General features: G+C 31.1%; 192 protein-coding genes (2 of these 192 cut by a window edge). 100 read left to right on the top strand and 92 right to left on the bottom strand.

Going from position 1 to position 230,686, the window contains the following annotated elements:
- Positions 1 to 1,317, top strand: partial view of a two-component regulator propeller domain-containing protein gene (locus V9L05_RS10500; protein ID WP_338811843.1) — the final stretch only. It extends 2,100 nt beyond the left edge of the window; only the last 1,317 of its 3,417 coding nucleotides appear in the window; the start codon falls outside the window, past its left edge; its stop codon occupies positions 1,315 to 1,317.
- A 60-nt stretch (positions 1,318 to 1,377) separates the two neighbouring features.
- On the opposite strand, the gene V9L05_RS10495 is transcribed toward V9L05_RS10500, so the two are convergent.
- On the bottom strand, positions 1,378 to 1,884 hold the full coding sequence (locus V9L05_RS10495; protein WP_338811842.1) for a pyridoxamine 5'-phosphate oxidase family protein: 507 nt from the start codon (positions 1,882 to 1,884) through the stop codon (positions 1,378 to 1,380).
- Between the two features lie 760 nt (positions 1,885 to 2,644).
- Here V9L05_RS10495 and V9L05_RS10490 point away from each other — a divergent pair.
- The 4 genes from V9L05_RS10490 (at position 2,645) to V9L05_RS10475 (ending at position 7,648) form a co-directional block, all read left to right on the top strand.
- Positions 2,645 to 3,295: a hypothetical protein gene (locus tag V9L05_RS10490; protein ID WP_338811840.1), complete on the top strand. Its 651-nt coding sequence runs from the start codon at positions 2,645 to 2,647 to the stop codon at positions 3,293 to 3,295.
- A 231-nt stretch (positions 3,296 to 3,526) separates the two neighbouring features.
- The gene (locus tag V9L05_RS10485; protein WP_338793293.1) at positions 3,527 to 4,126 is read left to right on the top strand and encodes a hypothetical protein; all 600 of its coding nucleotides are present in this window, start codon (positions 3,527 to 3,529) and stop codon (positions 4,124 to 4,126) included.
- Between the two features lie 176 nt (positions 4,127 to 4,302).
- The gene (locus tag V9L05_RS10480) at positions 4,303 to 5,157 is read left to right on the top strand and encodes a hypothetical protein (RefSeq protein ID WP_338793294.1); all 855 of its coding nucleotides are present in this window, start codon (positions 4,303 to 4,305) and stop codon (positions 5,155 to 5,157) included.
- The gene (locus V9L05_RS10475; protein WP_338793295.1) at positions 5,147 to 7,648 is read left to right on the top strand and encodes a leucine-rich repeat domain-containing protein; all 2,502 of its coding nucleotides are present in this window, start codon (positions 5,147 to 5,149) and stop codon (positions 7,646 to 7,648) included. The genes V9L05_RS10480 and V9L05_RS10475 overlap by 11 nt, the downstream gene beginning before the upstream one ends.
- 70 nt (positions 7,649 to 7,718) lie before the next feature.
- Here V9L05_RS10475 and V9L05_RS10470 read toward each other — a convergent pair whose 3' ends face one another.
- Complete coding sequence (locus V9L05_RS10470; RefSeq protein ID WP_338811839.1) at positions 7,719 to 8,432, bottom strand: endonuclease V; 714 nt, start codon at positions 8,430 to 8,432, stop codon at positions 7,719 to 7,721.
- A gap of 143 nt (positions 8,433 to 8,575) precedes the next feature.
- Here V9L05_RS10470 and V9L05_RS10465 point away from each other — a divergent pair, with 143 nt between their 5' ends.
- A complete protein-coding gene (locus tag V9L05_RS10465; RefSeq protein ID WP_338811837.1) occupies positions 8,576 to 9,376 on the top strand; it encodes an IS5 family transposase in 801 nt (266 codons plus the stop codon).
- Between the two features lie 93 nt (positions 9,377 to 9,469).
- Here the strand turns inward: V9L05_RS10465 and V9L05_RS10460 are convergent, their stop codons facing one another.
- Entirely contained in the window at positions 9,470 to 14,551 is a 5,082-nt protein-coding gene (locus tag V9L05_RS10460; protein ID WP_338811835.1) for a fibronectin type III domain-containing protein, read from the bottom strand.
- A gap of 252 nt (positions 14,552 to 14,803) precedes the next feature.
- On the opposite strand from V9L05_RS10460, the gene V9L05_RS10455 reads away from it, so the two are divergent.
- From V9L05_RS10455 to V9L05_RS10440, 4 genes are all read left to right on the top strand, one after another.
- Positions 14,804 to 15,235: a hypothetical protein gene (locus tag V9L05_RS10455; RefSeq protein WP_338811834.1), complete on the top strand. Its 432-nt coding sequence runs from the start codon at positions 14,804 to 14,806 to the stop codon at positions 15,233 to 15,235.
- Positions 15,235 to 15,843 (top strand): 2OG-Fe(II) oxygenase, encoded by a 609-nt coding sequence (locus V9L05_RS10450; protein WP_338811832.1) that lies wholly within the window; start codon positions 15,235 to 15,237, stop codon positions 15,841 to 15,843. The genes V9L05_RS10455 and V9L05_RS10450 overlap by 1 nt, the downstream gene beginning before the upstream one ends.
- A gap of 168 nt (positions 15,844 to 16,011) precedes the next feature.
- A complete protein-coding gene (gene ybeY, locus V9L05_RS10445; RefSeq protein ID WP_338811830.1) occupies positions 16,012 to 16,455 on the top strand; it encodes an rRNA maturation RNase YbeY in 444 nt (147 codons plus the stop codon).
- A gap of 66 nt (positions 16,456 to 16,521) precedes the next feature.
- A complete protein-coding gene (locus tag V9L05_RS10440; RefSeq protein ID WP_338811828.1) occupies positions 16,522 to 17,829 on the top strand; it encodes an MFS transporter in 1,308 nt (435 codons plus the stop codon).
- Between the two features lie 162 nt (positions 17,830 to 17,991).
- Here the strand turns inward: V9L05_RS10440 and V9L05_RS10435 are convergent, their stop codons facing one another.
- The 5 genes from V9L05_RS10435 to V9L05_RS10415 all read right to left on the bottom strand — a co-directional run bounded on the left by V9L05_RS10435 (position 17,992) and on the right by V9L05_RS10415 (position 22,401).
- Positions 17,992 to 18,378 (bottom strand): hypothetical protein, encoded by a 387-nt coding sequence (locus tag V9L05_RS10435; RefSeq protein WP_338811826.1) that lies wholly within the window; start codon positions 18,376 to 18,378, stop codon positions 17,992 to 17,994.
- Positions 18,379 to 18,718: 340 nt separating this feature from the next.
- Positions 18,719 to 20,137 (bottom strand): M28 family metallopeptidase, encoded by a 1,419-nt coding sequence (locus V9L05_RS10430; RefSeq protein WP_338811824.1) that lies wholly within the window; start codon positions 20,135 to 20,137, stop codon positions 18,719 to 18,721.
- A gap of 66 nt (positions 20,138 to 20,203) precedes the next feature.
- On the bottom strand, positions 20,204 to 20,767 hold the full coding sequence (locus V9L05_RS10425) for a hypothetical protein (protein WP_338811822.1): 564 nt from the start codon (positions 20,765 to 20,767) through the stop codon (positions 20,204 to 20,206).
- A gap of 28 nt (positions 20,768 to 20,795) precedes the next feature.
- The gene (locus V9L05_RS10420; protein WP_338811821.1) at positions 20,796 to 21,599 is read right to left on the bottom strand and encodes a hypothetical protein; all 804 of its coding nucleotides are present in this window, start codon (positions 21,597 to 21,599) and stop codon (positions 20,796 to 20,798) included.
- A gap of 28 nt (positions 21,600 to 21,627) precedes the next feature.
- On the bottom strand, positions 21,628 to 22,401 hold the full coding sequence (locus V9L05_RS10415) for a hypothetical protein (protein ID WP_338811818.1): 774 nt from the start codon (positions 22,399 to 22,401) through the stop codon (positions 21,628 to 21,630).
- Between the two features lie 207 nt (positions 22,402 to 22,608).
- Here V9L05_RS10415 and V9L05_RS10410 point away from each other — a divergent pair, with 207 nt between their 5' ends.
- Positions 22,609 to 23,448, top strand: a complete 840-nt coding sequence (locus V9L05_RS10410; protein ID WP_338811816.1) for an FkbM family methyltransferase — start codon at positions 22,609 to 22,611, stop codon at positions 23,446 to 23,448.
- Between the two features lie 10 nt (positions 23,449 to 23,458).
- Here V9L05_RS10410 and V9L05_RS10405 read toward each other — a convergent pair whose 3' ends face one another.
- Positions 23,459 to 24,268, bottom strand: coding sequence for a helix-turn-helix transcriptional regulator (locus V9L05_RS10405; protein WP_338811814.1), 810 nt, complete (start codon positions 24,266 to 24,268; stop codon positions 23,459 to 23,461).
- A 488-nt stretch (positions 24,269 to 24,756) separates the two neighbouring features.
- On the opposite strand from V9L05_RS10405, the gene V9L05_RS10400 reads away from it, so the two are divergent.
- The gene (locus tag V9L05_RS10400; protein ID WP_338793309.1) at positions 24,757 to 25,824 is read left to right on the top strand and encodes a glucosaminidase domain-containing protein; all 1,068 of its coding nucleotides are present in this window, start codon (positions 24,757 to 24,759) and stop codon (positions 25,822 to 25,824) included.
- A gap of 255 nt (positions 25,825 to 26,079) precedes the next feature.
- On the opposite strand, the gene V9L05_RS10395 is transcribed toward V9L05_RS10400, so the two are convergent.
- The 4 genes from V9L05_RS10395 to V9L05_RS10380 all read right to left on the bottom strand — a co-directional run bounded on the left by V9L05_RS10395 (position 26,080) and on the right by V9L05_RS10380 (position 29,297).
- A complete protein-coding gene (locus V9L05_RS10395; RefSeq protein ID WP_338811811.1) occupies positions 26,080 to 26,541 on the bottom strand; it encodes a GyrI-like domain-containing protein in 462 nt (153 codons plus the stop codon).
- Between the two features lie 70 nt (positions 26,542 to 26,611).
- Entirely contained in the window at positions 26,612 to 27,346 is a 735-nt protein-coding gene (locus tag V9L05_RS10390) for a YafY family protein (protein WP_338811809.1), read from the bottom strand.
- Positions 27,347 to 27,419: 73 nt separating this feature from the next.
- Positions 27,420 to 28,187, bottom strand: a complete 768-nt coding sequence (locus V9L05_RS10385) for an EI24 domain-containing protein (protein WP_338793312.1) — start codon at positions 28,185 to 28,187, stop codon at positions 27,420 to 27,422.
- Between the two features lie 81 nt (positions 28,188 to 28,268).
- Complete coding sequence (locus V9L05_RS10380) at positions 28,269 to 29,297, bottom strand: DivIVA domain-containing protein (RefSeq protein WP_338793313.1); 1,029 nt, start codon at positions 29,295 to 29,297, stop codon at positions 28,269 to 28,271.
- 160 nt (positions 29,298 to 29,457) lie between these two features.
- Here V9L05_RS10380 and V9L05_RS10375 point away from each other — a divergent pair, with 160 nt between their 5' ends.
- The 8 genes from V9L05_RS10375 to V9L05_RS10340 all read left to right on the top strand — a co-directional run bounded on the left by V9L05_RS10375 (position 29,458) and on the right by V9L05_RS10340 (position 38,000).
- Positions 29,458 to 30,000, top strand: a complete 543-nt coding sequence (locus tag V9L05_RS10375; RefSeq protein WP_338811806.1) for a 2OG-Fe(II) oxygenase — start codon at positions 29,458 to 29,460, stop codon at positions 29,998 to 30,000.
- Positions 30,001 to 30,101: 101 nt separating this feature from the next.
- Positions 30,102 to 31,586: a hypothetical protein gene (locus V9L05_RS10370; RefSeq protein WP_338811804.1), complete on the top strand. Its 1,485-nt coding sequence runs from the start codon at positions 30,102 to 30,104 to the stop codon at positions 31,584 to 31,586.
- A gap of 217 nt (positions 31,587 to 31,803) precedes the next feature.
- Complete coding sequence (locus V9L05_RS10365) at positions 31,804 to 32,217, top strand: hypothetical protein (RefSeq protein ID WP_338811802.1); 414 nt, start codon at positions 31,804 to 31,806, stop codon at positions 32,215 to 32,217.
- A 342-nt stretch (positions 32,218 to 32,559) separates the two neighbouring features.
- Positions 32,560 to 33,402, top strand: coding sequence for an MbnP family protein (locus V9L05_RS10360; RefSeq protein ID WP_338811800.1), 843 nt, complete (start codon positions 32,560 to 32,562; stop codon positions 33,400 to 33,402).
- A 65-nt stretch (positions 33,403 to 33,467) separates the two neighbouring features.
- Positions 33,468 to 34,535: a cytochrome c peroxidase gene (locus V9L05_RS10355; RefSeq protein ID WP_338811798.1), complete on the top strand. Its 1,068-nt coding sequence runs from the start codon at positions 33,468 to 33,470 to the stop codon at positions 34,533 to 34,535.
- Between the two features lie 60 nt (positions 34,536 to 34,595).
- Entirely contained in the window at positions 34,596 to 35,525 is a 930-nt protein-coding gene (locus V9L05_RS10350) for a hypothetical protein (protein WP_338811796.1), read from the top strand.
- Positions 35,526 to 35,597: 72 nt separating this feature from the next.
- Entirely contained in the window at positions 35,598 to 37,727 is a 2,130-nt protein-coding gene (locus V9L05_RS10345; RefSeq protein ID WP_338811794.1) for a cytochrome c, read from the top strand.
- A 117-nt stretch (positions 37,728 to 37,844) separates the two neighbouring features.
- Positions 37,845 to 38,000 (top strand): hypothetical protein, encoded by a 156-nt coding sequence (locus tag V9L05_RS10340; RefSeq protein WP_338793321.1) that lies wholly within the window; start codon positions 37,845 to 37,847, stop codon positions 37,998 to 38,000.
- A 27-nt stretch (positions 38,001 to 38,027) separates the two neighbouring features.
- Here the strand turns inward: V9L05_RS10340 and V9L05_RS10335 are convergent, their stop codons facing one another.
- Both V9L05_RS10335 and V9L05_RS10330 read right to left on the bottom strand, forming a co-directional pair.
- Positions 38,028 to 38,600, bottom strand: a complete 573-nt coding sequence (locus V9L05_RS10335; protein WP_338793322.1) for an HAD-IIIA family hydrolase — start codon at positions 38,598 to 38,600, stop codon at positions 38,028 to 38,030.
- A 257-nt stretch (positions 38,601 to 38,857) separates the two neighbouring features.
- On the bottom strand, positions 38,858 to 39,883 hold the full coding sequence (locus V9L05_RS10330) for a pyridoxal-phosphate dependent enzyme (protein ID WP_338811792.1): 1,026 nt from the start codon (positions 39,881 to 39,883) through the stop codon (positions 38,858 to 38,860).
- A gap of 139 nt (positions 39,884 to 40,022) precedes the next feature.
- Between V9L05_RS10330 and V9L05_RS10325 the strand changes: the two genes are divergently transcribed.
- Both V9L05_RS10325 and V9L05_RS10320 read left to right on the top strand, forming a co-directional pair.
- A complete protein-coding gene (locus V9L05_RS10325) occupies positions 40,023 to 40,439 on the top strand; it encodes an OsmC family protein (protein WP_338811790.1) in 417 nt (138 codons plus the stop codon).
- Positions 40,440 to 40,446: 7 nt separating this feature from the next.
- Positions 40,447 to 43,182: a tetratricopeptide repeat protein gene (locus V9L05_RS10320; RefSeq protein WP_338815404.1), complete on the top strand. Its 2,736-nt coding sequence runs from the start codon at positions 40,447 to 40,449 to the stop codon at positions 43,180 to 43,182.
- 10 nt (positions 43,183 to 43,192) lie between these two features.
- Here V9L05_RS10320 and V9L05_RS10315 read toward each other — a convergent pair whose 3' ends face one another.
- The 4 genes from V9L05_RS10315 to V9L05_RS10300 all read right to left on the bottom strand — a co-directional run bounded on the left by V9L05_RS10315 (position 43,193) and on the right by V9L05_RS10300 (position 46,701).
- Positions 43,193 to 43,810, bottom strand: coding sequence for a hypothetical protein (locus V9L05_RS10315; RefSeq protein WP_338815403.1), 618 nt, complete (start codon positions 43,808 to 43,810; stop codon positions 43,193 to 43,195).
- A gap of 27 nt (positions 43,811 to 43,837) precedes the next feature.
- Positions 43,838 to 44,635 (bottom strand): acyl-ACP--UDP-N-acetylglucosamine O-acyltransferase, encoded by a 798-nt coding sequence (gene lpxA, locus V9L05_RS10310; RefSeq protein WP_338793327.1) that lies wholly within the window; start codon positions 44,633 to 44,635, stop codon positions 43,838 to 43,840.
- A gap of 348 nt (positions 44,636 to 44,983) precedes the next feature.
- Positions 44,984 to 45,769, bottom strand: a complete 786-nt coding sequence (locus V9L05_RS10305; RefSeq protein WP_338815402.1) for a sulfite exporter TauE/SafE family protein — start codon at positions 45,767 to 45,769, stop codon at positions 44,984 to 44,986.
- Between the two features lie 122 nt (positions 45,770 to 45,891).
- Positions 45,892 to 46,701, bottom strand: coding sequence for an exonuclease domain-containing protein (locus V9L05_RS10300; protein WP_338815401.1), 810 nt, complete (start codon positions 46,699 to 46,701; stop codon positions 45,892 to 45,894).
- A 401-nt stretch (positions 46,702 to 47,102) separates the two neighbouring features.
- Between V9L05_RS10300 and V9L05_RS10295 the strand changes: the two genes are divergently transcribed.
- From V9L05_RS10295 to V9L05_RS10285, 3 genes are all read left to right on the top strand, one after another.
- Positions 47,103 to 49,523 carry a BamA/TamA family outer membrane protein gene (locus V9L05_RS10295; protein WP_338793331.1) on the top strand — a complete coding sequence of 807 codons (2,421 nt, stop codon included), beginning with the start codon at positions 47,103 to 47,105 and terminating at the stop codon, positions 49,521 to 49,523.
- Positions 49,524 to 49,558: 35 nt separating this feature from the next.
- Positions 49,559 to 49,873: a hypothetical protein gene (locus V9L05_RS10290; RefSeq protein WP_338793332.1), complete on the top strand. Its 315-nt coding sequence runs from the start codon at positions 49,559 to 49,561 to the stop codon at positions 49,871 to 49,873.
- A gap of 112 nt (positions 49,874 to 49,985) precedes the next feature.
- Complete coding sequence (locus V9L05_RS10285; protein ID WP_338815400.1) at positions 49,986 to 51,239, top strand: ABC transporter permease; 1,254 nt, start codon at positions 49,986 to 49,988, stop codon at positions 51,237 to 51,239.
- Positions 51,240 to 51,274: 35 nt separating this feature from the next.
- On the opposite strand, the gene V9L05_RS10280 is transcribed toward V9L05_RS10285, so the two are convergent.
- Together V9L05_RS10280 and V9L05_RS10275 are read right to left on the bottom strand one after the other, a co-directional pair.
- Positions 51,275 to 51,976, bottom strand: coding sequence for an SMI1/KNR4 family protein (locus V9L05_RS10280; RefSeq protein ID WP_338815399.1), 702 nt, complete (start codon positions 51,974 to 51,976; stop codon positions 51,275 to 51,277).
- A 105-nt stretch (positions 51,977 to 52,081) separates the two neighbouring features.
- The gene (locus V9L05_RS10275; RefSeq protein WP_338815398.1) at positions 52,082 to 54,787 is read right to left on the bottom strand and encodes a 7TM diverse intracellular signaling domain-containing protein; all 2,706 of its coding nucleotides are present in this window, start codon (positions 54,785 to 54,787) and stop codon (positions 52,082 to 52,084) included.
- A gap of 534 nt (positions 54,788 to 55,321) precedes the next feature.
- On the opposite strand from V9L05_RS10275, the gene V9L05_RS10270 reads away from it, so the two are divergent.
- The 5 genes from V9L05_RS10270 (at position 55,322) to V9L05_RS10250 (ending at position 62,989) form a co-directional block, all read left to right on the top strand.
- Complete coding sequence (locus V9L05_RS10270; protein WP_338812543.1) at positions 55,322 to 56,515, top strand: ISL3 family transposase; 1,194 nt, start codon at positions 55,322 to 55,324, stop codon at positions 56,513 to 56,515.
- A gap of 94 nt (positions 56,516 to 56,609) precedes the next feature.
- A complete protein-coding gene (locus V9L05_RS10265; RefSeq protein WP_338815397.1) occupies positions 56,610 to 57,065 on the top strand; it encodes a DUF1569 domain-containing protein in 456 nt (151 codons plus the stop codon).
- A gap of 37 nt (positions 57,066 to 57,102) precedes the next feature.
- Positions 57,103 to 57,651 carry an HD domain-containing protein gene (locus V9L05_RS10260; protein WP_338793337.1) on the top strand — a complete coding sequence of 183 codons (549 nt, stop codon included), beginning with the start codon at positions 57,103 to 57,105 and terminating at the stop codon, positions 57,649 to 57,651.
- Positions 57,652 to 57,714: 63 nt separating this feature from the next.
- Positions 57,715 to 58,686, top strand: coding sequence for a hypothetical protein (locus V9L05_RS10255; RefSeq protein ID WP_338815396.1), 972 nt, complete (start codon positions 57,715 to 57,717; stop codon positions 58,684 to 58,686).
- Positions 58,687 to 59,281: 595 nt separating this feature from the next.
- A complete protein-coding gene (locus V9L05_RS10250; RefSeq protein WP_338815395.1) occupies positions 59,282 to 62,989 on the top strand; it encodes a DEAD/DEAH box helicase in 3,708 nt (1,235 codons plus the stop codon).
- Positions 62,990 to 63,105: 116 nt separating this feature from the next.
- Here V9L05_RS10250 and V9L05_RS10245 read toward each other — a convergent pair whose 3' ends face one another.
- From V9L05_RS10245 to V9L05_RS10230, 4 genes are all read right to left on the bottom strand, one after another.
- A complete protein-coding gene (locus V9L05_RS10245; RefSeq protein WP_338815394.1) occupies positions 63,106 to 65,319 on the bottom strand; it encodes a T9SS type A sorting domain-containing protein in 2,214 nt (737 codons plus the stop codon).
- A gap of 150 nt (positions 65,320 to 65,469) precedes the next feature.
- Positions 65,470 to 69,738, bottom strand: coding sequence for a choice-of-anchor D domain-containing protein (locus tag V9L05_RS10240; RefSeq protein WP_338815393.1), 4,269 nt, complete (start codon positions 69,736 to 69,738; stop codon positions 65,470 to 65,472).
- A 438-nt stretch (positions 69,739 to 70,176) separates the two neighbouring features.
- Complete coding sequence (locus V9L05_RS10235) at positions 70,177 to 70,917, bottom strand: hypothetical protein (RefSeq protein WP_338793343.1); 741 nt, start codon at positions 70,915 to 70,917, stop codon at positions 70,177 to 70,179.
- A 128-nt stretch (positions 70,918 to 71,045) separates the two neighbouring features.
- On the bottom strand, positions 71,046 to 74,177 hold the full coding sequence (locus V9L05_RS10230) for a two-component regulator propeller domain-containing protein (protein ID WP_338815392.1): 3,132 nt from the start codon (positions 74,175 to 74,177) through the stop codon (positions 71,046 to 71,048).
- Positions 74,178 to 74,397: 220 nt separating this feature from the next.
- Between V9L05_RS10230 and V9L05_RS10225 the strand changes: the two genes are divergently transcribed.
- Both V9L05_RS10225 and V9L05_RS10220 read left to right on the top strand, forming a co-directional pair.
- Entirely contained in the window at positions 74,398 to 75,624 is a 1,227-nt protein-coding gene (locus tag V9L05_RS10225; protein WP_338793345.1) for a hypothetical protein, read from the top strand.
- Between the two features lie 92 nt (positions 75,625 to 75,716).
- Positions 75,717 to 75,887: a DUF5522 domain-containing protein gene (locus V9L05_RS10220; protein WP_338815391.1), complete on the top strand. Its 171-nt coding sequence runs from the start codon at positions 75,717 to 75,719 to the stop codon at positions 75,885 to 75,887.
- A gap of 1 nt (position 75,888) precedes the next feature.
- Here V9L05_RS10220 and V9L05_RS10215 read toward each other — a convergent pair whose 3' ends face one another.
- Positions 75,889 to 76,845 (bottom strand): hypothetical protein, encoded by a 957-nt coding sequence (locus V9L05_RS10215; RefSeq protein ID WP_338793347.1) that lies wholly within the window; start codon positions 76,843 to 76,845, stop codon positions 75,889 to 75,891.
- 222 nt (positions 76,846 to 77,067) lie between these two features.
- On the opposite strand from V9L05_RS10215, the gene egtD reads away from it, so the two are divergent.
- Positions 77,068 to 78,069 carry an L-histidine N(alpha)-methyltransferase gene (gene egtD / locus V9L05_RS10210; protein WP_338793348.1) on the top strand — a complete coding sequence of 334 codons (1,002 nt, stop codon included), beginning with the start codon at positions 77,068 to 77,070 and terminating at the stop codon, positions 78,067 to 78,069.
- 108 nt (positions 78,070 to 78,177) lie between these two features.
- Here egtD and V9L05_RS10205 read toward each other — a convergent pair whose 3' ends face one another.
- A complete protein-coding gene (locus V9L05_RS10205; protein WP_338793349.1) occupies positions 78,178 to 78,849 on the bottom strand; it encodes a hypothetical protein in 672 nt (223 codons plus the stop codon).
- Positions 78,850 to 79,306: 457 nt separating this feature from the next.
- Between V9L05_RS10205 and rfaD the strand changes: the two genes are divergently transcribed.
- Positions 79,307 to 80,272: an ADP-glyceromanno-heptose 6-epimerase gene (rfaD, locus tag V9L05_RS10200; RefSeq protein WP_338815390.1), complete on the top strand. Its 966-nt coding sequence runs from the start codon at positions 79,307 to 79,309 to the stop codon at positions 80,270 to 80,272.
- 78 nt (positions 80,273 to 80,350) lie between these two features.
- Here rfaD and V9L05_RS10195 read toward each other — a convergent pair whose 3' ends face one another.
- The 4 genes from V9L05_RS10195 to V9L05_RS10180 form a co-directional block, all read right to left on the bottom strand.
- Positions 80,351 to 80,860, bottom strand: a complete 510-nt coding sequence (locus V9L05_RS10195; protein WP_338793351.1) for a Rod shape-determining protein MreD — start codon at positions 80,858 to 80,860, stop codon at positions 80,351 to 80,353.
- A 15-nt stretch (positions 80,861 to 80,875) separates the two neighbouring features.
- Entirely contained in the window at positions 80,876 to 81,679 is an 804-nt protein-coding gene (mreC, locus tag V9L05_RS10190; protein WP_338793352.1) for a rod shape-determining protein MreC, read from the bottom strand.
- Positions 81,680 to 81,906: 227 nt separating this feature from the next.
- Positions 81,907 to 82,926 (bottom strand): rod shape-determining protein, encoded by a 1,020-nt coding sequence (locus tag V9L05_RS10185; RefSeq protein WP_338793353.1) that lies wholly within the window; start codon positions 82,924 to 82,926, stop codon positions 81,907 to 81,909.
- 576 nt (positions 82,927 to 83,502) lie between these two features.
- Positions 83,503 to 84,060, bottom strand: a complete 558-nt coding sequence (locus tag V9L05_RS10180) for a hypothetical protein (protein WP_338815389.1) — start codon at positions 84,058 to 84,060, stop codon at positions 83,503 to 83,505.
- A gap of 403 nt (positions 84,061 to 84,463) precedes the next feature.
- Between V9L05_RS10180 and V9L05_RS10175 the strand changes: the two genes are divergently transcribed.
- The 4 genes from V9L05_RS10175 (at position 84,464) to V9L05_RS10160 (ending at position 89,472) form a co-directional block, all read left to right on the top strand.
- Entirely contained in the window at positions 84,464 to 85,096 is a 633-nt protein-coding gene (locus V9L05_RS10175) for a TetR/AcrR family transcriptional regulator (protein WP_338793355.1), read from the top strand.
- 211 nt (positions 85,097 to 85,307) lie between these two features.
- The gene (locus V9L05_RS10170) at positions 85,308 to 86,207 is read left to right on the top strand and encodes an SDR family oxidoreductase (protein WP_338793356.1); all 900 of its coding nucleotides are present in this window, start codon (positions 85,308 to 85,310) and stop codon (positions 86,205 to 86,207) included.
- A gap of 236 nt (positions 86,208 to 86,443) precedes the next feature.
- Positions 86,444 to 88,318, top strand: a complete 1,875-nt coding sequence (locus V9L05_RS10165; RefSeq protein ID WP_338815388.1) for a SpoIIE family protein phosphatase — start codon at positions 86,444 to 86,446, stop codon at positions 88,316 to 88,318.
- Positions 88,319 to 88,350: 32 nt separating this feature from the next.
- Positions 88,351 to 89,472: an endonuclease/exonuclease/phosphatase family protein gene (locus tag V9L05_RS10160; RefSeq protein WP_338815387.1), complete on the top strand. Its 1,122-nt coding sequence runs from the start codon at positions 88,351 to 88,353 to the stop codon at positions 89,470 to 89,472.
- Between the two features lie 88 nt (positions 89,473 to 89,560).
- Here the strand turns inward: V9L05_RS10160 and V9L05_RS10155 are convergent, their stop codons facing one another.
- The gene (locus V9L05_RS10155; protein ID WP_338815386.1) at positions 89,561 to 90,166 is read right to left on the bottom strand and encodes a hypothetical protein; all 606 of its coding nucleotides are present in this window, start codon (positions 90,164 to 90,166) and stop codon (positions 89,561 to 89,563) included.
- A gap of 231 nt (positions 90,167 to 90,397) precedes the next feature.
- Here V9L05_RS10155 and V9L05_RS10150 point away from each other — a divergent pair, with 231 nt between their 5' ends.
- On the top strand, positions 90,398 to 90,610 hold the full coding sequence (locus V9L05_RS10150) for a hypothetical protein (protein ID WP_338793360.1): 213 nt from the start codon (positions 90,398 to 90,400) through the stop codon (positions 90,608 to 90,610).
- Between the two features lie 15 nt (positions 90,611 to 90,625).
- Here V9L05_RS10150 and V9L05_RS10145 read toward each other — a convergent pair whose 3' ends face one another.
- From V9L05_RS10145 to recA, 4 genes are all read right to left on the bottom strand, one after another.
- Positions 90,626 to 92,254 (bottom strand): hypothetical protein, encoded by a 1,629-nt coding sequence (locus tag V9L05_RS10145; RefSeq protein WP_338815385.1) that lies wholly within the window; start codon positions 92,252 to 92,254, stop codon positions 90,626 to 90,628.
- 200 nt (positions 92,255 to 92,454) lie between these two features.
- A complete protein-coding gene (locus V9L05_RS10140) occupies positions 92,455 to 94,554 on the bottom strand; it encodes an alkaline phosphatase D family protein (RefSeq protein WP_338815384.1) in 2,100 nt (699 codons plus the stop codon).
- Positions 94,555 to 94,840: 286 nt separating this feature from the next.
- Entirely contained in the window at positions 94,841 to 95,854 is a 1,014-nt protein-coding gene (locus tag V9L05_RS10135) for a methyltransferase (RefSeq protein ID WP_338815383.1), read from the bottom strand.
- 219 nt (positions 95,855 to 96,073) lie between these two features.
- Positions 96,074 to 97,228, bottom strand: a complete 1,155-nt coding sequence (recA, locus tag V9L05_RS10130) for a recombinase RecA (RefSeq protein ID WP_338793364.1) — start codon at positions 97,226 to 97,228, stop codon at positions 96,074 to 96,076.
- A gap of 794 nt (positions 97,229 to 98,022) precedes the next feature.
- Between recA and hflX the strand changes: the two genes are divergently transcribed.
- Positions 98,023 to 99,276: a GTPase HflX gene (gene hflX / locus V9L05_RS10125; protein WP_338793365.1), complete on the top strand. Its 1,254-nt coding sequence runs from the start codon at positions 98,023 to 98,025 to the stop codon at positions 99,274 to 99,276.
- 66 nt (positions 99,277 to 99,342) lie between these two features.
- Here hflX and V9L05_RS10120 read toward each other — a convergent pair whose 3' ends face one another.
- Entirely contained in the window at positions 99,343 to 101,172 is a 1,830-nt protein-coding gene (locus V9L05_RS10120) for an ABC transporter ATP-binding protein (protein ID WP_338815382.1), read from the bottom strand.
- A 378-nt stretch (positions 101,173 to 101,550) separates the two neighbouring features.
- On the opposite strand from V9L05_RS10120, the gene V9L05_RS10115 reads away from it, so the two are divergent.
- The 4 genes from V9L05_RS10115 to V9L05_RS10100 all read left to right on the top strand — a co-directional run bounded on the left by V9L05_RS10115 (position 101,551) and on the right by V9L05_RS10100 (position 104,859).
- A complete protein-coding gene (locus V9L05_RS10115) occupies positions 101,551 to 102,621 on the top strand; it encodes an FAD:protein FMN transferase (protein ID WP_338793367.1) in 1,071 nt (356 codons plus the stop codon).
- Between the two features lie 373 nt (positions 102,622 to 102,994).
- On the top strand, positions 102,995 to 103,450 hold the full coding sequence (locus tag V9L05_RS10110; RefSeq protein ID WP_338815381.1) for a hypothetical protein: 456 nt from the start codon (positions 102,995 to 102,997) through the stop codon (positions 103,448 to 103,450).
- Between the two features lie 259 nt (positions 103,451 to 103,709).
- A complete protein-coding gene (locus V9L05_RS10105; protein ID WP_338815380.1) occupies positions 103,710 to 104,435 on the top strand; it encodes a DUF3592 domain-containing protein in 726 nt (241 codons plus the stop codon).
- 10 nt (positions 104,436 to 104,445) lie between these two features.
- Entirely contained in the window at positions 104,446 to 104,859 is a 414-nt protein-coding gene (locus V9L05_RS10100; protein WP_338815379.1) for an SWIM zinc finger family protein, read from the top strand.
- A gap of 69 nt (positions 104,860 to 104,928) precedes the next feature.
- On the opposite strand, the gene nadE is transcribed toward V9L05_RS10100, so the two are convergent.
- The 3 genes from nadE to V9L05_RS10085 form a co-directional block, all read right to left on the bottom strand.
- Complete coding sequence (gene nadE, locus V9L05_RS10095; RefSeq protein ID WP_338815378.1) at positions 104,929 to 106,947, bottom strand: NAD(+) synthase; 2,019 nt, start codon at positions 106,945 to 106,947, stop codon at positions 104,929 to 104,931.
- 280 nt (positions 106,948 to 107,227) lie between these two features.
- Positions 107,228 to 107,722 (bottom strand): hypothetical protein, encoded by a 495-nt coding sequence (locus V9L05_RS10090; RefSeq protein ID WP_338815377.1) that lies wholly within the window; start codon positions 107,720 to 107,722, stop codon positions 107,228 to 107,230.
- Positions 107,723 to 107,860: 138 nt separating this feature from the next.
- Entirely contained in the window at positions 107,861 to 111,235 is a 3,375-nt protein-coding gene (locus tag V9L05_RS10085) for a hypothetical protein (protein ID WP_338815376.1), read from the bottom strand.
- Between the two features lie 448 nt (positions 111,236 to 111,683).
- On the opposite strand from V9L05_RS10085, the gene V9L05_RS10080 reads away from it, so the two are divergent.
- From V9L05_RS10080 to V9L05_RS10045, 8 genes are all read left to right on the top strand, one after another.
- The gene (locus V9L05_RS10080) at positions 111,684 to 112,457 is read left to right on the top strand and encodes a porin family protein (RefSeq protein ID WP_338815375.1); all 774 of its coding nucleotides are present in this window, start codon (positions 111,684 to 111,686) and stop codon (positions 112,455 to 112,457) included.
- Between the two features lie 296 nt (positions 112,458 to 112,753).
- Positions 112,754 to 114,238: a TolC family protein gene (locus V9L05_RS10075; protein WP_338815374.1), complete on the top strand. Its 1,485-nt coding sequence runs from the start codon at positions 112,754 to 112,756 to the stop codon at positions 114,236 to 114,238.
- 155 nt (positions 114,239 to 114,393) lie between these two features.
- On the top strand, positions 114,394 to 115,353 hold the full coding sequence (trxB, locus tag V9L05_RS10070; RefSeq protein WP_338815373.1) for a thioredoxin-disulfide reductase: 960 nt from the start codon (positions 114,394 to 114,396) through the stop codon (positions 115,351 to 115,353).
- A gap of 178 nt (positions 115,354 to 115,531) precedes the next feature.
- Positions 115,532 to 116,302 carry a dihydropteroate synthase gene (folP, locus tag V9L05_RS10065; protein WP_338815420.1) on the top strand — a complete coding sequence of 257 codons (771 nt, stop codon included), beginning with the start codon at positions 115,532 to 115,534 and terminating at the stop codon, positions 116,300 to 116,302.
- 94 nt (positions 116,303 to 116,396) lie between these two features.
- Positions 116,397 to 116,774 (top strand): DoxX family membrane protein, encoded by a 378-nt coding sequence (locus V9L05_RS10060; protein WP_338815372.1) that lies wholly within the window; start codon positions 116,397 to 116,399, stop codon positions 116,772 to 116,774.
- A gap of 160 nt (positions 116,775 to 116,934) precedes the next feature.
- On the top strand, positions 116,935 to 117,621 hold the full coding sequence (locus V9L05_RS10055; protein ID WP_338815371.1) for an N-acetylmuramoyl-L-alanine amidase: 687 nt from the start codon (positions 116,935 to 116,937) through the stop codon (positions 117,619 to 117,621).
- Positions 117,622 to 117,699: 78 nt separating this feature from the next.
- Entirely contained in the window at positions 117,700 to 120,255 is a 2,556-nt protein-coding gene (locus V9L05_RS10050; protein WP_338793380.1) for a bifunctional UDP-N-acetylmuramoyl-tripeptide:D-alanyl-D-alanine ligase/alanine racemase, read from the top strand.
- Between the two features lie 95 nt (positions 120,256 to 120,350).
- Positions 120,351 to 120,686, top strand: a complete 336-nt coding sequence (locus V9L05_RS10045; RefSeq protein ID WP_338815370.1) for a hypothetical protein — start codon at positions 120,351 to 120,353, stop codon at positions 120,684 to 120,686.
- Here the strand turns inward: V9L05_RS10045 and V9L05_RS10040 are convergent.
- The 4 genes from V9L05_RS10040 to V9L05_RS10025 form a co-directional block, all read right to left on the bottom strand.
- Positions 120,683 to 121,288 (bottom strand): transposase family protein, encoded by a 606-nt coding sequence (locus V9L05_RS10040; protein WP_338815369.1) that lies wholly within the window; start codon positions 121,286 to 121,288, stop codon positions 120,683 to 120,685. The two genes, V9L05_RS10045 and V9L05_RS10040, sit on opposite strands and share 4 nt — an antisense overlap.
- Positions 121,231 to 121,515, bottom strand: a complete 285-nt coding sequence (locus tag V9L05_RS10035) for a transposase (RefSeq protein ID WP_338815368.1) — start codon at positions 121,513 to 121,515, stop codon at positions 121,231 to 121,233. Before V9L05_RS10035 ends, V9L05_RS10040 begins: the two co-directional genes overlap by 58 nt.
- A gap of 656 nt (positions 121,516 to 122,171) precedes the next feature.
- Positions 122,172 to 122,711, bottom strand: a complete 540-nt coding sequence (locus tag V9L05_RS10030) for a YceI family protein (RefSeq protein WP_338815419.1) — start codon at positions 122,709 to 122,711, stop codon at positions 122,172 to 122,174.
- A gap of 336 nt (positions 122,712 to 123,047) precedes the next feature.
- A complete protein-coding gene (locus V9L05_RS10025) occupies positions 123,048 to 123,587 on the bottom strand; it encodes a YceI family protein (protein ID WP_338815367.1) in 540 nt (179 codons plus the stop codon).
- 113 nt (positions 123,588 to 123,700) lie between these two features.
- Here V9L05_RS10025 and V9L05_RS10020 point away from each other — a divergent pair, with 113 nt between their 5' ends.
- Entirely contained in the window at positions 123,701 to 124,216 is a 516-nt protein-coding gene (locus tag V9L05_RS10020; RefSeq protein WP_338815366.1) for a TspO/MBR family protein, read from the top strand.
- A 4-nt stretch (positions 124,217 to 124,220) separates the two neighbouring features.
- On the opposite strand, the gene V9L05_RS10015 is transcribed toward V9L05_RS10020, so the two are convergent.
- The 6 genes from V9L05_RS10015 to V9L05_RS09990 all read right to left on the bottom strand — a co-directional run bounded on the left by V9L05_RS10015 (position 124,221) and on the right by V9L05_RS09990 (position 131,500).
- Positions 124,221 to 125,945 carry a hypothetical protein gene (locus V9L05_RS10015; RefSeq protein ID WP_338815365.1) on the bottom strand — a complete coding sequence of 575 codons (1,725 nt, stop codon included), beginning with the start codon at positions 125,943 to 125,945 and terminating at the stop codon, positions 124,221 to 124,223.
- A gap of 80 nt (positions 125,946 to 126,025) precedes the next feature.
- Positions 126,026 to 127,378: a DNA recombination protein RmuC gene (gene rmuC, locus V9L05_RS10010; RefSeq protein ID WP_338815364.1), complete on the bottom strand. Its 1,353-nt coding sequence runs from the start codon at positions 127,376 to 127,378 to the stop codon at positions 126,026 to 126,028.
- Between the two features lie 110 nt (positions 127,379 to 127,488).
- On the bottom strand, positions 127,489 to 128,235 hold the full coding sequence (locus V9L05_RS10005) for a LiaF domain-containing protein (RefSeq protein WP_338815363.1): 747 nt from the start codon (positions 128,233 to 128,235) through the stop codon (positions 127,489 to 127,491).
- A gap of 134 nt (positions 128,236 to 128,369) precedes the next feature.
- The gene (locus V9L05_RS10000; protein ID WP_338815362.1) at positions 128,370 to 129,836 is read right to left on the bottom strand and encodes a M20/M25/M40 family metallo-hydrolase; all 1,467 of its coding nucleotides are present in this window, start codon (positions 129,834 to 129,836) and stop codon (positions 128,370 to 128,372) included.
- Positions 129,837 to 130,015: 179 nt separating this feature from the next.
- Complete coding sequence (locus V9L05_RS09995) at positions 130,016 to 130,636, bottom strand: class I SAM-dependent methyltransferase (protein WP_338815361.1); 621 nt, start codon at positions 130,634 to 130,636, stop codon at positions 130,016 to 130,018.
- 135 nt (positions 130,637 to 130,771) lie between these two features.
- Entirely contained in the window at positions 130,772 to 131,500 is a 729-nt protein-coding gene (locus V9L05_RS09990) for a 3'-5' exonuclease (RefSeq protein ID WP_338815360.1), read from the bottom strand.
- Between the two features lie 355 nt (positions 131,501 to 131,855).
- Between V9L05_RS09990 and dut the strand changes: the two genes are divergently transcribed.
- The 9 genes from dut to V9L05_RS09945 all read left to right on the top strand — a co-directional run bounded on the left by dut (position 131,856) and on the right by V9L05_RS09945 (position 139,693).
- Entirely contained in the window at positions 131,856 to 132,311 is a 456-nt protein-coding gene (gene dut / locus V9L05_RS09985) for a dUTP diphosphatase (RefSeq protein ID WP_338794190.1), read from the top strand.
- A 200-nt stretch (positions 132,312 to 132,511) separates the two neighbouring features.
- Entirely contained in the window at positions 132,512 to 133,525 is a 1,014-nt protein-coding gene (locus tag V9L05_RS09980; protein ID WP_338815359.1) for a sugar phosphate nucleotidyltransferase, read from the top strand.
- Between the two features lie 201 nt (positions 133,526 to 133,726).
- Entirely contained in the window at positions 133,727 to 135,547 is a 1,821-nt protein-coding gene (locus V9L05_RS09975) for a tetratricopeptide repeat protein (RefSeq protein ID WP_338815358.1), read from the top strand.
- 42 nt (positions 135,548 to 135,589) lie between these two features.
- Positions 135,590 to 135,775: a hypothetical protein gene (locus tag V9L05_RS09970; protein WP_338793394.1), complete on the top strand. Its 186-nt coding sequence runs from the start codon at positions 135,590 to 135,592 to the stop codon at positions 135,773 to 135,775.
- Positions 135,776 to 135,968: 193 nt separating this feature from the next.
- Positions 135,969 to 136,334: a hypothetical protein gene (locus V9L05_RS09965; protein WP_338793395.1), complete on the top strand. Its 366-nt coding sequence runs from the start codon at positions 135,969 to 135,971 to the stop codon at positions 136,332 to 136,334.
- Positions 136,335 to 136,370: 36 nt separating this feature from the next.
- Positions 136,371 to 137,033 (top strand): hypothetical protein, encoded by a 663-nt coding sequence (locus V9L05_RS09960; protein ID WP_338815357.1) that lies wholly within the window; start codon positions 136,371 to 136,373, stop codon positions 137,031 to 137,033.
- Positions 137,034 to 137,585: 552 nt separating this feature from the next.
- A complete protein-coding gene (locus V9L05_RS09955) occupies positions 137,586 to 137,960 on the top strand; it encodes a TraR/DksA C4-type zinc finger protein (protein WP_338793397.1) in 375 nt (124 codons plus the stop codon).
- 172 nt (positions 137,961 to 138,132) lie between these two features.
- Positions 138,133 to 139,035: a 50S ribosomal protein L11 methyltransferase gene (prmA, locus tag V9L05_RS09950; protein WP_338815356.1), complete on the top strand. Its 903-nt coding sequence runs from the start codon at positions 138,133 to 138,135 to the stop codon at positions 139,033 to 139,035.
- A 163-nt stretch (positions 139,036 to 139,198) separates the two neighbouring features.
- Complete coding sequence (locus tag V9L05_RS09945; protein ID WP_338793399.1) at positions 139,199 to 139,693, top strand: hypothetical protein; 495 nt, start codon at positions 139,199 to 139,201, stop codon at positions 139,691 to 139,693.
- A gap of 102 nt (positions 139,694 to 139,795) precedes the next feature.
- Here the strand turns inward: V9L05_RS09945 and V9L05_RS09940 are convergent, their stop codons facing one another.
- The 12 genes from V9L05_RS09940 to V9L05_RS09885 all read right to left on the bottom strand — a co-directional run bounded on the left by V9L05_RS09940 (position 139,796) and on the right by V9L05_RS09885 (position 148,202).
- Entirely contained in the window at positions 139,796 to 140,494 is a 699-nt protein-coding gene (locus tag V9L05_RS09940) for a hypothetical protein (protein WP_338815355.1), read from the bottom strand.
- 23 nt (positions 140,495 to 140,517) lie between these two features.
- Entirely contained in the window at positions 140,518 to 141,204 is a 687-nt protein-coding gene (locus tag V9L05_RS09935; protein WP_338815354.1) for a hypothetical protein, read from the bottom strand.
- A gap of 47 nt (positions 141,205 to 141,251) precedes the next feature.
- Positions 141,252 to 142,148: an ABC transporter ATP-binding protein gene (locus tag V9L05_RS09930; RefSeq protein ID WP_338815353.1), complete on the bottom strand. Its 897-nt coding sequence runs from the start codon at positions 142,146 to 142,148 to the stop codon at positions 141,252 to 141,254.
- A 97-nt stretch (positions 142,149 to 142,245) separates the two neighbouring features.
- On the bottom strand, positions 142,246 to 142,854 hold the full coding sequence (locus V9L05_RS09925) for a TetR/AcrR family transcriptional regulator (RefSeq protein ID WP_338815352.1): 609 nt from the start codon (positions 142,852 to 142,854) through the stop codon (positions 142,246 to 142,248).
- A 17-nt stretch (positions 142,855 to 142,871) separates the two neighbouring features.
- Positions 142,872 to 143,420, bottom strand: a complete 549-nt coding sequence (locus tag V9L05_RS09920) for a hypothetical protein (RefSeq protein ID WP_338815351.1) — start codon at positions 143,418 to 143,420, stop codon at positions 142,872 to 142,874.
- A gap of 53 nt (positions 143,421 to 143,473) precedes the next feature.
- On the bottom strand, positions 143,474 to 143,893 hold the full coding sequence (locus V9L05_RS09915) for a hypothetical protein (protein ID WP_338815350.1): 420 nt from the start codon (positions 143,891 to 143,893) through the stop codon (positions 143,474 to 143,476).
- Positions 143,894 to 143,976: 83 nt separating this feature from the next.
- Positions 143,977 to 144,630 (bottom strand): ElyC/SanA/YdcF family protein, encoded by a 654-nt coding sequence (locus V9L05_RS09910; RefSeq protein ID WP_338815349.1) that lies wholly within the window; start codon positions 144,628 to 144,630, stop codon positions 143,977 to 143,979.
- A 125-nt stretch (positions 144,631 to 144,755) separates the two neighbouring features.
- Complete coding sequence (locus tag V9L05_RS09905) at positions 144,756 to 145,928, bottom strand: acyl-CoA dehydrogenase (protein WP_338793406.1); 1,173 nt, start codon at positions 145,926 to 145,928, stop codon at positions 144,756 to 144,758.
- A gap of 148 nt (positions 145,929 to 146,076) precedes the next feature.
- Positions 146,077 to 146,610: a hypothetical protein gene (locus tag V9L05_RS09900; protein WP_338793407.1), complete on the bottom strand. Its 534-nt coding sequence runs from the start codon at positions 146,608 to 146,610 to the stop codon at positions 146,077 to 146,079.
- A gap of 28 nt (positions 146,611 to 146,638) precedes the next feature.
- Positions 146,639 to 146,941: a preprotein translocase subunit YajC gene (gene yajC, locus V9L05_RS09895; RefSeq protein WP_338793408.1), complete on the bottom strand. Its 303-nt coding sequence runs from the start codon at positions 146,939 to 146,941 to the stop codon at positions 146,639 to 146,641.
- Positions 146,942 to 147,231: 290 nt separating this feature from the next.
- On the bottom strand, positions 147,232 to 147,582 hold the full coding sequence (locus V9L05_RS09890) for a hypothetical protein (RefSeq protein ID WP_338793409.1): 351 nt from the start codon (positions 147,580 to 147,582) through the stop codon (positions 147,232 to 147,234).
- A 269-nt stretch (positions 147,583 to 147,851) separates the two neighbouring features.
- Positions 147,852 to 148,202, bottom strand: a complete 351-nt coding sequence (locus tag V9L05_RS09885) for a hypothetical protein (protein ID WP_338815348.1) — start codon at positions 148,200 to 148,202, stop codon at positions 147,852 to 147,854.
- Positions 148,203 to 148,559: 357 nt separating this feature from the next.
- Between V9L05_RS09885 and metG the strand changes: the two genes are divergently transcribed.
- The 5 genes from metG (at position 148,560) to V9L05_RS09860 (ending at position 152,946) form a co-directional block, all read left to right on the top strand.
- Positions 148,560 to 150,704, top strand: coding sequence for a methionine--tRNA ligase (gene metG / locus V9L05_RS09880; RefSeq protein ID WP_338815347.1), 2,145 nt, complete (start codon positions 148,560 to 148,562; stop codon positions 150,702 to 150,704).
- Positions 150,705 to 150,901: 197 nt separating this feature from the next.
- Entirely contained in the window at positions 150,902 to 151,390 is a 489-nt protein-coding gene (locus V9L05_RS09875) for a hypothetical protein (RefSeq protein WP_338815346.1), read from the top strand.
- Positions 151,391 to 151,414: 24 nt separating this feature from the next.
- On the top strand, positions 151,415 to 151,807 hold the full coding sequence (locus V9L05_RS09870; protein WP_338815345.1) for a helix-turn-helix domain-containing protein: 393 nt from the start codon (positions 151,415 to 151,417) through the stop codon (positions 151,805 to 151,807).
- Between the two features lie 26 nt (positions 151,808 to 151,833).
- Positions 151,834 to 152,265: a hypothetical protein gene (locus tag V9L05_RS09865; protein ID WP_338815344.1), complete on the top strand. Its 432-nt coding sequence runs from the start codon at positions 151,834 to 151,836 to the stop codon at positions 152,263 to 152,265.
- A 135-nt stretch (positions 152,266 to 152,400) separates the two neighbouring features.
- Positions 152,401 to 152,946, top strand: coding sequence for a DUF4291 domain-containing protein (locus V9L05_RS09860; RefSeq protein ID WP_338815343.1), 546 nt, complete (start codon positions 152,401 to 152,403; stop codon positions 152,944 to 152,946).
- A 171-nt stretch (positions 152,947 to 153,117) separates the two neighbouring features.
- Here V9L05_RS09860 and V9L05_RS09855 read toward each other — a convergent pair whose 3' ends face one another.
- Entirely contained in the window at positions 153,118 to 154,866 is a 1,749-nt protein-coding gene (locus V9L05_RS09855; RefSeq protein WP_338815342.1) for a DUF4419 domain-containing protein, read from the bottom strand.
- Between the two features lie 424 nt (positions 154,867 to 155,290).
- Here V9L05_RS09855 and V9L05_RS09850 point away from each other — a divergent pair, with 424 nt between their 5' ends.
- A complete protein-coding gene (locus V9L05_RS09850; RefSeq protein ID WP_338815341.1) occupies positions 155,291 to 156,664 on the top strand; it encodes a Na+/H+ antiporter NhaC family protein in 1,374 nt (457 codons plus the stop codon).
- A 57-nt stretch (positions 156,665 to 156,721) separates the two neighbouring features.
- Here the strand turns inward: V9L05_RS09850 and V9L05_RS09845 are convergent, their stop codons facing one another.
- Both V9L05_RS09845 and V9L05_RS09840 read right to left on the bottom strand, forming a co-directional pair.
- Positions 156,722 to 160,510, bottom strand: a complete 3,789-nt coding sequence (locus tag V9L05_RS09845) for a gliding motility-associated C-terminal domain-containing protein (protein WP_338815340.1) — start codon at positions 160,508 to 160,510, stop codon at positions 156,722 to 156,724.
- 172 nt (positions 160,511 to 160,682) lie between these two features.
- The gene (locus V9L05_RS09840; RefSeq protein WP_338815339.1) at positions 160,683 to 160,844 is read right to left on the bottom strand and encodes a hypothetical protein; all 162 of its coding nucleotides are present in this window, start codon (positions 160,842 to 160,844) and stop codon (positions 160,683 to 160,685) included.
- 391 nt (positions 160,845 to 161,235) lie between these two features.
- Here V9L05_RS09840 and V9L05_RS09835 point away from each other — a divergent pair, with 391 nt between their 5' ends.
- Complete coding sequence (locus tag V9L05_RS09835; protein WP_338815338.1) at positions 161,236 to 161,694, top strand: hypothetical protein; 459 nt, start codon at positions 161,236 to 161,238, stop codon at positions 161,692 to 161,694.
- Between the two features lie 92 nt (positions 161,695 to 161,786).
- Here V9L05_RS09835 and V9L05_RS09830 read toward each other — a convergent pair whose 3' ends face one another.
- Entirely contained in the window at positions 161,787 to 162,983 is a 1,197-nt protein-coding gene (locus V9L05_RS09830) for a hypothetical protein (protein WP_338815336.1), read from the bottom strand.
- Positions 162,984 to 163,169: 186 nt separating this feature from the next.
- On the opposite strand from V9L05_RS09830, the gene V9L05_RS09825 reads away from it, so the two are divergent.
- Positions 163,170 to 164,087 (top strand): 3-hydroxybutyryl-CoA dehydrogenase, encoded by a 918-nt coding sequence (locus tag V9L05_RS09825; protein ID WP_338793419.1) that lies wholly within the window; start codon positions 163,170 to 163,172, stop codon positions 164,085 to 164,087.
- A 168-nt stretch (positions 164,088 to 164,255) separates the two neighbouring features.
- Entirely contained in the window at positions 164,256 to 165,926 is a 1,671-nt protein-coding gene (locus tag V9L05_RS09820) for an IS1182 family transposase (RefSeq protein WP_338812820.1), read from the top strand.
- 95 nt (positions 165,927 to 166,021) lie between these two features.
- Here the strand turns inward: V9L05_RS09820 and V9L05_RS09815 are convergent, their stop codons facing one another.
- The gene (locus V9L05_RS09815) at positions 166,022 to 166,498 is read right to left on the bottom strand and encodes a PaaI family thioesterase (protein ID WP_338793420.1); all 477 of its coding nucleotides are present in this window, start codon (positions 166,496 to 166,498) and stop codon (positions 166,022 to 166,024) included.
- Between the two features lie 142 nt (positions 166,499 to 166,640).
- Here V9L05_RS09815 and V9L05_RS09810 point away from each other — a divergent pair, with 142 nt between their 5' ends.
- Genes V9L05_RS09810 through V9L05_RS09800 form a run of 3 tightly spaced genes read left to right on the top strand, consistent with a single transcriptional unit; the run spans position 166,641 to position 169,651 of the window.
- Positions 166,641 to 167,681, top strand: a complete 1,041-nt coding sequence (locus tag V9L05_RS09810; RefSeq protein ID WP_338815335.1) for an MBL fold metallo-hydrolase — start codon at positions 166,641 to 166,643, stop codon at positions 167,679 to 167,681.
- Positions 167,682 to 167,735: 54 nt separating this feature from the next.
- Positions 167,736 to 169,058, top strand: a complete 1,323-nt coding sequence (locus tag V9L05_RS09805) for an AAA family ATPase (protein WP_338815334.1) — start codon at positions 167,736 to 167,738, stop codon at positions 169,056 to 169,058.
- On the top strand, positions 169,055 to 169,651 hold the full coding sequence (locus V9L05_RS09800; RefSeq protein WP_338815333.1) for a hypothetical protein: 597 nt from the start codon (positions 169,055 to 169,057) through the stop codon (positions 169,649 to 169,651). Before V9L05_RS09805 ends, V9L05_RS09800 begins: the two co-directional genes overlap by 4 nt.
- Before the next feature lie 2 nt (positions 169,652 to 169,653).
- Here the strand turns inward: V9L05_RS09800 and V9L05_RS09795 are convergent, their stop codons facing one another.
- Positions 169,654 to 173,349, bottom strand: coding sequence for an ATP-binding protein (locus V9L05_RS09795; RefSeq protein WP_338793422.1), 3,696 nt, complete (start codon positions 173,347 to 173,349; stop codon positions 169,654 to 169,656).
- 333 nt (positions 173,350 to 173,682) lie between these two features.
- Complete coding sequence (locus V9L05_RS09790; protein ID WP_338815332.1) at positions 173,683 to 174,912, bottom strand: serine hydrolase domain-containing protein; 1,230 nt, start codon at positions 174,910 to 174,912, stop codon at positions 173,683 to 173,685.
- Between the two features lie 84 nt (positions 174,913 to 174,996).
- Between V9L05_RS09790 and V9L05_RS09785 the strand changes: the two genes are divergently transcribed.
- Positions 174,997 to 175,446, top strand: a complete 450-nt coding sequence (locus tag V9L05_RS09785; protein ID WP_338815331.1) for an HAD family hydrolase — start codon at positions 174,997 to 174,999, stop codon at positions 175,444 to 175,446.
- On the opposite strand, the gene V9L05_RS09780 is transcribed toward V9L05_RS09785, so the two are convergent.
- The 3 genes from V9L05_RS09780 to V9L05_RS09770 form a co-directional block, all read right to left on the bottom strand.
- Complete coding sequence (locus tag V9L05_RS09780) at positions 175,430 to 177,652, bottom strand: T9SS type A sorting domain-containing protein (RefSeq protein WP_338815330.1); 2,223 nt, start codon at positions 177,650 to 177,652, stop codon at positions 175,430 to 175,432. The two genes, V9L05_RS09785 and V9L05_RS09780, sit on opposite strands and share 17 nt — an antisense overlap.
- Before the next feature lie 250 nt (positions 177,653 to 177,902).
- Positions 177,903 to 178,976 carry a Fe(3+) ABC transporter substrate-binding protein gene (locus tag V9L05_RS09775; RefSeq protein WP_338793426.1) on the bottom strand — a complete coding sequence of 358 codons (1,074 nt, stop codon included), beginning with the start codon at positions 178,974 to 178,976 and terminating at the stop codon, positions 177,903 to 177,905.
- A 668-nt stretch (positions 178,977 to 179,644) separates the two neighbouring features.
- A complete protein-coding gene (locus tag V9L05_RS09770; protein WP_338815329.1) occupies positions 179,645 to 180,217 on the bottom strand; it encodes a hypothetical protein in 573 nt (190 codons plus the stop codon).
- Positions 180,218 to 180,391: 174 nt separating this feature from the next.
- On the opposite strand from V9L05_RS09770, the gene lnt reads away from it, so the two are divergent.
- From lnt to V9L05_RS09710, 12 genes are all read left to right on the top strand, one after another.
- A complete protein-coding gene (gene lnt, locus V9L05_RS09765) occupies positions 180,392 to 182,104 on the top strand; it encodes an apolipoprotein N-acyltransferase (RefSeq protein WP_338815328.1) in 1,713 nt (570 codons plus the stop codon).
- Positions 182,105 to 182,138: 34 nt separating this feature from the next.
- Positions 182,139 to 183,074 carry a 1,4-dihydroxy-2-naphthoate polyprenyltransferase gene (locus V9L05_RS09760; protein ID WP_338815327.1) on the top strand — a complete coding sequence of 312 codons (936 nt, stop codon included), beginning with the start codon at positions 182,139 to 182,141 and terminating at the stop codon, positions 183,072 to 183,074.
- Positions 183,075 to 183,321: 247 nt separating this feature from the next.
- Positions 183,322 to 187,767, top strand: a complete 4,446-nt coding sequence (locus V9L05_RS09755) for a T9SS type A sorting domain-containing protein (protein ID WP_338815326.1) — start codon at positions 183,322 to 183,324, stop codon at positions 187,765 to 187,767.
- 194 nt (positions 187,768 to 187,961) lie between these two features.
- Positions 187,962 to 189,902, top strand: coding sequence for an asparagine synthase (glutamine-hydrolyzing) (gene asnB, locus V9L05_RS09750; RefSeq protein WP_338815325.1), 1,941 nt, complete (start codon positions 187,962 to 187,964; stop codon positions 189,900 to 189,902).
- An 80-nt stretch (positions 189,903 to 189,982) separates the two neighbouring features.
- On the top strand, positions 189,983 to 190,432 hold the full coding sequence (locus V9L05_RS09745; RefSeq protein WP_338815324.1) for a DUF1572 family protein: 450 nt from the start codon (positions 189,983 to 189,985) through the stop codon (positions 190,430 to 190,432).
- Between the two features lie 92 nt (positions 190,433 to 190,524).
- On the top strand, positions 190,525 to 190,791 hold the full coding sequence (locus V9L05_RS09740) for a hypothetical protein (protein WP_338815323.1): 267 nt from the start codon (positions 190,525 to 190,527) through the stop codon (positions 190,789 to 190,791).
- Positions 190,788 to 191,228: a PIN domain-containing protein gene (locus V9L05_RS09735; RefSeq protein ID WP_338815322.1), complete on the top strand. Its 441-nt coding sequence runs from the start codon at positions 190,788 to 190,790 to the stop codon at positions 191,226 to 191,228. The genes V9L05_RS09740 and V9L05_RS09735 overlap by 4 nt, the downstream gene beginning before the upstream one ends.
- Positions 191,229 to 191,276: 48 nt before the next feature.
- Positions 191,277 to 192,134 (top strand): hypothetical protein, encoded by an 858-nt coding sequence (locus tag V9L05_RS09730; protein ID WP_338815321.1) that lies wholly within the window; start codon positions 191,277 to 191,279, stop codon positions 192,132 to 192,134.
- Positions 192,135 to 192,216: 82 nt separating this feature from the next.
- Positions 192,217 to 193,521, top strand: a complete 1,305-nt coding sequence (locus V9L05_RS09725; protein WP_338815320.1) for a DUF5103 domain-containing protein — start codon at positions 192,217 to 192,219, stop codon at positions 193,519 to 193,521.
- A 114-nt stretch (positions 193,522 to 193,635) separates the two neighbouring features.
- A complete protein-coding gene (locus V9L05_RS09720; protein WP_338815319.1) occupies positions 193,636 to 194,547 on the top strand; it encodes an SDR family oxidoreductase in 912 nt (303 codons plus the stop codon).
- An 82-nt stretch (positions 194,548 to 194,629) separates the two neighbouring features.
- Entirely contained in the window at positions 194,630 to 195,169 is a 540-nt protein-coding gene (locus V9L05_RS09715) for an isochorismatase family protein (protein WP_338815318.1), read from the top strand.
- A 101-nt stretch (positions 195,170 to 195,270) separates the two neighbouring features.
- The gene (locus V9L05_RS09710; RefSeq protein ID WP_338815317.1) at positions 195,271 to 195,663 is read left to right on the top strand and encodes a hypothetical protein; all 393 of its coding nucleotides are present in this window, start codon (positions 195,271 to 195,273) and stop codon (positions 195,661 to 195,663) included.
- Between the two features lie 12 nt (positions 195,664 to 195,675).
- On the opposite strand, the gene V9L05_RS09705 is transcribed toward V9L05_RS09710, so the two are convergent.
- Together V9L05_RS09705 and rnhA are read right to left on the bottom strand one after the other, a co-directional pair.
- Positions 195,676 to 196,116, bottom strand: a complete 441-nt coding sequence (locus V9L05_RS09705; protein WP_338815316.1) for a hypothetical protein — start codon at positions 196,114 to 196,116, stop codon at positions 195,676 to 195,678.
- A 121-nt stretch (positions 196,117 to 196,237) separates the two neighbouring features.
- On the bottom strand, positions 196,238 to 196,714 hold the full coding sequence (gene rnhA / locus V9L05_RS09700; protein ID WP_338793443.1) for a ribonuclease HI: 477 nt from the start codon (positions 196,712 to 196,714) through the stop codon (positions 196,238 to 196,240).
- A 141-nt stretch (positions 196,715 to 196,855) separates the two neighbouring features.
- Between rnhA and V9L05_RS09695 the strand changes: the two genes are divergently transcribed.
- Both V9L05_RS09695 and V9L05_RS09690 read left to right on the top strand, forming a co-directional pair.
- Complete coding sequence (locus V9L05_RS09695; protein ID WP_338793444.1) at positions 196,856 to 197,221, top strand: DUF1622 domain-containing protein; 366 nt, start codon at positions 196,856 to 196,858, stop codon at positions 197,219 to 197,221.
- A 225-nt stretch (positions 197,222 to 197,446) separates the two neighbouring features.
- Positions 197,447 to 198,712 (top strand): hypothetical protein, encoded by a 1,266-nt coding sequence (locus V9L05_RS09690; RefSeq protein ID WP_338815315.1) that lies wholly within the window; start codon positions 197,447 to 197,449, stop codon positions 198,710 to 198,712.
- A 51-nt stretch (positions 198,713 to 198,763) separates the two neighbouring features.
- On the opposite strand, the gene V9L05_RS09685 is transcribed toward V9L05_RS09690, so the two are convergent.
- Positions 198,764 to 199,192, bottom strand: a complete 429-nt coding sequence (locus V9L05_RS09685; RefSeq protein WP_338815314.1) for a CatB-related O-acetyltransferase — start codon at positions 199,190 to 199,192, stop codon at positions 198,764 to 198,766.
- Positions 199,193 to 199,247: 55 nt separating this feature from the next.
- Positions 199,248 to 199,412: a hypothetical protein gene (locus V9L05_RS09680; RefSeq protein WP_338815313.1), complete on the bottom strand. Its 165-nt coding sequence runs from the start codon at positions 199,410 to 199,412 to the stop codon at positions 199,248 to 199,250.
- Between the two features lie 45 nt (positions 199,413 to 199,457).
- Between V9L05_RS09680 and V9L05_RS09675 the strand changes: the two genes are divergently transcribed.
- Positions 199,458 to 200,540 (top strand): endonuclease/exonuclease/phosphatase family protein, encoded by a 1,083-nt coding sequence (locus V9L05_RS09675; RefSeq protein WP_338815312.1) that lies wholly within the window; start codon positions 199,458 to 199,460, stop codon positions 200,538 to 200,540.
- Positions 200,541 to 200,767: 227 nt separating this feature from the next.
- Positions 200,768 to 202,984 carry a polyphosphate kinase 1 gene (ppk1, locus tag V9L05_RS09670; RefSeq protein WP_338815311.1) on the top strand — a complete coding sequence of 739 codons (2,217 nt, stop codon included), beginning with the start codon at positions 200,768 to 200,770 and terminating at the stop codon, positions 202,982 to 202,984.
- A 36-nt stretch (positions 202,985 to 203,020) separates the two neighbouring features.
- Here the strand turns inward: ppk1 and V9L05_RS09665 are convergent, their stop codons facing one another.
- The 3 genes from V9L05_RS09665 to V9L05_RS09655 all read right to left on the bottom strand — a co-directional run bounded on the left by V9L05_RS09665 (position 203,021) and on the right by V9L05_RS09655 (position 205,116).
- Positions 203,021 to 203,680, bottom strand: coding sequence for a metallophosphatase domain-containing protein (locus tag V9L05_RS09665; protein ID WP_338815310.1), 660 nt, complete (start codon positions 203,678 to 203,680; stop codon positions 203,021 to 203,023).
- Positions 203,681 to 203,707: 27 nt separating this feature from the next.
- Positions 203,708 to 204,496 carry a metal ABC transporter ATP-binding protein gene (locus V9L05_RS09660; RefSeq protein WP_338815309.1) on the bottom strand — a complete coding sequence of 263 codons (789 nt, stop codon included), beginning with the start codon at positions 204,494 to 204,496 and terminating at the stop codon, positions 203,708 to 203,710.
- A 62-nt stretch (positions 204,497 to 204,558) separates the two neighbouring features.
- Positions 204,559 to 205,116 carry a hypothetical protein gene (locus tag V9L05_RS09655; protein WP_338793458.1) on the bottom strand — a complete coding sequence of 186 codons (558 nt, stop codon included), beginning with the start codon at positions 205,114 to 205,116 and terminating at the stop codon, positions 204,559 to 204,561.
- A gap of 288 nt (positions 205,117 to 205,404) precedes the next feature.
- On the opposite strand from V9L05_RS09655, the gene V9L05_RS09650 reads away from it, so the two are divergent.
- Entirely contained in the window at positions 205,405 to 206,139 is a 735-nt protein-coding gene (locus tag V9L05_RS09650; RefSeq protein ID WP_338793459.1) for a M50 family metallopeptidase, read from the top strand.
- 78 nt (positions 206,140 to 206,217) lie between these two features.
- Here the strand turns inward: V9L05_RS09650 and rffA are convergent, their stop codons facing one another.
- From rffA to V9L05_RS09595, 11 genes are all read right to left on the bottom strand, one after another.
- The gene (rffA, locus tag V9L05_RS09645) at positions 206,218 to 207,348 is read right to left on the bottom strand and encodes a dTDP-4-amino-4,6-dideoxygalactose transaminase (protein WP_338815308.1); all 1,131 of its coding nucleotides are present in this window, start codon (positions 207,346 to 207,348) and stop codon (positions 206,218 to 206,220) included.
- A gap of 106 nt (positions 207,349 to 207,454) precedes the next feature.
- Complete coding sequence (locus V9L05_RS09640; RefSeq protein ID WP_338793461.1) at positions 207,455 to 208,633, bottom strand: acyltransferase; 1,179 nt, start codon at positions 208,631 to 208,633, stop codon at positions 207,455 to 207,457.
- A 16-nt stretch (positions 208,634 to 208,649) separates the two neighbouring features.
- Positions 208,650 to 209,288, bottom strand: a complete 639-nt coding sequence (locus V9L05_RS09635) for an acetyltransferase (RefSeq protein ID WP_338815307.1) — start codon at positions 209,286 to 209,288, stop codon at positions 208,650 to 208,652.
- Positions 209,285 to 210,226 (bottom strand): glycosyltransferase, encoded by a 942-nt coding sequence (locus V9L05_RS09630; protein WP_338815306.1) that lies wholly within the window; start codon positions 210,224 to 210,226, stop codon positions 209,285 to 209,287. The genes V9L05_RS09635 and V9L05_RS09630 overlap by 4 nt, the downstream gene beginning before the upstream one ends.
- Positions 210,227 to 210,240: 14 nt before the next feature.
- Positions 210,241 to 210,885: an HAD family hydrolase gene (locus V9L05_RS09625; protein WP_338815305.1), complete on the bottom strand. Its 645-nt coding sequence runs from the start codon at positions 210,883 to 210,885 to the stop codon at positions 210,241 to 210,243.
- Between the two features lie 3 nt (positions 210,886 to 210,888).
- The gene (locus tag V9L05_RS09620; protein ID WP_338815304.1) at positions 210,889 to 211,881 is read right to left on the bottom strand and encodes an ATP-grasp domain-containing protein; all 993 of its coding nucleotides are present in this window, start codon (positions 211,879 to 211,881) and stop codon (positions 210,889 to 210,891) included.
- 129 nt (positions 211,882 to 212,010) lie between these two features.
- Positions 212,011 to 213,537 carry an HTTM domain-containing protein gene (locus tag V9L05_RS09615; RefSeq protein ID WP_338815303.1) on the bottom strand — a complete coding sequence of 509 codons (1,527 nt, stop codon included), beginning with the start codon at positions 213,535 to 213,537 and terminating at the stop codon, positions 212,011 to 212,013.
- A 19-nt stretch (positions 213,538 to 213,556) separates the two neighbouring features.
- Positions 213,557 to 214,666: a BT_3928 family protein gene (locus tag V9L05_RS09610; RefSeq protein ID WP_338815302.1), complete on the bottom strand. Its 1,110-nt coding sequence runs from the start codon at positions 214,664 to 214,666 to the stop codon at positions 213,557 to 213,559.
- 52 nt (positions 214,667 to 214,718) lie between these two features.
- Positions 214,719 to 215,333 (bottom strand): DUF1599 domain-containing protein, encoded by a 615-nt coding sequence (locus V9L05_RS09605; protein WP_338815301.1) that lies wholly within the window; start codon positions 215,331 to 215,333, stop codon positions 214,719 to 214,721.
- 82 nt (positions 215,334 to 215,415) lie between these two features.
- On the bottom strand, positions 215,416 to 216,801 hold the full coding sequence (locus V9L05_RS09600) for a tetratricopeptide repeat protein (protein ID WP_338815300.1): 1,386 nt from the start codon (positions 216,799 to 216,801) through the stop codon (positions 215,416 to 215,418).
- Between the two features lie 18 nt (positions 216,802 to 216,819).
- Entirely contained in the window at positions 216,820 to 218,073 is a 1,254-nt protein-coding gene (locus tag V9L05_RS09595; RefSeq protein WP_338793470.1) for a SpoIIE family protein phosphatase, read from the bottom strand.
- Positions 218,074 to 218,259: 186 nt separating this feature from the next.
- On the opposite strand from V9L05_RS09595, the gene V9L05_RS09590 reads away from it, so the two are divergent.
- From V9L05_RS09590 to V9L05_RS09565, 6 genes are all read left to right on the top strand, one after another.
- The gene (locus V9L05_RS09590) at positions 218,260 to 219,474 is read left to right on the top strand and encodes a hypothetical protein (protein WP_338815299.1); all 1,215 of its coding nucleotides are present in this window, start codon (positions 218,260 to 218,262) and stop codon (positions 219,472 to 219,474) included.
- 381 nt (positions 219,475 to 219,855) lie between these two features.
- Positions 219,856 to 221,181 carry a hypothetical protein gene (locus tag V9L05_RS09585; RefSeq protein ID WP_338815298.1) on the top strand — a complete coding sequence of 442 codons (1,326 nt, stop codon included), beginning with the start codon at positions 219,856 to 219,858 and terminating at the stop codon, positions 221,179 to 221,181.
- 119 nt (positions 221,182 to 221,300) lie between these two features.
- A complete protein-coding gene (locus V9L05_RS09580; RefSeq protein ID WP_338815297.1) occupies positions 221,301 to 222,563 on the top strand; it encodes a hypothetical protein in 1,263 nt (420 codons plus the stop codon).
- A gap of 84 nt (positions 222,564 to 222,647) precedes the next feature.
- Complete coding sequence (locus V9L05_RS09575; protein ID WP_338815296.1) at positions 222,648 to 223,229, top strand: Crp/Fnr family transcriptional regulator; 582 nt, start codon at positions 222,648 to 222,650, stop codon at positions 223,227 to 223,229.
- Positions 223,230 to 223,312: 83 nt separating this feature from the next.
- Complete coding sequence (locus tag V9L05_RS09570; protein ID WP_338815295.1) at positions 223,313 to 224,254, top strand: 2-dehydropantoate 2-reductase; 942 nt, start codon at positions 223,313 to 223,315, stop codon at positions 224,252 to 224,254.
- Between the two features lie 33 nt (positions 224,255 to 224,287).
- On the top strand, positions 224,288 to 225,058 hold the full coding sequence (locus V9L05_RS09565; protein WP_338815294.1) for a metallophosphoesterase: 771 nt from the start codon (positions 224,288 to 224,290) through the stop codon (positions 225,056 to 225,058).
- Between the two features lie 128 nt (positions 225,059 to 225,186).
- Here V9L05_RS09565 and sppA read toward each other — a convergent pair whose 3' ends face one another.
- Positions 225,187 to 227,145, bottom strand: a complete 1,959-nt coding sequence (gene sppA / locus V9L05_RS09560) for a signal peptide peptidase SppA (RefSeq protein ID WP_338815293.1) — start codon at positions 227,143 to 227,145, stop codon at positions 225,187 to 225,189.
- Between the two features lie 766 nt (positions 227,146 to 227,911).
- Positions 227,912 to 228,355, bottom strand: coding sequence for a hypothetical protein (locus V9L05_RS09555; RefSeq protein ID WP_338815292.1), 444 nt, complete (start codon positions 228,353 to 228,355; stop codon positions 227,912 to 227,914).
- Positions 228,356 to 228,756: 401 nt separating this feature from the next.
- On the opposite strand from V9L05_RS09555, the gene mdh reads away from it, so the two are divergent.
- Together mdh and galE are read left to right on the top strand one after the other, a co-directional pair.
- Positions 228,757 to 229,698: a malate dehydrogenase gene (gene mdh / locus V9L05_RS09550; protein WP_338793479.1), complete on the top strand. Its 942-nt coding sequence runs from the start codon at positions 228,757 to 228,759 to the stop codon at positions 229,696 to 229,698.
- A gap of 211 nt (positions 229,699 to 229,909) precedes the next feature.
- Positions 229,910 to 230,686, top strand: partial view of a UDP-glucose 4-epimerase GalE gene (gene galE / locus V9L05_RS09545; protein WP_338815291.1) — the 5' portion only. The gene runs 306 nt beyond the window's last position; the window shows 777 of its 1,083 coding nt (coding positions 1-777); its start codon is at positions 229,910 to 229,912; the stop codon falls past the right edge of the window.

The following is a 230,686-nucleotide window of genomic DNA, read 5'->3' as shown; positions in this document are numbered from 1 at the left end:
CTTTCACTAGACTTTAAATATCGTCTTGATCCTTTTGATAAAGACTGGATAAACTCTCAAAATCAGCGTAGTGCATCTTATACCAACCTTCCTCCTAACGAATATCGTTTTGAAGTAATCACTAAAAAAGGAGATGGAACTTGGAATGATGAAAATCCTGCTATTCTAAATTTTGTAGTAAAACCTCATTGGTATCAACGATTAGGCTTTCAAGTAGGTGGTGTTTTGGGTGTGATTCTTCTTTTCTTACTTATTTATTATCTTAGAAATTTACAGTACAAACGAAATCAAATTTATTTAGAAAAAGAAGTTTCCAACCGAACAGAAGAAATTGTAAAACAAAAATCACAGCTTCAAATACAAAAAGAAGAGTTACAAGATACTGTTCAACGACTCAATCAAACCCAAATTCATTTGGTTCAATCTGAAAAAATGGCAAGTTTGGGACAGCTTACAGCAGGAATTGCCCATGAAATAAATAATCCCATAAATTTTGTTTATGCAGGAGTAGATGCTCTTCAAACTACCTTAGATGAACTTATGGAACTTATGGTTTTATATGAAGAATATGAAGTATTAGAAAAATCAGAGAATAATACAGAACAAGCTCAAAAAGAAAATCAACAAAAGAAAAAAGAAAAATTTAATCAAATATTAGAATTAAAAACTCAAATTGAATTTGAGGAATTAAAAGAAGATTTGAATCAACTTGTAAAAGATATTCGATATGGAGCACACCGAACTAGCGAAATTGTAAAAGGTCTGCGTACTTTTTCTAGGTTAGATGAAGTAGAACTTCGTTGGGCAGACTTACATGAAAATATTGTGGCTACACTTGTTATTTTGCGTCCTCAATACAAAGATCATATAGAAGTAATCAGAAATTTTGATAGTGGTATTTCTCAAATAGAATGCTTCCCAGGTAAACTCAATCAAGTTTTTACAAATATTATTGCAAATGCTATTCAGGCAATAGATGAAAAAAGAGAAAAAGAAGATATTAAATTACCTCAAAAAGATAAAATCATTATTTCTACTCAAAAACTCTCCCAAGAAGAATCACCTTTAAACATCAAAACAGCTAAAGTTTCTATTCAAGATTCTGGAAAAGGAATGAGTGAAGAAACACGTCAAAAGATTTTCGAACCTTTCTTTACTACAAAAGGAGTCGGAAAAGGAACAGGTTTAGGACTTTCTATTAGTTTTGGATTAATAGAAAAACATCAAGGAAAGATGGAGGTAGAAAGCAAAATGGGAGAAGGAACTACATTTTTGATTTATTTACCTATTGATAGAAGTGAAATTTTGAGTGAATAAAAAAACCTCTATCTACTTTTTCAAATAAATAAAGGTCTAAATTTTTCTTTGCTATTTTTTTTATACTGTCAAGTGTCCTTCTACGCCACCATCCATTTGCTCTCCTGTCATTGCAGAAGCTACAATTTTTAACATAGAAACGATTTTTCCATCTTTTGTATCCCAATAATAGGCATCTTCTGGAAATACTTCAATGATTGTCAAATTTGGATCATCTTTTCCTTTTGGAAACCATGCTTTTGCTAACGGATCCCAAATTTTATCAATTTTTTCTCTGTTTTTTGAAATGGTTGCTTTTCCATAAACACTCATAAATTCGCTGTCTGAAACTTTTGAAAACATAAGTTGAACTCTTGGGTCTAATAATATTTTTTGATTGTGGTCGCTATCTGCTGCACTCAAAAATAAAATATGCCCATCTTCTGATACTTCTTGTGCTGTCATTGGACAAACTGAAAATGGTGCTTCTGTTAGATTGGTAGCAAACATGCAAATTCGTTGGTCTTTCACAATTTCTTGCATTTTGCTGATAGCTTTCTTGTCGATAAGATTTTTTACTTCTCCCATAATAGGTGTTTTGTATTTAGATTAAAAAAAATAGTTTAAAAAATATTCTTACATATTAAACAAAATATATTTAACATTTCAGATAAATAATGAATGTGTGTCTTTTTGCTGTTATAAACAGACCAATACAATAATAGTTTTGATTTTCTATAATTTAAGACGTTAATAAAAATCCTCCCAAAATTATTTTATTGTCTTTTGGATATTTTTCAATTCTTATTTTTATTGATGGTTTTGTAAGTCATTTTTTATCTCATTGCCAAAGCACTTTTTAAATTTTTGGGAAATACGATAAATAATTCTCCTAGATTTATTTTTCTATTTTATTCATTCTAACTACTCTAAATGCAGATTTAAACTTAAAATTTGTGAAAGAAATATTTTTTTTTTGAACACTTTTTAAGAGTTGGTGTTTCATAAAGAGAACCAGTTAAAACTTCTGATATTTATTTTTTTAAACTCTTATTTTTTTATCAAATCTGTCACTAAATTTGCTAGATGCTTAGCCGTAAAAATACCGTTTTTTACTACCCAATTTTATTGATATAATTACACAAAAACGTCATTTTTAGCTAAAAATTATCAATTAAATAAACTCTCTTAAAATGTACTTTCAAGAATTATTAAAATATACTTCTCTCAGAATTTAGTATATTTAACTTTTTGAAAGGAATTTTTCATTTCAGACAACTTTTTAATCAATCAACTTTTATTTAACCGAAGTTTTATACTTCATTTAATCCAAACCCTATTTTTTGTTATGCAAAAGAACAAGTCAATTCGCAAATGGTATTTCCGTCTAAATTTTTATTTAATTATTCTTTTAGGAATGGGAACTACTCTAACTACTACAAGTTGTAAAAACAAACAGAAAATTGCAGCAGAACAAGCTGCAGCTGAGAAAAAAGCAAAAATTGAAAAAGCAACAAAAGACTTACAGGCACTTTTAAACGATACTTCTATGTCTGCTGAAGAGCGTCAGAAAAGAATTGATGCTATCAAAGCAATGAATATTGAGGATGCAACTGTAAAAGACCTTATCGCTCAAGCAGAGCAAAGTGTAAGAGAGCAGCGCATCAGAGAAGAAGAAGAGAAACGTCAGAAAGAAGCAGAAGCAGAAGCAAACAAGAAAAGTAAAACTATCAAAGATTTCTTCTCAGAAATTGCTAATGCAAGTGATGCAAATGCAGCAAACTCTTCTATCCAAAATGCACTTAAATTATTTGCTTCTCCACAAGCTCCTGTTTTGATTATCATTGCAGAAGAAGGAGGAGAAAAAGATTATGACGAGCCAACAACTGCTGAAAAATACCTTAACTTCATCAAAGACCAAAAGAAAATGAATCACAAAGTAGTGAGCATTGGCACAGATGAAAACGGCAAAATCAAACTTTTAGAACTTAGTAATTAATACTTGTTGATTAGCTAAAAAGCTAACCACAACTATTGAAAAATTGTGGTTGATATAATTATCAGCCACAACTGAGTTTTGATTTTTGGCACAGTTTTTTGATTTCTAAGTTATTATTAGACTTCATTCTCTAGTTATTATCATTCAATGAGTAACTGCATTTTCAGTTACAATGTCATTTTTTAAACTTTTAAATCCATTATTTGAATTTCACTCATTATTTTTAATACAATGAAAAATATTAATAAACTTCTCTTCTCATTTTTATTTGTTTTTGCTTTCATGGCAGTAGATTCTTCTGCTTCAGCTCAAACAAATGCAGACCTTAGTCCTACTCGTAAACGTGCGATTGACTCTCTTGCTTTAGAAAAAGTAAAAGATTTAAGTCGTTATATTTCTCTTATCGGAAACAAATCTACTCAGTATTCGGAAGCTATGCGTGTCATTGACCGTGCAATGGAATTATTTTCTGATGGCGCAGAAATGGGTGTTTCTTCTGTAAACTCTAAAGCAATTCGTTATTATGGTGTTCGTAAATATTTTGACCGTTTGATGGCTCTTAATTACGACCAAGTAGAAATCGATTGGTTTAATATTCAGTATATTTCTGACTTAGAAAAACAACCAGACGGACGTTATGTAGGTGTAATTACTATCTTCCAACGTTTTACAGGTAAATCTGCCGATGGTTTGGTTCAATATTCTGATGTAACTAAGAAAGATATTACAGTTTATGTAGAACGTAAAAAAACTATTATTGCAGGTCGTGAAATCGGCTTTTGGGATGTTCTTTTAGGTGATGTTCGTGTAAGCGAAACAAAGAGAAACTAGACAAATTCAATTACGAATTACGAATTATTAATTATGGAAGTCCTGTAATTTTTGATTTGTAATTCGTAATTTATTTTTTACACAAGCTATTTTTTATTTCAATTTGTAATTGAATTACTGAAATTCTTGATTAGCTATGCTAATGTATTTAATTGGTAATTCGTAATTCGTAATTTATGATTGTATTAAAACGTATTTTTTCAACTTTTCTTTTGGCATTGGTTTTCCTTTTGCCTTTTTCTGTTTCTGCACAAATAGGTAATTATTTGGGTGATGAATCTGATTTGTATGCTGCCACCAAGCAAATGAATCAGTTTTTTAGACGTTTTAATCATGAGGAAGATAAATTAGGAAATAAGTTTGATCCTAGTAGTAAAGAATTTAGAAATAACTCAGATAGAAAAGATTATATAAATATACTTTTTGATGGACAAAATAAAGCTGTTCCTCAATCTGTAAAAGATGATTTTGTCAATCAAGTTACTAACTCAAGTAATCCAACATTTTTAGAGTTTCATGGTGGAAACTGGTTTGCAGAAGTAACTACTCGTTTTGTTTATGAAGGTAGAGAACAAGACTTGACTCTTTTTATGAAACTCCAAGAAGAAAGAGTTGGCTCAAAATGGGTAATCAGTAATGTTTACTTTTCGCCTTTTGCTAAAATAATGGGAAAAGATATTCAAGACCCAAATAAGTTTTTGCACCCACTTAGTCATGAACTAGAATTTATGAATCTAAGAAAGATATTTGATGAACCTCAAGAACTCAAAGAAGTCAAAAATTATGTTGAGGTAAATCATAAAACAGATTATGTAACACTATTTTTATATGAAGTGGCTCGTAATGCACTACAATTCAAAACGGTTACAAATGTAAAATTTCACTTTTTTCAAATAGATAATTGGTATCTTGAAGTTTCTCGTTTCAATCGTGGAGGATACAACAATGGTTGGCTAATTTCAAATTTAGCTCGCTTAACTCCTGATAATAAAGATGTTTTGTTAAATTATATTTATTCTAATGGTAATTAATTTCCGTTCTTATCTCTTATGCCTTTTATTGGCATTTACTACTACTACTCTTTTTGCTCAAACAACTAAAAACACAGGCAAAAATGACAAAGACAAAAAAACTCAAGGCGAACAAATTGAGCCTGAAAAGTTAAAAGAATATGAAGACCGTGTACGTTCTTTAGTTTCTTTTATGCAATTTATGTACAATACATTAGGCGAAGAAGAGTCTTCTGTTCGTGATAAAGAAACAATTGTCAATCAAAGTTTTCAGAAAATTTTTAAGGATAAAAATGTTCAGGTTGAAGATGATTTGATAGATAAACGTGATTTATGGATGAACAAAAATGTACAATCTTATTTGAAAGATATTGACTTTTTTTATAAAAATGCAACTTTTAAATATACTGTAAATAGCATTGCTCATAGAGTTGCTCCTGATGGAACAATCTTTTTTACTGCCACTACAAACCGTGCTTTAGAAGGAACAAATTTTAAAAATGAAAAGGTAAAAAATAACCTTCCTCGTTATATAGATATGAGTTATGATGTTGAAAGTCAAGATTTAAAAATCATTAGTATCTATACAAGTCAAGCTAACGAGACAGAAGTTTTGCGTAGCTGGTGGAACGATTTGCCTGCTGAATGGTTAGCTGTTTTTAGTGAATATGTAACTATTCCTGTTGGTGATTCAATTTCTAATAGTCAGCTTCATTCTATTGTAGGAATGGAAGTTTTGGATATTAGTAATAATCCAACTGTAAAAGATATTCAGCCTATTAGCCGTCTTATGAAACTCAAAACGTTTAAATGTGCAAATACACAGGTTTCAAATCTTTTTCCACTTCGTAGCATTACAAATTTGGAAGTCTTAGATGCTTCTAATACACCAATACAAGACCTTTTAGCTCTTACTTATGCAACCAATTTGAGAGAATTGAATGTATCAAATACAAAGGTAAACGAAATAAAAACACTTGAATATCTAACTAATTTGGAGCGTTTGGATCTTTCTATTACTGGTGTAAATTCTTTAGAAGCTCTTGGAATGGTAGATGGAAGTTCTTTGAAAGAACTTAGAATTTCAAAAACAAAAGTAGCCAATCTTGATCCAGTCAAAAATGTTTCTACTTTACAATTCTTGGAAGCCTCTTTTACTCCTCTTACTTCAATTGCAGCACTTTCTGAAACAAAAGAACTAGAACGTTTAGATATTTCTAATACAAACATAAGCAGTTTAGAACCACTTTCTAAATTAGAAAAATTACGTTTGTTGTATGCAAATAATACTAAAATTACAAGTTTGAAACCTCTCATTTCTATTGCAGCATTGGAACGTGTCTATTGTGATAACACAGGCGTAAAATTAGGACAAGCACAAGAATTGACTCAAACTAAATCAAATGTTTTGGTAGTTTATGAATCGGAAGCTCTGCAAAACTGGTGGAAAAACTTATCTTTCGATTGGAAAGAAGTTTTCAAAACAGCAAGTAAACTAACACCCTCAAATCCAACAAAAGAAGAATTAGCAACACTTTCAAGAATCACAAAAATTGATGCAAGAGGACAATCTGTCAAAACAGTTGAGCCACTTCGTATTTTTGAGAGTTTGAAAGAAATTAATATCAGTAGAACAGGAGTAAGTGATATCACAGCACTTCGTGACTTGATTGCTTTGGAAGTTTTGGAAGCAAATAATACCAAAATTTCAGATGTTTCGCCACTTCAAAGTTTGGCAAGATTAAAAAAATTAGATATTGAAAATACTGCTGTAAGTGATATTTCTACGCTTCAAAATCTAACTAACTTAGAATTTATTTATGCTGATGGAGCTGCTTTGAAAGATGAATTAGTAGCTGCTTTTCTGAGTAAAAATCCTTCTACTGTCGTGATATATAAGACAGTTACATTGAATAATTGGTGGACAGGACTTTCAGAAAGTTGGAAAACAGCTCTTAAAAAACACGTAAAAATAGAGACACAACCCAACAAAGAACAATTACACGCCATGATTTATTTAGAATCAATTAATCTTGATGGAATAAGTGATATTCGTGATTTGCAACCTTTACAAATGTGTGTTCGTTTGCGTGAACTTAGCTTTGTTCGTACTAGTGTGAGTAATCTATCTCCTATTAAGGATGTCAAAACGCTTCGTATTTTGCGTTTTTCTGAAACACCCGTTTCGAATCTTGAGCCAATTACAACACTTAAAGATTTGGAACAATTAGTTTTTGAAAACACTCCAGTAGAAAGTCTTGAGCCAATGGGAGCATTCAAAAAACTCAAACGCCTAAACTGTGCAGGAACGCAAATCAGAACTGTAAAATGTTTAGAACCTTTAAAAGAACTTACTGAGCTATCGTGTAATACGACAAAATTGCGTAACCTTAAAGGTTTGGAAAATATGAGAAAATTAGAAATTTTGCGTTGTTATAATACCAAAATATCTAAAGGAAAAGTAGATGATTTTAAAGAAGACCACCCACGTTGTGAAGTGATTTATTATTAGAATTTTATTTTTTCTTTAAAATCAAAAAATCCTTATTCACTATAAAAGTTGGATAAGGATTTTTCGTGTTTTATAATTTACTTTCTTTCACTTTTTCATCTTGCTTAGCTGCTTCTCTAGCCAAACGGTCAGCTTCTCTCAAAACATCTAATTGTCTGTATTCTCCTGTGAGTTCTTTAGTAATCTGTAATGCCTGAATACTAGATAATTTGTGTCCTGCACTTACAAAAATTGGTTTTACATTTTCTCGGCTTCGATACGCATAGCCAACAATTTCATTTTGATTAATTATGTCTTCTTCTAAATAAATAGGCAAACTACTTCCTTTTTCTTTAGACAAAGTTCCATCATATTGTACTAAAGTATCTTTAGCTACTCCAACAGACATTTTTTCCAGAGCCAAACCAACATAAGAAGCCAAGCCAAATTTTCTTGGGTGTGCAATTCCGTGTCCATCTATAAGCAAAATATCAATATTTATATCAAGTTCTTTTTCAGCATCATTGACTAATTTGATAATAATATCTCCTTCTCTAAATGCAAAAAAACTAGGAATATAAGGAATAGTCGCTTCATATTTCTTTGTAAATGTGTGGAGTATTTCTCCTTTTCTATCAAAAATCACAATGGCAGCAAAGCCATTTTCGCCTTCATATTGTACATCTATTGCTCCCAAAATTGCATCTTTATAAATAGGCTCAGCATCCATAGGAATCCAAACACTAGGCGCAAGTTGATTCTGAAAGTTAGTCAGTTTTTTTATTAATTCTTCGTTATTTTCCAAAGTAAAAAGTTTTTTGTGAGTTTAAATTATAGCTTTTCAAGTTATTAAGAGCCTGTTCGAGTTTAGATACATAAAAAAGAACATCAGATTTTTTTATTAGTTAAGTTATTGATTTTCAGTTACTAATTAAAATATCAATGACTATGTTTACTAATGAATATTTATCTGATGCTCTTTGGCAATATATGAAAAAATTTATACCTTTTTCGTACTTGGAAAGAAAACGCAAACACAGTTTGTATAATATCTTTTCAGGACTATTTTACATCACTCGTTCTGGCAGTAGTTGGCGTTTACTTCCCAGTAGTTATGGTATTCCTTGGAGTAGTTTGTATGACTACTTTAGCAAATGGCAGAAGATGGGTTGGTACAAAAAACTTTTGGACAAGTTGGTCACAAGAGAACGGTTGGCTCAAGGTAGAAATGCTAAACCCTCTTTGGGTTCTATAGACTCTCAAAGTGTACAAAGTGTATATGGAGGGGAAGCTATAGGTGTAGATGGTTACAAGCTCAAAAAAGGACGTAAACGGCATATACTGGTAGATACGCAAGGAAATTTACTAGAATTAGAGATTAGTCCAGCCAATGAAGCTGACGTGAATCAACTTGCTTATCTAGCTTATTTAGCTCAATTTAGAGGAAGAAAATTCTTTAAAATTCTTGCTGATGCAGGCTATAGAAGTGCTAGTTTGGCTGCTGAAATATTTAGTCAAACAGGAGTACAAATTGAGATTGTCAATAGTCCAAGAAGAGAAAAAAAAGAGGATAAAGCATTTGTACCTCAACCCAAAAGGTGGGTAGTAGAAAGAACTTTTGCTTGGCTTAATCAAAACAGAAGACTAAAAGTAGATTATGAGAAAACTGTAGATTCTGCTAAAGCATTTGTGTATTTAGCTATGATTTTAAACCTCATAAATAAAGGGGCTAGAAGAAAGAAAAAATAAAAACTCGAACAGGCTCTAAAAAAGATTGAAAAAGCCTTACATCTAAATTATAGACATAAGGCTTTTTAATAAATTAGCTTTTTTTAATTCGCTTTATCTAGCCAATACAATTTTAATATTTTCTCTTCTATCAGAAGAAATATATTCTACATAGTATAATCCAGAAGAGTAACCAAGCATATTTATTTCTACTTTGTTATTTCCTTTTTTAGTAACTCCTTCTATACGTTTAATCTCTTGTCCTAAAGAATTACGAACTACCATTGTATAGTTTTCTTCAACCTCAGAACTGAAATGTATAATAGTAGAAGTAGTAAATGGATTTGGAGAAGCCTTAAATGTACTTTCCTTTACTACTTCTTTTGTTTGTACTTTTTGCAAAGGATCTACATCACCTGTTATATCTCCTGTCTTGACTCCTACAAAATCTTGATTGATATAACTTGCAGTTATTGAATTATATACTCTAGTATTTTCAAAACAAGGAAGATTGTTACTATAATTAGTATATATCAAACTCAGATCATAATCTGAAGAAACAAATTTCCACGAAGGAGCTGTTATACTACTTATGTTTCCTAGAACAAAATTTCTCAACATCATTCTATCTCCAAGATTAACTCTACAATCTCCATTTACATCTGCTGCTAGGAATAAATAAGGAGTATTGTTGAATGTTATTGTACCTCCTGCTGATGCACCTCCACCTCCAATTGCTTGCAAATCAGCATTATCAACTCCATTGTGTGGATTAATATCTTTACTCGGACGTACTTTATAAATAGTGTTTGGCAGTACATTAAAACTGTAAACTCCATCTGATATAGTAGTTATCTGACTAATTACATTATTATTTGCATCTAATAATTCTACTACTACTTCTCCAACTGGAGCATTATCAACATGATTTCTGATAGTTCCACTAATCTGAATATCTGATGATATATGTGTTGTAGCTTCTGCATATATATAATCTGAAACTAAACCTGTAGAAGACATAGCTTTCAAACGATATTGATAGGTAGTGTAAGAATCTAATCCTTCATCTGTATAGGTAGTTTCATTTTCATTGATGTTAGCTACTATTTCATAAGTCGAACTTCCCAATATACGACGCTCCAAAACAAATACTTGTTCATTATCAGAATTATCTAACCAAGTAAGTTCGATTTTACTAGAAGATATTGCTTGAGCTTGCAAGTTGCTAGGAATAACTGGAGCTACATCAACAAAATCTATCATTAAGTTATAGCTAACTCCTCCTGATTGAACTCCTTCGTTGAATTGGAGTACATGAAAACGATAAACAGGGTCTTGTAAACTAAGGTTATTTGAAGGTGGAATACCAAAAGATAGACCTAACGTATAGCTTTCTCCTGCATCTAACCAAAACTCCATCCAACCATTACGTTGTTCAGTAAGTCTGACAAGAGAGCTGCTTCCATTTATGAAATCAACATTATTGCTCAAATAATTATTTGCACTCCATCTAGATAACAAACCTGAAGGTAGTGAGATTTGCAAACTATTATATTCTAAATAATGAGCTTTACTAGGAGTATGAGGATCAAAGTCATATTTTACTCGTACCATCTTGCCAACCAAATCATCATTTTTTATAGTAACAGCACTTTCGCCTTGCAAATTAGAAATGACATTGATGTTTCTCCATGTTAAATTATTAGAACCAGAAATACCAGCACTAGGTCTATAGTTAAAGCCTGGGGTTTCTGAGTCACATGTAACTCCATCATCACTACAGTTTTTGATTTCAGCAAATGTACAAGTATGGTAGTTGCCTAAACCTACAGTATTTCCATCTATTGGAATAGCAATTATTAGTGTTCCTCCATCTCCCAAATCTCTAGGAATATACGGTTCAAGACCTGCTGGAAGAAAAGAAGTCCATCCACCTGGATTAAAAGTAGTAGTAGCTCTAGCAAAACTTGCATCAAACTCAAGTCCCTTTCCAAAAGAACCACATTTATTATGAATTTTCAAATATAAATAATTCAATGCGCCACCTACTAAAAGCCCCTCATGAGCATCAGTTATAGCCTCAACAGTAGCAAAATCTGTTGGATTGTTGCTATCACTATAATAAAATCTGATAAAAGAGTTTTGATGAATAGCTGGATCAAGGAATATATTACTAGGATCTAATGAAATAACATTATCAGCTCCTACAGGTGGAGCAACTTGTGTAACTGTAATAGAAGGACTATTCCATCCACCACCACTAGGCTGCTGACCAAAATCGAAAGGATGGTCTTTATAATATAAATCTTTTGCAGGAGCTTCTACAACTGTAACTGTTACAGTATTTAGACTATTATTAATATAAGTTCCTCCACAAGCACTAGCAGTAGTATTATTTGTAATAGTTGCTGTAACACTTGTACCTATACTTGACGAGATGTTCCAGTAACCACCTGAGGTATAAGTCTGTCCTAATAATTCTAATTCATCTCCATTAGACAAACTTGGAGTAAGGAAAACCTCAGCTTGGTTAGAACCAGCACAAGCCATTATTTGTAGATTATAATCTTTATGGCTATCTTTTACTTCGATTTCAGCTTTTCTCTCTCCTCCACAGCCAGAATTACTACTATAAGTAATCTCATAAGTGAAACCTGACTGTAAACCACTTGCATCAAATATAAACCCTGTTGTTACACTCCCAGAAACTCCTTGACCACTATAACTATAACCAGTAGGCAATGGAATACTTGAATTTACACAAATACTTGTAGGTAAATTTAAATTGCCACCTGAATCTTTAGTTATAGATATAGTGCCTGTATTCGTACAGCCATTTGCCATAGTAGCTGTAACAGTATAGGTAGTTGTTCCTGTTGTAAGAGTATTTGGGTTGATAAAAATAGATGGATTACCAGCAGTAATAGGACTCCAACTATATGAAACATAACCATCAGTTCTTGCTGAAAGCAGGATGTTACCTTGATGCCCTTCACATATAGTAACATCAGGAGACATATTTAAAGGAGGAGCAGGGTCAAACACTTTTACTTTTAATTCTTTAGTAAAAATACAACCTCCTTGAGTTTCTGCTGTTATGCTAATTGTACGAATACCTGCATCAGTAGCTGTCCAAGTTTTAGAAAATGGAGCTGAACCTGTCTGAACAACTACTCCATCTAGCTTCCATTCATAAGTAACATCACTTTGTATATTGCTTATAGAATATTGGTAAGTATTCAAACAAACTCTAGTTTCTCCTTCAATCTCAAAGTCTGCATATTCGGGAGTCATATTTACCCAAACTGCATTAGAACTCTGTAAAATCCCACCTACAATAGCAGTAGAATGATAATTACCCTCCACAGTAGCAAAGTAAGTAGAGTTAGTAGCTCCTGCTATCGGAGTAGTACAATCATCTTTGTACCATTGCCAACCTGTACCTGCTGGATTTCCTGTGAGTAATAAGCCTTGACATGATGTTTCTGGGGTGTTTTTTAGAGCTAGAATTTGGGATCTTCCTACATCTTGTGGGCGAGTTGTCAAGAAGTCTAAGCCTTTATTTGCGACATATATTTTCTCATCACTTATATAAGCAATATCAGAAGCATAAGCACCTATGTTTTTAATCCAAAATGGATTACCACATTTATCAAATTTAGCTATTGCTCCCATAGGGGAACTAGTAGAGTTTTGAATATCTAAACCACCTAGTTTACCATTATCTTTATAAGTAAAGCCTACATATACATTACCTTTTTCATCTGACGTAATGCCATTCAACTTACTATTATTTTCATTTGTAGGAGTAACTCCCCATAAAAGATCACCATCAAGATTATAAGACAAAATACCTAGCTCTTGTTGGCTTGTTATATTATCTGATTCTAATTTGAATGTATTACCCAAATAATTCAAAGAAGAAGGACTAAAACTGAGCTCATCAGCAAGTATAGAGTTGTAACCCAAATTATAACTGCCAAAAGAAACTCCCAAATAAATTTGTGAATTAGTTATAGATAAAATTGAGTGTTCTATAGCATTCGTATATGAGACATCAAGACCTTTTGCATTTGCTTCTCTTATCCATTCTATGATACCATTGTTTTTATTCATCTTAAATAATGAATAACCTGCTTTATTTTCAGTAGGAAAAGTATTAAACAAACTATGTACTGTAGAGGAATTAGCTCCTGAAAAAAATAACTTAGGATTTGGTTGAATACTCAAAAGAGGATATGTCCCAAGAAAATAAATATCATCTTCATAACATACTATGTCTCCAATATCTACTCCTCCATGTTCAATTGGACTATATCCAACTTTATTGCTAAAGCTTTCTATCCACTCAACTTTATTAGTAGCAGAATTTAATTTTCCTACTATTGCATCGCTGTCTTTTGGTCCAAATATAGGATTAGAATTAAATGGTTCAATCTTATTTCCATCATAGTTAGCTTCTCTTACTGTTGTACTCCATGCTTGTTGACCAGAAAAGTAAATATTTCCTTCATCATCTGCATCTAAACGAGTTATTTCTGCGCCAACAGGAAAAATTTTGTAAGTTGATGAATTGCCATTACTATCAAATTTTATTAGTAAATAAGCTCTATATGTTGGACTAGAAGTTTGTTCATTTTGTAACATACCTGTAACTGGAATATTTACATTACAGCCTGTTCCTGGCCAAGTAATATTTCTATTTATACATAAATCCATATTACTTATTGCATATCCACCTAAAGGGTTATCTGATGATTGCTCTTGCGAGTATAATTCTACAGCACATATAGTATAACCTGATTTAGTTGTTGCTACATCAATCACTCTAGTCTGTAAATTTGCTCCACCTATTCTTGCCATCCATTTTATATCTTCCCCCTCATAACATCCAATAAATTGATCTGAAGCATTATAACCTGATATACCAGGGTTTATAGGATCATACCTTCTTCCATTAAGAGAAACTGTTGGTATACTTAACATCCTACTAGTACGGATATATCTATCATTACCATCTTTAGTTGGTTCTACAATGTGATCCCAAGTTGGTCTTAATGGATAGCTGAATAAACTAAATGTCCAATCCACATCAGCTGTATTCTGAGGAGAAATAGTAAGGTCTTGCCCAAAAGCATTTACAGACAAGAAGAGCGATAGCAAAAAGAGTTTTGCTATAAAAATTATTTTTTTCATGGCACAAATATAAACTTGCAGTTAATAAATTATGAATATAAATTGCGATTTACTTACACATAAATTACACATTACAAATGTAAGACTTATTTTTTTTATAAAAAAATTATCCTACTATCATTTATATACTTTCTGATAAAAAATCACTTCATATAGATTTAATCTTTTTTTTAAGAAAATATAATTTTTCGTTTTTATATCTTATTTTTGAGATATATTTTAGGTCTTATTTTATTCTCAATCTCTACTTATATGTCTTTACTTACTGTCAAAGTTTTTTCAACACCTACCGAAGCACATTTATTCAAATCAAGATTAGAAAATGAAGGTATTGATTGTTATTTATTTGATGAAAATATTGCAGGTATGAATTTTACGTATGATGTAGCTATTGGAGGAATAAAGGCAAAAGTCAATTCGGCTGATACTCAGCGAGTAAAAGAAGTATTGCAGAAACTAGAAGAAGAACAAAAAGCAAAAGATATATTTATAATATGTCCTGTTTGTGAATCTACTGAACACTATAAAAACTTTACTTCTATAAAAGGTTGGAAGGCTATTTTAGCAACTATTTTCTCGTTTCTTACTTTTTCTTATCCTGTCTACAAAAAAACAGTATATAAATGTAAAGAATGTGGAAACGAATTTGAAAAAGGAGAAATTAAACAAATAGAAAAAATATAATGAAAAAAACACAACATAGTCCCCAAATTTGGACAATAGAAAATTTTTTATCTGAAGAAGAATGCCAAAATCTCATTATTTTTAGTGAGAATAAATCATACGAGGAAGCAACTGTAAGTTTGAAAAGTGGTGCAAAAATGATGAAGAATATTAGAAATAATGAACGACTGATTTATGAAGATGAAAAGTTAGCTCAACTCTATTGGCAAAAACTGAAAGAATTTTGTCCTACATTTATTAATGAAATAATTAAAGAAGAGATAGAAAATTATGAGGTCATTGGATTAAATCCTAGATTTCGTTTCTATAAATATGAATCTAATCAACGTTTCAAAAAGCATATTGATGGAAGAGTAAAGTTAGAGAAAGATGGAAAAGAACTAGAAAGCAGAATTACATTTATGATTTATTTAAGTGATGATTTTGAGAGAGGACAGACTATTTTTGATTATAAAAATGAAGAAAATCATACAATTCAAAAAATAGAAATTCAGCCAAAAGCAGGAACAGCACTTTGTTTTGTTCACGAAATAAAACACGAGGGAACACCAGTTCCACAAGGAACAAAGTATGTTTTGCGTTCGGATGTTATGTACCAAGTTGTATAACTAAAACTTTGTGGCTACATTTACTAACTACTTCTAAATTAGCTATTAACTTTACCGTTGCTTGTGTCCCCACGAGCGACAATAATTTGCCGTTGTTGGTGTCCTCACCAACTCATAATTATCAATTGAACAGGGTTTTAACCCTGTCTTCATAAGCAACACAGGATTATGGAAGAAAAAGAATTACCTATCATTTTTTTTAGTGAAGAAATTGATTTTGAATTAGAAAACGAAGAAAAAACAAGCAATTGGCTTCAAAAAATTGCCAATAAAGAAGGTTTTGTAGTCTCTTCAATCAATTATATTTTTTGTGATGATGAATATTTACATAAAATTAATATGGAATATTTGAATCATGACACTTATACTGATATTATTACATTTGATAATTCAGAGCAAGAACAAGTTTTGGAAGCCGATATTTTTATTAGTGTAGAGCGAGTAAAAGAAAATTCAGCAGAACTCAAAACTACTTTTCAGCAAGAGATTCATCGGGTTATGGTTCATGGGCTTTTACACTTGACAGGAAATGACGACCATTCAACAGAAGATAAAAAATTGATGAGGGAAAAAGAAGATGAAGCTCTTCAATTATTAGTGATTAATTATTAGTGATTAATTATGAAAATACCTCAACGACGGCTGTATGTCTCGTTGACGGTTAAAACAAATACAACTATGAGAAAAAATCCTCCAATGCCTAAAAATAATCCTCGTATAATCAATGCGTGGGCTACTTACGACTGGGCAAACTCTGTTTATAACTTAGTTATCACAACTACAATTTTCCCTATTTTCTTCAATCAAGCCACAAGAGCTGCTTTTGGAAGTGAAAAAGTGGATTTTTTCGGAATGACTATCGAAAATACAGTTTTGTATTCGTATGCTATTGCGCTTTCATATCTCATAATTGCAGCTATTTCGCCTCCTCTTTCTGCGATGGCAGATTATGGAGGAACGAAAAAACGCTTTATGCAATTTTTTACGTATTTGGGCGCAGGAGCATGTTTGTGTTTGTTCTTTTTTGATGGAACAAATGTAGAACTGGGAATTATCTGTGCAAGTGTCGCCAGTATTGGTTATGCAGGAGGAATGATTTTTTATAATGCTTTTTTGCCTGAAATAGCTACAGAAAACAAGTATGACTCTGTAAGTGCTAAGGGTTTTGCTTTTGGATATATTGGAAGTGTTTTACTACAAATTATTAATATTGGAATGACTCTAAAACCTGAGTTTTTTGGTTTTGCTGATGATGCTGAAGGTTCTCGTTGGTCTTTCCTTTCGGTGGGTATTTGGTGGATTGTATTTGCTCAAATTCCGTTTTATTTCTTAAAAGATAATCCTCCTTCAAATCCTGTAAAAGTAAATTGGTTTAAGAAAGGATTTGAAGAATTGAATATGGTTTGGAAAGAAGCTCAAAAACTACCTTCACTTTTGAAATTCTTGATTTCGTTTTTCTTCTTTAACATGGGAGTCCAGACAGTTATGTTTATGGCATCACTTTTTGGAGAAAAAGAATTACATCTTGAAACGGAAAATCTAATCGCTATCATCTTGATTATTCAAGTAGTAGCAATTTTAGGGGCATATCTTTTTGCTAAAGTATCCGACAAAAAAGGAAATATTTTTTCGCTTACAGTATTGATTGTTCTTTGGATTCTGATTTGTATTTTGGCTTATTTTGTGCAAACAGCAGAACATTTTTATGCTTTGGCTATTTTGGTAGGCTTAGTAATGGGAGGAATTCAGTCGCTTTCTCGTTCTACGTATTCCAAACTTCTACCAAAAGATACGCCTGATACAGCTTCGTATTTTAGCTTTTTCAATGTTGCAGACCGTCTTTCTACTTCTATCGGAATGGGTGTTTTTGCGCTCATTGAAGATTATTCAGAATCTATGCGAAATGGTATTTTTGCTCTCACTATTTTCTTTGTTATTGGTCTAATTGTCCTTTTACAAATTAATAGAAAAGCGATTAAGATTTAAAACTTATATCATTATAAACAGGGTTAAACCCCTGTTCAATTCATAAAAGTGAACTTTTATTCTTTATAGCTTTACTTTTCTGAAATTCTTAAAATAAAAAAACGTCATTCTATTTTTCAATAAAATGACGTTTTGTATTTTTCTGATTTATTTTATTCCTCTTTATTCCTCATCTGGATAAGGAACAAATACAAATCTTGTAAAACCTTCATCAATCACAAAAAGGCAGCAAAACTCATCAGGATTTTTGTAAGCAGCCTTAAAACGGTCGCTTCCCTCTTTGTCTAAAACATTTCTTTGTTCAAACTCTTCTAAAAAAGAAGCGTAATAGTCCCATTCTAATTCAGGCATTTCATTTTTTGAAAACAAAACTTGTCCTATAGGCTGCTTTGCTTTACAAATTGGAAAAACAGGATAGTTTGAAAAACCTCTTTTTTTGATTTGATAGGCTGCTTCTTTCAAATTATCTGCAATTTTGATAAAGTTTGTTGTTAGTTTGCCTAAATATTTAGTGTCTAATTCTGCGTCGTTGTAGTCTTCTATATCCATTTTTTTAATTTTATGTCGTTGGTGAGGACACCAACAACGGCATAGTAATCAGTAATCAGTTTGTTCAGTTACCAGTAGCCAGTTAAATTTGAATTAAATATTTTTTGATTATTATCTGTATTTCGTAGCCTTACTGTACCCTACTTTTTTTAAAAGTGCTTTTTAGTTGCAGAGCAACGTTCTATTTGTAGATTTTTGACATATTTTTAATTTTAAAGTTGCAGAGCAACGTAATATAATTTGTAATATTCAGACAAAAATATATTAATATTATGCTGCAACTTGAATTTCAAATCAAAAAAAAGTAAGGTACAGTATTGTAGCCTTTAATCCGTAATTTTTATCGAATTACTTCTCTTGGAAAACTTACGATACTTTCGTGTCCATTTTCATCAACAGTAGCTACTCCAAAAAGATAATTATCAATAACAATATTTTCTAGTACAAAGATAATTTGTTCTGTCGTATTTTCCTTAAAAAATTCTTTTGGTACAAAACGAGCATATTGCCATTGAGGAGCTGTTGTTTCTCTCCAATAAATTTTATAGCCAATAATAGTAGATTTTTCTTGTTTTGTTTTTTCCCAAGAAAGTGTAGTAGAAGGCTGAACTGCACCACCAATTTTCACATTTTGGGGTGCTAATGGTGACCAACCTAAGTTTGCAAGTACAATTGCATTGACAGAAGTTAGCTTTGCCAAATAATCAAAATTTACTCCTTCCACAACATCGCCATATTTTATTCCATCTTCTTCTCTAATATCTTGATGCTGACGATTGTAATTTTCGTGACTTTCCATTATGCGAACACCTGCAAAACCTTCATCATTAAAAGGTCTGTGATGTCCTCCTCTTCCAAATCTATCCAAACGATAAATCATTGTCGGATTCATTTCAGGCATATATTTTTGTGTTGTTGAATGAATATAACGAGCAAGCTGACGGGAAATACCATCTATTTCTCCTCCATAATAACGTCTTCGGTTTCTTTCCTGTTCAGTTTCTGTGGTAGGAGTTGGTTCTGAAAAAATACGAAAACTACGGTTATCTATTACTCCATCAACACCTTCAATATTTCCAATCATATCATTGTTTATTACTCCAATAATATCCCAACCGTCTTTTTTGGCTTGTTTTGCCATAAATTGTCCTCCAAAAAGTCCTTGTTCTTCACCTGAAAGAGCAGCAAAAGCAATACTATTTTTGAATTTAGATTTTCCTTCTACATGGTACTTTGATAAAACTCTAGCAGCTTCCAAAATACCTGCAATTCCTGTGGCATTATCATTTGCCCCTGGTGCATCAATGGTGTAATTAGTTACATCAGAAGCACGAGAATCAATATCGCCAGACATAATTGCATAACTATTCGGGTTTTCTGTTCCTCTCAAAACAGCCACTACATTTACAATCCAAACATCATTTACAATACGTTCGTTTGCTCCTTTTTTAAGTAAATTTCTTTGATATGAAACTTCTAAACAGCCATTGCACTCTGCCGAAATTTTATCAAATTCTGCTTTTATCCACCTTCTAGCTGCGCCAATTCCACGAGTTTCTGAAACGGTATCTGAAAGTGTATGACGAGTGCCAAATTCAGCTAATTTCTTAACATCTTTTTCTACATTTTTAGTAGAAATATTTTTTATAATTTCATAAATTTTCGGGTCGTATTCTGAGTAAGAATCAGTTTTTTGAGCAAAAGATAAGGTAGAAAATAGTAGAAGAAGAAAAAGTAAAGGGATATGAAGTAATTTCATTTTGAGCAAAATTAATTTTAAGTTTAAATAATTGCTAACTAGAATCATAGAATTAAGTTTTTTGTTTTAATCTATGAAACCTCCATTAGCATTACGAATAATTCTTGGTTTACTTTTAAAATATCTAATTGTACGAACAAGTTTTGTAGAATCATTTTCTAATTCGTGCCAACCTAATGACATTGTAACTGTGTCAAGATTTGTCTTATGAATAATAGTAATTTCATCATTATATTCTTCTCTATTTCTATTCAAAAAGCAATAATCAAATTCATTTAGGGCTTTATTAAATTCGTTTATATCAATAGGTAGATTTTTTATAGAATCTGGGATGTTATAATAATTATATTTTTGTGTAATAAGAATAGTATCTTCTGCATAAACAAAACCCTTTGCAACTACATTATTCATGTCTTCCCAAGATAGTGCATAGTAAAATTTTAGACGTTTGTTGTTTTTTATCTTAAAATAAATATCTCCACAACTTCCAATCATCGTATCACATTCTGAAAGTTGATTTGTATCAATATCAAATACATCATCAAAGGGATTGTAAGTAGGAGTTTGTTTATAAAACACAATTCCAAGACAGAAAAGTAGAGCTGATATGAGATAAAATAATCGTTTCATAAGTTGAGTTTATCAGAAATTAAAAAAGTTACTTAATATTCAATACTTTCAAACTATAAGGTAATTGTTCTAAAAACTCACTCCAATAGGGTATTTCATTTACATCTAAAAGTGTATAGTAGGTAGTTGTCTTAGTTCTATTTTTTGTTTTGTTTTTGAATGAAACAAATTGCAGAGACAAAGCACACATATTATAATCGCCTCTTCCTGTATGAGCAACATATTCTATGAAGTAATTAATCTCTTTTATATCATCAAAATTAAAAGTTCTTTTATCTGTTTTTTTCTTTATAGTTATTCCTTGTTTTTTCATGTCAAGAGCAATATGAGTAGCTCTATTTGGATTAATTTTTCTATTCAAAAATGTTGTAGATTTTTTTTTATTAAGATAATAAGCTGTTGCTCCTATTAGCCCAATAACAAACATAAGAGCTACTAAAGGACTTGTTAGGCTACCAACAAGAATTGCAAGAAAAGTTAATAGAGTCATAAAAATTAATACTAGTATTCCTGTAATGGCATTTTCTGAAAGAGAATGAATAGTATTATCGAAATCTTGATTTCCTTTCTTAAATAAAAAAGGCAAATACTCCAATGGCTTGGCTTCTAAAAATAACTTTTTAGGTTTGGGAATATCAGTAAGTGTTTCGGCTTGATTACAATGTATTTCTCCCAAATATTCCCAACTTTCTATAAAAAAAGCTGATTTACAAGCTGCACAAATAACAATTGTATGTCCTTCTTCTATTAGCTCTCCTGTGATTGGGTCTATTCTTCCTTGTTTTAAAAACTCTGAATGCAATTCTTTTTCTAAACGATGTGGGTAGTTCATTTTTTTGATTTAGTGGTTAAATTATTCTTTAGTTTGTAATCTGTAATACTTTCAAATTGTAAGGTAGTTCTTCTAAAAAGTTGCTCCATTTTATTATCTCATCGTTATTGATACTGGTATGATATTTTATTTTATTTTCTCTCATAGAAATAGGAGTAATTTCTAGAGTAAGAATATAATTAGGTTGCATATAAACTAAAGAATATTCTATTTGCCTAGTTTTTTTAAAAGGTAAAGATTGTCGTTTTTTGTTTTGCTTTATTTGTAAAGATTGATTCTTTGAATCTATTGCTATATAAATATCTTTTTTAGGATTAGAGGAGATTCCATACTTTGCTTCTTCTTGTTTTTCATTCATTTTAGTTGCAATCAAAATTACTAATCCAAGACAAACAAATGCAGCTAATATTTCAGATATAAAATATCCAATAAGTACTGTAAAAATTCCTAATCCTACTAATGAGGAGGAAGTATATACTAATAATTTAAACATTTCTAAAGTTCCCTCTGAACCAGTTTTTGCAAAATAAACTCCTTTTCTAAACAAAAAAGGTAAATATTCTAATGGTTTGGCTTCTAAAAAGAGGTTTTTAGGTTTGGGAATTTCAGCAAGTGTTTCAGCTTGATTGCAATGTTCTTTTCCCAGATATTCCCAACTTTCTATAAAAAAAGCTGATTTACAAGCTGCACAAATAACAATTGTATGTCCTTCTTCAATTTGTTCGCCTGTAATGGGGTCTATTCTTCCTTGTTTTAAAAACTCTGAATGCAATTCTTTTTCTAAACGATGTGTATTTGTCATATAAAGGTTATATACGACAAAATTAAAATTGAAGTTTAGACTTTTTATGAAATTCTTACCTATTATTGAATCTTCGTTATCTGTAAAATGAAATCAACTTCATTTTTTTGCAGCTATTAATTTCAATAATTATGTATTACTTTTGATAAAATATAGAAATACTTGTTTTTTAGCTCTACTCTTCAAACATTCATAAAGCATTACAAAATGACACGTTGGGAAAAAATACGAATTATCATTTCAAGAGGTTGGTCTTTATCTGGCAAATACCGTTTGGCTCGTTATATGTCCAGACAAAATAAAAAAAATGCCCTCTCTTTTGAAGGAATTTCGTGGATGCAAAACGAAAATATCCTACTTCATATTGATACAAAAAGTTATGTAGAATGGTCTGTTTTTTCGATGGCAGAATATGAAACGGAATTAGCTCGTCTTATCCAAAGTCAGGTAAAAGAAGAAAATATATGTTTGGATATTGGTGCAAATATTGGCATTCAGAGTTTGAGAATGGCGCAAAAAACGACACACAGAGGAAAAGTAATTGCCTTCGAACCTGTAACTCATCTAAGAGAACGTTTAGAAAAAAATGTCGCCTTGAATAGAGCAACTCAAATAGAAGTTTTACCTTATGCACTTTCTGATTTTTCAGGAAGTTCTACTATGAATATTAACCCAGAAGATGAAAACCAAGGTACAGCATCGCTTTCTGAAAATGGAAATACAGAAATAGAGGTCAGAAAGGGAGATGATTTATTGAAGGAAATGAAGATTGAAAGACTTGATTTTATAAAAATAGATGTAGAAGGATTCGAATATCAAGTTTTGGTAGGTTTAAAAGAAAGTATTAATCGTTTTCGTCCTTCTATTGTATTCGAATATGATAATCATTACGCTAAAGAAAGAGGAGGGAAAAGTTATGCTGATTTTTATCAATTTTTTGAGGAGTTAAATTATACTCTCTTTGGAGTAAATGAAATTGGAGGCGAACTCCTTTATAAAGATAGCAAGCAAATAGAGGCAAACATATTAGCCATTCCAAATAGTTAAGAAACATAAATTAATTAGTTGACCCTTCTTTTTTATTACTTTCCAAAATTTCTAAAGCACTTTGTAGTGTTTGTAGCGTTTGTCGTAATTGATTTACTTGTGTCGGAACTTCTGGAAAATCTAGACTTATAAACGCAGCAAAACGCCAAATTTCTTCAATATCTTCTACCAAAACAGAATAAGAGGAAAACTGTCCGTTTGTATCTTCTAAAAGAAGTGTATCATTTTGAGTAATCTGATTTTTGATTTTTCGAAAAATAATTCCTGTATTTTCAGAAACAATAATACACGGTTCATTATCTTTTAATTCATTCCAATCAGCCACAAAAGCACCTACTACAATGCTATTTGTTGGCGCAGCTAAAAGTGAATCCGAAATTTCAAAGGCTCTATAGGTATGATTGAGAGGTAAAGCTGGCAATTGGCACTTTGGCAAACCTGCTACAAAATCAATATCTGAATATCCTTTTATATAATCTTCTTCCGAATCCGAACGAACAAGTTCAATATATTCATTTTCATTTCTGTCTTGTGTAATACTCAAAACACGTAATCTCTCGGCTGCTGCATATTTTTTCAATTCTGGTAATTCAGGGGCATTTTTACTTTCAGATTCTATCGATAAATCTTGATTAATAAACTGCTCCAATGTAACACTAAAAAAATTAGCAATTTCTAATAAAGGCTCTAATTTTGGAGTTGCTCTTTCCTCTTCGTATGAGCCAATCTTCTTTAAAGACACTCCTAAGTGGTTTGCTAAGGCTTCTTGAGTTAAATTATGTACACGACGAAGATGTCGTAAGTTAGAAGAGAAGAACATAAACTATGTGAGGTGTAAAAAAATAAAAAAATATTTTGATAAAATTTTTAGCAAAAAGTTTGGTGTTTATCGAATCAACTTGTATATTTGCTTATAATATTAGCAATTAAAGCAAAAAACGTTTGATTTATTAGAGAGAAAAATAAAAAAGTTATATTTTTCTTCTTCTTTTACTAAACATTTGGCAAGTTAGAAATTATTATTGTCAATCTGTTATCTTTTTGGGAATTATTTATCAAAAAGAAGAGTTTTATTTCAAAATTGCTAATATTATTAGTTTTTACATTCTATTTTATAGAAATTTAAAAATTTTGAAGAGTCTTTGTGAAAATCCTTTTCAAAATTGTCTTCCTTTTGTTAGCAGTTGAGCATAATTACACTAACAAAAATTACTATTCTATCAAACAAATAATTCTGTTTTTATTGACCTATTTCTACTTATTACCTCGGATAAATTTAAAAACTTTATCCAATAAATAAATACCATGATGAAGCAACTAATAATACTCGACGACGCATTCCAAACTCTAAACGAAGGAAAGAAACTTCTTTCACAGCCTGTCTTTTTTGAAATTCCGTACTGGAAAAAAACAGTTGATTTCAAAATAGAAATTACAGACCGTTGGCTGATGGTAATCATTGCAATTTTAGTAATGATTATCGGACTTCAATGGTGGATTCCACAGAACAGCAACACGACACAAATTGATAATATGCTTGTACAGATGCCAAATAAAAGTAGTGTAATTCCTACTTCTATGCCAGCATCACAGCCAATCAATGATGTTCTTTCGTATATCATGACACATTTAGAAGAATCACAAAACGAAACACCACAGACACACCAAGAACAAAGAGATAATTTTTTGGTGCAAAAGCAGCTTTTAATTACTAAATACTTGATAGAAAATAAAGCCTCTCGTTTGGATAAATTGCCTGATGATGAATTATTAAACTTGAATAAAGAAATTACGCAGCTTTTTATTGATTTGGTTTTGAATAATGTAAATGCTCAGAAACATGTCTACAATTATTTTACAGATAATACAGATTTGAATAAAATTGAAACATCGCTCATGGAACAAGCAAAATTTCATGTTCCTGCATCGATAAAATTGGCTCAATCTGCATTAGAAACAGCTTATGGGCAGCGAATTGTAGATAATAATTATTTTGGCATAAAGGACAAAGCTCAAAAGAGCAGTCTGACCACAACAACAGAATATTATACAGCTTTAGAAATGCAAGCCAATAAAAGTATAATTGTAAGTTCTAAACGAGTAGTGAAAAATGGAAAGACTCTTTATAAGTGTATTGTGAAAGACCATTTTGCAGAATACAATTCGCCTTGGCATTCATTTCGTTCACACTCTGTTTTTCTTAGCACCAACAAACGTTATTCTCCTTTATTTACGAAAGGAAAAAATTATGAAGATTGGGCAGACAAAATTGGTTCTACAAAATATGGAGGCGTAGGCTATGCAACTTCTCCAATTTATGGCGAAATTTTGAAGAAAATTATCAAACGTTATCACTTAGATTTATTAGATTTTTAATTAAAAATAAATAAACTGGTTCAAGCGTCGACGCTTGAACCAGTTATGCTTATGCTTTACTTTCTTCCTTCATTTTTCCTGACGGCAGGAAAATAGCCTGAAACAGCTTTAAAGGCACTTTTCATTTGTATAACAGACTTCCTAGTCTGTTTGAAATACGCAGACTGGGAAATTTGTTGTACTTATAATATTCATTTTTCCTAATGCTAAGAAAATAGCCTAAAACAGCTTTAAAAATATATTTTTGTGTAAAAATCAATTTTCAACAGCAATAAAAATATCTACTTCTGCATCTTTAGGATTCATTGCTTTTTCTCCATAGATTTCAAAGTCACTTGTAAATTTTCTGTTCAAGTCCTTATTCCAAATCTCTAACCATTTGTTATAAACAATGTCTTGTTGAAGGTTTCCTTTAGCAGTAAATTTTTCATATTCTGTTTTTTCAATTGTTTTTCCAATCATTCCAGTAGGTACTTCTTCTAAACTTTTGACTTTACAGCCCAAAATGGTTGTATATGGTTTTGTATGGTCAGATTCATATTCAGTATAAATACAATAAACTTCATTTGAAATTTTATTAGGAATTTTTTCTGTAATAGATTCTGACATAAATTTTTCCCAAAGTGCAGGAATATCTTTTGCTGCTTGCTCATTTTCATTGGTTGTACGGACAGAAATGCCAATGATATTTAATTCTTCGATTTTTTGTGTATTCATTTTACTTAAATTAAAAGGTAAATAATTTTGATTTGATTGAATACAAATTTAGTAGGAGCAAGTGACAGCCTTATGTCAAGGGCTTATCAGGGCTTAGCAAAGATTCTAAATATTTTCTTTTACATTCTTCAAAATACTCTTGAAGTGTCATGTCATGAGAGTCAAAGCTTTGATTCAGAACTTCTAATTTTTGAATTTTATCTAATCTGAAAGCTCTAAATTCATTTCTTAATCTACAAAAAGCAATCAATAACCAGTTTTCTTGTGTGCTGTATAAAGCAAAAGGTTCGATTTTTCGCTGTGTTACTTTGTCTGTTTCTAAAGTGGAATATTCAATTTCACAAAGGAAATTATTTGTTATGGCAAGTTGTAGAGTAGATAAATAATTGCTTGTTTTGTCATTTTCAAGGTTATAACGAAACTGAATTCTATCAGAAAGTAAATTAGCTTTGTCTTTTGTATGATTTTTCAAGACTGATTTTACCTTATTTATAGCTTCTGTATATTCTTTGATGAAAGAAGAGTCTTTATTTTGCAAAATTAATCGTTGTGCTGTAATAAGTGCATTTGCTTCACTTTCTGTAAACATAACAGGAGGAATTGTATAACCTTCTACTAACGAATAACCTTTTCCTTCTTCTGTGCAAATAGGAACACCAGCTTGTTCTAAGGCTTTTATATCTCTATAAATGGTTCTTTTACTGACTGAAAATTTTTCTGCTAATTCTGAGGCATTCGAAACTCGTTTGGTTTGTAATTGAAGTAAAATTGCTGTCAGCCTAGAAAGTCGTTTTGTATCTTGCATTTTTCATTTTGTCATTTTTCCTAACATTAGGAAAATAGCCTAAAATAGCTTTAAAGGAGCTTTTTTAAAAAAACTATATTTGTTCTTCTTCTAATTCATAAATTCCCAAACCTGCCGAAACACAAGCCCAAATAGGAGCAAACAAAATTCCTAACAAAGGAATCAAAATCATAAAATACATAGTTATACCTACTCCAACTGCAAAAGGACGATGTTTTTTGACAGTTGCTCTACTTTCTTGAACACCCAATTTCATAAACTCATTTCTCAAATCTATCATTCCAAAACCTACAAAATAAGATTCTACCAAAATAATCAGAACGGTAGTAAATGGAGAAGCAGGAGAGAAAAAAAGTCCTATCAAAATAAGAGGAATCGTAATAGCTAACTCAATGGCTAGATTGGTAAGATTGATTATAAGACCACGTTTAAGGTCGTGTAGAAATTGAGGGAAATGAAAGTCTTCGTTTGGTCGCTCTGGATGTAAAATTTCTTGAACCTTTGCAGCCACAATCGAAAGAGCTGGTGAAAGCAAAATCAACATCAAGTATTTGTATGATTTGAAATAAATCAGAAATACTATTATATAAACAAGAAATGCAACAATATAAGAAAGCGTTGTTTGCCACCAAGTTACAGGATTATCTAATCTAAAAAGTCCTTCTAACCATTCTACTGTACTGCCTGCAAAAAAATATCCTACAATTCCAACCGAAACAAAAACAATCACATTCAAAAGTGCAGGTAAAAAATAATATTTCCATAAGTTATGCTTACGAGTAAAAGCCAATGCCTTACCATACAAACGAACACCTAACCAAAATTTTGCAAATGGATTCATAGACTATTAAAGTATCACAGACTTCCTAGTCTGTGTGAAAAATAATTTCATTTCGACAGACTAGGAAGTCTGTCATACATTTTATAAATCACTCAAATCAAAAATAACTCCTCTAGAACTAGGGCTAGTAGAAGATTGAGATGTTGATTCTGTTTTTTCTTGTTGTTTTTGCTGCTCTACTTTTTGTTTTTCTTCTTGCTCTTGTTGTCTTATTCTTTGAACAAATTCTTGTCTTTCTTGCTGGTCTTGTTGTTCTATTTCTCTTCTAATTTTTTCTTGTTGTAATTGAGCTTGTTTTAAATCTTGCTTTATTTTTTCTTGTTCTTCTCTTGTTTTTTGCTCTGCTTCATATTTTACTTCTTGGCGAATTTCTGGGACAACCTTGCGAGGAGTTTCTTTGTCATAACTTGTAGACGAAGAATAATCTGAATAAGCAGAATCACTTTGACTATATAATTCTTGATAATTTCCTCCTTCAAGCTGCTTTAATTGTTCTCTAATAATCTGACTGTGATGTTGGTGCATTCTTTCAGCACGTTCTAAAGCCTGTTCAGAAGTATGCTCAACATCCAATTTAGACAAACGTTCGATTTTTGAAAGAGCTGTTTCCATAAAACTTTGTAACTCTTGCATCATCTGTGCCTTTTGCTGTGCGCTATATTCGTAGGCATAATTCAAGAGCTTTATCTCTCGTTTCATTTCTGTAAGCGTTTGGTCGGCAAGTTGTTGCGTACTTAAAAGAATACTTTTTGCATTTGATTTGGCATTTTGTAGAAGTGCGTCGGCTTGCATTTTCCCTTCTAAAATCAATAAATCAGCTCTTTTTTGAGCTTGTTCCCAGTTCAAACGGCTTGCTTCCTGAGCTTGTGAGAGCGATTCTAAAAGTGTGCGCTCAATTTCTTTAAGTTTGGCAAGTTCAGTATGCAAATAACCTACTTGTCTTTCCAGTTCTTCGTTGCGATGAGATACTGAACTCATATTTTCAGCAACATCAGAAAGATACTCACTTACATCTTCTTTGCGATAACCTCCAAAAGTAACTTGTTTGAAAGATTGTTTGCGAATTTGTATAGGTGCGATAGGAGATTTATTGTTATTTGTGTCTGCCATAACTCGTTTTGCACAATTATTTTTTGAGAAACTGTTTTTAGTAATAGGAAAGTTCTGCTAAAATAACATTTTTTTTATTCTTTTATTGGAATAATTTGAAAGTATTGATTTATCTTGTTTACTTTCTACTAAATTATGTAAAATTTGAACAGCCAAGTTTATGAAAGCAATTCATCTAATAGAAAATAGAATCATCATAATAGAGAACTTCTTTACTCCTCAAGAATGCAAAAAGTATATTGAGTTGAGTGAAAAATTAGGTTATGAAGCTGCAAAATTAGATACAGGAAAAGTGGTTTCAGAAATTAGAAATAACGAACGAGTTTTTTATAATAATCAAGAATTAGCTGATTTAATTTTTGAAAGAGGAAAGCATTTATTTGTTCCTAAAATTGGAAATAGTGAAGTAGTTGGAGTAAACGAACTTTTTAGATTTTATAAATACGAAAAAGGACATAAATTTAAAGGACACCAAGACGGAAATTTTATCAGAAATGAATCTGAAGCGAGTTATTTTACCTTTATGATTTACCTAAATGATGGCTACCAAGGAGGAGAAACTACCTTTTTAAAGCACAGAATTATTCCCCAAGAAGGAATGGCAATTATTTTTTTACACAAACTCTACCACGAAGGAAGCGAAGTTTTGGAAGGCAAAAAATATGTTTTGAGAAGTGATATTATGTATAAATTGAATCAATAATATTTTGTGCTAGGAAGTTAAAAGGTATCAGACAGATTTATCAAATATTTAATTATTTTTCAAATACAAAATTTATTTCCAACTTTATCTACCTAACACGTATGAAAATCTACTCACGAACTCATTTCAAAATACTTTTAGTTCTATTTTTGGCTTTTAGTTTTAGCCTTTTTTCCTGTAATAATGAAAAGAAAGACAGTACAGAATCTACTGGAAATATTGAACTAGTAGAAACTAAAGTTACTGACGATAACTCAATGCGAGATACTACAGTAATTATAAACAGTTTTTATGCGACTTCTACAAAAATTACACAGCAGAAGTATAATGTATATAATATTTTTGATAACGACCCTTCTACAAGTTGGCAAACGATGTTAGGAGCAGCACCTGATGAAGGAATTATGTTTAATGTCTATAACCTTTATATTCAAACCTTAAAAATAGAACAACCAGAGGGAGAAAACTTAGCACAAATAGAAACTGTAACCATTTATATAAACGGAAAAAAGAAAGGCGAATTTGATGCTACAAAACCAATGCTAATTAAAGAATATGCAGATGCTGTCTATATAAGAATTACCAAAACATCTGATATGACAATCAAAAAACTAGAAAATCAAGTGGCACAAACTACTACTTTTGATAAAAACAAAAGTGTCGGAATTAAAGACATAAAGATTATAGGTTATCAATTTCCTACTAAGAAAACATTAAATATCCTTTTTTACCCTAATATTCTTGTAAATGGAAAAATAACAGCTTCTTCTACCTTAGAGCCTACTTTTGCCTATAACACTACGCATTTGTTTGATGCAAGAACAGATATTGCATGGGCAGAAGGAGATGTAAATTCTGGGGTAGGGTCAACACTTAATTTTAATTTTGATACGCCTCAAAAAATATCTTCTATCAGAATTTGGAATGGTTATCAGCGTTCAGAAGAACATTATAAAGCTAATGCACGAATCAAGAAATTTAGTTTTGGTACAGAAAATAATATGAAAGAATTTGAATTAGAAGATGATATGAAAACTCAATATGCCGTTTTGGATGAAGATATTGAAGGAAGTAATTTTGTTTTAGAAGTAAAAGAAGTTTATGAAGGAACAAAATACAAAGACCTAGTTGTAAGTGAGATACTTTTCAAAAATAATATACGTTCAGTTATAATTCAAACAAAAGAAACCGAAAATCAAATCACAGAACTAAAAGAAAAAGCTAAAAATACGCCTTTAGAAAAGGTATTAGATAGAAGAGTGAATTACCAAGAAGATGATTATTATCAAATCGATAAATCTTTTATTTTGCGTTCGGATGGAACTTTTGTGATGTACAAAACTGAAAACTCTGAAGAAGAAAACTCAAAAAGCGAAATTTTGGCTGATGGAAATTGGGAAATAAAAGAAATGAATGGAGATAAAGTCAAAATTCGTGTTTTCGGGAAATTTATAGATTTTTCTCAATATCAAGATTTTTATAAAGGAAAAGTAACCAAAGATTTCTTACAGATTTTTCAAGATTTTGTAATCATTGATAATCAAAAACTCAAAGGCGAGAAATTCATAGGCGAGTTTGTATATTAGAAAAGTGTAGCTTACTCTTTAGAGTGTGAGTAGATTCAATACAAATCACACTCTAAAGAGTGTGCTACATTTGATAAAACTTTCTTTTGTTTTTATATTCTTTTTGTATTACCTTTGTGAAAAATAAAAAGAGTCTATCTTTTGCTCCTTGCTCAAATTTTACTCACAAAGTCAATCTATTTTCTTGACAAAAATTCTTTCCATATTCTCCACTCTCATGATAGTCATTATCTTAATACAACCTTTCCAAAAACTTTGGATTGTTTTGTCTTTCGAAATGAACAGAGAGTATATTGCTCAAAATCTGTGTGAGAATAAAGAACAAGAAGATAAAAAGTTAGAAAAATTAGCAGAGCTCAAACGAGCAAACAAATTTGCAGAACAATTTGGTCTTCGCTGTGCAGGTTCGTGTCAGCTCAAAAAACAACTTGCAGAAGCCGAAAATCAACAAGATAATGCTCCTGTTTCGTCTATAAAATACACATTAGACCTTCTTTTTATAGAAAAAATCAGTTTATTTACTCTTGATAATCAATTAATTGTATTTGAAAATCCTATCCCAAATGGATTTTATCAGGGTTTTGTTTCTACTTCGAATGTATACGGAATTTTCCGTCCTCCAGTCATTTAAAACTTCACTTTTTTATTTTGTGAATTTTGTAGTTTAAAGGCTTGCCTTTAACTGTATTGTATATGTTTAAATATACAATCTGAAATCTCAAAGGCAAGCCTTTGACCTACAAATTTCGATATTTTGTTTGTCAAAATTTAATTCTAATTAAAATTATCAATCAGAGTTAAACTATATGGCAATCTAATTTCCATTATTTCTCAATTCTATTTCTTTAATGACACTTGCTGTTGTCTTTATCAATAGCAAATTATTTTATCGATTTTGACAAAATTTTTGTTCCAAAATCGCCCTCTAATCTATTCTCTTTTATTTATTATTTTATATACAAAAACAACAAAAATGAATACTAATTTTAATTTCTCAAAAATTGCCTTTTTAGCTTTTTTTATAGCCTTTTCTACTGCTTTATCTTCTTGTAAAAAAGACTCTGACACAGATCCAGAGATTGATCCAAACAAAAAAGGAATGGTCGAAATCAAATTCGATAATGTTGCTGGTCAAGATGATTTTACTTTAGGAGAAAACTACACCAATGCAGCAGGCGAAACTTTTAAAGTAGATATGTTACAGTATTATATCAGCAATATTGTTTTGAAGTCTGAAAGTGGAAGTGAATATGTAGTTCCACAAGAAGAATCATACTTTTTGATAAAAGAACATGATGCAGCTACACAAAAAATACAACTTTCTAATATTCCAGAAGGAAACTATAATGAAGTTACTTTTACAGTTGGTGTAGATAGTCTTCGTAATACCAAAGACCCTTCAGAGCGCACAGGAGTTTTGGACATAGGCGTAGAAGGTGCAGGAAAAGAAATGTATTGGTCTTGGAACTCAGGTTATATCTTCTTCAAAATGGAAGGAACATCAACAGCTATTGAACCAACTGAAAACAATCCTAATGGAAAGTTCTATTACCACATTGGAGGTTTTGGACATAATTCAACTCTTAATAATATTAGAACAGTTACACTTTCTTTAGGAACTGATGTAGCACAAGCAAGAGAAGAAACTATGCCTTCAATTCATCTTGTAGTAGATATTTTGAAAACTCTTGAAGGAACTACACAAGTTAGTTTAAAAGAATATCCTGTAGTAATGGTAAATCCTTTTTCATTGAAAGTTTCTGAAAACTATATGAAAGCATTTGAATATCATCATGTTCATAATGACGGACACTAGTAAATTTTAACTTCAAACCTATAAGGTTTTCAAAATCTTATAGGTTTAAATACACTCAACCAATTATGAAAAAGTATTTTTTATATAAAACTCTTCTTGTTTTCACTATTTCAATTCTATTTTTCTCTTGTCAAAAGGAGGATCCAAATCCCAAAGAAAAAATTGAATTTAAAACTCCTTCTAATTTTCCAACACCTGTTTATGATTTAAAAGAAAATCCTGTAACTGTTGAAGGTTTCGAACTCGGTAGAAAATTATTTTATACAGGAATGTTGTCAAGAGATGGAAATATAAGTTGTGGTTCGTGCCATGCTCAAACATCAGGATTTACACAACATGGACACGACCTAAGTCATGGAATTGATGATCAACTGACTCTTAGAAATTCATTGCCTATTCAAAATCTAGCTTGGTCTAAAAATTTCTTTTGGGATGGAGGAGTTTTTCATTTAGACTTGTTTGCTATTGCTCCCATAGAAGCCGACAACGAAATGGGCGAAACGCTGCCCAATGTCTTACAAAAACTAAGAGATACAGAAGGTTTACAATCTCCAAAAACAGACTATCCATTGCTTTTTGAAAAGGCTTTCGGTACAAAAGAAATTACAACTGACCGTTTTTTGAAGGCTTTATCACAGTTTCAACTCATGTGTATTTCAGCTAATTCTCGTTACGATAAACATGTCAGAAATGAAAGTACACAAGAAAATAAATTAACAACACAAGAATTAGAAGGATTAGAATTATTCGAACAAAATTGCTCAAACTGCCATTCTACGACACTTTTCACAGACCAAAGTTATAGAAATAATGGTTTGAAAGTCGGAAATCCAAATGATACTGGAAGACACCGAATTACACAAAATGAGGAAGACAAATTCAAGTTTAAAGTTCCTAGTTTGAGAAATGTAGAAGTTACTCGTCCGTATATGCACGACGGAAGATTTAGAAATTTGGAAGCCGTTTTAGACCATTATACAGATGGCATACAAGATTCTGAAACTTTAGATGAAAGTCTGAAAGCAAAACTCAAAATTGAACTTAATCAAGAAGAAAAAGAAGCCATTATTGCCTTCTTAAAAACACTTACTGATGAAGATTTTTTGAATAACCCTATTTTATCTGAATTTTAATTTTTACCAACCGTCAACGAGGTCAAGACCGTCGTTGAGGATTTTTACTAAGCTATAACTATGAAAAATTTAATCGCTTTTTTACTTTTTACAACTTCCTTTTTATTCCTTTCTATTCCTTCAAAAGCCTGTGATTTGTGTGGTTGTGGAGCTGGAAGCTATTATTTGGGAGTAATGCCACAATTTCAAAAAAACTTTGTTGGTTTGCGTTATCGTAGTGCTTCTTTTGATTCTCACCTAGGAGGAAATAGCAATTACTCTTCACTCTTCGAAACACAAGAGCGTTTTTATACTGCCGAAATTTGGGCTAGATTTTATCCCCATCCAAAATTACAAATTTTAGCTTTTTTGCCTTATCAATGGAATTTTCAAGACGAGAATAAAATAACAAAATCGATTAGTGGAATGGCTGATGCTTCTGTACTTGCTCAATATGAAATTTGGAATACGACAAATGACACAATTTCACAAAAATTTGAACATAGTTTTTTTGTAGGAGGTGGAGTAAAACTACCAACTGGAAAATCAGATTATAGCGAAGAAGATGTTTTACAGGTTGCTAATGCAAATTTTCAGCTTGGAACAGGAAGTACCGATTTTCTTTTGACTTCTCAATATACAATTCGCTACAAAAAAGCTGGTCTGACGGCTGATATTTCTTATAAAATCAATACAGAAAACAGCGAAGATTATCGTTTTGGAAATCGTGTAAGTAGCAATGCAACTCTTTTTTATGTCAAACAAATAGGAAAATTTGGTTTTATGCCCACTTTAGGAACATATTATGAACATAGCCAACAAGATATAAGAGAAGATAAAACTGTTTTTGATACAGGTGGAAATTTATTTAATGCTGTTGTGGGAACACAAATTTATACAGGACGTTTTATGTTGGGTATAAATTATCATACACCTTTGAAACAAAATTTAGCTAATAATCAAATAAAATCAAATGATAGATTGATGATTCAGACGGCATTTTTGTTTTAGAGAAATAAGTTACTTTTCAATAAAAAATGTATTTTGAAGGTAGATTTTATATTATCAACTTACTTTCAAGCCATGAAAAAATTACTTTCTGTTTTTATTGTTGTCTTTGTGTTTTGCTTTACTTCCTGTTCAGATTTGGAAAATACTCAAAATAACAGGATTGCAAATATGTCAGCCGAAGAACTGGCTTATAACTTTCCACATCTTTTTGATTCGCCTCCTCCACAGGAATTTGTCATTGATACAGAACAAGATACAGTCATTTTCGGAAAATCTGGAACTTTGCTCGCCATTGAAGCAGGGACTTTTACAGATGAAAACGGAAAGCCGTTGAAGGGAAACCTTACGCTCAATCTCAAAGAAGCTCTATCCCTTTCTGACATGCTAGAAAACAAACTCACTACACAAACGCAACACGGACAAATTTTGCAAAGTGGTGGAATGTTTGAGTTTACAGCCAAATCGGATAAAAAAGGAAAGATAAATATCTCAAAACCGATTCATGCCGAAATTCCAACGCAAAAAAAGATTGGCGATATGTCGGTTTATGAAGGAATACAAGTAAGCGAAGATGCGCCTGTTCAATGGAAAAAAGAAAAAGAATTAGAAAACTGGCTTACAGAAATTCCATTAGACAGACTTGATTTTTTTCCTAAGAATGAAGGTAGTTTTGAGAAAGATGGAAAGCGAACTATTATTATTCCTGCTGATAAAATTAGAACATTAGAAACCTATTATTTAGGTGACAGTATTCGTGTTATTGATATAAATGAAGAAAATTCTAGTAGCTTTTTAGAACAGAATAAAAAAAATCCTAATCAAAAAAATCAATCTGAAAGTATTTTTCGTTTTGTGCAAGATGACGAAGAAAAAGGTAAACCCACTATTTGTGGCATTTCAAAATACATTTTAGAAGGACTTTCAGACAAGAAGTTTCAGGGAACTTTTATTTCTACTTACGAATTTGAAAAACGTTTGAAAGTGATGAATGAATGTTGTGGAAATGATTTGATAGCAATTTATCTCAAAAATTTAGATAAAAATTTATGGGAATCAGATAAATTAGCAGCCGAATATCTTACCAAAAACAAAAAATGTAGAGCTTATATCTTTGAGGAATTTGCAGCCGAAAAAGCAACTAAAGTAAAACCAAAAGGCAAAGTAAACCGAGCTTTGCAAAAACACATTGACAAACTTTTTAAGAATAAAGAAAAGGCTTGGTCAAAATTTGAAAAAGACTTTGACAAGTGGGATAAAAAAAGAGAAGAATTACAAACTGAAGTAGTCGACAAACTAGAAAATGAAAAACGTTTTTCAGAGCGTTTGAATTATTCTTTTGATTTGAATAGACTGGGTTGGACAAATATTGATATGTTGATGAAACTTGAAAATCAAATTCCAGTAGCTTTTGAGGTAAAAGTGAAAGGTTTAGAACTCAAAGAAGCAGGAAGAGTATTTTTAATTTTTCCAAATGAAAAAACCATTATTGATTTAAGCCGAAACGAAAAAGGTCATTTTTATGGAAAACAAGGCAATGAAAATGTCATTTATCTACCAAAAGGAGTAGATATAATTTTGAAAGCAGTTACAGAAAAAAACAAACAGCTTTACACAGGAGAAATTGATTTAGCTATCAAAAGTAAAATCAGAGAAACCATAAAAGTAGTAGAAATAACAGATAAAAAAGTAGCTGACAGAATGAAAGAATTTGAACAAGAAATAAGAACTGTACAAACAATTTCTAATCCTATACTTACAGCTATTCCTTTCAATAGGAATCCAATTATTACACGCAAAGATTTTTCAGCCAAAAAATTTGAACAAGCCTTAGAAAATCATTACAAAAGCAAACCTGTTTTAGATGATTACAAAGAATGTTGTCAAGCAATGGATTTAGTAAGAGGAAAACAGATTTTTGAAAATGATTGTAAGCAATGCCACGCTATTCATAAAAAAGTAGTAGGACCTGCTTTGAAAGGTTCAGAATCTCGTTGGGGAAGTCGTGCTGCTACTATCAATTTTATTAAATATCCTGAAAAAACTATTACAGGAGGCAATGAATATGCAGCTCGCCTTTATAGAGAATATGGACAAATGATGCCAAATCATCATCATTTGAGCAATGAGGATATTGGTTGGGTTTTGGATTATATTGAAAAAGAATCAAGAAACTATTCGTATTCAGATTTTAAAGAAAAATAAAACTAAATCTATTCACAACACTTTTAAAATGTAGCATATTTGTAGCTTACTCTTTAGAGTGAGTCAAATGTACCAAATACTTTAGTGTTTGAATTAAACCAACTAAAAAATGCTATCATGAATAATTTGGATATGAATGATGAAGAATTCGAAAAAGAATTAATCAGAAGAGATGAGCGAAATAGTTTTTATATTAAGTTCATTCTTTTTGGAGTGAGTGGAGGGTTTTTGTTAGGAATTATCCTCTTTATTTTGGTTATGATTACCTCTTGAAATAGAAGTTTTTCAAAAAAACGTGTTTTATTTTGTAAGATGAATCAAATAGGGAACAGCTTCAATGAGTGAAGTAGTTTCAAAATCAATCAAAGCTTTATTTTTTACACGCTCAAAGCTATTTTTTTCATTGATAAAACACGTTTTCATTCCTGCATTTCTACCAAACTGCATATCAGAAATGCTATCTCCAACAATAACAGAACGCTTAAAACTTATCTTACAAAAATCTTCTTTTGCATCAATAGCCATTCCAATAGCTGGTTTTCGACGTGGAGAGTTGGTTTTAGAAAGGTCTGGACAAAAATAAACTTTATCAATCTGTGGTAATTTTTCCAACAAATAACTATGAATAAGTTCCAAATCTTTTTCACTCATTAGTTGCTTTCCAATTCCTTGTTGATTGGTTACAACTACAATAGTTTCGAAATGTTGAGTCAGAATTTCTAAGGCTTCTTTTGCATGTTTGAGAATATCAAATTCTTCTAAGTTTTTGACATAATCATCTTCTAATTTACGATTTAGAACACCATCTCTATCCAAAAACAGTGTCCAATTATTTGCCTTATTTTTTTTGTTCTTTTGTTCTTTGGTATTCATCTGATTAGGATTGTTTTTAGTGGAAGGTTAAAAAATTCAGACTACTAAAATTGCTAAAAAATCTCTAAAAAAGCTAATTTCGAATGTAAAATCTAAAATAATTTTTGGGTAGATTTGAAAAATAAATAGAAATTGTAAAATAAACACGAACCTTTGTGTGTTTTTTACGTTATCATTATTATAATTACCAAATTTACTTAAAAACGTTATGAAAACTAAAAGTTTTATAGCGTTTTTTTATGTCTATTGATTTCTTACTAAAAAACTCCTCCTGTATGAATCAAAACGATTGTACTGCCTTCCTCAAAAAAATTAGTTTCAGCTAAATTATAGATTGCAAAAAAGGCTTTCCCTGTATAAATAGGCTCAATCTGAAAATCATTTTTCTGATTAAAATCTGTAATAAAATTCATCAATCGCTCTGATTTTTTTGCATATCCACCTTCATGAAAATTAGTTTCCAAAATGAGATTTTCTAGTGTATTTTTTGTTTTAGTAGACTCATCATTATAAAAATCATTTAATAGTTTTTCTATATCATCTTTTAAAAATTCACCTCCTTTTAGTGCAGAAACAGCCAAAACTTTAGTTTTTGTCTTATTTTCAATTTCTTGTATGCCATTCAAAACTCCTGCTGCTGTTCCTCCTGTTCCGATAGCTAAAGCAAAATAATCTATCTTGTTATTTAATAAACCTTTCTTCTGCCATTGTTGGTGTTTTAGCGAAGCGACACCAACAATATTATTTTTCAACAAATCAAAAGCAATTTTGGGAATATGACTTGTACCTTTTATAGCAAGAGCATTTGAACCTCCTTCTGGAACTAAAAAAAAATCTCCAAATTGTGCTTTTAATTTTTCTATAAAAAAAACATTGTTTTTTTCTCTATATTCACTTCTTGAAATATAATGAAGTTGCATATTTTGCTCTTTACAAAAAGTAAGAACAGGATTTAGGTTTTGGTGCTCTTCTCCTCTAATTATTGCTATACTTTCTATTCCTAATGCTTTGGCAGCAAAAGCAGTAGCTCGCAAATGATTTGAATAAGCTCCCCCAAAAGTGAGTAATTTGTTTTTATTTTGTTTTTGGACTTCTGCTAAGTTATAATAAAGTTTATATAACTTATTTCCTCCAATATGTTTGTGTTCTGCATCTAATCGTAGTATTTTTACATTTATATTTTTCTGCTCAAACAATTCATTTTTCCAATCTGAAATAAAAACTGGAGAAAGAAAATCAGCAAATAATGAAGGAAATGAATTAGAAGAGAAATTAGTATTCAAAATAAAATGCAATTAGAGATGGATTAAAAAATAAGGCTAAAATTCGGCTAAAGTCATCTTTTTTGTCTATTTTTAATTATAAAAATACATCATTCATCTTGCTTAAAAAAACACAAGGTATCAAAATCAATTTAATTTTATGATAAAAGTAATCTATCAAGGCAATTTACGCACTCAAGCTACTCACATCAACTCTCAAAATCAGCTTATTACTGATGCTCCAAAGGATAATCACGGAAAAGGAGAGGCATTTTCTCCTACTGATTTGGTGTGTAGTTCGTTAGCTTCATGCCAGATGACAATGATGGGCATTTTGGCACAACGAGAAGGAATAAATTTGGAAGGATTAGAAGCCTATATAGAAAAGATAATGGTAGATAATCCTCGTAGAATTGGACGTATCAAAATTACTTATAATTGTCCAGAAACACTTTTGCTGACTGTTACAGAACATGAAAAATTGCATCGTGCAGCTATGACTTGTCCTGTTGGACTTAGTTTACATAACGATATCGTACAAGAAGTGGAATGGGAAACACTACACTTGAAGGCATAAATTATAGATGTATAGACTAACTCATTTTTCTATTTTATTGGTTATCAGTATTTCCATTATTTCCTTCGAAATAATGGCTCAATCTGATGTGTCTAAAATAATAAAGCAGAAACATGTTTCAGATAGTCTTTGGAAAATATACATAAATAGTGAAAAAGCAGAAGATACCACTCAAATAAATGCGCTTTTAGAGATTGCAAGCCATTATTCAAATATAAAAAATGATTCCATATTAGTTTTAACAGAATCAGCTATTCAACAATCAAAGGAAATATTATATTTTAAAGGAACAGCAAAAGCTCTTCGGATTATTGGTTTTTATCATCAAGGAAAAAACAATTATGATTCGGCTGTTCATTATTTTAAAACCTCTGCTGATATTTATCAAGATATTGGAGACTCAGTAGCATATTCTTTAGTTTTGAATAATTTAGCTGGCATTTATTATATACAGGGAAATTATTCAAGAGCATTAGAAAACCTATTGATTTCTTTGAGAATTCAACAATGTTATGAAGATAAGTTACAAATATCTCGTTCACTGAATAATATGGCATTGATTTATAAGAAAAATAATCAATACGAAAAATCTATTCAGATGCACAAACAGGCTATCATAATGAAAGAAAAACTAAATGATAGTTTAGGAATAGCAACAAGTTATTTGAATATTGGCTCAGTTTATCTAGAACAGACTGATTATCAAAAGGCAAATGTGTACTTTGAAAAAGGACTACCCATGGCTTTAAAAACTGATAATGATATACTTATTTGTCAGTATTATATCAATTTAGGAATGAGCTTAATTAAAACAGATTCTTTAAAAAATAATACAAACAAATACAAAATACTGCTATACTTTGATAAGGCAGAAATTATAGCCCAAAAAATTAAGGATAAACATCTTTTGTTTTACATCAGCTTCGGAAGGGGACAGTACTTTCTGTATGATAAAAACTATATTAAAGCTGTTGCATTTGCTGAAAATGCTCTACAATTGGCACAAGAAACAGGATTAAGAAAGAATATTGCAGAAATCTATAGGCTTCTTGCCACAATTTATCAACTTAAAAACAAATTCGAATTATCTGCTCATTATTTAGGTAAATATATCAACTTAGATGATTCTTTGAAAAAAGAAGAGAGTTTAAACGAAACCAAACGCCTACAAGCTGTCTTTGAGAGTGAAAGGCAAGAACAGGTTATTTCAGTTTTGAGAGAACAAAAAAAACTACAAGAGTCTGAAATCGAACGCAAAGAAATTTGGAATTATTCGTTGGCTAGTGGTACTGTTCTTTTGCTCGTTATTGCTATTCTTGTCTTTATTCAGAAGAGAGATAGAGACAATCAAAATAAAGAAATACTAGAAAAGAGTACAGAGATAAGTCAACAAAAAGAAGAAATTACTCAGCAAAATAATCAACTCAAAGAAACATTTTCACGGCTTTCAATTTTGTCTGAAATTGGACGAAAAATAACAGCAACAATGGATGAAAATGCCCTCATTTCTATTATAAAAGAAAGTATAGAACATATTATGCCTGTGGATGGGTTTGGAATTGGTATTTATAATTCTCGTTCACAAGCTATCGAATATAACAATTTTATAGAAAAAGATCACATTTTACCTTTTCACATTGAATCTGCCACAGAAGGTACAAAAAGTCTTTCAGTACAGTCTTTTTTGGAAGATAAGGAAGTTTTTGTGGTTGATGTTAAAAAAGAATATTTCCAAAAAAACAAAACACATATTAGTCCTCTTATAGGAGAAGTTCCTCAGGCAGCATTTTTTATTCCTCTTCGAATTCGTGAACGTCCTATTGGTGTCATGACTATTCAGAGCTTTGAGAAAAACCCTTATACAGAAGATAATTTAGCTCTTTTGCGTAATCTTGCTACTTATGTATCAATTGCTGTTGCCAATGCAAATGCGTATAAACTTATCAGAGATAAAAATCAAAATATTTTAGATAGTATGCGTTATGCCAAAACCATACAAGGCGTTCTTACTCCAACTGAAAAAGCTATTTTGAATCAATTCTCAGATTATTGTTTGATTTATAGTCCAAAAGATATTGTTAGTGGTGATTTTTATTGGCTTACAAAAGTAAATGGTTATACATTTATTGCTGTTGTAGACTGTACTGGACACGGAATACCTGGGGCATTTATGTCTATGATTGGCAATATGCTTTTAGACGAACTTATCAATCAAGAAAAACACATGCAGCCTTCCAAAATTTTGAAATTGATGCATGAGAGAATACGAAAACTATTAAAACAAGATGCAAAATCAAAGAACAGCTCAAAAATAAATAAGGATGGCATGGATATGATTTTGTGTAGAATAGAAAGGCGTACTTCGGCTCTTTACGAAGTAGCTTATGCTGGAGCAAAACGTCCTCTTTGGTATTCAGAACCTTCACATACAAAAATTCAAGAAATAGGAGCAACACGAAGTTCGATAGGAGGAAAACAACGAGAAGAAAAACGACTTTTTGAAGAAAATATTATTCAACTTCCTATAGGCTCTTCCTTATACCTTACTACTGATGGATTTGCAGACCAAAATTCGCCACAAGCTGAACGTATTGGAAGTTATAATTTAAAATTATTTCTAAATACTATTTTAGATAAAAATATGGCAACACAACAAGATTTATTAATTGATTTTCTAGAAGCACATAAGAAAGATGCTGACCAGCGTGATGATATTACGTTTTGGGGAGTTAAATTAGACTAGTGTTTCAATATTAATGTTGTATCTCCATTGTAAGAAGAAAGCCTACAAACAAAAACAGCATAATAGCCGTAATTAGCCAATAATACCTTCTGTTTTTGATAACAATTCCTCCGAAAGCAAGCAGGGCAGCTCCTCCTTTTATATAGTTTTTGAGATGAAAAAATTCATATTCTTGAAAAATTACAGAATTAATAATCATTGCTGTAAATAGTAATCCATATAGAAAACAGATAATAGGAGCTTGTTTTTGAAAATAACGTTCTAAGTCAAATATATCTTTTTCATACCTTGTTTCATTGATTTTTGGAAATAAAAACACACAAACCAAATATAGAATCAGAGGCAAAACAAGAGAATAATAATAATAGAAAATATTAATGCCAATAAATTCATTGTTTGTCCAAGTTCCCCACCAAATCAAGATAGAAACCAAGAAAGTAAGAAAAGACCAAATGACAGGAATAAAATCAAAACGAATTTGGGAGCGATAACGCATAAAATTTCCCCAACCCATAAAAAATTCGGCTACAATAAAACCAAAAATAATAGCATTAAAGACAGCCAAATATTCAATTCTAGAAAAGCCATTTATTTCGGAAGAAAGCGTATTTTGTAGAAAAAAAAACATTAAATTAGAAATTTGAGTGGTAACTAATTATATTCCGATACTATCATCTTCATTTCCACTTCTAATAATTCCTTTTTTTGCATTTCGGATAAATTCTACAATTTGATTTTTCTCTGTTGTTTGTGGTTCTATTTCTCCTATTTGTTTAAGAGCTTCTTGTGTATTTAATCCTGCTGAATAAATGAGACGGTATATTTCTCTAAGTTCGGCAGTTTTTCCAGCATTAAAACCACGTCGTCGTAAGCCTACAATATTGATTCCTGCATAAGAAAGAGGTTCACGCCCTGCACGAATATAAGGAGGAACATCTTTTCTGACCAACGAACCACCTGCAATCATGGCATGTGCGCCAATTTTGACAAACTGTAAAACAGCACTTGTACCTCCAATAATTGCATATTCTTCTACTTCTACATGTCCTGCCAGTTGCACTCCATTTACCAAAACACAATAATCTCCAACAATACAATCGTGAGCAATATGCACGTAAGCCATTACCAATACATTATTACCAACTGTTGTTTGCATCTTATCATCTGTTCCTTTATTGATAGTTGCAAATTCTCTAATTGTAGTGTTATCTCCAATTATAGTTAATGTTTTTTCACCTTTATATTTTAGGTCTTGTGGATCTCCTGAAATAACAGCCCCTGGATAAATTTTACAGTTTTTACCTATCCTTGCACCATCCATTATTACTACATTTGCAGCTATCCATGTCCCTTCTCCTATTTCTACATCGCCATAAATAGTTGCAAAAGGTTCAATAATTACATTTTCTGCAATTTTAGCATCTGGGTGTATATTGGTGTTTGGATATTTCATGTGTTAGGCTGTTGTTGAGTGAGTGCAGTAAGTAATTGAGATGTAGTGTAGCTTTTAATTTTAGAGTTTAGGATTTTTTTCTAAAAACTGCTCAAATTTTATTGCAGAATTAGAGCAAAGTTAAGTCATTATAAACAATTTAACTAAAAAAATAAAAGGCAGACAAAACAATAAACGCAAATTTACAAATTTGTTTAGTTACTTAGAACAATTACGAATTAAAAAATAAAAATTATAGATGTGTTATATTCCTAACAAGTTATTGGCACTTTGTTTTTTATCGCTTTTTCTTGAAATTTTAAAAAAATTGGATGCAAAAAAAACGAATCAGAGTAAAAGCAATAATTTTTAACTCAAAAAATCATAGATTCCCAAGAAGCGCACAATAGCAATAAGAATAATTCCTATCAAAATTGCTTGTATCCAATAATTAGCCTTTGGATGTCCGATTGCAAACTTAGCTGCCCACATAGCACCAATCATTTGAGCAACGGAAAGGGTAAGACCAGCAATCCATTCTATTTGACCACTCCAAATAAAGATAGCAAAAGCAGGAATATTGAGAAGAAGAGTAAGCAAAAGTTTAATAGCATTTGCATTAGTAAGCTCATAACTTGTTGCTGACATCAAAACGACGAGCATAATCACACCTACGCCAGCTTGAATAAAACCTCCATAGAAACCAACAGCTAAAAAAATGAGTATTAGCCAAGGTAAAGCTAATTCTTTACGATTTTTGTCTTCTTCTATCCATTTTTTTGGATTGTTTAAAACTAAGAAAAGCATAAAAACCATTACACCACCAATCACACGACTCAACCAAATTTCATTTGACTTTCCTACTTCAACGGCTGCATAAGCTCCTAAAACAGAACCTAAAATAGTAGGAATTGCAATTTTCCAAACACCTTTAAAATTTGTCTTTCCACTTTTTAGAAAAGTACGAAGACCTACCAAAACTTGGAAAGTTACACCTACTCGGTTTGTTCCATTTGCCATTCCGACAGGTAAGCCAGCAGCCACAGAAAGTGCTGTAATTGTCAGAATTGAGCCATTTCCTGCCAAAGTATTAATTATTCCTGCTAAAAACCCAGCAGCTAACAATACCAAATAAACCTCAATTGTGTATTCCATGTTCTTCGAAAATTACGAACTGAAAATCAAAAACAAAGCAGTTTTTGAATATAGAATTTAGCTGTGTGAGCTATCAACAAAATATCTTCTTGTACTAATAGTTAATCACTAAAAACTAATCCCTACTTATTAAGCATACTCATTTTTAATTTGATTCTTGTAAGTTCTTGTTTGGTATTTAGGGGGAAATCATTTTTCATAATCCAATCATAATAGGAAGATTCTTTTGTCAGAACATCTTCAATTTTTTTGTCTTTATGTTTTCCAAAAGCAAAAACAGCTTCATTTTTATCATTATAAACCATTCTTCCAGCCAAATCGATACGATTTGAGAAACTTAATTGATGTAAAGCTTCCATATCATTTTTGACAGGAATAGTAACATTGCCAAAAGTATCTTTGTGTTCCATGTTTTCATACCTTTTTACTTGTTCTTCCAAAATTCCAACACAAGCCAAAGTATCAACTTCTGCGCTATGCGCTCCTTCTAATTCTAGGTTACAGTAAAACTTATAGGCTGCCGAAAGTGTACGAGGTTCCATCATGTGATAGATTCTTTGCAAATCGACAAGTTTACGATTCGAAATATCAAAATCTACTCCTGCTCTCAAAAATTCTTCTACAAGCATAGGGACATCAAAACGCATAATATTAAAACCTGCCAAATCACAACCTTTCAAAATACCTGCAAATGTTTTTGCCATTTGTTTGAAAGTAGGAGCATCTTTTATATCTTCATCACTAATTCCATGTATTTTGGTAGTAATATCTGGAATTGGAATAGTTGGGTTTATTTTATGTGTATGAACTTGTTTTTCGCCATTAGGCATCAGTTTTACAATAGAAATTTCTACAATACGGTCTTTTATAGTGTCGATGCCTGTTGCTTCTAAGTCAAAGAAAGCTAAAGGGTTTTTGAGATTAAGATTCATAATTAGTTATACTACTAGTGTTTTGAAATAATTTAGACAACACACAAACTATTTATTGGTATAGCTTTATCAGTATTTGGGAATGCTACAATGAAATACTACAAGTAATTATTATAATAGTTTAGATGTCATCCTTTTGCGAAAAAGTCCTTTTGGACAAAAGTAACAAATTATTATCAAGTCTTTTTATAATAGAATAATATTTATATTATAAGTGTACCAAAACAAAGATTGATAATATACTTTTCTAGGCTAATTTAGGAAATAGCTTTGTGCTGAATTCAATTTACTCATTTTTACTTTTTCATCTAAAAAACAAAATCTATAAATTTAAGTTGAAGTATAAACAAATCTTATTTTGTTATTCCTTCATTTTTATAGTTTAATATTTATTTTACAAAATGCGAAACATTTTTTCCCTTTTCGTACCTCATTTTTCTTTACAATTTTTCGTTATTTCTTTTTTTCTACTTGTCCCTTTCATAATGAGTGGTTGTACAGGTATGAGCAGAATCACAAAAGAAAATCCTTTATATACAGGAAGTGAAATAAAATGGGAGAAGAAGGAAGGTAAAATTCCTGAACAAGACCGTGTAGAAGCTGAAGTAGAAGAAGTTTTAGCACCAGAGCCAAATACAAAATTTTTGTGGATGCGTCCTCAATTGGCTTTTTATAATACTTTTTATACTGAAAAAGAAAAAGGTTTTAATCATTGGGTAATGACCAAAATTGGCAAACCTCCAGTTTTAGTAAAAGATGTAAATGAAGAGCGTGTACGTCAGCTTGTTTTGAATAGGCTTCTAGCAAATGGACATTTTCAAGCAGAAACAGAAGCTAAAATCGAACAGAAGGGAAAAAAAGCAGAAATAATTTATACAGCAACTGTTTATCAACCTTATAGATTGGATTCTATAAATTTTCCTGAAGAGCCTGAACCACTTGGGAATGTCTTGAATAATGCTACTAAAGAAACACTCCTAAAAAAAGGAGATCCTTACAATTTTGCTCTTTTAGAACAAGAAAGAAGTAGGTTAAATGACTATGCAAAAGAAAAAGGCTATTTTTACTTTAGTGATAAATTTATAATTTATAAAGTAGATTCAACAGTCGGAGATCGTCAGATGAATATCTACATGCAAGTCAAAAAGCAAATGCCTGATATTGCTAGAAAACCTTACCGAATCCGTAATGTATTTTTATTTCCTAATTATAAAATGGGAATGGATAGCATTAAGAATGCTGCAAAGCTACAAAGAATGGGACGTTTGGAAGGAGATTCTACTTTTTATTGTATGATGGATGGTTGCACTTTCCGTCCTGAAATATTAGCTCGTTCGATTTATTTAGACCCAGATACACTTTATTCTGCTCAAAGACATGAACAAACTTTAAAACGTTTGATGGGTTTGGGAGCTTTGAAGTTTGCAGACATTCGATACAAACCTGTTGATTCTTTGGGAAATGAAGGGTATTTAGATGCTTATATTCAAATGGTTCCTTCAAAAAGAAAATCATTGAGAGCAGAATTGAATTTAGTTTCGAAATCCAATAATTTTGCTGGACCTGGTCTAAACATTAGTTATCGTAATAAAAATGCTTTTCGTGGAGCAGAGCTTTTAGTAGTTCGTTTAGATGGACGTTTCGAAACACAAATAAGTGGACGTAATTCAAATCAAAATGTAGAGCAGCCTAATCAACAAAACGGACTTTATTCCTATGAAATTGGTGCAGGTGTCGAAATTTATATTCCTCGCTTCGTTAGTCCTATCAAATTACCTCGTTTGGCTCAAAAGTTTGTTCCAAGAACAGTCTATCAAGGAGATGTTAGGCTACTAAGTAGAGTAAATTACTTTAAACTTCTTTCTGGAACAGCTCAATTTGGTTATGATTGGCAAGAAACAGCTACTAAAAGACACCGTTTTAATCCTATTTCTATAAACTATGTTCGCTTGATGGACACAACAAGCCTCTTTAATGAAGCCATTGGAGATAATCCACTTTTACAACGAAGTTTTCAAAATCAATTTATTTTTGGTGGAAACTATTCATTTACTTATCAAAGTGCTTCCAAAGTAGATGAAAATGCTAGAAAAAATAAAAATCATATCTTCTTTAATGGAAATATTGATGTAGGAGGTAATTTAATACACAGCATTCAAAGTATTTTTGAATCTAAAAAAGCTACAGGAGCAGAGCCTTATACTATTTTGAGTGAGCCTTATGCACAATATGCTCGTGCAGATATAGATTTTAGATATTACTTAAATTTTAATGAAGAAACGCATCATAAAATAGCAACTCGTTTTATTGCAGGTGTAGGAATTCCTTATGGAAATGCTGATGTATTGCCTTACACCAAACAGTTTTTTGCAGGAGGAGCAAATAGTATTCGTGCTTTTCAGGCTCGTTCTATTGGACCAGGTTCATATATTTCGAAAGATAGTACGAGTGGACTTTTTTATGACCAAACAGGTGATATGCGCTTAGAAGCAAATATTGAATATCGTTTTCCAATTTATAGTGTTTTCAAAGGTGCTATTTTTGCAGATGCTGGAAATGTTTGGTTAGTCAAAGAAGACCCCAATCGTGAAGGAGGATTATTTAAGAAAAAAAATATTATCAATGATATTGCTGTGGGAGTAGGTGCAGGACTTCGCATTGATGTTACTTTTTTTGTTCTTCGTTTTGATGTTGCTTTTCCTCTTAGCAAACCTTGGCTTCCTGAAAATGAACGTTGGGTCAGACGACAAGTACAAGTTAGAGATAAAGAATGGCGAAGAGATAATTTAGTCTTGAATATTGCTATTGGTTATCCTTTTTAGGTATTTAAACTATTCTTACAGAAAAATATTAGTATATGAACCTTTCAAACTCTTCTTCAACTCAAAAATTTAATGATTATCTGTCAGATTCACTCTCAGAAAAAGAAAAAATTGCTTTTGAAGAAAAATTAGAAAAAGACAAAGAATTAGCTGATTCTTTCGAAAAACACAAACAGATTTTGGAAGGAATGACAAGTGCTAGGCGTGCTTATTTTCAGCTTTACAGAGATATTGAAGGAGAACAACCTTACTCAAAACCTAATCAAAGAATTGCCCCTTGGTATGTTTGGGTTCTTATTGTTTTAGTTTTGGGAATGGCAGCTTGGGCAGTTTTTGAATTATTTTTATAAAGCTATACAAATAAGTAAAACTAAAATCCGTTAAAAAGATTGTAGTATTTTAATTTCAAATAAGACTTTTTTATATTGTGAGTGAATAAAAATTATAGCATATAAAAATACCATGAGATTAATAGATACTGACAAATGGAGCGAAATAATTGATACTCTTTTTAGACATAAACTTCGAACTTCTCTAACTGCTTTGGGAGTAGGCTGGGGCATTTTTATGCTTGTTTTGCTTTTAGGAGCAGGCAAAGGACTTCAAAATGGAGTAGAGTACAACTTTAGAGATGATGCTGTAAATAGTTTGTGGCTCTACGACGGACAAACTTCAATAGCCTATAAAGGAATGCCTGTAGGTCGTCAGATTCAATTCGAAAATCAAGACTATGATGCTTTAGAGAATATAGATGGAATAGAATATAAAACAGGAAGATTTTATTTGAGAGGAGATTTTATTACTCAATATAAAGATAAAAGCTCATCCTACAATACTCGTTGTGTCCATCCAGACCATAAATATCTTGAAAATACATTGATGGATAACGGTCGTTTTATTAATCAAACAGATTTGGATAAGAAACGAAAAGTTGTGGTTATTGGAAAGTTAGTAGCAGAGGAACTTTTTGAAACATTTAAAGAAAACCCACAAATTCCTATTGGCAAATGGATTATTATTGGAGATATACCTTTTCAAGTAGTAGGTGTTTTTTCTGATAATGGCAATGAACGAGAAATGCAATATATGTATTTGCCTATCACAACGGCACAATTGGCTTTTAATGGAAAAAATCGTATTAATCAACTTATGATGACAGTGGGTGATGCTTCTGTTGAGGAAGCAAATATCATTGCAAAGAATATTCAGAAAGACTTTGCTGCACGCCATAAATTCTCTCCTGATGATGATAGAGCTGTAAGAGTACGCAATACTGTTGAAGAATTTGAGAAGTTTCAGATGCTTTTTCTTTTTATTCGTGGTTTCGTTTGGACAGTTAGTTTAATGACTATTTTGGCTGGAATAATTGGAGTCAGTAATATTATGCTAATCATTGTAAAAGAACGTACAAAAGAAATTGGTGTTCGCAAAGCTCTTGGTGCAACACCTTATTCTATTGTTAGTCTGATTGTAAGTGAAGCAATTGTTATTACGTCTGTAGCTGGTTTTGTTGGTCTTACTTTAGGAGTAGGTGCAATTATGGGAATGAAAATTCTTGTAGGAGCTGGTGGAGATTTTTTTAGAAATCCTGAAGTAGATTTATATGTTGTCTTGGTTGCTATCGGATTACTTGTATTTTCAGGAGCTTTAGCTGGTTTTTTTCCTGCTTACAAGGCTGCCAAAATTGCACCTATTGTAGCATTAAGAGCTGATTAAGTTACTAGTTGTAATTAAAATACAGAAAAATAGATTCAAATTTCTCTTTCTACTTCTATAATCTTACAGTTTTCTAAAAATTCTGAAAAACTATTTCCTACCTTGACAAAGTAAGCACTCTTTATTTGGTCTATAATTATCTGACCTTCTATGGTTTCTTCATCTATTTCTTCATAACTAGTGATATTGTACTGTTTAAAAATAGTCTCAATTCTGTCATTGTAAAAATCTCCATGAAAATTTGCAGGATGGTCACACAGTCCGTAATTATAATAAACTGACCCATATTCTTTTTTATCTAATGATATACATAGCATATCAGCACAATCTGGATGACTACATTTTGCAATAGACATCATATTATTTGGTAGAATATCAAAGTCAAGTTTTGAATGTTCATTAGAAGCTACTAATTCAGCCATTTCCCAATCCTCAACTTCATTCTCATCCATATCATCTTCTAACCAAACTACAAAAAAGGCAACTAAACAAGGTCTCACAGGCTTATTATTATCTTTTGCCCACCTTAAAGGAGTTTCAAAAACCACCTCTTTTTGATGTTGAGTAATTTCTGTATCCTCTATATAACCTGGCAAAACATAGCCTCCATTATTTTTTAATAAGAATGATTTGTAATCATCAGGAATGGAATTATAACCAAACTCCTGACTTAGTATAGTATTTAATTTAGAGATTAAATTTTCTGTCAAAGATGGAAAAGAATGTACTAACTTCATGAAGTAAAAGTAATTAAATAGGATTTATTCTTTTTAATTATAGACATATACAATAGAAAAATAAGTTATTTTTCCCTAAAGATTTCAAATTTAAAATCCATATTTCTACAAACGTATTCCTAAAAGGGTAATATCATCTCTTTGTTCAACATACTGTTGATGTCTTGATAATTCTTCTGTCAAAAACTCGCCTTGTTTTTCCATTGGTTGAGCACTTATTTGTTCTAACCAAGTGAGTAATTGCATAGTACCTATTTTCTTTTGACGTGGCGAAGATTGGTCAACATACCCATCAGTTGTAAGGTAAAGAGTATCTCCTTCGTTGAGCCAAATTTCTTCTTGTTCGAAGGGTTTATCATTTCTTCCTCTTCCACCAATAGTTTTTCGTGTACCTTTGAGTTGATGTAAAGCACCTTCACTAACATAATAAAGAGGACGTTTTGCACCTGCAAAAACTACTTTATATCTGTTTATTTCTTCCAAATGCTCAATAGAACACAGACAGACATCCATTCCATCATCATTATGATAAATATCTTGCTTTAATGCTTTTTTGATACCAATATGAAGATTATCCAAAATTTCTGATGGCTCTTGTGTTTTAGAAAGAATTTGATTGAGTTGCATAGTTCCAATCAGTGACATAAATGCCCCAGGAACACCATGTCCTGTACAATCAATAACAGCAATAAACTTTTTGTTTTCGTATTCTTCTATCCAAAAGAAATCTCCTGAAACAAAATCTTTAGGTTTATAAAGTAAAAAATGCTCTTTAAAAACACGCTTGAAACGACGTTCTCCAGGCAAAATTACACTTTGAATATCTCTTGCGTAGCGTAATGAATCTGTAATTTGTAGGTTCTTTCTATCAATTTCATCTTTAGCTAATTGAATAGTTTGATAGGCATCATAATTTGAAAGGGCAATCGTAATATAAGCAGCCAAACTTTCCAAAATACGATAATGATTACGAGAATAGGCATTTTTGAGTGGACTTTGTACTGTAATTACACCCAAGAGTTTTTCTTCTTGAATCAAAGGATAATAAATGATAGAATTTCGTTCTTCTACCAAAACACCACGAGCTTTTTCTTCTAAATACTGTGAGTATTCCTCATCAAAATCAGTAATAAAGACAGGTTTTTTATTTCTAGCACACCATGTAGAAAGTCTATCGTCATTAATAGGTGCTTCTCTATAAGGAACCATAACTCCATCTTTGTAGAAATGACTAAAGCCTATCATTTCTCGTTCGGCATCATAAGTTCCAATACCAAAAACGGTAGCATCCATCATTTCATCAACGTGTTTATAAACTGTATTTATAATCACTCCAATATCTAATGAAGCTGTAATATCTCTTCCAATATCACTCAAAAGATTAATATCCTGATAGGCTTTTCTAAGTTCGCCTTGTTGTCCTTTTAGATTTTCGTTTGCTTTTTCAATTTGTTCTTTTTGTCTTGTAACCTCTTCTTGTTGTGTAACGAGTTCCATATTTATCTTGGTAATTTCTCGTGTACGCTCTGCCACTTCTTTTTCTAATTTTGTTTTTTGTTCTTCTATAAGAACTCTATTTTCATCGTTTCGACGCTCTATTTCTGTACGTAGATAATTTACTCGGTCAGCTAGTCCTAAAGAAACAAACAAACCTAAAAGAATATCAGCTACCTGTGAAGCATGCATAGAAAAATAACTTCTAGGAATCAACTCCAATTGTGCTAAAGCAAATATCAAAATCCCTCCAAAATATACAATATTAGCAGCTAATAAGAATGAAGCAGGACGGTGTTTGAACTTGATAACAATACCAATATTGACAACTAAAGCAATACTTATAGTAAACACAAGCAAGAATACCATCCACTGCATTTTATGTAAATCTATAAAAGTAAGTGCAAATATGACTAAACAGAGACCTGCTATACCAATAAAAAATTTATCCCAAAAAGGAGCTACTTTTTTTAGATTTAGAAAACTTCTGAAAAATAATGTGTAGAAAAACCAAAGCAGAGCTGTAACAGGAACTGTCAATAACCAGTTGAGAGTAGGGTCATTAGGGATAAAAAATTCTATCAAATACTCTTCAAAAATCATGTTAAGTGTGGCTGCCATAAACAACAGTCCCACATAATATAAATAACGTTTGTCATTGAATAGAAAAGAAACAAACAAACTATTAAGAGCCAAAAGAACCATTGCTCCCAAATAAAATCCTTGGTAATAACGACGTTCTTTAGATAATTCGATAGAACGAGCCAAATCCTCTATGGTGAGATGTTCTAATGTATTGAGAAGTCCTTTATTTTGCTTAGCAAATGCCGTACGGTGTTCTACACGAATGAAAAATGTTTTAGATTCAAATCTATCTAAAGTAATCACAAAACAAGCTGAACGGTCAATTTTGATATTTCTACTGGTGTGAGGGAAAATAATTCCGTCTTCACTTCTTATATAGCTAATTCCGTTTGTAGTGGGTGTATAAAGATAAGCTACTTCTGCATCTTTTGCTTTTAGGAGGTACAATTTACGAGAAGAAAATGTGTTTTTTAGGGTAAAACGAACCCAATAAATATCTGTTTCATCATCATAAATAGGTTTTACATCTTTATAAAGCCTAAAGTCTTTTACTTTATCAGTTCTGCTTACATCGTCTATTGTATATGTTCCTTCTGTATCTGGCAAAACAAATACGTTTTCTCCTAAAGAATAAACTTTAGTAGAATCATTCAAATCAAAAGTTTGTGCTTGAAGAGAAAAATGGAATGAAAAACTTCCTAAGAAAAATAATACCAAGCAAAAAATCTTCAAAATCGAATTGTTTTTGAAGTTAAAATTGAATGAAGAATGATTTTTTATAAAAAAACGAATTGGCAAAATGAATGTATTTAGCCTTAAAAATAATATTTGTAACAAAATAAAAAACACAATTTGTTTTATAAATAATTGTCAATGATAAATTATTATATTACAATTTGATGAAGTGTTTAATGCTTTTTTTAGTTTTCTTTTACTGTAAATCTAGCCAAAAGATACTAACTTTTTTGATTTATTGCCAAACTTATTTTCAAGTTTAGTTCTCTTATCAAATTGCAGAAAACTCTTTTTCTGATTGAATAATTTAAATTTAAGGAAAAATTAGACCATTTGCTACTATATTTCTTTGTTTAATTCTCTATTTCTACCAATCATTAATTTATTTCTATGAATAAAATTTTGAATTATTTTGATAGGATGATATTATGCTCTCAATATTAGCATACCAAGCATTTTGGAAGAGTTTTAAAAAAAATAATGGTTGTCTGACAATTTTTGTGGAAACACAAAAAGTATTTATATTTAGCAATGGAAAATTTAGAATTATATGAACACTTACTCAATTTGTCTTCTGTAAAAGTAGAAGCTGTTGAATTGACAAAAGACAAAGTTACTATTTCTTGTAAATTATCAACGAGTTCTTGTATTTGTCCTACTTGTGGTCAAGTTAGTTCTCAAGTTCATCAGAGTTATAAACGCATTGTTCGTGATTTAAATTTAATTTCAAGAGAGGTTTATTTATCCATAAAAATACGTCAATTTTACTGTAAAACCTGTACTAGTTATTTTACTGAGTCACTTGATTTTGCAGATGCGAATAAATCTCATACTCATCGTCAAGAAGATTTTATGTTTATGGTGGCTCGGAAACAAAGCTATTCAGAAAGTGCAGTCATTTTAAATGTTCATCCTAAAACGGTTGAGCGTACAGTTTTGTCTCTTTGTAAAGAACGAGTTGATTTAGCCCAACGTTATGCTCAAGTAAAACGTTTAGGAATTGATGAACAAAGCCATAGAAAAGGTAAGAAAGATTATCTATGTGTTTTAACAGATTTAGATAGAGGAACACTAGTAGATATACTAAAAAGTCGCAAAAAAGAAGATTTGATTGCTCATTTTGAGTCGTTAGGTAGTTCCTTCTGTGAGCAAATTACAGATGTTTCTTGTGATTATTGGAGAGGTTATATTAGTGTAGCTCAACACTGTTTTCCTAGTGCAACTATCGTTTTAGATAGATTTCATGTGACTAACTTACTCAATAGTTGTGTTGATAAATTTCGTAAACTGCTCAGAAAGTCAGAAACTGATAACCTAAATTATCGCCGTTTAAAGTGGATTTTATATAAACAATATCATAACTTATCAGACAAGGAATTAATTAACTTACAACTTTGTTTTGAAGATTGTCCCTTGTTAAAAGAAGTCTATTGGAAAAGAGAACAGTTTCATCATATTCTTGATAATAACCAAAAAATAGAAATAGTACTACAAAAAATAGAGGAATGGGTAGGAAGTATGAATGAGGAGCTGAAAAACATCTTTAAATCGTTTACAAATACTTTAAATAGTACAATGGAATATGTAGCCAATTATGTCAAAAATTCATTATCAAATGCTGTAACAGAGGGATTAAATAATCTAATTAGAAGTATAAGAAGAGTCGCATTCGGAATGCCTAACTTTGAGCATCTAAGATGGAGAGCATTAGCTATTTCAAACTAAAACACAAAAATTGTCAGACAACCAAAATAATAAGTATATTGTCTTTATTTTTAGCAAAAACATAAGTATAACCTATCTATAAAAAATAGAAACAATGAAGAATATTTTTGAAAAAACTGTTGTTGAGCAGACTATCAAGCGTATAGAAAAACTATCTCCAGAGACTCAACCTCTTTGGGGAAAAATGAGTGTAGAAAAAATGCTTGCTCATTGTAACGTAACTTATGAAATGATTTATGAGCAGGAAAAACACCCAAAACCAAATGCTTTTATGAAATTTATTCTCAAAACTTTTGTTAAGAGCCAAGTAACAGGAGAAAAACCATACAGTAGAAATGGACAGACAGCACCTCAATTTATCATAAAAGATGAACGAGTTTTTGAAGCAGAGAAAAAACGCCTAATAGACTATATCACAAAAACACAAGAACTAGGTCAAGAGTATTTTAATAATAAAGAATCTCACTCTTTTGGAAAACTATCTAAAACAGAATGGAATAATATGTTTTATAAACACCTTGATCATCACTTATCACAATTTAATGTCTAATTTTCTTTAATAAAATACTATAAACCAATAATAATTTATGAATACGACTGATTTGTATAGAAATGCCTTATATTTTGCTTGTAAGGCACATAATGAACAAAAAATGCCTGCTTCCGAATTACCTTATTTTCTTCATATCACAGAAGTAATGACCGAAACATTGCTTGCTTTTCAAGAAAAAGAAACGAATGATAAAAATCTAAATCAACAATTAGGTGTTTTGGTTGCTATTCTCCACGATACTGTTGAAGATACTTTAGTTACATTAGAAGAAATAGAAAGTCAGTTTGGTGAAGAAGTAAAAAACGGAGTTTGGGCAATGACAAAAGATGAAAAATTACCAAAAGAAGAGCAAATGAATGATAGCTTAGAAAAACTTTTGAAACAGCCAATAGAAGTTCAGTTTGTAAAACTAGCTGACCGAATAGTAAATCTTAAAGAACCTCCTCATTATTGGAACATAGAAAAAAGGATAAAATATCAAGAAGAAGCTAAACTTATTTTAGAAAAACTAGGAGATGCAAGCCTTTATTTAGCCAAAAGATTGCAAGAAAAAATAGAAAATTATGAACAGTATTTTGTTTAATAAAAAAACATTTCTCTACTTTTGTTTCTATCTTCAATTCTCTCAATTTTTTATTAAAAAACAATGAAACATATTCTATCATTCAATTCAAAATTTCTTTCAATCTGTCTTTTGTTTTTTTCTTTTACTCTGCAAGCTCAAGATTACACTTTCAAACCAGCGTGGAAAGTAGGAACAGAGAAGAAAATAATACGCACTACTATACAAAAGAAATATGAAGCTGATAGCCTAGTAGAAAGTTCTGAATTAGTAGAAACAGATTTTCTGAAAGTAATTGAGGAAACAAATGAAAATTATATGTTAGAAATCTTTAAGGAGAATTTAGCGATAATAGCAGCAAAAGAGTTTGATGAGAAAATAGAAGAGAAGTTACCAAACTATAAGCATACAAGGTTTCGTTACGAGCTAAATAAAAGCACAGGTGAATACAAGCTCTTGAACTGGCAAGAAGCTAAAAAATCGATAGATGAGAGTTTTGTAGAACTAGAAAAATTGTTTGAAGGAACAGATAATGAAGGAATGACTTCTCTTATTTCTCTTATCGTTACCCCTAATTTTATGAGTGAAGAAGTGGCTATTGAGTATATGAAAACTCAGATTGATTTTCTATTTATTCCATTTTCTGAAACATCATTTAGCTTAAATGATACTATTTCTATAACTCAATCAGATACAAGCCCTTTCAATCCTATGCAAAAACTTTCTGTTAAAAATTTTCTAGCGTTAGAAAAAGTAGAGAACAACACAGCAATTTTCAAACAGAAAATGGAAATGGATATGTCAGAAATGATTGATATGGTAAAATCTATGATGCTATCTATGACAAAATCTATGGATATTAGTGAGGAAGCAAAAGCAGAAAAACTAAAAGAAATAGATGAAATAGAAATGACTATGAATCACGAACAGTTTATCATTTTTGATATAAAATCAAGCTGGGTAGAAAGCTCAGAAATGACAATGAAAGTTGGAGGTTTTGATCCTCAAAAAGGAAAAAGACTTGACATAACAAGTTATAAAATTACAGTAGAATAGTATTTACGTCTCCTAGATAAAATAAAAAAAGAAACCCTTTTTCTAAATTAAATAGAAAAAGGGTTTTTTTGACTACATAGAAACGCTAAAAATAGGAGTTTGAAAAAAATAGGCTTTCACCACAAACTTAACCTGCTGTTTCTATTCATTACTTGCTCACAATCAATAAAAAAAATTCTAAAAAAATAAAGTTTCTGCTAAAAATAATTTGCTTTGAAGTCCTTCCTCAACAAAACAAATGACAGTTACTTTGAGAACTTTTCTTTAACTGTGATTCGGTTTACTTATTTCAATCGGTTTGCCAATTCGGTTTTTAGTCAAAAAAAAAATTCACTCTTTCTGTTAGAAAACCCCCAAACAGCATTTATATAGCTCAAAAACAAGGTTTTTAGTTTAGTTCTAAGAGTAAAAAATATTTCTATAGTTAACTCCCTTTCTTAATAAGTAGTAATACTATTTCATTTTGGTAGGATTACATTCCCATTCTGACAAAAAAAAGATTCCAAAATCCAATTATTATCATTTCCCTCAGAAATATTGTATTTTTGCAAATCAAAATAGCAAGTTATTAAACTTAAAAAAGGATAATATAAAAATGGCAAAAGGATTTGGAAAAACATGGTGGGGACAAAAATGGTTAGAAGCCTTCACAGATATAGATGATACAGGCAGACTTACACGAGGAAGAACCTACGCAAGAAATGGCTCAATTTCAAAAAAAGTAATTAGAGGAACAGCAATAGAAGCAAAAGTGAAAGGCAGCCGTTCGACTCCTTATTCTACTTATGTAGAAATGAAAGCCTTTGATGAGATGGATAAAAGGATAATTTTAGAAACTCTTCAAAAAAAGCCTGAACTTTGGCAACAACTCACTCAAAGACAATTACCAAAAGAACTTTTTGATTTATTAGAACAAGAAGATATTAGTCTTTTTCCGAAGCGTTGGCGAGATTTTAGTGCAGGTTGCTCCTGTCCAGATTTTGCCATGCCTTGTAAACATATTGCAGCCTTGATTTATTCATTTTCAGAAGAAATTGATGCAAATCCATTTTTGATTTTCCTGTTGCATGATTTTGATTTGCTTTCTTATATTGAACAAAATGCCCAAAAACAAAAAATGGCTTCTATGCCAAAATGGGAAGAAAAATGGCTTTTATTAGAGGAAATAGAAGAACTTCCAGAACCAAAAGAAATAGAAAATTTAGATATTTCTTTTGCCCAAATTCCAGACCTTCAACAGACTTTACTACAACTTCTTTCGCCTAACCCTCCTTTTTTTGAGAAAGAAGATTTTAAAAGTATTCTTCAAACTACCTATCAAAAACTACCCAAAACGATTGATGAATATTGGAAAGATTACGAAACAGAAGAGCAACGAGAAGAAGATAAAGAAGAATTTTATAATTACGAAAAAAATCAATCTAAAAAGGAAAAGGAAGATAAAAATTATTATGAAATAGAACGCTTCGAATTTACTTTTGATGCCTCTTATTCACTCCGAAATACATTTAAAGTAACCAAACAAAAGAGAAAATTAGTCAAAACCAAAATTGATAATGGCTTTGGTTTCTTATTGGATTTGTTCTATACACTTCCCACAACAGAAATAAAACGCCTTTCAGAACAGTTACAGGTTTTATTCAAAATTCATCAGTTTGCGCTTGCACTCTTGGAGCGTGGTGCGATTGTTCCAACTATTTTTAGCAATCAAAAAAATGAAGTTTTTATACGTTGGCAACCTGCTATATTAAATCCAAATATCAAAGAAATTCTGACGCAAATTTCTGAAACCATTGATATTAGAACAGTCAATATAGGCTTAAAATCAAGGGATAAAGAAAAGACAAAAGCAAAAGTAGAACCTCATTATACAGACCAAACAGAATCTACCCTTACTATTTTGGGAATGATTTTGCATTTTTATATAGAAGAATCTTGGATAAAAACTCGTTATAAAAAGCGTCTTTCATCTCTCAATATGAAGATTGAAAGTATCTTTTTTATGAACATGGCAATGAATTTTACAGGCTATCAAGAAAAAGATATGCCTCATCTTATTCGTGCTTGGCTCGGTAAATTTTTACTTTCTGAACGGAAATATGTTCCTATTTTGTCTATTCAAGAAAATTTTGAAGAAGGAGAAACTGACCACGAAAGTATAAACGATTATGAGGAAGCAGACGAAACTTTCAGTTTAGAAATTTTGATTGAAGACAAGGAACATAATCATAAACATCAAGAAAATGAAAGCCCACATATTCCACTAGCCATAATTTTTGAAGATGATTCTTTTGAAGATGTGCGTTTGCCTATTGTGCAAGATTTACAGATTTTGTCTGATTTTTTGGGAGAGATAAAAGAAATTATCGAAACGCAAGGACAGATACAAAAAGAAATAGAAGCAACACGATTAAGCAAAATTTTGATAGATATTTTTCCAGTTTTACAAATTTTGGGAATAAAAATATTATTACCAAAACGACTAGAAAAAATAGTCAGACCAAAATTAAAAGCAAGCCTAAATTCTAAAAACAAAAAAGAAGAATCATTCTTAAAGCTAGGAAGTGTTTGGGATTTTGATTGGGAAGTAGCTATGGGCGATGAGAAAATTTCGGCTGCTGATTTTGAAAGAATGATTGCTCAAAAAGCTGGCTTATGGCGATTCAGAGACCAATATGTTTTGTTGGATGAGAAAGAAATTGCTTTAATTGTAGAGCAATTAAAGAAAAAAAAGAAAAAATTATCCAATGCAGAGCTTTTACAAACAGCACTTACAGAAGAATACCAAGGCACAAAAGTCGAACTCAGTGATAAAGTAAGAACTCTATTGCAAGAACTCAAAGAAGCTCCAAAAATTGAAACACCTAAAGACTTGATAGCTACACTTCGTCCGTATCAACAAGTTGGTTATGAATGGTTGTATCAAAATGCAAAACTGGGTTTGGGTTCTATTTTGGCTGATGATATGGGACTTGGAAAGACGCTTCAAACCATTACTTTTTTATTAAAACTGAAAGAAGAAAATCAGTTAGGAGGAGAAAATCAACCTGCTTTGGCTGTTCTTCCAACAACACTTTTGAGCAACTGGCAACGAGAAATTGAAAAATTTGCACCTTCACTTTCTTTTTATATTTATCATGGAGCAAATAGAAAATGGCTAGATAATAAGGATTCTTTCAAACCTGATATTTGGCTTACAACCTATGGAACAGTCAGAAGCGAAGACAAACGTTTTGCCGAGCGAGAATGGTCGTGTGTGATTATTGATGAAGCTCAAGCCATAAAAAACCCTGCTGCTGGACAAACAGAAGCTATCAAGATGCTACAAAGTCCTCGTAAAATTGCCCTTTCAGGTACGCCTGTCGAAAATCGTTTGAGTGAATATTGGTCTATTTTTGATTTTGTAAATGAGAATTATTTGGATGTTTTATCGAAGTTTAGAACTAATTTTTCTATTCCAATAGAAAGAGATAGAGACGAACATAGAGCTGATATTTTCAAAAAGATGACTGCGCCTTTTATTATGCGAAGGCTCAAAACGGACAAAAGTATAATTGATGATTTGCCAGAAAAAATTGAGAAAGACCAAATTTGTAAGCTCACTAAAGAACAAACTTTACTTTATGAAACTACTTTGAGAGAAGGAATGAAAGTAGTAGAAGAATTTGAAGGAATAAAAAGGCGAGGAGTTATTTTGAAACTCATGATGCAACTAAAACAAATCTGTAATCATCCTGCTCATTTTTTGAAGGAAAGCACCATGAAAATAAGTGATTCGGGAAAAACAGCACTACTTTTAGAGATTGTAAAACAGATTTATGAAGCTGATGAAAAAGCATTGATTTTTACTCAATATACCAAAATGGGAGAGCTTTTAAAAGACTTTTTACAATCTACTTTTCATACACAAGTTCCCTTTTTACATGGTGGACTGACACGAAAAGGAAGAGATGAAGCTGTTGAGGTTTTCCAAAATGAAGAACATTGTCCATTTATGATTTTGTCGTTGAAAGCTGGGGGAACTGGACTAAACTTGACTGCTGCAAGTCATGTCATTCATTTTGATTTGTGGTGGAATCCTGCCGTAGAAGCACAAGCGACAGATAGAGCCTACCGAATTGGACAAAAAAATAATGTTTTGGTGCATAGAATGATTACCAAAGGAACATTGGAAGAAAAAATAAATGAGCTTTTGCAGTCTAAGAAGGAAATTGCAGATATGGCAATCTCTACAAATAATGCGTGGATAACCGAAATGAATACAGGAGAATTACACGAACTTTTTTCTTTGAAGAATTTGTAGAATGTTAAAAAGGGTGTCTAAAAAGTATTCATTTAATAAAAAAATACTTGAAATTTGCTCAAAAACATCTTTTTTTGAGCTTTTAGACTTTTCGGACACCCTCTTTTTATATGTAATTAAATTCTAATAATTTTTTTTGTAATACATTGATTATTACTTTTTAATTCTATGATATACATTCCCTTTGGAAACTTTGTCAAATCGATTTTTCCTTCCAACAGCCTTTCTTTTTTATCAAAAACTTCTTGATAGACGATAAAACCTAAAGTATTGTATAAAGAAATAACTTGCTTTCCTCCATTTTTATTTTGAATACTAAAAGATACAAATTCTTGTGAAGGATTTGGATAAATACTTAGTTTATCTATTTCATAAAAGTCAGAGTTTGAAGGTTTTTTGAAAAGAAGTGTAAATCGCTTTGCATTATTTGCTTTTTCGGTTACAAATTCATATTCTTTATTTTGCTTTAAGTCGTGAAGTGTTTGGGTAAGTGAATCATAAAGGTATAGCTCACTCAATGAGTGAAAGTATTTTATTTCCTCTACACTAATTGTATGCTCTCCAGCTTCAACAACATTAATAGCTAAAGGAATTGTTATGTTTTCATCAAAAAAGTCAAGTCCATTGATTGCAAAATCTTTGTCTTTATTGTCATAAGAATAAAGTGTAGAAAAATTACTATTTGCTTTATGAATTTTAATAGCATCATACTTTGAATCAAAGTTTTGAGTTGCACCTTTTATAAAATAAATAGCTGTTTCATCTGTTTTTCCACCTTTAGAAATAGCTAATTTAATTAACCCTTCTTTCAAGTTTTTTTGCTGTGCAACTTTAAAAAAACGAGCATCTTGAAAAGTTGTTGGTCGGTCTTCATTTTTCAACTCTAATGTTCCTATTGGTGCAGTTGCTTGTACAAAAAAACCTTGTCCGATAGCAATATCTTTTGTTCCTCCATTAATACTAACTCCAGTTCCTGCTACATAATATGCAAAAGTTCCTTCGTATTGACTTGTCGGAATATCATAATAAATTGTGTTCGAAATATTACTGTTTCCTGCATTACTAATTACCTTTTCCCAGTCTAAAGGAGATGGAAATGGATTTCCTACCAAGTTAAAACCATCTTGATTAAGGGCTATCATTTCTGTTCCTCCACTATTTGTAATTGTGAGCGTTTGAATTCCATTATTGAAACTTCCTTTAAATTTTAGTGTTTGAGAATTAGCAATATTTACTTGATATCCTTTTCCTACTTCTAGGGTAGTAGCTGAATTATTACTTGGAACTTTGTAATTAGAAATAAAATTACCATAAAACTGACTTGTTTTTTTTCCTGCATTTGTTTCATCATATTGAAAAAAAGTTGGGTACGGACGTACATAAGCAGGTTCAGTAGCTGTATTATAATTTGTATTCAAAACTAGATTCATAAAAGGTTCGAACTGAGCGATTGTAGCATCTGAAAATGGAGAAGAAATCAAACGATAGCTTGTTCCATCAAAACCAACATTATTTGAATTAGGAATAGTAGAAGGAGTAGGTAAATACCTTTCCATAACTATTTTGCCTTGAATTGTATTCGTTTCAGATTCATTAATGACCATAGCTGTTTTTTCTGAATTAGAACGTAAAGCAAACTCTGTATTTTCCTCTACGTCCATTTGTCCAGTTGCTTCTAAATGCACCAATTCTGAAACACTCATTTTTCCTGTAATTGTGAGTTTGTTTCCATTATTTATTTTAATTTGATTGATTTCTATTTGATTATATGCATTTGCATCAGAAGTGAAAGTTAGATTTTTATCAATGACTATATTTTCGTCATAATTACGATAGGTTACTATTTTCAGAATATCACTTGGGTTTGCTTCGTTAATTGCTGTTTGTAGAGAGTTGTATAAAGATAAAGTAGTTTGATTTTGAATATCAGTAGGAGTAATAATTTCAATATAGGCTTCTGTTAGACTAGGAGTAACTCTAGAGTTGTCAGATTGAACCAAAGATGTAACAGGACTAACAGAGAAAGGCAAATCAATTCTATTTCCTGTACCTACAGAAGGTTTCACTTGAAAATCTATAGATATAACAGTTTCACTTTCAAAATCACTTGCAGTAGTGGTTATCCACAAGAGCGTAATTTTATTAGAAGCAATACGATACCTAAAACCGTCTAAGGTAGAAGTTACATTAAGGAAAGACAGCTTATTTTCATCAAAATCAATAGCCATTTGCCCACCTTTTACATCATCTGCTGTTAAAGTATAATTTATTGTAGCAGTTTGATTTGGGACACTTTGCGTATTTGAGCCTATCAAGCTTTGTGCTTTCATTTGAAAAATAAATGAGCAGAAACAAATAAGAAAAAAGATAATTGAATACTTCATAGCTTTATAAATTTAGAGTTAAGACGTTTTTTATAAAAAGTAGGTAGCAAAAAAATGCTACCTACTTTGATTTTTATTGAATTGACTGACTAACTTTTATTCTATCACTATCTTTTTGACAGTAGAGAAAGAAGGAGAACTGATAATCAAGTTGTACATTCCTTTTGCTGCATTTGGAATAGTAATTTGATTCTTTCCTGCTTCAATTTCTGTTTCAAAAATAGCACGTCCTGTGGCATCTGTAATAGAGATAAAACCTACTTCTGGACTTTGGATAAAGAAATTCCCTTTATTTGGGTTGGGGAAAATAACAATTTCATCAATTCTTTCTTCTCCTTCTTCTGAATCTGTTTTTAATAAAATCGGATAAGGAATTTTATTTTCATTGACATATTCAAAAGAAGTAACATTAGCATCTGGATTCTTTGTGATAAAAGAAAGTAAGATTGTATTTTCATCTACAAATCTATCTTTGCCGTTACTATCCATACCAAGAACTACAAGTTTGTTTTCTCTACTTCTGTGTTTCAAATCAAATACTTGCGAAGTCAGTTCTTTTCCTTCTCCCTCAAAACGAGCAGAAAATATTTCTACATCAGCTGTATTGGTAGTAATGAAAGAAACTTTGTATTCTTCGTTTTGCAGTTTTTCCACTTTACGTTCTACATAAAGAGGCAATATTTCTATTCTATCTGTCGGACGAGCATACTCAAAATCTAAATCACCTAGTGCAATTGCAGTTACTTCAATTGTTGTATTTTCTGTAATTGTTCTTGCAGGAATTCCTTCTGCATAACGAGGCGAAAATGGATTTGTAGCTGCATCAATGGTAGTAAAGACCCAATCTGGAGTATCATTCCAAGGAAACGTATCTCCAAAGAATGCATTGATAATCATATCTATGTCTTCCAAAAAATTCTCATTATCTTTATTTACATCCCCAGCAATTTTAATAAACGAAGAGAATTCTCCCTCATCAGCAATAACCAAGTCATTTGCAATGGCAATATCAAGGATTTCTACAAAGTCTGCATGAGGAGTAGTAAAATTGTCTTTTTCTACTAAAGCTGAAAATTCTGTATCAAGCAAGTGAGGAAGAACTACTTCTCCGTTTGCATTTGTCGTATAAGTCTGTCCTTCTACAATCACTCTTGTATTGTTTACAGGCTTTCCATCAGCTGTTTTTACCCTTACAGTTATGTCTGCTAAAGTAGGCTTACAAATTGTTCCATTTTCTGATTCTATATCTAATCTATTTCTGTCCTCGTCAATGGCAGCTACTCTAGTAATTTCTGCTGGAATACAATCTTCGGCTGTACTGCTTCGTGTTACTTTCACTTTTAGTAATTCATCTCCAGAAGTCAGACCAAAAGTAGAGCCACTGGTACTAGAAACAACAGCTCTAAGCTCAAGTACATTAGGAGCTATTTCAACGATTCTATGACTGACTGCAAATAAAGAAGGCAAAACCACTATTTCGGTAACTCCAGTATAAGTAGCTCTAAATGTAAGATAAGAAGCAAGTGGCGTGTTATCTCCTTCTAGGGTGTAACTCTGTTCTACTTCGTTTTGATTAGAAGTTACATCGTTTGCCCTAAAAATCAAATCGCTGAGTGGTGGAACGATGATAGAAGTTGCTTCTGCTGTAATCGTAAATTCGCAAATAGGATTATTTGGGTCATCTGATTCAATTCGTAATACTGCTGTCTGTACTCCAACTCGTGTCGGACGAAAATGAACATCAAAATTATCTTGGTCTCCTTGCGCCAATGGAGGAATTGTTCCTTGATTGGTAGTAAATTCACCTCCCGTAATAGTAACACTTGAAATATTTAGTGTTGCATTTCCTGTATTTTCAAGATTGATTTGTTTGAAATCTATTGTATTTACTGGAATAGGAGAAAAATCAATCGTAGAACCACAATCAGAAAGCTCTCCATTTACTTTTACACTCAAATAAGGAGTTCTAGCATTTCCATAAACAGTAATATCACACGAGTTAGCATTTGAAGTAAAAGAAAGTATCTGCTGTTGCTGTCCTGTTTGTGTAGGTGCGAAAGTAAGGTGTTCTATTATTTCGCCATTTGGAGCAATAGAAAAGCTATTCATAGAAGTAGAAAAATCTCCTCCAATGGTTACGTTATCTATTATTAATGTACTAGCTCCTGTATTTTTGATTTTTATAGTCTTTTGAGTAGAACCATTTAAGTCTGCAAAAATAGTAGAAACACCTCCACAAACAGCTTCATTGTCTCCTATCGTTACTTCTAGTTGAGGCGGTAGAGTTACTGTTGCTTCTTGAATATAACGACGGCGAAACAATCTTTCTGGGTCATTCGGTGCAGCTTCTTCATTTTCAATTTCAATTTCCCAAATTATTTCATTTGAAGTAGTATTTGGAGGAAAATCAAAAGCAATTTCTGTAAAACCTCCAGCTCTCAAATTAGTTCCACTTGAAGGGTTTACTACATTAGTAGTGATACTTCCATTTAAGGTTGTAGCAGAACTCCAATCCATCAACTGTTGCCCTATATTATTCACATAAATACCTCTAAAACTTTCTCCACTTGCAGCAATACGACGAGATTCGTTAGGTGCATTTCTTACATCCAAACGTGCAGCAGTAAGAATAGGCACACTTCCCTCTTGTATATAAATGAATGTTTTAAAGCGATTAGGATCAGTAGGTGCAGCTTCACGGTTTTCAAAAGTAATTTCCCACTCACGACTACTTGTAGTCGTATTTTCTGGAATCCAAACATTTAGATTTCGTGTTCCACCTCCTGAAAGGTTGCCACTACTAGGGTTTACAACAGTTGGTACACCAGCATTATTTAGATAGGTCGATACTTCCCATTCCATCGTCTGATCTCCTAGATTATCTATGAGAGCTTGCCAGTTTGCACCGTTTGCAGGAATTGCGCTGCTTTCTAGTCGCATATTTGTGATTTGCATTTCAGCAGGGTCATTTTGAACTCTCCCTTCTTGCAATACTGGAATTGTTCTTACTATTTTTTCTGGCAAATTATATTCAGAAGACCCTGGAATTCTATATTCTGTGAGTTTTATCGTCCCACCTCTTTGTGTATTTGATATGTTTTGAGCAACATTAATTTTGAGGGAGTTATTTCTACCATAAAAAGTACCACTATTAAGAACAGATGATGATGGGGTAACAGTTATCCAAGGGTCTGACACTTCATAATCAACTATTACATTAGCATCAATACTTCTATTTTGAAAGCTAGAATAAGAGGGATAACGCATCAAGGCTTGACTTACATCCATATTAGGGTCTTCTATTACTACATCTTCTCCATGTGGATTAAAGTTTCCTCCAAATAAAGAAGCTATTTGATATAAATTATAACGGTCAAGTCCTCCTTCCAATACTAAAGTATAATCTCCTGCACCAGAACGAGTAATGTTATCTATAAGGTTTCTAAGTGTACGGGTTAGTGTAACTGTATAAGTTTCTCCTGCTCTAATAGATACATTGGTAGAACTATTATTCCAAACTACAAGACGTGTACCATCTGGATCAATAGCTGTAAGTTGTAACCATCTAGAAATTGTACTTGAAGATGTATTTCTTACTTTTGCTTCAAACTGTTTTACTTGACCTCTTACCCAAACATCAAGAGGAGTCTCATAGTTGGATAAAGGATAATCATAAAACTTCATTTCTGCAGTCAAATATAAAGTAGTATTTACACGAGCAGTAATTTGTGCATTTGTAGAAATAAGTTGATTTCTTACAAGATTATACGTTACAAAGTGAAGGTGGTCATTGTTTGCCCCTATTCTACCTATTGTTCCTAGTAAAGTATTTGCATCAACAGGAGTTCCATCAACCTTACTAATACTAAAATCAACATGTAAGTAAGCACTATACCATTTTGTACCATTTGGGTTTGTATGTTCTATTAATAATTGCCCTGAAGAGTTCCCCCCCCAGCTTCCAAACATACCAGAAGAACGTATTACTCCATCAGCAACAGCATACACGTTTTGTCCTCTGTCAGCATTTGCTAAAGCTGAACCTCTATTGACATCCCATGCATACCTATCGTTTGCACCTCCTACCCCTCCACTCAAATGTCCTCCAGATTGATGTTGATTAAAAGTCCATTGGTCTATTGGTGTAGAACCATTATTTGAACCAATGCGAATATTCGTTCCAGAAACAGGACTTAACACACTACTAGGAACTTGTGCATAGGTTTCATTATAAACAAAATAAACCAAGGTTGTTAAAAGGATTTTCCAAGTAACTATCTTTTTTACATTCTGCCAACAGATTTGCCAATGAGTAAGGCAAAAGAGCAGAAAGTAGAGAAATAAAAAACGAGATTTGTAATTCATAATAATTGTAGTTTTTTTATAAGAAAAAATTAAATGATTGATAGATTAGTTTGATTTTTCTACTTTTATCAAATTTCAATTACACAATTTTCATATGTAGCATTCATGTGAGTAAAAGTATATTTTCTAGTTGCATAAAGCATTTCCGTTTTGCTTGATAGATACATTCGGATATGTGCAGGAAGAAATTTTAGAAGCTGCTGAATGTAACTACATGTTACCTTTCCTTTCAATATTTTTTGAGTAATAATTAGTAATAAGCAAGAACCAACTAGAACAGAGCAGAACAATTAGTTTGATATTTTTCATAAAAAAACTCTTTTAAAGATTCTAAAATAATTACTATTTCAAAGGTCTTTAAAAAGAGTTTTACTTAAAAATTAGTTTTTTTTTGAGGCGTAAAATCAAAGGTATTCGTCGCATTTCTTAAAAAAAACTTTAACTGTGCCTTCTAAAAAACTTAATTCCTTCCTTTTTAGCTGTTTCTCTATACATTATTTTTCCATTTTCTAATTCAAAGTAAAGAGTAGCATGATTATCTTTTCCTTTTTCTCTTTCTACTTTCATAATATAACTTTCATTTACAAGCAAACTTTTTCCATGTGCTTGCGTGAGCGTAGAAATGTAATCTTTTGTAGTTGGATCTGTTATGTCTTTGAGATTGGTCGCCATTTCTAGAATTGTTCCATTTTTTAAATAAACATCTAATACAGATTTTTCTAGCTTTTTTTCTATAAAAACAATGTCTTTTATATTTATTTTCTGTGCTGCAATACGTACAAAAAGAGCTTGTTCAGATCTAAACTTTGATAACAGTCTTTTTAAAAGTGTGTCCATTCCTTTAGAAATAAAATCTTTTTTATCCAAAAATTCAAATGGTCTAGGATAGCCTTTAGATTCGTGTGCTGTTTCATACAAATGTTCTTCTTTGGTAAGGTAAGCAAACTGAATAAACTTGTTATGTTCAATCAATCGTTTAGCAAATTCAAAACCTGCTAAAGGACGTTCTAATTCAATATCCAAAATAAATAAATCGGCATTAGAAGAAATAGCTTTCTGAAATGATTCGTCGCTTATATCACTTACTTCTCCTGCTATAAAACAACCTAATTTTTTGAATTCTGTGACTAATTCTTCTCTTACAGAGTAATTATCTTCTACTAAAAAAATTCTTATCATTTTTTTTTTTTTAATGTATGATAAATCAAAGTAGTAGTTTTACTTATCGTTTCATACATAAAAATAAATTATTTAAACAAACATCGCATTTTTGAGGATAAACATCGTATTTTGATGTTTTTATTTCCCTAAATACCCTTTTTATTTATATCTATTTTTAGTTTTAGCTGTACAAGTATTCCTCCTTCTTCTCTATTTTTCCATATAAAACCCTCTTCATAAGAAACATCTTTTAGTATTTTCAAACCTCTTCCGTTTCTTAATGCTGATTTATTAGAATATTTTGATAAATCTTCTGAAAAGCCTTTTCCATTATCTGTATAAACAATAAATACACTTCCTTCTTCTTTAAATAGCTTGATATTTATGGTAGGTTTTATTTGATTATTCTCTAAAAACTCTTTTGGAAAAGCATATTTTAATGTGTTTCGGATAAGCTCGGCTATACATACAACTACTTTTCTAATTGCTGAACGCTCTCCTTTTATTTTAGCATCCAAATTAGATTTTGTTTTGACATCAATTATACTTTCATAATTATATTTTTTGAGAATATTCATAGATATATCATCAAGCAATTCTTTTACTTCTATATTACTTTTACTTCTGCTCAATCTATTTATAAAGACATAATAATTAGCAATGGCTAACAAACTGCTTTGCAAGTTTTCAAAAAGATTTTGGTTTTCCTTCTTTAATAAATCTTTAATATGAAACTTTCCAGCTCTCTGAATAATTAATACATCATTATCTAAATCGTGTTCTAAACTATCTTGAAGAATTTCAATTTCTTTTTTTTGTTTATCTATTACTACATTTTTTTTACTTTTAATTAAAAAAGCAGTAAGAAGCGAGAAGAAACTTATTACCATAGAAGAAATAAGCAGGGCATAAAACCACCACGTTTGATAAAACTCTGCCTTTATAGTTACTGGTAGTGTAAGAGTTGCTTCTGCGCCACCTATATTATCTTTAGCTCTAATAATAAGCGTATAATGTCCTGGAGGAACATTAATGAATGAAATTCTTTTGTTATCTGGACTGATACCTAAAGTGTCATTGCTATATCCCTCAAGATAGTAGGAGAGCCTAACTTCTTCTTTTTCTTGATAGTGAATAGCTGTAAATTCAATAGTAAATGAGTTGATACCTTTTTCCAAAATCAGATGTTGGGGATTATAAAGCCCTCCCTTCAGTTCCATATTAGAGCTATCTCTACCTGCATTTACGTGAAGAAGTTTTAAATAAATATCTACATTTTTATCCATCATGAGACTATCTGGATGAAAAGTTACAAATTCTCCATGGTTTCCGAAAACTACTTCCCCATTTGCACGTAATGTTCCTGAAATAGCATTAGCTCCATTCGAAAGCATTTTTCGCCCATTAAAGCGAATAATTTCTTCTTTTTCAGGAATAAATAAAAAGGTTTCTTTATTAGCACTAATCCATACTCTTCCTTTTTTGTCTTTTACTGCCGTCATGCATTTTTTATCAGGTATATTTCCTAAAAATGGTTTCCATCGATTACTAGTTCTATCAAAATAGAATATTCCTTCTCCCATAGTAATGAGCCAAAGTTTTTTATTTTTATCTTCAAAAATAGAAATAGGTATTATCTTATTTATTTGTTTGCCCTTAGCATCTACAAACTTCATGTGTTCGAAGGTTTCTGTTTTTCTATCAAAACGATAAAGTCTATTTGGATACATTCCTATCCACATATCACTTTTTAGGTCTTCATAGATAAGCCATACTTTGTTTGCTAAACTATTAGCTGTAGAGTCTGGTCTGTAAATTTTAAATTCTCTCTTATCATAGTCAAATTGCTGGAGTCCGTCGTAGGAGGCAAACCAAAGTTTGTCATCTTTCGTTTGATAGATGTTCCAAATTATTAGAGCTGACGAACTCGGATTAGGTGGATAAAACTGACTAAATGTTTTGGTTTTTGGATGAAATAAATTAATTCCAAGCCCTGTACCAACCCATAATCTGTTTTGCCTATCTTCTAAAATAGCATAAATCTCCCTCCCACTAATGTTTTTAGAATTCTCTTCACTTGGACGATAATTTGCGACAAAATTCCAGTTACTATCATACTGGGTAAGTCCAGAAGTTTTGTAGTGTGCTGTTCCCACCCAGATATTTTTATTGCTATCTTCATGTATTTCCCAAATCTGTTCAGAAGAAAGAGTGGATAGAGTAAGGCTGTTATCTAGTTCTCGGTAGAATCTGCGTATAGTTATGTTATTTGCATCAATACGATACAAAGCAGAACTAGTAGCTATCCATGTATGACCTAATTTGTCTACTAGCATATCATTATAATTTCTCTGTTTTATATCTGCATGAGAGCTAGTTGTAGGAGTATAATTAAAAAACTTATTTTCTTTTGGATAAAACAAGCTTATACCTTCATAATAGTTCGCCATCCATATTCGCCCGTCTTGGTCTTGTTGTATAGTTGTTATATTGTCGATGTCTATCTTTTCATTCTGTTTTTTTTCTACTTGTTCATTAAAAGAATAAAGTTTCCATTGATTATCACTATTTTTCAGAAGCCCTTGGTTGGTAGCTAACCATATTTGGTTATTATCTTTTAAAATGTCTCTTACTTTTAAGTCCTCTTTTAGAAAATCTATTTTTACTTGAGAGAACACCTTCTTTTTTAAACTATATTCCCATAATCCACTATCTGTAGCCACCCATAGTATATCAGAAGTTAGGTAAGCTACATCATGAATCTTTTTATCTTGAATTGGAAAATTAGTAGAACTTAGATTTTTGTTTGAAATATCAATAGATAGAATGCCATTTTTTGCAGTTGTTACCCAAAGTGTATTTGGATTAATGAAAAATAGTTTAGTAATTAATAACTCATTCCCCTCTTCTAGGTCAATTTCTTCTAAAGAATATTGTTTTTTATTGTAAAAGTGTAATTTTGAGTTTCCATACCATATATTTCCATCTTTATCTTCTGTAATCGCACTTACATAAGACATTATAGCTTTTGGAAACAGTCTAGTAATAGGCTTTATTTCATAACCATCATAAAAGTACAACCCATAAAGAGTTCCCAGCCATAAAATACCTTCCTTGTCTTGATGCAAACAACGAATTTCTGTGATATCATTTAGTTCTCTTTCATACCCTCTGACATTGAACTGTCCTTTTTGGGCTATTAAGATAGGTTTAACAGTTTTTTGTCCCCATATATTTCCATAAGAAAAAACGAATAATAATAAGAGTAAGTATCTCATAAAAAGTAGTAGTTTAAAAGAAATAAAAAAACAAATTACAAAAAGGTATTTTTTATTAAAAAAAGCAAATTTTAGATACTAAAACGAGGAAAATCCCTTATCTGGAAAATTAGATTATATAACAAATTTCTTTTTAGCTAAAAAAAATAACTCTATCCAAACCCTAAGTCACAAAATCTCGTTTATCTGCTAAACTTATTTACTTGAGTAGGAAATTTATATGAAAGACAATAAAAACAATAATAGGACAACTTTAGAAAACCAGCCTAAAGAATCAACTACTGATGATTTTGGTAGTTTAGACTTGAATAAGTATAAAAATAGCCATAAAAAAGAGACAGAAAATGTACTTATTCCACTTTCTAAGCAATCAAGAAATGGAAATAGTGATGATGATAAACAAAAACAAAGTACACATGCAGAACGTGTGTACAAGTTTCGTATGCAACGTTTGCAATATATCAAAAAAGATATTGGAACAACTAGAAATCAAATAGAAAAAGCTCGTCAGCATGTTCGTAAGGATTTAATGCCGATTATTGACAGAATTGCTACACAAAAATTTGAGTTTGTGCGTATTTTGGATGAAGCGTATGAAAAACAATTTTTTACGTTCAAACAAAAAGAACATATTCGCAAACTTATTGAGGATAGAAGTCATCAACTTTTACAGCAATATCGTTTCGAACCTGCTCGTAAAATGTATAAAAAATATGTTAAACACAATCGTAACTTAGATACAGATGTCTTTAATTCGGCTAGTGATGCAGCCAAAGAATTTGCAGAAGCTGTAAATGATTTACTTTTTGATTGGAGAAAAGACAGAGAAAAAAATAAAGACAAAAAGCGTTTTGATATAAATGAAGATTCTGAAAATATAAGCGAAGAAAGTGATGGATTCAGAATAGAAGATTTTGATAAAGGAAATAAAAAACGTGTTGTTTTTCATTCAGATAAAAAGAATAAACCTTTCGATACTGCACAGGCTTTACGTATTCTTTACACTCGTCTTGCTAAAGACTTACATCCTGATTTGGAACAAGATGAAAAACGAAAAGGAGAAAAAAATGATGTTATGCGTCGTCTGACAGAGGCTTATAAAAACGAGGATTTGTATGAACTCTTACAAATTCAGTTTGAGTATAATGCTGATAATTCGGAAAATTATACTGATGCGCTTCCAGAAGAACAATTAAGAGTAATCAATGAAACTCTTCTTTCTCAAATCAAAAAATTACAGGAAGAATATAAAGAAATGACTGTCTTTGGTGAAGATGCTATTCTATACCGACAGTTTTGCGCTCCCAATGACCCAAAAGGTGAATTGACTAATATAAAGGTAAACCGTCACAAAGAAGAGTTGGTTTTTGAGCTTTTAGATTTAAAAGATGAAATGCAAATTATCTTGAATAAAGAGAAATTTGAGAAATATTTGAAGGATTTATAGACGTTCTAAACAATACAGACAAACAAATTATTTAGTTTTGACAATTATTTGATTATTTTTGTCCGTTTCAAAATTACTAAACTTCAAGAAAAGTGTTCGAAAAACCATTGCCTCAAATAGAAAAAGGAGATTTTTACTTTAATGAAGAAGGATTGATGGTTTTTACAGCTCAGTATCATTTAAAAAGAGGATATTGTTGTAAAAATATATGTTTGAACTGTCCTTGGGATTATAAAAGAGAAAAACATAAAACTAAAAAATAAACTAATAACTCTCTCTTATTAGCATATAATCATCTTCTACATTTAATGTTGTGTCACTAAATTGAAGGGCATTATCCAATAACATAAAATCTTTCATAATATAAATATCACCTTCCCATGTCTTGTGAAACTCTCCTGATTCGTCGTAGCTACTTGTCCAAGTAGTAAATAAAACACGTCCCTCTCCTTTATTATTTACCATGACTTTCTGAAAATCAGTTTTCATGGATAAATAACTGTACAACATAGGCACACTCATTCCATAAAATGCTTGTGCATTATATGTTTTGCCTTCCTCAACGACTCTAAATTCAGGCTTGACATATAATTGTCCGTTATCATAAGGAAAATTAGCTGTTTCTTTGTTTATATATTTTTTAGAGTGGAAATCTATAACTCGGTGTTGTAACAACCATGTTTTAGCCTCTAAGCTAAGTAAAGCTGTATTCCAAACTAAAGGAAGTGTATTTTCTAATTTCCATAGTTCTAACTCAGTATCTGAATAAGCATCTGAGCCAAGTGCACAATCTTTACACTCTTCAGCAATAATATTATAATGATAGGCTTGAAGGCTATCTTTTAATAAATTCTGTGCATTTTGAGATAAAAAAAGTTGTTCGTTATTTTCTACTGAATTATAATTTGGTTCTATCATTTCTTGACGAAAAGCATCAATACGTTCTCTCAAAGATTGACTTTTTTCATAGGCATATTCCATACTTTGAAGATGCCTTAGCGAATCTCCTTTTGCTTGTTTCCAGTTAGTTTTGAAATAACCTATTTTATTTTTGTCTTGTTGATAAAGGTCAAAAAAGCCTCTCAAACGTTTATTTGATTGTTCTATCAAGACTTTCGTTTGCTCAGATGTTTGTTTACGTGAAAAAATATCATACACCAAACTTAGTGAAACAACAAGAACTAAAATCCATAATACCAAAGGTAGTGTAGTTTTTTTCATAAACTATAAAAAACAAAAATGAAAAGAGAGATTCAAAATTAGACGCTTTTTCAAAAATACGTATTCAAAGAGTGATAAACAACAGTCGCTAAATAATAAGGCAAATTTTATTCTGTATTTTATCCTGCATATTTTTCCATAAAAATAAAACCAAAAGTAGTTCCATAAGTTAGCAGAAGTATACAATTAATCTTATTATTTTCTGTTTAATCTCTATTACTCTTGATTTCTTCTACTCCAAACTCTGACACAATAGATACATTATCTACCTTCGAAAAAGATATTTTAGAAGGATTGGAAGCAACTCCCAAAAAATTATCTTCTAAATATTTTTATGATGATCAGGGGAGTAAACTATTTCAAACAATTATGAATTTGCCTGAGTATTATCTTACTCGTAGTGAATATGAAATTTTTGAATCCTACAAAGAACAACTGCATAGTCAGTTTTCAGAGAATATTAAAACTTTTAATTTAATAGAATTAGGAGCTGGAGACGGACTTAAAACACAAGTTTTATTATCTTATTTTGTAGAAAAGGCAACTCCTTTTAGCTATCTTCCTATTGATATTTCAGCAGAAGCTCTTTATCAACTCAAAAAAAGATTTACCAAAACAATTCCGTCTCTTAATTTTGAAGGTATAGAAGGAGAATATTTTGAGGCTTTGGCACAACTAAAAACTAAAAATAGTTTAGCTAGAGAAGATAGCACAAGAAATATTGTTCTATTTTTAGGTTCAAATATTGGAAATTTTGGAAATGAACAAAGTCTCAGTTTTCTGAAAAAATTAGCTCAAAATCTTAATCAAGATGATTATTTGCTTTTAGGATTTGATCTCAAAAAACATCCACACATTATCAAAATGGCGTATGATGATGCTAGTGGAGTAACAAAGGCATTCAACCTAAATCTTTTAAGGAGAATAAATAGAGAATTAAATGCAAATTTTAATATTGAAAAATTTGACTTCTATTCTACTTATGTTCCTGAGACAGGTGAAGTAAGAAGTTATATCATAAGTGGAGCAAAGCAAGAAGTAATCTTAAAAAAAATAAATAAAACTATTAAATTCGAATGGGGAGAAACTATCCATACCGAAATTTCTAGAAAATATAGTGCAAGTCAAATGAAGGAAATTGCAGCAGAAGCAGGTTTTGAGTTTGTAGAGTCTTATACAGATTGTAAAGGATATTTCACAGATATGCTTTTGCGAGTAAAATAAAGTCTCATTTGTTTTTAGATAAATTTTATATAAAAAAAGTCATTTACAATTTAAGTGTAAATGACTTTTGTATTTAATGTTGTTTTAGAAAAATTAGATTTATAACTTTTAAGAAGCATATCTAATAGTTGCTTTATAATTTCCTGTTAAATCACAGCCTTTCATATCAAGTTCTATCATTCCTGTTCCAAAAAACAAATAGGTTTTTTTTCTCCAAGAACCATCTTTTTTCTCCATAAACAGTGTAATTTCTACCTGTCCACCACTTGGAGAATAAACATATCCTTTTTCTGCTGTCGCACCTGTATCATTTCCTTCACAAGGCAATTTATCAACCTTAAAAACTTTAAATAAAGGAGTTTGATCTTTCTTTTTATGTATTTCTTCTATTTTATAGGTATCAGGAAAAGAACAAGTTCCATCATCTTGAAAACAAGCAAAAGCATAAAAATTTCCTGTGTAATTACAATCAGAAAGTTTTAATTCAATAAAACCAGCTCCTTGTCTTGTATATTCTTTTTTCTCCCAATATCCAGATTTTGTTTGTACAAAAATAGCTACAACTACCCAATCTGTAGAACGGGTGCTAACATAACCTCTATCAAAGCTACAACCTCCTTGTTTACAGCCATTTGGAGTGCTACGTTCAGTAAGTTTAAATTGAGGTTTTTCAGCTACTTCCACAATTCTATTTTCTGTATTTACAGATAAGTCTGAAGCAGAGAGCAGGAAAAAATTCCAATTAAAAATTAAAAATAATGAGTAAAAAAACAGTTGCATACGTAAGTAATATTTGTGATAAAGTCTTGGTTTTCAATTCAAAAATACATCAAAAATCAATACTTTACTAATAGCTCGTTAAAATTTTATAAAAGTATACTAAAATAATAGCTAGTTTAGAGTTTGTCTTATGAGTATTTTTGATTCAATGAAGTATCCTAGTATCAAAGTAGCAAACAGAGTACCTATTTTTTTTTCTAACATTGATTTTTATTTTCATTCGATGTATCTATGAAAATATTGGTTGTATGGCTTTCAAATTAGGTTTAATATTCTTATTTTTGGTATTTTTGACTTTCGTTTTTTCTTTTCCTTCAACTAATGCTAAAGATAATAAAAAACGAGTAATACATGAGTGATTATTTGTTGATTAACTCACTATAAATTGATAAAGATATTTTCAAATGGATACTCATTTTATTCTAATTATCCTACATACAAATAATATATAATACAAATGATTGTAGTAACAGGTGCAGCAGGTTTTATTGGTAGTGCATTAATTAGTCGTCTTTTAGAAGCTGGTCATAGTCGTATCATCGCTGTAGACGACTTTTCATTTATCGAAAAAAATAAAAATTTAGCAGAAAAGCAAATTACTGAGCGTGTAGAACGTGAAGAATTCTTTGATTGGCTCAAAAAAAATCACATCGACATAGAATTCATATTTCACATTGGTGCCCGTACAGATACTACCGAGTTTGATTATAGTATTTTTGAACATTTGAATGTAGAATATAGCAAAAAATTGTGGAATGCCTGTGTCGAATACTCAATTCCATTAGTATATGCTTCTTCGGCTGCAACCTACGGTGCAGGAGAATATGGCTATGAAGATGATGAAAGCCGAATTCCACTGCTAAAACCTCTTAATCCGTATGGAAAGTCAAAACAAGAGTTTGATATTTGGGCATTAGAACAAGACAAAACTCCTCCTTTTTGGGCAGGATTAAAGTTTTTTAATGTCTATGGTCCTAATGAGTTTCATAAAGGACGTATGGCTTCAGTTATTTTTCATACCTATCATCAGATTTTGAAAACAGGTGAAATGAAACTTTTCCGTTCTCATAATCCTAATTTTAAAGATGGTGAGCAACTTCGTGATTTTGTTTATGTAAAAGACTTGATAGAAGTATGTTTGTTTTTGATGAATGAGCAGCCCAAATCAAGTATTTATAATTTAGGAAGTGGCACTGCACGTACTTTTTTAGATTTGGTCAAAAACACATTTTATGCTCTTGATAAAACTCCCAAAATAGATTTTGTAGATACACCTGCTGATATTCGTGATAAATATCAATACTATACACAGGCTGATATGGAAAAATTAAAAAAAGCAGGCTATACTAAAGAATTTCATACCCTAGAAGAAGGTGTAGAAGATTATGTCAAGAATTATTTAATAGAAAACAAATATTACTAAGACTTGTTAGTTTTTCAATAAGCCAAAAACACCTAAAATAATGATTTCAGGTGTTTTTTTATGCTTTTATCTGTGAGTTTATTTACTTCTATAAAATAAAAATTGCCCAATTATAAGTACAAACAAACTCAAAACTGTACTTGCTAAAATTACGAAAAAATTAGAAAGCCAAAGCGAAAAATTGCTTCCTTGTATTAAGAACAAAATAGAATGATGAAGAAATAAAATAATTCCTGAATAGGTTACAAACCAGTTGAAACCTAGTTTTGAAAGAGTTGGATTTTCTATACCATCATAACCTCCACTAGGACGTATAAATTGAATAATAGAAGGGCGAATAAATGCAATAATGACCATTGTAGCAGCATGTACACCAGCAGTATCATAAAAAACATCTACAGCTAACCCCATTCCAAACCCTAAAAGTAAGAGTGTTGTAAGACTTATTTCAAGAGGAAGTAAAATTAAAAAACCTACATAAACAAAACAAAAAGCAGTATCAAAAAGAGCTACATTTCTGAAAAGTAACACTTGAAGAAGCCAATAAATAAAAAAACTTATAAATTGAGTAATTGTACTTGGATTCATTTTTTTCTCGTTTTTCTATTTCTCTATCGTAACTTGTTCTAAAGAATCAATTTCTGATTTATACTGGTTTTCTATCACATAAACATAAGAGAGTTTTGTAAAATCAGTAGCCAAACGTATATTTACTTCATTAAAATTGCCTTTTGCAGAAGTAAAATTAACCTCTTCTATATAACCAATTAAGAACTCTTTTGGATAAAAATTATTTTCTACACTCGTAACTACTGTATCACCTACTTTTATATCTTTTGCAGAAGTATATAAAAGATTTGAACTGCGATAATCTTTACCATCCCATTGTGTAGTAGCATTTACTCCATTGCGTTTTATCTGTGAAGCTATCTGATAATCAATATGTAAAATACTTCTTACTGTTGCATAATTACTAGAAACAGCTTCTATTTTTCCTGCAATTCCAGAGTCTGTAATCACTCCCATTCCTTTTTTGATTCCTTGTTTGCTTCCTTTGTTTATTGTCAGGAAATTTCGTTCTAATAAATAAGAATGCTTGATAACCTTAGCAGGAATAAGTTGGTACTCAGAAACAGATAAAAGTTGAAGTGAATCCAGACCTACAAACTTTTCAGACAATGAAAAAAGCCTCAAACTATCCTTTTGTTTTTGGGAAAGATTAGGATATGCTTTATCGAAAGCAATTGTGTCATTAACTTGATTTTTACGTATTTGTGAAGCTAAAAGAGAATGAAGTTTTGTATTTTCCTCTAAAAGTCGTTCGTTTTCATCTTTTAAGTTCCAACGAGTAGCTATCCAGTTTTGCATATCCAAACTTGTTCCAACGACAGAACTAGCTGATGTCAAGAAAACAATTCTTTGATAAGTATTGTGATTTATAATCAACCAAAAACAGATTGCTTCTAACAAAAGAAAAAGCAAAAAATTACGAAACCGATAAAGAAAATTAATTAATTCTTTCAATTTGTATAATTACATTTATTTTTTGGTGTAACTACGCTAAAACACCAACAAAGGCAGGATAAATTAAAATTTAATTCTAACTTCTAAAATCTGACTTCTAACTTTATATTTTAGTCTAATAAAACAGGTTTGAAACGAGTTACATCATTCAGAGCAATGCCAGTTCCACGTACTACTGCACGTAATGGGTCTTCTGCAATGTGAATAGGTAGTTTTGTTTTGAGAGAAAGTCGTTTGTCTAGTCCACGCAAAAGCGCACCACCACCTGTCAAATAAATTCCGTTTTCGTAAATATCGGCAGCTAATTCTGGAGGAGTAATCTCAAGAGCCTTCAAAACAGCTTCTTCAATTTTTGAAATAGATTTATCTAATGAAAAAGCAATTTCGCTATACGACACTTTTACTACTTTTGGAATACCTGTCATCAAATCTCTTCCACGCACTTCATAATCATCTGGTGCATTTTCAAGCTCAGACATGGCAGCTCCTACCTCAATTTTGATACGTTCAGCAGAGCGTTCTCCAATTAAAAGATTGTGCTGACGACGCATATAGTCTAAAATATCTTTATTAAATACATCTCCTGCTGTACGTATAGATTGGTCACAAACAATACCTGAAAGTGCAATAACAGCAATTTCGGTTGTTCCACCTCCTATATCTACAATCATTGAACCGACAGGCTGCTCAATATCGATACCGATACCAATAGCTGCTGCAATTGGTTCTTTTATCATATAGACTTGTTTTGCACCTGCTTGTTCAGCAGATTCTTTTACAGCACGTTTTTCTACTTCTGTAATGCCAGAAGGAATACAAATTACGATTCGATTGGAAAGATTAAAACGACTACGTTCTATCATCTTGATAAGCCCTTTTATCATTTGTTGAGCTGCATCAAAATCAGCAATTACACCATCACGAAGAGGACGAATAGTTCGAATATCTTCATGTGTTTTTTCGTGCATTTGCATGGCTTTTCTTCCGATAGCCATTACTTTTCCTGTACGTTTGTCAAGTGCAATAATAGAAGGTTCGTCCACGACGATTTTCCCTCTATGAATAATTAGTGTGTTAGCTGTGCCTAAGTCAATGGCAATATCGCTAGTAAATACGTCAAAGAAACCCATAAGAAAGAGTGAGTAGCAGGATTGTTTCTTTATTTTATTCACCTAAAAGAATTAAGCTGATAAAATAAATGGAAATTTTTTTATATTAAACTTACTTCAAAATAAAGCAAGAGAGAAATTCTAATTTAAATAACTAATCTCAACTTATAACTTATATCCAAGAACTAAAGTATTTTTTGTCCTTAAAGTTATAGTTTATGATTTATTTGTGTGTAGTTGATAGTTGTTGATTTTGAGAAATTTACCTTTAATATAATTTGAAATTAATAGCATTTCAGATTATTTACTAAACAATTCTTTATCTAAAAAAATGTTTTTCTACAAGGCAAAGGGAATATCTATAAAATCATGTGCAAAATTAGATAATTTAAACAGAAATCAAACCCATATTAAATTTATTTTGCATTTTTTTGAGTAAAACTAGTACACTACTTTACTAATTAAATCAAAATATGTACTAATTGGGAAAATTATTGTACTACAAAAAGAAACTAGTTTTTTTTCTTCTATTCTACTATTCTTAGTAGAACGCAAATTTTTCTCACTCTTGAATTTATGAAAAAATAAAACCTATATTTAGGCATTAGCTAAACGAGTGTAAAGAAAAAAGAGTAATGCAATTAATATAAAAACAAAAGGTGCAGCAGCCATTTGAATACCATTTCTCAATAAATAATGATAAAAGTAATGTGGATTTCCTGTTAATTGATCAAATAAAGAAAGTTCAGAATAAGCAAAATAAGCCATTATTAGTGCTAACAAACATAATCCAAGACCTGTAGAAAGCAAAGCGATTACTCCTACTGCTCTGCTCATTGCAGCTACAACTGCTCCCACTATTAGTCCTAACCCTATAAATGCAGAAACAAAAGTTAAGACTGCTAAGCGTTTTCCTCTATTTTTTTTAGATTTTTTTTGTTTTTTACTCTTCACTTGATTTTTTTCAGATATAAGCTCTTCTTTTTTGGTGGTATCATTTTCTACACGTAGTTTTTCAAAATCAATATTTTGTATTCTATCAGCCACTAAAAAAATAGTGTCTTTAGTTAAAATGCTATCAGAAACACTCTGCTCACTAGCAAAGACAGTCAAACTCATGGACTGAAAGACAAGCATAAAAAAGAAAACTTTCATAAAAAAGAATTAAGAAAAGAAGTAGAGAACATAAATTAAAGTGAAAAGAAAATTATACATAAACGACGTGTTTTTTTGTTAAAATGTAACAAGAGCTAAAAAATAATTTTAAGTAGCCATGAAGGATAATGCTCGCTGACACTTGGTCATTTTTATAGAAATAATTTGAATACTGGAAAAGTATAAATAACTCTAATCAGAGTACAAAAACATTCATAACCAATTGATAAAAAGCAACTTATAAACGTTAAATTCTAAATTATTTCTACTTTTTTTATGAAAAAATTTGCAAATTCAAACCTTTGTGCTACCTTTATGTTCATATAATGACTGTCGGTCATTTATGGGTTGAATATTCAATCAAAAATAATAGACACACAACTTAGTCAGAATTTAATTTTCAATGGGAATAGCAGAGCGAAAGGCAAGGGAACGAGTGCATAGAAGAAATGCAATCGTTGATGCAGCCGAAGATGTAATTTTCAAGCACGGTTTTTCTGTTGCAACAATGGCACAAGTAGCCAAAGCTGCCGAACTTAGCAAAGGAACTTTATACCTTTATTTTAAAAGCAAAGAAGAATTATATAGAGCTATCATTTTGAGAGGTTTTATAATTCTAAAAAAAATGCTTCGTGAAGCAACCAAAGAAGGAAGTTCAGGTTATGAAAAAGTCATTATTGTAGGAAAGACTTATGTAGAGTTTTCAGAAAAATATCCAAATTATTTTACAACTATTTTGGATTATCAGAATGACACATTCAACCTTGCTTCTGCTGAAGCTGAATCATTACAAGCCTTAGAAGAAGGAAATGCAGTGATTACAATTTTGGTAAAAGCACTTAAAGAAGGAGCGAAAGATGGAAGTATTGCCGAACAAGGCAATCCATTCGAAACTGCTTTCGTTCTTTGGAGTCAGTTTACAGGTCTTTTGCAGGTCATAAAGCGAAAAATAAATATCATTGAACATTATTTTTCTCTTACAAAAGAAGATTTGCTTACTACACATTGGAAAATGATAGAAAGAATGCTAAAATAAATTCAGAAATAACTAAGTCAATTTGTAAGAAGTAAGAAAGATAAAGTTTGAGAAGCTAAAATTATTTTTTGTTTTTTTACAACTTATTTCTAATAAACTCGTTTTATATAAATACTCTGCAAGCCGAGTAATTTTGAAACATAAAAAATATTCAACTAGTCAAAAAAGATTATAATAACAAAGAAATTCTAAACTAAACTTATCTACTATTATGTCAAGAATAACCAATAAAATCGTACTTATTACAGGAGGAGCAAGTGGAATCGGCAAAATTATGGGTCGTAAGTGTATGGAAGAAGGAGCTTCTGAGCTTGTAATTTGGGATATTAATCAAAAAGGGCTTGACGAAGTAGCTTTAGAATTTGGAAATAAAGGATATAAAGTTCATACTTATAAAGTTGATGTTTCTGATTTAGAAAGCATTCAAAATGCCGCTTCTAAAGTAGCAACTGAAGTAGGAACAATAGATATTTTATTCAATAATGCAGGAATTGTAGTAGGAAAGCATTTTGAAGACCATTCATATGAAGATATTGAAAAAACAGTTCGTATAAATGTTTTGGGCGTGATGCACATCGCTAGAGCATTTGTAGCTGGAATGATTAAAAAAGGAGCAGGACATATTATTAATATTTCTTCAGCTTCAGCTTTTACACCAAATCCTCGTATGTCTGTTTATGCAGGTAGTAAGTGGGCTGTTTTGGGTTGGTCTGAATCACTTCGTTTAGAGATGGAGCAAATCAATGAGAGTCAGAAAACAGATTTGCATGTCACAACGGTAATGCCTGGTTATATTGATACAGGAATGTTTAATGGAGCTTCTGCGCCTCTTCTTACACCACTTTTAATACCTGAAGAAATTGCATCAGATATTATTAAAGCTGTAAAAACAAATGAAATTTTGGTTCAAGAACCATTTATGGTAAAAGTAGTACCATTATTGCGTGGTGTATTACCAACACGAGTATACGATTTCCTTGCAGGAAATATTTTTAATGTATACAACTCAATGAGCAAATTTACTGGAAGAAATGAAGTTTCTTCTGGACAAAAACATTCAAAAGACTTGGGAAGCGCAACCCAAGAGCAGGAAATTCCTGCTATCAAATAGCGTAACACATAGAGTATTTTTCTTTTTTATTAAAGAATTTTCTCTATTGTTTGTGTTTGTGTGTTAGGTCGAAAACTCTTTCTCTCTGAGAAAGAGTTTTTTTTTAGTTTTTTAGATTCAATAAATTATGGTAAATTTCTGATTGATTATCATAATTAGAAAATATAATACAATACTTACTATTACTTTTAAGTAAAAAATAATTTTTGCTTTTTTCTTAAAGCTAATTTAGATAAATGGACTTTATCAAAAAAATTTGGCAAAAAGTTTCAGCTCTTGGCATAGATAATTCTATGGAGAGAACTGAACGAAAACGTGTGCGTATATTAAACCAAATAAATGTACTTCTTTTTTTAGAAGTGCCTCTATTTATGATAGTGCATCTTTTCACCAACAAATGGCTTTCACTTATCTTGCTTTTTATTGGAATTGGTTTCTTATCTAATTTACTCCTTAACAAGAACAAGAAATTTTCTATTGCTCGTACAGGTACTTTTTTTTGGTTTTGGATTACTGTTTCATTGTTTTGTGTATTTTTGGGTGAAAAGTCGGGTATTGTACACACTTTTTATCTATTAGCTTTACTTCCATTCGTTATTTATCCTATCACACAAAAAGCAAGAATAGCTATACTTGTTGTGATAGCACTTATTTCATTCTTTGGATTTTATGCTGTAAGGCTATTTTATGATTTAGAAAGGTTTGTAGTGTTGAGTGAAAACGAACAGAATTACTTATTTATTCCTGTTGTTTTTACAGTATTTACTGTACTTTGTGCATTGGTTGGAACATTTGCATTTCATAATCAAGAATCTGAAAAAGAATTATTACAAACTCTAAAAGAAACTGAGCAACTCAATACCATCACACAAGAACAAAATGAAGAACTTGCAACTACTGAAAAAGCACTTCAAGAAGCATTAAGACAAGTAGAAAAAGATAAAGAAGAAATAGTAGTAAAAAATAATGAGTTGCAGGCGCAAGAAGAAGAAATGAGGCAAACAGTCGAAGAACTGACAAGTGTAAATGAGCAAATGAAGCTACAAGAAGAAAAATTACGTGTACAAGTACAGGAAAATAAGTTGCAACTTTATCAAATTGAACAGCAAGAAGATTTAATGCGTAGCTCGTTCGAAGAATTACAAGAAAAAACAGAGCAAATGGAAGCACAGGAGGCAATTATGCAGCAAGCCATGATTGAAATGAATCGTATCAACGAAGAATTACAAGTCTCTGAACAACGTTTAGAAAAGGAAGTTGAGCGAAGAACAGCACAAATTGCATCACAAAATAAAGCCTTAGAACATTCTTATCTTGCTTTAGAGTCCAAAACACGTACATTACATCAAAGTATTAATTATGCAAAGCATATTCAAAATGCTATTTTGCCTCCCAAAATGATAGTCAAAGCTCTTTTTTCTGAATCGTTTGTTTTCTATAAGCCAAAAGATATAGTTTCAGGAGATTTTTATTGGGTAGATAGAAAGATAAATAGTGATGGTAATATGCGTATTGCTATTGCAGCCGTTGATTGTACAGGACACGGTGTACCAGGAGCAATTATGTCTATGATTGGATATAATCTGTTAAACCAATTTTCCAATCAAGCAACTTTAGAAGAACCTCACTTATTAGTGGAAAAACTACATAATGGAGTAATTCAGTCGCTTCAACAAGAACATACAGAAAATCGTGATGGAATGGATTTATCTATTTGTGTTTATGATTCTGAAAAACAAACAATTGATTTTGTAGGAGCTAAAAATCCTCTCATTTACATTCAAGATAATCAATTACAAGAAATAAAGGGAACAAATGCAAGTGTAGGAGGAGCTTTCTATAAACAGAAAAAAATACATTTTGAAAAACACACTATTGATGTAAGTAAACCCACAACCATTTATTTGTACTCTGATGGCTATCAAGATCAGTTTGGAGGAAAAAAGGGACGAAAATTTATGAAATCTAAATTCAAAAAATTACTTTTTGACAATCATCAAAAAACCATGGAAGAACAATCTAAACTATTTAGAACTACCTTTAACAAATGGAAAGAAGACGAAGACCAAGTAGATGATGTTTTGTTGATTGGTCTAAAAATTAACTCTTAAAAAATCAAATAATATCAAAACCATAAATTCCAATGCAAAAAACTTTCTTACTTTCTATAATCAGTTGTTTTATTTTGTTTTCTTGTTCGCCCTCTAAAAATGCAACAGAAAAAGAAAATACGGCTTTAGCAGATGAATTTAAGCCAAAAACAGAAGCTGATTCTGCCATCGAAGCTATCGAAAACATGCCTGCTTATAATCCAAATCCTTCTGTTCATACAGTTGCTTTTTACAATGTTGAAAATTTGTTTGATACAGAAGATGACCCAAATACTTTTGATGATGACTTCACTCCCAATGGAAAGCAGAAATGGACAACTGAACGCTATGAGCAAAAAATAAAAAAAATAGCTAAAGTAATCAGTATGATAGGCGATGAAGATGGAGCAGAAATCATTGGAGTTTGTGAAATAGAAAATGAAAAGATTTTGAAAGATTTAATCAATGATCCACTTTTGAAAAAATATGGTTATAATTATGTTCATTATGATTCGCCTGATGAAAGAGGAATTGATGTAGCACTTCTTTATAAAGAACCTGTTTTTAAGGTTACCTCTTCAAAAAACTATGAAGCCAAACTTCCTGATAATGATAAGACAAGAGATGTTTTGTTGGTTTCTGGAAAGTTAGAAGGTGAAGAGATTCATATTGTAGTAAATCATTGGTCTTCAAGAGGTGGAGGAGAAGAAAAAAGTCGTCCTAAACGTATGGTTTCTGCGCTTGTTGCTCGTCAGATTGTAGATGATTTGGAAGCAAAAAATCCGAATGCAAAAATCCTTTTAATGGGTGATTTTAATGATGAACCTTTCAATGAAAGTATAACAAAAGGCTTGCAAGCTATTGAATCACCAGATATTAAAGGAAAGCAGCTTTTCAATGTATTTGCTTCATTAGAAAAAGAAGGAAAAGGAACATACAACTACAAAGGAGACTGGAATATGCTTGATCAAATTATTATCAATAAAGGATTTTTTGTAGCCAATAATAATGCAAAAGGCTGGCATTATCTTGATGGAAATATTTATGACCAAGAATTTTTGAAAGAAACATCAGGAAAATATAAAGGAAATCCGTTCAGAATGTATGTAGGAACAAAGTTTTTGGGTGGTTATAGCGACCATTTTCCTATTTACGTGCATTTGGAAAGACAATAAAGATATAGGTTAAACGATTTTTTGAAAAAGTGTGATTAAAATTCTATTCTAATCACACTTTTTTATTAGTTTTATTTTCAAGTAAAGCTCATTTAGTATGAATTTCAAAAGTAGCTTGAATAGGACTGCCTTTTTTGGTTGTTCCTACAATACTTCCTCTTGTATACCCTTTTTCTTCATCAAAAATATCAATCGTTAGTGTACCTCTTTCTAAAGAACCTTCAATATTTGCTAATCCATTATTATAATAAAGAGTCACAGTTGCAGAACGTTCAGGAGTTGACATAATTGGAAAACTCCCTTTATTATCTCCTATGGCAGTAATAACTAGATTTGTATTCGTATTTCGATAATTAGCAACCATAATATTGACTGTTTTCAAATTTTCATCATAATCCACTACGTTTTCGCTACGAAGGGTTTCAAAAATATAATCTTGTTCTGCAAAATCTTCATCATCAATTTTTACATTTACGATTCCTCCTTGTAGTTCTTCTTGCAAATCTTCATATTTCATTTTTTTGATTTCCTCATTAGTTATTTTACTAGGTTTACTAAGAAGTTCATTTGTAGTCGTTTGGTTGTCCTCTTTTACCACAAACGTATCTGTGTTTTCTTTTTCAATATTGGAAGATGTACAGGCTGAAAATAAAGTAAAAGCAAAGAAAATAAAGACAAAAAAAATATTTTTCATTAGTGCTTAGGTTTTAGTAGAAAATTCTTAAATTGAAGTTGTTTAAGAATACTCATTTTTCCTTAGAACTGAGTTTGCAAACCTAGTTCTAAGGAAAAATAATAAAGCCTTTGTTGGTGTTTTAGCGTAGCGACACCAACAAATATATCCACAAATCCCATTCTTAAACAACTTCATTGTAAAAAAACAATAATTTTATATTCAAATCAAATTTACATAAAAATATCAATTATGAACAAAAAATGGGAATATGCTACTTTAGAATGGCTTTGGGACTCGCATAGTCTACGTTGTAATTTACCAAATGGAAGTGAAGAAAAAAGTACAGGTTCATATGCAGAAGTTGTTCAAACACTTTCTCAACTAGGAACACAAGGTTGGGAAGTGGCAAGCTGTGCAGCTCAAACAAACTGGCTTTTTTGGACACTAAAACGAGAAATTTGAATCTTTTTTATTATTTTAAGGCAACATAGAAGTAATAAGACCACTTCGAATAGTTCGCCAAACATATCTTAATAAACTATCATTGTATTCTCTTTGATATTTTATTTCGCCTTCTTTTCCTTCGACATCTTTGTCTACAACTGTATTTAAAAGTCCACTTAAAAATTTACGTTTTTTATCCGAATTTTTCTTTAATAAAGTTACTTCTAAATCATTATAAGTAATGCGAAAAGTTCCTGTTGCATATCCATCTCTAATTTTGGCATCAAACTCTGCTCTTTTTATGACTCCTTTATTGGCCTCAAAACGAGTGATGGGAGAAAGCATTTTATTGAGTGATGGAATTTGAATTTCTGTACAAAATCCATTGATATTTCCTTCAAATGTCTCTGTATTAAGTGGCATTTCCATGGCAATCTCAATTCTGCTTTCTTTCATAAAATACATATCTGCTTTTATTTTGGCAGGTTTAGACTCTTCAAAGTTATGAAAGTTGAGAGCTGTCATATTCAAACTATCAAAGGCAAGGCTTCCTATTCCATCCAATCCTTCAGCACGCTCTGAATATACAATATTTCCTTTTTCTATTTGCAAAGTATCTATTGCCAAACCAATTTTCCATTCATAAGGCATTTTTTTCTCACTAGGTTTTCCATGTCTATTTCTATCTTTCAAAATAGAAATATCAGGATTAAAAACTAGAATTTTGTCAGCTTTTATGAGTTGTCTTTGTAGTGCTTGCCAATCTAAATTATGCGCTTCTAACTGTTGCGCTTTTATCTCTCGTTTTTCATCTAAATCTTGAGATAACTGCACATTTTTTACTTTTACAAGGTTATTTTCATAGTTTATTTCTCCTATTTTAAAATTTGTACCATTTTGGTGTGCCATTGAATAATTATCAATCAATAGTTTAGCATTAGAAAAACGCAAAACATCTACATAAGAAGTATCAAAACTGACAGTATTCAATGTTCCATTTAGCGTATCAACCATTTGTACAAAATCAGCCGTTTTATGATTTAACTGTTCAAAAGAAACTTGGACTTTTTCTGAGCTAAAACGAAATGTAGGAGGTTTGAGCCATCTAGCATCATCTATTTCTAAGTCTAATTTTTTGAGTTCTATAATTGAATTTGAATTATACTGATAACGTCCTGTTAGATTTTGTATTTCCAAAACTCCTACTGAAAGAGGTGCAACTACAAAATTAGCTACTGTATCAGCAGCACCAGAAACACCTTGTGTAGAATCAGCAACATACTTTATTTCAATAACAGGATTTTGAAGTGTAACTCTATCGGCATGCCATTCTCCTTTCGAAATATATTTCCAAAGACTTGCCCCTTTAAAGACTACTTTCTCTACATCGATTTTTGCCTTTGGTTTCCCTTTCTCTTCTGCTGAAACACTATCTGTTCTAACTTTAATTTTTTCTAAGGTTACTTTTGTAGGTAGTAATTGGACATGAACATCATCTATTTCTATTCTGTAAGGAGATTTTTTATTTTCATTAATAGAAGTAGTAATTTGATTTTTTAAGTAGTTATCTAAATAATTGACAGCTACAAAACCTCCCACAACAAGCACTAGAATAATGCTTCCTACAATGATAAGGAATTTTTTAGATATAATATTTTTCATAAAACAGATAGAATTTTGAGATAGGTATAAAAATAGAGTTTAAAAAATAGGCTTTATAATGAGCCTGCAAAAATAAGAACGTTAAACAAAAGGCAAAGTTTTTTTTCATACAAAAATAAAGTAAAATAAAACAGAAAAACACAAAAAACACTTCCTTTTTAAAGAAAAAAGAAGTGTTCAATTAAAATAAATCATTTTTTTTATTTCTCTACTACAACTCTACGGCTAATCTGTCCTTTTGGTGTTTCGAATTGAAGAATATAAACACCTACTGAAAGGTCTTTTACAGAAAAATGAAGAGCAAAATTTCCACTCACATTTTTTTGTTCATTGATTACTCTTATAGTTTTTCCTTGAGAATCAATAAGTTTGATTTTGACATTCATTGGACGAGCAACTGCATAATTTACAAGTGCAATTGTAGAAGAAGGATTTGGATACAAACTCAAAATTGCAATATCTGTAAACTCATTTTTTGTAGGAAAAAGACCTAAAACTTCCTCCACATATTCAGGAACTTCATTTGGTGCTGCTGTTGCTTGTATAGATTTAGGCTCAGTCTGTGCATCTGCTTTTGTTAGATGATTTCTTCCATCTGTTGTTAGCCAGCCTTCTGCAAAGTTCTCAATTTCAGAAGGTTCTAACACTTTATCTACAAAAAACCAATCTGCCTGAACAGCACTTTCTTTAATATCCAAAATAAAGTAACCATGTCTGTCCAAATCAACAAACTTCATGTGAGGATTTGGATTAATGCCTTCTAAAGGTGCAGGAAGAGGTTTGTTAATTTGGTATTCTAAAGCTGCTGAAGTAGCTGCACCTACATTTTCATCAAAATTAGCAGAAGCAATACTTGGAGTCGCAAACTCAACAGCTACAGAACCTTCACCAGTTGAAGCATTATAAGTAGGAGTTGCCTCATCAAAGCCAAAAATAGATGGACGTTTTGCAACATCAAAGGCAAAAGTAGAATGAAAATCACCTGTCAGCCAAACTATATTGTCGATAGAGTTACCTGACATAAAATCAATAATATTATCTCTTTCTATTGGATAACCATCCCAAATATCTGTAAATGTACTTTCTACTTGTGCAGGTGTTTGAGGAGGAGTAAGCGCAGCAGCAGCCCATCCGACATTAAACTCCGAAAAAATAACTTGGTTTCCGATTACTTTCCATTTTGCAGTAGAGTTACCTAGTTTATCCAAAAACCATTCTTTTTGAGTTTGTCCCAACAGTGTACGGTTTGGTGCATACATAAGTGGATTTGTAACATCATTAATTTGCTCATCACGCCCTTCGATACGAGTATCAATCATAATCAAATCCATTAGGTTTCCATAATTGATAACACGATAGATTCCTGTATTTTGCGTTCGGATGGGCATCCATTCATCATATACTTTTTTAGAAATTGCTTTTCTATCTGCCCAACTTCCTTCTGTCGAATCAGTATGATTTTGCGCTCCATCTTTGTAAGAATCATTTGCAAATTCATGGTCATCCCAAATAGTAATGAAAGGATGTTGTTGATGCGCTCTTCGAAGATTATGGTCTAAACGATACAATGAATAACGAGTACGATAATCTGCAACAGTCAAAATTTCTGTTTCTGGTTGATGTGAACGTTCGATAAGGTTTGCGCCATACGCTCCTTTTCCATACTCATAAATATAGTCTCCCAAATGAACAACAGCATCAAGGTCATTTCGGTCTGCAATTCTTCCAAAGGCATTGAAATAACCAGCTTCATAATTTTGACAAGAAACAACAGCAAATTTTAAATGTTCTGCATTGGTTTCATTAGGAGCTGTCTTGGTACGACCAATAAGTGAATTTGCTTCCAAAGCAGAAAAGTAATAATAATAAGTTGTATTTGGCTGTAAACCAACTACATCAATCTTGACTGTAAAATCTCTATCTGCATTTGTAGTAAACTCTCCTTCTGCAACTACATTTTTAAGCTCAACATCAGAAGTTAGATACCATTTTACAGGAATATCACTTGTTTGTGTTTCTGTATCTGGTGTTACTCGTGTCCAAATAATTACTCGGTCAGAAAGAGGATCACCAGAAGCAATCCCATGATAAAATGGTTTTAGACGCTCTTCGAAAGGTAAGCCATCTTGAACATCATTTTGAGAACTAATCTTGGATATTTTTCTTTTGAGAGAAATAGGAGCAGGTTGTGCTGTCGGACTGACTATCTTTGTGATTGTGCCAGTATCTTGTCCAAATACTGGTAAACTATTTACCGAAAAAGCAATACAATACAAGATAAATAAAGTAGTTTTTTTCATTGCGAAACAATTTTGAATTATTTTAGTGATGGATTTTTAAAATACTTCGCAAGTTGAATTTATAAATTTACTTTATCATTAGTTTTATATGAATTTTCTTTGAATCACTATTAAGGATGTAAACTTGTTTTGCACGATAAGCCATGTCATAAAAGATAAAATTTGATACAAAAAAGACCTTCCAATAAATTAGAAAGTCTTTTTTATGAGAATAATCTATAAGTTACTATGCTATATCTGATACTTTAAAAGTATATTAATAATTAAACTTTTCACTTTTTATAATTTACACAGGAACTGCTTCAATAATACTTAAAGGACTTTGAGTTGGATAAACATTGTTTATTTTAAAACCTGCTTTTTCTAACAACTCTTCAAACTCTTGTTTTGTACGTTCTTTTGCTCCTAGAAGCAATAACATAACAATATCTAAAGATTTTTCAAATATTTGAGGTTGATCTTCTTTTATCAAAATATCCATAATCAATAAATGTCCATTCGATGAAATTGCTTCTCTACATTTTTTGAGAATTTTGATACAATCTTCATCATTCCAGTTATGTAACACATATTTTATTACATAACAATCTATGTTAGCAGGAATAGATTTAAAAAAATCACCTTCTACATATTCTAAAACTTCTTCTCTATCATTTGCTTTAGCTTGAGCAATGGCATGAGGCAAATCGAATAAAATAGGTTTAATATGTGGATAATTTTGTTTTATTACCTTTAATAATTGTCCTTCTGCTCCTCCTAAATCCACAACACTTTTACAATTACTAAAATCGTAAGCATTAACCAAAGGTTTGTCAAAAGAGTATGAAAAACTAGACATAGCCTGACTAAATACCTTTCCATCTTTGGGACTATCTTTTTTAAAATATTCAAATAAATTTTCGAATCCCATAGCTTTTTCAGAAGCTGAATTGCCTGTATTGATAGAATGTTCTAGATTATTAAATATCTTCCACATCCATGGGCTTCCCATCATCCGTGCAAAATTTCGTTGAGAACCATCTGTTTCTTCCTGCAAAAAATAAGAAACATCATTGTTGGAAACCATTTTGTTGTCATCAAGTTCAAAAATTCCTTGTATAGCCAAAACTCTGATTAAACGATATAAAGCATTTTCATTTAATTGTAGTTCTTTACTTATTTGAGCAATAGATTTTGCCTCATTACCAACTATATCAGCAATGCCTAACTCAGCTGCTATACTTAAACATCTTGAAGACACCATTTGTGTCATGATTTCACGCATTTGATTAGGTGGTTTTTTATGAACTTTATTTTGCATATATAATTTATTAAGATGGATTAATTAATATTTGAATATAAACTGTTTCGTGGAACAAATTACAAATTATATTTTGCAATGTAGAGTTACACTAAAAATAAATTATGTTTATTTATTCGAATGACAAAAATAAAAAAGACCTTCCACAAGGCAGAAGGTCTTTTGATATATCAAACAAATAGATGAAGTAAATCCATTTTTAAACGAACTATAAACAGATTATTCTCCGTCTTCTAATTCTTCGTCTTCAAAGACAAAATCTTCGTCGTTGTCTTCTTCCTCATTTTCAGCGTCAGCAGTTGCAGCAATTGCTTTTTCTGCTTTTTTGCCTTTAGATTTAGAAGATTTTCCATCTTTTTCAGCTAAATTAGCTGCCTTATCTAGTTCACGAAGTTGTCCTTCAAGATCTGCCATTAGCACCTCATCTTCTTCGATAAGAGCTTTTACAGAATCACGACCTTGTCCGAGTTTGTTATCTCCATAAGAGTACCAAGAACCTGATTTTTTCACAATATCTAAATCAACGGCTAAATCCAAGATTTCGCCAGCTTTAGAAATTCCTCTTCCATACATAATATCAAACTCAACTTGTTTGAATGGAGGAGCTAATTTATTCTTTTTGACACTCACACGAGTACGGTTACCTGTGATTTTGTCTCCGTCTTTAATTGCTCCAATACGACGAATATCCAAACGAACAGAAGAATAAAATTTAAGTGCATTACCACCTGTTGTTGTTTCAGGACTTCCGAACATAACACCAATTTTATCACGAAGTTGGTTAATAAAAATACAAGTACATTGTGTTTTGCTAATTACACCTGTTAGTTTACGAAGTGCTTGAGACATCAAACGTGCTTGAAGACCCATTTTCGAATCTCCCATATCACCTTCTAATTCTGCTTTTGGTACAAGAGCAGCCACAGAGTCAATTACTACAATATCAATGGCAGTTGAACGAATAAGCTGTTCAGCAATTTCTAATGCCTGCTCTCCATTATCAGGTTGAGAGATAAGAAGGTTGTCCAAATCTACACCTAAATTTTGAGCATATTGTCTATCAAAAGCGTGTTCTGCGTCAATAAAGGCAGCCAAACCACCTTGTTTTTGAGCTTCTGCAATAGCGTGTAGTGTAAGGGTAGTTTTACCTGAAGATTCTGGTCCATAAATTTCTACTACTCTACCACGAGGTAATCCTCCAATTCCTAAAGCAATATCAAGTCCTAGTGAACCTGTTGAGATGCTTGGAATATCTACTACATTATCATCAGTCAATTTCATGACTGTTCCTTTTCCGTATGTTTTGTCTAGTTTAGCTAAAGTTACTTTTAGTGCCTCTAGTTTCTTTTTTTGGTCGTCGGCTCCTTTTGCCATAATTGAAATATATATAAGAGTGATAAATTATTTACTAAATTATTTTTCCTTTTAAGGATATTACAAAATTAACGTCGTAGAACGTAAGCGATTTACGTAGTAAAGATTATTTTCTAAAAAAAAGCTAATTTTTCACTATTTTAAAAATCAAAATTTTATTTTGTCCTTTTAGGATATTACAAAATTAAGAGCGCAGAACGTAAGCGATTTACGTAGTAAAAAATAATTTGAAGTTTTTTTGACTTTTTTCTAAATTATTTTTCTTGCCTTGTTTTTGCTTCCTTTGCTTTTAAGGATACTACAAAATTAAGAGCGCAGAACGTAAGCGATATACGTAGTAAAAAATAATTTCAGATTATTAAACGTTATCACGATTAATTGTCTTATTTGTGTTTAGCTTCACTCAAGACTACGTCGTTTATTTAAAAGAACTAAATCTGGTTCAATCAGTTAAAGTAATTGAATTTACATTTGTTTGTTGGGTCACTATACTAAAACAAAGGCTGTGTGTTTTCCATAAAATAGGATTTGCAAACTTTACTTTATGGAAAAGGAAATTTATACAGAATACTATTTCTCTATTTGTTAAATAAATAGTTTAGATCTAAAAGACAATACTGAACGAATTTTATGCATCGTATGTTCTGAATAGCTAATCTCTTTTAGTTATTAGTTTAGAGAGTTAAAAGTTAGTCTATCAAAAAATGTAAAAGCAAACAAAATTTAAAAATTTCAAGTTTCATATTCAATAAAATCAATACAGAAAACATTTATATCTTTACATAAAAAAATATATGTTAGAAACCGAAAATATAAAACCCGAAACAGCCGTTTTGGTAGGAATTGTAAACCAGACACAAAACTCACAAAAATCACAAGAATATTTAGATGAATTAGAATTTTTGGCAGAAACGCTTGGCATTCAGTGTGTAAAACGTTTTACACAACAATTAGATACGCCCGACACAACTACTTTTGTAAGAAGTGGAAAAATAGAAGAAATCAGAGAATATATGGAATCAAAAGAAATTGATACTGTTATTTTTGATGATGAGCTTTCACCTCGCCACGTTCGAAATATAGGTAGGGAATTCGAAAACAAACAAGTCTTTGATAGAAGTACACTTATTTTAGAGATTTTTAAACACAGAGCACAAACGTCACAGGCAAGTACACAAGTAGAACTAGCTCGTTATCAATATCTTTTACCACGTCTTACTAATATGTGGACTCACCTTTCTCGTCAGCGTGGTGGTGTAGGACAGCGTGGAGCAGGTGAAAAAGAGATTGAAACTGACCGTCGTATTGTTAGAGATAGAATTACGCTTTTGAAAGAGCGATTAAAGAAAATTGAAAAGCAAGATGAAACACGCCGCAAACAGCGTCATAAAGTAGTTCGTGTTTCTTTAGTAGGTTACACCAATGTTGGAAAATCTACATTGATGCAGATTCTTAGTGGTTCTGATGTTTTTGCTGAAAACAAACTTTTTGCTACCGTAGATTCTACAGTACGTAAAGTTTTTTGGCAAGGAATTCCATTCTTACTTTCTGATACAGTTGGTTTTATCAGAAAACTACCAACTATGCTTATCGAAAGTTTCAAATCTACTTTGAAGGAAATTGTAGAGGCTGATGTTCTGATTCATGTAGTTGATATTTCGCACCCTGCTTTCGAAGAGCATATAAAAGTAGTTCAGGAAACGCTCAAAGAATTAGGAGCATCAGACAAACCGACACTTTTAGTATTTAATAAAATTGATGCTTATACGAATGATGTTCAGGTAGGTCAGAATTATTTGGTTTGTCCTCCAACTTTGGAAGAACTCAAAGATTCTTATTTGGGAAGTGATACAAAAAATACTGTTTTTGTTTCAGCAGTCAAAAATCAGAATATTGAAGAGCTAAAAGAAAAATTAATCGAACTAATTGCAGCTCGTCATTTTCAGATTTATCCGAATTATGTGCGTCCAGATTATTATGCCCAAGGTCAAGATTACAATCAAGAAGATTATGGAATAATAGAGGAACATAATGATGAAGAGGAATAACAAAAAAGTAAATGTCAGTTCAATCTTATAAGAATGAACTGACATTTTTTTTATCAAATAAAAAATCTAGCCTTTTTCAGCCTGCAAAAACTGCATTTCATAAAGTGTGTTATAATATCCACCCAGTTTTAAAAGTTCTTCATGTGAGCCACTTTCTTTTATCTCGCCTTTATCCAAAACCATAATTTTATCAGCCTTTTGGATAGTTGCTAATCTATGAGCAATTACGATAGCTGTTCTTCCTTCCATCATTTTATCAATTGCATTTTGAATTAATTCTTCTGTTTCAGAATCTACTGAAGAAGTCGCTTCATCAAGAATCAGTATTTGAGGATTATAAACCATTGCACGAACAAAGGAAATAAGCTGTCTTTGTCCTACTGAAAGTGTTGCTCCTCGTTCTTGTACATCATAATAAAAACCATTTGGAAGTTTTTCTATAAATTCTTTTGCTCCTACTAATTCGGCTGCTTGTTTTACTCTTTCTAAAGAAATATCTGGATTTCGTAATGTAATATTGTCTATGATAGTTCCTGAAAACAAAAAGACATCTTGTAAAACAACTCCAATATGCTGGCGTAAAGAATTCAAATTATAATCTTCTAAATTCTTATCATCAATAAAAATTTCTCCTTTCTGAATCTCATAAAATTTATTTAATAGATTAATAATAGAAGATTTTCCTGCTCCTGTTGCACCTACCATAGCAATGGTTTGACCTTGTTTTACTTCAAAAGAAATATTTTTCAATACCCATTCAGGTTTTGTTTCTACTTGAATATCTCCGTTTTCTGAATATTCTTTTTTGGTAGAATCCATATTATAGGCAAACCACACTTCCTCAAAACGAATATTTCCTTTTAAATTTTTGGCAAAATAAGTTCCGTTGTGTTGAATGGTACTATTGTCATCTAAAAGTTTCAGAATTCTGTCCGAACTCACAATTCCTAATTGCAGTGTATTAAAACGGTCTGCAATCATTCGAATAGGACGGAAAAACATAGCCAAAAATAAAATAAAAGCAATCAGAGTTCCAAGTTCAATACGCTCTCCCAAAACACTAGAAGCACCATACCAAACTACCAAGCCAGTTCCTGCTGCTCCCACAATTTCGGCAAGAGGAAAGTAAAGTGAGTAATACAAAACCGTTTTCACATTCGCTCTTCTATGTTCCTTATTAATAGCCTCAAACTTTTTGTGTTCTCGTTTTTCACTATTAAAAATCTGAACAATTGCCATTCCTGTTACGTGTTCTTGTACAAATGAATTGAGATTCGAAACAGCAGTACGAACATCATTAAAGGAATCTTTTACTTTTTCTTTAAAAATATATGTTCCAACTAACAGAAAAGGCAATACAGTAAGAGTAACCAAAGTCAGTTTCCAGTCTAGGTATAACATAGCAGCCAAAATAAAAATAAGCTGCAAAATATCTCCTAAAATATTGGCAATTCCTTGTGTAAAAATATTAGAAAGCGTTTCAATATCTGAAATATTACGAGTTACAAGCCTTCCGATAGGTGTTTTGTCATAAAAAGACAATTTCATTCCCATCAAATGATTATAGACTTGCATACGAATATCACGCACTACATTTTGCCCCAACCAACCCGAAAGGTAACTATGAATAAACTCAACACCCACTTGTACGACAGCTGAAACTAAGAGCAAAATAAGCATCAAATTTAAGCCTTGCCAGTTGTTTTGAAGGATATAATCATCAACTGTAAGTTTGATTAAATAAGGACGAATAGGGGCAATGATTCCTAACAAAACAGTTAGAAAAATAATAAAATAAAAACGTCCTTGATATGGTTTTACAAAAATGAAAACACGTTTGAGTATTTTCCAGTCAAATATTTCTCCTTTAGGAGTTGATTTTTCTAAATTTGCCATTTATATAATACAAAAAGTAGTGCAAGTAGTATAAAAGAAAGTCATCAGAATAATAAAAACATACTGCAAGTTAATCTAAAAATTTATTTAATTATTCATTAATAACTCAGACTTCACTACAACGCATGAGTATAGCAATAGGTTTTTTTAACAATTCTATAATTTAACAAACTCAAATGAGGTATCAAAAATTCTTTAGTCTCAGTAAAAATAAAACTAGTTTTTTGAATAAAAATTTTACTTAGTCAGACTAGAAAATCTGAAATATTTATTACTTATAACTTGAGTTAAGTTACACAAAATTACTAGACGAATAGTTTGTATTTTTGCTTACTGATTGATTCAACAACTAAAAATCTTAAAAAAATTAAAGGTAAAATGGAAAAGAAATATTATTATCGAAATGCAATTTATGGAGGTATACTTATTTTAATGATGTTTTTGGTGTACAAATTCCGAAATACAGAAAATATAAATAACCAACAAATCTACCAAGTATATGGAGAAACACAAGGCACAACCTATACTATAAAATACTTAGCTGAAAAAGGTAATAATTATCAGCTTGCCATTGATTCGGTTTTGGTTGCTTTTAGTCAGAGCCTTTCTACTTATATTCCTGATTCTGAGATTTCTATTTTTAATAACCTATCAACTATTGATAGTGTGGTAGTTTTTCAGAATGAGCTTTTTTATCCCGTCTTGAAGACTAGTAAAGAAATATTTGAGCTGAGTGAAGGAGCTTTTGACCCAACTCTTGCACCTGTAATTCGTGTTTGGGGATTTGGCGAAATAGAAGAACCTGAAAAAATTCCGTCTGATAAAATTGATTCCTTATTAGAATTTGTAGGTTTTGATAAATACATTGTTTTTGATAAAAAATCGCTCAAAAAAACTAAAAAACATATCCAACTTAATTTTAATGCCATTGCTCAAGGTTATGCAGTTGATGTAGTAGCTCTTTTCTTAGAGCAAAAAAACATCAAAAATTATATGGTAGAAATTGGTGGAGAACTCAGAGCCAATGGAAAAGGAACAGATAACACAGGATGGAAAATAGGAATTGATAAACCCATTGAAGAAGAAAAAGACAGTCAGAATACAGAAAGAGAACTTCAAGCAATAGTTACTTTGAATAACAAATCTCTTGTAACATCAGGAAATTATCGCAAATTTTATGTTAGAGAAGGTAAAAAATATCCCCATACTATCAATCCAAAAACGGGTTATCCTGTTTCTCATAATCTTTTAAGTGCAACTATTTTGGCTAATGATGCCATGACTGCTGATGCACTTGGTACAGCTTGTATGGTTTTGGGAAAAGATAAAGCTTTAGAAATGATAGAAAAATTAGAGAATACAGAAGTATTTTTGATTTATGATGAAAATGGAACTACCAAAACAGCTATGAGCAATGGATTCAAAAACCATATCGAAGAGTTAAAATAAAGATTAAGGTTTATTTTTTTTGTTTATCTTTAATGTTTCGTTAGAATTGAGTTTACAAACACAATTCATATAGAAAGGTAATACAGACTAGGGTCATGTTCTATTGTAACTATATCAACAAATGAAACCTATTTTTACACTACCTTCATCATTAGAATTATTTTGAAATTACTCTAAAGATGTTCTGATTTCTCTAAAAATTACTTCAAAATAAAATCGTTTTTGTATTTTGGCTAGTAAATTGAATTACAATAGGTTATACACTTTCATAAATTTGGACAAATATAGAGTTCTGATAGTTCTCTGTCTTTTTTCTTGTTGTGTTACTAAATTTATGTTTCTAATTTTATTCTAGTCCTATAAAAAAATAATTATGAAAATTTTCCTTTTTTTGTGCAGTTTGTTTGCCTTTATGGCTTTTAGTAGCTCTTCTGAAGCCTATGCTCAATGTGATGTAGATTCGATGGCTCAAGTAAAAATAATGAAAGATTTATCTAAAAACGGATATCGTCTTTCAAAGAGCTACCGTGTTCAGCGTACTTGTAGAGGTTGTAACAACTTTAGAAATTATACTGTCATTATGACTAAAGGAAATACCTATACACTTGTAGTATTGAGTAGTGAAGGTGGCGCAGAAAATATTATTGCTAATTTTAAAGAGCTTTCAGGTGCAGTTATCGCTTCTAATTATGATGATGGCTCAAAGAAGTTTTATACTTCTATTACCTTTCAATGCAATCGTACAGCTCCTTATTATCTCAATTTTCTTCCTAAAGATTCCAAAAGCTCATGTGGAATGGCATTTTTAGCATTTAAGATAACCAAATAAAAAAGCCTTTTTTGATTTAAACAACAAGCAAACCTAATTCTAAAACAGAATTAGGTTTTTTGTTATATAGAATTTGAAATTAAATGCTAAAAAAGTGAACAAAATTTATGTATTTTGCATAGTGAATAAACAATTAAAAATTACGAATATAATTCCTTGATAGTGAATAGTTTTTAAGATGAAAAATATTATTTAATTTTCACTTCTACTAAGTATAGGTTAGCTTACAGTTTTTTGGCTGTCATAAAAAATATCAAAAATGAAAAGAACGGCATTCTATCTCGCTTTATCACTTATTCTGACAGGTTTGGTTTTTCTTGTTTTGGCTACACAAAGTTGGAATAAAGAACAAATTCGTCAGACAAAATATGAGCGTACTTTGGGTAGAGTAGTCGAAATAAAACCTCTCCCAAAAGACAAAACATACCCTGTCATTGGTTTTTATGCCTTGGATAGCCAAAAAGTAATGGTACATGCAAAACATGAGGCTTCTCGTTTTTCAAGTTATAATCTTGGAGAAGTAGTAGAAATTTATTATGATATTATCAATCCAGATGATACCCATATTGTTCGTTATGAGTGGTTTTGGATGAGTTTTTTGTCTATTACAGGAATTGCATTTGTGGGAGGAGGGCTTGTTTGGGGACTTATGATTTGGCTACGAGCTAACCGTCGAAATTGGCTTTTAGAAAATGGAAGTGTCTTGGAAGGTGTAATTCAGTCAGTAGTGCAAGACCCACAAATTATGTTACAAGACAAACCTGCTTTTATTATTCTCTGTGAGTGGAAAAGAGATGAAAATTCAGGAGTATTACTTTTCAAGAGTGAACCTTTAGCTGCTGACCCTACTCAGCTTTTAGAAGAAAGAGAAACACTACCCATTTATATAGATTTAGAAAACCCAGAAAATTACTGGATTGATATTTCGTTTTTGAATGAAGAAAGAGAAGAAGAAACTAGAACAGAAGAATCAGAAAATCTATAAGAATAATTCTATGAAAATAACCGATTTTGAAAAACATATCGAAACTCGTTTTTTAGACAGAGGATTTTATATCTATGAACAAGATTATATTCAAGAGATAGATACCATTGGATTAGGAGAATTTTTTGCCATTGTTTTGGGAACAACTTATTACAAAGTTTATGTTCAGATTGAAGAAGAAACTATCATTGCATGGAATTGTACATGTCCGTATGATGGAAATATCTGCAAACATGTAGTAGCTGTTTTGTATTATATACATGATTCTAAAATGTGGCTAGAGCTTCCTAAAAACAATATTTTAGATGAGATAGAGAGTATTTTTAATACTCTTTCCAAAACAGAAATAAAAAATTTTCTCTTTGATTATTTTAAGAAAAATGACGAAATAAGAGATGACTTCTTAGAGAAATTTAGAAAATAAAATATCAAACTTCCATTTTACTAACAAAACCCTAAGATTCTTTAAGAGCCTTAGGGTTTGAACAGATAATCAATTATTGCCAAGTTGTTCCAATTCATATTCAAAACCACTAGATAAAATAGGGAAACGACACCACGTTTTTGGATCAAGATTTTTATCATCTAAATGGAAAGAAGGCGCATAACGTTCTCGCTTCCATTGGTTTCTACTCCAAAGTCTGAAAAATTTGATTGTCCATTCTTTGAGTTGCTTTTCGTTGTATTGCTTGAAAGTTAGTTTTAATAACTTCAAGCAATCAGCAGGTGATTTTTTATCTCTGATGGCAGCTTCTTCAATAGCATCTAGCAAATCATAAGGCATCAAATCATCTTCATCTGTTTGTTTATTTTCTAAAGGTCGAAGTTCGGCAGTCGGTTGTTGCTGATTGATAAATTTTAGAGCTTCAATTTTGAAATAAGACGATTCAGAATCATTAATCCAAGTCAAAACTCCTTTTATTTCTAACCATTTTAACCAATTTCTCAAAAAATGTTTATCTATTCCTGCAATGGGGCTAAGTCCTCCACTTGTGTCTCCGTCCATTGTTGCATAACCTACAGCAGCTTCCGAACGATTACTTGTAGAAAGCAAAAGAGCATTATAAATATTTGCAATCATCCAAACAGAAGGCGCACGAACCCTAGCTTGAATATTTTGTAGCGCAATATCATCAGTTTGCCAAGTGAGTTTTCTATCCAATCCCTGCTCAATAATTTTGTGATATTCTTTCACAACCTCGTTAATATTAAATGTATAATGAGTTGCATTTAGTGCTTCTGCTAACTTATCTGCTGCATTTTCAGTTGTGTTTGAGCTGTTTTCGGTGGGTTGATAAGCTGTAAGTAATAATTTTTTAGCAATTTCATCAACTGTACTCAAATCCTGAATAGCTGAAATGTAGTAGAGTTTTTTCTTAAACTCTTCTAATCCAATATTTTCAACACCTAATTTTATCAATAAATATACACAACAAGCAACGGCTGCAGAATCTGCTCCACCAGAAAGCGAAACTACAAAGCCATTCGAACGACTTTTTCGAAGATAATCAAAGAGTCCTAAGGCTAAAGCTCGTGTAAACTCTTCTTCTTGAATAGAATCACTATATTCCCATTTTGATTCACTTGGGTCATACGGTTCAGGTTCTACATTTGGAAAATTGTATGGAATTATTATTTTATTATCTTGAGTAGAAGGCAAATCAAAATTCATACTCGCCTGAGATTGTGCAATTCGGTTGGCATTAATATCAATAACAGCATCAGTAACAAGTACATCATGAAAACTCAAACGCTGACCAATATTTGCTATTTCTCCTGCTGAGGCTATAATTGTCCCTCCATCATAAATCGCTCTTCCTGCTTCATTTCCTAAGAGATTTGCATACAAATATGCCACACCAAAAGCACGAGAACCTTCCAAAACAAAGCGTTTACGTACATTTATTTTATTGAAAGCAAAATGAGAAGCAGAAGGATTCATAATTACATCAATTCCATAATTAGATAAAGCACGTCCAGGGCGATGAGCTACCCACGCATCTTCACAAATTTCAAAACCAATTTTTATTCCTCCAATATCAAAATAAATATCTCCAAAAAGATAATTTTCTGTTTCTTTTGTTTTTGGGTTTTGAATAGACAGATTTATATGTTTATCAGCGACCCAAGGTGTAAACCAACGAGGTTCATAATGAATTCCATTTCCAGCCAAAAAACGTTTAGCTACAAAACCTGCTATTTTTCCATCTACCAAAAGCGCACAGGCATTGAAAGTTCGGTTTTGATACATCATGGGAAGTCCCAAACAAGTAATAATTCCCTTTGTGTGGGGCAAAACTTCATACAAAACTCGTATAGACTGCTCCAAAACATTAGGCGAATAAAACATGTCTTCACAGCCATATCCAGAAATACACAGTTCGGGCAAACATAGAACGCTTACATTTCGTGCTTTTGCCTCCTGAATGGCTTGCAGAATATTTCTTTTATTGCGCTCCCAGTGCATTGGAGTTTGGTTCAAAACAGCACAAGCTACTTTTAGTAATTTCATAAATGGAAATATGTTACTTTATATTTACTTGGTTCAAGCAACAATACTAGTTGAAACAATTAAATATAAGTTAGGTTAGTGTCAGAAATACAATTTCTATTAATTTGATTAACGGAATTTATTAGAAATAGTTTTAGATAGTGAAACATAACAATCAATTTAATACCATTTACATGAATTTTATCACTAGTTTCAACAGCCTTTTTCAATAAAATATAAAAAAAGCCTTCTAATTTTTCAATTAAAAGGCTTGTCGTAGAAAGTAATTACTTACAAAACACTATTTTTCTTCATCTATAACATCTCTTCGCACCCAATAACCATCATTTTCTATCCATTCATAACGTGGCTCATTTCCTACTTTTTGTAAAAACTTATCTGTAACTACAAACTCTCCTTTTTTCCATGTAATTTGAAAATCTACAATTACACTATCTTTTGAAGTAGTCATCAAAACAGGCATATAACCTACAGTAGGAGATACTTTTTTAAATCTTGGACGCAATACCTTTTGTATTTGTGGATAGCGATAAGGCAATCTACTATTCATAAGAGGATCTTCAATCTCCATAGCTATTTTACCATCTTTAAGTAAAGAATCTTCATAATATCTATTGATTACTTTTCCCATAGTGGTAGTATCATTCCAGTTAGCAGCTAGAGTTTCAATTTCTTCGTTTTGTTCACTTTCAGAATCTTTATTTTCTGTAGAACCTGTACAAGAATAAAAAGTAATTACAACAATTACAAATAACAAAGAAGATAAATAACGCATAAAATTTTTAATTAATAATTTGATTAGCATTAATTTTTATAAAATAATTTGACAAAAAAGAAAGGCTAAGGTTGCCCTTAGCCTTCTTTTTATATATAAAGGATTCAAATATGAATCATTAAAGCCGTTAGACTAAAATTATTCTAATTCGATACCAGTACCGTAGTTTACGTCACGGATATAAGTCATACCAGAATATACGTCAAAGCTACTAGCTCCACCGATAGTTCTGAAACGCTCACCCATTGCATTGTAGTAAGGATCATTACCATTATACAAGAATGAAGTAACTGTAACACCATTAACCGTTACTGCAGTAGTAGGGAAAGAACCTGGTGTATAAGTTAAGCCATCAATCATTGCACTTGGATTCAATGTAGCAGTACCAGTTCCACCAGTAGTAGCATCTTGATCACCAAATGTTACATTGAAAGTAGGAGGAGTAATATATGTTCCAGTAATTTCAGGAACAGTACCAGCAATTGCAGTAAAGAACGCAGTTGCATCAGTAGTTGGGTTACTATTTAACCAGTACTTGAAGCCAGCTGCATATGTAGAAGCATCTGCTGCATAAGGTGTAAGGTAAGTACCATTACGACTGTTAGCAGAAGCAGTAAACTCATTTTCTAAACGAGCTACACTAATAGCAACGTTTACTGGGTTAGTAGCTAAATCAGCAGCAGAGAATGGCAATGCACCTGTATAAGATAATGAAGTATTAGTAATCTCACCAGCTTCGTTAAAAGTAAGGTTGTTACGAATAGCACCATTAATAGCTGTATTGATAGCAGCTAAATCTTCAGCAGACTGATTTCCACCAGAAAGTCTGAATTCAGGACGAACTGCATAACCAGAACCTGGAGTATCAAAAGTGATAGTCAAGTTAGTTGCATTAAGAGAAGCAGAAGCATTTGCATTTGCACCACCGTCAGCAAGACCAGCATACTCAGCTAAAGCAGTTCCTTTGTTACCGTCAAGGTCAGCAGGAATTACCCAGAAGTTGTATGCAGCAGGAGCAGGATTAGTATAACCAATACCTTGGTTTACAATGAACAAACCTACTAAGCTATTACCAGAGTTATCAAAGATTGGGTAACCCCAAGCATTAACACCACCAGCAGCAGTTGGATTTTCAAATACTACGATGAAATCACTATTTTCTGCGTAGTCAGCAGGAGCTACAGCAACACCATTTCCATCAACGATAGTACCAGAACCATCATTAAGAGTAGTCAAGTAATCAAAAGATTCACCAGCAGCTGTTACAGTTGACTGATAGACATCATTTGTAGTACCATAGTTAGTAAGGATATAGCTATCAATGCTTCCACCTTGAGTAAAGCCTTCAGCAGAAACGCCTACAGCATCAGGGTTAGCATTAATGTTGATAGTACCAGTAAACTCATCACCAGCAGCTCCCCATCCAGATGTAGCACCTTGAATTTCAATAGAAGTGACTTCGCCATTAGTAACTGTAGCATTAAATGTAGGAAGAGTTGCACCAGCAGGAGCAGTAAGTCCTGTTATTGTAATACTAGGTACAAATGTATAATTTGATCCTTTTATAAATGTTACTTCTCCTCCAGCTGGAGCTGGGTGATTAAGTGTTCTATCACCTACAGCAGATATATTCCAAAGTAATTCACCAGAAGCACCTACTCTAAACAAAGCAGCAGCAGTTCCACCTAAATCATTATCTGTTGCTGAGACATTAGCATTCTCACCATAATTAAATGTAATATTGAGGCTTGTGTCATCATATCCATCACCACCATTAGTAACTTGAACTTCAGTAACAGTACCTACAGTTTCATCAACAATAGCAGTAGCAGTGGCTAAAGAACCACCTGTTGGAATAATATTGTTGTTGAATACAACACCAGGAGCAACACCTGTATATGCACCTACACCTGTAACTGGAGTACCAGGAGCAACTGAAGGAGTCATTCCGAATCCACCATCCATGATACGGATATAAGTGATTTGAGAGCTAGGAGCAGCTACAGCACCAGTACCATTAGCAACTGGAACACCACCTACACGACCTGTATACGATTTACGAGTAAATGTAACAGAAGGAGCAGCAGCATAACCTGATCCACCACTTGTTACAGTAACACTACCTACCATTTTCAAGCCTCTGTCTCTTGCATCAGCAGCATCACCAGTAGCAGTTGCAGGAATATCTACCAAGTTAGCTCTACCAGTAGCAGTAACACCACTTGCAGAAGTTCCGATAGTTACAGTAGGAGCTTCATAATAATAACCTCCATCACTTACAGAAATAGCAGAAACTCTATCACCACCTGTGATACTAGCAGTAGCAGTAGCGTCAGTAGTAACGAAGTCAAAGTTTACAGTAGAGTAAACAGCAGCTAAGTCTGATTCTCCTGTAAAGAAAGGAGTTGGAGTTTGAGTTCCACCCATCTCAGTATTCTGAGTGTAAAGGAAACGTTTAGTACCTGTACCGAAATCACCATCAGTAGAACCTGTTTGAGTGATACCGTTACCAAATACGTAAGTACGATTTGCAGCGAAATCATCAAACTTCATCTTAATTGGAAGACCAGATGCAGTACCTGGTACATTAACACTATAGAAACCACCTTGAGTAGCTCCATCAGTTACATCAACACCACTATCATCTGTCAAATCAGTAAGAACAGTAGTACCAGTAGTAGAAACAGCATTCTCATAAGCGATACGTCTTACGATACCTGACTTAGTAATATTTCCATTGATGTTAGTACCTTCGTCAGTACCGTTCATTGGATTAACGTATTTTGCCATAAAAGCAGCGTTTACGTCAATGAAAGCACGTACTTTAACGCCGTCTGGAGCTGGCTCTTCAAAGTTATTACCGAAAGTAATATCTGTTTCAGCAAAAGCAAATCCTTTGATTTCAGCAAGTTCAGGAGTACCAGCTGGAGGATTAGTAGGATCTTCAAATACAGGAATAACATTACTTACAGCAACGTGTGCGCCATTAGCAACACCACCATCTGGAGTAAGGTTAGCTGTATAGTTTACAGTACCATAGTTATCAGATACGATACTTACAGTAACTTCACCACTGTAAAGTTCGAATGAAGCAACACCAGCAGCGTTAGTAGTAACTTCTTGGCTGATACCTGACTGACCAGTAACATCACCTGATGTAAATTGAGATACAGTAACGACAGCACCGTCAAGACCTTCAACTTCTTCAAAACGACCACTAGAGAAAGCAGCATCACTACCTGGAACTACAACAACAGAATAAAGAACTCTACCACCTGCATTAGCACGAGTAAGAGCTTCTATTTGTTGACGAACTCTAAGAGTTTGCTCTAAACGAGTTACATCGTTGTTTAAGTTATCTTGATTACGAGTGTTTTCAAGCTCAAGACGTTGTTGCTCTAAAGCATAAGCATCTGCTTCTGTGAACTCATCACGTTCACAAGATGAGAAAGTAACCAATGCTAATAAAACAGCAAGGTACTTGAATGAATAAATAAAAAGATTTTTGTTCATGGAACAATAGAGTTTAGTGTAATTGAATATCAATTTTTTGCGCACTTAGTAGTTTACACTTGTGAATGCAAAGGTAATTATTAGTTTTGAGACTTACAAAACGTTTTTCAAAAATAATTTTTATTTTTTTTCAAGTTATTTGAATGTTTTTCATTCTATATCTTAAAAAATTTTAGTTTTTTAAATTATTTTTTGAGAAGTTTCTAAAGCCTTTATCACGAATGTAGTAGCTTTGCAGACAAGCGAACTGTCTGTTATGCTTATAAGACCCAACAACTACTAAAAAAGGTTGCATTTGGTTAAAAAAAAATCAAAATTCTTTCATTTTTTTTCAGAAATATTAAATTCTATGTGGTACATCAATCAAAAAAACACACTTAAACACCTGTATATAAATCACTTACAGACAAATTCTTTTAATTTATTTTTTTTATTATTATTTAGTCTTTTGACTAATTTATTTTTTATTTCGTCTGCTTTTTCACAATCTCAAGGCGGTAACACAAATGATTCTCTACAAATAGAGGCATTAAGCTCTTCTGCTTCTTTAGATTCTGCCTTACTTACAAAAAAAATACGTACAAATTTTAGTATCGGATTTCGTGGGGGCATTAGCATTGGAAAACTTGAAATAGCTAGTCCTTTAGAAAATGATCAAAATACAACAGGTATTGGTTCTTCTATTACTGTTTTTACTAATTATAGAATTAATTCAAAATTTAGTATTCAGCCCGAAATTAATGTGGGAAAGTATAGAAGTAATAACACTTTATATCAAATTGCTCTTACAGAAGGCAAAGTAGACTATTCCATTTCTACTTATGATTTTAATTTATTAGGAGTATATTCTTATTCTATTAAAGATTGGTTTTCGCTTTCTTTGGAAGCTGGAGGCTCAGTTGCTTATTTACAAAACTCATTTGGAAAAGTAGTTGCTCCTAATATACATGTAGGTGGATTCTATGATACAAATTCAGACAATCAGTTTGAAAAGCTTAATTATGGAGCAATAATAGGAATTGTTCCTTCTTTTAATTTTGAAAATATAAGTATTCAGGCTTCTATACGATATAGATACGGACTCAATAACATTAATACTTTTGATTATAAACTCAATAGATATTTATCAGATTCAGAGCGAACTATCCAAACTAGAGATATTATTTTTCAAATTGGTTTCTTTGTTCCTATATATAAGAAGGAGAAAGTGATTGGTGAATAATAACTTTTAATTGAGTGTTATTAATCATTTTTTCAAATGATAAAGTCATAAAAAAGATGTTGTTTACTACGTCTACTTTTTTCTAAATGTTCTTTAACAATCTCAATTAAAAACCTGTAAATCAGCAATTTATATATACATTTTTTACTCGTGAAAATTAATATTGATAAAATTGTAATTTTCTTTTAAAAAGTTTAACAAATCAATTACTGATTTGGTAGCTCTATATAAATAGATTTTATTTATTTTGGCTTCTTCTAATAAGAAAATATATACTCAAGAATTTTAAATCAACTATGAAAGATATGCAATGTAAAAAAGGTAAGAAGCTGGTATTACTAACTAGCTTTTTTTTTAGTGTTTGTTTTTTCTTGTTATCAGGACAAACAATTGCTCAAAATACAACAGAATGGTCACTTGACTCTTGTATCTCGTATGCACTTCGTCAGAATATACAACTTAAAATAAGTGAACTTGGTATTGAGAATTCTGAATTAGCATTGAAACAATCAAAAGATAACAGATTACCAAATGCTAATGCATCTATTTCTCATAACTATAATTGGGGACGTTCGATTGACCCTTTTTCAAATAGCTTTGTAAATCAGCGTATTCAAACCAATAATTTGTCTCTAAATTCCTCTGTTACTCTTTTTAATGGTTTTAGTCTAAAGAATACAATTGAACAAAATCAACTTCAAGTAGAAGCAGATAAGCTCAACTATGGACAATCTCAAAATGACTTGATGCTAAATATTGCTAGTAACTATCTACAGGTTGTTTTGAATAAAGAAATTGCAGCCAATGCTCGTCGTCAGAAGACAAGCACACAAGCACAATATGATAGAACAGCACAACTTGTAGAAGCAGGTGTTCTGCCTAGAGCAAATCTATATGATTTGGAGGCACAATTAGCAGCTGATCAACAACAGATTATTTTAGGAGAAAATAATTTAATGTTAGCAAAATTACAACTTCGCCAACTTATGCAACTTTCACCCACTGAAGAGTTTGATATTGTTACTCCACAAGTAGATGACCCTTCAGCAGTTTTAGACTCTAAAAATCCATATCAAATCTATCAGATTGCCGAAACTACACAACCTAATATAAAAGGAGCAGATATCAGCATTGAAGTAGCAAAAAAGGGAATTGATATTGCAGAAGCAGGAAGAATACCTACACTTTCTTTAATAGGAGGAGCAGGTTCGAATTATACAAGTAATCAAAAAACACGTTTTGACCCTACCCAATCTACTATTATAGGTGTAGATACATTAGGTTATATTGCAAATGATACAGGTATTCCAACAGATTATGTAGTTCGTCCTAATGTAGCTTTGGGTACAGAAAAGTTTGGCTTTTTTAATCAACTCAATGAATCTTTTAGATATAATCTAGGATTAAATCTTCAAATTCCTATCTTTAATCGTTTTCAAGTAGATAATAACATTCAACGAGCGCAAATCCAGACACAAAATGCTCAATTAAACTCTCAACTTGTTCGTACTCAACTTTATCAAACCATTGAACAGGCTTATATTTCGGCTCGTGCTGCAAAAGCTTCTTTTGAAGCTAGTCAGCAAAGAGTAAAAGCATTGGAAGAAACTGTTAGAGTAATGGAAAAAAGACTTGAAGCAGGGGCAGCCAACAGTACAGAGTATACAGTAGTAAAAAATAACCTTTCTGTTGCACAAGCTGATTTACTTAGAGCTAAGTATGAATTTATTTTTAGAATAAAAGTATTAGAGTTTTATGAAGGAGAAGAGTTGAAATTCTAATAAAAATCTGATATTTAGTAGTTTCAAAACCATTTCTCATAAAAAATCGTTTATTTTGTAACTTATATGAAATTATGTTGATACGTTGATTAAAGGGAAAAGATAACCAACTAAAAACATTTTTATATTAACAACCAAAAAATAAAAAAAGAATTATGTCAGAAATACATACAACAAAATGCCTAATTATTGGCTCAGGTCCAGCAGGTTATACAGCAGCTATTTATGCAGCTAGAGCAGGACTAGAACCAATTTTATATAAAGGACAACAACCTGGAGGGCAGCTTACTATCACAAATGATGTAGAAAACTTCCCAGGTTATGCTGATGGTGTAATGGGTCCTAAAATGATGCAGGATTTGGATAAACAAGCAGGTCGTTTTGGAACAGATTTGCGTTATGGAGTTATCGAAAAGGTAGAATTTAGCAAAACTGGAGGAGTTCATGTTGCTTATGACGATTCTGGAATACGAATAGAAGCCGAATCAGTTATTATTTCTACTGGTGCTGCTGCAAAGTGGTTAGGTTTGCCTTCTGAAGCAGAATACAATGGAAAAGGTGTTTCTGCTTGTGCTGTTTGTGATGGTTTTTTCTTTAGAGGACAAACGGTTGCAATTGTAGGTGGTGGAGATACTGCTTGTGAAGAAGCAAGTTATTTGGCAAAACTTTGTAAGAAAGTATATATGATTGTTCGTCGTGATGAACTTCGTGCTTCCAAAATCATGCAACAACGTGTCATGACAAAAGACAACATCGATATTCTTTGGAATACAGAAACAGAGCAAATTTTGGGAGATGGAGAAAATGTAACTTCGGTTCGTCTTCTAAATAATCAAAAGAATGAAAGTTATGAGATTGCTGTAGAAGGATTTTTTGTAGCCATTGGACACAAACCAAATACAGATATTTTTGTAGGGCAATTAGATATGGACGAAAGTAATTATTTAATTACACAAAATGATAGCACACTTACTAATATTCCTGGAGTTTTTGCTTCTGGAGATGCTCAAGACAAAATTTATCGTCAAGCTGTAACAGCAGCAGGAACAGGTTGTATGGCTGCTCTTGATGCAGAACGTTACTTGGTAGAAAAAGAAGCAATGGTAAATGCTTAATAATTAAGTACAAATACATGAATAAAAAAATTAGCTACGTTGCCTTTTATATTTATAAAAGTTAGTGTAGCTAATTTGATTTAGACAAAAAACTATAAATTAATTCTTATTGCAAACCTCAATCATCCCTACCCTACGTCTAAAAAATCAACTCATTTCCTTACAAAAACCAATTGTAATGGGGATTTTGAATGTTACACTTGATTCTTTTTATGAAGGGAGTCGAATAAATACAGATATAAAAGTTTTAGAGAAAGCATCTCAAATGTTAGAAGAAGGTGCAACTATTTTGGATATTGGAGGATATTCTACTCGTCCAAATGCTGATGATATTTCTATCGAAGAAGAAATAAATAGAATTGTATCACCAATCAATTCTATAAAGAAAGAATTTCCAAACGCTATCATTTCTATTGATACTTTTCGTTCAAAAGTAGCTAGAGAAGCCATAAATGCAGGTGCTGATTTGATAAATGATGTTTCTGGGGGTAATTTGGATAGCCAGATGTTTGAAACGGTAGCAAGTTTGAAAGTACCATATATTTTGATGCACATGAGAGGAACACCTCAAACAATGAAAACACTAACCAATTATGAAAATATCATTGCAGAAATGATGACGTATTTTCATAATCGAATAATGACATTGAAAAATTATGGGGTAGAAGAAATTATTCTTGATTTAGGCTTTGGATTTGCCAAAACGATAGACCAAAATTATTTTCTCTTAAAAAACTTAGCCATTTTTGAGCAGTTGGAATTACCTATTTTAGCAGGTCTTTCTCGTAAATCTATGATTTATAAACGCCTTGATATTCCTGTTTCAGAAGCCTTAAACGGAACTACAATTCTCAATACAATAGCACTTCAAAATGGAGCAAAAATTTTGCGTGTTCATGATGTTAGGTCTGCAATGGAAGCTATTCAGCTTTTGAGTTATTTGAAATAAATTATAATTGTACCTACAACTATATTTCATAAATTGCGTATAAAATTTTAGTCTTTTATATCAATTCATAAACTCAATTTTTTAAATCAAAACAATGAAAAGTAAAATTCTCTTTATTGTCAGTCTTCTTTTTGGTCTAATGATGATTAATGGTGGACTTAATAAATTTCTTCACTACATGCCTATGCCTGAGATGCCAGAAGCTGCTACCAAACTAATGATTGCTTTTGTAGAATCTGGTTGGATTATGGCTCTAATTGCTATCGTAGAAATTGTTGCAGGAATCTTGATTATCATTCCAAAAACTCGTGCTTTGGCTGCTATCATGATTTTTCCTATTACTATAGGAATTGTATTTTTTCATATTTTTCAAGATTCTTCAGGAATGATTATAGGTTTTGTTCTTTTGCTTATTAATCTTTGGATAATTTTTGAAAACAAAGAAAAATATATGCTTATGATCAGTGAATGACTAATAAATTCTTAAAGTTAAACTATAAATTAGGTTTTCTATTTTTAAAAATGGAAAGCCTTTTTTGGTTCGTTAAAATAGAATCAAAAAAACATTCTAGCAAAAAATTTGTACTTTAGTTTGTCTCTAAAATGTAATTATAAATCTATCTATCCAAAAAATGAAATATTACTACTTTTCTAAAATTAAATATTTTGCTTTATTTAGCTCTTTTTTAGTCATTTTTCTGATAGGAAGTAGTTTTTCTTTTTTAGATACTACTCAAAAAAAATTATTTGTAGTTGTCATTGATGCAGGACATGGAGGCTATGATGTTGGAAACGAATGTTCAGACTTAAAAAGGTTTAAACAAGAGAAAGATGTGGTTTTACCTGTTGCTTTACAACTGGGAGGTTATTTAGAAAATTTATTAGAAAATGTAAAAGTAGTTTATACTCGTAAAAATGATACTTTTGTGAGCTTAGAAGATAGAGCAAAAATAGCAAATGATTCAAGTGCTGATTTATTTATTAGTATTCATGCCAACCACAATCCTATAAAAAGTATTTATGGTTCGCAGGTTCATATTCATAATCACGACATAAAATTCAGTAAAATTTTTGCCAAAAAATTGATAAAACAACTTTCTGAACGAGCAAAAAGAAAAGTATTAAAACTTCAAACAACAGATGACAGAGGACATAACTTATTTGTTCTTCAAAACACAAAAATGCCAGCCGTTTTGGTAGAATTAGGTTTTATGAGTAACGCAAAAGAAGAAGTATATCTCAATAGCGAATACGGACAAGCGATTTTAGCTTCTGCTATTTTTCGTGCTGTCAGAGAGTATCGTGAAGTAGTGCAATAATTAGAATTTATTTTTGTAAAATTTCGTATCTTTTCATTCCCAAATAATAGCAAATAAAATTATATCAAAACCGAATTTATGCCTACTTCTTCTCTCGTTTCTAATGTCGCTTATATTACCGATTACTACAAAGAATTTCGTTACAAACAATTACTAACAGATAGTCGTAAACTTTCTATTCCTCACGATACAATCTTTTTTGCTATAAAAGGAAAACGCCAAGATGGGCATAATTTTATCAAAGGTTTGTATAATAAAGGTGTTCGATATTTCATAATCGAAGACGAAACAGCTGCCTTAAGACATTTTAAAAATGATGAGGAAGCACAAGGTGCACATTTTCTGCTTGTCAAAAATAGTATTCGTGCTTTACAAGAACTGGCTGCTCACCACAGAAAACAGTTTAAACTTCCTGTTATTGGAATTACTGGAAGTAATGGCAAAACCATTATAAAAGAATGGTTATCACAGCTTTTATCAGATAGTTTTCAAATTATCAAAAGCCCAAAGAGTTATAATTCTCAAATTGGTGTTCCTTTATCGGTTTGGGAACTTTCAGAAGAACATACACTTGCTATTTTTGAAGCAGGAATTTCACAACCTGGGGAAATGGAATACTTAGAGCCTATCATCCAGCCTAATATTGGAATTTTTACGAATTTAGGAAGCGCCCATGATGAGGGTTTTGAAAGTCGAATAGAAAAGGCAACCGAAAAAGCAAAATTATTTGAACACTGTAAGTTTCTTATTTCAAGAGATATTTATTCAGCAGTAAATACAGCAATTCTTTATTTAAAAGAACGAAAAGGTGACCCTCATTTTTTTGGTTGGACTACTCAAGATGTAGCTATTTATCCATCTGCTGTCGATATGCGTTACCTTGACCCAAATGTGGGGGGTGTAAATGTGGGCTTGTATGACCCTCATACTGATAAAAAACTCAATTTTTACCTTCCTTTTTCTAATCCTGCACATGTAGAAAACTGTTTGCATTGTGTTGTTACTATGTTACTTTTTGAATACAAAGAAAAAGAAATTCAAGAAAAAATAAATAAGCTAAAAGCTGTGGAGATGCGCCTTGAGCTCAAACAAGGAATTTTTAATTGTAGCTTAATTGATGATACCTATAATAATGATTTTGCAGGACTCAATGTCGCTTTAGATTTTTTATTACAACAAAGTAACAAGCCAAAACGAACTGTTATTTTGTCGGATATGCCAGAAGAAAATCAAAAAGGATTATATGAGAAAATATTTCAATTGTGTGCAAAAAAAGGAGTAGAGCGTGTTATTGCAGTTGGAGAAAATATCAAGAGAATGCTTATTCCTGATACAGAAATGCTTATTGATGTAGAGTTTTTTGCTACCACAGAAGATTTTCTGAGTGATTTTGCAGATGGAGATATTCGTTTTGGTAATGAAGCTATTCTAATAAAAGGAGCAAGAAGATTTGAGTTTGAAAAAATTGTAGATGCTTTAGAGTTAAAAGTACATGGAACAAAACTAGAAATCAATCTTAATAATTTAGCACATAATTTAGACTATTTTCGTTCACTTATTTCTCCCAGAACGAGAGTTATGGCAATGGTAAAAGCCTTTGGATATGGAAGTGGAAAAAACTTCGAAATTGCTCATTTGCTACAATATCATAGAGTAGATTATTTGGCTGTGGCGTATGTAGACGAAGGAATTTCGCTGCGAAATGAAGGAATAAGAACGCCAATTATGGTTATGAATCCTTCAGTAGATAGTTTTGAAAAAATGTATATTCATAAACTTGAACCTGAAATTTATAGTGTTGCAACCCTAAAAAGATATGCAGAATATGCAAAAGAAAAAACGTATGAGCTTAATCTAGCAGAGTTTGGAGCAGATGTAAAAGATGTATTCAAAATCCATTTAAAATTAGATACAGGAATGACTCGTTTGGGCTTTTCGACAAATGATTTGCCTATTTTGTTAGATTTGATTCAGTCTGTTGGCGAATCCTTAGAAGTAGCAAGTGTATTTACACATTTAGCAGCAGCAGATGATGAACAAATGGACGATTTTTCACTCCAACAAATCAAAGAATTTGAGGAATGGGCTGCCGAATTAGAGAAACAATTAGGCTATTCTTTCCTTCGTCATGCTGTCAATTCAGCAGGGATTATTCGCTTCAAAAATGCACATTTCGAAATGGTGCGTTTGGGTTTAGGATTATATGGAGTGGATGCTTCCAAAAAAGCACAAGAATATTTATTGCCTATTAGTTCATTGAAAGCAACCATTTCGCAAATAAAAGTAGTTCATCCCGAACAAAGTATTGGCTATTCAAGAAAAGGAAAAGTAGAGCGTATCTCCAAAATTGCTACTATTGCCATTGGTTATGCTGATGGATATGATAGGCGTTTTGGAAATGGAGTAGGAAAGGTTTATTTGCATGGAGAACTTGCACCTACGATTGGAAATATTTGTATGGATATGTGTATGGTAGATGTAACTGATATTGAAGATGCAAAAGAGGGCGATGAAGTCATTATTTTTGGAGAGTATCCAACTGTAACCGACCTTGCCAATACTATTGGGACAATTCCGTATGAGATTTTGACCAATGTAAGTGAGCGAGTAAAACGAATTTTTTATGCTGATTAAGAAGTCAGTAATCAGTTAATTTCAGAATGCAAATTATTTCAAAGATGAAAAAATATCTTATTCTATTCATTTTCTTAATCTTTAATTTCAATTTAATGGCACAAAATCTAACTCTTGAAGAAGCTAAAGAAATAGCTCATCAACTCTATAAAATTGAACTTTTATCTCAAAAGGGAGAAGAAAAATTACTTCAAGAGTTAGAGAAAAATCATACAGAAACTAAAAAAGATAGTGTTGAGCAAAGTTTTGTTTTGAGATTTTTGTATAATGCTTTTGATATGGAATTATACTACAGAACAGGGATGTTTACGAAAGAGCAATATTTTTTTTATCAAGGAGAAGCAGACAAAATTTCTAAAAACAAAGAGCTATCAGAGGAAAAAAAGAGTAAGGCAAAGAAAAAAATAGAAGAATATTATGAAGTTGTTTAAGAATTAGTTTTTCTTTTGTGTCTATCTCTGATAAATATCAAAGTAAAAGCTAAATAATGTAGGCTTTGCCAAGTATGAATTTTAGTTTCATATCGTATCAATATTGCCTTAAAAGCATCTAACCAAGCATTAGTTCTTTCTATTGCAAAACGTAAATCATACATTTTTTCATCTTTAAATGGTTGATTATCAATATCTTTTCGGTTTCTTTTATTAAAATCTATGTTATCCACAATGTCCATATGCGAGCAAAAAGAACGAAATGAATTTGTATCAAAAGCAGCATCTGCATTAAGAAAAATTCCTTCTTGTCTGATATTTGCCTTGTTCAAATCTACTATCATAGTTTGCATATTTTTTTCAAGTTCAAAAGCATCGTGATGATTTCCACCTTGAGGCACAGACATCGCTACTGGAATTCCATTTTTATCGGTCAGAAATAGCGAGTTTGTTGTCTTACATCTTTTTCTGCTTGAATAAGCTACTCCTTCTCCTCCTTGTTTAGCTGGCGAATGACTACCATCCAAATGACAAATAGAAAGGTCTATATCAGAACGATTCTTAGATAAATAATGTGTCCATAAATTCTTCCAGCTTTCCAACTTTGACCATTTATTATAGTGGTAATAGACTGTATTCCAGCTAATTGAGGTTCTGCCAAAAAATTGTTTGATAGGTAATTTCTCCATTGAGTACCTGTTTTAAGACGATAAATAATAGCTTTAACAATGCGCCAAAGAGCTACTTTAGGCTTACGACCTTTTTTAAATTGAGTTAAATAGGGTAAAATATTTTCTGTTATAGTTTTTTTTGATAAGTTTACGTACATAGAGGTAAAGAGTTAGAAATTGCAAATGTGAAGATTTACAATGATAACTATTTTACCTCTTTTTTGAAAAAATAATTACCTATTCTTAAACAGCTTCTATGTCAATATAGAAAGACGAGAAATAGAGAAAGCTATAGAAGATGAGGAAGAAGAAATCAAAGAATATGATTCTTTAGGAGGTTATGTAATTTACCCTCCACTTTACGTAGATGAAGAAAATACAAATATTATCCATAAAAATAGAAGTACATTTGGAAAAACAACAACTCGCACTTTAAACGATCTTTTCAAAATCGGTCTTATCGATAAAATAATTTTTGACGACTTATCTCAACAAATAAATAAGGAGAATATAAGAAGGGGAGAAGGTGAAATAATAAGGTTGATTTTAGAAAGAATCTAATTTTATAAAAATGAATCCACACCAAAACATCCTACAAAGTATAAAATATTATGTTAATTTGAGTATTAGAATAAGAAACTTTTGTAGCAATAAAGAAGTAGGGTAAGGAAAATGATAGTTTAAATCCTCGTTGACGGCTGCATTTGAGTCTCAACGACGGTTAAAATAGAATTAGCTATTATAAACAAAAAAATGACATTACTTCCAAAGAAGCAATGTCATTTTTTATTCCCTATTCTTCACTAATTTAACTCTAAACTGTTTCTTCTACTACTTTTGCTACCTGTACGTTCATAAGTAATTTTACTTCCTCACTTACTACTACTCCACCTGCTTCAGTTACGCCATTCCAAGTCAAACCAAAATCTTTACGATTGATTTTTCCTTTTAGCTCAAAACCTGCTTTTGTGTTTCCATACATATCATTTGCTGTTCCACCATATTCTACATCTAATGTAACTGGTTTTGTTGTGCCTTTAATAGTCAAGTTTCCTTTTAACTCATACTCATCTCCTGATTTTTTCTCAAAAGAAGTAGATTCGAAAATAAGTTTTGGAAATTTCTCTGCGCCAAAAAAATCGTCAGACTTTAAATGTCCGTCACGCTGTCCATTTCCTGTTGTGATACTGTCTATGCTTGCCTCAAAAGAAATTTTTGCATCTGTCAAGTCATCTTTAGTAGCTTCTAGTTTTCCTGAAAACTCTTGAAAAGAACCTGTTACGGTAGAGATTACAAGGTGTTTTACTTTAAACTGAATTTCAGTGTGCATTGGGTCAATATTCCAAGTAGCCATAATAAAAAGTGTTTGTCTGAAAGTGATTAAAAAAATGATGGAACAAATAATAACAGAAAAAATAGAAATTTTGAAGTTATCTATTCTGTTATTTGGTTGCTCTTGATTAGTTATACGCAAAGATAAAAAAATAGTTGTACGTACAATCATTTATTTTCAATAAAAATCACATAAAATCAAAAAAAACCTAATTATTACGCCAAAAAGACATTTAATTTAATTGTTTAGACAACTAAATTAAGACCTAAATACAAAAAAAAAGCCTTTGTTTTATGATTTCTCATCAAAACAAAGGCTTTAAAAATCTTAATTGTTTTTCCTTTATGATTCTTTTATTTAATCTTGTTTTACAAGTTGTAGTTCGGCAACAAGTCTTATATCATCAGACACTATGACTGCACCTTCTTCTGTTGTAACACTCCAAACTAATCCAAACTCTTGACGGTTTACTTTTCCATTAAGCTCAAAGCCTGCTTTAGTTTGTCCATACATATCTACTGCTGTTCCACCATATTCTACCTTTAAAGAAATTGGTTTTGTTATTCCTTTTATAGTCAAATCTCCTTCCATATTATATGAATCATCAGAGCCATTTTTCTTAAAAGAAGTAGATTTGAAAGTAATAGTTGGATATTTTTCTGCTTCAAAAAAATCATTAGAGCGCAGATGCTCATCACGCTGTTCTACACCAGTATCGATACTATCTACTTTAGCTTCAAAAGAAATTGTTGAATCTTCAAAATTGGTTTTGTCATCAGATACTTTCTCCATTTTTCCAGAAAACTCTAAAAATGAGCCTGTAACAGTAGAGATTACCATGTGTTTGGCTTTAAATTGAATTTCGGAGTGCATTGGGTCTATTGTCCAAGTTGACATAAAAATAAAAATTTAGTTAAAAAAATGATTTACAGAACCTATAACAAAGAAGTTTAAAAAATGTTGTTGCTATAAATTTATTTTTTCAACTTCTATTTTTTACTTTTATAAATATGCAAAACAGAAAATCATTTATCATTAAAGCCTTAATTTTAGTTATTATCTGTGAGGTTATTGGTATCGTTGCAGGACTTGCTACAGCAGAAGGTGTAACAAGTTGGTTTCAGACCATCGAAAAGCCCTTTTTCAACCCTCCAAGTTGGCTTTTTGCCCCTGTTTGGACTCTTTTATATTTTTTGATGGGCATTTCGGCTGCGCTTGTTTGGCATAAAGGAACAGATAATGGAAAAGAACAAATTTTTGACATGAGTGATAATAAAGTGCGTATTGCATTAGGTCTGTTTGCAGTTCAGCTTATCCTAAATTTTTGTTGGTCATTTATCTTTTTCAAACATCATCTACTCTTTTTTGCTTTTATAGAAATAATTACGCTTCTCACTTTTATTATTCTCACCACAATACATTTTTATAGAATTCATAAAATAGCAGGTCTTTTAATGATTCCCTACATTTTGTGGGTGAGTTTTGCTAGTGTTCTGAATTTTTCGCTTTGGTGGCTCAACAAATAATTATTTATTTTCTCTCAAATCCTTTTACAAAATCATCTTGATAGAAAATAGAATAGTTCAAACTATCTGTTTTAGACAATGGAAATTCTTTTTCATTAGGTAAAATAATAATTTGATATTCTGTTTTTGGATTTGGTAAAACCTCAACTTTTGTATCTAAATCTCTGAAATAATACCTTAGAAAGACATTATAAGTATCTTCTAAAACCAATACAGAGCTTGGTTTTAGATTATAAATAGTTTTGGCTAAAGGCTCTGTAAACTGATAAACATTCGTTCTGATATTCCAATGATAATATTGTCCATACATTCTAAAAGCACTATAAAGAATAGCTAGAGAAATAAATATAATTTGAAGAGACTTTTTATAAAATAGTTTAGTAAGGTATTTTTCTGTCAGAATTCCTATACAAAAACAAAGCATCAAAATTTCAGCTACTTGTCTGTACAAAAAAACTCTTTCAAAAGGCAATACTTTCTGAATAAATACAATCAGATAAGGAGAATAAGCAATACACCAAAAGTAAATAACTACTTTTCTAAACTCTTTCTTGTCAAAAAATAAAATTAGAGAAATTATTAAAGCCAAAATACCAACAATTCCATGTACATCCCATAAATAAAAAGGCAAACTTTGTAACCATTTTTGAAGATGTAAAGGAGCAACCCAAGAATTAGAAACAATGGCTGAGAGTCCATTAAAAATAAGAATTGGAGAATACAGAATCAGAATAATTATTCCTGAAATAAAAGACACTATAACACTTTCTATTCGGATTTTATTTGTTCCAATAATCCACAAGCCAAGCAAAGAGCCAAACCAAACATAAACAAAAATAGGAATGGTATAACAACCCAAAATAATAGATACAGACCATAAAAACCAGCATTTTTTAGATTGAGTTGTTGGTGTCGTCGTCACTAAAACACCAAAAATGGCTTTATTCTGATTTGAAATAATTTTGAAAACAGCAAAGCAAGACCACAAAAAAAATAAAACTATCCAAGCATAACCTCGTCCATGGGTTGCATAAAAGAAAAAACCTCCACTCAAGGCAATCAAACCAAAGGCAAACCAAGCTATCGTTTTTTGATTTTTTCTATAAAAAAATAACCAAATTGTCCACAAAGAAAAAATGGCTGAAAATGTAGCAGGAAGTTTAAGACAAATAAAATCAGAAAAAAAAGAAGGAATAATCTTGTTAAGAAAAGCCGAAAAAATCAGAAAAGCAACGTGGTTATTTGGAGCAGGATAATAAGTAGCACAAACCAAAATACCTCTATCTACAAAGAAGGTATAAGAAAAAACTTCATCATTTTGCCAACCATAAATCCACCAAAAAATGATATAAATAGGCAAAGAAATAAATAAAACTACTCTTTCAAGAATAGAAATTTGACTCCAAATAGATTTTACTTTCTTTGAAATTGATTCTATTTCAATGTAAATTCTATTCTTAGAGAGAATAAAATACTTTTTTATCCATTTCCACTTCCAAAAAATGAAAGCAAAAAAAAGTGTATAAAGTCCTCCGAAAACTATTTTTAAAATAAAAAAACGACTTTCTGTTAGTAAATTCTGACGAAAAAAATCAATTCTATCAGTCTTGTTATAGAAATATAAGAGGTCATAAGTGAAAGTAGTATAATCTAACTTGAATAGAAAAAACACAGCTATTGCAGCCAACACTATAAGACTAAAAGATAATTTTATAAAATTAGTTTTCAATACTGATTTATTAAAAATTAGAATTTTTCCACACTATACCTTTCACAAATTAAGATTTATACAGAAATTTAGTTTCTAATTTAATCGACATTATTTTCTTCCACTCTAATTTCCTGCACTTTTTGAAGTTGTTTTTCAATGGCACGAGAACGCACATTTGCTTGGTCTAATGTATTACTCGCCTCTCCTAATTTCTTCTGAATTTTTTCTAACGCATTTCCAAAATTAGAAAATTCATTTTTTATGCTGCCCAAAAGCTGCCAAACTTCACTACTTCGCTGTTCAATCGCTAAAGTACGGAATCCCATTTGCAGACTATTCAGAATAGCCGATAATGTCGTCGGACTGGTAATGGTAACTTTATAATCTCTCTGAACTTGCTCAAAAAGTCCATCGCAACGCATCACTTCGGCATACAAACTCTCAAAAGGCAAAAACATAATCGCAAAATCGGTAGTGTGAGGAGGAACAATATATTTTTGTTGAATATCTTTTGCTGATGATTTTATTCTGTTTATCATCAATTTCCGTTTTTCTTCTATGAGTTTTGGGTCTGCCAAATCATAAGCATCCATCAAAGAATGATAATCTTCAACGGGAAATTTGGCATCAATCGGAATCAAAACAACCTGATTTTTATCTTTTGCGTGTGGAATTTTCAAAACAAACTCTACAATCGCATTACTATTCGGATTTGGTTTTACATTTTTGGCGTACTGTTCGTTACTCAAAATCTGCTCTAAAATAGCTTCTAACTGAAATTCTCCAAAAATCCCTCTTGTTTTTACATTATTCAAAATCTTTTTCAAATCGCCTACACCATTTGCCAGTTGTTGCATTTCACCTAATCCTTTATGAACAAGTTCTAGCCTTTCGCTCACAATTTTGAAAGATTCTCCCAAACGTTTTTCTAAAGTAGATTGTAGTTTTTCATCAACTACATTTTTTATTTCGTCTAGTTTCTGTGTGTTTTGTGTTTGCAACTCATTCACTTTGAATTCTAAAGTTTTTCGTATATTTTCTAAGTTTGAAGTTGTTGTTTCATTGATTTTACTTTCAAACTGTAATATTGTTTGTAGTGATTCTTGTCTGTTGCTGTCTAATTGTGTTTTGAAATGGCGAAAAGCCTCTGCTATTTGACGAATTGTTTTTTCTAATTGGTCTTGATTTTTTTCAGAAACTTGTCCTAAAGTCTCTCTAAATTGCTCAAAAGTTTGATTACTTTCTGTGCGATTTTCTTTTGATTGTTGAGCAAGTTCTTGACGATTGAAAACAAACTGTTGTTCTATTTTTTGTAAATCTCGTTCTATAAATTGCAGATTTTCAAGGAGTTTGTTTCCGTTTGTATTCTCCTTATTTTGTATCAATCTTATTAACAAAAAAATTACAACTCCTATTCCTATCAAAATCAGCCACAGTAAAGCATTTTCCATATTATCTTAGACTATTTTTATTTGAAAGCTAAAGCATTCAGTACATTTTTGCACCTTAAAAGGTACACTACATTTATTTTTTGCTCATTTTATTAGATAAATTTCAAAAATCAATATATTACTTTTACAGAACCCATAAAAGTATTTCCATGCAAAGTAATTGTAAAAGCAATGGCTTTGTTTTCTGCTTGTTCATTTCCTAAAAATTTATTGACTTGACTCATAAAGCCATTTTTTTTATCTTTTATAGAATACTCTCCCAAAATAAGATTTGTATTTTTCTGAACTGTTCCACCATTAGGAATATAAATTTTGATTTCATTGAGCGCACCTTTTATAAAAATATCAATATGCTTTCCTGCTAAATCTTGGTTTCTCAAATCTAATGTGGTATTACTAAAAATGCTATCCACATCTATTCTAAAACGCTGTCCTTCAAAACGACAATTTCTAAAATCTATTTTTTGTGTTCCAAAAACAGCTTGAAAATGAACAGATTGCTCTGTTAAAACTGGTACTAACTCCTTATCAGTGGTAAAAATAGCTTTTATACTTCTAGCAGGAAAAAGATTTGCTAAATCTGACCTAGAACGAGTAGTTGAATGGGTAGAAGATGAAAAAGCAGCAGGTGGAAAGTCTGATTTTTGTGTTGTGAGAGAAGTAGGGAATAATTTGTTCTTTATTTCTTTAGGAAAATCAAAAACAATAACTTCTAGCTCCTCAATACATTTTGCATTTAGAGCTTCTTTTACTCGGTTTTCATACTCTTCATCATCCAAATTTTGTTCTGCAAAAGCAGTATTCAAGACATCTATAAGTTCTTCTCTTTTTGCAGGTAATCCGTAGGTAGTTTTCATGATTTTTGTAAGTTCGAAGTCGTTGGTGGAGACAACAGCAAGAATAATATGTAGAATAAAACTGCAAATTACTTTTTCTATTCTAAAAAACAAATAACTGTTTCAAGCGTCGACGCTTGAAACAGTTATATAAATTATTCTATTCCATATTCAGCCATCATATAAGTAAGGCTTGCCATGGCAGCAGCTCCCAATAAAAATTCTCTTTCATGAACAGCTTCAAAAACATCTGTTTTGGCATGGTGATGGTCAAAATAACGCTGAGAATCAGGTTCTAAACCAATCAAAAGCGTTCCAGAATCTCCTAAAGGACGAATATCTGTTCCACCATAACCATACTCTACTTTATGCAAATTATACGGCTCAAATAAAGGAATCCATTTTTGAATAATTGCTAAACGAATAGAATCTTGAACTCTAAAACCTCGTGGTGTAAATCCTCCACTATCTGATTCTAAAGCAGCAATGTGATTTTCATTATTTTCTTTTGCTATTTCTGCATATTTTTTTGCTCCTCTTGCTCCATTTTCTTCATTCATAAACAAAACACAACGAATTGTTCTTTTAGGTCTAGTTTCTATTTTTTGAATTAACCTCAAAACTTCAACCGATTGCAAACAGCCTGTTCCGTCATCGTGTGCTCCTTCTCCCAAATCCCAAGAATCCAAATGTCCTCCAACTGTAATTATTTCTTCTGGCTTTTCTCTTCCTCTCAGCTCTCCAACTACATTATAAGAAAGAACATCAGGCAACGTTTGGCAATTGAGTTGCAATTCCATTTCTACTGATTTATTTTCTTTTTTAGCTTTAACTAATAAGTTTTCTAAATAATTAGCCGAAATTGTGCTTAGTGCTGCTGCTGGAATTTTTTTTCCATCTTCTTCATAAACCATCACACCTGTATGTGGATGATTGTCATTTGCTAAAGTAAGCGAACGTAACAAAAATGCCTTTGCACCAACTTTTGCAGCATAATTCGCACCACGAACACGCACAGAAGAACAAGCTCCATACGCCGAACCAGTACTTATAAATTTTGCATCCATTGGCTGAGTTACAAAAATGATTTTACCTTCATATTTTTTAGCTTCTTTTTTAGATAAATTTTCTAAGTCAGCTAAAGAATTAACTGCTACAATTTCTGTTTTTAATCTTCCATCTGTCCCAACAGAACCACCCAAAGCTGTAATATCAAGAACTTTTTGGTTGATTTTATTCTTGTCATTACTTACAATCTGACAAAATTCTTTTTCGCCTCTTTCCCAATGAGGAACCATGACAGGCTGTAAATAAACACTATCTAAGTTCATAGAATCCAAAACTCGCTGCATATATTCAACAGCTTTTTGGGCATTTTCCGAACCACTAAGGCGTGCGCCAATATCTTTACACAAATAACGAAGTTGAGCATAAGCAGGCGAACCGACTAAAGCATCATCATGAATAGAGCGCAAAACTGTTTCAGGTGCAGGAATTTCAGTTTTTATTTTATCAGAATCAGTGATTACATAATTTGGTGGAGCTTCAGCAGTCGTACAAGAAAAGAGAAATAGTCCATTACATAAAATGAGAATAACAAACGAGAGAATAGTTTTTTTCATAGAGAAAGTATAGAAATAAAATTCTATTTTTTTAGGTGTAAAATAAGCTAGAGGTATAATTTCCTGATTTTTTTGATACTTCAAATTTTACACAAAAAATACTCATAAAAAAAGAATTCTATGAGTATCATCGTTTTTGTAACTAAAATTAACAGAAATATTTTTTCTCTGAAATAAATTTAAAACTTCTCAAAGCTGCAAAATAAAAAATTTTGTTTGGTATCAAAAGGTGTAGTATGGTCTTCTTGCAAACAAGAAATTTTCCTAAAATTCTTTTCAAATTGAGCTGTCAAACTTTCTTCATTGTATTGCGAGACATCCAAACCACTACATTTTTTAGCTCCTTCTTTCGAAAAAGTAGCTATAACTAGACTTTTATTTACGTGCTTTTCTACTATTTCAGCATATTTTTTGATATGATTTGGGTCAGTCAAAAAGTGAAAAGTGGCTCTATCGTGCCAAAGGTCAAAATTTGTTTTGGGTTCAAACTCTGTAATATTACTTACTATCCAAGTTACATAGTTTGCTTTTTCTCCAAACTTTTCCTCCACTCGTTTTTTTGCTTTTTTTAGTGCGATGGAAGAAATATCCAAAACAGTAATATCTCTAAATCCATCTTCTAATAAAAAATCTACAAGCAGGCTTTCACCACCACCAATATCAATAATTTTGGCTGTCTTTTCTAAATTAAAGGAAGCGATAAAATCAAGCGAAGTTTGGGGTTTTGCTTGTGTCCAGCTTACTTCTTGTGGTGTTTTGGTTTCATAAACGTTTTCCCAATGTTGTTTTTTTGAAGTCATGTTGATGAATTGTTTTTTTGTTTTTTATAAACGCAGAGTTCACAGAGCAACACAGAGATAAATACAAATATATTTTGAATTATTTATAATTCTGTCTTTACTTCTAATTTCTGAAATCTAATTTCTCAATTTATTTTATTCTACAACAATAATATTCTCTTCTTTAATGATAGGCAAATTTTGCATTCTCAAAAATAATTGTCCTGTCAAGATTACATCTTTTGTACAGTAAACAGCAATTCTATTCAAATCATTTTCATTATAATAAACGCCGTTTACTTCACTTCCATCAATATCATCTTTACTTGTTGCTAGTCCAAAGACAGCAGCCAAAAGTGAAAGAGAAGTAAAATTTTTGTAGTCGCCAAACTTCCACATGTGCATTGTATCAATATGATTTATTTCCCAAGGTTTTTTACCTGAAATATCCAAAGCATAAGGAATATCAAGACCATTGATAAGCATTCGACGACAGAGATACGGAAAATCAAACTCTTTTCCGTTGTGCGCCACAAACTGCAAATTCTTTCCAAACTTATCTACTACTTTTATAAAGTCTTCTAAAAGCTGTTTTTCATTATTAGAAGCCAATGATTTTACTCTAAAAACTTGTTCTTCTTCTCCTGTATCATCTTTTTGAACAGTAAAAAAACCAATTCCAATAACTACTATTTTTCCAAACTCGGCATAAATTCCAGCTTTTTCTTCAAATGCTTCTTTGGCTGTGTCATCTGGTGAAACTCGTGCAGCTTTTTTCTCCCAAAGAGATTGTAATACTTCTGGAAGTTCTTCGAAAGTAGCGTGAGAGGCAACCGTTTCGATATCGATGACCATCAAGTTGGATAAATTAGTTGTTTTGTTCATAGTTTTAGAAGGGAATGAATTAGTAGTAATTTTAGCTTCTTTTTTAGAGTGATATAAATTTCAGTTTTCAGCTAAAAAATGAGTTTTTGTTCTAGCTGATAAAAATACTGTATTTAATTCAAACTAAACACATTTGGAGGATTTAAAGCAATTCCTTTTCCTATTTTGTATTTCTAATTTGATTTTTCTTAAATTTAGCATTTCATATTGATTTAGAAAAATAAAATAACTATTCGTTGTTGATGTTTTGATACAGAAGCACCAACAAAATGCCAAATAATATCATATTCTCAAACAACGTCTATACTTTAAAATAGACACATCAAATTTAAAACTCAATTTAATTTTGGATACAATTATAGAAAATATTCTTCAAGTTAAAATAATAAATAAATCATCAAATCCACTTCCTTTCTATCAAACTCAAAGCAGCGCAGGAATGGATTTGTATGCCAATATAGAAACTTCTATTGAATTAGATTCTTTAGAAAGACAACTAATCCCAACAGGAATTTTTATAGAGTTGCCTGTAGGTTTTGAAGCGCAAATTCGTCCTCGTAGTGGTCTTGCTTTCAAACATGGAATTTCGATTGTCAATTCCCCAGGAACTATTGATGCTGATTATAGAGGAGAAATAAAAGTTTTGTTAGTCAATCTTTCCAAAGAAAAATTTACTATCCAAAAAGGAGAACGCATTGCTCAAATGGTTGTTGCAAAACACGAGCGTGTAAACTGGCAAGAAGTACAAACCATTGAAGAGCTTTCTCAAACAGAAAGAGGAAGTGGTGGTTATGGAAGCACAGGAAAATAATCAGTTACCAGTTAATTTCGAATAAATTTAGAAGATAGAAGTAAATACTAATTACAAGTAACTATGAAATTGTATTTTGTATTTTCTTTTATCTCTCTTAACTCTGTGGTTTAAAAATGTATTCGCATTTTCATTCTCTGTGTACTTTGTAACTCTGTGTTTAATAAAAGTATTTAAAACAACATAAACCAAAAAATATAGTGAAAATAATCATTCCAATGGCAGGACGTGGTTCTCGTCTTCGTCCTCATACACTTACTGTTCCCAAACCTTTAGTTCCTGTTGTGGGAAAACCAATTGTAGAGCGTTTGGTAGAAGATTTGGCTCGTAGTTCTAAAGAAAAAATTGAAGAAATTGCTTTTATTATTGGTGACTTTGGTGATGAAGCTGAAAAAGAACTTCTCAAAGTAGCTGAAAATGTAGGCTCAAAAGGCAAAATTTATCATCAAGATGCTCCTCTAGGAACTGCACATGCCATTATGTGTGCAAAAGAATCTTTAGAAGGAAATGTTATTGTAGCTTTTGCAGATACACTTTTTAAAGCTGATTTTTCTATCAATACAGAAAATGATGGTGTTATTTGGGTACAAAAAGTAGCTGACCCTTCGGCTTATGGTGTTGTTCAATTAGATGAAAATGATGTTATCAATAATTTTGTAGAAAAGCCAAAAGAATTTGTATCTGATTTGGCAATTATTGGTATTTATTACTTTAGAGATGGCAAATATTTGCGCTCAGAATTGCAATATGTCATCGATAATGAAATCAAAGACAAAGGCGAATATCAGCTCACGACAGCATTAGAAAACATGCGCCAAAAAGGAACAAAATTTCGTACTGGACAGGTAGAAGAATGGTTAGATTGTGGAAATAAAGATGCTGTTGTTTTTACCAATCAACGTTATTTAGAGTATTTGACAGACCGAAAAACAGAAACTTTAATTTCTCCAAGTGCAAAAGTGGAAAACTCTATTGTTATAGAGCCTGTTTTTTTGGCAGAAGGTGTTCATTTGAAAAATAGTGTAGTTGGTCCTCATGTTTCTATTGGAAAAAATACACATATTCATAATAGTAGAGTACAAAATTCTGTTATTCAATCAGATACACTTGTCGAAAATGCTCTTTTAGAAAATACAATGTTAGGTAATTTTGTAAAATACAACGGAAAAGCCGAAAATGTGAGCTTAGGAGATTATTCGGAAGTGAAAAAGTGATTCCTTATTCTATTAAAGTAAATTAAAAATAGTGTCTATGGCATAGTTTCGCTTATATAAATCGTATAAGAAGCTATGCCTTTTCTATTTTAAGAAAAAAATTGCTGCTATTTTTGTAAATTGATACATGCCTCTAAAATTATGAGTTGCTTCACATCTGATTTAATTGAAAGCAACATACTAAACACAATTAAAAAATATATGAAAAGTGATATACAATTTATAAAGCCTCATTCCATCAAAAGGATAGTTATGTTTCTGTTTTTTTGTGTCTTGGTATGCTCTTTTTCAGATGCGAATGCACAACGCAGAAATAAAAAAGAAGGAAAGAAAGACAAAAAAGAAGAATCAAAATTAATTCAAAAAGAACCTATAGACGGTAAGGTAGACAACAACTTATTAGCCGAACAAGCATTCTTTGAGGGAATGAAAGAGTTTATAAAAGAAGAATATAAAAGGGCAATTCCTCATTTTGAAGAGTCTTTAAAATATAATTCAGACAATCCAACAGCACATTATCAAATTTCGCTTTGTTATTACAGAATGAATAACTTGCAAGATGCGCTCATGTATGCCATGGAAGCCGAAAAAATGGAAGATAAAAATTTTTATTTTCTCTCACACCTTGCTACTATTCAGTTAGATATGCGAATGCTTGATGCAGCAGAAAGAACCTACAAACAAATTCTTTCAAAAATTGGAGGTGATGAAATCACTTATCTCAACCTAGCTGCTCTTTATATTGAAATGAATGAATATAAAAAGGCTATTCAAGTGTATGATAAAATGGAAAAGGAGTTAGGGCTGAATCAAAATGTAATTCGTCAGAAACAAATCTTGTATTTACAGATGCAAGACACAGAATCAGCACTTAATGAAGGTAAAAAGTTAATACTTGAATTTCCTGATGTAATTGAGTTTCGTTTGGCTCAAATAGAATTACTATTAAATCAAAAACGCTATGCTGATGCAGAATTATTATTAAATGGAATTATAGAAGAACAAGAAGAATTTCCTGCTCAAGTTCATTTAATGCTGGCTCAAGTGTATCATCATCAAGAGAAAGCTGAAAAAGAAGTAGAAAATCTCAAAAAAGCATTTCAATCAAAAGAAATACCTTTAGATTCAAAATTGAATTTATTGATGGGATTGTATCAAAATGCAAATCCAAGTACAGAAAAAGGTCAAAAAACAATTGAAATGAGTAGCGAGCTTGCTCAAACACTTACTGAAATACATCCAAAAGAATCATCTTCTTTTGGTGTTTTGGGAGATTTTTTATTAAAGCAAAAAAAATATAAAGAGGCTTTTGAAGCCTACACAATAGCTCTCAAAAATGATCCCAATAATTATTCACTTTGGGAACGAACCACTCAACTGGCTTTGGAATCTAGAAATTATGAATATGCCATTTCTACAAGTGAAGATGCTTTAGAATACTTTCCAAACCAACCTAACTTATGGTTTCTCAATGGTCTTGCTTATATGTCTAGCACAAAGAATGAACAAGCAATTGCATCTTTAGAGCAAGGTAAACGAATGGTTTTTAATAACCCTGAACTATTAAGTCAATTTGAATCTCAATTAGCCGATATTTACTACAAAAATGAGGAGTATCAAAAGGCTGATGAAACCTATGAAAAGGCACTAAAACAAAATCCAAACAATGCACATGCTTTAAACAACTATGCTTATTATCTGTCTTTGAGAGAAGAAAAAATGGAACGTGCAGCCGAATTAGGAGCAAGACTAGTCAAACTTTATCCTAATAATCCTACTTATTTGGATACCTATGGTTGGGTTTTGTTTGTCAAAAAAGACTATAAAGAAGCCGAAAAATATTTATCTTTAGCTGCCAAGACTACACAGAGTTCGACCATCATCGAACATTATGGTGATGTACTTTTACAATTAGATAAAAAACAAGAAGCTATCATAGAATGGAAAAAAGCATTTGCCCTAGATTCTAGTAATGAAAAGCTCAAAGAGAAAATAGAACGCTATTCCAAAACTGGAAATTAGTAGAAATTAATTGTACAAAATGATTCTCAGAATCAAAAAATTATGAAGATAACCTATTATCTCACTTTTATTGCTGCCAATGCTCTCATTGCTTTAGGTTTGGGATATTTATTCTTTAAACCTTCAAATGATTATTGGCAAGGACTTTTACTTGCTGGCGCATTTAATGCTTTTCTATGTTGGAAATCCTATCAACAAATGAAAGCAGAAGATAAAAACTCTGAATGAAGGTATAATAAATAGAAATACTAATGACTTTTAGTTATTGATTTATCGAAATTTCTTGCTATTTCTCATTATTTATAGTTGAGAATATTGAGAGTTACATCTTTTTTTGTATTTTTGAAATGTTAGAATTTATTCTATTCATTAAGATTTTTAAGTTACATTGTTTATAAAGGGCAATTTTCCCTAAACTCCCATGACAAGCCAAGAAAAAAAAGCATATATCTTACTCAAATGCGTGATTTTTCATTATCACGGACTTGATGAAGAAGAAAAGAAAATTTTGCAGGAAACAGCAGATGCGCTCAATGCTCATCAAGAACTAGCGTGGGCAAATGAGTTTATTGGTGAAGATTATTACAACGCCTTCGAACGTGCTAGAGGAGAGTTGCAACCTACAATGTTAGAATTGGAAAAACCAAAGCGATTAGAATATCTTTCAAAAGTTTGGAATGCCAACATGACAAAAGGATATATTTCTGAAATGGAAGCCATGGCAATGATAAAACTAGCCAAAGATTGGGATATAGAAACTGAGCTTATAGAGTCTATTAAAAAGTAAAAATTAGATATTAGTCAATTGAAATTACTTGATAGTATGAGTAAAACTAGTGGCTACGATAAGTTTGAACTCAAATGGAGTATTTCCACAAAAAGAAAACGAAGCAAAGACGGAAGTGATTATTGGCATTTTTTGAGATATAAAGAAGAAATAGAGAGCTTTGAAGAATTCTTTAATCTGCTACAAAGGAGAGATAAATATATCACAGCAAATTACATTATAAATGGGAATGATTTTACACAATATCTCAATATTTACTCCTATCATTATAGGTTAGATCAACCTACTTCTAATTACAACCTCCTTACTTTTGCCTTTAATAATTCAAAATTAGAACAAGGAGAAAATATAAAGGATAAAATTAATCTTCCTTTCCAAAAATTTGCTCTCAAACAAATACTAGGAGAGAATATAGCATATAAAGATGTAGCAGCTCTATACTCTAGAAAAAATATTTCTGAAGAAGAGTTTGAAAACATTATACAAAATACACTAAAAGCAGAAAATGAAGATATTACATTTTATTGCTGTTGTGTTTGTGCTGACAGAGAATGTGGTTATTGTTCTATGCAAATTATAAAAGAGAAAGAAAGTGTTAGATGGGAAATACCTATAAACTATCACAGACCTTATATTTTTGAAAGACAAGAATATGAAAATGCTTTTGCAGATTTTAAAGAGTTTGTAGATAGCATTTAAAAAATTGATTCTTTATGTTTTTTAGCATAACTAAGCTGTATCATTTTGAATGCCGTTGTTAGTATTTTAGCGAAGCGACACCAACAACCAAATAACTTAATTGATTCTTCATACTTTTTAGCATCATTAAACTAAGCTGTATCATTTTTTCTGAATTTAAGGTTTATACATAGCCAATCTTTCAAGAAAAAGAAAATTTAAATAGCAATATTAAGGCAACTTTATGTTAAATTTTTCGTAAAAACTATATAATTAGTTACACAATAACCAATAACACAAAGGGAAACACCAAAGTCTAAAAACAGACTAAACAATTGAAAATCAATTATTTAAAGCAAAAATATAGATTTCCTATCGCTCTATAGAATAGATTATTAATTATTCTATTATCGTAAAATAATAGTCCGTTCATTAAGACAACATCCAAATTTAATATGCTTTTTTGAATAAATAGCATTATTTTATTGGATTGATTGAAATAAATCAATTACCTTTGTGTTCGTAAAAAAGTACATGCAAAAATTTACACATCACTAAAACATATTATTTATTATGGAAAATAACCAAATGTTACGCTATTCTGCTGAGGAACTCAAAGAATTTGAAGCTATTCTTAATTCAAAATTAGCTAAATCTAAAGATGAATTAGAGTATCTAAAAAAGTCTATCATGAGAGAAGATGCAGCTGAAAATAGAACTAGTGCAGGAAATTTAGAAGATGGAGCAAGTTCAATGGAAAAAGAACAACTCAATCAATTAGCTGCTAGAGCACAAAAATTTATTGCAGACCTAGAACGTGCACTTTTCAGAATCAAAAATGGAACGTATGGAGTTTGTAAAGATACGGGCAAACTTATCTCAAAAGAACGTTTGCGTGCTGTTCCTCACACACAGCAATCTATGGAAGCAAAAATGAACCGAGTTTAATATATTTATAATTGGTTTTATACTGAAAATAATCCGTTCTTTGTACTATAAAATATACTGAAATACCGTTATTGATAATTTATTTTATCGATGACGGTATTTATTTTTCAATAAATTTCACGCCTTTGTTGGTGTTTTAGCACAGCGACACCAACAAACAAAAAATAAAAATATGTTTGTTGTCGTTCGTATAAAAACCATAGAAAGTATTGCAGAAATAGCCTATTATGAGCTTGCAGAGTTGGGGTTTGATGCCATTATGGAAGAAGAAAGTATGTATTCTGAAAATGCTGTTCTTAATCCAAATAAAAAAACAGTTTGGATTACTTCCGTTGCAGAAGAAAACTATGATGGAAATGCTGTAAGAGAAATTTTAAAAAATTATGAATCTCAAAACCTGCTTACTTACTCTATTGAAAAAGAAGAAAAACAAAATTGGAATAAGAAATGGGAAGAAAATTTTCAGCCAATTCGTTTAGAATATGATGATTCTAAAGGTAAACAAGAAAAAAAATGTATCATAAGAGCTGATTTTCACGAAGCAGAACCTGATTTTGAACACGAAATAATTGTTACTCCAAAAATGTCTTTCGGAACAGGACACCACCAAACAACACGTTTGATGTTAGGTCATCAATTTGAAATAAATCATAAAGATAAAGTTGTGTTAGATGCAGGCTCAGGAACAGGAATTTTAGCGATTATGGCAGCTAAATTAGGAGCAAAAGAAGTGTATGCTTGTGATGTAGAAGATTGGTCAGTAGAAAACTCCTTAGAAAACGCAGAAAGAAATAATCTAAAAATAGATTCTAGGCATGGAACTGCAAAAGTATTTCAAGGAAAGAAATTTGATATATTACTTGCCAATATTAATAAAAATGTTCTTTTGGAAGAGATGCCTTTGTATTCAGAGCTTTTAGAAGAAACAGGAACATTAGTTTTGAGTGGTTTTCATAACAACGATATAAAAGACATCCAGCAACGAGCAGAAGAGTTTGGTTGGCTTGTCACAAAACAAACAGAAGAAACTCCTTGGTGTAGCCTTCGTTTGATTAAGAATTCTTCTGAACTTTAATCACTAAACAATTAATAATCAGCAAGTTATTTTGTATATTTAATAGGATTGTATAAAGTTTTTATAGTATTATCTTAACTTTTTTTAATTAAAAATTGATAATGGCTTAAAGTGTGTAATTGTCTTCATTAAATTACTTATACACTTATCAAAAACTACTACTATGCAAAAATTCATTTCTATATCAATCATTAGTTCTTTTCTATTTGTACTACTTTTTAGTTTTTCAATTCATCAAGTAGAAGCTCAAACAACACTCTACAACTGGGATAGTTATGGGGTTCAGTTTTCTATTCCAAGTACACATGAAATCAAACAAAGTAGTGGAACAGCTTTCGAATCAGGCGACAATCTGACTTGGTTAGAAATGTATCCTTTCAAAGATTATTCGGCAACCTCTAAAGGTATGGTTCAAAAGATTGCCAATGAAAAAGGTTATCGTGCTATTTCAGAGGGTGCATATAAAAGTGGTGGATATGATGGATATTGGATTCGTTGTTCGACAGCAAGACACCCAACTTGGCTTTTTTGGGTTATTGGCTTTATAGACCCAGAAAGTGACACTAATTTTTATGCTATAATTTGGTGGAAGAAAGACAATCAAAGAGCTTATGATTTAGCTTACAATATGTCATATAGCTTCAAAAGAATGAAATAAATTTAGAAAAATAAAGACAAAACAAATTTATTTAGGTAGTAATCTGGATTAGTTTATCTAATTCAGATTACTACCTTTTTGATTTTGTAAGCAAAATTAAATCTACTCTATTTTTCTCAAAAACAAATAATATCCCACCAAGAAAATTATAAAATGACTAAAAATAGAAATTAAAATCCATAAAAAATTAGGCTCTTGTATTGCTCTATATGTCCAGTAAAAAGGAAAAACACTGAAAATATGTTTCCATGAAGAATCAATAAAAAAAGCTAAAGCAGGAAGAACAGAGAAAAAATTTATCGCCTTAATAAAAGTAATTCCTTCAATTTTATTGTTTGCAAACGTAACTATAAAAAGCAGAGCAACAAGAGATGTTTGAGAGCAAAAAATACTATAAAGCAGCTTTTCTGATAAAGAATAATTCTGAATATCTAAAACTAGGAAAGTCAAGAAAGCAAAACAAAATGCCCAAAAACCAGCCAATAAAAGGCGATAAGCCATAAATAAAGATATAGAAAAGGGCATCACACGAATTACTGTAAAAACATTTTCATCTTTTTCATCAAGCATCACAAAGGCAATAATATAACCTCCCAATAGGGCTGATGTGGTAGCTAAAATAGCCAGTAAAAGAGAATAATAATTTGGAAGCAAAGGAAGTAATTCATTTAGAGCAGACAAACTAGCTTTCAAACCAAAAATCATTAAAAGTGGCAAAACAAGCATCATCAAAAGAGTTTTATCTCTTAAAATATTGATTACATCGTTTTTCAATAAATGAAGAAAAGTAATGGGTTTCATAGTTTATTATTTTGATAATTTTCTCAATTCTGAATCAAATATTTATCATAAAATTTTAGAGCAAGTAAGTAAAAACCAATCGTACTAAATGGCAAATAAATAAGGGCATAAATCCATTGCCAAAACAAAATACACTCAAAAGCAGCTTGAAAAAGTAATAAACAGGCTTGAAATGGAAAAATATAAAGAAAAATTGAATCAGTAATTTCAAAAAAATTTAAGAGTGGCAACATCAAAGGCGAAATCAAAAATGGAAACGTAAATAAATATTGATTAATCGTTTTGATACGAACAACTCCCAAAAAACCAATCAAAAGAAATTGAGCTGAAGAAAGTAAAACAGCCAAACTCAAAATAAAAAAGTTAAATTCTTTTTGACTTGTAAAAGCCATTATCAAACTAGACAAAAGTGCAATTCCTGTAAGAGAAATAATTTTAGCCAGTAAATATTCTGACTTTTTAATAGGTGTAATTACTACAGCTTCTATAGTTTTTGAGCCTTTTTCAAAAAGTATCAAAACACCAATAAATAAAAACCCTAACATCGTAGGATCAGTGCTGATAAGTAAAATGATAAATTTAGTAGGAAATTCATCAAAAAAAACAAAAATCAAACTATAAATAAGTGTAATAATTCCCATGACAGTAAGTATATGCTGACGAGCTTGTAAAATCAGTTTCCACAGTGTTATTTTGAGTATTTTTTTCATAATAGTATGACAGCCTTTCAGTCTGTCTTTAATTTGCTTACACAATTTTAAATCAGTTTTTTGCCTGTAACTTCAATAAAAATATCTTCCAAAGTAGCCTCTTGAGAGTGCATTGATTGAATATAATTTTGCTGAATTAGCTTTTGAAATCCTTCATTTTGTCCTAGGTTTTCTAACTCAAAAAGCTCATTTTGTCTTTCTGATTTGTCATTTTGAGAATATTCTACTTTTAATATCCGTTTTCCATATTTTTCCTTCAAGTTTTTTGGAGAATCTATAAGTGGAATTTTTCCATCTACCATAAATGCCACTCTATCACAAAGTTGCTCAGCATCGTTCATGTGATGTGTTGTGAGAATAATCGTTTTGCCTTCTTTTTTTAGATTTAAGATAATATCTTTTATAATTTTTCCATTGACAGGGTCAAGTCCAGAAGTAGGCTCATCTAAAAACAAAATAGGTGGATTGTGAATCAACGCACGCACAAAATTGAGTCGCATTTTCATTCCCTTCGAAAAGTCTTGAACTTTCTTTTTTGCATCTTTTCCTAGTCCAACACTTTCTAAAAGCTGCATTAATTTTTGATTGATATTTTGTTTATCAAGTTCATAAAATGAAGCAAAAAATTGTAAGTTCTCTAAAGCTGAAAGTTTTGAGTAGTGATTAGGAAGTTCAAAACCAACACCTATTTGATTGTAATACTCGTTTTTCCATTCTCTAAGCTCCTTATCTGGATTGTAAGTTTGACTTTGAGTTTTTATAAAAATATTTCCTTCATAATTTTTTAATAGTTTGGTCAGAATTTTTTGAGTAGTGCTTTTTCCTGCACCACTTGGTCCTAGAAAACCAAAAATTTCGCCTTCCACTACTTCAAAACTAACCTCTTTTACAGTCGGTTTTTCAGCTTTAGGATAAGAATAAGTAAGGTTTTGAACTATAATCATTGTTTGTATAAATTTAAACCGAACAGTCGGTAGGTAAAACTTAAAAATAAAAACCTCGTTGACGGCAACGCCTCAACGACGGTTAGCTGTTAGATTATCAAACTTTAATTAATTGATAAAACTGCTCAAAAAGTTGATTTACTTCTGCATAACTTTTGGCATTCAAATCGGATAAAATAAGTGTATGAAGTTCGAATCCATCAAGCATAAAATAGAATTGTTTGGAAAGTAAAACAGCATCTAAATTTGGCTTGACTTCATTTTTTGATTGAGCAATCTGTATTATTTTTTGATAGATGATTAATTCTTTATCCAAAAGAGCTAGAGAACGTTTTTTATGATGTTCAAAAAGCTGCATTGCTTCCAAAAGAACATTCAAATAATTAGCATTGAAAGTAAGAGATAGTTCTTCTGCTACTTTTCTTACAACTTGTTGTTTTTGAGTTAAATAATTTTGAATATTCTCTAAAAAAGTTTGATTTTCAGAAGGTTCAAAATCAATAACAGGTGAAGCAAGTGCAAAAAAGTATTTATCAATAGCTGCATCAAATAATTCTTCTTTACTTTTAAAATAATGATAAAATGCTCCTTTTGATACTTTAGAAGCCTTTACAAGTTCGGTAAGTGTAGCATTTTTGTACCCTTTTTCTAAAAAGACACGAAATGAAATAGCTAAAATAGCCTCTTTTGTAGAATTTTTTGTCATAGATTTATTGGTATAGTTTAACAACAGTATTTATTTTTTCCATCTTCATAAAGATTATTAAATTCTATCCAGAAATTCTGCCACAAAACTTTGTCTGATTCATCAAAGAATTTTCTTTTGGGTTGCTTTTCAAAAAAACTAAGCACTTCTTCTGCAATTTTTAGTATAATAACAGCAAATTCTTTTTTTGGAATTCTAGTTTTTAAACCTGAATATTTAATTATTGAATTTTCAGATGTTCCATATTGTTTCACAATATTTTCTATGATTATCTCATCCTTATCATGAATTAAGTCTAAGTAAATCCCAATTGGACAACTTACCATTCCTAATTCTCCACAGTGCAATATTAAATCAAAGTTTTCTTTCATTAAATGATTTGATTCTATACACCTTAACAAATTTAATGTTGATGTACTGATTGTCCACTCTAAATCATCATCTTTTGTTAAAATTTTCTCATTTCCAATTTTTAGTTCAAATTGACCATGACTGCATAAATCCATTTCGTTATTAGTGTCCGAAATCCAATTTTGGGAAATAATTTTGATTGAAAAGCTACTCATAATATTCCTGTTAATTTAACTATAAACGAGCTTGAAAACGTCGTTGAGAATTTTTATTTAGAAGCCACTTTTATTTCAAAAAACACCAAAATTAATATTACAAGTATCTCAAAGATAAAATAACTTATTCCTAAAACAGTCAAGTCTTCATAGTGAAACAGCATTAAAAATGGCATCACAGTACAATATAAAATATTTGCTGTAATGATGACTTTCAAAAATGATTGCCAGTTTTTGTCCGTTTTTCCTAACTTATCAAATAAGAAAAAGTAACAAGAAAGAGAATAAAAAGCATAAAATGCAACAATAATTGATAAAATGTAAAGAATATTTTTAGGCATTCCGAAATAATCACTCAACCAAAAACCTATTCCAAATAAGGAAAAAGAAGTAACTAAAGCTCCTATTCCATCAATCAAGAAAATGACTTTTGGATTTGATTTTACCTTTTCTATTGCTGTTTGTATGTTCATTAATTTTCTATTTGAAATAAATAAACCGACTGTTTGGTATGTATTACGTAAAAGTAGTAAAAAATGTTTTGAAATAGCCTGTTTTATGGAATAATTATTTTTTTGCCTAAAAATTTGGGTTCTTTTCCTGTTAGATAATCTACAAATACTTTCACACGAGCAAGTTTTTCTCTAATTTGTGTTTTGATTCCGTACTTTATATTTACATCTTTTGCATTGAAACCAATAACTTCCATTCCCTCCAAATGTGCCAAATAAATAGCTCTTTGATTATGGAATTTTTGAGAAATAACAGTAAATGAACTTTGTCCAAAAATTTCTCTCGCCCTTACAACAGAATCTAACGTTCGGAAACCTGCAAAATCCATAAAAATTCTATCCTTTGGAATTCCTTTTGCAATCAGGGCATTTTTCATGTCTTCAGGTTCGTTGTACTCCTTTGTACTATTATCGCCACTCACAATAATATATTTTATCTTGCCAGACCTATAAAGTGAAACTGTTGCTTCAATTCTATACTTGAAATAATTGTTTATATATCCATTTGGTAAAATTTTTCTTGTTCCCAAAACAACACCTACTTTTCGTGTGGGAATCATTGTTACATTTTCAAAAAGGCTACTTTCTGTTTTGGAAACAACCAGATAATCAGCTATAATTATACTTCCTATTACTCCCAAAATGAGAAGAAAAGAAATGAGCATTATTTTTTTGAGATATTTTTTAATCTTTTTCATAGTTTTATATAAGCGTAAACTATAAAAAAAACAGATACATAATTTTATATATCTGTTTTCTTGTTTTATATGAAATACAGAACCGTCGTTGAGGCTCAAATGTAGCCATCAACAAGGGTTTGAAATTAGTCTTTCAAAATATGTCTTGAAATTACAATTTTCTGAATTTCAGTAGTTCCTTCATAGATTTCTGTAATTTTTGCATCACGAAGCATTCTTTCTACGTGGTATTCTTTTACATAACCATATCCACCGTGAATCTGAATAGCATCAGAAGTTACTTCCATAGCAATTTTGGAAGCGTATAATTTTGCCATTGCACCAGAAAGAGAATAATCTCCACCTGCATCTTTTATTTGTGCAGCCTTTAAACAAAGCAAACGAGCAGCCTCTACTTTTGTAGCCATATCAGCTAATTTAAAAGCAATTGCTTGGTGTTTGTGGATTTCTTTACCAAATGTTTTTCTTTCTTTTGAGTATTTCAAGGCTAATTCTAAAGCACCACCAGCAATTCCTACAGCTTGTGCAGCAATGCCAATACGTCCACCATTCAAAGTAGCCATAGCAATATTGAAACCTTGTCCGTCAGAACCTAAACGATTTTCTTTAGGAATTTTTACATCTGTAAACATCAAAGAATGTGTATCAGAACCACGAATTCCCATTTTGTCTTCTTTTTTACCAACTACAAAACCGTCCATCCCACGCTCAACAATTACACAGTTAATTCCTTTGTGTTTTTTATCTACATCAGTTTGAGCCATTACTAAATAAATAGAAGCTGTTTTACCATTCGTAATCCAGTTTTTTGTTCCATTTAACAAATAATGGTCACCTTTATCTTCTGCTGTTGTGCGCTGTGAAGTAGCATCACTACCTGCTTCTGGTTCAGAAAGACAGAAAGCTCCGATTTTCTCTCCTGATGCAAGTGGCTTTAAGAATTTTTGTTTTTGCTCTTCTGTTCCGTATTTTTCCAATGCCCAACAAACAAGTGAGTTGTTTACAGACATACAAACAGAAGCCGAAGCATCTACTTTTGAAATTTCTTCAATAGCCAAAATATAAGAAACAGTATCCATTCCACTTCCTCCATACTCTGGACTTACCATCATTCCCATAAAACCAAGTTCACCCATTTGTTTGACTTGTTCAGTAGGAAATTTTTGTTCGTTATCACGTTCAATAACGCCATCCCAAAGCTGAGTTTGTGCAAAATCTCTTGCTGCTTTTTGTACTTCTGCTTGTTCTTCAGTAAGTTCGAAACCTAGAACTTGTGGAGTATCTGCTACTAATGCCATATATTTTTTATTTTTTTGAATTAAATTTTGATTCTTATATTCTTGATAATCAGACAAAAATACAAATTTTCAATATAACTTGAAAGTTTGTCTTTATGATTTTTAAAGCCTTTTGTCAACTAATTTTGTTTATAATTTTTTATAAAACTTATTGTTTATCAAAAGTAATATTCAGTTTTACAATCAGGGTTATCGGAATTGGAAACCCTGTTATTTGTTCTGTTATCTCTTCAGGGAGAGCAACATTTGTATTATTTTGAATAGCTAGTTTTGAGTTATTAAGAGTAGTCACTTCAAATGTTTGTAAATTAGCAAGTGTTTGAGCATCTACAAATTCTGTCAAATCTCCTTCTGCCAAACCACTAAAAGTAAGTGTCTGCCCATTTTCTGAAAGTGTCCAGTTTCCTTGTTGTTGATTATCATCTTCTCCTACTAGAAAAGTTCCATTTTCATTAAAAATAATTGTTTGTCCCTCTAAACCTTCTGTTGGATTAAAATCGTTTGTCAGTTCTGGAGGTAAAGTTCCAAAAGTAGATGATATATCAGAATCTACTTCCGTTATTACCCATGTTTTACCAACTAAATTCTCCTTTGCTGTCGGTTCTTTTTCATCGTCTTTTTTACACGCAGATAAAAGAGCAAAAAACAAAACAAAGACGAAAAATAAATTTATTTTTTTCATTTGATTTTTAATAATAGTAATTGAATATTTATTTTTTAGTTTCAGCAACTACTCCAGACTCGTAAGCAATAGCTGTTTTATCTAATTTGATACGAACTCCTTTGTCTATTTCTACTGTTACAGTTGCTTCGCTTACATCAATTATTTTTCCGTGTAAACCACCTGTCGTAACTATTTTCATTTCTCTAGCTAAAGACTCTAAAAATGTTTTTTGTTTTTTGCGTTGTTGTTGTTGTGGACGTAACAAAAAGAAATAAAAGACAGCTACCATACCGACAATCATTAAAATATTGGCGATGTCCATTCCACCAGTTGGCATTTGTACTAACATAGATTTGTTTTTGAGTAATGAATATTAATTTTTGATTAATTACAAAATTACTAAAAAAATCAGTCATTCAATTTCAATGGTTGTATCATTACCACTTTTTCATATTCTTTAAAGTTTAAATTTAATTATTTTTACTAAAGCAGTTTGCTGAATTTCATTTTGCTATATGGTAGTTTGCGCAAAAGTAAATGCCTGTGTTTCTATATATATCGTTTGCTAAACTATTTTTCACAAAAAAACACCTAATCAGATAATTGATAGGTGTTTTTGAATATTTTTAAATCAGATTCTTATCTTTTGTAAAGTTTCCAACTTGTACTATGGTCACTTGCATAAACGATAATATAGTCTTGATTACGGTAATAATCTACGTCATACGTATCTCCTTTACCATCTTTCACTGTATAAAGAAAACCTCCTTCGTGAGTATCTTCTAAGTCATGGAAATCAATAATATCAAATTTATGCCATTCTCCTTTACTAGAAAAGAAAACTTCCATTACTTGAGTATTGGCACTATTAGTTTTGAGTTGTACAGAAAATACATCACCATCATAAGTGAAATATTTTTGAGCTGCTGCTTCTGATTGGATAGCGAAAAATAAGGTCGCTGCAAACATGAAAGAAAAAAGAGTTTTCATACTTTTTAAATTTAAGATTGTAGTAATATTAGTAAATTAAGCACATGAAATTATTTACAAACAGTGTGCTATTTTAGTCCTTTTTTTTAATTTATTTAAAAAAACATAATTTTTTCATAAAAAACCCTCTTAAAATTAAATTCTTCAAAATAAATATAAATCAAAATTTAAAACTATAAAAACACACTATTTCATAATTTTATACAAACAAAAAAGCACCTACCAAATTAGTGATAGATGCTTTCAAATTTATTTTTGATACAAATAACTTATCTTCTGTAAAGCGTCCATTGAGTTTCATAATCATTAGAATATACAATAATGTAGTCTTGAGAACGGTAATAATCTACATGATACTTATCGCCTTTTCCATCTTTTACTGTATAGAGAAATCCACCTTCACCTGTACTTTCTAAATCTTGAAAATCAATGATATTAAATTTATGCCATTCTCCTTTATCAGAAAAACTCACTTCCATTACTTGTGTATTTGCACTATTAGCTTTTAGAAGTACAGAGAATGTACCTCCATCATAAGTAAAGTATTGTTGAGCTGAAGCATTTGATTGCAAAGCGAAAAATAACATCGTCGCAAACATGAAAGAAAAAATAGTTTTCATAAGTGTCTGAATTAAATAAGTTTGAGTAATTAAGAGTATGCTTTTAGTAAGCATAAAATCTATTTGACAAAATTGATGCGCTATTTTTATTTATTTCAAAAAAAAACAAAAAACAATGGTTTAGTTATACAAGTACCTTTTATAGTTATATTTATTTTAAAAAAAGTGATATTTTAGTTTTATATAAATTGATTTTCATCAAATTAATGTACATGAAATCATATTTTTCTCAAAAATTTTAAAGTTTTTATACTTAAAATATTATTCGGTTTACATTTTTCCTATTTTTGTAGATTAATCTATAGTAATTCAAATTGCCACTTGTTAAACTGATTTTTCAGTTCTAAAAATATATCTATGTCGACTTCTATAAAAACATCACAAGATTTCAAACGAACTACTGTTACGGCTGCTCTTCCGTATGCCAACGGTGGACTTCATATCGGACACATTGCAGGCGCATATTTGCCAGCAGATACATATGTGCGTTATCTCCGAATGAAAAATCATGATGTTGTTTTTGTATGTGGAAGTGATGAACATGGTGCAGCAATTACGCTTAGAGCCAAAAAAGAAGGAATTACACCAAAAGAAATTATTGATAAATACGATACTCTTCTCAAAAACTCATTTAAAGATTTTGGGATAGAATTTGATATTTATCATCGCACATCGACTGAAGTACATAAAGAAACAGCCCAAGAATTTTTTACGACTCTTTACCAAAAGGATGTTTTCACAAAACAGACCAACGAACAGTTTTATGATGAAAAATTTGAGCAGTTTTTGGCTGATAGATATATTGTAGGAACATGTCCGAATTGTCAGAATGATAATGCCTTTGGAGACCAATGTGAAAAATGTGGTTCTACATTGAGTCCTACAGAATTAATCAATCCAAAATCAGCATTGAGTGGCGAAAAACCTGTCTTGAAATCTACTTCTCATTGGTTTTTGCCTTTACAAAATTATGATACTTGGCTTAGAGAATGGATTTTGGAAGACAAAAAAGACCTTTGGCGTACAAGTGTTTATGGTCAATGTAAGTCTTGGATAGAGCAGGGTTTGCACGAGCGTTCGATGACAAGAGATTTAGATTGGGGAATTCCTGTTCCTCTTCCAGACGCAGAAGGAAAAGTGCTTTATGTTTGGCTTGATGCTCCTATTGGTTATGTTTCGGCAACCAAACAGTGGGCAAAAAATCAAGGAGAAGAGAATAAATGGGAGAAATATTGGTTAAAGCAACAAGACGAATCTGAAAACTCTCGTCTTATTCATTTTATAGGAAAAGATAATATTGTTTTTCACTGTCTGATTTTTCCTATCATTCTGAAAGAACATGGTGATTATATTTTACCTGAAAATGTTCCTGCCAACAACTTTTTGAATTTGGAAGGCGATAAAATTTCTACATCAAGAGAATGGGCTGTTTGGCTCAATGAATATGTAGAAGAATTTCCTACCAAAAAAGATGAGCTGCGTTATGTTTTGACTTCTATTGCTCCAGAAACAAAAGACAGTGAGTTTACATGGGCAGTTTATCAATCGAGAATTAATAATGAACTTGTAGATACACTTGGAAATTTTGTTAATCGTACTGTGGTTTTGATAAATAAATATTATGAAGGAACTGTTCCAAGTATAGATTTATCAACTGAACAAAATCTAACTGATTTTGATAAAGAAACTTTAGAAGGGATAAAAATTCAGACTCAAAAAGTAAGTCAGAATTTAGAGGGCTTTAATTTTAGAGAAGGATTATATGAAGTAATGGAACTGGCACGAATTGGAAATAAATATCTTGCCACAACAGAGCCTTGGAAACTTCAAAAAACAGAACCACAACGAGTAGAACAAATTATGAAAATTAGTGCAGAACTAACAGCTAATTTATCTATTTTGATGCGTCCGTTTTTACCTGAAACTTCTGATAAAATTGCTCAAATGTTGAACTTAAAACTAGAAAATGAAAACGGTTCAATTTGGAATTTAGCAGGAAAACTTGACTTAATAAAAGGAAAAATAAATAAAGCAACTCTACTTTTTGAAAAAATAGAAGACGAATTGGTAGAAAGTCAAGTCAAAAAATTAGAAGATAATAAGGCTAGAAAAATGCAAGAATTAAAAGAACAGAAAGAAGAAAATGCTGAAGTAAGTCCGATTGCAGAAATTCAACCTGAAATTCAGTTTGATGATTTTTCTAAAATTGATATTCGTGTTGCAACCATCAAAAATGCAGAACCAATAAAAAAAGCAGATAAACTTTTGAAAATCACTTTGGAAGTAGGTGAGCAAGAGGTAACTGTAGCTAGTGGAATTGCAGAACATTTTTCACCAGAAGAAATAATTGGAAAACAAGTGTGTTGGCTTGCCAATCTTGCACCACGAAAAATGAGAGGAATAGTTTCTCAAGGAATGATTCTTTTAGCCGAAAATGAAAAAGGAAAACTTGTCTTTGTAAGTCCTGAAAAAATGGTCAATACAGGAGCGCAAGTTAAATAGTTGTTGTAAATAGAATTCTTTTATCAAATCCTTTATTTTTTCTTTTCCAAGACTGAATAAAGGATTTTTTTTTGCTAACTAAAATCAAAAAATCTAATAAAAATAGCTATATTTGAAATAAGCTAATTTATTTTCAAGAAAAATTTGAATTAGTCTAACTTTTTTATTTGATTTACAGTTTACTAATAGCTTAACTCTTGGAAGAAAACGAACGAAATTGCATTGAATTTCCATTAGATTTATTTTTTAATGAAGATGATTGGCAAATAATTAGTCCACAATGGGAAATTAAACTTTATCTTGATGAAGAAAATATGATGAAAATAGTTGATTTTTTGACTACTGAAGAAGCAGCAAGAAAAAAACTCAACAATATTTTTAACATTATTTTTTCAGGCACATATAGAGACAAACTATATCGAAAAGAGATAATTGACGATGCTACTAAAGATATTACAGCTATGAAATTTATTTTCAAGAGTAATAAGGGAGGTAAACTTAATGCTCGTATTTATTGTAAAGAATTTTTTGAAGATGACAGACCTAAATTCAAAAAAATTGTGATGTTATTTTTTCTGAGACATAAAGACGAACAAAAAATACCAACCAAAACTAAACGTAAAATTACACAAATGAATGAGTTCATATATTTGTTTAATAATAATGATGAAGATAATCAAGAATAGAAAAATCTAAAATTATATAACAAAATGACACCACAAGAAAAAAAAGACCTTTTAAGGAAATTAGTAACTGACAAATTACGTCCTCAAAACGAGACTGAAAAAATTGAGTTTGCAGCTTCACAAATACATCATTTACTTATTCAAAGAATAATTGAACGTATGGAGGCAGTAAAAATGACTCAATCTGATCTTGCAAAAAGAATGAACGTTTCAAAAGGATTTATATCTCAACTTTGGACAGGAGACAAACTCATCAACCTTAAACAACTGGCTCAAATTATACAAATTTTGGATAGCCATATTTCGGTGGAAATTGAACTAAAAAATAAACCAAAACTGTCTTTTCGCTCTTTTCCTTTGTCTCCTCCCAAAAATGTAAACTATGCAGATAATAACTCTAAAAATATAGCTGCCTAACAAAGAATTATAATTTAATACTAATTATGTACACTGCTAAAAAATCTCCTTTTCGCCTAAAAAAATTTGTGGTTACACATTTAGAAGTTGGATTTATCTCTAAAACAGAAAAATCAAATCAAAAATCATCTCTAAAAATTGATTTTGATATTCTTCAAGCCGAACAGAATACAAATATTTTTAAGATTCTATTTCATCTTTCTTATAATGAAGAAAAAGAACAAGGCATTTTTTATGAAATAGAAACAACAACTACTTTTCGTTTCACACAACGCAATCTTGAAGAAAATTATATTTCAGGAAGTTTATATTATTCAGGGCTTCCCATGTCAATTTCATTTATTCGTGCTTATTTGGCTCAAATTACAAGTTCTTTTCCATCTGGAAAACATTTATTAGAATCTATCGATTTGCACGATTTGATACAAAGTAAACAAACTCATAATGTAGAAAATTAGAAATAAAAATTGTATCCAAAATCCTTTATTTTTTCTTTTCTAAGACTGAATAAAGGATTTTTTTGATATTTTCTGAATTAAAAACAATGAATTAGAGTTTTGATAAAAAACTAATTTATTCTAAAACTTCAGAAAATGAGCCATATCAATAACTACAAAACAATTCGTGCTACTTTTGATAAAGACACAATCATTGTCTATCAAGCCTTCAATGATAACATTGCTAATCAAGCGATTGAATTACAAAAGTTTGGAAACGAGTTTTCATTTCATAGAATGACCTGGATAAAACCTTCTTTTTTATGGCTCATGGAACGCAGTAACTGGGCAAACAAACCCAATCAAGAAAGAATATTAGAAATTCATCTAAAAAGAGATTTTTGGGATAAATGTCTTGAAGTAGCTGTAGATACAGATGCTAGTAAGTCGGAAGGAAATATAAAAGATGCTCAAATTTTGGTTCAATGGGATCCAGAGCGAACATTACGAGGAGCAAAATTAAATATTCGTAGCATTCAAATTGGAGTAAGTCGAAACATGATAAACGAATATAATGAGAATATTGAAAAAATTGTCGATTTGACAGAGAAAGTCAAAAAAATGTATCTTTTAAACAGCAATGGAAAATTTGATAAATCAACTCAACTTTTATCAAAAGTAAAGGAATATATAGTATTATAAATTTCTCTTCAGTAGAGAATCTTTTTATTGTTGTTTAGATAAAAATAGTAAAAACGACTATTGCAGAGTTTTTGAAATGGTTAGAAAGTTGTCAACTTATGTATAAAAAATGTATAGCAAACTTTCCAGTGTGTTCAAAAAAACAATAACCAAATTTATCTATTTTTTACTTTAATTGAGTGGAATAATTACTTTGCTATTGGCTTTTACTCTTAAATTTCTTTGTTCTGATGTTCTAGCCATTCTTCCAGCTTTTACAATAGCAGGAAACCATTCTTCATCAAGATTTTTCAATGTTTCTTCGATTTGATTTTTGGCTTCTTTCGTTCCTGTAAATTTTATATTTTCTACTTTTCCATTTAATAAAACAACAAAAGAAACAGTATCTTTTGAAACATTTGTTTTACTAAACCTCGCTTCCAAATCACTTTTAATTTTCTGCTTGACAAATTCTATACTTTCAATGCTATTCTTAAATCTCCTATGATTATAGATAGCCGAATTTGTCATACTATCCACTATAAACGGACTCCAATTAGGGTAATGTACCATTTTTTCATCTCTATATGAATATTTTAGCTCGTGGTCAGAAAATCTTGCTTTTTTCTCACATAAAGCCCAAGAAATTACAGGTTCTAAAGATTTATCTTGATATTGCTTGATAGCAAAAAAACCTGCATAAAGCTTTAGTTTTTGTGTTTCATTTTTAAAATGATTATTCCAAGTTATATCAATTTCTACTATGCTAGATGGGAAAACATCTGTGGACAGAGTAGAAAGCAGATAATTATTTCCTTCTAAAAACTTATTTTTTATAAAAATCTTTTCTATTTTTCGTATATACGTTTCTTCATCAGTAGATACAGTTTCCCCCAAAGAAAGAATGTAAGGAAAGAATTTTATAATCCAACCCGAACTATAATCAGCTCCATAACCTTCCATGTTTTTATAGATGTCTTTCCAAAAAATGATATTTGTTTTATCATCAAAGACATTTATAAATTCTTGAATAATAGGTTCTAGTTCTATGCGCCAATATTTCAGACCTAATTTGTCTAATTCTTTTAGTCTTGAATAAATCAATTCCCAATCTTCTTTTTTACCTGTAATTGTAATGTATGGAATACCACAACCACTCTCTCCTACATATTCAAAGGCTTTTTTATAAGAGTTAAGTAGTGTTACTTGATATGCTGTAGTTTGAGTTTTGGTAGTTGTAGAAAATTTAGGAACAAAAAAAGAATAAAAATCTGAATTGGTATATTTTGTAGTTTCATTAGATAAAGAAGAAACTAAGTCTTGCCAATGTCTTCCGTCATACTCTAAACTATCATTTCTGATTACTAACTTCTTAGGTTTATTTTTCTTGAAGATAACTTTCTCTAAAGAATCAAACTTTTCATTAATATGAATAGAAGCACCTTGTGTAATGGCAAGCCAAATAATATCAGGCGAAAGAACCAAAGGGCGATGTTCATCAAAAGATTTATGGATAGTTTGTAGCAAAACATTATTATAACTGTTTACTAATTGAGCATTTTTATGCTCTTTTGGCATAAACAGAATTTTTCTGTTTAATTTATTTTCAAAAATATCTTTTCCTTTATTTGTGAGTAAAAATTTTCTAGCTATGTGAACATTATCTACATCAAACCTTTTGCTATTTGGAATTTGAAATGAAGTATCACCTAATTCTAACTCTTCAAGTTCGCTTTCGTTCTGACTGTTTTTCTGTGGTATATTTTCTAAATAATCTTCAATACTCATCTGAGTAGCTAAATTTAGACTGTCTAATTTCTTTACCTTATTTAGACTATCCAATATATTTTGGTCATTATGTTGCTCAACTATTTTTGTCTCAGAATTGCAGCACATGAGAAACAATAGAAATGAATAAAGTATATAGATTATATTTTTCATTTTTTCAAAGATTAGGTTCTGCTTTCTTTATATTTTTGGTAAAATATTCTATAAAACAAAAATAACATTTCTAAATCAAAAAAATGCGATTCTATCCTTATTAAATATTTCATCATTTTTAAGAGTTCTCTTTGTTTAATTTCTAAAAATAACTCTTACCTTTGCAGCTCAATTATCAAGAATCTCTTTTCTTTACTTCAACTTGAGTTTAGAAAAGGATAGCAACCTGCATGCGTAAGCAAGGTGCTGCAATCGATAAGCCGATATACTTTTTTTTATAAAATTTATACCTTCGGAAAAAAAACGCCTTAGTAATCTAACTAATTCAATAAGGTGGTTATCTGACTGCTTTTTATGCTTTTTTCTCTACCAAAACAGAGTAAAAGAGATTATTGATAATTTTTACAATTAACCAATAATTTCTATGAAAAAAGTAAGTTCTACTCCTCGTTTTTTAGATTCTTCAAATTCAACGTCTTCTAATTCTCTTTCTGAAAATTTTATACCTACTTCAAACTGGATTGCACTTATTCCTTTATTTGTTTTTGTAGGTACATTTTTAGGCGCAGGAATTTATTTCAATGATTTTTATGCTCTTCCTTCTCCTATTGCTGTTTGTTTAGGCATTTTTGTAGCCTTTGTTTTGCTCAGAATTCCTTTCAAGGAAAACATGGATACCTTTTTAAGAGGTTGTGGCGATGAAAAAATCTTGACCATGTGTATCATTTACCTTTTAGCAGGTGCATTTTCAACAATCACAAAAGCAACTGGAAGTGTTGATGCTGTCGTCAATTTAGGAATCAATTATATTTCTCCGAGTTATTATCCTGTCGGAATATTTTTGATAGCAGCTTTTTTGTCGTTGTCAGCAGGTACTTCTGTGGGTGCAATTGTAGCATTGGGTTCGGTTACGATGGCTCTAGCAGAACAAAGTGGGATTTCTGTTTCAATTATGGGTGCTGCTTTATTGACAGGAGCAATGTTTGGAGATAATCTTTCTGTTATTTCTGATACAACTATTGCAGCTACCCAATCTTTAGGTTGTGAGATGAAAGACAAGATGAGAACTAATTTTAAAGTTGCTTTTCCTGCTGCTTTAGTAACAGTTATTATTCTGACTGTGTATGGATTTTCTTTAGAAATAGATTCGACTTCCACTTTTGTTTCTAAATCTGTTTCTTGGATTTTGATAATTCCTTATGTTGTAGTTATTGTTTTATCTTTGGTAGGAATGAATGTCTTTGTTGTTTTATTTTTAGGTGTTGTTCTTTCTGGACTGATGGGATTATACTTGAATAGTTTTGATATAATTGGATTTAGTAAAACAACCTACAAAGGTTTTGAAGGAATGAGCGAAATATTTTATCTTTCTTTACTTACTGGTGGACTAGCTGCAATGGTAGAAAAAGGGGGAGGAATACAGTTTATTTTAGAGAAAATCAGTAAATTCATCAAAAATCAACATACAGCTTTAATTGGAGTGGCTACTTTAGTAAGTGCCGTTAATTTTTGTATTGCAAACAATACAGTTTCTATTTTGATTTCTGGAAAAATAGCCAAATCATTAAATGATAATTATGAAATAGAGCCAAGAATAACAGCTTCTTTATTAGATATTTTTGCTTGTATTGTTCAAGGACTTTTGCCTTATGGAGCACAGGTTTTACTTTTAATTAGTTTGAGCGATGGACAAATAAATTATCTTGACCTTCTTACTCAAGCGTGGTATTTACATATTTTATTTATTTTTTCGTTGGGTTTACTTTTTTATAAAAGTAATAATCCAATTAAAGCATAATTCAAATAAATGTAAAAACCCTAAGGGTCTTAAAGACTCTTAGGGTTTAAATAGCTCTTAATCTCTCAAAATAGTAAGCCAGTTTTTATAAGTCTTGTTTCTGTATTTGATTAAGAAATAATACTGACCTGATGAAGCATTTTTTCCGTCCCATTCAAAATTACGGTCTTTACTTTCGAAGAGTAATGTTCCCCAACGGTTATAAATTTCTACACCTTGGAATTGGTCATTACAATCATCTGCTGGAAGATTTGGAATATAGAATGTATCATTTTTTCCGTCATTATTTGGTGTAAAGACATTAGCAGGTGTAAAATCAAGATTTACAGTTGCATCTTCTACAATAATTGTCAGAATTTTTGGAGTAGAAGCACGCAGCCCACAACGAGTAGTATCTGAAGCTGTAAAGATCACTTTAAATTCTTTACTAAACTCTCCATCTAGTACATCACAGCTTGGAGTCCAAGAAAAATCACTTTGAAGAGTAGGAAAACCTTCTTTATTTTCATACTGCATTCCCAAATCTGAAAGTATAAAACCAACACCACGAGCAGAAAGCGAAAGTCTATCTCCATCAACATCATTAGCAAGTGAAGGAATAATTATTTCCTGTCCTATTTCTGTACGAATAACATACTCATTTGGATTAGATGTAGAATCTACATTTTGTAACTCTAAAGTAGGAGGCGTGTTTGTTGGATCAACAGTCAAATCAAAACGAACTTTGATAGTATCTGTATAAATAATATCACAGTTGGCAATATCTGTAACAATAAACTCAGCAAAATAAGAAGTATCTGCATTCTGAAAACCAAGATTTGAGCAGGAAGGCTGCCATGTAAACTCGCTTGTAAGAGTTGGCAAACCAAATACATTTTCAAAATTCATATTCAAATCAGCAAAATTAAATCCGATTCCATTTCCTTCTAAAGACAGGACATTATTATCAATATCTTCTCCTGTTACATTAAAACGAACAAATTCATCTACACGAACGGGACGAATATATAAATTTTGAGTAGCATCAAAAGTTAGATTTGCAGAAATTTCAGGTGCATTATTTGGTTTTCTATCATATAATAGAATCAACTTTACTCTAACTGTATCACCTAAAGACTCCTGACAATCATTGAAATCTTTAATAATAAAATCAATCAAAAACTCTCTTCTAGGATTTTGGGCAGGATTATCTCCCAAATATTCACATAGCGTTTGCCAATCAAATGTACTTTGAATAGGAGCAAAACCACTAACCTCTGGGAAAGTCATATTAAAATCTGAAAGCTCAAAACCCACTCCTTGTGCATACAAAAGAACACTATCATTTTGAGCATCAAGTCCCAAAACATCAAAAGAAATAGCCTCTCCTACAAAAACAGTGTCCACAAAAACCTGTTCAATAATATCAAAAGTAGTTATTTCTGGTCTTGCTTCTGGTGCAGTATTATTTGGGTCTGGAGGAAGAACAACTAGTTTTACATCAATCTCTTCACTTAATGAATTTTCGCATTCACTAAAATCCTTTACTCTGAATTTCAAATTTATTGGAATACCTATTGGAATATTAGTTTGTTCACAGCTTGTATTCCATACAAAATCAGTTGTCAGTATTGGTCTTCCCTCTACTGGTGTAAACTGCATCTGATAGTCTGCAAAATTAAATCCTACACCATTTCCTGTAATCTGAATACTATCACCATTTGGGTCATTACCTGTAAGAGTAAATCTATAAGAATCTCCTAAAGTAAGGGTATCACAATATGCCATACGTATAGAATCGTAGACAATAGAGGCACGAATAGTAGGTTTTATATTTGGACGAGGAAGCAAAACAACACGCACTGTTATTTGGTCGGTAGAATCTGCAAGTCCACAAGCATCATAGTCGGTTACATTGAAGTCCATTATAAACGTTTGTGGATTAAGTGGATTATCTAAATCTTCACAACTTGTCTGCCATAAAAAATCCGAATTTATGCTTCCAAATCCTTGTAAAGGAGAATAATTAATATTTCTTCCATTGCGAGTAAAATTTTGAGGAACAAAAGCAATACTCATACTATCTCCATCAGGGTCAGTAGCAAGTGTATTGAAATCAATTATGTCCCCTACAAAAACACTATCATAAACATATTGATTTGTGAGAGCATCAAAAACAAGATTTGTATTAATAATTGGTGCACGGTTTTGAGTAGTATCTGCTAACACTTTGATTTTCAAACAGGTTTCTACTGACTGAACATTGTCACATTTACGAGTATCTGTTGTAGTAAAGCTAACATCAAATGTTTTTTCAGTTTCATTAGGAGCTAGAACATTACAATTGGGATTCCAAAGAACTTGCCCTCTCAAAATAGGGTTTCCTTGTGTTGCTCCTGTAAAACTAGCTCCTGCTGGCAGACCTGTTACAGCAATATTCAATGGGTCTCCATTTGGATCGTTAGCAGTTGTATTAATTGTTAATTGCTGACCTACCATTACTTCTTTTATATAACAATTTGTAATTGGGTCAAAAGTAGCATCAGTAACAAAAGTAGGAGGGTTATTTGGAGGGTTGCGAATAAGTACATTTACACGAACTGTATCCAAAAGAGGAACAGCACAGCTATTATCTAAGACAATAAAGTCCATGATATAAGGTTTTGTAAGATCATTTGGATCAAGAGGACATTCAGGAAAACAAACATTCAATGAAAGTTCATCACCTTGTCCACTGATATTTCCACCATTTTGTAATAAAATTCCACTTGCATCTGTAAAGTTAATTGGTTTTACTTGTGCCGTAATTACCGTATTTGGGTCAGAATCTGTAACGAAAAGACTTCCACATTTATCTTCATTTGCGTCAAGAATAATTGTAGTTCCTTCTACATAACGATTAGGTTTTGCATTAGCTTTGAAAGCTACATTTGGCTTTGTGGCTGTCGGACAATCAAGCACTAAAAGTTGATAATCTCTTCTTACTTCTCCTATTTTTATTCCATTTCTATACTCTTCTACTGCAATTGCAAATACAAAAAGTCCTGTTTGAGAAGCTGTAAGCGAAAGAATTCCATCTTGACCTATTCGCAATGGCACACTGCCTGGTACCATATTAGTTAGGCTTATTCCTGATGTGAATTGTACAGTTGAATAAGGAGCAGAACTTGGTGTTGTGGGACGTGGGTCATTAAATGTACTACTGCCATTTATTGGCACAGTAAGACGATAACGCAACTCATCTCCATCTGGATCTGTACCACTAAAATCAAAGAAAAAAGGCTGATTTACACACACATAGTCACTAAGTGGTGGAAAAATCTGAGGTTCAGAATTGATAAATGGTCTTCCTGTCCTGTCTATTAAAGCAGGAAACTCTAAATACATAGTTAGTCCTGCGGTTTCAGGAGAAATAATATTACTGATAATGTTATTTCTACAACAACGTTCCCAGACCATATAATACCCTTCTTGTTCATTAAAGTTATTTCTATTAAGTGAAATTTCCCGTGCATAATAGATTCGTCTAACCAAAAGATTACCAATAGCACAATCTGGATTAGTGTAAGGAACAGGAGAGTCAGAAATTAAAGGAATATCTAGTTGTAAAACTAATCTGTTATCTTTTTTAGAAAAAACACCTATAGTTGCTGTATTCCCAATTGCACCTGGGTTTCCATTTACAGCATCAAAATATTTTACCATCCCGATACGATAAACATCTCCTCTAACATGAACAAACTCTAACTCTCCCCCTACAATATGTGTAGCAGAAGCTGAAAAATTTACTAAAAGAAATAAAGTAAATAAAAACGACAAAAAAACTATTCGTTTTTTGGATAAGATAGTATAAATCAAATTTTTCAAAATTTTATAAGTTCTAGTTATGATAATATGCTCAATTAATATCAGAAGGAAATATTTTTATTTATTTTTTCATAAAAATACAATAAAAAAACCTTAACAAGACTAGCTTATAAGGTTTTTAACAATTTGAAAATATATTTTATAGTATTTTTGAAGCAAATCCTAATAAAAGTTAAGATTTAAAAACACTATAAATAAGATAAATTCCTCCAATAATTACAGCAAAAGTAAATGCAGTAGACAAAACTCCAATTAGCATTGCACCTACAAATTTGATAGCAACAATAGCTACAACTACTAAAACGGCTACTTTGACGGCTTTCATGATATTCATAATTTCTTTAATTTAGTTAGTATGTGAAAAGGTAAAAATAATGTTAGTTTAAAGTATTTTTTCTTAAAATCTATTTGTGAATTTAAACAGATTTGAGTTTGAATTCAAGATACAAAAAATGAATGATTTACCGAAATCGTTCAGGATGTACGTTGTTTAGTTTGTTATACGTGGAAACTACCAAAAAGGATAAGATAAATTTGTTTTTTGTTTTAATGTCGTTTTTATTTCAATTTTTATGACTTTCTAATTTAATTGCTTTTCATCAAAAAATCTCACTTTATTCTAAAATAACTCAAACAAAACCCTTCTCATCTTAGATATGATATAGAATGCCTAATAAAATTCATTTTTTCATCTACTATTTTTTTTACTTTCAATTTTTACAATTATGCCAGCAATGCAAACAACAAATGAATATCTAGAATTGCCTTATGAGGTAGAAATTCTACAACAAAACGAAATTGCTAATCTTTATTGGATTCCAAAAGCGAATACAATGGTATGTGAAGCAGTTCACGAATATATGCCACAAGAGGATTTTAAAATTTTATTTACAGAGATATCAAATTATGTAGCCAAATATCGCCCACAAAACTTTGTTTTTGACAAAAGAGCTTTAAAAGCATTTCATCAGCCTTCTATGGAATGGTATTTCACAGAATGGAAAACAGACATGTCAAAACTTTATGGTTTGAAAAAGCATCGTAAACTTCTTCCATCTATTACTTGGTTTGCTCTTGCTGTAAAAGCTGGGCGAGCAGAGTTAGCAAAAAAACATCCAAATGGAGAATTTCACAACCTTGATATTCAATATAAAAATTCTGTTTTAGAAGCAATTAACTCATAAACTTGGTATGAGTAAAATCTTACAAAATCACAAAAAGTCTTAATTTAAGTTTTGAATTTAAGGCTTTTTTATTTATCTGAAATTAGAGAATTCTATATATTTTGCTTTTGCTTTTTTTTCTGTGCTTTTTGCTCATTTTTAAATTTTCGTTTCTCTCTGTATTTTTTAATTCTTCTTACTGCCATTTCTACTTGCTTCTCTAAATGAATTTTTTCTCTTCTGTTTTTCTGAATCTTCTTTTGTAAAGCTCTCAGTTGTGTTTCGGGGTTTGGGTACATTATTCTTTGTACCATATCAGCCAAAACCAAAGCCTCTCTCACTTTTGTAATTACCCCCTTAAAACGATAAGCTCTAGCAACTTGATTCACTCTTGCTAGTCCTTGAATAGCTCTAAAAGTTCGTAAAAAGGAAACTAAGGGCAACAAAATAATAAACAAATCAATCCAATTGGCTTTACAATAATCCAGTTTATCACGAGTAACTGAAAACATTAAGATAAATTCGAAAGTAAAAGCAATCCAAATAAAAGCCTGTACAGCTTCTAAATACAAACTAATATCAGGCACACGAGCAGCTACCTGTTCACCAACTGTTTTATTCAAATCAATAAACAGAATAGGAATAATCAGAAGAGCAATTCCAATCATGGGCATACTAAACTTTGTCTTCAATTCCTCTAAAAGTATGTCATTGCATTTACTCCACCTCCAAAATGGAATCCAGAGCCAATCATTATCCGACAAACGCCTTGCTCCCATGCGTAAAGGCATAAGAGGAATTGCAATAGCTCTAAAAATAAGTTGATTAATAGAAACCTTTAGTCCTTCTTTATTTTTGAGATGGATAACATAAAGCAATTCAGCCAAGGGAACTACCATTAAAATTCCATACAAAATAGTCATCTGCCATAATACCCATGGTGTAACTAGTTCTCTTGCTTGAGGAGAAAAGCTAAACATAATAATAAAACCCATTAACATGAGCATCAGAATACTAAACCAAAACATCAGAGGAGCAAAACGATTTTCAAAAATCTGTAATTTACTTATAGCTGGAAGCTCTTGACGTATTAAAAGAGGTTCATCTTTCTGTTTATAAATTGCCAAAACCTCATCAATCATTTTACTATACTCATCTACACCTTCTTGTGTTTCTTGTTCATTGATATTTTCATCATCAAAAAAAACACGCAAACGTAAAAGTTCAGAAGGATTATCTATAGCATTGATTCTTTCTATTAATTCTTCTTTGGTTGGTAAATGATTGGCTTTATTTGTATTTAATGACATTTCTTTTTGTTTTCTGTTTGGGTAAAGATACAAAAAAACGTAAAATAGCTATTCACTATTTATTTTCATAAAAGACAGTGTTACCAAATTCTTAATTTTAGACTTTAAAAGTTATCTTTGTAGAATAGATAGTATAAATAATACTTATTCAACCAGTAATTATAAACTGAAACAAACTTTACAAATATGAATCATATTGCAGTCATTGGTGCAGGAACTATGGGCAACGGAATTGCTCACGTTTTTGCTCAAAACAATTATCAAGTATCTTTTATTGATATTTCTGAGAATGCTCTTACAAAAGGCTTACATACAATAGGAAAAAATCTTGATCGTCAGGTAAATAAAGGCATCTTGACAGAAGAAGAAAAAATAGCTACTCTGAAAAGAATTACTACTTTTACAAGTATTGAAGAAGGCGTAAAAGGTGTAGATTTGGTAGTAGAGGCAGCCACAGAAAACATGGAAATCAAACTCAAGATATTTGAGAATTTGGATAAAGTATGTGATGAAAAAACTATTTTGGCGACAAATACTTCATCTATTTCTATTACTCGTATTGCTGGTGCAACACAAAGACCAGAAAAAGTAATCGGAATGCACTTTATGAATCCTGTTCCTGTCATGAAACTTGTTGAGGTTATTCGTGGCTATTCTACTTCTGACGAAATCACAGATAGAATTATGGAAATGTCTAAAAACTTAGGCAAAATTCCTGTTGAGGTAAGTGATTACCCAGGTTTTGTATCGAATCGTATCTTGATGCCAATGATAAATGAAGCAATTTATGCACTTTATGAAGGTGTTGCAGGTGTAGAAGAAATTGATACCGTTATGAAATTGGGAATGTCTCACCCTATGGGACCTCTTCAATTGGCTGATTTTATTGGTCTTGATGTGTGTCGTTCTATTTTGGAAGTATTATTTGAAGGTTTTGGAAATCCAAAATATGCTCCTTGTCCACTTTTAGTAAATATGGTAAATGCAGGACATAAAGGCGCAAAATCAGGTACTGGTTTTTACGATTGGTCAAATGGAATGAAAGATTTGAAAGTAGCTAATCGTTTCAAAAAGAAAACAAATAAGACTTCACAAGAAGCGTAGATATATATTTCATGTCGTTGGTGGAGACACCAACAACGGCAGAATTCAATGAATTTATTTTCATAAAAATTAAAGAGGCTGTCCGAAAAGTACGGATAGCCTTTTTTTTATGGTTAATTTTTTTTATTTTCGAGGTATATATACTTTTATACTAACGTTATATAGCCTATGGCAAAAGTAGTTTTCAAAAACCAAAGTGGTAAGCAGCCCGAACTTTTTCCTGTCAATATATTTGACAAAATTCCAGCTCACCATCCTGTTCGTTTAGTTGAAAAGGTGGTTGATTCATTGGATATTAGCGATTTGATTTCTCAATACAAAGGTGGAGGTTGTTCAGCTTATCATCCAAGAATGCTCGTTAAAGTGCTATTCTATTCTTATTTATCCAATATTTATTCTTGTCGTAAAATAGCTAAAGCTCTTGGGGAGAATATTCATTTTATGTATTTATCAGGCAATTCTACACCAGATTTTAGAACAATTAATGACTTTAGAGGTAAAATTTTGAAGGCACACATTCATCGTTTATTTGGAGAAGTTGTTAAAATGTTGGTTGAAATGGGTTATGTAAGTCTTGATGTTCAATATATTGATGGAACAAAAATAGAGGCTTGTTCTAATCGTTATACTTTTGTTTGGCGTGGTAGTATTGAAAAAAATAAAGAAAAGTTAGAAACTAAAGTAAATAAAATTTTATCTGATATTGAAAGTAGTATTCAATCAGATAATCAAGAAGAAAATAAAGAAGAAGTATCTACTCCATTAGATTCAGAATTATTAAAAGAAAAACTCGCTCAAATCAATAAAAAACTAAAAGAACCGAGTAAACAACAGGCAAGAGAACTAAAAAAAATGCAAGATGAATATCTTCCTAGATTAAGTAAATATGAAGAGTCTCTGAAAATTTTAGGTTGTAGAAACTCGTATAGTAAAACAGATACGGATGCTACTTTTATGCGGATGAAAGAAGATCACATGAAAAATGGACAACTCAAACCTACTTATAATGCTCAAGTGTCCACAGAAAATCAATTTATTACCCACGTTTCTATTCATCAAACGGCAGGAGATACCACCACTTTATCCTCTCATTTAGAAGGATTTGAAAATCAGTACAATAAACAAAGTAAAGAAGTAGTAGCTGATGCAGGTTATGGAAGTGAAGAAAATTATGAATTACTTGAAAAAAAAGAAATTACTGCCTACGTTAAGTACAATTATTTCCATAAAGAGCAAAAAAGGAAAATGAAAAATAATCCTTTTTTAGTTCAGAATTTATTTTACAACAAAGAATTAGATTTTTATGTCTGTCCGATGGGGCAAAGAATGAAGAAAATAAGAGATGGAAAACGTACTTCAAGTAATGGATACGAATCGCAAGTATCTTATTATCAAGCAAAAAGGTGTCAAGATTGTCCTCTTCGCAATTTATGTCATAAAGCTGAAGGCAATAGAATAATACAAGTGAATCATCGTTTAAACCAACTAAAAGAGAAAGCTAGAAATTTACTAACTAGTGAGAAAGGATTAGAGCAGCGCAGTAAACGCCCTATAGAAGTAGAAGCTGTTTTTGGGCATCTCAAATATAATAATAAGTTTAATCGATTTACTTTTAAGGGATTAGCAAAAGTAGAAATGGAGTTTCTATTGATGGCTCTTGGGCATAATTTTAGAAAAATGGTGGCAAAAACTGCCGATAAGCTAAAAAATACTTTCAATTCTAAAAAATCATCTTTTTGCACCTTTTTTTATACTCAAAAAAATCACCAAAAGACAAAATTTGTTTGCATCATCAAAAAAATCAACCAAAAAGAAGAATTACAAAAAATAGCTGCATAAAAAGAGGCTGACCTTTTCGGACAGCCTCTTTTTCTATACAATTTTCCTAGTAATTATTTTTATTATCTCTAACTTCTGAAATCTAACTTCTAACTTTATTCAAAAGTCTGTTTATTCATAGGATAAAGATTGAATGTTCCAATTCCTTTGGCTACTATTTTTCCTGTTTTTTTATTTTTTATATCACAAACTGTATGTACCAAACGGTTTCCTGTGTGTTCTAGGTTTGCTTCTGCGATAAGCTCGTCGTGAAGTTTGACAGGAAGAAAATAATTAATTTTGAACTCTACTGTTGCACATAATTTTCCTTGTGAAAAAGCATAACTCAATGCAGAACCTCCAAGAGTTGCATCCATCAATCCAGCAATTACTCCTCCATGACAATGATTAGGCGCACTTTGATGTTTTTCTAAAACTTTCATTTCAGAAATGGCATGACCTACCTCATCTATTTTTAAAGTCATTCCATTATCTTTTGCAAAATAATTGAATTGATTGTAAAGTTCTATAAGCTGGGTATGATTTTTATTCTCTGTAAAAAAAATCTTTTTTTCTTCTTTTGTATTTTCCATAGCTGAATAATTATAAATTATTTAGTAGTTGATTCTTAATAAAAACTGTGTTATTTTTAAACAACTTCTCAATATAGTAAATATAATTTTATTGAGTAAAAATTAGCTGGATGACAATAACATAATTTAAAAAACTTAAAAAATGCCAAAAATAAACCGAATCTTCAATCCTGATTTAGAATTTATAATTGACAGAGAAAATGAGTTTGAAAATTATTATGAAGGAAACCCTCTTCTTAATGGCGTTTTTTGTAATGAAGGAGCAACCCAAAATGAAGAAACTTCTTTAGCAACCGTTTTGAAATGGCAACTTCAAACTAACCCACAAAAACAAGAAAAGAAAAAGGAAAATTTTAAGCTAGAAACAATTCAAAATAACTCATTTTTTGAAGAAAACAAAGATTGTATTGTTTGGCTCGGACACGCTTGTTTTTTTATTCGTTTGAATGGAATTAATTTTCTGACAGACCTTTGTTTGGAAAGTATGCCTTTTGTGCCTCGTAAATCTTCACTTCCTTGCCAAATTTCAGAAATAAAAAATATTGATTATTTACTTCTTTCTCATAATCACAGAGATCATTTAGATATTCCTTCTCTCAAAAAACTTCTTCCTCAAAATCCAAATATGGAGTTTCTTGTTCCTTTAGAAACGGCTGATTTTCTGCATAGGCAAGTTTCAAAAGACTTAAAAATTCAAGAAGCAGGTTGGTATCAACAGTTCAAAACAAAAGAAAAAATCAAAGTTAATTTCTTGCCATCCAAACATTGGTGTAGAAGAGGTTTGTTTGATTTTAATGAAATGCTTTGGGGTGGCTTTTGGCTAGAAACAGGACTAGAAAAGACAAACACGAATCACAAATTATTCTTTGTTGGCGATACAGCTTATGCTCCTCATTTCAAACGAATAGAAAAAAATTTGGGAGCTGCCGATACTGTAATTATGCCAATAGGTGCATACAAACCTCCTTTTATGATGCAAAATGCACATATAAATCCAGAAGAAGCTGTAAAAGCATTTCAAGAAACAAAAGGAAAAACACTAATTCCGATGCACTACGGAACATTTGATTTGGCAGACGAACCACTAGGAGAACCTATAAAATGGCTCATCTCAGAAATGGAAAAACAAGGACTTTCAGAAAAATTGAATGCTCCAAAAATTGGGGAAGTAGTTTATTTGTAGATTTTTGTAACTTGAATGAAGTTTATTAAAAATGAAATTACAGAAATTATAAAAATGGAAAAATTAATAGTAAAGAATTTTAAAGCCATAGAATATGCCGAAATAGAAGTAAACGACCTTACTTTTTTTATCGGACAACAAGCTAGTGGAAAAAGTACACTCGCTAAGTTGGTTTATTTTTTTAAGACTTTGGGGAAATATTTGACTGATGAAATGTTATCAAGCAATTTTGGGCGAGAAGATTTATTTTTAGATACTACTAACTTTTGTTATGCTCAATTTTACTCTTTTTTTAGTGAGTCGTCAGTTTTAGAACAGAAAGATTTTTTCATCCGATATGAATACAAAGAAGATATTTTTTTTGAAATAAAAGCAACTTCTAGTGGTTGTTGGATGGAGGGTATACCAATTTCAGAATTACTGAAACGTAGCATAAAAGAATACAATGAGCTAGTTAGTGAACATATTTTTGCTAGTGAACAAGAAATTAACTTATTAACAAACCAAATAACGAAAGAAATAAAAACATTTATTCCATATTCTTCAAATAATGTTTACTTTCCTGCTGGAAGGAGTTTTTTTGCATTAGTAAACAAGCAGAGCATTGAATTAGGTAAAGAATTTAAAGACAATTATAGAGATTATTTGAAGAATTACAAAATCTATATAGGGTTTGACACTCATAATGAAAATGATTTAATTAATTATACATTCATCAACTTCTGTACTTACCTAAAAAAAATTGTGCTTAGTATTTCACAAAATGAGAATTTAATATCATCAAAACAGAATGATATTATAAATGGAAAATATATTCAATTTGGAGATGAAGAATTTATAGAGATTTCAGAAAATATAAAAATCCACTTATCAAATAGTTCATCAGGACAACAAGAATCTATCCGTCTTATTCAAGATATAAACTACCTTTCTATTTCTAAGAAGGAGGCTTTTAGAGTGTACGAAGAACCCGAAGCCCATTTATTTCCTGCTTCTCAGAAAGCATTAATGGAAATGATTGTGATTTTATTAAATTCTAATACAAATGTTCAGTTACTTATTTCTACGCACACCCCCTATTTATTAGCCGTTTTGAATGTTTTGATGAAGGCAAAGGAATTAGAAAAACAGTTAGGAGAAAATGATTTGACTTTAGATGCTTTAGTCCCAAAAGAAGAGCGTTTAGATGTTAGTCGTGTGCGAGTGTATAGTGCAAAACAAACAGAAAATGGAAGGTTTATTTTTGAGAATGTAGTGAATCCAAATACTCAAAGCATTAATGCAGAAATAATTGACGAAGTTTCAGAGAAAATTGAAATTACGTATGACCAACTTTTAGATTTGCAAAGTAACCTTTCTAACTCTGTATCTGAATGAAAAAAATAACATCTAAAAAGTGGGTAAGTGAAGCTAATAAAAAGGAAAACTCTAATGAGATAACCATCAAATTATTCAATAAAAACGAATGCTTATCTTTCTTTGAAGAGAATACTTTTTTTGAAAAATCAGAAAATGGCAAAACGATAATTTTTCAATCAAAGCAAACTAAAAACACAACACAAACAAATCGTCTGATTTGCATAGATTTTGAAAAACTATTTGATAGTGTTGATAGTAATTTGAGCCAAAAATGTGATTATGTTTTTATCAACTACTATAATCAGCAGTATTATTTTGTAGAGCTAAAAGGGAATGCAGAACGAATCTCAAAACCTTACGAACAGATAAAAATAAGTATAGACCTCTTCAAACAGAGAATGAATATTAATAAAAGCTCTATTATTGGGATAATTGTGGGAGGAAAAGTAGAGAGAAAATCAAGTACAAAAGAGAAAAATGTCAAACTCATAAAGACCAATGTGTTTAGAAATAACTTTATTAGCGAATTAGGTAAAGATTTATTTCACGCTCAAAATAAAGCTGCAGTTAGTTCTCCACTTTCTTCTAAAGATGATTTTATTGGTTCATAAACCTACTCCACCAAAGGCAATTCAATAAAAAAGGTAGTTCCAAAATAAGGTTCTGTTTCAAACCAAATTTTTCCTCCTGCGTGTTCTATTCCACGTTTTGCAACAGAAAGACCAATTCCAGAACCTGTGGATTTTGTTGTGAAATTAGGAATAAAGAGTTTTTTAGCTGTTTCTTCATCAATTCCTTTTCCATTATCACGAATATAAATAAGTATCGTTTTTGGTGATTTTTGATTTGTTTTTTCCAAGACGACGTTGATATGAGGGTCTTTTTCTTGAACGGCTTGTATTCCATTCAAAATTAGATTTGTCAAGATTCGTCCCATCAGTTTTGCATCTCCATTTACATAAAATTCTCCTTGGTCAATGATGGCATCCAGACGAACACTTCCATCATTTTTGTATAAAATCAATGTTTCTTGAAGCACCATAGAAACATCAAAACGCTCTGTTTTTGGAATAGGCATCTTTGCAAAAGCCGAAAATGAAGTGGCAATATCACTCAATGTATCGACTTGAATAAGCAAACTTTTGATAGAACGCTCAGCAGGAGATTCTTCATTAGCCAAAACTCGCTGCAAGTGCTGCAAAGTTAGTTTCATAGGTGTCAGAGGATTTTTTATTTCATGAGCCACCTGTTTTGCCATTTCTCGCCAAGCCGACTCTTTTTCACTAGCTGCAAGAGCTGCTCTACTTTCCTCTAACTTAACTAGCATTTTGTTATACTCTCCCACCAAAAGACCAATTTCATCATCTGATTTGTAATCTAAAGGCTTATTATCTCCACTGAGTGTAATTCTTTTCAAGCGAGAAGTAACCAAACTTAAAGGCTTTGTCAAATCCCGAGAAGCAAAAAAGGAAAGCACAACCAAAAGCAAAAATATTCCTGTAAAAACATTGAGCATCGTCGAAACAACTTCCAAAATCTGCTCATCAGCATAGCGTTGAGATTCGAAAAAGGGAACATCTACAACCCCTACAATCTCGCCAGTAGCAGGAGAAGTTACGACTACATAAGCCGAATTATAATTCAGTTTTCCAATCGATTCACTGAGTATTGCTTTGCTTTGTTTCTGTTCTACCAAAAGTGCCATTGCCTTCGGATTAATGAGCGACGAAACCAGTCCATTATCATAAATTGTAGGTTGAGAAGAAGCCAAAAGCACCCCTTCTCTATCAAAAACGTTAATTTCTGTTTGTGTCAGACGAGCAATTTCTTGAAGAGATTCTAATAACTCATCTTTAGTAAGTTCTTTATAAACTACATAATCACTAAGTTTAGCAGAAAAATTTTGGGCTACATTTTCAGCTTTTTGAAAATAGGTTTCGATAGTTTGATTCTTATTTTCCGAATTCAAAATACTTACAATCAAGATACTTAAAAGAATAGTGGGCAAGAAAAAAGCAAGATTAAGATAAAGCTGAATTCTTCCTGTCAGATTAAAAGTAAAAGGTTGTTGTCTAAAATAAAGTCGATAAACTGCCAAAAGTAAAAGCATCGTTAAGACAATACAAATAAATTGCATTGAAAAATTTGTCAAAACTGATTTTAAAGGATATTTTACTGAAGAAATAACAACAAATTTATTTTCGCTTCCTCTTATGAGAAGGTGTTTATAAGAGGAGGTAGAAAATGTAGTTAAAGAATCAAAATTAGCTAAAAAATCTTTTGAGTAAACAAAATTTCCTTGGGTATAAACAGGTTTTCCCTCCTTAAAAATGGCATAACTCCACGCATTTCTACCTCCCCAACGATTATAATTTGAATACGGATTATCTGACAAAAGATTTGGATACACACTATTAGAAACTATCTTTTTGAGCTGTAACTCTATCACAATTTTTCCAATCTTGACTCCACTTCTACTAATTTCACTAAAGGCAAAATAGCGTTTCGTATTGGTAGATAAGTCGTGAACCAAAAAAATATCTTCATATTCTGTCGCATAACTTGACTGTGCATATCTTGAATACATTTCATCATAAGTCATGGTATTTTCATAAGGCATTCCGTTTCCATTAAACAAATGAACCTTTATATCATATTTATCAAAATAATAATCTAAATAAAACTTTCTTATTTTGCGTGAAATAATATCCTTTGTAGTAAAAGAAGTCATCAATCTATTTTTGATAATGGGGTCGTAGGGTAACGATTCGACAACATCATTTAATAAAAACTCTCCTTGTAAGTCATTTTTTACTAAAAGTTGGTCAGCAAAATTTTCTTTGGCTGATTTTTCTCTAGTTTGTTCGAAGCAATAGATAATATAACTACTCATTATTGAAGTAGTAATTGCTCCTAAAAAAATATAAATGAAGATTTGATAGGTAAAAGAACGTTCTGAGCGAGGCAATTCTACAAAAATAACTACCAAAAGATAAATGGTATGAATTAGTGCAATCCAAGCGTCTGACATATTTGCATGAACACTAAAAGCATAAATAGCACTAACCACCCAACCCACCAAAATACCTACACTTACAAGGAAGACAAGTTTTTTCCCTTGTAAATGTAACCATTCTATAAATCTGACTAAAATATGAATAAGCAAAAAATAAGTTGTTGCTGTCAAAATCCCTATAAAAAGAGCGGTAATTTTGAGTAATGAAAAATCTAATTCTCTAGTAAAATCTAAAGAAATTTGAGGAGAATGAATATAGAGATTTCGAATATTTAGAAAATGATAAAAAGCAATTCCAAAAGAAATAGAAATGGCTATCACAACACCAAAACGTTTGCGTTTACGATTTCCAATGCTTCGCATATGAGAGAGTTCACTAAAATGAACAAACAAAAAACTACTAATAATAAAAATACAAATTACATTCAGAAGTAAATCTCCTAACGAAGGAGCAACCATAGAAGAGGCATAATAACGAGCATTGAAAAGAATGGTAGGCAAAACACTGTTTGGCAGTTCTAAAAAAAGCATTAGGAAACGAATTCCGACAAATGTACTCAAAAGTGTAAAAAAGGCATACCAGACTTGTCCTTCCTGTAAAAAATAGAGCATCGAAATTCTTGCTTGTAAGAAAACAAAAACGCACGCAATAATCATAAAAAAAAGCACTGTGTAGTTTTGTGAAGATTGCCAACTATAATCTGACGGAAAAATAAGCGCAAAAAGCAAATTACTTCCTTTTCCATAAATACGATATGAGGAACTCTCTGGAGTAAGTTGCAAACTAATGTCTGGTGTAGCAAAAAGTTTTGGATTGACTCCTAAAGTTAGAAATTGATTATAAATTTTATATTCAGAAGCCAAAGGAATCAAAACGACTCCTGTCATATTATCATACTTTGTAACAATGAGTTTTTGTTTTATCAGAAACAGACCTTTTGGTGTTTCAAGTGTATATTCTGAATAGTTATTTTTGAGTTGGTCATAGGAAAGCAAATAGGTATTATCTGTCCAAAAAAGAAGTTCACTATTTCTAAAGATATAAATTGGATATTTTCCTGTATTAGAAGTAATGAGGGAGAAGTCTAATTTTTTATAATTCTGAATGACAGCTTCTTCCAATTCTGTGAGTTCTTTTTCTGCTACTTCTAACTCTTTATCTACTTTTTTTCGGACTTCTTGGGTGTATTCGTTGTAGTCTTTTGTATTTACCAAAAAATATCGAAAGCCCAAACCTGCCAACAATGCAGCCAAAGCAATAAATAAAAAGGAATAAGAAACAGATTTTGACATTTTTGAAGGTAGAAGAAAATGACAGGAAGTATAAACTTAAATAGATTCTCAAATTTTGAACCTTAAATTTTTATTGGTGGATTTTAACTAAACATATTATTTTTTTGTGTCATAAAGATTTGATTGGTTTGCCTTAGGAATATAAAATGAATAAATTTACACTTTGAAAAATTCACGCATTAATAAACTGTTCAATTAAAAAACTACCTTTTGTGATTTTTTACTAAATATATATTTTCAAAAATATGCTATGAATTATAAATTGGACAGGGTTTCAACCCTGTTTTTATAGATAGCTAAAAATGTAAATTTATTTTTTTAGTCTTCCTTAGTTTACTTTATTTCTAAAACATTCCATATTCCCCAAAAAACATCATTACTATTTTCTTTCTCAGAATCTGTATTTGCAATAAATATTCTACCTACTTTTTTTTCTGAGTCAAAATACATAAGTGTATTTGTACCTGGGTCTCCTCCAGTATGTCCAATGGCATTGTAAGCTAGTTCTTTATCTAAGAAAAAGCCTACATTAAAGTTTTCTTTTCCTTTAAAATTTTCTTTTTTTAATTGAGATTTAAAAAACTCTTCATAATTATCTTTATTGAGAAGTTTTCCATTTCCATCATATCCTTTTATCAAGTCTATCAAAAATTTACTCAAATCGGTACTTGATGTAATCAGTCCTCCGTCTGGATAAGAAAGAATGGTATAATACGGCAATTCTTGATTATCAAAATAAAGTTTAGAATAATTAGAACTATCTACTTCTTCAAATAACCAACTGGTAGCACTCATTCCTAAAGGTTCAAAAATATGTTCTTTTGTAAACTCGTGAAATGGCTTTTTGGCGACTGATTCTATGACCAATGCACAAAGAGCTGCTCCAATATTGCTGTATTCATAAATTTCATTTGGTTTTCTATTTGCATAAGTGGCTGTATCATAAAGCTCATTTCCTTTTACTAATATCTTAGCTAAATATTCTTCTAAAGGAATCCAATTGTTTGATGGATTTTGATAATATAATTCATATTTCTCTTTTAAACTTTCATCAATTGCAATATTATTTCTATTGACATAACACGTCTTCATGTAAATATCTGTATCTACAATAGAACTTGTATGTGTAGCTAAATGCCGAACAGTAATAAGTTCATCAGGAAAATTGGGATTAATGACCTCAAAAGGTAGATAATCATTAATTGGTGCATCTAAATCAAGCAAATTCATTTCTTGAGCCTTCAAAAGAGAAATTCCGATAAATACTTTGGAAATAGAAGCTATATTGATTATTGTATTTTCTGTGTATTCTTTCTTATTTTTTATATCTGCATAACCAAAACCACGATTATAGAGTATTCCTGAAGTATCTACTATGCTTACTGAAAAGCCATTAAAAACTCCTAAATTATGAAGACTATCTAATTCTTTATTTATATTTGGTTTTAAAGAATTGATTTTAGAAACAGTAGTTTTTTGTTCTGTTTCTGCTACTTGCTTTGGGTTATCTTGACAAGAAGAAATAATAATTACTAATGACAAGATCAAAAATAGTGATTTCATTTTTTTGTGCTTTTAGAGTATTTTATTTCTTGAAAGATAGTAAAACAGAATCTCTAAAAAAAATCTTAATAAAGTAATATAAAAATGAATATTAGCTTCGATTTAGACAGCACACTTATTCCTCATGGAAATGAATTTGAAGCAGAAAAAAGAAACTTTTTTATCAAGTTTTTAGGAGTTGAACCTATTCGGATAGGAACAGCAAAAGTGATTTCTGACTTACAAAAACAAGGTCATACCATTCATATTTATACCACTTCTTTTAGAAGTCAAATCAAAATTCGTTTGATGCTTTTTTATTATGGAATAAAAGTCGGGAAAATAATAAATCAATCTCAAAATCAGCGTACACTAAAAAAAAGAAATATAAATGCTTCAAAATATCCTCCTGCATTTGGTTTTGACCTACATATAGATGATTTGAAAGGTGTAAAAATGGAAGGAGAAAGGTTAAATTTCAAGACAATTATTATAAAACCTAATGATAAGAACTGGATTGAAATAATACAAAAAGGAATTACTTTTGAACAATAATCTTTTGATATGTCTGTCCTTTTTCTGTGCTAAAAACAAGAATATATAATCCATTAGCAAAACGAGAAATATCGATTTCATTTTGATTGGATTGAATATTTTTTTCTATCAAAGTTTGTCCTTTTGTGTTATACAAAATTAATTTTCCTTTTTCTTGTGTCTGAATTGTCAGCATATTATTTGCAGGATTTGGATAAATTTTTAGAAATAAATCTGTATTTTTTTTATCCTCATCAATTCCAGAAATAATTTCTCCATCAGGTGAAAGCCATTGCAAACCTCCTCCAATTGTTCCAATCAGAATTTGAGAACCAAAAGCAACAGGAAAAACAGTATTTCCAAAATATAAAGTAGAATTTTGAGCATTCAACCAACTAGAAGGAAAATCAGATGGCAAATTTTGAGTCGAAAGTGAAAGAGGAATTAAATCAAAATTGGCTTCCTGATTTTTAAAATCTTGTATCAAAAAAAGTCCTTTTTCTGGTTCAGACAATAGCAAATCTTGTGAAGTTTGTCCATTTTCATTTCTTTCATACAGTGCAAAACTTCCTCTCGTAAAATTCTGATTGCCAAAATTTGGATTTTCTAAACTAAAGCTACCATCATCTTGCTGTAAAAATGATTTTATTCCTCCTCTATCTTGCAAAATAAGTAAGTCTATTTTATCATCATTATTTAGTTCTGCCAATAAAACTTCATCATTTTTACCTAAGTTTATCCCTGTCAAAGTAATTTCTTTTAAATCACTCAATGAAAAACTAATCGTATTATTTCCTTTATTTTCTATCCAAAAAACACCTGCTTTTTTAGTAATGACATCAAAAGCTATAAAAAGCAAATCAGCTTCATTATCTCCATTAAAATCAGAAATAATTGGCTTTAAAAATTGAAACTGTAGCGTTGAAGAACTTGCAAAATTCAAAAAATCATCATTTCTATATTGAAATTTCGGACTTTGATTACTTCCAATATTTTCTAAAAAATGTAATCTTGCTTTATATGAAGTGGAAGGAAATAAATGTCCACGTTCTCCCAAAATCATATCCAAATCGCCATCATTATCAGCATCTATAAAAGCAGGACGAGCATTTTCACCTATGTCAAAAAATTTATCTTGTAAAAAGTTTTTTTGTATAAACTCAAAATTTGGATTTTCTATTGAACCTGTATTTTGATAAAGCCAAGCTGAATTTTCATAATCAATTAAATCTCCCTCATTCAAATATAAATTTGGGGCAGCAATCAAATCAGGTGTTCCATCAAAGGTAACATCTTCATAAAAAACGGCTGCAAAAGTAGGAATATCAATCGGTTTTTGAGTAGGAAAACGAGTTTTGGGATTTCTTAAAATAGCTTCTGTATTCGTTCCTTCATTAAACAAAGCTGTTATATAATTACAAGCCACATCGCCAACCAATAAATCAAGAGAAGGATTATTATCTAAATTCAGAATCAAAAGTGAAGAACCAGCATGTTCGGGTTTTTCTACTCTACAAGCATTTGCACCAAAAATATAATTTTCACAAACACATTCTTCAAAGTCACCCCATTTTATAGTTTCTTTCTTAAAAATAAGACTATCTGAAATGGAATAATTTTCTTGACTCAAATTTTTATGCCATTCGACAGTCGTTCCAATAGCAGGACGAAAATTTAGAATATCCAAATCGCCATCATTATCCAAGTCTACAATGGCAGGAATATCTGTAACATCAATACCTAGATTTAATGGATTTCCCGAAATACCTGTACTGTAAAGTATTTTTTTAGCAATTTTGAAAGTCAATTTTCCAGTTTCATTTTTGGTATTTTGATAAACAACAACTCCCAAATTAGTAGAAGTAAAAATATCTTTCTGACCATCATTGTTATAATCACGAAGTAAAACCCAGTTTCTTAGCTTTGGAAAAAGTTGTGTGTATTGAGGTGCAAAACTCCATTCTTTTTGTCCTTGTGGATTTATTTTTTGAAGAAAAATAAGAACTTGATTTGTCGTTCTATCAAAAATAAAAAGGTCTTCTAAGTCGTCATTATCTACTTTAATAGTCGAAAATTGTGGTGCATTGAATCCACCAGTTAAAGCTAATTTTTGACCGTCTTTTATGATTTCGATATTTGTATCAAAACTGACTGGGAAAGTTTGAGATGTTTGTCCAAAAATCAAATAAGGACACAAAAAAAGGAATAAGAAGATTAGATTTTTCATAGTTGGTTGATATTCTTTATATTTTGTAGGAAAAAGGCTTGCATTTTCTTTTAAAACTGTTTTAATTTATTTTCCAGTCAAAAATTTTGTCAGTAATTGCTAAATTTTAAACGATTTTTTGATATATTTTATTCAAATAAAAAAGGACTTTCACAAAATACTATTTTTGTAAAAGTCCCAATTCATTAAAATGTTTTTTAAAAAATACTAGAATAGTAAAAGGCGTGCCTTTTCTCTAAATCTGATATTTCTATTTCCATTTTACTTCATCAAAAATAATAACAGCTTGTTCTTGATTTTCGCCTAATTTTGAAAGACTTAAAGTATCTTCTTTGAAAGTTCCCCAATCTTTAAGTGTTTGAGCCATTTCTACATCTGTACGAACAGGATATTCCATTTCCTCTCTTACATAAACTTCTTGTGCTTCTTTGCTTGTCAAAAACTCAATCAATTTAATTGCATTTTCTTTGTTAGGCGCATACTTGGTTACTGCTGCACCACTTACATTGATGTGTGTTCCTCTTCCATCTTGATTTGGAAAAATAACAGCTACTTTTTGTGCTGCTTTTACATTGTCTTCATCTGTGTCATTGAGCATTTGAGCATAGTAATAAGTATTTGTTACTGCTAAAGTTCCTTCGCCTGCTGCAATGGCTTTGATTTGGTCACGATCACCACCTTTTGGCTCTCTTGCCATATTTGCTACAACTCCTGTTGCCCATTTTTTTGCAGTTTCTTCATCAGAATTTGCAATAATAGAAGCTAGAAGAGATTGATTATACACATTTTCTGAAGAACGAATCAATAATTTTCCTTTTGCTTTTGACTCAGCAAGACTCTCATAGGTAGCAAAATTTTCAGGTTTTACTTTTTCTTTGTCATAAACAATTACTCTAGCACGTTTTGTAATTCCGAACCACTCATTATCTGCATCTCTCAAATGAATAGGAATATTTGAAAACAAAACTTCAGATTCAATTGGCTGTAAAAGTCCTTTTGATTTTGCTCTGTGTAAACGCCCAGCATCAACAGTAATCAAAACATCAGCAGGAGAATTTTGTCCTTCCATTTCCAATTTATTGATAAGCTCATCAGCCGAAGCCTTCACTACATTTACTTTTATGCCTGTTTGCTTTTCAAATTCTTCAAAAAGTTGTTTATCAGATTCGTAATGACGATGCGAATAAACATTTACTTCTTTTGAGTTCTCCACTACGGCAGTAGAGTCAGAAGTAGTTTCTGTATTGTCTTTTTTCTTGTCATTACAGGCAAAAAATGAAATAGATACAAAAAATAAAATAATACTAACAAAAATACGATTCATAATTTTTTAGTTAAATGTCATTGGTAGAAACACCAACAACAGCGATAATTTTTGTAAAAAGAAATAAGACGTAAAGCCTTATTTAGAATGATTTTAAACAACAAAGGTAGTAAATCAAATTACATTTACTAGAATTCGATTATTTTTTTACAAAAATTAGTAAAAATACGTAGGTCACTGAGTAAAATTATTTATACATTATTGAAATCTGTCTGACATTTTCGATAGATTTATTTTTCAGAATGGAAAAATGACCTTTTCATTTTGAAAAAATAAATATTTATCAAAACAATTTCAAAAAACTAAAATACCCTATTATGGCTTATAAACAGCTATTTTCAATTAGTTCAAGTTATTTCTAACTAATTTTTGGCATTGGCAAGCCTATTGAAATATATAAGTCAAATAAGCAAAACAAAATAAGTGATTTTCAAAGTAACTGATTTGTAAAACTGAAAAGTCTAACAAAAAATTTTTAGCAGTAACTTTATTTTTTAAGAATCATTTATTAGGAAAGTCAAAATTGAATAGTATGTGTGTTGTCAATCAGCAATGATTATTTTTAGCAACTCCTTATTTTTTAACTATTCAGTTATACTTTTATAAGAAACAAGAAGAATCCCTTTTCATTTTTTGAAAAAAGGGATTTTTTGTTTTGTTAAAACTATTTACTCCAAACAAGGACACATATATTTGTATTCTATCTCTCCAACAATCAATCTTGTATCTTCTACATAATAAACATTTTCACTCAGTCCATTCCACAAGCGCAGGTCACTAATATTTACATTATAATTTCTGACAATATCATAAATGTATGTTCGTTTTTTAATATTTTGATAATGTTTTCTTATTTCAAATTTTTCTGGTATTCCTTTTTCATAGCTTTTCTTTATGGCTACTTTCAAATATTCGCCTGTATAAAGAGATTGCTTTCTAAACGAACTGAAATCAGAATAATCTAACTTATTCCATTTTGCCAAACATGGCGCACAGATTTGATATAAATTTAAAATATATTCTATATTTTCTCCTTCTCCAATTTGATGATAAATATAGGCTGTGTCTTTAGGTCTTTCAAAAATGGCTTTTCGTTCTTCTGTTGTATTTGTAGTAGTAGTAACTTTATTGGTATAAAGAGTATCACTAAAATGCTCTCCTACAACATTATACTCATATTTTTGAGCAAAAGAGGTTTGAAAAAGAGCTAAAAATACTATTGATAAAATAAATAATTTCATAATTGATAAACTAAAAGTGAGTAGTAATTTTCTTTTAGAAAGCTATCAAATTCTGAATTAAAAAACAATTTATCTTAATTTTGACTTGCTTTAAAGTTGATAAACAAAAGCTATTCATTCACTTTGCCTATTTTTGTGAACTAATTATCCATTGTCAATTATCCATTTATACAAATGTCTTCACTTTTATCCTTTCAAGCACATTTAGAACAATATCGTCAGAAAAAATATTATGCGCTATCTCTTTCTGTTTTGGGTGGTGTTTTGATGGCTTTAGGTTGGTATTTTCCTTTTTCGCCCTTGCTTTTTGTAGGACTTATTCCACTTATCGAACTCATAGAATTTTATTTTAAGAAAAATGAAATTCAAAAAAAGCAAAAACAAAAAACTACTAATATTACGATAAAAAAGCGCAACTATTTTACTCGGCTTTGTTTCTTTATTTGGGTTTACTTTGTCTTATGGAATGCTGGCGTTTATTGGTGGCTTTGGAATGCGCTGAGTGTAGGAGTAATAGGTATTTTTTTATTAAATGCTTTTTTACAACTTTTGCCTATCATTGCCTATATTTTTACAAGACGTTTTTCAGTTGGTTTTATCAATTACTTATCATTTGTTTCGTGTTGGTTATTCTTTGAATATGTTCATCTAAATTGGGTTTTGTCGTATCCGTGGATGAATATTGGCAATGCCTTTGGTGAAGTGCCTATGTGGGTGCAATGGTACGAATATACAGGTACTTTTGGAGGAACACTTTGGGTACTTTTGGCTAATATTTTAGCATATCATGTTTTCATAAAATCAGATATAAAAGTAGGAGCTTTTTTGGTTTGGGTATTAGTTCCGATAGGTATTTCTTATGGAATTTATATGAGTTATGATGAATTAGAAAATAATTTGAAATCTGTAGAAATAGCTGTTATTCAACCTAATTTGGATTGTTATTCTGAAAAATTCTCTCATAATCCAAAAACAGGCGAACCTTCTACCAACCATATTCCCTTCGAAAATCAAATCCAACGTTATATTGATTTAGCCAAAAGTGTGATTACAGATTCTACTAAATATATTATTTTACCTGAAACAGCTTTTCATAAAAACTCTACTGAATATAATTATACATCTCAGCAAGATTTAAAACCTATTTTTGATTTTTGTAGAAAAAATAATTTGATTCTCATTTCAGGTGCAGATACATATAAGTTTTATACAGAAAATGATCCTGTTCCCAAAACAGCACGAAAGTCTAATGGAGGTGATTCGTATTATGATATGTATAATTCAGCTATTCAGTTTGTTCCTTTTACTCAAGATTCTGTTTCATTTTATCATAAATCAAAATTGGTAATTGGTGCAGAAACTAATCCTATCAAAATGGTTTTACCAAATCAAAGTGCCTCTTTGCTTTTTGTAGATATAATGGGAACTTTAGGAACGCAGGATTATAGAAGTGTTTTTGTTTCCCCAACGACAGAGGCAAAAGTAGCTCCTGTGATTTGTTGGGAAGCTGTGTATGGAGAATTTTGTACAGAATACACTCAAAATGGCGCAAATGTAATTGTTGTACCAACTAATGAAGGTTGGTGGGGAAATACGCCTGCACCTCGTCAGCTTTGGGCATTGTCGGCTTTGCGTGCCATCGAAACACGACGTAGTGTAGCACGAGCAGCCAACACAGGAATTTCAGGATTTATAGACCAAACAGGAAAAGACATTTCTAGAAGTGAATATGGAGAACAAGCAACCTTAAAACACAAAGTAAAACTAAACGAAGAGATTACTTTTTACACGCTGCACGGAGATTATTTAGGAAGACTTGCTGGTTTTTTGGCAATTTTATTTTTTATATCTGCTATTGTTAGGAAACTTAGAAACCCAAAGAAATGATGAATTGTGAGTTATTAATTATAATTAGAAAAAAATGAATTTAAAATCGTGGATAGAAGCAGCAAGATTACGAACTTTACCATTAGCACTAGCCAGTATGTTAATGGGTTGTTTTTTGGCTGCCATAAATGGATACTTTGATGTAAAAATTGCATCTCTAATTATTCTGACAGCTCTTTTATTACAAATCCTGTCAAATTATGCCAATGATTATGGAGATAGCATTCACGGTGCAGACCACAAAGACCGAGTAGGACCAAAAAGAACTGTTCAAGCTGGAAAAATCACTTCTTCACAGATGCGAAATGCAGTTATTTTATTTTCTGTTTTATCGTTTGTGAGTGGTGTTTTGCTCCTTATTGTGGCGATAGATTTTCAAAAGGAAAGTAGCTGGAAAACACTCGGTCTCTTTTTAGGATTAGGAATTTTTTGTATTGCTGGAGCAATTCTTTATACAGCAGGAAAAAAACCGTATGGCTATATGGGTTTGGGAGATATTGCTGTTTTGATATTTTTTGGTTGGATAGCAGGTGGAGGAACGTATTTTTTACAAGCACAAGCCTATTTTCAAAGCTCAACAAACTTTCAAACTATTTCTTGGGATATTTTTCTTCCTGCTACAAGTTGTGGACTTTTCGCTGTTGGTGTTTTGAATTTGAATAATATTAGAGATATAAAATCTGATATTTTGGCTGGAAAAAACTCTATTCCTGTCCGAATTGGTAAAGAAAAAGCAAGTATTTATCACGCTTCTGTTTTGATTTTAGCTTGGGTTTGTGCGCTCATTTTTTTAGCTCTCAATTATCAAAAGCCTTTAAATCTTTTGTTTTTGATTACACTTCCTTTATTTATCCGAAATATCGTTCAAGTTTTCAAAAGAAACGATATGGAACTTGACCCACTTTTAAAACAACTTGCACTTTCTACACTATTTTTTGTAGTGTTTTTTGGTATTAGTTTTTTAATATAAATTATTATTTTTAGTGTATTTTTTTGTTGTATTTTAAAAAAAGCTACTTGAAAAACATTCAATAAAAAAAATAATTTACTTGATTTATTATATTTTATAATCAACTGATATTCAGTAACTTTGCAACAATTTAATTGTATCTACTAAAAAAGTATTTATTTCGAAAGATATTTTTGCATTAAAGTTGTTATAGTAGTAGACAAATATTATGTTATTCAACCAGTTTCTCATATTAAGCTATAATTCAATGAATTCATTATACAGGTTCAAACAAACTTATTTACTAAGTCTGTTTGGCATTTTTTTATCTTTTTCACTCTATGCCCAAACAGGTCCTGGAGGAGTTGGAACTAATACAGGAGCAGCACCTTTACAACTGTGGCAACGTGCTGATGCTATTATACCTGTTCCTGCTGATGGTACAGCGACTAATTTTATAGATGCTTCTGGTCATGCAAGACATTCAACAAACTCAAATGGAGGAGGCAATGGAGTACGTGCATTGTACCAATCTAATGTAGCCAATACATTTCCTATCGTACGTTTCAATGGATTAAATACAACTGCTGGTTCACAGTATGATGACGCTTATTCATATGCTGCACGTACTGTCTTTGTTGTATATAGGGCTTCTTCTACAACTCAAGATAATGGTGATTTGGCTCAAGTTTGGGGAGACTATAATCCTTCACAAACTCAAATAGCATTAGATGCACGTGCTGGCACTAACTTACGAGGTTTTAGTTTTGATGGGGCTGGTGGCACACAAGCTAGATATGCAATCAATGGAGCAAATTTTACTGGTTTTGCAGCAAATTCAAATACTCAACAATGGACATACAATCAATTTCAAGTTCTATCAGTAGAGTTTCAGAATACTCAAGCTATGACAAATCAACGGATTAGTACATTAGCTAGTAATTTTACCACAGACCATCGTTTTGGAGGAGATTTAGCTGAAGTTATTGTTTATGATAGGGTTTTAAATCCTGCTGAAAGAATTGTAGTTCAAAATTACCTTTCTTCAAAATATCAAGGTGCAGCACTTACTCAAAACGATTTTTATTCTCATGATGCCACTACTGCACAACCCTTTTTTCACAATGTAGTTGGAGTAGGAAAAGAAATAGGTACAAATGTACACCTTGCTTCTAAATCTTCATTTGTAGAAATCAATGCTGTAAATACTATTAATCCTAATTCTTACCTTTTTATGGGGCATGATAATGGAGCTATTGGTAGTTATACAGCCACAAATTCTCCTGCTGGTTATGAGCGAGTAGCAAGAACGTGGCGTGCTGATGTAACAGGAACAATAGGAACAGTTACTTTTAGAATAGATGCCTCTCAATTACCTGGGGGAACAGCCTGCCAATTAAACATACTCACAGACGGAGATAACAACTTTTCAAGTGGAGCTACCATTACGCCACTTACACAAGTAGGAACTTCTTCTATTTATCAAGCTACTTTAGCTATTCCTGATAATGTCTATTTTACTGTAGCACAAGCAATCGGAGCAACAATAACACTTACAGCTACAGCCAATGGAAACTCTGGAGAAGTAGATTTAGTATGGACAAATCCTGCATTAGCTAATTTCCAAGAATATAGAGTTTATGGAGGACTTTCTAATAATCCTACTACTTTATTAGCTACTATTCCTAGTCAAGCAACTTTATCTACTACACTTACAGGACTGACAAACTGTAGTTTGTATTATTTTAGATTAGTACCTGTTACTCTTACTGATGTAGAATCTCCTTGTGAAGGAACAGATACAGCTCGTCCTACGAATGGAGTTGCACCTACTGCCATGAATCTCACAGCTGCCACTCCTGTAACTTCTCCTTCTACAAACGGACAAGTTACACTTACTTTTGATGCTAGTGGAGACCCGACTATAAGGCAAATTAGAGTGTATAGATACAGAAGTGGAGATCCAGTTCCTGCTACGCCAAGTGTTACATTTACTTCAGGTATCACTCCTACTACTACACAAGTTATTGTTGCAGGTATATTATATGCTAATTCGCCATTTGCTACTTGTTATAGAATTACTCAAGTAAATCAGTGTGGAGAAGAAAGTCTAATTTCTGGAGAACAGTGTGCCACCATTACTGTACAACCTGAAATTTGTAATAATAGCTTGGATGATGATGGAGATGGAAATATAGATTGTGGAGATCCAGACTGTGCAGGAATAGATGGCTGTCCTGGTTGTATCTTTCAGATTACAGACCCTGGGGAATTTCAATTATTCCAGTATAAAGTAATACCTGTAAATGGTAACAATATTGGTTACCAAACACCTATTTTTGGAGATGTAGATAATGATGGAGAAAGAGAAATTGTAGTGTTGGGAGATGACGGAATTATTAGTGTCTTAAATCCTCGTAATGATGCTCTTCCTGATGTAGAATATGAGCAAACAGGACTCAGAAGACCAGATGGAGCAACTAGTTTGCTTACTATGGCTGATGTAGATGGCGATGGTTATATAGAGTTTTTCTATGTCAGAAATGATGCTAACTCTTCAGTAGTTTGTTATCAATACAATTACACCCTACCAGCTTTTGAGCTGCAATGGGAAAGTATAAACAACCCTGTAGGAGAACGATTTTCTAATACTGACAGAGCAAATATAAACCTTGCAGATTTTAATGAAGATGGTACACCAGAAGTATATGTAGGAGGTACTATTTTTAATGCAGTTACAGGAGAATGGTTAGGCTATGTAGGAGCAGGAAACCCAGATGGAGATCCAAGAGATACAGGGCAACCTATTTTTCAGATTTCAAATGCTGCTGATGTACTTCCTGATGCTGCTTGTGCAGACTGTGCAGGTTTGGAGTTACTAGCAGGAAATGTAGTTTATTCTGTAAATATTGCGACAAAAACAATCGCAATACAACGTACTTCTCCTATTCCACTTACAGGTGGCTTTAAAGATGCTACCATGTCAGTTGCAGATATGGATAATGATGGAGATATAGACGCTGTAGTATCTGGTTATGGTAGAGTATATGTATGGGATATTCAAGATACAAATCCTGCTACAACTTTACTTTCAAATGTTTTTGATTTGAGAGCCTATACAGGAGCATCTACTATAAATGGAGTGCAAGGAGTGGGAGGCACAAGTCCTTTTTCTGGTATTGCAACTATAAATGACTTTGATAATGACGGAAAAAATGAATTTGGACTAACTAAAGAATTTGGTGTAGTAATGTTCAATGATATAGATACAGCAGCTCTCAATGGTGGAAATTTGCAACCTATGTGGACATTACCAACGACAGATGAATCAGGCACAACAGGACTTTCTTCTTTTGATTTCTTAGGAACAGGATTTGCAAATCTAGTATATAGAGATGAAACTAAAGTACGTATATTCCAAGGAGCTAGTGGTACAGTTTACTTTGATTCCGATGTGGCTGGCTTTCCTTCTTGTATAAGTGGTACAGGAATGGAAATCCCTACTATTGGTGATGTAAATGATGATGGACAAACAGAAATTGTGGCATCTTGTAATGGACGTGTTATAATCTATCAATCTTCTAATATTCCTTGGTTACCTTCTCGGGATGTTTGGAATCAAGTAAATTATAATATTACAAATATTGATGGAGATTTGACTGTTCCTGCTACCATCACAACACCAAATTATTTGACAGTAGCTCCTCCTCTAAATAACTACATGGCGCAGCGTCCACTTAGTAACTCTACAACGCCATTTATTCCTGCTGCTGATATTGTAGCTTTAGTAGATGTAGATGATGGTGCAATTGACTTAGGAAACTGTCCTGCTGAAGTAACTTTTACTATTGATATAGAAAATCAAGGAGATGCAGATGTTGTAGTACAGTATCCAATTACTTTTTATAGTGGTGATCCTCAAGGCTCTTCTTGGAGTAATCTAAGCACTTTTGCAATCAATGATGGTTTGGCAGTGGGAGAACAGAAAGAGTATACTTATTCTTTTCCTTTAACTAGCGACCCTGCACAAGTATATGTCGTTCTGAATGACAATGGAGGTAGTACCCCAGGTGCGCCAGTAGTATTGCCAAATACTTCTGTTGCTGAATGTGAGTACAACAATAACTTCTTAGGACCATATACTATTTCTAGTTGCTTTGATCCTCTACCTATTGAACTTATTCGTTTTGGTGGAGAAGATGAAGGAGATAAAGTACAATTAGATTGGGCAACAGCATCAGAAAAAGATAATGCCTATTTTGAAGTTCAGCGTAGTTTTGATGGACAAGATTTTGTAACTATTGATGTTATTCAAGGACAAAAATTTTCTACTCAAACAAGAGAATATCAAACCTATGACTATGAAAACTGGACTGGAACAGCTTATTACAGACTCAAACAAGTAGATATAGATGGAACTCCAACACTAAGTAATACGATTGTCTTCAAAAGAGATAATAATTTAGAAATCAATATTTATCCAAATCCAATATCTTCTGGACAAGATTTACATATTGAAGGACTAAATGGAGAATGGAATGCCATTTTGTATGATATGGCAGGAAGAACTATTAAAAATTGGACTATCAGTTTTGATAAACAGGTCTATACTACACCATTTCCAATGATAGGAAAGGGAATGTATATTCTTCAATTAGAACCTTTAAATAATCAAGAACAAGGCAAAATAATTGAAAAACTAGTAGGAGAATAATAATTTATCTTCAACTATTATTTTCAAACCTTCATCAAAATAAAAACTTGATGAAGGTTTTTTTGTAGCAGTCAGTTTCCAAGCTGTCAGAAATAACAATTTTATTCCAAAATTTCAGTAAATTTGAATAAAAAGAAATTCAAAGGTTACAAGAAATTAACTGGTAACTGCTTACTGATAACTCATAACTGAACATGTGTGGAATAACAGGAATTTTTGCCTTTAATGAAATTGGTCGTTTTTCGTTGGTGCGTTTGCAGGAAGCAACTGAAAGACTAGAACATCGTGGACAAGATGCACAACGTTTGTACAATGATTTTTTTGTTGGTTTGGGACATCGTCGTTTGTCTATTTTAGATTTGTCTTCGGCCGCCAATCAACCAATGAGTAGTAAAGACGAGCGTTATACGATTGTTTTTAATGGAGAAATTTATAATTTCAAAGAGTTAAGAAAAGAATATTTGAGTGATTTAGACAATGTTGATTTTGAGACAGAAAGTGATACAGAAGTATTACTTCAACTTTATATTCGTTTTAAAGAAAAATGCCTTGAAAAACTCAATGGTTTTTTTGCCTTTGCAGTTTATGACAATCAAGAACAGTCTATTTTTATAGCTCGTGATAGAATTGGAATAAAACCACTTTTGTATTATCACGATGAAGATAAATTTGTCTTTTCTTCTGAAATGTCGTCTTTAATGGCATATCGTTTTCCTAAAAAGCTAGATTTTGCAAGTCTGCGCTTGTATTTTTCGCTGCATTATATTCCTGCTCCTCATACTATTTTTGAAAATGTCTTGAAACTTCCTGCTGGACATTATCTCAAAATCAAGAAAAAAGAAGTTATTTTAGAAAAATACTACGAAATTCCGAATAACTACGAAACTCAAAACTATAATTCTATTTCGTATGATAACGCACAAAAAGAATTAGTAAATTTATTAGAAGAATCAGTAAAAAAACGTTTGATTTCGGATGTTCCGATTGGTTCTTTTTTGAGTGGTGGAACAGATTCTTCGGCTATTGTTGCGCTGGCTACTCGCCATACAAAACATCTCAATACATTTTCGATTGGCTACAAAGACGAACCTCTTTTTGATGAAACGAGTTACGCCAATTTGGTTGCAAAAAAATTTAATACCAATCATACCGTTTTTACACTTTCGAATACTGATATTTTTGAGGCTGTTTTTGATATGCTTCCTTTTTTGAGTGAACCTTTTGCAGACTCTTCGGCTATTCCGTTTTATGTTTTGAGCAAACACACCAAACAAACGGCTTCTGTGGCTCTTTCTGGTGATGGTGGCGATGAGCTTTTTGCAGGTTACAATAAATATTTAGGAGAATATAAAGTCAGAAATGCAGGTTGGAAAGAAAATCTGATAAAAGGAAATTTAGGACTTTTAGAAAAGCTACCAAAATCAAGAAATTCGTTTTGGGGAAATAAATTCAGACAATTACATCGTTTTGCAAAAGCGGCACAATTATCAAAGCAAGAACGTTATTGGTTTTTGAGTAGTTTTATTGATGAACAAAACGTCCAAAATATTTTTCAATCTGATGTTTTTGACTTATCAAATGAAGATAACAAATTCCAAAATCGAAAAAATAATTACACAAAATTCATTTCTGAAAGCAAAAAAGGCGATATAAACGAAATGCTATATGCTGATATGAATTTACTTTTGCCAAATGATATGCTTCATAAAGCTGACCAGTTTTCGATGGCTCATGCTTTAGAGGTTCGTGTTCCTTTTCTTGACCATAATCTTGTGAACTTTGCTTTTCAGATTGAAGAACAATACAAAATCAATCCAAAAATTAAGAAACGAATTGTTCAAGATGCGTTCAAAAACATTCTTCCTGCCGAACTCTATAATCGTTCAAAACATGGTTTTGATGTTCCTTTAGCAAAAGGCTTTCAAACACTTTTAAAGCCACTTGTAGAGCAAAGTTTGGATAGAGATTTTATACAAGAACAAGGCATTTTTAGCCCTGCTTATACTGAAAATCTAAAACAAAAAGTCAAACAAGGAACAGATTACGACCAAAATCATGTTTGGGCATTTATTGTTTTTCAAGAGTGGTGGAAAAAAAATGATATACAGAAATTTATTGAAGAAGAAGAATTTTAAAAAGTATCACAGACTTCCTAGTCTGTGTATAAAATTGTTTTCAACAGACTAGGAAGTCAAAAAATTAATAAAAACCAAAAATGACACTCAACCAAACCTTACGCACACTTTTTGAAAGAGATATACAAAGAGTGAAACTAGAAATTGAGAGCTACAAAAACGAACAAAACCTGTGGAAATTAGATGGCGAAATCCTCAATTCTGCTGGAAATCTTTGTTTGCATCTTATCGGAAATCTAAATCATTTTATTGGTGCAGAAATCGGAAAAACAGGTTATATCCGACAAAGAGAATTAGAGTTTTCTCAAAAAAACATTCCTAAAAAAGAGTTAGTTGAAAAATTAGAAGAGGTTATCAAAATAGTTGATACTTCAATAAAATCTTTGGGTGAAGAAGGATTACATGCAGAAACTGCTGTTCCAAAATTCATAGAAAAACAAACCAACGCTTTTTTGCTTTTACACTTACACGCTCATCTCAACTACCATTTAGGACAAATCAATTATCATAGAAGGTTATTAGACAAATAAAAACTGTATAACAGACTTCCCAGTCTGCGTAAAAAACTTTGATTCTCTCTTTATTTTTGATATTTTTAGTTACACCATTAATTAATAATAGTATGTTATCACAATTAGATTCAAGAAAATATTGGTTAGTACATCAAATTCTGTTGCTTCAAGATGAAAATCTTTTGGAAAAAGTAGAGCTTTTTTGGAAAAATCAAATCAAAACACATTCTATCTTAAAGCCTATGCGTAAAAAACTGCGTATTGAAGATTTAATAGAAGAGCAAAATTACAAAGGTTTTGATTATCAAAATTATACTAGATTATCAAAAGAGTTAAATATTACTGAACCTATCGAACAATTATTAGCAGATATATGAATTACGTACTAGACACAAATATTATTTTGCTTTCTATGCGAAGTGAAGAGTTTAAAGAGTATATTTATCAAGATTTTTTGAAAGATAACACAGCAATTATATGTGTAGTTACAGAAGGAGAAATCTATTCTTTAGCTACTAGAAATGGTTGGGGAGAAAGAAAAATAAAGTTATTAGATGAATTGCTAGAAAATTATATAGTTGCAGATATTCATTCAAAAGATGTTACAAAGATGTATGCTCAAATAGATGCTTTTAGTCAAGGTAGATTAAAAACAATGCAAAGTAATTTTTCAGCTCGCAATATGGGCAAGAATGATATTTGGATAGCTGCTGTTTCAACTATATTAGATGCCATACTTATTACTACTGATAATGATTTTGACCATTTAGATCCCAATTTTTTGAAATGTATCAAAGTTAAATCCGATTTATAAGATTCTATTATCCCAACAGACTAGGAAGTCTGTTATACTGAATATCAAATGAAATTTTATATTTTATTAATCCTGTCAATTCTGTGTTTTTTTTCTTGTAACAGAAAATCTGTTGTTGATAATGAAAAAACTTATTTTACGGAAGGGCAGAAAAAACTAAAAGAAAATATTGCGACTAATAAATCTTTTAATTTTAACGATTATAATGATGTGCAACTTGATTCTATTTTTCGTTTGTCTTTAGATTCTATGATAGATTTTTTGAATGTTACAGAGTTTGAAAAAGATACGGTTGTAGAAAATTATTTTACAAATGCGATGTTTGTACAAGCACAAGCTGAATTTCCAGAATTTGTAATTTTAGATAGTAAGTATTTAGATTTAATGGATTCGATAGATTTTTGGGAATGTCCAACATACATTTATGTAAAAAAGGATAATAAATTAGAACTCTCTACTACAATAGTTACAAGCTCTAGAAGTTGGTTTGGTGCAGAAATTTATAGACGAGATATGGATTTTGATGGTAAATTAGATTTGATTATTTCACGTCCTTTTTATATGGCTAGTAGAGATATTGCAACTTACCATATTTTTATTAAACAAGATTTGAATAAAAATACAACAGCTTTTTCGACAAGAGAAGAAAAACTATTGGTTAATAATGGCAATAAAACTGTAACTTCATTTACTCACGGAGGTGCTTATGGAATTTATGCAAAAACTATAAATAAATGGAAAGGGGATAATTTAGTTGAAATAAGGAGATTACAACGAACTTATGGAACAGAAACAGAAGATGACTTTGTAGAAGAATTCACAATCAAAAATGGCAAAGAAGTAAAAATCAAAAGTCAAAAAATGTCATTTGAAGAAGCAGAAAAATACTTTGAAGAATATCAATAAAATGTATAACAGACTTCCTAATCTGTTAAAAATATATTACACCAACAGACTGGGAAGTCTGTCATACATAACTTTATACAAAATGAAATTTAAACTAACCTTATTTACAGTTTTATTAGCAATTATTTGTAGTCTCAATATCACTACTGTTTTTGCTCAAAATACAGAAACCTATTATGATGATATGTCTTTCAAAACGGAAGATTTTATCTATGATCCCTATATCAAAACGGTTCGGCTTTATCCAAATCAACAACCTTCACAGGCTGCTCAATTAGAGCAGCCAATTATACCACTTTCACAGCAAACCCCTTTACTTCTCACTTTTGATGAGTTGGCAAGTGATGCACGAGTATATAAAGCTAAAATTATTCGTTGTGAATCGGATTGGACAGAAAGTACACTTCCAGATATGGAATATTTGAGTGTTTATAATGATTTTTTAATACGTGATTATGATTTTTCTATCAATACGAAAGTGCCTTTCGTGCATTATAAATTTCAAATCCCAAAAGTAAAAATTTCAGGGAATTATGTAGTAAAAGTATTTTATCAAGATGAAGAAAACCTAATTCTGACAAAACGATTTATGGTTTTTGAGGAAAAAACAAGTATTGGTTTTGAGCAAATTCCATCTGTGGGTGGAGAAAATTCTCTTATCTATCAACAGTTCAAACTTTCAGTAAATTATACAGGTGTGAAAGGTGTAGTAAACCCAAATACACAATTTGAAGTAGTTGTAAGGCAAAATTATCGTTGGGGAAATGCGATTTATGACTTGAAACCTACTTTTGTAAAAGACTTTCAAAAAACATTAGAGTTTAGTTCTCTAACCGAATCTCAGCGTTTTTTGGGGAGTAATGAATTTAGATTATTTGATATTCGAACACAAAGAAAATTTGGTTGGGGAGTAGATAGTGTGCGTTATCAAAAAAATAGCGACCATGTTTTTCTTCAAAAAGAAAAATCAAGAGCAAATCTAGCTTACGGAACTCGCTTAGAAGATTTCAATGGACAATTTTATATAGAAAACAGCCAAAGAGCAGAGCAATCTGAAACAGAAGCTGATTATGCGTATGTAAATTTTGTATTGAAATCTCAAAAATTAGATAACGATGTGTATATAATTGGAGGCTTGACAGATTGGAGAATAAATCCACTCTTCAAGATGAATTACGTGAATAAAGGTGGATATTATACAGCAGAAGTTTTATTGAAACAAGGAATTTATAATTATTTCTACACAACTACAAATGATAAAAAAGAAATAGATTATTCACCTTTAGAAAACAATTATAGACAAACTGAAAACGCCTATGATGTTTTTATTTATTACCGTCCGATGAGTAGCAGAACAGATTATTTGGTGGGGTATCGTAAGATTTGAGAAATCAAATAAAAAATTGCTTCTACTTACAAAATCTATTATCTTACACAAAAATTAACCAATAATATAACTATAAAACAAAAAAATAATTTATATACTTAACTTAATATAGCTATGGAAAACGAAAAACCAACCTACGCACATCCTATGATGCGTGAAGATGCACTCAAAGGAAAAACTTTTGTTATTACAGGTGGTGGAACAGGTTTAGGTCGTTCGATGGGAACATATTTTTTAAAATTAGGAGCTAACCTTGTCATTACAAGCCGTAAATTAGATGTTTTGGAAGCAACAGCTAAGGAAATGGAAGAAGAAACAGGTGGAACTGTACTTCCTTTAGCGTGTGATGTACGTGATTACGACCAAATCGAAAAAATGCTTAAAGATTCTGTTGAAAGATTTGGAAGTATTGATGGTCTTTTGAATAATGCAGCAGGAAATTTTATCAGTCCAACAGAAAGATTATCGCATCGTGCTTATGATACAATTGTTGATATTGTTTTGAAAGGAACGTATTATTGTACCCTTGCTTTCGGAAAATACTGGATTGAATCAGGAAAGGCTGATAATTATGCTAACCCTAAGACAGTTTTGAGTATCGTAACTACGTATGCTGAGACAGGTTCGGGTTATGTTGTTCCTTCAGCTACTTCTAAAGCTGGTGTAGTGGCTCTTACTAAGTCTTTGGCTGTAGAATGGGCAAAATATGGCATTCGTTTCAATGGTATTGCTCCAGGGGCATTTCCAACTAAAGGAGCTTGGGAACGCTTGATGCCAAAAAATTTACAAGACAAATTTGATATTAAAAAGCGTGTTCCTGCCAAACGAGTAGGTGACCATCAAGAGTTGGCTAATCTTGCTGCTTATCTTATCTCTGATTATTCATCTTATATCAATGGTCAGATTATTACGATTGATGGAGGCGAAGTAGCACAAGGTTCGGGACAGTTTTCTATGTTAGAACACGTTCCTCAAGAAATGTGGGATATGGTAGAACAAATGACTCGTAGCGCAAAAAGTAGTTAATTAAATCAATTACGAATTATTAAAATTACGAATTACGAATAAGAAATATCATTCGTAATTCGTAATTGAAAATTAAAAAAACATGCAAATCAAAAAAGACGATAGCCTTTTACTTTTCATTGATGTACAAGAAAAATTATTTCCTCATATAGACAAGCATTTTGAATTAGAAAAAAAACTCAATCAACTTGTTGAAGGAATGCAGGTTTTAGATATTCCAATTATTGTTACAGAACAATACACAAAAGGACTCGGAAAAACCATCGAATCTATTTCTAAGAAACTAAACGATATTCCTACTTTCGAAAAAATGACTTTTAGTTGTATGCGAAATCTAGAACTGGCAGCAGCTATCGAACAAAGTGGAAAAAGAACAATCATTTTAGCAGGAATAGAAGCCCATATTTGTGTACTTCAAACAGCTTTAGACTTGTGTGCAGAAGGATTTGATGTTGCTTTGGTTCTGGATGCAGTAGGTTCTAGAAGTGAAGAAAATAAAAGTATTTCTGTTTTGAGATTACAAAATAAAGTAGCTTTTACAAGTGTAGAATCTGTGCTTTTTGAGCTTTGTGAAGCAGCAGGAACGGAGCAATTTAAGGCTATTTCTAAGATTATTAAATAGCCTGTTTTGTTGTCTTTGGTGGAGACACCAACAATGGCAGGAAATAAAATTATAATTCAAACAGACTAGGAAGTCTGTTATACAATTTTTTATCCCAAAACATGAAACTAGATGTTTTAGCTTTTCATATATATCCATATGAAGGAACTCAGTATTTTGAGAAAGATTTGATTGTAAAAAATAAAGTAATTGAATTATTTGATTATTGCCAAATTCTACAAGCATCAATTTCTGATAAAGGCTGGGAGTTTTTATTCAAAAATTATAGTCTAAAAGAACTCATTGAAATAGATAAAGAAAGTGGTTGGTTTGATGATAATGATGAAGGCGAATCTTTAAAATCATTATTTTATCATTCTCTTTTAAGTGGTTTTAATCCTTTAAAAATGCAGTACGGAACTTATTTTGAGTCTACTAATGTTTTTCAAAGTTTAGAAGGAAATACTGGCGAAATTGATTGGGAGAAAGTTTATAATCTTAAAGATGAATTATAAACGTATTTACTTTTATCTCAAAACCTCCAATTCACTTTTCTCAAAACGCCCCGAATCCTTCAAATAACCAATAAGAAAAGTACGAAATTCTGTATCAAAATCAGCTTTATCAAAATTTTCTACTAAAACAGTTTTATCTTCTTCAAACTCTCTATTTTTCCTCAAAAAATCGGGTACATTATGCTGCACAGAAAAACGTAAAAAACGAATTTCTGTATTTTGAGAATCCTCGTTTATAGCTTCTGCAAACAAGTCAAAACTCTTATTAACTTGTGCTAACTTTGTATAAGGATTCCAAGAAAATTGAGCCATCATAGACTCACAAGCAGCACAATAAGCCAATAAAAGTGCAGAGGGATTTTCTATTTCTTGTAATTGTTTTAAAAGTCTTTCAATTTTGCGTTCATTTCCTATCGCTTCAAAGTATTTTTTGCGTGCTTCTATTTCATTCATTATAAAAGTAATAAATAGTGAAAGTTTTTTATTAATCTATTTGTAGGTATAAAAAGTTTGAAAATCAGTTTTATTTTAACCTATTGGTGTTTTAGTGAATCGACACTAATAAAAACGCCTTTTACTTCATTTGATGTTTTTCATAATATTCATCAGCAGGAAGATTTGAGTTTGAAGCAGCAGCCACAGCTAATTCATCACAACGCTCATTTTCTGGAATTCCTGCGTGTCCTTTTACCCATTGAAAAGTTACTTGATGTTTTCTATAAATCTCTAAAAAACGTTTCCAAAGGTCTGCATTTAGGCGTGGTTCTCCTTTATTAATAAAGTTTTTTTTCTCCCACCCCAATACCCATTTTTTTTCTACTGCATCCACTACATATTTCGAATCAGAATAAACTTTTACTTTCATGTTTGGCTTTTTTAGAGCTTCTAAGCCGATAATGACAGCCAAAAGTTCCATTCTGTTATTGGTTGTACAGCGAAAACCTGCTGAAAATTCTTTTCGTAATCCTAGCGATTTAGCCATCAAAACTGTTCCATATCCTCCTCGCCCTGGGTTTCCTTGTGCTGCTCCGTCGGTGTACATTTCTATCATTTTGGTAGTGATTAGTGGTTAATTTTTAGTGATTAATGAATACAAGATATATTTTGATTAGCAAAAGTAGATAATTCTTTAAAAACTAAAACTTATCTTCAATGTTAATTCCAAATACATTTATTTTTTAAACTCTATTTTATGGAATTAATTAGACATTATATTCATTACGTAGCCATTTCTATTGAGGTTTTGGGGATTTTGACGATTATTTTAGGAATTTTTTATGCCTTTTTTCTTGCTCTGACCAAAACCAATCAAGATAAATATACACTTGTCAGACAAAAAATTGGAAAGGCTATTTTATTAGGTTTAGAAATTTTGGTTGCTGCTGATATTATTTCTACTATTGTAACCGAACCTACTCTAAATCAAGTTCTTACTTTAGGATTAATTGTTTTGATTCGTACTTTTTTAAGCCTTTCTTTGCAAGTAGAACTAGAAGGTCGTTTCCCTTGGCAACGTAAAGACATAGAAAAAGAAATTTCTGAAATTGAATCTAATTGAATAAAAACATTTTATTATTAAATCATTTCATCGTAAAAAAATGCTTGCTAATAGAATTTGGAGAGATTTAAAGCTATAAAAATGATTCGTTACATAAAATTGCTCGAAAATTGTATAATAAAAGTTATAAATCAACTACAAACACTCTAAAAAAATACAGAAGAAATTTTTCTAACCCACTAGATTTTGACAAATAGCATAATTAGTACTACAATGATTGATACAATGAAATTTCTTTTTTGTAAAACCATACCTGCAATTTTGCTAGTCATTTCTTGTATAGCGTGTAATACAGAGGAAACAAAATATGCAGAAGACATGAATACTACAATGGCTTCTGATACACTTTTAACACCATCTACATCTAATAATTATACTACAAAAGAGATTGATAGCGTTTCCTTTGCTGCTTATAACGATTCTGTTGAAACCATTCTTAGTAATTTACAGGTAAGTGAAGCACAAGCTCAAGAGCTTTCTGAGTCAATGAGTGAAATGATAGAAGAAGCAAAAAGCCTTCAAAAAAATAATCCAAATCAAGAAGGAAATAGAGGTTTGGAAAGTTTCAAAAAAGATTTACCAAAAGATTTGAGCACTTATTTATATATGAAAGTTGATTCTTTTCCTCAAAAATTATTGCCCAATAATACAAAAAATCTGTATATAGGAGCTGCTTCAGAAAATGAAGAACAATATTTATATGGACTTAGTAATGAAGGTAATCTTAAAAAATTAGCAAAACTTCCAACTGATTTTTTATTTAATCCCTACAAAAAAACAGAGTCGTATTACAGAGACGGAAAGATTTTTATTTGTTCAGAACAGAGTTATAAAGCAACTGTTATTTGTGGAATCTTTAATTTTGATTTAGCTAAAAATATGCTCAATTTTGAAGACCAAACAGCCACTGATTTCTCAGTCGAATCTATTTCAAAAGCCCAAAAAGCAGTAGAAAAAGGTAATATTATCGAAGCTGTAAATTTTTACGAACAAGTTGCCTATCCTCATAATTACATGCAGGTAGAAACTGAAACTATTCATCTACTCAAAAAAACCTATTCGGTTTTGCAAAGACTAGAAAAACAACAAAAATATGATTCTGCAACACTTGTTTTAGAAAGTATTTTTGAGTTTTGGGGAACAGAATTTTTATTGAATATTGAAACTCCACAGCAATTACAAGAGCTTTTTAAAAGTAATAACTTTGAGCTTTCTCAAAAGGAATACATTCAAATTTTAGAAAAATATGGAAGCCTTCTTCTTCAATCCAAAAAATATCTTGATGCTGTAGAAATAAATAAGAAATTGACTCAAATCACACCTACTTCTGCTCTCGCTTATCTTCAACTTGGAAATGCCTATTACAACTTGGAACGCTTACAAGACAGCCAAAATGCCTATAAAAAATATAAAGAAATTATAGCCAAAACAGGACAAGAAGCTGACAAAAAAACACTAGAACAAATTGAAAAGCGATTGAATGAAAGATAGATTGCGAGGTTGTTGGTATCGCTTCGCTAAAATAATCACAACGACATCTATTTAAGAATGAAGAGCGATAAATTTATCCACATTATCATCAGTCAATAATTCTACATTTTGAGTAATTTTTTCAATCTCCCAATTCCACCACTGTATCTTTAATAATGCCTCAATTTGAGCATCTGAAAATCGTTTTCGAATTACTTTTGCAGGGTTTCCTCCAACAATACTATAGGGTTCTACATCGCTAGTTACAGTTGAATTAGCTGCTATAATTGCTCCATTGCCTACTTTTACTCCTGCCATAATAGTTACATTGTAACCAATCCAAACATCATTCTGAATTTCTAAATCTCCTTTGTAAGGATATTTTTTTCCTTCCATTGCACCTGTCCAATCTTTTCCAAAAATAGCAAAAGGATAAGAAGTAACTGCTTTTGTGAGATGATTTGCACCATTCATAATAAATTTTGCATCTGAAGCAATCATACAAAACTTTCCAATGATGAGTTTGTCACCACTAAAATCAAATAAGTATTTTACATTATTTTACATTATTTTCAAAATTTTTGACATCTTCAAAATCATCATAATAGGTATAATCACCCACAATTATATTTGGATTTTTGATGATATTCTTTAAAAAGCAAAGTCTTTCGTAGCCCTCTAAAGGAAAAACAGCGTTTTTATTTGGTATATTTGATTTCATTTGATAAAGTATAGTTGTGTTACAATGTTAAAAAAATAATCTGAAATGTTCAAAAAAAGAATTCTAGTTATTATTCCTTTTCTATTTTTCTGCGCTAGTTTTTTAAGTCTTTTTCCTTTTTGGTTAGGCGATTTGTTTTCTCATTTTAGAATGTTGTGGACGGTTTTAAGTTTCATCCTTTTAGTGGCGTGTGGTATTTTTGTTATTCAAAAAAAGATTGACATGCTATTTTTAGTATTTCCTTTTGCTGCTCTGCTAATCAATTGGTACAACTCTCCTCAGTTTTCGTACAATTCTTATTCACTTTGGAAAAACTTTCAAACCTATGAATATTTGTATTCGGGAAGTCCTACTGATATCGAATATTCTGAAAATCTGAAACGAGAAATAAAAAATGATACAACTGTAAAAAGTTTACTTTTAATGAATGTGCTTAGTTCAAATAGGAATTATGAAGAAGTAAAGGAAACAATAAAAAATACTGATGCAGATTTTGTTGTAATTATAGAATTAAATCAGAAATGGAAAGAAGAGTTAAATGAAATAGAACAGAACTATTTTGCTCACTATTCGCAACTAAGAGAAGATAATTTTGGAATGGGAATTTATTCAAAAACTTCCTTTGTAGAATCTATTTTATTGGATTCGGTTCACAATCAAAAAAAAGCAAAACAAGCAAACTCATATTCAATGACTAATCCTAATATTAACTATTACATTAGTAACCAAAAACTGAAAGAACCTTGTATTTATGTCCAAGATGTCAATCAAACTGCAATTTTGATAGCTCATTCTTTTCCTCCAATTAGTCCAGAAGCATATGATAGAAGAAATAATTATTTAAGGGAAATTTCGTCTGTAGCTGCTAAAAAAGAGAAAACTCTTTTAGTAGGAGATTTTAATTGCTCTCCCTTCTCTGCTGACTATAAGAAATTTCTAAAAAATTCAGGGCTAAAAGATTCCCAAGAAAACTTTGGTTTTCAACCCACTTGGAATAGTTCTTTTCCTTTTTTGATGCAAACTCAATTGGATCACGTTTGGCATTCTGAGGATATTGAGATTTTGCACAGACAAACACTTCCAATTGAAGGTTCTGACCACAAAGCTGTATTGGTTCTTTTTAGATAAGGTTTATCAAATCGTAACATTTTCGTAATAAACGGACAAATATAGAAATCGTAATTTTGCATTTTGTTTCTACTCTAGTTTTATCAAAAAACTAAAACAACTTGATTGATACACAGTTTTTTTTGTAATTTGTAACTGCTCTAGCTAATCTTTATAAAAAGATGTGTTTTTAGTGTAAAAAAGCCTTTCCAATCCCGATTGAAGAATAATCTAAGAAGATAATAAATATGATTTCGCCAGAAAAAATAGAAGAAGTAATCGAACAAAGTCAGTACCTAAGTCGTGATTTGAGTTGGGTACAATTTAATTATAGAGTTTTAGACCAAGTAACGGCACAGCGTCGTACAATTTTGGAGAAATTCAAATTTTTGGCGATTACAGCTTCTAACCTAGATGAATTTTTTATGATTCGGGTAGGTAGTTTGTATAATTACATGGATTATAACAAACAACGCCTTGACTATTCGGGATTACGTGAACTTCCATTTCGTCAAAAATTATTACACGAAAGTCAGGAATTTGTCCAAAAACAATATCAATATTTACACGATTTACTTCCAAAATGTGGTGAGAATAATTTTAGAATTATTGATGGAGAAGAGATTTTGCAAGAAGAAGAGGAAGCAGTAGCTGCTTATTTTCAGCATACTATTTTTCCAATGCTTACGCCAATGGTGTATGACAACTACCATACTTTTCCAATTCTGATGAACAAATTATTGGTCTTTGGTGTCGTTACCAATATTAAAGGAGCAAGCAAAGCAAGCAGAAAAGTATCATTTATTCAAATTCCTCAAAATCTTCCTCGTTTTTTCGAAATGCACCGAGGCGAAACAGTTATCTTTTTACCAATTGAAGAAATTATCAGAAAATACGTCTATAAATTTTTTAGAAATGTAGATATTTTGGGTGTGAGTTTACTTCGCATTACTAGAAATGGCGATTTTACGCTTGATGAAAGTGATGATATGGAAGTAGATTTTGTACAGGAAGTAAAACAAAAACTCAAAACAAGAAAAACAGGACGAGTAGTTCGTTTGGAAATAGAAAAAAATTATTCAACGTGGATGCTTAGTCTTTTGAAATCTCGTTGGGATATTGAAGAAGATAATGTTTTTGAAGTAGAAAAACTCATTGATCTTACTTGCCTTTGGCAAATTGTAGGACATAAAGATTTATCAGAATTCCTGCCTTTACCTCACGAACCTGTCAAGCCATTGGCATTTTTACGTCAAGAAGAAAATACACAGAAAAAACGACATGATGACAGCATTTTTGATAGAATAAAGAAAGAGGATATTGTTCTTCATCACCCTTACAACAGTATGGAACCTGTTTTGGAAATGATAGAAGAAGCTGCTGAAGATCCAAATGTGTTGGCAATCAAAACGACAATTTATAGACTAGCAAAAGATTCAAGAATTACATCCGCTCTTTTACGTGCTGCTGAAAATGGAAAGCACGTTTCTGTGCTTTTTGAAGTTACAGCTCGTTTTGATGAAGAAAATAATATTAGAGAAGCGAAGAAATTACAGCAAGCAGGTTGTTTTGTGATTTATGGAGTTACACAGCTCAAAACACATACAAAAATTATGTTAGTTGTCAGAAAAGAAGGACAAAATGTAGTGCGTTATGTGCATATGTCTAGTGGAAACTACAACGAATCTACTGCCAAACTTTACACAGATATTGGACTTTTGACAACCAATGAAATCTATGCAAGAGACGTGTCAGAGTTTTTCAATGCTATTACAGGACACTCTGACCCAGACCGTTACGAACAACTTCTGACTGCGCCTAACTTTATGCGTCATCAACTTATTGCACTCATTCAGAATGAGACTAGAAATGCTTTAGATGGGCTTCCAGCAGGAATTTGTATTAAAATCAATTCATTACAAGACCGAGCATTTATTGATGCACTTTATGAGGCTTCACAAGCAGGTGTTCCTGTTGAGTTAATTGTAAGAGGAATATGTTGTTTGAGACCAAAACGAACAGGACTAAGCGAAAACATTAATGTTCGTTCGATTGTAGGTGACTTTTTAGAGCATTCACGTATTTTCTATTTCCATAATAATGGAGACCCTAAAATCTATAGCGGTAGTGCTGATGCTATGGTGCGTAGTTTTGATAGAAGAATTGAGTCTCTGTTTTTATTATTAAATCCAAATGCCATTCAACAAGCTATTAATTTACTTTCTTACAATCTGAAAGATACAATGAATAGCTACATTTTGCATGAAGACAGCAATTATTACAAATACGAGCGTTCAGAAGATGAGCCTGTTTTTAATCAACATGATGAGTTTTTCTTGATTACACCTGAATCTGTTAGTCAAGCAAATTTGTATGAAGAGTTTTTGAAACCTAATCAAAAATTGATTACTGCTCAAAGTCAGATTGAAATCAATAATTCATTAGAAAATGAGAACAAAAGTTAGAAATAATAATCATATTTTAATTTTATAACGAAAAAATCAAGATTGATTTTTATCCCAGTCAATTAAAATAGGCTGATTTGTAAGTTTGTAACGTATATCTAAAACACTAGCATTTATAAATAGGGTATCAGAATTATTTGATTTTCCGTATGCTTCATGAATATGCCCAAAAGCATGAATTTTGGGCTTTATTTTTTCTACAAATTTGATAAGTTCTTCACAACCCACTTGCAAACCTTGTATCGTTTGGTCTAAAATTCCATAAGCAGGTCCGTGTGTAAGCAAAATATCTGTATCAGATGGAATTTGCTCCCAGTATTTTCTAATTTTTTCCCCTCTATCACAGTTGAAAGCCCAATCATAAAAACGAGGAGTAATGGGCGAACCCCAAATTTTGATTCCTTCTATTTCCACAGAAGAATTATTGAGATAAATACAATTTGTAGGAACAAGAGATTCGGCTAAAGTAGGATTCATTTCAAACAAAAAATCATGATTTCCTGCTATAAAAATTTTGTAGGTATAATCTTGAATTTCAAACCAGTTCAAAAAATCTATTACTTCATCTTCTTTTCCTCTTTTGCTAATATCGCCTGTATGAATCAGCATCGTACTTTCTGTATCTGCTACATCTAATTTTGGCAGTTTAAGGCTTTTATGTTGTCCATGTGTGTCTGAAATAAAAAGGATTTGCATAGTTTTTATGAAATTTAAAAAATTGAATTAATCTTCCCTTGAAGGAAATTGTGCTTTCTTTAATAAATCGCCTACTTCTGACAAAACGGTCAGTCTTCCTCCATACGTTTCTTCTAAAAGAGCTTTTGTAAGTGTTGTTTTTGTTTGTCCACTAGCTATCAAACGCATATTGAGAAGTACCACCCAATCAAAATATTCGGCTGCTGATTGCAAATCGTGATGAACAACAATAACTGTTTTGCCTGCTTCTCTCATTTCTCTCAAAAGGGTAATAATAGCTGACTCAGTAGCTGCATCTACTCCCACAAAAGGCTCATCCATCAAATACAAATCTGCTTCTTGTGCCAAAGCTCTAGCCAAAAAAACTCGTTGCTGTTGTCCTCCAGAAAGTTGTGAAATTTGGCGAGAAGCAAAAGCACTCATTCCGACCTGTTCCAAAGATTGCAAAGCAATTTCCTTATCTTTTTTAGATGGGCGACGCATCAATCCCATTTTGCCATAACGTCCCATCAAGACTACCTCAAAAACAGAAATTGGAAAATCCCAGTCGACAGATTCTCGTTGAGGAACATAACTTATTTTGTCTCTTACCTCATCAAGATTTTTGTCCATAAGTTTTACATAACCACTACTCAATGGCAAAAGTCCCATGACAGCTTTTATGAGTGTCGATTTTCCTGCTCCATTAGGACCAATTATTCCTACTAAAGAACCTTTTGGGATGCTCAAATCGATGTCCCAAAGAACAGGCTTGCGCTCATAGCTAACTGTAAGGTCGTGTATTTCTAAAACTGGATTTTCTACTTGTGTTATCAATTTCTTTAATTATTAATGGTCAGTGATTAATTATAAATGAATTTCAATCTAATTTCTATAGTCTAATATTTTCCAAAAAACCAATTTCCTAACGCATTTTCATCATTACTTTCATAAAATTCTCTCCAATAATTTGTTATTTGTTCTTCTGTTAAATATCCTTTTTTATTTATATCTAATTTCTCAAATGTTTGTTGAGCAAGCTCTTTATCAATTCCATAAGCTCCAAAAAATTTTTCAAAAACAGATACATCTATCTTAAAATCTTCTTTTTTATTTTGGTCTGCAAAAAGACGAATTACATAACAAGTAATAGGTAAAATATCTTCTTCATACGAGTCTTTTTCTATCAATGAATTGCAATAGGCGACCCATTCATCTATACTAATTTGTTCGTTTTTATCACTATCAGCAAAAAAAAGCATCTTTTTCCAACGATTTTGATAGAGATAGTTGAGTCCACGATAGGTTTCTGACTGCCGAGAAAAAGGAACAACTTCAGCTAGTTTATTTAAAATCAAAGTAAAATCATTTCTTTCGACAGTTCCATCATTATTCATATCAAAAACTTCAAACATGCGTCTAGCTTTTCGTTCTTGAAGTGGAGTAAGTGTGTTCATTTAATAGTAGGATTAAGGATTTGGTAGGATAAAAATGATAAGGCAAGTTACTTAAAAAATAAAATTCTGTTCAATAAAATTATAAATTCTCTAGCAGTCTATCAAGAAATATTTCATTTCTTATCAGCAAGGAAAGTATAAAAAAACACAAAATCCTCAAAAAAAACGTTAGGAATTAAAACACCTAGTTGTACTTTCCAACTTTTTACCTATTTTTTTCGTAAATTATACCATACATTGTTAAGCAAAGTGGCAAGCATACAGTTTTAAACTTTATAAATTAAATACATGAAAAATTCAGCCTTAGACAAAGATTATACTTCTTTATCATCCAAAAATTCTCAAGCTGCTCAACACAGTTCACTTACAGGACTTTTAATCGCTGCTGTTATTACAGTAGTTCTTTTTAATGTTCCTTATGGACAATATATAAGTTATCCTTTTTTAATTTTGGGTACTTGGTTTCACGAAATGGGACACGGACTTATGGGTCTTATTTGGGGTGGGAAATTTTCTCACTTAGACATGTTTCCAAATGGTTCGGGAGTAGCTTATACAGCTACTTCTGGTATAATGTCTAGGGCTTGGGTAGCTGCTGCTGGACTTATGTCACCTCCTATTGTTGGTGCTATTTTGATTATGGCTGGTCGTACTCAAAAAGGTGCAAAAATAGCTATGAGTATTTTGGGGGCAGTTCTGCTTTTATCTGTTGTTATTTGGGTTCGCTCTATTTTTGGAGTTGTTGCTGTGGGGCTTTGGGGAGCTGTTATTATGGCTTGTGCTTTCAAATTACCTCACTCATATAAACCTTTTGTAGTTCAGTTTTTGGGAGTACAGGCTTGGGCAAGTGCTTTTGTAAGTTTAGATTATATGTTTAGTGACAATGCTGGCTCATTGGGCGTTTCAGATACACAAGCTATTGCAAATCTTCTTATTTTACCTTACTGGTTTTGGGGTGGAGCAATTGCAGCTTTTGCTATTGTGATGCTTTTGGTAAGTCTGAAAGTTGCCTTTAAGAAATAAATTTTTAGGTAAAAAAGCCGTTTTGTTATTCTTTTGTGGAATAATAAAACGGCTTTTTTATTGAAAATATCTATTTCTCTAAGAATAAAATTCTGATATTGTATTGATTACTCTTTGTATTTCTTTTTCTTTCAATTCGTAATAAAATGGAAGACGAACCAAACAGTTTGCATATTTATCACAGTTTGGAAGTTCTCTTCCATCGTGTTTGTCTCCATAAAAAGGAGATTTGTGTAAAGATAAATAATGAAAAACAGCATATATATCATTTTGTTTTAACTTTGAAATTAGTGCAGAACGTTCTTCAATATTCTTGCAAACTAAATAAAACATATGTGCATTATTGGTCGCATAGTTAGGAATTTGAGGAATTTTGACTACTCCTTTTTTATCTAACTCTTTCAACCCTTCATAATATTTATTCCAAATATCAGTTCTACGCTTTTGAATATCTTCCAAATTTTCTAACTGTGCATACAAAAAAGCTGCAATAATATCAGAAGGCAAAAAGGAAGAACCAATATCTACCCAACCATATTTATCTATCTCTCCTCTGAAAAAAGCAGAACGATTTGTTCCTTTTTCTCTAATAATTTCAGCTCGCTTGATAAATCTATCATCATTGATGACTAACATTCCACCTTCTCCTGAAATAATATTTTTAGTTTCATGAAAAGAAAAAGCAGCTAAATGTCCGATACTTCCAAGAGGTTTTGTATTATAAAAACTATCTACAGCCTGCGCTGCATCTTCAATAACAAAAAGATTGTGTTTGTTTGCAATTGACATTATTTTGTCCATATCACAAGCCATTCCTGCATAATGAACAACTACAATTGCTTTTGTTTTTTCAGTAATGAGTTCTTCTATTTTATCAGCATCAATATTTGGTGTGTCTTTTTCACTATCTGCAAAAACAATTTTTGCACCACGCAAAACAAAGGCATTTGAAGTAGAAACAAATGTATAAGAAGGCATAATAACCTCATCTCCTTCTTTCAAATCAATAAGCAGAGCTGCCATTTCTAGTGCGTCTGTACAAGAGGTGGTCAGTAAACACTTTTTGAAGCCATATTTTTCTTCAAAAAATTGATGGCTTTTTTTAGTAAACATACCATCTCCAGAGATTTTCTTACTTTCGACAGATTGACGAATATACTCCGTTTCTTTACCTGTCATATAAGGTTTATTGAAAGTTATAGGGTTCATAATTAAATGAGTAAGATAAAGATATTACAGACAAATAAATTTACTGATGCTATTTATGTAAACTTATAAACTTTATTTCAAAAAAGACACAAAATAGATTTGTTTTTTAGTTCTCTCCACTTTTTACTTTAGAAAATTTATGTTTGAAACTTAAAAAGTATTTTTCAAAATAAGTATACGACAAATAACTTATTCCAATAGTTAGAAAAATAATTGAAGAATAAACCAAAATATTATATAAAACTAAATTTTGAATACCTAATGAGTTTATTAAACCAAAACATAAAAACATTATGATAGGATGATACATATAGATACCGTAAGAAATTTTACCCAAAAAATTCAAAATTGTTTTTTGATTTTCTAATACTCCTTTTGCTGTAATTACATGAAGTATTATTCCTCCAAATAATACAGGAAGTCCGTGATGCAGAATACGAATAGGATAAAAAAGTAATATACCTGTTGAGATATAGAGTCCAAAGACAATAATTTTATAGCTGAATAGTTTAAGAACAATTTCTTTATGATAATAAAATAGATAGGCAAATAAAGCTCCTACACACATAAAATGCACAGGAAATGTTTCAAAATAAATTAGTAGATATTGAAATAGTTTGAAATCAAATATAGGATAATGGTTTACTAAATAATTTAAAAGTTTTACTCCTAATGGTCTAAAGACAATAATACTTATGGCAACATAGATTATATTTTTCTTAAATACTTTCAATAAAATAGGCCAAAAAAGATAAAATTGTTCTTCTACACTAACCGACCAAGTTTGAGATGCTCCTGCTATATAATATCCAGATGATAGAGCAATATGAGAAAAGAACACTAAAAAAAGACCTAATTTGAAATAAAAAGAATCAGAAATGATATTTATTCTATTCATATAACTTGTTTCGCCATTTAAGAAGGGAAGCAAATCGGGAAGCAGAGGTACAATAAAAAAAGATAAAAAAACAATCATATAATAAAGAGGCCAAATACGAAGCACTCTTCGTACGTAAAAATCTTTTACATTTATCTTATCGTATCTTTCTTGCTCTGCAAATAATAAATAAGTAATTAAAAAACCACTCAAAACAAAGAATAAATAAACTCCATTTTTACCTATTGTAGATATAAAATAAGAAAAATAAGTAATATCCAAGAGGGATGGCAAATCTCCCATTCGTTTATAAAGTTCAATATGATGAAAAACAACTGCTAATGCTGCAATAGCCCTAAGTTCATTTAGTCCTTTAAAAAAAATTCGTCCTTCTTTATTATTATCCATTATTTTTATTGTTGTTTTATGATTTTATTTTTTTAGCAGGTACTCCTACATACAGACCTTTATCTGTAATGGATTTAGTAACAACAGAACCTGCTCCAATTTGTGTATCTTGACAAACAGAAATATTATCTATAATAGTACTATTAATTCCTATAAAACATCTCTTTTCTATTTTGATAAACCCTGCTAAAGCTGCCGAAGGAGCAACAAAACAACATATTTCTATTTCAGTATCATGGGCAATACAAACAGCTGTATTAAGTAAAACACCATTACCTATCTTACAACCAGCATCCACAGTCACATGAGGCAAAATAACAACTCCTTTACCTATTTTTACACTAGAATCTACATAGGCAGAAGGATGAATAATAGAAGCTAATGGAATTTTTTTTGAAATTAAATCTTTTAGCAATTTTTCTTTAAAATCAAGATGTTTATAGCCTATGGCAATACTAATTTCATCAAACTTATTTACTTTAAAATCATTTTCTATGTCAGAAATTTTACCTAAAAGAATAAATTTATTGTCAGCACTTTGCTGTGTCTGAAAGTCATCATAAAAACCGATAATCTCAAAATCACAGGATTTAGCATGATGTGCAATAAGTTGTCCTAAGTCTCCTGCTCCAATAATGGCTAACTTTATTTTCATTTTTCTTCTAAATTAGTAACTGTTTTGACTGAGTAAAGAGGTCTTTGTTTGACTTGCTTATATATCTTACCTACATAAACTCCAACAATTCCTACCATTATTAATTGAACTCCAAATCCAATGAGCATAGAGACCATAATAGAAGCCCACCCCATTTGAAAGTCAATAAGAAGAAGTTTGGCAATGACAATAAAAAAAGCTGCAAAGAACCCTAAAACAACCATGTAAGAACCTATACGAATGATATTTTTGAGAGGAAGGTCTGAAAAATCTAAAATAGCATCAAAGGCTAGGTTGAGTTTTCGGCTAAAGTTAAATTTACTGACTCCTGCAAAGCGTTCTCTTTGTTCGATGGTAATTGTAGTTTGTTTCATTCCAACATGCATAAACATTCCTTCTATAAATCTGCTAGACTCATTGTATTTTAAAAACTGATTTGTAAAGCGACGATTAAAAATACGCATAACAGCTAAACCTCTAGGTAGATTAAGCCCTGTAAAATGTTCTAAAATCCACCAAAAAAGTTTAGAAAAAATCACATTTATAATATTGTCTTTTTTCTCCTTACGTACACCAAACACCAAATCATATCCCTCTTCAATTTTTCTTATAAAGTTAGGGATTTCTATAGGAGGGTCTTGTAAATCTGGATCCATCATTAGCAAATAATCTCCCTTAGCATAGGTTATTCCTGCCGTAAGTGCTGCTTGTTTGCCATGATTGTATGAAAATTCTACTAATTTGAGGTTTGTATTATTTAGAGCTTGTGTTTTTATCAATTCTACTGTATTATCTTTACTTCCATCATCAACAAAAATGATTTCGTAATTGATAGCATGTTCTTTTAATACTTTTGTAGTTTCGTAAATAAATTGTTCAATACATTCTTGTTCGAAATATACAGGAACAACTAGAGAAAGCAATTTGTCTTTTAACATAATCTAAAAATGAATCAATCTAAAAATGTAGAAAGTTGATGTAATGAATTAATTTTGGGTTCTTTATAATAAGGAAATACATTTTCTCTGTCTACTAAAATAGCTTCTATACCTAATTTGCGTGCAGGTTCTGTATCTAATTTTATCGAATCTCCTACATAAAGAATTTCATTAGGAGAACATTCTAATTTCTCTATTGCTTTTTTATAAAAATCTAAAGAGGGCTTTTTTAATCCTTCTTTTTGTGAACCATAAATTGCAAAAAAATCGCAATTAAAGTAAGATTTTAATTTTGACTCTAAAGATATATCCCAATTTGAAATAATACCTGTTGGTATAGTAATTTGATTGAGAAAATCTGTATCATCAAACGGTTGCCATTCCATATAGGTACAGGCAGCAAAAATATCTTCTAAGAGTTTGAAGTTTGGTAAAATGCCTACAGCATACAGTAACTCTGTATTGAAATGATGATAAAATTCTTTAGATGTTTTGTCAGGAAAAATAATAGTTTCACTAAGAAGTTTATGAATACGTTTCAGATAATGAATATCTATTTCATAGCCGTGTTCTACTAATACTTGATGTATTTTTGCAAATAGTTGAGGTTTTTGAAGTAGTGTATTAGCAACATCAAAAAATATATAATTGTAAGGCATTTTTTAATAAATAAAATGGTCTGTTTGATTGTTTTTAGGTTCTTTCAGTTCTGAATTTGGATAAATAATATCCATCAAAATACGTATTGCACTTCCTTTTGTAATTTTGGGAACAGTCGGTTCTTTATCAAAAACATATTCTTCTAGTATGTATTCTATGTCTTTAAATCCAAATTGTGAGCGTATAGAATTTGTTCCTGATATTCTTCCATTGATTTCGAAAGGCATAATTTTTCCTTCTTCAGTAACAATAGCTTGAATATTACAAGAACCTACAATTTTTAAATGAAGCATCATTTTTTTAATGATTTTCTCTAATTCTGAATCATATTTTTGTATCACTTCACAAAAAGCAGTTGCTCCACTTTGCAATTCTCTTTCAAAGGTAATAAATCCATGCAATTTTTGTTGGCGAGTAACATAGAAGGCACAAGTAATTTCTTTTCCTGTCCATAACTCTTGAACCATATAGTCATCACTAAAATCTTTTATATTCTTAGGATTAATATGTATTCCTCTTGAACCTCTTCCTTCTTTTGGCTTGAGTATATAGGATTGAAAAGCGTTTTTTGGATAGGTAGAAGGTAAATAGGAATGAGCAAAAGGAATTTGATGTTTGGCGAAAAACTCCCATGTTTTGTATTTATCTAAAAAAACTTCATTTGTTTCTGTAGGAGAAACAGCCATTTTAGGTAATTTATGAGCATTTTTACTCAAATAATAAACTTCATAATCTGTACTGGGAAAAACAACGTCTATCTTTTCAGTCTCACAAATAGCAATAATTGAAGGAATATAATTTTCATCATAAGCATATTCTATTTCATAGGTTTTATCACAAAGATGATTTCCAGCCGAAATGGGTATTACGTTTATACCTATAATACGAAAATTAAATTGCTCATTTTCTTTTGCATAAGCCTGTATATTTCTCAAAATGCCTTGTCCAACATTTCCTCCTATTCCAGTAACTAGTATACTAATTGTCCTTTTCATCAACTATAAGATTCTTTATTTGAGTTTCTAGATTATTTTTTGGTATAAAGTTAAGTTTTTCTGCTAAACAATAAAAGAGGCTAATAAAAATACCTTATCAGTCTGATAAGGTATTTTTATTACTTTTTTTTATAGAGATTCTATATCTGGAAGATCGATAAAATATTTACCATCTATCCATTTTGCTTCACTTACATCTTGCCATGGTTGTGCCATTTGGGTCTTAAGAAAGTCTTTTTCCCATTCCATCGGAATATCGATTTTTTTAACTTTGACTTTGAATGTAGCATCCTCTAAGTCAATATCATTTTTCACAGCATAAAATTCTGTAAAGCGTTTTATACCATTAGAAAGAGCTGTAGAATCTACTTGAGGACCGACCATACCAAAACCAATATATGTCCAATTTCTCCCTACATTATACCAAGAAGCTTGTCCTTGAGGGTTAGTAATAGGTAGCCAAGTTTCTGATCCATTTTTTTCAATATAAGTTATTGCTATAATATGATTATATCCTGTATAATGAAAATCAAGAAATACACTATGACTAACTATACCAAAGAAACCTTGACTTATTAAAGGACTTATGTTTGAAGAGATTTTAGCAAAAACCTTGTTTGGAAAAGAAACTGTCCAACCATTATTGATTACAACCTTTTTGACAAGTGGAGAACGATAGATTACTCCCAACTGTAAACTCATAATTAGCACAAAATAGGTAATAATAGCATAAATATGTATTTTTTTGAATAGTGGAATCTGTAAATTATCTCTAATTTGCTGTTCTGTTGTTTGTCCAAATATTCTATTCAAAAAAGCCTTATAAGATGTATTAATTTTTTTGATAAAATGTAAAGGTATTAATAATATATATAAAGCTATCATAGTTAAGGCAAACCCAGGAATTGGAAAAGTAATAAAAATACCTATATGTAAACCTAAACCCACAATAAAAATAGGTAACCGAGCTTTCTTATTCCAAAATATAAATATAAATATGAACTCTAAAAATAACGTTAAATAGCTCAAAAAAACTATTATATATTTTTGGTTCATTAACCAGTTTAAATCTAAAAATGTAAATTGGGGCAAGGATGCAGGTTTCCATACTCCCAATCCAGTAGTCCAAGTTACAGAAGCTAATTTATGAAAAATTGAATCAAAATATATAAAACCTATACCCACCAAAACAATAGAAAAATAATTAAGGACTGAAATATCACTAATGAAAACAGGTTGATTTTTTATTTTACTTTTATAAGCTTTAATAAAGCTATCTACTGATAGAGTTTCAGATGATGAAGTAAAAATCAATAAAAAACTAACTCCTATGTATATATAATCTGCATGATAACTAGCTATTAAAGATGTTCCAAAGATAAGTACACAACAAACATAACTAACTATAGCCACATAGCGTGTAAATAAACCTATGACAAGAAAAAGAAGACTAAAACACCAAATCCATAACAAACCATCAAAAATAAATATCTTACCAACAGTCATTTGATTTATAAAAATCAAATATTTAAAATTAAATATTTGTACTACTTCTCCCAAAAGAATAAATCCAAAAAATATACGGAAAAGAGCCAATCCAGTAGGATCTATTTTCTTATCATATAGCTTCTCAAAAAGGTTATATATCTTTTTCATATGATAACTAATAAAGTGGTTATTCAAATAATCTTAATACTTCTTGCGATTCAGGAGTTTCATTAGGAGAATATTTTCCTATGACAGTTCCTTCATTGAGCATCCAAAGTGCAGGATTTGAGCGAGCTATTGTCTTGATAACAGTTGCATCAATATAATAAAAAGGAAAATTAATATTCTGACTCGTTTTAAAAGAACTGATAGCTTCTTGGGTGTCAGAAGTAAGAATGGCTACTTTTATATTTGCATTCTTAGCTGTAGTTTCATTAATCAACTTCTTAATTTCCTCAAACTTATCAAAGTTTCCTTTTGCTACATTCTGAACCAAAATAAAAATACGTTTTTCTGTTAAAGATTCTTGTGTAAAATCTCCTTCGTCATTCCAAAGACTATAATCTGTAATTTTAGGTTTACTTTCAGCTTCATTCAAAAGTTCATTACTCACATATTTATAAGCAGGGTCAGTTGGATATTCTTCCATACGAAACTCTTGCCCATCCTTTTCCATTACATAAATATAACGAGCAGGTTCTTTAGATTTCATTTGTTCAGAAATATTCTTACCTACTGCATAGGCTCTAAAATCAATAGGAGCTTCATATTCAATAGCATAATAAGTCAAAAAACCTGAAAGAAGTGTTATCGAACTCAAAACTACAAAAGTGAGAAAGTTAGATTTATTAGTTAATTTCTTTACCTGAACTAATAGAATTGTAATCAAGACAAACAGAACTACATCTTTTGTAAAAGACTCCCAAGGCGTTAGAGGAAGAAAATCACCAAAACAACCACAGTCAGTTACTTTATTAAAATAAGCTGAATAAAAAGTCAGAAAGGTAAAAAAGGTAATCATCAAGAATAAAAGCCAAACCGTAATTTTTCGTTTGAAACCAATCAAAAGAGCTGTCCCCAATACTATCTCAGAAACTACAAAAATGACAGCCAAAATAGTTGCATTTTGATTAAGGAAATGAAAAAAACCGTGCAAAGAAGGCACATCAGTTGCAAAAACTTCAAAGTATTCACCTAGTTTGATAGCTGTTCCGATAGGATCAATAGCTTTTACAGCTCCTGAAAAAATAAATAATGCACCTACAATAAAACAAATGATTTGGTTGAGGAATTTCATAGCGTTTTTTGATTTTTCTTTACTGTTGTTGATATTTTACCAACAACATGTTTTATTTTTGTTCTTGTAATTTTTTATCTGCATTTTGTTCTTGCATATTGATCGAATTGCCTGCTTGGTTTTGGTTTTGTTCCATCATCAAAATGAGAGCAAAAACAGAATAGTTTATCATATCCTTATATCCTGCATCAATACCTTCTGAAACCAATGTTTTGCCTTGATTATCTTCAATGCGTTTGATACGAAGCAATTTCATCAAAATAATATCTGTAATACTGGTAATTCGCATAACACGCCAAGCCTCTCCATAATCGTGATTTTTACGATTTAAGAGCTGTTGTGAAACTTCCGAATGTTTTTGATAATATTCTGTTACTTCTCTAAGTGGAATTTCCAAGCGAGCATCACTTCGAAGCTGAATTTGAATCAAAGCCATCAACGAATAATTTATTATTCCAATAAACTCTGAAGCAATATCATCACCTACCATTTGTGAACCTTTATCTTGAATAGTTCGGATGCGTTGTGCTTTGATATAGATTTGATCTGTAATACTTGGAAGACGCAAAATACGCCACGAAGTACCATAATCTTTATTTTTTTGGTCGAATAGTTGCCTACACGTAACCATTATTTGGCGATATTGAGCTAGTGTTTTTTCAGTCAAGGCTTTTTATATTTTTAATGACTAGTTTTGATTCTATCCACAAAAATACATAATCTAGTTTATTTATTCGAATTTATAAAGATTACTCTGTTTTATTTTCTTGTTTACTTTTTCCAATAAAAATAATCATCAACTTTTTTTCTAGCCAACTGTGTAAAGGTACAATTGGAAATGCAATAATTAAGTTTGCAATGAGTTTTATTAGAATATTTCCTGCAGATAATACTTCTATTTTTGGCTCTAACAAAAGAAGAATAAACTCAAAGAGAAGTAACAAAACGAAAAACAAACCTGCTTTAAGCACATTTTCAGAAGCATTTAATGTTTTGAGAAGATATAAAAATCCAATAATTACTATGAGAATAATTGTTATTCCTGTATAGATAAGCATATTTTGTCTTTCTATTTTTTCCTTTAATAGTTGGCTTTTCTTTTCTTCCTCTTCTTTCTCTTGGGCTACTTTTCTTTCTATTTCAAAATTTCCCTGTAAACGAGCAGCATCCTTTTGACTTTCTAAATTATTTATGGAGTCTGTATATATTTGTTGCTGACGTTCGTGAAATAATGCTTTTTCATACTCTTTAACTGCCTCATTGTATGTAGTTGCTAATCTATGATACTGTAAAGCTATGTTTATATCATAATTATTTTCTAAAAAATAAGCTATTTGATTTAATACATCTCTTGCTTGCTCATTTTTATTTTGTAGTAAGTACAATTCAGTTTGAATCAATAGGAGACTATTTTTTGTAATCTTTTCTTTTACTATTTCTATTGTTTCTAAGCCTTTTTGCACATAGTATTCAGCAGAATCGTAATTTCCTAAATACATGTAATCTGTTGCTATATTCTCACATACCATTGCAATGCTACTATAATCTTGTAGTTTTTCATAGATTTGTTTTGCTTGATAATTATAATCCAAAGAAGTTTTATATTCTTCTCTGTCACTATAAGCAGCTCCCAAATTTTGTAGAACCCAAGAAGCTCTCAACAAATCTCCATCTTCTTTATACAGTTTTAATGATTTTTCATAGTAAGGGAAAGCAACCTCATATTGTCCTTGTATATCATAAATTGCACCTACCACAAGATATACCCAAGCACGAGTTTGTAATGTAGTAATTTTGGCAGAATCTAATAATTTAGCAGATTGAATACCATAATCAAAGGCTTTATCAATTTGTCCTCGTAACTGATAAAACCAGCTTAGATGAGAAAGTGAAACTATTTCTCCTTCTGTGTAATTTATTTCCAAAGATTTTTGATAGGCTTTTTGAGCATACTCTCCATACTTTTCTGTATCAACCATAAAATAAGCCCAACCTATCTTATTGAGTAAATCAATTTTTTCTTCTTCTGTATTTGTCTTTTTTAGCTCTATTGAAAGGCTATCTATTGTTTTTGTTTGACTATATAAATAAAACGGAAATAAAACAAATAAAAATAATAATAAAAAATGTTTCATCAGTGTTGGGTTTAAAACTTACCTTTTCACTCTACAAGAAAGCAAAGTAATATCATCAGGATAAGGAGTATTTCCTTTAAAAAGATGAAGTTTATCAAATAAGCGTTCATGAAGCTCTTGATGTGAATGGTCAAAATTTTCTTTTACTCCTTCTAATAGATTCTCTTCTCCAAATTCTTCTCCATCTTCGGCTGCCGTTTCAGTAAATCCGTCTGTATAACAGAAAATTAAAAAATCATCTAATCCATTTAGATTTGCCACAGAAAGAAAAGGAAGTTTGTCAAATGTACCTAAAATGGTTGTTCCTTCTTCTAAGTGCTGAACTTGATGAGCATTGAGCATCAAAATAGGTGCATTATGACCAGCATTGATATAAACTGCCGTTTTTTGACTCTTATTATATAGAAAAAAGAAAGCTGTAATAAAATGTCCACCACCTGAATTTTGAATAATTAAATGATTGAGTTCTTCTACAATTTTTTTCAAATCTGTTGTTTGACGTGCCATTGTACGAAGGGCTGCTTGAAAATTTGACATCAGAATAGCAGCAGGAAAACCTTTTCCAGAAACATCAGCTACGCAAAGTAAAAATTCATTTTCATTAATTTGAATATAATCATAATAATCTCCTCCTACATTGTGGTGAGGATAATAGCTTGCCACCACACTAAACTTTTCTTCATTAGGTAAATGCTTTGGTAGAAGTAATGATTGTACTTCACTAGCAATTTCTAATTGACGATTAAATGCTTCCTGCACTTTTTGTTTTCTAGCCATCTTTTTATTCTCCACAGCAACAATAATAATATCACTGAGTGCTTGAATAAAAGGCAGATCCAAATCTTCTTCTAATAAATTATCATAAGCTCTTCCTAAGAAAAGATACGCCAAAACTTCATCTTTATGATGAATTGGAATAATAAAGCAAAATTCATTAAAAGGAGCTAAATGATTAAATTCATTAGTAGCTGAAACTTTATGAATATCTAAAATTTCATTAGGCAAAAGTACATCTCTATAATTTGCCAGCGTACCAAAACTTTCTTTATTAAACCACTTATTTCTATTTGCATCTACTTCTGTATCTTCATCCAAAACATACAAAGTCATTTTCGAAATATAGGGATAAGAACGGAGTGTAAACATAAAGGTACGGTACAAATCCTGTTCAGCAATATTTCCATTGATAGACTTTATAATATCGATAAGTGAATCCAACTCAATTTTTTTGAGTTCTAATGCGTTTACTGTTTCAGTAGTTTTTTCTGACATAATTAATATAGAAAGAGTAATATACTCTACTTGTATTGGTTAATACTTTTGTTTGTATTTTTTAATACTCGTTGTTTATAGTGGTTAAATTTGATAGGCAATTTACAAAAAAGGAATGTATTTTACAGCATTGTTTTTTATCTTGTTTGGTTGAGTTATTTCCACTCTTGTTTTCTATTCATATCTATGCCTTCTAATTTACTATTTTTAAAATCATTTTATAAAAATTTAGCTTCTAACTCTAAAGCTCGCTTCCTAACAGGGTTTTTGATTATTCTTATTTTTCAAATTTGGAGTACCTATAAAGGAGAAGGAGTAGCCAAAACACACGATTCACTTCAATATCTCAAAACGGCTGAAAACTTAATTTTACAAAACGATTTTATTCAGACCAATTCTCAACCTTATATTGCTTGGGCTTTAGGATTTCCTTTTTTACTGATTCTTTTTAAAGATTCTATTTTTCTTAATCTACTTTGTATCTTGACAACTTATGTCTTTTATTTTGATTTAACTCATAAATTATTTCAAAAACCCTGTATAAAATGGTGGCTTATTGTAGCTTTTGTTTCTGCTACTCCTCTTTATCTTATTCATCATTTTGTTTGGTCAGAACCTCCATTTTTACTTTCTTTGATAGGCTGTATTTGGGCGTTTTATTATTTAGTTGATAATCTGAATAATAAAATCCCTACCAAAGCCATCTATTTATTCTGCTTTTTTGGTTTTCTTTTTTGTGCTATGCGAAATGCAGGACTTTATTTTGTGATTGGGATAAATAGTGGAATAATTTTATTTTATCTGATTCCATTTACACTTAAAAACAACAAAGGGTTTGTAAATTCTATTTTATGGAAAAATCCGTATTTCAAACCTCTACTTTATTTTTCCTTATCTTCTATTTTACCTATTTTTTTGTGGTGGTTTCATGCCAAAATCAAGACACAAGGAAATTTTGATACGATTTATAACCTTGCCCTACGGACGTTTTCAGAAGAATGCATAAATTATGGAGATATTTTGAGTCGTTGGTTTCTTCCTCCTTCTATTACTTTAGAAATTCGAATTTCTATTCTTTCGTTACTAATAGTATTATTTCTTATTTATTTTATTAGAAAAGTAAAATTAGAAACTGACAAAAAATCAAAATTCATTCTATTTATTCTTTGGGTAACATTTGTTTATCTAATCGGAATGCTTTTCAGTAGGGCAGGAATGAAAATAGATGCAGAGCGTTTTTTGGCTATTGTTTATCCTTTTTTGTGTATTTTAATAGGTTTTATTCTTAATTTATCTTTGGATAAAATGAGAATCAATAATATCTTAAAATATGGAATTGCTTTTTTGTGGCTCGTTTATCCCTTCTTACGAACATTAAAAAACATTGTTTTTTGGAATTGATTTTTTGTAAGAAGAAGTTGTTTTAAAATAATAATGAATTTTAAGAACTATAAATAGATTTGAAGTAACTTATACTACAATTGTGGCGTACTTATTAATAGGCTCTTTACACATTTATTTTGCAAAAAAAGAAGAATGCAATATTCATTTTTGAAAAAAAATTGCTATATTAAGTATTGAAATAAAACAAGAATAAAATTGATTCAATCAAGATATATTTTTAAGAAAAAAATAGAATATTACGTATTTGTTGATGTATCTACACTAACAAAGACAGAAATTATGAGTTTTAAGATAAAACAAGCCCTTTTCCTTAAAAATCTCCTAAACTAATTTTAGCCAATAGCTAATGCAAGACTTAGGTAACAGAAAAATTATAGTATGAAAGATTTTATAAATGATTTTAAACCCTCTAACACAAATCAGAGGAAACCTTATGTTCCAGATTATAACTCACCTTACACATCTACTTATGCAAAGGATGCTGTTTATGAGTTGGATACAATGCGTCCAATGAGCAATATTTTTATAGGAAAGCTCGTCATGGGACTTACGTTTGCATATAGCATGATTTGGATGCCTCTTTTTTTCAAAATTTTATTATGCTTTGTAGCTGTTTCTATTCTAATACCACTTGTTAAAGAATACTGGACAAAACAAATAAAAGCTATTCGTTTGACTAATAAATATTTAGAAATCCGAAGAGGAGCAAATAATGATTCTATACGAGTAGATTTGAAAGATATTAAAAAAATTGAACTCATAGAAAGACAAAAACATCGTAAATATAGACGCAGAAGTGGAGAAGTAGCTACAATTCTTTTTGAACGTCCAAATACACGAACACAAGATTTTCACCCAGAGACAAAATGTGTAGTTACTGATACAAGAGGAAACAGAGTGGAAATTGAATATCGTTTCTTTTTAGAAGGTGATTTTGAAGAGTTTTTAGGTGTTTTGGAAGACACCTATTCAAAAATCTATAATAAGCATATCACAACAAAAGATAAAGACAAAAAAATTGCTCCTATTTCATTTCAAGAAGCTAGTAAAACAAAGGAAAATCCTTTCAAAGAACAAAAAAATGAACCTCCTTATGATGAAAATATTGCTAGATTAGATGATTTGATTACCAAAAATAATTCTATGTTAGAAAATGGAATTATGCTTACTGAAAAACTAGAAGAAAGCTTAGATGAGATTTATAAATCAATTTATTATATTAGAAGTGCTTTTGATATTGCCAAAATGCCTAATGCTATCATTATTTATGAATTTAAGAATGCAAATAATTTGACTTCTTATATTTTAGAAAATGATTTTTATAAAGAATTAGATGAAGAAAATATAGAAATGGGTTTGCAACTTATAGAGACAGCAGAAAAAAATATTAGGGTTGCTCAAATGCGTATCAATAGCTTCAAAAAAATTAATAAGCGTTTGAGAAATATTAAATTTCAAAAAGAACGTCGCTTACAATTGCAAGGAATTATGCACCGTCTGAATGACTTACAAGAACAAAACACAAATCAAGATATAGAACAAAAAACAAATCCGATTCAAACAGACGAAGATATTGATTTACATTTATTGGACGAGTTGGAAGATTTGTCCTATCAAGTAGATTCTGCTGATGACCTGCAAAAAGCAATGTCTTTAAATGAACATATTTCACTTTTCGATGAGGAAAATAAGAAAAATGATTAGTAGGAAAACAGAAACTTCAAGTTTATAATTTCATATAACCGTATTCTATCTATTGTAGAAATACGGTTTTTGTTATATTAGAAAAAAAAACATTATCTAATCAGAAATAATATCATACAATGACTAAAATTTTTATAGCCTTCTTAACATTGGTAAGTTTACAACTCTACCAACAAACCAAAATCGAATATTTAAAAGAAAATAGATTTGATTTAACAGAGAATTTTGAGTTTCCACAAAAGGATTTTAAAATAATTGGATTTGGAGCTTATCATGGAAGTGCTAAAACTGAAGATGTTGAAATAGAACTTTTAAAATCTCTGACCAAAGATAAATCCATTAAATACTACCTTGCTGAAACAGATTTTAGTATTGCACATTATTTCAATGAATATTTGAAAAATGGAGATACAGTTTTGTTGAAAGACTTAGTGACTTTATATGGAATGCGTGTGCCACAAGAAAGAACTATTGAAGTATATGAAAAGTGGAAAAAATTAAAAAAACTAAATGATCAACTTCCATTAAAAGACAAATTAAATGTTGTAGGAATTGATATACAGGTAAATTATAAATATGTTTCGAAGCATATTTTAGAATTAATAAATGACCTTGATAATGAACTGAAGGCTATTCAAGATATTCGTCAAATGGTAAAAAAAGATACTACTTTTTATGAATTGGGTGATTTGAGTTATTCCTACAAGATTTTAAAAACCTTTGTAGACGATTATGAGAATAATAAAAGTCAATATCAAAAGTATATTAGTAAAATTGCTGAATTTGAACACATTATCAGAAATCTAAAAATATCATTTAATTTTTCCAAAGAATATAGAGAAAGGGATAATGTTATGTATCAAAATTATCTTTCTTTAGATTCTATTTATGATTTTAAAAATAATCCTCAATATGTAAGAATGGGTTTCTCACACCTAAAAAAATCAAAAGAAGGAGAATCTGGTTATTCTTATTTCTTTACTAGACTGATTGAGAACAAAATATATGAGAAAGATAATGTTTTATCAATAATTGGATACTTGACAGATAGTAAAGTAGTTTGGGATGAGCTGTATGATGATAATGATAATTACACAGGATATACTGTCGAAGCAGGTTTTGGAATTGGCGATTATGAAAAAGAGTTTTTTAGAGGAATTCAAAACTTGAAAGATAGTAAAATATCTGATAAAACCCTATTTCGTTTAAATAAAGATGACTCTCCTTATAAAGCAAATGAGCCTGATTTAATAGAGGTTATAATGGAAGATGAACCATCTAATGGAGAAGCTGTCAAAGGAATGTCAACTTTAGATTTTTTAGATTATGCTGTTTTAATTTCTGATTCTAAGGAGAGCATTCCAATATTTGAAATGAAGTAAAATCTACTCAATTACTCATAGAAAAAGTAATTGTGAGGCTTAACTTCAGATACAAAACCAAATCGATTTACCAAAAACTTTCTAATGGATAAAACAATACTTAATCACTATTTCCATTCTTTATTTCCTATTCAAGAGGAAGTGGTAAAGAAGATAACAGAAACTTTTACTCATTTTAGATTAGATAAAAATTCTATATTACTGGACATAGATACAGTTAGTACAAAGACCTATTTTTTAGAACAAGGTTACATGCGCTCCTATATCCTAAATGAAGATAATGAAGAGATAACTACACATATTTATTCTGCTCCATGTTTTGTGAATGATTTTTTGTCATTTTTTAAGCAGCAGCCAACGAATCAAATTTATCAAACTTTGTCAGAATGTTCATTTTGGGAAACAAGTATTGAAAATGTTCAATCAAACTTTCATACTATTCCTGATTTTAGAGAATTTAGTAGGCTTTTATTTGTCATTAATTATCATAAACTCAATGATAGACTCATAGAAACAGTAAGCCAAAAAGCAGAAACACGCTATCTAAACCTTTTAAAAGAGCAACCTCATATTTTTCAAAATGTCCCTCTCAAAATAATTGCTTCCTATTTAGGCATTACAGATAGTAGCCTAAGTAGAATTAGAAAAGAAATTAGCAAAACATAATTTCTTGTCATTTATCAAGTAATCATTCCAAATTATAGTAGGAAATTTGACAAAATAGAAATTTTAAAAAAAACAAGCAAAACATGAATATTGTAATAATTGGTCTTGGTGGTGTGGGTGGTTATTTTGGGTTCAAAATTAACCAAGTCAACGAAATTAATAAAAAACATCAAATAGCATTTGTGGCAAGAGCTGAAACATATCAAAATATTAAAGAGAAAGGGCTTAAACTAATTTCTCCTGAACATACAAATAGTCTAACCATTCCTGATGCCATTTATCAAGATATAACAGAAGTACAGAATCCAAACTTAATTTTAATTTGTGTCAAGGAATATGATTTAGAAAATGTTTGTACTCAGCTTAGTAATGTCATTACAAAAGACACTATTATATTACCCATGATGAATGGAGTAGATATTTATGATAGAATAAGGAAAATACTACCAAATACTATTATTCTACCTTCTTGTGTTTATGTTGCTTCACATATCAAAGAGAAAGGTAGTATAGAACATAAAGGAATAGCTGGTAAATTAATTTTTGGTAGAGACCCTGAACATTTTTCTGAAGATATTAATTGGGTAGAAACAATAATCAAAAATAGTGGAATAAAATACGAATTTAAAGATAATTCCTTAGTGGATATTTGGACTAAGTTTATTTTTATTGCAAGTTTTGGTTTGGTAACAGCTAAATACAATTCATCTATTGGAGCTATTTGTACTAATGAAATCCAAAGAAAAGAAGCTGCTGAAATAATGGAAGAAATTAGGTGGATTGCGAATCAAAAAGAAATTCCTTTGCCAAATGATATTGTTGATATAACTTTTGAAAAAGCATCTTCATTTCCACCAACAACACCAACATCTTTACAGTTAGATATAAATTCTGGAAAAGAAAATAGTGAATTAGAGTTATTTGCTGGTGCGATTTTAAAGTATGCAGCTAATTTTAATAGAGAATGTCCTTTTACTCAAAAAATATATGCTGAAATAAAAGCTAAACAGACTCTCAACTACTAAACAAAAAAGCATTTGTTCAAAAATATCCTAAAAATGAAACCTCAAGTATTCCCAAAATCATTAACTCAAGAAATCACAAAAAATACAGGAAGACGTTTTGCCATAAGTGACATTCATGGTTGTGGCAAAACGTTTATTTATTTGGTAGAAGATATTCTAAACCTTAAAAAAGACGACCAACTTTTTATTTTAGGAGATTTGATTGATAGAGGAAAAAATTCTATTCTTTTAATAAATTATATTATTGAAAAGCAAAAAGAAGGGTATGCAATTTTTGTTTTGATAGGGAATCACGAACAAATGCTTTTAGAGTTTTATCAGAAAAATAATAATGAACTCTCAAAGAAAACACTAGCTCATAATTATTTAGGAGAACTAGTCAATAAGGAAAGAGAAATCAAACCAAAATACGCTGAGTTTTTTAATAAAATGTTTTTTTATATTGAGTTAGAAAACTGTTTTTTAGTGCATGCAGGTTTTGATGTAAATTATGAACCTATCAATGGAGAAAATCTTTTTACAAATGCACATGCTATGCTTTGGGTAAGAAAATTTAAAGGAAATCTATACAAAACCAAGCAGAAACCTGTCGTTCATGGTCATGTTGTTCATAATTTGGAGGAGATAAAAGAAAATTTAGAACTAGCAAACGAAAACAAAACAGCTATTGTTCCAATTGATAACGGTTGTGTCTATGTAAGTCTAGGAAAATATCAAAAATATAAGGGAGCAGTAGGAAACCTTTGTGCAGTAGAATTAAATACATGGGAGCTTTTTTATACGCCTTTTCGTGATAGAGATTAATTACTCAGCCTTACAACTTTGACAAAAAAAGTTATTTAAATATCATTAATAGTAAAACAAGAAAAAACCAATTCAAATAATTCTTTGAATTGGCTTTTAGCTTAAATAGAATTTGATTTCAAAATTGATTATTCAATATTTTGAACATCTAAAATCAAACGAGCTTGCATTCCTTGCATTAATTTTAATTCATTATAATAATGATAAAATTTATAAAACTCACCCATTTCTTCTTTTATAGCTCTTTGTTTAGCCTCTTGACCTTGATTTAGAATTTGCTCTAAAAATGTTTTTTCTTCAGGATAATAACGAACTTGATAATCGTCACCCAAACCTGCACTAGTTGCAGCAATTTTGATAGCATCATCCAAATCTCCTAAAACATCAACTAAGCCACGCTGTTTGGCATCAACTCCAGTCCAAACACGTCCTTCTGCATATTCTCTTAATTTTTCTACTGGCATCTTACGTCCTTGTGCAGCCTTTGTTGTGAAATCAATATAACCACGATTTACAGAGTTTTGGATAATAGAATCTTCTGCTGATGAAGGCTGACGAGTAGGATAACCCAAATCTGCAAACTCTGCTGTCTTTACACCATCAAATGTAATTCCGATTTTGTTTTCTGCAAACTGGTCTATTCCGAAAAGCATTCCAAAAATTCCTATCGAACCTGTAATTGTATTCGGATGTGCCACAATGGTATCACAAGCCATTGCCATATAATATCCACCTGAAGCAGCTACATCAGACATAGAAGCAATAATAGGTTTTTCTTTCTTGGTAAGCATTACTTCACGCCACATAATATCAGAAGCTAATGCACTTCCTCCACCCGAATTGATACGTAAAACTACAGCTTTCACTCGTTTATCCTTACGAGCTTTGCGAATAGCTGCTGCAATGGCATCTCCTCCAATTTGTCCTTGCCCTCCATTTCCATCAACAATGTTTCCTTCTCCTACAATAATAGCAATACGTTTGTCTGTGTCGCCTTTATTTTCTTTATTTATTGTTTTGATGTATTTAGGTAGAGAAACAAAAGAAATTTTCTCTTTGTCATCATCTTCATTTTCTTCTATTCCTAAAGCAGTTTTGATTTTGTCTTCTACTTGGTCGTAATAAAGTGTATCATTAACAAGTTTGTAATTAACTGCATCTCCCGCTTCTCTGATAAGCATTTTATTACTAATTTCTCTTAGTTCTTCTGCTGACATTTTACGACCACTTTTTGTGTTTGTAGTAGCTACATTATTCAAATAAGTATCATACAAAGAATTTAGATATACACTTGTTTGTTCACGATTTGCTTCACTCATTTCTTCTAAAATAAATGGCTCAACAGCAGATTTGAATGTTCCTACTTTATAGATTCTTGGTTCGATATCTAGTTTTTCAAGCATTTTTTTGAAGAAAGGAATTTGAGAGAAAAATCCATTCATTTCTAAAGCTCCTTGAGGATAAAGATAAACTTGATCAGCTGTAGAAGCTAAATAATATCCTTTTTCACCATAATATTTACTGTACGCATAAATAAATTTGTTAGAAGTCTTGAAATCTTCTAAAGCTGCATGAATCTCTTCCAACATAGCAAAACCAACAGGAACATCTGTTACTTCTAAATAAACACCTTTGATATTATCATCTGTTTTAGCTTTTTTGAGAGCTGCTTTTATACTTACTAAACTTAGTGGTGTAGAACTTCCTTGTAATTCTGCCATCAAATCAGCAAAAGGATCATCTTTACTATATTCTGCAATTGTTTGGTTCAAAGAGATTTTTAAAACACTGTTGTTATCAATTTTGACTTCATTATTACTTGTTAAACCAGCAATTAAGAATAAAAATCCCATTACTAAAAAGAAAATTCCGATGCCAAACGCACAAGCAAAGGCAACTTTTATAAATCCTAATATTTGCTGACCAATAGATGGACGGTTGGCATTTCTCTGACGGGCTGCTGCTTGTCTTCTCTGACTAGCTTGATTTTGACTTTGTTTTTTCTCAGAATTTATATTTTCTGATGGATTGCCTAATTTAGACAAATTAGAATTCTCTGGATTTAGTGGGTCGGTTGGCTCACTCATAAATTTATTATTTGTTATAGCGTTATTTTGAATTAATTTATATTAAAACTAAGTAATTACTGCTCTGTTCAGAATAGGTAGCCAAAAGCATTTCTTTATTACATTTTTGGTTAAAAAATCTATAATTCTTATTTTTTTGGGAGTTTTGCTTGTTTTGAATAAAAATAGATTCTACCTTCGTCTTTACATTTACAGAACAAATAAGAATAATACAATTTTTTCAAAATGAAAATCCAACCCTTTCAAAATGAAAAAATAAGTCATTCTGAAAAAAAGCTGTAAAATAGAAAAAATGCGTTTTTGAACTCTAAACGCCTATTTGATATTATTTTTCAAAATAAATAGTAAAAAATTCAAGTTGGCAAATAGATTGAACTATGTTTAATACAATTCCAATAAAAGATTGGAAATAAAAGACTTTCGCTTCACAAAGATTTTGATTAGTAGTTTATAAATAGATAAACCATCTAAAAATTTTAACAAAAACTTTATTTTTTGAGGCAACAGACAAAGAAAATAGTAGTAGAATAACAGGACGTTTGCGATAGAAAAATCTATCAATTTTTAGCAGCGACTTATCTTTTCAGTTATTCAGCTAGATTTTCTAATAGTTAAGTAGTAAAGTAAGTAAGTGGACAGAAAAAACTCCTTTCAATCGAAAGGAGTTTTTTTATTGATTTTGGTAAAGAACTCTAAACATATTTGTTTTTTGAGGAATTATATAGCAAAATGTAGTTTGCTTTTTTGAGAACCAGTCAAATCAAATTTAGCAATCGTTTGGTAATTTTCCTTCTTTCCACTCACTAAAGGTTACATAATTATTCCACTCAACTTCACAACTGTTATAATTAAAAGTCCATTCAATCCAAAAATCGCCTTCTTTAAAACCTCCACTAAATTTAATTTTTTTAGCTGTTTCGTCTATTATACTCTCACCAATTGCCTGCCATAATTTTACAATATCTTTTGGAGCTTCAATCGATTTTGTTATTCCTTCTTTACTAAAATAACCTGTAAATTCTTCATTTGAAATTCCTTTTATACTCAATTTAGTTGCACCTAATACTATACCTTCATTAATATTATTTTCTGCAAAATTATCCAAACTTGCCCAATCAAAAGCCAGTTCAATATTTTGTCCTATGCGTTTTAGGTTTGTAAAATAAGAATCATGCAAAGACAGTCTATTTAAATTTGAGTATAGTTTCAATTTAATTGCTTTTTGAATTATAATTATGGATTAGTTTCTGAGTGTTTGCTTATCAATCAATAACAAGCAAATCTAACAGAATAAACGTTATCACGGTTGTTTACAGGTCTAATAATTAGGAAGTTATAGAAAAACAAACCAGTCTTATTTTTCCATAGCGCAGGGTTTGCAAACCCTGCGCTATGGAAAAATGAACATTACTAATTTAACCGTGATAACGTTTAATATACAAAGAAGTAAAATTATTTTTTCTTAGTAATTCAGAATTCCGAAAAATCTATAAAGTTTTGTACCTTTGAAGCATAAGAAAAGGTGATTTATTCAAAAATTTTCCTTTTCGTTTTAATCGTATCTTAAAATTGTATTTGTAATACTATTTTTTATAAAAAATATATAATAAAATGACAAAAGTAACCGTAGTAGGCGCAGGAAACGTAGGCGCAACTTGTGCAGATGTATTAGCAACTCGTGAAATATGTCAAGAAGTAGTTTTAGTAGATATCAAAGAAGGTTTTGCTGAAGGCAAAGCATTAGATATTTGGCAAAAAGCTCCAATTAATGTTTATGACACTCGTACAGTAGGTGTTACAGGTGATTATGCTCGTACAGCAAATTCTGATGTTGTTGTTATTACTTCTGGTTTACCTCGTAAACCAGGTATGACTCGTGATGACTTAATTGCTACAAATGCAAAAATTGTAAACGAAGTTACTTCAAAAGTAATTGAGCATTCTCCAAATGCAATCATTATTATCGTTTCAAATCCTTTGGACGTAATGACGTATGCTGCTCACTTAGCTTCTAAAAAAGACCGTCGTCAAGTAATGGGAATGGCTGGTATCTTGGATACAGCTCGTTACCGTGCATTTTTGGCTGAAGCTTTAGATATTTCTCCAAAAGAAATTCAAGCTATTTTGATGGGTGGACACGGTGATACAATGGTTCCACTTCCTCGTTATACAACTGTTGCTGGTATTCCTGTAACTGAACTTATTGATGCAGATAAATTAGACGCAATCGTAGAACGTACTAAAAAAGGTGGTGGAGAACTCGTTAAATTGATGGGAACTTCTGCTTGGTATGCTCCAGGTGCTGCTGCTGCTCAAATGGTAGAAGCTATTGTTAAAAATCAGCGCAGAGTATTCCCTGTTTGTGTGAAATTAGAAGGAGAATATGGTATCAATGATTGTTACTTAGGAGTTCCTGTAATTTTGGGTAAAAATGGTATCGAAAAAATTATCGAACTTGACCTTAACGACGACGAAAAAGCACTTTTAGAAACTTCTCGTCAGCACGTTAAAGAAGTAATGGATACTTTTGACAACATGAATGCAACTGTATAAAGAAAGAATAAAAAATTATAAGTGGTAAATTGATTTCAATTTGTTTACTTTAATAACATTCTATTTATAAAAAAGTCCATAATTTATTTTGTGGACTTTTTTTGTTATTTTTATTTTTGAAATTCAAGCGTCCTCGCTGAATCAGAATAGATTTTATAAATTATAAATATCTAGTTTAAGCGTCCTCGCTTGAACTACTTTTTCTATAAAAATGCAAAAGAAAATAATTATTACAGGAGGTTGTGGCTACATTGGCTCGCACACCGTTGTCGAATGCTTAGAAAATTACACAAAAGAAAATGGCTATGAGCAAGATTATCAAATTATTTCTATTGATAGTCACTTGAATTCTTCTTCTTCTGTCATTAAAAATATTGAAAGTCTAACAGGTAGAAAAATAAAAAACTATGATGTAGATTTGTGTGATTACGAAAAGACAAAAGAAATTTTTGAAAAGGAAGTAGGTATTAATTCTGAGTCAAATTCTCAAATCATTGGAATTATTCATTTTGCAGCTTTAAAATCTGTTCCTGATTCTGTGGCTGACCCTGTTTTTTATTATCAAAACAATCTAAACTCTTTACTCAATATTTTGAAGCTAAGTAAAGAATATAAAGTAGAGAATTTTATTTTTTCTTCTTCGTGTTCAGTTTATGGAAATACAACAGAATTACCTGTTTCTGAAAATACAGCTTTTGGAAGTGCAGAATCTCCTTATGCTTACACCAAACAGGTAGGCGAAAGAATGATAATTGATTTTGCCAAAACATCTAAAAGTCAAAAATTTGTTTTGCTTCGTTATTTCAATCCAGTTGGAGCGCATGTTTCGGCACAAATTGGAGAAGACCCAAAAAACCCACCAACTTCGCTTGTTCCAATTATTACACTAACGGCAGCAGGAAAAAGAGATAAAATGTTAGTTCATGGAAGTGATTACGAAACTAGAGATGGTTCTTGTATTAGAGATTATATCCACGTTTCAGATATT

The organism is Bernardetia sp. Wsw4-3y2 (assembly GCF_037126295.1).
GTDB lineage: Bacteria > Bacteroidota > Bacteroidia > Cytophagales > Bernardetiaceae > Bernardetia.
Note: the sequence above shows the minus strand (reverse complement) of the source record. Positions and strands in the feature narration are given on the sequence as shown.

Bases quoted from the DNA above. Each gene is read 5' to 3' on its own strand.
- V9L05_RS10495 (WP_338811842.1), bottom strand. From the start codon at position 1,884: ATGGGAGAAGTAAAAAATCTTATCGACAAGAAAGCTATCAGCAAAATG.
- V9L05_RS10490 (WP_338811840.1), top strand. From the start codon at position 2,645: ATGCAAAAGAACAAGTCAATTCGCAAATGGTATTTCCGTCTAAATTTT.
- V9L05_RS10485 (WP_338793293.1), top strand. From the start codon at position 3,527: ATGAAAAATATTAATAAACTTCTCTTCTCATTTTTATTTGTTTTTGCT.
- V9L05_RS10480 (WP_338793294.1), top strand. From the start codon at position 4,303: ATGATTGTATTAAAACGTATTTTTTCAACTTTTCTTTTGGCATTGGTT.
- V9L05_RS10475 (WP_338793295.1), top strand. From the start codon at position 5,147: ATGGTAATTAATTTCCGTTCTTATCTCTTATGCCTTTTATTGGCATTT.
- V9L05_RS10465 (WP_338811837.1), top strand. From the start codon at position 8,576: ATGTTTACTAATGAATATTTATCTGATGCTCTTTGGCAATATATGAAA.
- V9L05_RS10460 (WP_338811835.1), bottom strand. From the start codon at position 14,551: ATGAAAAAAATAATTTTTATAGCAAAACTCTTTTTGCTATCGCTCTTC.
- V9L05_RS10455 (WP_338811834.1), top strand. From the start codon at position 14,804: ATGTCTTTACTTACTGTCAAAGTTTTTTCAACACCTACCGAAGCACAT.
- V9L05_RS10450 (WP_338811832.1), top strand. From the start codon at position 15,235: ATGAAAAAAACACAACATAGTCCCCAAATTTGGACAATAGAAAATTTT.
- ybeY (WP_338811830.1), top strand. From the start codon at position 16,012: ATGGAAGAAAAAGAATTACCTATCATTTTTTTTAGTGAAGAAATTGAT.
- V9L05_RS10440 (WP_338811828.1), top strand. From the start codon at position 16,522: ATGAGAAAAAATCCTCCAATGCCTAAAAATAATCCTCGTATAATCAAT.
- V9L05_RS10435 (WP_338811826.1), bottom strand. From the start codon at position 18,378: ATGGATATAGAAGACTACAACGACGCAGAATTAGACACTAAATATTTA.
- V9L05_RS10430 (WP_338811824.1), bottom strand. From the start codon at position 20,137: ATGAAATTACTTCATATCCCTTTACTTTTTCTTCTTCTACTATTTTCT.
- V9L05_RS10425 (WP_338811822.1), bottom strand. From the start codon at position 20,767: ATGAAACGATTATTTTATCTCATATCAGCTCTACTTTTCTGTCTTGGA.
- V9L05_RS10420 (WP_338811821.1), bottom strand. From the start codon at position 21,599: ATGAACTACCCACATCGTTTAGAAAAAGAATTGCATTCAGAGTTTTTA.
- V9L05_RS10415 (WP_338811818.1), bottom strand. From the start codon at position 22,401: ATGACAAATACACATCGTTTAGAAAAAGAATTGCATTCAGAGTTTTTA.
- V9L05_RS10410 (WP_338811816.1), top strand. From the start codon at position 22,609: ATGACACGTTGGGAAAAAATACGAATTATCATTTCAAGAGGTTGGTCT.
- V9L05_RS10405 (WP_338811814.1), bottom strand. From the start codon at position 24,268: ATGTTCTTCTCTTCTAACTTACGACATCTTCGTCGTGTACATAATTTA.
- V9L05_RS10400 (WP_338793309.1), top strand. From the start codon at position 24,757: ATGAAGCAACTAATAATACTCGACGACGCATTCCAAACTCTAAACGAA.
- V9L05_RS10395 (WP_338811811.1), bottom strand. From the start codon at position 26,541: ATGAATACACAAAAAATCGAAGAATTAAATATCATTGGCATTTCTGTC.
- V9L05_RS10390 (WP_338811809.1), bottom strand. From the start codon at position 27,346: ATGCAAGATACAAAACGACTTTCTAGGCTGACAGCAATTTTACTTCAA.
- V9L05_RS10385 (WP_338793312.1), bottom strand. From the start codon at position 28,187: ATGAATCCATTTGCAAAATTTTGGTTAGGTGTTCGTTTGTATGGTAAG.
- V9L05_RS10380 (WP_338793313.1), bottom strand. From the start codon at position 29,297: ATGGCAGACACAAATAACAATAAATCTCCTATCGCACCTATACAAATT.
- V9L05_RS10375 (WP_338811806.1), top strand. From the start codon at position 29,458: ATGAAAGCAATTCATCTAATAGAAAATAGAATCATCATAATAGAGAAC.
- V9L05_RS10370 (WP_338811804.1), top strand. From the start codon at position 30,102: ATGAAAATCTACTCACGAACTCATTTCAAAATACTTTTAGTTCTATTT.
- V9L05_RS10365 (WP_338811802.1), top strand. From the start codon at position 31,804: ATGATAGTCATTATCTTAATACAACCTTTCCAAAAACTTTGGATTGTT.
- V9L05_RS10360 (WP_338811800.1), top strand. From the start codon at position 32,560: ATGAATACTAATTTTAATTTCTCAAAAATTGCCTTTTTAGCTTTTTTT.
- V9L05_RS10355 (WP_338811798.1), top strand. From the start codon at position 33,468: ATGAAAAAGTATTTTTTATATAAAACTCTTCTTGTTTTCACTATTTCA.
- V9L05_RS10350 (WP_338811796.1), top strand. From the start codon at position 34,596: ATGAAAAATTTAATCGCTTTTTTACTTTTTACAACTTCCTTTTTATTC.
- V9L05_RS10345 (WP_338811794.1), top strand. From the start codon at position 35,598: ATGAAAAAATTACTTTCTGTTTTTATTGTTGTCTTTGTGTTTTGCTTT.
- V9L05_RS10340 (WP_338793321.1), top strand. From the start codon at position 37,845: ATGAATAATTTGGATATGAATGATGAAGAATTCGAAAAAGAATTAATC.
- V9L05_RS10335 (WP_338793322.1), bottom strand. From the start codon at position 38,600: ATGAATACCAAAGAACAAAAGAACAAAAAAAATAAGGCAAATAATTGG.
- V9L05_RS10325 (WP_338811790.1), top strand. From the start codon at position 40,023: ATGATAAAAGTAATCTATCAAGGCAATTTACGCACTCAAGCTACTCAC.
- V9L05_RS10320 (WP_338815404.1), top strand. From the start codon at position 40,447: ATGTATAGACTAACTCATTTTTCTATTTTATTGGTTATCAGTATTTCC.
- V9L05_RS10315 (WP_338815403.1), bottom strand. From the start codon at position 43,810: ATGTTTTTTTTTCTACAAAATACGCTTTCTTCCGAAATAAATGGCTTT.
- lpxA (WP_338793327.1), bottom strand. From the start codon at position 44,635: ATGAAATATCCAAACACCAATATACACCCAGATGCTAAAATTGCAGAA.
- V9L05_RS10305 (WP_338815402.1), bottom strand. From the start codon at position 45,769: ATGGAATACACAATTGAGGTTTATTTGGTATTGTTAGCTGCTGGGTTT.
- V9L05_RS10300 (WP_338815401.1), bottom strand. From the start codon at position 46,701: ATGAATCTTAATCTCAAAAACCCTTTAGCTTTCTTTGACTTAGAAGCA.
- V9L05_RS10295 (WP_338793331.1), top strand. From the start codon at position 47,103: ATGCGAAACATTTTTTCCCTTTTCGTACCTCATTTTTCTTTACAATTT.
- V9L05_RS10290 (WP_338793332.1), top strand. From the start codon at position 49,559: ATGAACCTTTCAAACTCTTCTTCAACTCAAAAATTTAATGATTATCTG.
- V9L05_RS10285 (WP_338815400.1), top strand. From the start codon at position 49,986: ATGAGATTAATAGATACTGACAAATGGAGCGAAATAATTGATACTCTT.
- V9L05_RS10280 (WP_338815399.1), bottom strand. From the start codon at position 51,976: ATGAAGTTAGTACATTCTTTTCCATCTTTGACAGAAAATTTAATCTCT.
- V9L05_RS10270 (WP_338812543.1), top strand. From the start codon at position 55,322: ATGGAAAATTTAGAATTATATGAACACTTACTCAATTTGTCTTCTGTA.
- V9L05_RS10265 (WP_338815397.1), top strand. From the start codon at position 56,610: ATGAAGAATATTTTTGAAAAAACTGTTGTTGAGCAGACTATCAAGCGT.
- V9L05_RS10260 (WP_338793337.1), top strand. From the start codon at position 57,103: ATGAATACGACTGATTTGTATAGAAATGCCTTATATTTTGCTTGTAAG.
- V9L05_RS10255 (WP_338815396.1), top strand. From the start codon at position 57,715: ATGAAACATATTCTATCATTCAATTCAAAATTTCTTTCAATCTGTCTT.
- V9L05_RS10250 (WP_338815395.1), top strand. From the start codon at position 59,282: ATGGCAAAAGGATTTGGAAAAACATGGTGGGGACAAAAATGGTTAGAA.
- V9L05_RS10245 (WP_338815394.1), bottom strand. From the start codon at position 65,319: ATGAAAGCACAAAGCTTGATAGGCTCAAATACGCAAAGTGTCCCAAAT.
- V9L05_RS10240 (WP_338815393.1), bottom strand. From the start codon at position 69,738: ATGAATTACAAATCTCGTTTTTTATTTCTCTACTTTCTGCTCTTTTGC.
- V9L05_RS10235 (WP_338793343.1), bottom strand. From the start codon at position 70,917: ATGATAAGAATTTTTTTAGTAGAAGATAATTACTCTGTAAGAGAAGAA.
- V9L05_RS10230 (WP_338815392.1), bottom strand. From the start codon at position 74,177: ATGAGATACTTACTCTTATTATTATTCGTTTTTTCTTATGGAAATATA.
- V9L05_RS10225 (WP_338793345.1), top strand. From the start codon at position 74,398: ATGAAAGACAATAAAAACAATAATAGGACAACTTTAGAAAACCAGCCT.
- V9L05_RS10215 (WP_338793347.1), bottom strand. From the start codon at position 76,845: ATGAAAAAAACTACACTACCTTTGGTATTATGGATTTTAGTTCTTGTT.
- V9L05_RS10205 (WP_338793349.1), bottom strand. From the start codon at position 78,849: ATGCAACTGTTTTTTTACTCATTATTTTTAATTTTTAATTGGAATTTT.
- rfaD (WP_338815390.1), top strand. From the start codon at position 79,307: ATGATTGTAGTAACAGGTGCAGCAGGTTTTATTGGTAGTGCATTAATT.
- V9L05_RS10195 (WP_338793351.1), bottom strand. From the start codon at position 80,860: ATGAATCCAAGTACAATTACTCAATTTATAAGTTTTTTTATTTATTGG.
- V9L05_RS10185 (WP_338793353.1), bottom strand. From the start codon at position 82,926: ATGGGTTTCTTTGACGTATTTACTAGCGATATTGCCATTGACTTAGGC.
- V9L05_RS10180 (WP_338815389.1), bottom strand. From the start codon at position 84,060: ATGAAAGTTTTCTTTTTTATGCTTGTCTTTCAGTCCATGAGTTTGACT.
- V9L05_RS10175 (WP_338793355.1), top strand. From the start codon at position 84,464: ATGGGAATAGCAGAGCGAAAGGCAAGGGAACGAGTGCATAGAAGAAAT.
- V9L05_RS10170 (WP_338793356.1), top strand. From the start codon at position 85,308: ATGTCAAGAATAACCAATAAAATCGTACTTATTACAGGAGGAGCAAGT.
- V9L05_RS10165 (WP_338815388.1), top strand. From the start codon at position 86,444: ATGGACTTTATCAAAAAAATTTGGCAAAAAGTTTCAGCTCTTGGCATA.
- V9L05_RS10160 (WP_338815387.1), top strand. From the start codon at position 88,351: ATGCAAAAAACTTTCTTACTTTCTATAATCAGTTGTTTTATTTTGTTT.
- V9L05_RS10155 (WP_338815386.1), bottom strand. From the start codon at position 90,166: ATGAAAAATATTTTTTTTGTCTTTATTTTCTTTGCTTTTACTTTATTT.
- V9L05_RS10150 (WP_338793360.1), top strand. From the start codon at position 90,398: ATGAACAAAAAATGGGAATATGCTACTTTAGAATGGCTTTGGGACTCG.
- V9L05_RS10145 (WP_338815385.1), bottom strand. From the start codon at position 92,254: ATGAAAAATATTATATCTAAAAAATTCCTTATCATTGTAGGAAGCATT.
- V9L05_RS10140 (WP_338815384.1), bottom strand. From the start codon at position 94,554: ATGAAAAAAACTACTTTATTTATCTTGTATTGTATTGCTTTTTCGGTA.
- V9L05_RS10135 (WP_338815383.1), bottom strand. From the start codon at position 95,854: ATGCAAAATAAAGTTCATAAAAAACCACCTAATCAAATGCGTGAAATC.
- recA (WP_338793364.1), bottom strand. From the start codon at position 97,228: ATGGCAAAAGGAGCCGACGACCAAAAAAAGAAACTAGAGGCACTAAAA.
- hflX (WP_338793365.1), top strand. From the start codon at position 98,023: ATGTTAGAAACCGAAAATATAAAACCCGAAACAGCCGTTTTGGTAGGA.
- V9L05_RS10120 (WP_338815382.1), bottom strand. From the start codon at position 101,172: ATGGCAAATTTAGAAAAATCAACTCCTAAAGGAGAAATATTTGACTGG.
- V9L05_RS10115 (WP_338793367.1), top strand. From the start codon at position 101,551: ATGGAAAAGAAATATTATTATCGAAATGCAATTTATGGAGGTATACTT.
- V9L05_RS10110 (WP_338815381.1), top strand. From the start codon at position 102,995: ATGAAAATTTTCCTTTTTTTGTGCAGTTTGTTTGCCTTTATGGCTTTT.
- V9L05_RS10105 (WP_338815380.1), top strand. From the start codon at position 103,710: ATGAAAAGAACGGCATTCTATCTCGCTTTATCACTTATTCTGACAGGT.
- V9L05_RS10100 (WP_338815379.1), top strand. From the start codon at position 104,446: ATGAAAATAACCGATTTTGAAAAACATATCGAAACTCGTTTTTTAGAC.
- nadE (WP_338815378.1), bottom strand. From the start codon at position 106,947: ATGAAATTACTAAAAGTAGCTTGTGCTGTTTTGAACCAAACTCCAATG.
- V9L05_RS10090 (WP_338815377.1), bottom strand. From the start codon at position 107,722: ATGCGTTATTTATCTTCTTTGTTATTTGTAATTGTTGTAATTACTTTT.
- V9L05_RS10085 (WP_338815376.1), bottom strand. From the start codon at position 111,235: ATGAACAAAAATCTTTTTATTTATTCATTCAAGTACCTTGCTGTTTTA.
- V9L05_RS10075 (WP_338815374.1), top strand. From the start codon at position 112,754: ATGAAAGATATGCAATGTAAAAAAGGTAAGAAGCTGGTATTACTAACT.
- trxB (WP_338815373.1), top strand. From the start codon at position 114,394: ATGTCAGAAATACATACAACAAAATGCCTAATTATTGGCTCAGGTCCA.
- folP (WP_338815420.1), top strand. From the start codon at position 115,532: ATGGGGATTTTGAATGTTACACTTGATTCTTTTTATGAAGGGAGTCGA.
- V9L05_RS10060 (WP_338815372.1), top strand. From the start codon at position 116,397: ATGAAAAGTAAAATTCTCTTTATTGTCAGTCTTCTTTTTGGTCTAATG.
- V9L05_RS10055 (WP_338815371.1), top strand. From the start codon at position 116,935: ATGAAATATTACTACTTTTCTAAAATTAAATATTTTGCTTTATTTAGC.
- V9L05_RS10050 (WP_338793380.1), top strand. From the start codon at position 117,700: ATGCCTACTTCTTCTCTCGTTTCTAATGTCGCTTATATTACCGATTAC.
- V9L05_RS10045 (WP_338815370.1), top strand. From the start codon at position 120,351: ATGGCACAAAATCTAACTCTTGAAGAAGCTAAAGAAATAGCTCATCAA.
- V9L05_RS10035 (WP_338815368.1), bottom strand. From the start codon at position 121,515: ATGTACGTAAACTTATCAAAAAAAACTATAACAGAAAATATTTTACCC.
- V9L05_RS10030 (WP_338815419.1), bottom strand. From the start codon at position 122,711: ATGGCTACTTGGAATATTGACCCAATGCACACTGAAATTCAGTTTAAA.
- V9L05_RS10025 (WP_338815367.1), bottom strand. From the start codon at position 123,587: ATGTCAACTTGGACAATAGACCCAATGCACTCCGAAATTCAATTTAAA.
- V9L05_RS10020 (WP_338815366.1), top strand. From the start codon at position 123,701: ATGCAAAACAGAAAATCATTTATCATTAAAGCCTTAATTTTAGTTATT.
- rmuC (WP_338815364.1), bottom strand. From the start codon at position 127,378: ATGGAAAATGCTTTACTGTGGCTGATTTTGATAGGAATAGGAGTTGTA.
- V9L05_RS10005 (WP_338815363.1), bottom strand. From the start codon at position 128,235: ATGAAAACTACCTACGGATTACCTGCAAAAAGAGAAGAACTTATAGAT.
- V9L05_RS10000 (WP_338815362.1), bottom strand. From the start codon at position 129,836: ATGAAAAAAACTATTCTCTCGTTTGTTATTCTCATTTTATGTAATGGA.
- V9L05_RS09995 (WP_338815361.1), bottom strand. From the start codon at position 130,636: ATGACTTCAAAAAAACAACATTGGGAAAACGTTTATGAAACCAAAACA.
- V9L05_RS09990 (WP_338815360.1), bottom strand. From the start codon at position 131,500: ATGAACAAAACAACTAATTTATCCAACTTGATGGTCATCGATATCGAA.
- V9L05_RS09975 (WP_338815358.1), top strand. From the start codon at position 133,727: ATGAAAAGTGATATACAATTTATAAAGCCTCATTCCATCAAAAGGATA.
- V9L05_RS09970 (WP_338793394.1), top strand. From the start codon at position 135,590: ATGAAGATAACCTATTATCTCACTTTTATTGCTGCCAATGCTCTCATT.
- V9L05_RS09965 (WP_338793395.1), top strand. From the start codon at position 135,969: ATGACAAGCCAAGAAAAAAAAGCATATATCTTACTCAAATGCGTGATT.
- V9L05_RS09960 (WP_338815357.1), top strand. From the start codon at position 136,371: ATGAGTAAAACTAGTGGCTACGATAAGTTTGAACTCAAATGGAGTATT.
- V9L05_RS09955 (WP_338793397.1), top strand. From the start codon at position 137,586: ATGGAAAATAACCAAATGTTACGCTATTCTGCTGAGGAACTCAAAGAA.
- prmA (WP_338815356.1), top strand. From the start codon at position 138,133: ATGTTTGTTGTCGTTCGTATAAAAACCATAGAAAGTATTGCAGAAATA.
- V9L05_RS09945 (WP_338793399.1), top strand. From the start codon at position 139,199: ATGCAAAAATTCATTTCTATATCAATCATTAGTTCTTTTCTATTTGTA.
- V9L05_RS09940 (WP_338815355.1), bottom strand. From the start codon at position 140,494: ATGAAACCCATTACTTTTCTTCATTTATTGAAAAACGATGTAATCAAT.
- V9L05_RS09935 (WP_338815354.1), bottom strand. From the start codon at position 141,204: ATGAAAAAAATACTCAAAATAACACTGTGGAAACTGATTTTACAAGCT.
- V9L05_RS09930 (WP_338815353.1), bottom strand. From the start codon at position 142,148: ATGATTATAGTTCAAAACCTTACTTATTCTTATCCTAAAGCTGAAAAA.
- V9L05_RS09925 (WP_338815352.1), bottom strand. From the start codon at position 142,854: ATGACAAAAAATTCTACAAAAGAGGCTATTTTAGCTATTTCATTTCGT.
- V9L05_RS09920 (WP_338815351.1), bottom strand. From the start codon at position 143,420: ATGAGTAGCTTTTCAATCAAAATTATTTCCCAAAATTGGATTTCGGAC.
- V9L05_RS09915 (WP_338815350.1), bottom strand. From the start codon at position 143,893: ATGAACATACAAACAGCAATAGAAAAGGTAAAATCAAATCCAAAAGTC.
- V9L05_RS09910 (WP_338815349.1), bottom strand. From the start codon at position 144,630: ATGAAAAAGATTAAAAAATATCTCAAAAAAATAATGCTCATTTCTTTT.
- V9L05_RS09905 (WP_338793406.1), bottom strand. From the start codon at position 145,928: ATGGCATTAGTAGCAGATACTCCACAAGTTCTAGGTTTCGAACTTACT.
- V9L05_RS09900 (WP_338793407.1), bottom strand. From the start codon at position 146,610: ATGAAAAAAATAAATTTATTTTTCGTCTTTGTTTTGTTTTTTGCTCTT.
- yajC (WP_338793408.1), bottom strand. From the start codon at position 146,941: ATGTTAGTACAAATGCCAACTGGTGGAATGGACATCGCCAATATTTTA.
- V9L05_RS09890 (WP_338793409.1), bottom strand. From the start codon at position 147,582: ATGAAAACTCTTTTTTCTTTCATGTTTGCAGCGACCTTATTTTTCGCT.
- V9L05_RS09885 (WP_338815348.1), bottom strand. From the start codon at position 148,202: ATGAAAACTATTTTTTCTTTCATGTTTGCGACGATGTTATTTTTCGCT.
- metG (WP_338815347.1), top strand. From the start codon at position 148,560: ATGTCGACTTCTATAAAAACATCACAAGATTTCAAACGAACTACTGTT.
- V9L05_RS09870 (WP_338815345.1), top strand. From the start codon at position 151,415: ATGACACCACAAGAAAAAAAAGACCTTTTAAGGAAATTAGTAACTGAC.
- V9L05_RS09865 (WP_338815344.1), top strand. From the start codon at position 151,834: ATGTACACTGCTAAAAAATCTCCTTTTCGCCTAAAAAAATTTGTGGTT.
- V9L05_RS09860 (WP_338815343.1), top strand. From the start codon at position 152,401: ATGAGCCATATCAATAACTACAAAACAATTCGTGCTACTTTTGATAAA.
- V9L05_RS09855 (WP_338815342.1), bottom strand. From the start codon at position 154,866: ATGAAAAATATAATCTATATACTTTATTCATTTCTATTGTTTCTCATG.
- V9L05_RS09850 (WP_338815341.1), top strand. From the start codon at position 155,291: ATGAAAAAAGTAAGTTCTACTCCTCGTTTTTTAGATTCTTCAAATTCA.
- V9L05_RS09840 (WP_338815339.1), bottom strand. From the start codon at position 160,844: ATGAATATCATGAAAGCCGTCAAAGTAGCCGTTTTAGTAGTTGTAGCT.
- V9L05_RS09835 (WP_338815338.1), top strand. From the start codon at position 161,236: ATGCCAGCAATGCAAACAACAAATGAATATCTAGAATTGCCTTATGAG.
- V9L05_RS09830 (WP_338815336.1), bottom strand. From the start codon at position 162,983: ATGTCATTAAATACAAATAAAGCCAATCATTTACCAACCAAAGAAGAA.
- V9L05_RS09825 (WP_338793419.1), top strand. From the start codon at position 163,170: ATGAATCATATTGCAGTCATTGGTGCAGGAACTATGGGCAACGGAATT.
- V9L05_RS09820 (WP_338812820.1), top strand. From the start codon at position 164,256: ATGGCAAAAGTAGTTTTCAAAAACCAAAGTGGTAAGCAGCCCGAACTT.
- V9L05_RS09815 (WP_338793420.1), bottom strand. From the start codon at position 166,498: ATGGAAAATACAAAAGAAGAAAAAAAGATTTTTTTTACAGAGAATAAA.
- V9L05_RS09810 (WP_338815335.1), top strand. From the start codon at position 166,641: ATGCCAAAAATAAACCGAATCTTCAATCCTGATTTAGAATTTATAATT.
- V9L05_RS09805 (WP_338815334.1), top strand. From the start codon at position 167,736: ATGGAAAAATTAATAGTAAAGAATTTTAAAGCCATAGAATATGCCGAA.
- V9L05_RS09800 (WP_338815333.1), top strand. From the start codon at position 169,055: ATGAAAAAAATAACATCTAAAAAGTGGGTAAGTGAAGCTAATAAAAAG.
- V9L05_RS09795 (WP_338793422.1), bottom strand. From the start codon at position 173,349: ATGTCAAAATCTGTTTCTTATTCCTTTTTATTTATTGCTTTGGCTGCA.
- V9L05_RS09790 (WP_338815332.1), bottom strand. From the start codon at position 174,912: ATGAAATCACTATTTTTGATCTTGTCATTAGTAATTATTATTTCTTCT.
- V9L05_RS09785 (WP_338815331.1), top strand. From the start codon at position 174,997: ATGAATATTAGCTTCGATTTAGACAGCACACTTATTCCTCATGGAAAT.
- V9L05_RS09780 (WP_338815330.1), bottom strand. From the start codon at position 177,652: ATGAAAAATCTAATCTTCTTATTCCTTTTTTTGTGTCCTTATTTGATT.
- V9L05_RS09775 (WP_338793426.1), bottom strand. From the start codon at position 178,976: ATGAATCGTATTTTTGTTAGTATTATTTTATTTTTTGTATCTATTTCA.
- V9L05_RS09770 (WP_338815329.1), bottom strand. From the start codon at position 180,217: ATGAAATTATTTATTTTATCAATAGTATTTTTAGCTCTTTTTCAAACC.
- lnt (WP_338815328.1), top strand. From the start codon at position 180,392: ATGTCTTCACTTTTATCCTTTCAAGCACATTTAGAACAATATCGTCAG.
- V9L05_RS09760 (WP_338815327.1), top strand. From the start codon at position 182,139: ATGAATTTAAAATCGTGGATAGAAGCAGCAAGATTACGAACTTTACCA.
- V9L05_RS09755 (WP_338815326.1), top strand. From the start codon at position 183,322: ATGAATTCATTATACAGGTTCAAACAAACTTATTTACTAAGTCTGTTT.
- asnB (WP_338815325.1), top strand. From the start codon at position 187,962: ATGTGTGGAATAACAGGAATTTTTGCCTTTAATGAAATTGGTCGTTTT.
- V9L05_RS09745 (WP_338815324.1), top strand. From the start codon at position 189,983: ATGACACTCAACCAAACCTTACGCACACTTTTTGAAAGAGATATACAA.
- V9L05_RS09740 (WP_338815323.1), top strand. From the start codon at position 190,525: ATGTTATCACAATTAGATTCAAGAAAATATTGGTTAGTACATCAAATT.
- V9L05_RS09735 (WP_338815322.1), top strand. From the start codon at position 190,788: ATGAATTACGTACTAGACACAAATATTATTTTGCTTTCTATGCGAAGT.
- V9L05_RS09730 (WP_338815321.1), top strand. From the start codon at position 191,277: ATGAAATTTTATATTTTATTAATCCTGTCAATTCTGTGTTTTTTTTCT.
- V9L05_RS09725 (WP_338815320.1), top strand. From the start codon at position 192,217: ATGAAATTTAAACTAACCTTATTTACAGTTTTATTAGCAATTATTTGT.
- V9L05_RS09720 (WP_338815319.1), top strand. From the start codon at position 193,636: ATGGAAAACGAAAAACCAACCTACGCACATCCTATGATGCGTGAAGAT.
- V9L05_RS09715 (WP_338815318.1), top strand. From the start codon at position 194,630: ATGCAAATCAAAAAAGACGATAGCCTTTTACTTTTCATTGATGTACAA.
- V9L05_RS09710 (WP_338815317.1), top strand. From the start codon at position 195,271: ATGAAACTAGATGTTTTAGCTTTTCATATATATCCATATGAAGGAACT.
- V9L05_RS09705 (WP_338815316.1), bottom strand. From the start codon at position 196,116: ATGAATGAAATAGAAGCACGCAAAAAATACTTTGAAGCGATAGGAAAT.
- rnhA (WP_338793443.1), bottom strand. From the start codon at position 196,714: ATGATAGAAATGTACACCGACGGAGCAGCACAAGGAAACCCAGGGCGA.
- V9L05_RS09695 (WP_338793444.1), top strand. From the start codon at position 196,856: ATGGAATTAATTAGACATTATATTCATTACGTAGCCATTTCTATTGAG.
- V9L05_RS09690 (WP_338815315.1), top strand. From the start codon at position 197,447: ATGAAATTTCTTTTTTGTAAAACCATACCTGCAATTTTGCTAGTCATT.
- V9L05_RS09685 (WP_338815314.1), bottom strand. From the start codon at position 199,192: ATGATTGCTTCAGATGCAAAATTTATTATGAATGGTGCAAATCATCTC.
- V9L05_RS09680 (WP_338815313.1), bottom strand. From the start codon at position 199,412: ATGAAATCAAATATACCAAATAAAAACGCTGTTTTTCCTTTAGAGGGC.
- V9L05_RS09675 (WP_338815312.1), top strand. From the start codon at position 199,458: ATGTTCAAAAAAAGAATTCTAGTTATTATTCCTTTTCTATTTTTCTGC.
- ppk1 (WP_338815311.1), top strand. From the start codon at position 200,768: ATGATTTCGCCAGAAAAAATAGAAGAAGTAATCGAACAAAGTCAGTAC.
- V9L05_RS09665 (WP_338815310.1), bottom strand. From the start codon at position 203,680: ATGCAAATCCTTTTTATTTCAGACACACATGGACAACATAAAAGCCTT.
- V9L05_RS09655 (WP_338793458.1), bottom strand. From the start codon at position 205,116: ATGAACACACTTACTCCACTTCAAGAACGAAAAGCTAGACGCATGTTT.
- V9L05_RS09650 (WP_338793459.1), top strand. From the start codon at position 205,405: ATGAAAAATTCAGCCTTAGACAAAGATTATACTTCTTTATCATCCAAA.
- rffA (WP_338815308.1), bottom strand. From the start codon at position 207,348: ATGAACCCTATAACTTTCAATAAACCTTATATGACAGGTAAAGAAACG.
- V9L05_RS09640 (WP_338793461.1), bottom strand. From the start codon at position 208,633: ATGGATAATAATAAAGAAGGACGAATTTTTTTTAAAGGACTAAATGAA.
- V9L05_RS09635 (WP_338815307.1), bottom strand. From the start codon at position 209,288: ATGAAAATAAAGTTAGCCATTATTGGAGCAGGAGACTTAGGACAACTT.
- V9L05_RS09630 (WP_338815306.1), bottom strand. From the start codon at position 210,226: ATGTTAAAAGACAAATTGCTTTCTCTAGTTGTTCCTGTATATTTCGAA.
- V9L05_RS09625 (WP_338815305.1), bottom strand. From the start codon at position 210,885: ATGCCTTACAATTATATATTTTTTGATGTTGCTAATACACTACTTCAA.
- V9L05_RS09620 (WP_338815304.1), bottom strand. From the start codon at position 211,881: ATGAAAAGGACAATTAGTATACTAGTTACTGGAATAGGAGGAAATGTT.
- V9L05_RS09615 (WP_338815303.1), bottom strand. From the start codon at position 213,537: ATGAAAAAGATATATAACCTTTTTGAGAAGCTATATGATAAGAAAATA.
- V9L05_RS09610 (WP_338815302.1), bottom strand. From the start codon at position 214,666: ATGAAATTCCTCAACCAAATCATTTGTTTTATTGTAGGTGCATTATTT.
- V9L05_RS09600 (WP_338815300.1), bottom strand. From the start codon at position 216,801: ATGAAACATTTTTTATTATTATTTTTATTTGTTTTATTTCCGTTTTAT.
- V9L05_RS09595 (WP_338793470.1), bottom strand. From the start codon at position 218,073: ATGTCAGAAAAAACTACTGAAACAGTAAACGCATTAGAACTCAAAAAA.
- V9L05_RS09590 (WP_338815299.1), top strand. From the start codon at position 218,260: ATGCCTTCTAATTTACTATTTTTAAAATCATTTTATAAAAATTTAGCT.
- V9L05_RS09585 (WP_338815298.1), top strand. From the start codon at position 219,856: ATGAAAGATTTTATAAATGATTTTAAACCCTCTAACACAAATCAGAGG.
- V9L05_RS09580 (WP_338815297.1), top strand. From the start codon at position 221,301: ATGACTAAAATTTTTATAGCCTTCTTAACATTGGTAAGTTTACAACTC.
- V9L05_RS09575 (WP_338815296.1), top strand. From the start codon at position 222,648: ATGGATAAAACAATACTTAATCACTATTTCCATTCTTTATTTCCTATT.
- V9L05_RS09570 (WP_338815295.1), top strand. From the start codon at position 223,313: ATGAATATTGTAATAATTGGTCTTGGTGGTGTGGGTGGTTATTTTGGG.
- V9L05_RS09565 (WP_338815294.1), top strand. From the start codon at position 224,288: ATGAAACCTCAAGTATTCCCAAAATCATTAACTCAAGAAATCACAAAA.
- sppA (WP_338815293.1), bottom strand. From the start codon at position 227,145: ATGAGTGAGCCAACCGACCCACTAAATCCAGAGAATTCTAATTTGTCT.
- mdh (WP_338793479.1), top strand. From the start codon at position 228,757: ATGACAAAAGTAACCGTAGTAGGCGCAGGAAACGTAGGCGCAACTTGT.